This is a genomic window from Pseudomonas sp. MWU12-2319, from assembly GCF_023242525.1.
GTDB classification, from domain to species: domain Bacteria; phylum Pseudomonadota; class Gammaproteobacteria; order Pseudomonadales; family Pseudomonadaceae; genus Aquipseudomonas; species Aquipseudomonas gingeri_D.
Genome location: NZ_JALJES010000014.1, coordinates 1 through 218,979, shown reverse-complemented (window position 1 = coordinate 218,979; position 218,979 = coordinate 1). Strand labels below are relative to the sequence as shown.

The window sequence follows — 218,979 nt, the reverse complement described above, 5'->3', positions numbered from 1 at the left end:
GCCGCTGCCATCGCTGACAGCGTAAACAAGATCACCGACAACACCAACGCCATCGCTGACCTCAGTAAAGAAGTCTCCGATATGAGGCAGAACAATGCCCAACTGGAACAAAAGCTTATTGCCGCTCAAACCACAAACCAGCCCCAGCAGGATGATCCAAAGGGCGGACAAGGCGGCAATGTCGGCCAACCATTCCCCAGGCCGGTCGATTCCCCACTACGCACGGCCCTGAACAAACTGGGCACGGCGGCAAAAAGAGACGCCCGCATGCAGCTTTCCGGCGCCGGCAATGCCAGCCTGGGTGCAGCCACCCTCAGCGGTGCCAGCCAGGTGGGCAACAGCGCCCTCGCGGCCATGCGCCAGCTCGGCAATGACCCCACCCAGCGCCTGCTCGCCGGACAAAACGGCGCGCCCGGCCAGGTCTCGCTGTCGGGGCGTTCGGAAATCAAGCCCAATGAAAGTCGTGTGTGGGTAGACGCCCTGAACAACGCCAGCGCCTTCGATCAACCGGCAGGCCAGAAGGCCTTCGAACAGGACACCCGAGGCCTGGTGGTGGGCGTCGACTGGGCCCTGGACAATGAATGGCGCATGGGCCTGCTGGGCGGCAAGTCGCAATCCAAGCATAAAGCCAACCGCTTCGAAGGCGGCCTGGACAGCTGGCATGTCGGTACCTACGCCCTGCACCAGAGCGGGCCCGTGGCCCTGCGCCTGGGCGCGGTCCACAGCCAGCACTATGGCAAGACCGAACGCAACGTGGAGTTCAGCGGCTACAAGGACCGTCTCACCGGCAACTACAACGCCAACAGCCAGCAGGCCTTCGCCGAACTCGGCTACAACCTGGGCAGCGGCAGCCTGAGCGCCGAACCTTTTGCCAGCCTTGGCTACCAGCGCTACTCGCGCCAGGGCTATACGGAAAAAGGCGGTGAAGCCGCGCTGAAGGCCGATGCCCAGACCCAGAGCAACTTCAACACCACCCTGGGCCTGCGCACCGCCAGCATCAAGCACATGGACAACAAGATGAGTCTGGCCCCGCGCCTGAGCGCGGGCTGGAAACACCTGTACGGCTCGGTCGAGAGCACCAGCACCCAGTCCAATCAGGTGACCGGCGACGTCTTCAACACCAAGGGGATCACCCGGGACCGTGACACCCTGGTGGTCGAAGCCGGGCTGGATCTGAACCTGTCGGCCAGGCATTCCATCGGCGTGGCCTACAACGGTGAAGTAGGCAATAGCAGCCGGACCCATGGCGTCATGGGGCAGTGGAAGATGAGTTTTTAATCCCTTGAACCTAAGGACTTATCCCGCCTGTCGGAGGTAAAAAGGCCGACATTTATCGATTAAATACATAGATACATTTCCGGCCCCGAATCAATCCGAGGCCGGAAATCCAATGCCCCCCACCCCTCATCGCCTAGCACTCGCGGTCACGCTGGCACTCACGACTATCGTCTTGCGCGACACACACGCCAGCCCCACGCCCTCAGCCCCTCAACAGCAGGGGAATGTCAGCCACCTGCACGCCGAGAAAGGCCATACGGTCTTGCTGAGCGAGTCGTCAATCGGCTACACCAATCAACGTGATGGCAACATTCAAGCGATCACCGGAAGCGCCATCAAGGTCATCGGACGCGTAGAGGGACGCATCGTCAACGACGGGAAAATCAGCAGTGAACATCATGACGGCATAGACCTGGGCCCCTCCGATATCACCCTGATCAATGTCGGCACCCTCTCGGGCGGGCGTCACGGCGTCAGCACCCGACGCGCGGGAGAACTCACCAACCGCGGCCAGGTGAGCGGATTCAATGGCGCGGGATTCCATTCCACGGGCAATGGCAAGGTCACCAACTCCGCCAGCATCACCGGTGATGCACGCACCCTGGATGCCGACGGCGATGGCATACGGATCATCGGGGATGCGGAGATTTACAACGTCGGCAAGTGTCTACGCCCTGCGCCAAAGCGGCCCGCTGGCCCTGCGGCTCGGCGCGGTGTACAGCAGCCATTCCGGCAAGACCGGACGCAACGTGGCGTTCAATGGCTACCGTGATCGTTTCAAAGGCGACTACGACGCCAACAGCCAACAAGCTTTCGCCGAAGTCGGCTACAGCTTCGGTGGCGCCGACCTGCGTGTCGAACCCTTCACCGGCCTCGGTTACGAACGTTATCACCACGACCGCTTCACCGAGCGCGGCGGCGAAGCGGCCCTGGCCGTCGGCAGTCAGACCCACGGCAACCTCAGCAGCACCCTCGGCTTGCGCGCGAGTAGCGTCACCCCCTTCGACAATAAAATGAGCCTGACCCCACACCTGAGTGCTGGCTGGAAGCATCTGCATGGCGACGTTGGCAGCACGACCCAGCAGAAATTCACGGTGAACGATCGCAGCTTCAAGGTCAAAGGCGCCGCCCTGGACCGCGACAGCCTGCTGCTGGAAGCGGGCCTGGACCTGAAGCTGTCGCCCAGCCAGAACCTCGGCGTCGGCTACACCGGGGAAGTCAGCAGCAACCAGCGTAATCATGGGGTCATGGGTCAATGGAGGCTGACCTTTTAAACAAGGTTCCCGCCACCCGGCCGGGTCAGGCCGGGCCGCGGGAAGGTGTCAATCCTGCCCAGGACCAAACATCGCTCAAACAAGGACGTGTCTCGCACAGCAGGAGCCCAAGGCCCGACATCCGCCAGGGAAACGAATAATTACATTCTCATCTCAATTGAACTTGAGGTGACAAGGAATGCAATTTACTCAGCCTCGTTTAAGCATCGCCGTGACGCTCGCCCTCGGCATAACGGCGACACAACACACTCAAGCCTCCGACATCGTCAACAGGGGCATCATTTCCAATAACTCCCATGGCCTTACCAGCCAAGAGGATCTCTTGCTGTTCAATGCGGGAACAATCGTCGGTCGAGACGGGGCCGGCGTCTATGCCCAAGGCAATGGCAACGTGGACAATAAGGGACGTATCACCGGTAGTCTCGGAGAGAAGGGCAGCCCTCTCAATGACGGCATCCGCATCGGCAAGGTCGCCCGTATCTCGAACGCCGGGACCATTGAAAGCACCCACCCGCTCGGCTCAGGCCTGGTGATCGGCAACGGTAGCGTTACAAACGGCTCGTCGGCACTGATCAGCGGCAAGGGCTACGGCATTCTGGCAAAGGGCGGCGGTACGACCCATGTGACAAACTCGGGAACCATCCAGGGTGCCCGAGGCATAAAGTTCGAAGGCAACTTCAATGACGTCGTCGTCAACAGCGGTTCAATCATCGGTTCCGGAGGCGGTCCCACGATTGACCTCGGCGGTGGCGACGATGTGCTGTCCCTCCACAGCGGCTCCCGAATCGGCGGATTTATCGACGGCGGTCAAGGTTACGACCGGGTGGTTCTCAATGGCGCCGGGAGCGGAACCCTCAGAGACACCCTCAGGTTCGAAAAGCTCCATGTCGATTCAGGGACCTGGACGCTGCTCAGCCGCGGCGACTTCAGTGACGGCGCCGAGATTGCCTGGGGCGCGAAGCTGATCAACCAGGGTGCGATCACCGGGCAGACCCTGGTCAAGGGTGAGTATACCGGCCAGGGTTACACCCATAGCTTGCTGGTAAAGGGTACGTTGCGGGTCAATCGGGCATCGGGCGCTGCCAGTATCGGTCAGGACCTCACCTTGAGCCGAGGTTCGAAGTTGATCTACGGGGTCGACGCCAATGGTGGCAGCGCCACCGTCCAGGTCGGGGGAACAGCGAATTTGGGTGGGGCCACATTGCTGGTAAACGCGACGGGAGGCCGTGCGCCCGTGAACAGCCAGCACACTCTTCTGCGAGCGGGCAACGTGGAGGGTACCTTCGGCCAGGTCACCACTGACCTGGCGCTGATGACCCCGGAGGTCCGCTATGGCAAAACGGAGGTTGGACTGAGCTACCGGCGTAACGATGTCGCCCTTGAGAGTCTTGCGCAATCCGATAATGCCAAGAGCGTTGCCAGACACCTGGAACCCCTGACACGTTTTGGGAAAGTAACCACCGGGATCAAGGGCCAAGCCGTCAGCCGCGAGGAATTTTTCTCGGACGGCATGAACAAATCCATCATACGAAAGCGCAGGAGCCTGGACGACGACATGGACAGCGATCTTGAGCTGGCGATGGCTGATGTCGAGGAGATGGACGATGTCCCGGCCGTGGGCGCCGCCCTGACCACCAGTAATGAAGCCACGCTGACACGCGCCTTGGAGCAACTCGCCAGCAGCCACACTGCCAACCTGGGTAACGCAACCTTGAGTGGTGCCAGCCAAGTGAGCAGCAGCATGCTCTCGGCCATGCGGCAACTGGGCGACCCCGCCAATCGACAGACCCTGAGTTCGACCGCCCTCGCCACCGGCGATTCGAGTCGTAACGGTGCCAATGGCCGACTCTGGGTCCAGGGCCTGGGCAACTCCGGAAAGTTCGAGCGCAGCCAGAGCAGCCAGGTGCTGCAGCAGAACACCAGGGGCCTTCTCCTCGGTGCCGATTGGGCGCTCGATTCGGAATGGCGCCTGGGGGTGCTGGGCGGCAAATCACAGACCCGCCTCAAGGGCACCGACTTCGGGGGTGACCTCGATAGCTGGCACCTGGGTGCTTATGCCCTGCGCCAAAGCGGCCCCCTGGCGCTGCGTCTCGGCGCGGTACACAGCATCCACGAGGGCAGAACCCGGCGCAACGTGGACTTCGCCGGCCTCAGTGATCGCCTCAAAGGCAACCACCGTGCCGACAGCCAACAAGCGTTCGCCGAACTCGGCTACAACCTGGGTAGCGGCAACCTGCACGCGGAGCCGTTCGTCAATATCGGTTATCAGCGCTACCACCACGAGGGTTTCAAGGAAAAAGGCGGTGACACGGCCCTGAACGTCAAGGCACAGACCCAGGACAATCTCAGCAGCACCTTCGGTGCCCGCCTGGCCAATCAGTACACACTGGACAGTGGCATGCGCCTGACCCCACACCTGAGCGCCGGCTGGAAACATCTGTATGGCCGCACCACCCACCAGACTGAACAGAACCTGATGGCACTGAACGACGATTCGTTCAAGATCAAAAGCAGTGCATTGGACCGCGACAGCCTGGTGCTGGAGGCCGGCCTCGACCTGAAGTTATCGCCCCGCCAGAACCTCGGCGTCGGCTACAGCGGGGAAGTCGGCGGCAACAGCCGCAAGCATGGCGTCATGGGGCAGTGGGCGCTGGCCTTTTAACCGGGCTTGGGCTGTTCGGCCAGTCGTCCGCCGTGCAAAAGGTGGCGCGAACCCGTCAGCCTGAAGTCTTGCGAAGTCGCACCACGCCCATCTGCAACCCGAAGGGTTTGAACACCGAGTTCAACGACTTGAGCGTCGGATTGCCCTCCTCGTGCTCGATATGAACAAGGGTCCGTACCGAAATCCTGCACATCCGAGCAAATTGAGTCTGGTGCAAGCCGGTGACCTCGACACGCAAGCGCCTGACCGCCGCGCCGATACCGATCACGCCCTGGGTAAGCTCGTCTTGAATGGCTTGAATCAGCAGTGCACGGACATCAAGGCTGAGGGTCATTTCAGCCCCTAAGTCCAGTTCGCATAAATCTGGAGTGTCAGTGTGTACATGGCCCAACCTGCAATTTAATGCGTCCGATAAGCAAAGATCGTCGACAGAACTGCAATATAGTACAGATCAGTCCATCTTCATTACCTCGCGAACGCAATAAAATGCATTTTTAGGCCGCCAAGTGGTTGATAGACGCAATAAAGTGCAGATTTCAGACCGTTTGCCATCGCTCACGGAAGGAAGTGGCTCATCAACCGATATCGCCAACAAACACCTCATCGATCCTGGCCAGATCGCCCTCATTCAGAATGCCCGCATGGAAACGCAACTTCACCCATGCCATCAGATAGTCGTAACGGGCCTTGGCCAGCTCGCTGCGGGTACTGAACCGTTGTTGCTCGGCATTCAGCAGATCGAGGTTGACCCGCTCGCCCCCCAGCAAGCTCTTTTGCGTCGAATCCACCAGCGACTCCGCTGAAGCCAGGGCCTTCTGATAAGCGCGTAATTTGCTCTCCCCCGACAGGCAAGCGCTGAACTGGCGACGCAGCTCGATCAACGTCTCACGGGTCTTGGCCTCCAGTTCGTACTCCGTTTGCTCAAGGGTCCGGCTGGCCTTGCGCACGGAGGCCGAAACGCCGCCCCCCGCAAACAACGGCACGCTCAACTCGACGCCAATGCTATTGGTGCTGTTGCGCTGGTCATAAGTGCTGCTGCTATCGGACTCCGATCTGCGCAGGCTGGCGTAGGCCGTGACCTTGGGCAGGTGTCCGGCACGGCTGCGCTCCACCTCGAACCTCGCCACCTCGACCGCCTGGCGTTGAGAAGCCAGCAACGGGTTCTGGACCAGCGCCATGCGATGCCAATGATCAAAGGTCGCCGGCTCCATGGGAAAGGCCTGGAAAGTCGCGGACAGCGGCGCCAGATCATTGATGGCGATCCCTGGTTTGCCCATCAAGGCCCCCAACTCCCGCAAGGCGGCCTCCTGTTCGTCATGAGCCTCGATCTGTTGCGCCGTTGCCAGCTCGAAACGCGATTCGGCTTCGAGAATATCGGTACGGGTGCCCTCTCCCTGGTGAAACAGGTGGGTATTGCGCTGGAACTGTTGCTCAAAGGCCTTTTTTCTGGCCTGGGCAATTTCGATCTGGTCCTGGGCCAGCAAAGCCCGGGTGTAGGCGCTGAGTACCCGCAGCAGCAGCTCCTGGCTTTTGCTGCGAAACACCTCATCGGCAAACAGCGACTGGGCGACGCCTTTGCGATAGGCCGCATAGGCTTCGTAATCGAGCAGCGGTTGCTGCAGGGTCAGCGCCGAGGTGGCACTGCGGTAGCGGCGCTGGTCATGGCTGCTGCCCGCCTCCCTGAGCTGGGTGACCCTGGATTCATTACGCCCCAGGTTGTGGCTGTAGGACAGCCGAGGCAGCAGCCCCGCCCGGCCAATGGCATCGCTTTCCCGCCCTGCATCGCGCGCCTTCATGGCCCCCTGGAACACCGGGTCATGCAGCAAAGCCGACTCATACACTTGAAAGGGGCCCAGGGCATGGCTCTCGAGGCTGGCGATCAACGCGAGCAGCGCAACAGGTATCAAAACTATTTTCATGACGGCAGACCCTCTTCCTATTCGGTCAACGAGGCGCTCACGCGATCCAGCAGCGGTTTGAACAGGTAGTTGAGGAGCGAGCGCTCCCCGGTACGGACGAACATCTCGGCCGGCATGCCGGGCTTGATCACCAGTCCATTGAGCTGTTCCAGGGAGGCTTCACTGACCGAGCTACGTATCACGTAGTAGGGGGCGCCGGTTTTTTCGTCGAGCAACTGGTCGGCCGACACCAGGCTGACCTCGCCCGCGACACGGGGCGTCACGCTCTGATTGAACGCCGTGAACAGGATGTCCACCGGCAGGGCCGGACTGACCTTGTCCACCAGGCTGACCGGCAAGCGCCCCTCCACCTCCAGATGCTGGCCTTGAGGCACGATCTCCAGCAGCGTGTCGCCGGCACGTACCACGGCGCCCTCGGTATGCACGCTCAAGTTGACGGCAATCCCTTGCGCCGGCGCGTTGACCTCGGTGTGCTGCAAGTCAAAACTCGCGGATGCCAGCTGTTGTTCCAGAGTCAGGCACTTGAGTCGCACCTCGGCCAACTCGCCACGGACTTCGGTCTGATATTCCTCGACATGCCGGGAGAGCCTTAGCTGCGACTCGAGTATTTCCTGTTTCAGCAGCCCGATTTCCCCCTTATTCCGCGCGATCTGCTGCTGAACCTGGGACAACTGGCGCTCCTGCTCCAGCAGACGATTACTCGCAATATGTCCCTCATCCGCCAGAGGGCGCAGTTTCTCCAGTTGCCGGCGCAATGATCCGGCTTGGGCATTCAGATCATTGCGGGCTTGGCGCAGGCCGGACAGTTGGGCCGTCGCCCCGTCGATGCGGGCACGGATGCCCGCCTGCTCGCGAGAAAAGGCTTCGCGCCGACTATTGAAAAGCTGCCGCTGCCCTTCCAGCACAAGCGCCAACAATGGATCGGTATCGGCCATCAACTCGCCTGGAAACTGAACTTGCGCCAGATTGTCCCGCTCGCTCTGCCAGCGGGCCTGGGTGGCCAGGGCTTGGCGGTACTGGGCCTGCAAGGATTGGACAGTGGCCGACAGTTGCGTGCGATCCAGGCGAAACAGCACCTGCCCCTTCTCGACCTTCTCTCCTTCTCTGACCAGAATCCCACTGACGGCTCCCCCGCCCAGGGACTGGACGGCCTTGCGCTTGCCGGACACGACAACCGTGCTCGGCACACTGACGCCTTGATCCAGCGGTGCCAGGGCCGCCCAGCTGAAGAAACCTCCGGCACCGAACACCACCAGTGCCCAGCCCAATCTGACGAAAAACGCGGCCCCGCGCTGCGGACACGAAGTGAGCGCAGGGTGATGTGGCGTGATGCTCTCTGAACTCATGCGCCTGTTTTCCTTGGCGATTGAATGGCAGCTTTCGAAGCCGACTCCCGGGTTCTCGATAAACTGTCGAGCACCTCCGAACGCGGACCGAAAGCCCGCACTTTCCCCTCTTCCAGCACCATCAACTGATCGGCCTGGACCAGAACCTGGCTACGGTGGGTCACCAGAATCACCGTGCTGCCCTGAGCCTTCAGTTGGGTAATGGCTCGGGTGAGGGCCGCTTCACCCTCGGTATCAAGGTTGGAGTTCGGCTCATCGAGCACCACCAGGCGAGGCCGGTCATAGAGCGCCCGGGCCAAGGCCACGCGCTGCTTCTGGCCTCCGGAAAGGCCGGCGCCGGCGTCCCCCAGCACCGAGTCATAACCTTGCGGCAGACGCAGGATCAGCTCATGAACACCCGCCTGCCGGGCCGCCTCGACAACCTTGTCCGGGTTCGGCGCGCCGAAACGGGCGATATTTTCAGCCACGGAACCGCTGAACAACTCGATGTTCTGCGGCAGGTAGCCAATATGGGGACCCAGTTCATTGCGGTCCCAACGATGGATATCGGCACCGTCCAGCCTCACCACCCCGCCCTGGACCGGCCAGATGCCCAGCAGCACGCGAATCAGGCTCGACTTGCCCGCGCCGGAGGCCCCCAGCACCCCCAGCACTTCACCGGCCGCCAGCTGGAAACTCACTTGATGCAAGGTCGTGCGCTGCTGGCCGGGAGGCCCGGCACTCACCTGCTCGAACGCCAGTTGCCCCTTGGGAGCGGGCAAGGCCATCGCTCCCGTCGATTCGGGAAACTCATTGAGCAGCGCGTCGAGACGCTGATAGGCCGACCTGGCCGCGTTCCAATGCCTGGAGGTGGCAATCAACTGGTCGATGGGCAGCAAAACCCTTCCCATCAGGATGGAACCGGCAATCATCATCCCGGCGCTCATATCACCAATAATCACCAGCAGCGCACCGAGCCCCAGCACCAGGGATTGCAGGCACTGGCGAAAGCCTTTGCTCAGATGGGTCATGACCGCGCCCGTATCGCCGGCCCGGCTCTGTTGCGAAAGAAAATGGGCGTAGGGCTCGAACCAGCGTTGGCGTAACACACCCAGCATGCCCATGGCCTGAATGGTCTCGGCATTGCGCAAATGGCTGGTGGCCAGGCGACTGGCCTCTTGTGAATGGCGGCCGGCTTCAGCCAGCGGCTTCCTGGTCAGCCACTCATTGAGCAGCGCCATGCTCACCAGCAGCACAGCTCCCACACAGGCGAAGACACCCAGCCAGAAGCTGAACATAAACATCACTGCCAGGTAGATCGGAAACCAGGGCGCATCGAAAAAAGCGAACAAGGCCGGGCCGGTCAGGAACTGGCGAATATGGTTCAGATCGCCGAGGGCCTGCGCGCCATGCCCGTCACCGCGGACCAGATTGCGCTCGAAAGCAGCCTGGTAGACACGCAGGTTGAAACGCTGATCGAGATGCCCGGCGACACGGCTGACGACAAAGTTGCGAACGGTCTCCAGCAGCCCGATAAAAACGAAGAATCCCACGATCATCAACGTCAACATAACCAGCGTGGTCTGGTTTTGCGAAGTCAGGACCCGATCATAAACCTGCAGCATATATATCGAGGGGGCCAGCATCAGCACATTGATCAAGGCGGTAAAACAGCCCACGCTGATCAGAATACTCTTATATTCCCCGAGCACTTCTATCAACGGTGCCGTAGGTGTTGTCGCCAAGGGTTTCATTGACTTCCTTGAGTAGTATTTCGCGTGCGTAAAACATCAGAAGAGCAGCGCCTAGGGCACTGCTCTTGGTGAGTTCAAACGAATAAACTGACCGGGCTATTTATAAACCGGCGAGAGGGCTATTACGCCGCCATATCCAAAATATCAGGGAGCGGGCCCTTATCAACAGGACCGTCGTAATAGCTGTCGGCAAAGTCGCTATAGGCATCAGGCTGATTGAAAACGAATTCATACTCATTAAACGCTGAGAAATTACTTTCTCCCTGGCCAGAATCTGCTTCAAGCCTGTCAAACGCGTCCCTGCCGGGGCTCTCCTCGCCAATAAACCCTCGATGTTGCGGCTGCACCTCATCTAAACCGTCTTCAGGCTTGCCAAACTCAAAATGGCTGAGGTCCTGGTCGTCTATGAGCCCCCTATGTTGCGCTGGCCTATAATTTAAAACCACGTCAAGCAGCGCCTGGATTTCCATAAGATCTCGCTGCAAATTTTCTGAAACCTTGGTAACTTTTGCGCTCCAGCCAACAAAATCAAAAGTGGCATTTGTGCTACTGAAATTAGGATTGGTAGCAGCCGGTTGCCCGCGCTCAGATACTATCCATGGCAACTTGTTCTCGAAAGGCGAGAACATCCAATCGTTTGCACCGTTGGTTTCCACTGACATAAATCACTCCATATAACGACGAGTTAATGAGCGCCCGATACCCATCAGGCGTGCTCGTCGTCTATTTAATGAAACTTATGAAGTGAGGGTTATATAAATAGATATCACCACTCTTCCATGGCAAATCCAGCGTAAAAAAAAGGGGAGCACATGCTCCCCCGAGGAAAAACGTTGGTAGTCGAAGGCCTTCGATCAGCCTTCGATCTCGATCAGGATCTCGCCCGGATTGACCCGGTCGCCCTTGGCCACATGGATGGCTGTGACCTTGCCCGCCACGGCGGCCTGCACTTCGGTTTCCATTTTCATGGCCTCGGTGATCAGTACGGCCTGGCCGGCTTTCACGGTGTCGCCTTCCTTGACCAGCACATCGACGATATTGCCCGGCATGGTGGTGCTGACATGGCCCGGCGCGCTGGCCTGCTTGCGCTTGCTGCTGCCACCGCCGACAAACTCGTTGAGCGGTTCGAACACCACTTCTTCCGGCATGCCGTCGATGGACAGGTAGAAGTGCCGCTTGCCTTCGGCCTTGACGCCGACACCAGTGATGTCCACACGGTAGGTTTCGCCGTGCACATCGATCACGAACTCGGTCGGCACGCCCTCACCGCCCGCCGAACGCACGCCACCGGCCTCGGGGATCGGCAACAACACCTCAGGAACCAGGGTGCCGGCCTCACGCTCTTCGAGGAATTTGCGCCCGATATCCGGGAACATGGCGTAAGTCAGCACGTCTTCTTCCGACTTGGCCAGGGCGCCGATCTCACCACGCAACTTGACCATTTCCGGCTTGAGCAGGTCGGCCGGGCGCACGTCGATCACTTCTTCGCTGCCGATGGCCTGGCGCCGCAGCTTCTCATTGACGACGCCCGGTGCCTTGCCATAACCGCCTTGCAGGTACAGCTTCACTTCGTTGGTGATGGTCTTGTAGCGCTCGCCGGCGAGGACGTTGAAGAACGCCTGGGTGCCGACGATCTGCGAGGTCGGGGTCACCAGCGGCGGGAAGCCGAGGTCTTCACGCACTCGCGGAATTTCCGCCAGCACTTCGCCCATGCGGTTCAAGGCGCCCTGCTCTTTCAGCTGGTTGGCGAGGTTGGAGATCATCCCGCCCGGCACCTGGTTGACCTGCACGCGGGTGTCGACGGCGGTGAATTCGCTTTCGAACTGGTGGTACTTCTTGCGCACGGCGTAGAAGTACAGGCCGATTTCCTGCAGCAGTTCCAGATCCAGGCCGGTGTCGAATTCGCTGCCTTTAAGGGCCGCAACCATCGACTCGGTGCCCGGATGGCTGGTACCCCAGGCGAAGCTGGAGATCGCGGTGTCGATATGGTCGGCACCGTTTTCCACCGCCTTGAGCTGGCACATCGCGGCCAGGCCGGCGGTGTCGTGGGAGTGGATAAATACGGGCAGCGATTGCTCGCTCTTCAGCGCCTTGACCAGTTCGCCCGTGGCGTAAGGGGTCAGCAGGCCGGCCATGTCCTTGATCGCCACCGAGTCGCAACCCATGGCTTCCATCTGCTTGGCCTGGGCCACGAAGGCCTCGATGGTATGCACCGGGCTGGTGGTATAGGCGATGGTGCCCTGGGCATGCTTGCCCGCCGCTTTCACCGCTTCGATGGCGACCCGCAGGTTACGCACGTCGTTCATGGCGTCGAAGATGCGGAACACATCGATACCGTTGACCGCCGCCTTGGCAACGAAGGCCCGGACCACGTCGTCGCTGTAATGGCGGTAGCCCAGCAGGTTCTGGCCGCGCAGGAGCATTTGCAGGCGGGTGTTGGGCAAGGCCGCGCGCAATTGGCGCAGGCGCTCCCACGGGTCTTCTTTCAGAAAGCGCACGCAGGCGTCGAAGGTCGCGCCGCCCCAGACTTCCAGGGACCAGTAGCCGACCTTGTCGAGCTTCTCGCAGATCGGCAGCATGTCTTCGGTGCGCATGCGGGTGGCGAGCAGCGATTGGTGGGCGTCGCGCAGGATTGTGTCGGTAACGTGGATTTTTTTGGAAGAAGTCATTGGAATAGTCCTCACAGGCCTGCGTGGGCGGCGATGGCGGCGGCGATGGCCAGGGCCAGCTCTTCGGGTTTGCGCTTGATCGAGTAGTTGGTCAGCTCAGGGTGGCTTTCAACAAAGCTGGTATTGAACTGGCCGCTACGGAATTCCGGGTTACGCAGGATTTCCTGGTAGTAGGCCGCAGTGGTCTTCACCCCCTGCAGGCGCATGTCGTCCAGGGCCCGCAGGCCACGGTCCATCGCCTCTTCCCAGGTCAACGCCCAGACCACCAGTTTCAGGCACATGGAGTCGTAGAACGGCGGAATGGTGTAGCCGGTGTAGATCGCCGTGTCGGTGCGCACGCCGGGACCGCCGGGAGCGTAGTAACGGGTGATCTTGCCGAAGCTGGGCAGGAAGTTGTTCTTCGGGTCTTCGGCGTTGATCCGGAACTGCAAGGCAAAACCGCGATGGATGATGTCTTCCTGCTTGACCGACAACGGCAGGCCGGAGGCGATGCGGATCTGTTCACGGACAATGTCGATGCCGGTGATTTCTTCGGTGATGGTGTGTTCCACCTGCACCCGGGTGTTCATTTCCATGAAGTACACCTCGCCCTCGGCGAGCAGGAACTCCACGGTACCGGCGTTCTCGTAGCCCACCGCCTTGGCCGCGCGCACCGACAGGTCGCCGATATAGGCGCGCTGTTCCGGGGTCAGCTGGGGGCTGGGGGCGATTTCGATCAGCTTCTGGTTGCGGCGCTGGATCGAGCAGTCACGCTCGAACAGGTGCACCACGTTGCCGAAGCTGTCGCCAAGAATCTGCGCTTCGATGTGCTTGGGATTGACGATGCATTTTTCCAGGAAGACTTCCGCCGAACCAAAGGCCTTGGTCGCTTCGGAAATCACCCGGGGGAAGGCCTGTTCCAGTTCTTCGCGGCTGTTGCAGCGACGAATCCCGCGACCGCCACCACCGGAGGTGGCCTTGAGCATCACCGGGTAACCGATACGGTCGCCTTCGGTAAGGGCTTCGGCGATGTCCGCGACGTTGCCTTCGGTGCCCGGGGTGACCGGCACGCCGGCCTTGATCATGCTGCGGCGGGCTTCGGTCTTGTCACCCATGCGGCGGATCACTTCCGCCGACGGGCCGATGAATTTGATTCCACGTTCGGCGCAGATATCCGCCAGTTCGGCATTTTCCGACAGGAAGCCGTAACCGGGGTGCAGCGCGTCACAACCGGTTTCCACCGCCAGGTTCACCAGCTTGCGCGGGTTCAGGTAGCCGGCCAGGGGTTCGGCACCGATGCTGTGGGCCTCATCCGCGCGCTTCACATGCAGGGCATGGCGATCGGCGTCGGAATAGATCGCGACCGAGCGAATGCCCATCTCGGCGCAGGCACGCACGATTCGTACGGCAATTTCACCACGGTTGGCGATCAGGATCTTTTTTATCACTTGGAAATTCCTAAGCCGCTGGAACAAACAACCCTTGGGTGCAACCGGAAAACGGGTCGGCGCGTGACTAAATGTTTCAAGCCAGTCGCGCAGTCCACACTAGACCTACCCAGTGATAAACCAAAATCAATAATTATTGGGTCGCTCATAAGTAAAAGCTTATAGTTGAGCGATTCGCGGCTTTCATGAGTGTTTATAAAATGCGTAAGTCCTTGATGCGTATGACATTACGCCAGCTCAAGATTTTTAATGAGGTCTGCGATCTGCGTTCCTACAGCCGCGCAGCTGATGAAATGTCTCTCACACAACCGGCCGTAAGCCTACAAATTCGCCAGCTGGAAGAGCTGATCGGCCAGCCTTTATTCGACTACGTCGGCAAAAAGCTCTACATGACCGAGGCGGCTGAAGCGTTACAGCGGGCCAGCCGGGACATTTTCGGTCGGCTGGAAAACCTCGATATGCAGCTCTCGGACATGCAGGGCTCGCTGCAAGGGCAGTTGAAACTGGCGGTGGAATCCAGCGCCAAGTATTTCGTCCCGCACCTGTTTGCCGCGTTCAAGCGCCAGCATCCCGAGGTCAATCTGCACCTGACGGTGGTCAACCGCGCGCAGGCGCTGCGGCGCCTTTCGGACAACCGCGACGACCTGCTGATCATGTCGATGGTGCCCCAGGACATGGGGCTCGAATTCCTGCCGTTCCTGAACAACCCGATTGTCGCGGTGGCGCCGCCCGATCACCCGCTGTGCCACGGCGGCCCGCTGCGCTTGCAGGACCTGGAGCCGTATACGTTGTTGATCCGCGAAGCGGGGTCGGGGACGCGGATCGCCTGCGAGGAGTATTTCAAGGAGAAACGCGTGCACTTCTCGCAGACGCTGGAAGTGACCTCGGGCGAAGCCCAGCGCGAGTGTGTGGTGGCGGGGCTGGGCCTGGCCCTGTTGACGCGCCATGCCCTGAGCCTGGAACTGGCGACCGGCGTGCTCCGAGAACTGCCGGTGGAAGAACTGCCGCTCTATCGCAGTTGGTGCCTGGTTCAGGCCAAGGACAAACGCCTGTCACCGGTCGCCCATGCGTTCCTGGGGTTTATTCGCAGTGAACGGTTACAAATCAGCGGGCTGGTTGAGCGCTTCGACGGTCGGATGCCGAGTCTGCCTGCCAGTAATTGAGTGCGGCGATTTCCTGTTGCAGTTGGCGCAGTTCGGTGCGGTCTTCGATTGCGCGACGAAATTCCATGCGGCGCTGATCTTCCTGCTGCCGACGGGTTTTGACGCTGCTTTGCTCTTCGTGGTGCCGGGCCATTTCGAGTCTCCCAGGGTGGGTACGGGAGCTTCAAGATGGACGTCCGGCGTTACGGTTTGGCGGCAGGTGGGTGACAGACTGATGAAATCATCGGTCAGTCGTCGAGGGCCTTCACCGACTTGGGCGACAGGCGCAGGCTGCGCAAGCTGCGTTTGACGCTCTTGAGGTGGTTGACCAGGCTCGGCCCACGGGCCATGGCCACGCCCATGGCCAGCACGTCGATCACCACCAGGTGGGCGATGCGCGAGGTCAGCGGGGTATAGATCTCAGTGTCTTCGTGCACGTCGATGGCCAGGTTCACCGTCGACAGCTCGGCCAGCGGGGTCTGGCTCGGGCACAGGGTGATCAGGGTCGCGCCGCTTTCACGCACCAGGTTGGCGGTAATCAGCAGGTCCTTGGAACGGCCCGACTGGGAAATGCAGATCGCCACGTCGGTAGGCTTGAGGGTCACCGCCGACATCGCCTGCATATGCGGGTCGGAATACGCCGCCGCCGTCAGCAGCAACCGGAAAAACTTGTGCTGGGCATCCGCCGCCACCGCACCGGAAGCGCCGAAACCATAGAACTCCACCCGCTGCGCCGCCGACATGGCGGTCACGGCACGTTGCAACGCGGCCGGATCGAGCTTTTCGCGCACGTCCATCAGGGTGTGCAGGGTGGTGTCGAAGATCTTCAGGCTGTAGTCCGCCACCGAATCGTCTTCGTGAATCGCGAACTGCCCGAAGCTGGCGCCGGCCGCCAGGCTCTGGGCCAGCTTCAGTTTCAGGTCCTGGAAACCCGAGCAACCGATGGCCCGGCAGAAACGCACAATGGTCGGTTCGCTGATGCCCACGCTGTGGGCCAGGTCAGCCATGGAACTGTGCATCACCGCCGCTGGATCGAGCAGGACGTGATCGGCGACCTTGAGCTCCGACTTGCGCAGCAGGTTGCGAGACTGGGCGATGTGTTGCAACAGATTCAAAGGTCTGGACTCATTGTTATGGGCGAACGCCTGGGATGTAGCAGTCTTGTAGTTATACTACAAGAATTCGCGAATTGCCCGCTCCATTACGTAACCCGCCTCCCCGCTAGCGTAGCGCGGGGAGCATGTAGCCACTCTCGACGCCTAGGGAAAGCCATGGCGTAGCAGTCGCATCAATTCCTGCGCCGCCACCGGCCGGCTGATCAGATAGCCCTGCACTTCATCGCAGCCCTGGGCCTTGAGGAAATCCAGTTGCTCCTGGTTTTCCACACCCTCGGCCACCACCTTCAGTTCCAGGCTGTGGGCCATGGCGATGATCGCCCGGGTGATCGCCGCATCTTCACTGCCGTCCCCCAGGCCGCGAATAAAGCTCTGGTCGATCTTCACGTAGTCCACCGGGAAGCGCTTGAGGTAACTCAAGGACGAATAGCCGGTGCCGAAGTCATCGATGGCCAGTTTCACCCCCAGGTCGCGCAGTTGCTGGAAGGTGGCGATGATGTGTTCGACGCTGTCGAGCAGCTGGCTTTCGGTCAGCTCAAGCTCCAGCAGTTCCGGGGCCAGGCCGGTTTCCTCCAGCACCTGGCGCACCAGGCTGACCAGCTTGCCCTGGCGCAACTGATGCACCGACAGGTTTACCGACACCCGGATCGGCGCCAGCCCCTCGCGCTGCCATTCGCACGCCTGCCAGCAGGCCTGGCGCAAGACGAACTCACCGATCGGCCCGATCAACCCGGTTTCCTCGGCCAGGCCGATAAAGTCCGCCGGCGGCACCTGGCCCAGGGTCGGATGCTCCCAACGCACCAGCGCCTCGGCGGCGTTCATCCGCCCGGTGGCCAGGCACAGCTTGGGTTGGTAGAAGACGCGCAATTGCCGCTCTTCGATGGCCTTGCGCAGCTGGTTCTCCAGCTGCAAGCGCTCCAGGGTGCTGGCCTGCAGGCTCTCGGTGTAGAACTGGAAGTTGTTCCCGCCCAGGTGCTTGGCATGTTGCATGGCGATGTTTGACTGGCTGAGCAGCACCGGTATTTCCCGGGCATTATCCGGCAACAGGCTGATGCCCATGGACGCGCTGACCACCAGCTCATGCTCGTCGATAGTCACCGGCACCCGCAACTTGCCGAGCAGGCGCGTCGCCACCCGGGCCAGGCTGGAGAGGTTGCCGTAGGCATCGAACAGCACCGCGAACTCATCCCCGGACAAACGGGCAATGGTGTTGGCTTCAGGCAAGGCGTTGACCAGGCGCCGGGCCATCTGCTGCAGCAACTGGTCGGCGATTTCATGGCCGAGGCTGTCGTTGAGCAATTTGAAACGGTCCAGATTGATGTGCAGCAACGCCAGGCTGCGGCCACCCTGGCGCACTTGCTGGTGAGCCTCGTACAGACGTTCGCGAAACAACGAACGATTCGCCAGCCCCGTCAGTTCGTCGTAGTGGGTCAGGTAGCGCATGCGCTCTTCGGATTCGCGGCGAGCCGACAGATCGGCGAAGAAGCCGACGATATGGCTGACATTGCCTCGAGTATCGCGCACCACATTCAGTTGCAGCCATTGCGGGTACAGCTCGCCGTTCTTGCGCGCCTCCACCAGTTCGCCCTGCCAGCTGCCGTGCTGTTCCAGGGCCTGGCGGATGGTCGAATAGTGACGCCGGGCATCACGACTGCCCGGCAGGTCGACCACATTGCGCCCGAGCATGTCCTCGAGCAGGTAACCGGTTACCCGGCTGAAGGCCTGGTTGATCGCCAGCAGGACGTAATTGGGGTCGAAAATCACAATACCTTCGCTGGCCGCCTCGAACACCGTCGCGGCCAATTGGCGCTGGGCTTCCTGCTCCTTGTGCGCGCTGATATCGCGACGGGTGCCGACCATACGCAACACTCGACCGTTGGTGGAGCGCTCGACCGCCCGGCCGCGGTCTTCGATCCAGACCCAGTGACCATCGCCATGCCGCACCCGGTACTCGATCAGGTAGTCCTCGGTGCGGCCCTTCAGATGCTCCACCAGCGCGCGCTTGAGTGCCGGCACATCCTCGGGGTGCAGGCGCGGCTTGAGGTGGCCGAGCATGGCGGTCACGTATTCCGGGTCGAGGCCGAACAGCTCCTTGATCTGGGTGTGATGCACTTCATCGGTCTGCAGGTTCCAGTCCCACAGCCCGAGGGCGCTGGCCTGCAACGCCAGGGCCAGGCGCGTTTCGCTTTTGCTCAGGGCCTTGTTCGCCACATCCAGCTCCAGGCTGCGCTGGACCACCCGGCTTTCCAGGCCGACCTGGGCGTCGCGCAGTTCCTGTTCGGCACGACGCCGCTGATCGATTTCCCGCGCCAGTTCAAGATTGAGTTGTTCGCTGCGGGTGTGTGCCTGTTGCAGGCTCTCGATCAGCGCCTGGTTCTGGAAACGCCGCAGCAGGCCGCGGCGGATCAGCCGATTGACCTGCAAGGCCACCACGCTCAGCGACACCAGCAGGATCAGCCCGAGCCAGGCCCAGCCTTGTTGCTCCTCGGTGCCGCCCCAGAACAGATAGACGATGGCCGGCAACAGGCAGGGCAAGGTAAAGGTCAGGAACGCCGGGATGCTCACGGCATACGCCACGCTGGCAGAGAGGGTCGCTGCGCCGATCAGGCCGAAGACCCAGGCCTGCTCGAGAAAACTGTCGGTGGGCACCAGGGCGATGCCGGCGCAGGCCAGGGTCAGGCCGCTGACCGCCGAGCCCAACAGGAAGGTACGGCGCCAGATCGGCTGGGCCTGGCGGCTGGGCATCGCCGAGTCGAACGCCGCCACCTGGATCACGCGCAAGGCCACCAGGGCCATCAACCACACCAGCCAGACGCTGACCAGCAGGTAACGCTGCGGGCTCCAGAGCAACCAGGCGCAGACCAGACCGTTCAACAACATGAATAAAGTCGGCAGCAACGACCCCTGGTACAGCAGGCGCGTACGCTCGACTGTCAGCTCAGTGGCGAATTGCTTGCGGATAACCCGCCCAGCCTCCATCGAGGGGCTCAGCGCGTCAAAGCTCTGGGTCATGGGCAGTATTCTTATAATGGTTAGCCATAAACGTGGCAGGAGCATACACAAGCATCCGGCAGGACCAAACTGCCTCAGGTCATAAAATGTAATGAATTGATCGGTGGCCAGACCCCTTGCCGAGGCCCAGAGCAAGACACACTGCCGCCTGTAGCCGATGACTGACCGGTCGTCACAGCCGTTTTTTTTATCTGTCGCGGGGCGTGCCCCGGTATAAGAGCCGCCGCTCAGCATTAGGGTTTGCCCGCCCAGGCCCGGCACCCTAGAATGCGTCGATGCGCGATGATCTCTCCTTTCTGCTGAACTCCCTCAACGATGCCCAACGCCAGGCCGTAGCCGCCCCCGTTGGTCGTCAGTTGGTCCTGGCCGGTGCCGGCTCGGGTAAAACCCGGGTGCTGGTGCACCGTATCGCCTGGTTGATCCAGGTCGAAAACGCCTCGTCCCATTCGATCCTGTCGGTGACCTTCACCAACAAGGCCGCTGCCGAGATGCGCCATCGCATCGAGCAGTTGCTGGGCATCAGCCCGGCCGGCATGTGGGTCGGCACCTTCCACGGCCTGGCACACCGCCTGTTGCGGGCGCACTGGCAGGAAGCCGGCCTGAGCCAGACCTTCCAGATCCTCGACAGCGACGACCAGCAACGGCTGGTCAAGCGGGTGATCCGCGACCTCGGCCTCGACGAACAGCGCTGGCCCGCCCGCCAGGCCCAGTGGTTTATCAACGGCCAGAAGGACGAGGGCCTGCGCCCACAGCATATCCAGGCCAGTGGCGACCTGTTCCTGGCGACCATGCGCAGCATCTATGAAGCCTACGAGGCCGCCTGTGCCCGCGCCGGGGTCATCGACTTCTCCGAGCTGCTGCTGCGCGCCCTGGACCTGTGGCGCGACCATCCGGGCCTGCTGGCGCACTACCAGAAGCGCTTCCGGCACATCCTGGTGGACGAATTCCAGGACACCAACGCCGTGCAGTACGCCTGGCTGCGTTTGCTGGCCCAGGGCGGCGACAGCCTGATGGTGGTCGGCGACGACGACCAGTCGATCTACGGCTGGCGCGGCGCGAAAATCGAGAATATCCACCAGTATTCCGCCGACTTCGCGGACGCCGTGACCATCCGCCTGGAGCAGAACTACCGATCCACGGCCGGGATCCTCAAGGCCGCCAACGCCCTGATCGCCCATAACACCGGGCGTCTGGGCAAAGAACTGTGGACCGATGGCGGCGACGGCGAGGCGATCAACCTCTATGCCGCCTTCAACGAGCACGACGAAGCGCGCTACGTGGTGGAAACCATCGAAAGCGCCCTGAAAACCGGCCTGGCCCGCAGCGATATCGCCATTCTCTACCGCTCCAACGCCCAATCCCGGGTGCTCGAAGAAGCCTTGCTGCGCGAACGTATTCCGTACCGCATCTACGGCGGCCAGCGCTTCTTCGAACGGGCTGAAATCAAGAACGCCATGGCCTACCTGCGCCTGCTCGAAGGCCGTGGCAACGACGCGGCGCTGGAGCGGGTGATCAACGTTCCAGCCCGTGGGATCGGCGAGAAAACCGTCGAGGCCATCCGCGAACACGCCCGCCACAGCGAGCTGTCGATGTGGGAAGCCATGCGCCAGCTGGTCGCCAACAAGGGCCTCGCCGGACGGGCCGCCGGTGCCCTGGGGGTGTTTGTCGAGCTGATCGAGGACCTCGCGGCGAAAACCCGGGAAATGCCGCTGCACCTGATGACCCAGGTGGTCATCGAGCAGTCCGGGCTGATCGCCTACCACGAAGCGGAAAAGGGCGAGAAAGGCCAGGCCCGGGTGGAAAACCTTGAGGAACTGGTCAGCGCCGCCCGCAACTTCGAGGCCGCCGAAGAAGACGCCGAGCTCACGCCGCTGGCCGCCTTCCTCGGCCACGCGTCGCTGGAGGCCGGCGACACCCAGGCCGACGAGCACGAAGACAGCATTCAGTTGATGACCCTGCACAGCGCCAAGGGCCTGGAATTCCCCTACGTGTTCCTGGTGGGCATGGAAGAAGGCCTGTTCCCCCACAAGATGAGCCTGGAAGAACCCGGCCGCCTTGAGGAAGAACGCCGGCTGGCCTACGTCGGCATTACCCGGGCGATGCAGAACCTGGTACTGACCTATGCCGAAACCCGACGCCTGTACGGCAGCGAGACCTACAACAAGGTCTCGCGTTTCGTGCGCGAAGTGCCGAAAGGACTGATCCAGGAAGTGCGCCTGTCCAACAGCGTCAGCCGACCGTTCGGCGGCGCCCAGGCTCAGGCCGGCAGCAGCCTGTTCGGTGGCAGCGACATCCCGGACACCGGTTTCAGCCTCGGCCAGACTGTACGCCACAGCATCTTCGGCGACGGCGTGATCCTCAACTTCGAAGGCGCTGGCGCCCAGGCCCGGGTCCAGGTGAACTTCAGCGAAGGCAGCAAGTGGCTGATGCTCGGCTACGCCAAGCTGGAAGCGGTCTGATCACGACCTTCAAGCGTTTCCGCACCCAGTGTGGAAACGCTGTCCGCCCACCTCGACAGCACGCCATGCCGGTCTAATTACTCAACCGAGGTCGCGATAACCATGGGTTCAGGCTTTTTTTCTTCGTGGACATTCTGGGCCCTGCTGTCGGCGACTTTCGCCGCCCTGACGGCGATCTTCGCCAAGATCGGCATCGACAACGTCAATTCGGACTTCGCCACCCTGCTGCGAACCATCGTGGTATTGGTCAGCCTGGCCTTGATTTTGTACGCAACGGGCCAATATCAGTCATTGAGTTCGATTTCCGCCAAGAGCTATCTGTTCCTGCTGTTGTCGGGCCTGGCGACCGGTGCCTCGTGGTTGTGTTACTTCCGCGCGCTGAAGGTCGGCCCGGCCTCGCTGGTGGCCCCGGTGGACAAGCTCAGCGTGGTGTTCGTCGCCGTTATCAGCGTGCTGCTGCTGGGCGAGAAGCTCGACCTGCGCCAATGGGGCGGTATCGGCCTGATTACCGCCGGCGTGGTCATGCTGGCTTTCCGACGTTAGTCGGGGGCATTTCACACAACGCTTATCGACTCGCCTTACGAAACAAACGGTATCGGCGCAATGGCCTTTCATGAAACCTTCAGGTGGGGCATGAGAGGATCAGGCAAAAGCCGGAAACACTCTCGCGCTAGCCAGTAACATTTCACCTGTGCAGTATGGCGCGCGTGCACTCCACAAACGGGAATACCCTTATGCAACGTTTTCTCAGTATCGTCTTGGCGCTCTGCATCGGTCTGACGATGAGCCTCGACGCGAACGCCAAGCGCTTCGGCGGTGGCAAAAGCATGGGTTCGGCACCCAGCCATCAAACCAGCCAAATGGCCCCAGCCGCGGGTGCCGGCGCTGCTGCCGCAACCGCCGGTGCTGCCGGTGCCGCGGGCGCTGCTGCCAAAGCCGGCGGTGCTTCGCGCTGGCTCGGCCCTCTGGCCGGCATCGCCGCCGGTGGCCTGCTCGCCTCCATGTTCATGGGCGGCGGCTTCCAGGGCATGCAGTTCTTCGACATCCTGATCATGGCGGTCATCGCTTTCGTGATCTTCCGCTTCATTGCCGCCCGTCGACGCAAGCAGCAGGAGCACATGGCCCCGGCCGGCGCGCCGTTCCAGCGTGAAGTGTTCGAGCAACCGGCACAGCCGCAGAACGCGATCTTCGGTGGTTCCGCCCCCGTCGCCCCACGCCGCGTGATCAACGCACCGGCCTGGTTCAACGAAGAGCGCTTCCTGGAAGCCGCCCGCAGCCACTTCCAGGCGCTGCAGCAGCACTGGGATGCCAACGAGATGGACAAGATCGCCGAATTCGTCACCCCGCAGATGCTGCAGTTCCTGAAACAGGAACGGGCGAACGAAGGCGACGGTTTCCAGTCTACCTATATCGAAAACCTGCATGTGCAGTTGGACGGCCTGGACGATCGCGCCGACAAGACCATCGCCACCCTGACCTTCAGCGGCGTGTCGAAGAACTCGCGCTTCGACCAGGGCGAAGCCTTCAGCGAAAGCTGGAACATGGAGCGTCCACAGGGCGACAACCAGCCTTGGCTGGTGGCCGGTATCCGCCAGAACGGCTGATCCACGGCTCGCGGTTGAAAAAAGCTACAAAAACCCCGGACTCGTCCGGGGTTTTGCATTTCACAATTGTACTTTTTGCAAGCTACTGTATAAGACCCGTGATACGAACCGCGCCATAAAGCAAGAGGATTGAGGCCGTGGAAGAAGTCATTGAACAATTGCGTGAAGCCAACGAACCCGTACCGGTGCCTTTGGAGTTACCCGACGAGGATCAGTTGGTCGAAGTCGAAGAGGAGTTGTTCATCAACATCCCCTTCGTTTTCAAGGAATTCCTGCTGACCGTCAGTGACGTGGTGTTTGGCAGCCTGGAACCGGTGACGGTGACTGATCCGCAGTCGCACACCTACCTGCCCGATGTAGCAGCCAATGCCTGGGATTCTGGTGTGCCCCGGGACCTGATCCCGATCTGCCAGGACGGTGACAACTACTACTGCGTCGAAGAAGACGGCACCGTGGTGCTGTGGTCCGGCGAAGAAGAGCTGATCACTGAAGAGTCCTGGGAATCGGTATGGCACTGGGCGCGGGATGTGTGGCTGGAAAGCTGATTGACCCTGTCCGATGCTGCTCCAATCACGCTACCTTGGGTTGACTCGGACCTGTAGGAGCAGGGCTTGCCCGCGAAGCTTTTGGCGGCCTCAAGGGCCCCTTCGCTGGCAAGCCCTGCTCCTACAAAGGGTCGGCACCTGAACCTCAGTGCCCCGCCGAATCGCTCTTGTGCTCCAGCGTCTCCAGCAAGGCGACCTGCATCCGCGTGTGCACACGCACAAACCAGCGCCACAACACCGCCGCGATCGCCGCTGCAACCACCGCGATCAGCACCAGCAACTCGCTGGTGGGCAGAATGCTCGCCGACAGCGCCGACAGCAGCAGGAAAATCACCAGCAGCGACAGCAGCGGAATCACCTCGGCGATCACCCTTCTGACCCGCTGGGTGTGCCGTCCCGCCACCTCGGCTTTCACGCCCATCTCCGCCAGCAGCATCGACAGCGCCTTGAGCTTGCGGTACGCCGCAATCAGGAAGGGTAGCGACAACAGCAGCGCCCCACCCCAGATCAGGCCGTTGTGCCAGCTCGGCTCATTGATCCAGTCGGCCAGATAATCGGCAATCGGCGCCGCGAAGAAGCCCCCGGCAAAGAAGATCGCCATCACCAGCGCCAGGTTGACCCCCACCTGCAACAGAATCCGCCGGATCATCGAGGCCAGCAGCGCGCCCTCGCCCTGGGGCTGGATGCTGCGCAACCATTCACCGTAGAGGCTGAACACCCGTGCCAGGCGTCGCGGCATCACCGCCGCCAGCTTGAGCGACAGTGGGTCCGCCGCGCGGATCAGATAGGGCGTGAGCAGCGTGGTGATCACCGAGACCGCCACCGCGACCGGATAGAGAAAGTCACTGGTGACCTGCAAGGTCATCCCCAGCGCCGCGATAATGAAAGAGAACTCGCCGATCTGCGACAGCCCCATCCCCACCCGCAACGACGTCCGGCCATCGTTGCCGGCAATAAACGCCCCCAGCCCGCAGGAGAGCATCTTGCCCAGCACCACCGCGACGGTGATCACGGCAATCGGCCAGGCGTAATCGAGGAGGATCGCCGGATCGATCATCAAGCCGATGGCAACGAAGAAGATCGCGCTGAACAGGTCGCGAACCGGCTCGATCAGGCGTTCGATTTTCAGCAACTGACGGGACTCGGCCATGATCGCGCCAATCAGGAACGCCCCCAGGACCATGCTGTATTCCAGCTTGACCACCAACAGGCAGAAACCGAAACACAGGCCGAGCACGGTGATCAGCAGCATCTCGTTGCTTTCGAAGCGGGCGACGTAAGCCAACAGCCGCGGCACCAGCAGGATGCCGACCACCAGGGCGACGATCATGAACAGCGACAGCTTGCCCACGGTGGAGAACACCTCGCCCGAGCTTACGGTGCCGCTGACCGCGATGCTCGACAGCAAGGCGATGATGCCGATGCCGAGGATGTCCTCGACGATCAGTACGCCGAAGATCAGCTGGGCGAAGCGCTGGTTCTTCATCTTCAGGTCGTTGAGCGCCTTGACGATGATGGTGGTCGAGGAAATCGCCAGGATCGCGCCGAGGAACAGCGAATCCATGGTGTTCCAGTCGAACCAGCGGCCGATTTCGTAGCCGATCCAGATCATCAGCACGATTTCCAGGAACGCCGCGATAAACGCCGTGGCCCCGACCTTGAACAGCTTGCCCAGGCTGAACTCCAGGCCCAGGCAGAACATCAGGAAAATCACCCCCAGCTCGGCCAGGGTCTTGATGGTGTCTTCGTCGTGGATCAGGCCGAACGGCGGCGTGTGCGGCCCGATGATAAAACCGGCGACGATATAGCCGAGCACCACCGGTTGCTTGAAACGGTGGAAGAGGATGGTCACCACACCGGCCACCAGCATGATCACGGCCAGGTCCTGGATAAAGCTGATGGCATGCATAGCGTGGCGCTCCTTGCTGTTGGGAAAGCGGCCATGGGACAGCTTTTTGAGCCGTCAGCAATCACCGTTCCTGGTGTGAGAACTTTCTATGGCATGGCTTTCTGAAGGTTAACACCGCGACTTCCGACAAAAAGCCGGTGCAATATGTAGAAACAGATCCCTTGAAGCGTGACGATGCCCCCATCAACGGCGTCCCGTTATCGAGTGTCTGTGAAAATGAAGGAAGCGCCCGTAGAGGTGCCTGAGCCAATCCCTGCCTACCCAACCGTGAGCGTGCTATGGAACCCGGAAATGCCCAGCTGTCGATGACTGTTTTGATGACCCCGGACATGGCCAACTTTTCTGGCAATGTCCACGGCGGCACCTTGCTCAAGTACCTGGATGAAGTGGCTTACGCCTGCGCCAGCCGTTATGCCGGGCGTTATGTGGTGACCCTGTCGGTGGACCAGGTGATTTTCCGCGAGCCGATCCATGTCGGCGAACTGGTGACCTTCCTGGCCTCGGTCAACTACACCGGCAACACCTCCATGGAGGTGGGCATCAAGGTGGTGACGGAGAATATCCGCGAGCGTTCGGTGCGCCACACCAATAGCTGCTTCTTCACCATGGTCGCGGTCGACGACCAGCGCAAGCCGGCCGCCGTGCCGCCGTTGCAGCCGCAAAGCAGCGAGGACAAGCGTCGCTACGTGCAGGCGCAACAGCGTCGGCAGATTCGCCAGGAGCTGGAAAAGCGCTACCAGGAAATCAAGGCCGACGGTGAAGGCGACTGAAACCCTGAAGACAGGGCCTACAGGCTGATCGACTCCGCCTCGAACCGCACCCGCGGATGCACGATGCGGTCCTGGGCCCGCACCAGCTCCAGCTCGTAGCTGGCGCAGGCCTGGGTTTCCAGCAACACCTCATGCACCGCCGAGGCGGCGAACTCGAACGCCGCCACCAGGCTGTCGCCCAGCAGCACCCGCGCCAGGAACAGCCCCGAGGTCAGGTCGCCGACGCCCACCGGCTGCTTCGGGAAGGCCAGCAAGGGCCGTCGCAGGTGCCAGCTGCCCTCGGCAGTGACCAGGAGCATCTCGAAACTGTCGGCCAGCTTGCCCGGATAGGCCAGGTGCTTGACCAGCACCGCCTTCGGTCCCCGCGCCAGCAGGCTGCGGGCCATGGCCAGGCAATCGAACAGGGAACTCGGCGTACGCCCGCAGAAGCTATCGAGCTCAAGCTGATTGGGGCAGAGGAAATCGGCCATGGCCGCCGCTTCTTCCAGCAGGAAATCACTGACCTCGGTCGGCACGCTGCAGCCTTTCTCCGGATGGCCCATCACCGGGTCGCAGAGGTACAGGGCATTGGGATTGATCGCCTTGATCCGCGCCACACCCGCGAGGATCGCCCGGCCCTGGGCCGCACTGCCGAGGTAGCCGGACAACACGGCATCGCAGTTGCCCAACTCACCGATGGCGGCAATCCCCTCGACCAGCTCGGGAATCCGCTGCGGCGCCAGCACTTCGCCCGCCCACTGCCCGTATTGGGTGTGGTTGGAGAACTGCACGGTGTTCAGCGGCCAGACATTGACCCCGACGCGCTGCATGGGGAAAACCGCCGCACTGTTGCCGGCATGGCCGAAAACCACGTGGGATTGAATGGCGAGCAAATGGGGAGTGCGTTTCATTCCGTATTCCAGAAAGGCCAGTGGATTCAAGGCGCTGAGTATGCGACTAAACGGAGCCTGTACGACAGGCCGGGGAGCCAGTTAAGCTGAGCTGACTTTGTTGGAGTGGCGTTCATGCTGACCCTCGGAAATATGTTCGTGCTGATGTTGCTGGCGACCGGCGCTGCCTGGCTCTGGCACAACCATGGCCTGCGCGAGCGGGCGCTGGAGCGGGTCAAGCAGCACTGCGCCAAGCTCGACATCGAGCTGCTCGATGGCGCCGTCGCCCTCAAGCGCATCGGTTTTGTCCGTGACGCCCATGGTCGGCGGCGTCTGGCGCGGATCTACAATTTCGAGTTCACCGTCACCGGTGAGCAGCGTCACGCCGGGACCATCACCCAGTTCGGCGCCCACAGCGCCCATATCGAGCTGGCACCCTACCCGTTCGAAGCCAAACCGGAAGTACGCAGCGCCGAAGTGATCGAATTGAGCCAATGGCGCCAGGATCATGCCAAGGACCATAACAATTTGCGTCGTTGAACGGCCCGGCGGTGGTTTGCCAGTGAGAGCGATGCAAGATGCAATGCCGCTCGCCCTACAAACGACACTGCACCATTCCCGCCTTTAACGACTCGATCTCCTGTTTTTCAGCGAAGATCAGCTCAATACGTGAATCCCGCCGCCATTCACTGGGCTGCCATTGCACCGTGGAGTTATCCACGGCGTTGGCGGAAACCCAGCCGTCGGGGCTGTGGATAACCAGTTTGGCCCGCAACCAATCCAGCCCGGACAACCAGCGCTGGAGCTTTTCCGTATCGAAGCGCTGGCTCGGGTGCCAGCGCCAGCCGATACTCCAGTTGCCGTCCTGGGCATGATCCAGGCAGATCGGTTGGGCCGGGTCGGTCCAGATCGCCGCCAGTGGGGCGTTGACCGGTGCGCCTGCGGAGGGCGCGATACCAGCGTAGGTGTGAGCCTGCTCGCGATGACCGTTATCCAGGGCGAGCAACTCGGCCAACCCCAACACGCCCTGCTCCGTCCAGTGCACAGGTCCTTCAGGCAAGCGGGCCAGCACCCGCTGCCGCTCAACCGCGTCCAACCCTTCAGACTTGTTCAACACCCGTAACCCCGCCAACTCCAGCGCTTCCTGCTGGGAGTCCGGCAACGGCTTGCCCGCCGCCAGGGCCCGGGCGTCCAGCACCAGCACGCAAGGTTGCAACGCCAGGACACCCAGCCAGGGCGCCTCGGCCAGTTGCTTGAGGATCTGCACCGGATGCCCCAACCCGGAGGGCTCGATCAACAGCCGGTCCGGTCGCGCCTTGCGCAACAGCCGGGTCAATCCGACCTGGAATGGCGCGCCGTTGACGCAGCAGACACAGCCGCCTGCCACTTCCCCCAGTGCGATACCATCGTCGCCCCGGGTCAGCAGTGCGGCGTCCAGGCCGATCTGACCGAACTCGTTGATCAGCACCGCCCAGCGCTCGCCTTCCGGCTTTTGCGCCAGCAGTTGCCGAATCAGGCTGGTCTTGCCCGCGCCCAGCGGGCCGGCGATGACATGGGTGGGAATGTTCTGCAACATAGAGGGCCGATGATCTGAAAGAGATGAAAGAATGATGCGCCTGATCTGCCTGGCGTTGCTGTTCGGCTCGGGCCAGGTGCTGGCCCAGGCCTGCGTGGTGCATAGCCATGGGCAGCGGCTGGACGTCAAAGTCTGCCAGGAAAACATCAATATCCCGGCCAAGCTGTTCAGCGACGGCTTCTGCCAGCCGAACCTGCCGGGGCAGAAGGTCGAGGTCGAGTACGTCGAACAGTGCCCGGGCGGTTCCTTCGGCGTGTGCGGCAACGCGCAAGTGGCCAATATGCCTTATCGGCAGAATATCCACTATTACGGCGTGGCGACGGATGCGGCGTATCTCAAGCCGTTTTGTGAGGGCCAAAGCCAGGGCCACTGGCAAACCCCATAACCACGACAGTCACAGATCCCAATGTGGGAGCGGAGCTTGCCCGCGAAGGGAGCGCCGCGTTTTTTCAGATACACCGCGTCATCGTTCTTCGCGGGCAAGCTCCGCTCCCACAAGGGTTTGGCGGTGTTTGCCAGAATGAGTAACTTCTGAGAGTCCGGATCAGGCCAACCAATCCAAGGTCAGGATCAACCGCCTCCCACCCTCCGGCACCGGCGGCGAACGGTGCACCAGGCCAAAACCTTCATTCCCGTGCCAGCGCTCGCCCTTGAGCAACGCCACCGCGCCGCTGTCCACCTGCTGGATCAGCGCCGGCTCACCAGGCTCCGCCGCCGCATTGCCCAACAGCCGACGATCGATCGCCCCTTCCGCCAGCCACTGGCTGCCCACCCCCGCATAGGTGGTGATCAAGCGCACCGGCACATGATCGACATGAAAACGCGGGCACATGGCCTTGTCCAGCACCCGCAAACGCAGACCGATCCGCCGCGCGCCGAGCAGGCAGGCATAAGCGCTGACCAGCCAGGACACATCGCTCAAGAACCCTTCATAACCCTCCAGATCGCTAAACCCCGAAGCCAGTCCCTGCAGATTCGGCCGTGCCTCGTCATCCGGCATTTCCAGGCTGAGGGATTCGGCCAACGGCTCGTTCAACGACAACAACAGGGTCGCGAAATCGGCAATATGCCCTGGCAACCGACGCTGCCAGACCGCCAGGTTGACCCCCTCGTCGAGAATCTCGCCCAGCACCGTCGGCGCTTCGCCCTGCACCTGCCGAATCGTCGGCAAGGCCTTCCGGCGTGGTGCCAGCATCAGGCGGCCTCCTCTTCATGCCAGGCACCGAACGGATCGGGCAGCACGCTCCAACCCTCGACCCCAAGGGCCATTTCCTCATCGTTCAACAGGCAGTCATCCAACCGCGCGGTCAGCTGCGCGAAGTCGATGTTCTGCCCGATAAACACCAGTTCCTGGCGGCAATCGCCGGTTTCCGGCGTCCAGTGCTGCATGATCGCCGTGACGCTTTCCTGATCCTGCGGCCACTGCGGTTTCGGCACGAAGCGCCACCAGCGCCCGGCAAAACCATGGCGCATCAGGCCACCGGCCTGGGACCAGCTGCCGGCCTCCTGGTACTTGCTGGCCAGCCAGAAAAAGCCCTTGGAGCGCAGCAGCTTGCCGTTCACCCAGGGCCGGTTGATAAAGTCGAAAAAGCGCTCGGGATGAAACGGCCGCCGTGCCCGGTACGCCGTGGAAGCAATGCCGTACTCCTCGGTTTCCGGCACATGCTCGCCGCGCAGTTCCTGCAACCAGCCCGGCGCCTGGGCCGCGCGCTCGAAGTCGAAACGGCCGGTGTTGAGGATCTTCGCCAGGGGGATCTCGCCCATCACCATGGGAATGATTTCCGCCTGGGCGTTCAGGCGCTGCAGAATCGCCATCAACTCCAGACGTTCGCTGCTGCTGATCAAATCGATCTTGCTGATCAGGATCACGTCGGCAAACTCGATCTGCTCGATCAGCAGGTCGGTGATCGAGCGCTCGTCCTCTTCGCCCAGGGTCTCACCACGGGAGGCGAGGCTTTCGGCAGCCTGGTAATCGAGCAGGAAATTCATACCGTCGACCACCGTGACCATGGTGTCGAGCCGGGCGACATCCGCCAGGCTCTGGCCGCTTTCATCACGAAAGGTAAAGGTCTCGGCCACCGGCAGCGGCTCGGAGATGCCGGTGGATTCGATCAGCAGGTAATCGAAACGACCGTCGCGGGCCAGCTTGCCGACTTCCTCCAGCAGGTCTTCGCGCAAGGTGCAGCAGATGCAGCCGTTGCTCATCTCGACGAGCTTTTCCTCGGCGCGATTGAGGCTGACATCGCGCTGCACTTCGCTGCCGTCGATATTGATTTCGCTCATGTCGTTGACGATCACGGCCACCCGCAGGTTTTCGCGATTGCGCAGCACGTAGTTGAGCAGGGTACTTTTACCGGCACCGAGAAAGCCGGACAGCACGGTCACGGGTAGACGTTGGGTCATGGGGTTTTCCTCATCAGATCGGCCGGGTCAAAGCGCCCGTTTATGGCGTTCGCGCAGCTCTTCACGTTCTTTGGCTTCGATGCACATCGGGTCCGGGATTTATTTAATGTTATATTATAACAATGCAAATAATCCAATCCCCCGCTTGCTCGCCGCGACGAAGAGCGCAATGCTGGGTCGATCCCGTTGCCGAGAATGCCGATGCGTCCTGTCCTGAACTATCTGTTGCCGGTCCTGTTGTTGGTGGCGGCGAACGCCGAGGCCCAAGTGCCGGCCCCTACCCAGACGAACTGCACCCGCAGCGCCAACCTGCTGGCGTGCAAGGATGGGCTGGGCAACGCCTATGGCGTGGCGACCGAGGGCAAGACGATTTATTTGCAGGGCTTTGAAGTGATCGGCAAGCGCTACTGGGCGCAGACCAGCAGCCGCTATGGGCAGTTGACGTTCTTCACCGGGATAGCTTCGGACGGTGAAGCCTGGGTCGGTTACAGCCGGCGAGTGGGCTGGACCACCCAGAACCGTTTTTCCAGTTCAGGCGGGTTGAGCAAAAAGTTTGTTTGCGACCGAATGGTGGGGTGCTAGGCAATACTGGATAACACACACCTTGTAGGAGCCTGGCTTGCCAGCGAAGAGGCCCTTGAGCCTTGCGCCGCACATCCTGCCGCCATCGCCAGCAAGCCGGCTCCCACAAGGGTGAAGCAGCCAGTCTTAGACCAACCCTTCCTGCACCTGCTGCTGTTGCCAGGCGATATAGCTGTCCGCCGGCGGGTTCTTCTCGAAGTAACGCTTCAAACCCTCGAACAACCCATCGGCAATCGCCTGCTGGTGCCGCGCCGTGACCAGCCGCTGGCTGTCACGGGCGTTGGAGATAAAACCGGTCTCCACCAGGATCGACGGCACGTCCGGCGACTTCAGCACCGCGAACCCCGCCTGTTCCACACGCTTCTGGTGCAGGGTGGTGATGCCTTCCAGGCTGCCCAACACGCTGTGCCCCAGCTGCAGGCTGGAAGCGATGGTGGCGTTCATCGACATATCGAGAATCACCCCGGCCAGCATCGGGTCCTTGTCCTTGAGATTGAGCAGGCTCTGCGCGCCCAGCAGGTCGGCGCCGTTTTCGCGCTGGGCCATAAACCGCGCCGTGGTCGACGTCGCCCCGCCTTCCGACAAGGCAAACACCGAAGCCCCCGAAGCCGTAATCCGCGGTGCGGCATCGGCATGCACCGAGATAAACATGTCGGCGTTGTTCTTGCGGGAGAACTCCACCCGCTTGCGCAGGGGCACGAAGAAGTCGTCGTTGCGCACCAGGCGCACATCGAAGCCCTTCTCACGCTTGAGACGCTTGGCCAACAGTCGGCCAATGGACAGCACCACGTCTTTCTCGCGCTCGCCCTTGGAACCTACGGCCCCCGGATCCTTGCCGCCATGGCCAGGGTCGACCACCACCATGATGTCGCGCTTGCGATGGGTGTTGCCGCTCGCCTCCTCATGCCGCACAGGCGGCGGCGCGACGACCGCCGGTGCCGCCGCCAGGGCCGCCGTCGGCACCGCGGCGCTGCCATTGCTGGTCAGGTCGAGCACCAGGCGATGGCCCTGCGTACCCTCGGGCGGCAACAGGAAGCTGTTGAGCTGAACCGGGTTGGCCAGGTCGAGGACGATCCGCGTATCGCCCTCGCCGAAATGCCCGGAGCGGATCGAACGGATCACCGTATTGCTCAGCGCTAGCTGTCGGAAATCGCCCGTCAGCTTGGCGCCGCTCAGGTCGATGATCAACCGCTCGGGCGAGGTCAGGGAAAAGGTCTTGTATTGAATCGGACCGCTGAGGTCCAGCACCAGCCGCAGCTTGTTGCCGTCGCGCCACAGCCGCGCATTCTGGATCTGCGCCGCCGACACACCGAACGGCAAAACCACCGCACCGGCCAATAAAAAGTTGAGCAACTGACGTCTATGCATAACAGGTACCGCGGATAAGGGAGCGTCCGTACTCGTTGTCGCTGTGTAAAGCCCCAGCAAAAAAGGCATCGTCGACTGAATAGTTATAATATAACATGTCACTTTAACTCCGACGATGGACCTGCTCATGAATGCGTTGACGCTGCCGGATATCGCCGCGCAGTCATCCCGGCAAGCCTTGCCCCTCGAGTGGGTGGGCATGTGCGGCATTGCCCTGCCCGTCTCGATTGACGGCCACAGCCTCAGCGCCAAAGCCGATGCGGGTGTCAGCCTCGACGATGGCGAAGCGCGGGGCATTCATATGTCACGTCTGTACCTGGCCCTGGAACAACTGGAACAGGAAGACCTGACGCCCGCGCTGATACGAGAAGTATTGCAGCAATTTCTCGACAGCCACGACGGACTTTCCAGCAACGCCTATCTACGCATCCATAGCGATCTGCTGCTCAAACGCCCGGCGTTGGTCAGTCCGCTGGCCGGCTGGAAAACCTATCCAGTCAGTGTCTTGGCCGAACTGAAAAACGGAGTGTTCCACGTGGAACTAAAAATTGACGTGGCCTACTCCTCAACCTGCCCGTGCTCGGCCGCCCTCGCCCGGCAGTTGATCCAACAGCAATTCATCAACGACTTCGCCGACAAGCCCCTGGAGCACAGTGACGTCCTCAGCTGGCTCGGCGGACCGCAAGGCGTCGTCGCCACACCTCACAGTCAGCGCAGCATTGCACAATTGCATATTCATTTAGATGAAAAAACGTATCGGTTTCCCTTCGAGGCCCTGATCGACGACGCCGAGGCCGCCCTCGGCACTGCCGTGCAGACCGCGGTGAAACGCGCGGACGAACAAGCCTTCGCCCTCGCCAATGGCCAGAACCTGATGTTCTGCGAAGACGCGGCGCGCCGCCTCAACCTGGCGCTCAAGCGCTCGGACGCGGTCAACGGCTTCCACTTGCGGGTGGTTCACGCCGAAAGCCTGCATGCCCATGACGCCGTGGCTGAGAGCCGCTGGAATTGGAGGCAGGCATGATCCGTTGCCAAGGCCTGCGCTGGGGCGCCCCGGGCCAGCCCCTCACTCCTGCCGTGGATTTCGAACTCGCCGCCGGCAGCCTGACCGCTGTGATCGGTGCCAACGGCACCGGCAAAAGCAGCCTGTTGAAAGTCATCGCCGGGCTGCAAAAACCGCTGTCCGGCAAAGTGCATCTGGATGTTCCACGGCGCGGCAGCCTGTCGTTCCTGCCGCAGCAACAGCATCTGGACCGGCAATTCCCCATCAGCCTGCAAGAGCTGGTGGCCGCCGGGTTCTGGGGCATCAAGCAAACCCCGCAACAGCGCAGCGAACGCCTGCAAGCCGTGCTCGAAGACTGGCACCTCGGCGGCCTGGAACATCGCCCGCTGATGGCCTTGTCCGGCGGTGAATTGCAGCGCGCCCTGCTAGCCCGCATGAGCCTGGCCTCGGCGCCGGTCCTGTTGCTCGACGAACCCCACGCCGCCCTCGACGAAGATGGCCAGGCGCTGCTGTGGAAACATATCCACGCCTGGCACGCCGAAGGTCGCACCCTAGTGGTGGTCTGCCATGACCTCGCCGCCGTGCGCCAGCACATCCCCAACGCCTTGCAGATCAAGAGCAGCGGTTGCGTCCTGGCGCCCAGCACCGAGCTGATCCGCCAACAACCCATTACGCAGGTAGCCTGATGTTGATGTTCGCCAGCCACCTGTTGCAACCGTTCCAGGATTTCGTGTTCATGCGCCGAGCGTTGATCGGTGGGCTGGTCCTGGCCTGCAGTACCGCGCCACTTGGGGTGTTCCTGATTTTGCGGCGCATGAGCCTGATCGGTGACGCGGTCGCCCACGGCATTCTGCCCGGCGCCGCCATCGGCTTCTGGATCGCCGGCCTGAGCCTGCCGGCCCTGACCCTCGGCGGCCTCGGCGCAGGCATGGGCATGGCCGGGCTCTCGGCCTGGATCACCCGCCGCACCGGCCTGCGCGAAGACGCCAGCCTCGCGGCGATCTACCCGATCTCCCTGGCCAGCGGCGTGCTGATCCTCGGCATCGCCGGCAAACGCCTGGACCTGTTGCACCTGCTGTTCGGCTCGGCCCTGGCGGTGGACGGTCCGACCCTGACCGGGATGCTCTGGGTCTGCGGCATCAGCCTGGTGGTGATGGCGCTGATCTATCGCCCGCTGCTGCTGGACACCCTCGACCCGCTGTTCCTGCAAACCGTCAGCCGCCTCGGCCCCCTCGCCCACGGGGTGTTCCTGACCCTGGTGGTGCTGAACCTGGTGATCGGTTTCCAGGCCATCGGCGCGCTGATGGTGGTCGGCCTGATGATGCTGCCGGCGATCGCCTCGCGCTTCTGGAGCCGCAACCTGCCGGTGCTGATGCTGATCGCCGCGCTGATCGGCTGTGTCTCGGTCACCCTCGGTCTGCTGCTGTCGTTCTACTACTCGCTGCCCAGCGGCCCGGCCATTGTGCTGGTGGCAGGCGGCTTTTATCTGCTGTCCGTGGTCTTCGGTCCGGTGCACGGTTTGCTGCGCCGCCCGCCTTTGCTTACATCCCAATGAGGTCTTATCCGATGCGCGCTTTACTCGTGCTGTTCAGCTCCGTGCTGGCCTTGTCACTGAACCTGTCCACCGCCCAGGCCGCGGACAAACTCCCGGTGGTCGCCAGCTTCAGTATTCTGCGAGATATCACCCAGCAGATCGGCGGCGACCATATCGCGGTCATCGGCATGGTCGGCCCGGACGCCGATGCCCACACCTACGAACCGACGCCGGATGACGCCAAGGCCCTGCTCAACGCCAAGCTGATCGTCAAGAACGGCCTGGGCTTCGAGCCGTGGCTCGACCGCCTGGTGACCAGCACCGAGACCAAGGCACCGGTGGTCACCGCCAGCAAGGGCGTGATCTCCCACACCATGGTCGACGACGGCGAAACCATTCCCGACCCGCACGCCTGGCACAACCTGGCCAACGCCGAAATCTATGTGAACAACATCACCAAGGCACTGATCAAGGTCGACCCGGCGAACAAGGACGACTACACCCGCAACAGCCAGGCCTACCTGAAAGTGATCCACGGCCTGTTGGCCGAAGCCAAGGTCAAGCTCGGCAACCTGCCGGCCGGCAACCGTCGCATCGTCACCTCCCATGACGCCTTCGGTTACCTGGGCCAGGCCTACGGCATCCAGTTCATGGCGCCACAGGGCCTGTCCACCGAACGTGAGCCGTCCGCCGCCGAAGTTGCCGCGCTGATCACCCAGATCCGCAAGGACAAGGTCAAGGCCGTGTTCATGGAAAACATCAAGGACGCCCGCCTGCTGCAGCAGATTGCCGACGAAAGCGGCGCGCAGATCGGCGGCACCCTGTATTCCGACGCCCTCGCCGCCGAAGGTCCGGCCAGCACCTTTACCGGCCTGTTCGAATACAACATGAACACCCTGCACGCGGCACTGAGCAAATGACCGCGCGGCCGCCCCTGTCGATGCTCGATCTGGAGAGCGCCGCCCTGGGTAGCCGCTGGCCTCTCGCGGCGGTGCTCGATGCACTGCCGTGGAACGAGGACGGACTGATCGCCGCCATCACCCAGCAACACGACAGCGGCGAAGTGCTGATGCTGGCCTGGATGAACCGCCAGGCCCTCGGCGAAACCCTCGAGAGCCGCCAGGTCTGCTACTGGTCGCGCTCACGCCAGCGCCTGTGGCGCAAGGGCGAAACCTCCGGGCACCGCCAGTACCTGATCGAGGCACGCCTGGATTGCGATGGCGACGCGGTGCTGCTGAGGGTCGACCAGCAAGGCCCGGCCTGCCACACCGGGCGTCCCAATTGTTTCTACAACGCGATTCGTGACGGCGAGGTGCACGTCATCAGCGCCCCTCAGGAGAACGCTTCATGATCCGCAAGAATCCTTCCGGCCACCTGCCCGTGATCGCCGAGTCCGCTTACGTGGACAAGACGGCAATCATCTGCGGCAAGGTGGTGATCGGTGAAAACGTCTTTGTCGGCCCCTACGCGGTGATCCGCGCCGACGAAGTCAACGCCCAAGGCGAGATGGACCCCATCGTCATCGGCGCCAATTCGAATATCCAGGACGGCGTGGTGATCCACTCCAAATCCGGCGCGGCGGTGACCATCGGCGAGTTCACCTCCATCGCCCACCGCTCCATCGTCCATGGTCCCTGCACCGTCGGCGACCGGGTGTTTATCGGCTTCAACAGCGTGCTGTTCAACTGCGTGGTGGGTGACGGCAGCGTGGTCCGGCACAACTCGGTGGTGGACGGTCGCGACCTGCCGCCGGACTTCTACGTGCCCTCCACCACCCGCATCGGCCCGGGCACCGACCTGTCGCAATTCCCGCCGGTAAGCGTCAGCGCCTCGGAGTTTTCCGAAGACGTGGCACGGACCAACGTTGATCTGGTGCGCGGCTACAAGGCCCTGCAAAACGAGTTCTGAACATGAGCAGCCTGCTGATCCGCAACGCCCGCGTGGTGAACGAGGGGCGTGAATTCGACGCCGATATCCGGGTCATCAATGGCCGGATCGAGACCCTCGCCACCCAGATCCACAACGCCAGCGCCGACCTGGAAATCGACGCCGCGGGCCAATGGCTGCTCCCAGGGATGATCGACGACCAGGTGCATTTCCGCGATCCCGGCGCGCCGGCCAAGGGCAGTCTCTACAGCGAGTCGCGGGCAGCGGTGGTCGGCGGCATCACCAGCTATATGGACATGCCCAACACCCAGCCGGCGACCCTGACCCTCGAAGCCCTGGCCGACAAGCAACGCAAGGCCGCACAGCACTCGGTGGCCAACTATGGCTTTCACTTCGGGGTCAGCAACGACAACCTCGACACCATCGCCGCCCTTGATCCGACCTGCGTGGCCGGGGTCAAGGTGTTCATGGGCGCGTCCACCGGCAATATGCTGGTGGACGATCCGCGAGTGCTGGAGAGACTGTTCGCCGAAGTGCCGACGATCCTCCTCGCCCACTGCGAACACACGCCGACCATCAAGGCCCGCGAGGAAAACCTGCGGGAGCTGTTCGGCGCTGCCATTCCCGCCGACGCGCACCCGTTGATCCGCAATGCCGAGGCCTGCTATCGCTCCTCGTCAATGGCGGTGGACCTGGCCCGACGCCATGGCACGCGCCTGCACGTCCTGCACCTGACCACCGAGCGCGAACTTTCGCTGTTCGAGAACAAGCCGCTGAGTGAAAAACACATCAGCGCCGAGGTCTGCCTGCATCACTTGCTGTTCGACGACCGCGACTATCCGCGCCTGGGCAACCTGATCAAATGCAATCCGGCCATCAAGCACCAGTCGGATCGCGATGCCCTGCGCGAAGCCTTGCTGAGCAACCGCCTGGATGTGATCGGCAGCGATCACGCGCCGCATACCTGGGAAGAAAAACAACGGCCCTACAGCGAGGCACCGTCCGGATTGCCGCTGGTCCAGCATGCGCTGCCGGCCCTGATGGAGCTGGTGGCCGCGCGGGTCCTGCCGTTGACCACCCTGGTGGAAAAGACCAGCCATCGGGTCGCCGACCTGTTCGCCATTCCCGACCGCGGCTACCTGCGCGAAGGCTACTGGGCCGACCTGGTGCTGATAAACCGTGAACCGCTGTCGCGGCCGGTGAGCGCCGAGCCGCTCCTCTCGCAATGTGGTTGGACGCCCTTCGTCGAGCGGCGCTTTCGCCATTGGGTCAGCACCACGGTGGTGTCCGGCCAGGTGGCCTGGCATGCCGGGAAAATCCACGACACCTGCCAGGGCCAGCCCCTGCGCTTTCTCCGTTAATCCGTTCCAGCGCCCGACCGACCAAGGACAGCACCGATGATCCGCATTACCCTCCCCGACGGCTCGCAACGCGAGTACGACCAACCGCTGACGGTGTTCGAAGTGGCCGCCAGCATCGGCAGCGGCCTGGCCAAGGCGGCTGTGGCCGGTCGGGTCGACGGCGTCCTGGTGGACTGCGGCACCTTGATCGAACAGGACGCGGCCGTGAGCATCGTCACCCCACGGGACACCGAGGGACTGGAGATTCTGCGGCACTCCTGCGCGCACTTGCTGGCCATGGCGGTGAAACAGTTGTACCCCTCGGCCCAGGTCACCATCGGGCCGGTGATCGAAGACGGCTTCTTCTACGATTTCGCCTATGAGCGCGCCTTCACGCCCAAGGACCTGGAACTGATCGAAGCGCGCATGCAGGCCCTGGCCGCAACCAATCATTCGGTGCGCCGCCGTGAGTTGCCGCGCGATGAAGCCATCGCCTGCTTCGAAGCGCGCGGCGAACACTACAAGGCCGAGCTGATACGCTCCATCCCGGACGGTGAAGTGCTGTCGCTGTATCGCCAGGACGATTTCGAAGACCTGTGTCGCGGTCCCCATGTGCCGTCGACCGGCCTGTTGCAAGCCTTCAAGCTGACCAAGGTGGCGGGCGCCTACTGGCGCGGCGACGCCAACAACGCGCCGCTGCAACGGATCTACGGCACCTGCTGGGCCAATGCCAAGGACCTCACGGCCTACCTCACCCGTCTCGAAGAGGCCGGCAAACGCGACCATCGCAAGCTCGGTGCGCAACTGGACCTGTTCCATTTCGATGACTGCGCGCCGGGCTCGGTGTTCTGGCACGCCAAGGGCTGGACCCTGTTCCAGCAACTGATCGGCTATATGCGCAAGCGCCAGGAACAGGCCGGCTATATCGAGGTGAACACTCCGGATGTAATGGATCGCGGACTGTGGGAAACCTCCGGGCATTGGCAGAACTACCGCGACCATATGTTCACCACCACCACCGAGGATGAGCGGGTGTTCGCCCTCAAGCCGATGAACTGCCCCGGCGCGGTGTCGATCTTCGGCCACGGGCTCAAGAGCTATCGCGACCTGCCGCTACGCATCGCCGAGTTCGGCAAGGTCCATCGCTACGAACCGTCCGGGGCCTTGCACGGGCTGTTGCGGGTGCGCCACTTCACCCAGGACGATGCCCATATTTTCTGCACCCCGGCACAGATGCAGGCCGAATGCGAGACGGCGATTGCCCTGGTGTTCGATATCTACAGCGAGTTCGGCTTCGACGATATCGTGGTGAAGCTCTCCACGCGCCCGGCCAACCGGATCGGCAGCGACGACACCTGGGACCAGTTGGAAGGCGCGCTGATCGGTGCCCTCGGGCAGATGGGCATCGAATACCGGATCAATCCCGGCGAAGGAGCGTTCTATGGGCCGAAGCTGGAGTTCGTGCTGCGTGATGCCATCGGTCGCGACTGGCAGTGCGGCACCTTGCAGGTCGATCTCAACCTGCCGGAACGCTTCGACATTGGCTATATCAGCGAAAGTGGCGAGCGCCAACGGCCGGTGATGCTGCACCGGGCGCTGTTCGGTTCACTGGAGCGATTTATCGGCATTCTGATCGAGCATTACAGCGGCGCGCTGCCGGTCTGGCTGGCGCCGTTGCAGGCGGTGGTGCTGAACATCAGCGAGGGCCAGGCCGAATATGCCCGGGATGTCGCCGAGGGTTTGAAGATCCGCGGCCTGAGGGCCAGCGCGGACCTGCGCAACGAGAAGGTCGGCTACAAGATCCGCGAGCACAGCCTGCAGAAAGTGCCGTACCTGCTGGTGGTGGGCGAGAAGGAAAAGGCCGCCGGGCAGGTCAGCCTGCGCAGTCGGCAGGGTGAAGACCTGGGGGTCATGAGCCTGGAGACGGCGTTCCAGCGATTGACCTCATAAACACCACGTCACTGTAGAAGCAGAACTTGTGTGGGAGCGGAGCTTGCCCGCGAAGGGGCCCTCAAAACCGCCAAAAGCTTCGCGGGCAAGCTCCGCTCCCACAATTAAACGAGCCCTGCGCTCCTCATCAGGTACGCGGTTTCACCGGCCCGCAATCCTGCCCCATCCACACCGCCCGGGTTTCCATGCTGCCGTTCTGCTGGATGCCGGTGGCATTGAAAGTCCCGCTGACCTTGGTGCTGAACTCGCGGTCACTGACAAAATGCGCCACGCCGCTGCCCTGGGCCTTCGGACAGCTGAAACGGAATTTCCAATCCGGGCCGTTGCGTTCGGTGACCTGCTGCTGGCAACCCGATTGCGGATCGGTCAGCGGAATCGACTCGGACGCCACCTGTTGCGGCGTCAGGCACACTCGCACGCCCTCACCGCCCAGGTTGACCCCCTGCTTCTCCAGCGCCGCGCGCTGCTCCGGGGTGGTGTTCTGTTTCAGCATACCCATCAGCATGCCGACATCCAGCTGTTGGTTCTCGACCTGCACATTGCTGGAGGTCAGCTCCCACAAGCCCGGTTGCAGCACCTGCGCCTGGGCAACGGGAATCATTGAGCCAAGGACAAGGGCCAGGCCCGGCAGACGAAGGTTCATCAAGTAGCTCCTAGAGAATGGGGTCCATGTTGGACGTCAGAATCATGCGAGGGTTGCGTCAAGAATTAAATAGCGACAATAACCCCGGAACATGGTCTGTTAGAGATTGAAGACGCCTGAGCAGGAGCGCCCATGGATTTTTTTGGCCCACACCTTTTCGCCTACCTGATTGCCCTGATCCATTCCCTTGGCCTGATCGCCGCCATCCATGCCGTATTGACCGTGCGCACCGCCCAGGGCGCGATTGCCTGGGCCCTGTCACTGATGTTCATCCCGTACCTGACGCTGATTCCCTACCTGGTCTTCGGCCGCAGCAGCTTCGACGCCTACATCAAGGCCCGGCGCCAGGCCAACGTGGAAATGCGCAAGGCCATCGCCGACCTGAACTGGCGCCCCTGGGTCGAAGAGGCCCTGGCCGCCCGCAGTTCCCAGGCCTATGCCTCGCTGCGGGCGATGCCGAAACTGGGGCGCATGCCATGCCTGGCGAACAACCAGGTGCAGTTGCTGATCAATGGCGACGCAACCTTCGAGGCGATTTTCCAGGCCATCGACCAGGCCCACGAAGCGGTGCTGGTGCAATTTTTCATTATCCATGACGACCAGCTCGGCCGACGGTTGCAGAAAAAGCTCCTGGAAAAGGCCGCCGAAGGGGTGGCGGTCTACGTGCTCTACGACCGTATCGGCAGCCATGCCCTGCCCCACACCTACGTCGAGGCCCTGCGCGAGGGCGGTGTGCAGATCCGCGCGTTCGCCACCCGCAGCGGTTGGTTGAACCGCTTCCAGGTGAATTTCCGCAATCATCGCAAGGTGGTGGTGGTCGACGGGCTGGTCGGTTTTGTTGGCGGGCATAACGTCGGCGACGAGTACCTGGGAGCCAAACCACCGCTGTCGCCCTGGCGCGACACCCATGTGCAGGTGAGCGGACCGGTGGTTGCCTGCTTGCAGGAGTCATTCGCCGAAGACTGGTTCTGGGCCTCGCGCAAACTCCCGCCGCTGATCCTGCCGGAGTCCTACCCGGACGACGGTGTGCTCTGCCAGTTGCTCGCCAGCGGCCCGGCCGACCCGGTGGAGACCTGTTCGCTGTTCTTCGTCGAAGCCATTCATGCGGCCCGGGAACGGGTCTGGATCACCAGCCCCTACTTCATCCCCGACGAAGCGGTGTTCGCCGCCTTGCGCCTGGCGGTGCTGCGCGGCGTGGATGTGCGCCTGCTGCTGCCGTCACGCCCGGACCACCGCATCGTCTACGCCGCCTCCAGCCTCTACGCTTTCGAAGCCGTGCGCGCCGGCGTGCGGGTGTTCCGCTACCGCCCCGGTTTCCTGCATCAGAAGGTGGTGCTGGTGGACAACGAAATCAGCGCCATCGGCAGTGCGAACCTGGACAACCGCTCGTTCCGGCTGAATTTCGAAGTGATGTTACTGACCGTGGACGAAGCCTTCGCCCGGAAAGTGGAACAGATGCTCGAGCAGGACTTTGCCCTGGCCCATGAAGTGGCCAAGGACGAAAGCCGCAAAACCCATCGCCTGCAACAGCTCGGCATGCGGGTCGCACGCTTGATCTCGCCGATCCTCTAGAGAGGAACCTCGGCGCAGGCGCCGCCCAAGGCCGCGCCTGCGCGGGGGGTCAGCGATAAAGATCGTCGCGGGTCCAGGGCAGGTTGTGGCTGCCGTCGGAGAAGGCTTTTACCGCCAGGATCTGGTGCAGGTTGATCCAACCCTTTTCAAAGGCGTAGGCGCAACCGGCCAGGTACAGCCGCCAGATCCGCAGGGCGCGTTCCGGCACCTCGCGCCCCGCCGCCTCCAGATTGTTTTCCAGACGCTGGCTCCACTGCTCCAGGGTCCGCGCGTAGTGCAGGCGCAGGCTCTCCACGTCGACCACTTCCAGACCGACCTCGCTGATTTCAGCAGAGATCATCGACAGATGTGGCAACTCACCGTTGGGGAACACATAACGATCGATAAAGTCGCCGGCACCTCGTCCCACCGGACGTCCGTCGGTGTGCTTGGCGGTAATGCCATGGTTCATCACCAGGCCGCCTTCGCGCACGGCACCGAACAGGACCTCGCAGTACTGCTTGAGGTTGGCGTGGCCGACATGCTCGAACATACCGACGCTGACCACCTTGTCGAAGCGACCGTCCTGGGGCAGGTCACGGTAATCGAGCAGTTGCAGGTCGACCTTGTCCTGCAGACCTTCGGCGGCCACCCGCTCCCTCGCCAATGCCAGCTGTTCCTTGCTCAGGGTGATCCCGAACACCTTGACCCCGAACTCCCGCGCCGCATAACGCGCCAGCCCGCCCCAACCGCAGCCGACATCCAGCAGGTACTCGCCCGGTTGCAGGCGCAGCTTGCGGCACAGGTGGCGGAACTTGGCTTGCTGGGCTTCTTCGAGGGTCGCGTCGGCGCTTTCGAAGTAGGCGCAGGAATAGACCATCTCGCGGTCCAGCCAGAGCTGGTAGAAGGCGTTGGAGAGGTCGTAGTGGTAGGAGATGGAAGCGGCGTCGGTGGCCTTGTCGTGGGCCAGGCGCGGCGGCGGGTTGTCCCCTTCATCCTCCAGCAGCGCCTGGCTCAACTCGTCGCAGACCCGCACGACTTCGCTGATCGGTCCTTCGAGTTCCAGCTTGCCTTCAACGAAGGCGCTGCCCAGCAAATCCAGCGTGGGATGGGTGAATTGCGCGACCAGTTGTGGGTCCTTCACAACGATGGTGACACTGGGCGTCGGCCCGAGATTGATTTCGTGGCCGTCCCAGAGTCTCAGGCGAAGCGGTAGCTGAAGATTCTGTAAGGCCGGTGGAAGTTGCGCGAGCATGAGTTATCCCCCTTGTTTCAGACGTCTGAATTAAGGGTAGCGCATTCACGGGATCTGTCAGCCTATCGAGATAATAGACTCGAACTATGGGTTTTGCCCGACACCGTTTCACGGGAAGAATGGCAGCGTCAAAGCCTGTGGCGTTGAGCAACCAGGCCGTCGCTCACCCATTGCTTGAGCCAGCTGACCGCCTGCAAAGGCGCCCCCTCTCCCAGGCTGGCCGCCAGCTCGGCGCACAATTCGGCGAAACTCCAACCGGCATTCACCATGCCGTCCAAGGCCTGAACTTCCGCCGGTTCCAGGCTGCGATAGTGGCAGACCAGGTCGGCACGCCAGACCAGGCAGACCTGGGGTTGTTCCAGTTCGAGGCTGTCGGGAAACTCCGTTTCGGCCTTCACCGCCCGCCACATCGCCAGGCTGTTGAACCGACCACTGAGCCATTGCACGCTGGGCAGCAACTCCAGTTGCAACGACGGCCAGGCCTCGGCCGGCAGGCCGGCCATGGCCGCCAGGGTCAGGGGCTCGCCCGGCACGGCATCGAAGGCCAGGGTAAAGGCCCACTCCAGGCGAATCAGCTCCGCCAGGGGCGCGCTCTGCTCCGGCACCAGATGACGCAGGGCAAACGCCTCGAAGCCGGCACCGAGCCAGCGCAGGCTGTAATGGGACGATGGGCATTCGCGCAGATAGGCTGCGGTCAGCGCATCGAACTCCTCGTCACCCAGCCAGTTCCACACCGTGGGAAAGTCGCCGCGCAGGGTTTCCTGCAAACGGGCGCGGTAAGCGTTGTGGTAAATCGCCAGGCCGGTTTCGACATCCAGGCTCGGCCCGCCGATCAGGCTGGCGCCCAAGGCGTCACTGGCCACGGCGTTTTCCCCGAGCAGGTAACGTTCAAAAGCCAGCTGCCAGTCATTCAGGCGCATAACGACCTCCGGGCCAGGGCGGTAGCGCCCAACTCACGGGCCTTGTCCAGCTCGTCCACCAGTTCACCCAGTGGCGGGAAATGATCGTCGCGCTCCAGCAGGGTCGCCACCGGTCCCAGGTGTTCGAGGGTCCGCTGATAGAGCTCCCAGACCGGATCGCAGACCGGATGATCATGGGTATCGATCACGTAGTCGCCATAGTCCTCATGCCCGGCCAGGTGCAATTGGCGGATCTTGCCTGCTGGCAGGCTGTGGATAAAAGTCCAGGGATCGAAACCGTGATTGCGCCCGCTGACATAGACATTGTTCACGTCCAGCAACAGCTCGCAGTCGCTCAGGCGACTGAGGGCTTCGAGAAACTCCCACTCGGAAAATTCATCGGAAGCAGCTCGCACATAACTGGAGACATTCTCCAGCACCAGCGGCTGCTGCAGCACGTCCTGCACCTGACGGACCCGGGCCGCGACGTAGTACAGGCTTTCTTCGGTGTAGGGCAGCGGCAGCAGATCATGCAACTGATGGGCGTTGCCGCGGCTCCAGCACAGATGGTCGGAAATCCACGCGGGATTGACCCGCCCGGCCAACTGCTTGAGTTGTTTGAGGTAGTTCATATCCAGCTCATGGGGCCCGCCGATGGACAGCGACACGCCATGCATCACCAGCGGATAGCGCTCGGCGATGGCATCCAGGTAGTACAGCGCCTTGCCGCCCTGGACCAGGTAATTCTCGGAAACGATCTCGAACCAGTCCACCGCGGGCAACTGCTCGAGGATTTCCTGGTGATAGTGACTGCGCAAACCCAGGCCATAACCCAGGCAGGGACGGGAAACGGACATACTGGACTCCTCGCTGAAGTGTCCGCAGCGGCGTCAGGGGCCGACCGCTGCGGGAGCACTCGGGCGTCGTTTATTCGCCGATTTTGCCACCGGCTTTTTCACAGGCCGACTTGGTCATGGCCTTGAAGCCGTGGCCTTTGCAGGAGCCCTGACCTTTGCAAGCGTTCTCCCTGGTCTTGCAGTCGTTCTGGCCTTTGCAGGCGTTGACACCATAGCAGTGAACCTGGGCATCGGCAGCCGACGCCTGGGTGACGACACCTGCAAACATAGTGGCGGCGGCGAGAGCGAGTGCAGCACCAGCAGCGGCGGTTTTGATCGACATGGTTTTTATCCTCGAAAATGCGTTAGGGGTATCGGTCCGAACGGAATGTTCAGTCTCGACATGGCAGTAGAGAGCGGTCGCCGCCAGCCGTTACAGCCCCTTGCAAATTTTTTTGAAAATAATCCTCGACGCCCTCATCGACCGGCCGCTCCTGCCAGGGATGACCTGCAGAAGTATTGCGTTACTACATAACAGAAACTCCCTAACAAGTAATAATTAAAGCATTACCCGAACAGTGTAACCCGTATATCAATTAACCCAATAACACGGAAAACACTGACATTAATTTATCTGCAATCCCACTGTTCGAAACAACCAGAAAAATTACCACCGGTTAACCGGCTACTCGTGTAACAAAATTCAACATCTGCGTGACTTGATTGGTATCCTGGCAATGACTAACATCCTTCTGACTTTAAATACCTCTATCGGTTCATTAAAAAATTCGTAACTTTCCGTATTGAAAAGCGTTCGCCAAGGGTTCCGCGCCACGCCTAACCCCTTGAATAGACGGCTCGATACCCAAAACCCTTATTGACCCTCGTACGCTCACCAACGCCACGAGGCCAGATAACTTATAACTATATGCCTCACCCTTAAAACACTTGACACCCTTTGTGCGCGCTGCCGACTAATAACATGCCCAACACTCGGCGCGCACACTTGAGCGACGGAGCCGCCATGAGCCACACCTTGAGTGAATACCATTATTTTCAACGCCCGCTGGGGACGATTCCGAGCGCAGAGACTTCCAGTTGCCTGACCATCAATCAACCCGGTTCGCCCCTGGGCCTGAGCAACCTGCTGGACTTGATCAGTCATGAGATCAGCCGCGAAGACAATCAACAGATTCACCGGCTCACCTTCAAAAGCGGTCAGACACTTTGCATAAAGGCCGACTCGCAACTGACCACCGTCCGCGGCCGGAGGATCAATTTTCACGCCGAGTCGACGTACCCCTACACCACCTTTCTGGAAGATCCGGCTCGAACCGGCGGCAGCAAGCCCTCCAGGTGATGCCTTGACCAAAGTTGCGTACAAGGACAATATTATGATCATAATATTTTATGACACCTGCCTTTGTCCTTCTTCCTCAACGCGGTGTCTCCCAGGAGAACAGTCATGAGCAGCTACGACGTCGTCATCATCGGAGGCGGACCCGGGGGCTACAACGCCGCCATTCGCGCCGGCCAGCTGGGTTTGAAGGTCGCCTGCGTGGAGGGCCGCACGACCCTCGGCGGAACCTGCCTGAATGTCGGCTGCATGCCGTCCAAGGCCCTGCTCCACGCGTCCGAGCTCTATGAGGCGGCCGTGGGCAGCGAGTTCGCCAACCTCGGGATCGAGGTCACGCCCAGCCTCAACCTCGCGCAGATGATGAAACAGAAAGACCAGAGCGTGGCCGGGCTGACCCAGGGCATCGAATACCTGTTTCGCAAGAACAAGGTCGAGTGGATCAAGGGCTGGGGGCGGATCGCCGGCCCTGGCAAGGTGCTGGTCAGTACCGCCGACGGCAGTGAAACCACCTTACAGGCCAAGGATATCGTGATCGCCACCGGCTCCGAGCCGATGCCGCTGCCGGGTGTCGAAATCGACAACCAACGCATCCTCGACTCCACCGGCGCGCTGTCGTTGCCGGAGGTGCCCAAACATCTGGTGGTGATCGGCGCCGGGGTTATCGGCCTGGAACTGGGCTCGGTGTGGCGGCGGCTCGGTAGCCAGGTCACGGTGGTGGAATACCTGGACCGGATCTGCCCCGGCGTCGACCTGGAAGCCGGCAAGACCTTGCAGCGCTCGTTGAGCAAACAAGGCATCAACTTCCTGCTCGGCGCCAAGGTCACCAGCGCCACCCGCTCCGCGACCGGCGTACAGTTGCGCGTGGAACCGGCGGCCGCTGGCGAAGCGCAGTTGATCGAGGCCGATTACGTGCTGGTGGCCATCGGCCGTCGCCCCTTCACCCAAGGGCTTGGGCTGGAAAACGTGGGGCTGTCCACCGACAAGCGCGGCATGCTGACCAACCAGGGCCACCGCACCGAAGCCCCGGGTGTCTGGGTGATTGGCGACGTCACCAGTGGCCCGATGCTCGCCCACAAGGCCGAAGACGAGGCCATGGCCTGCATCGAGCAGATCGTCGGCAAGGCCGGCGAGGTCAATTACGCGCTGATCCCCAGTGTGATCTACACCCGGCCGGAACTGGCCAGTGTCGGCAAGACCGAAGAACAGCTCAAGGCCGAGGGCCGCGCCTACAAGGTCGGAAAATTCCCCTTCAGCGCCAATAGCCGGGCCAAGATCAACCACGAGACCGAGGGTTTCGCCAAGGTCCTGGCCGACGAGCACACCGATGAGATCCTTGGCGTGCATCTGGTGGGCCCGAGTGTCAGCGAGATGATCGGCGAATACTGCGTGGCCATGGAGTTTTCCGCCTCGGCCGAAGATATCGCCCTCACCTGCCATCCGCACCCGACCCGCTCGGAAGCCCTGCGCCAGGCGGCGATGAACGTCGAAGGCCTGGCCACGCAGATCTGAGTCAGTCGGGCAGATGATCCAACGGCAGCGGTCCGGGCGCCTTCACCGCCTGGATCGCAAAGTTGCTGCGGATATCACGTACACCGGGCAGGCGCAGCAGTTGACCATTGAGGAAGCGTTCATACGCCCGCAGGTCGGGCACCACCACTTGCAGCAGGAAGTCCGACTCGCCGGACACCAGGAACGCCGAGATCACCTGTGGCAAGGCCATGACCGCCAGGCGAAACGCCTCGGCTTCGGCCTCGTGGTGCCGCTCGACCTTGACCCCGACGAACACCGTCAACCCCAGCCCGACTTCATCGCGGTCCAGGTTCACCTGATAGCCGCGAATCACCCCTGCCTCTTCAAGCATGCGCACCCGACGCAGGCACGGTGACGCCGAGAGGCCGATTTCGGCGGCCAATTCGACATTGCTCAGGCGCCCGTCCCGTTGCAAAGCCGCGAGGATTTTACGGTCGTAGGCATCGAGTTTTATTTTTGGCATATCCGACTACCCGCTTCGACTGTATTGGCAGAAAGTACCAAGTCTAAGCCTTTCACGGGTTGAATACGCAAGCACCTGCCCTGGCCTTCCGACATAGAATTTTCTCCGGTTATCCCTTCTTGGAGAAACAGCACGATGCTCCTCTACCTGTTCGCACTGGCGATGGTTTATCTGCTTCCCGGCCCCGACATGATCCTCCTGCTGCAAACCGGCGCCCGCCATGGCCGCAGCCAGGCCCTGACCACCGCCCTCGGCCTGGGCATCGCCCGCGCCTGCCATGTGGCGCTGGCGGCCCTGGGCCTCGCGGCGCTGTTCAAGGCAGCGCCGTGGACCTTCGATATCGTACGCCTGGCAGGTGCCGCCTATCTGTTGTGGATCGGCCTGCGCATGCTGCGGCCCGGGTCGCTGGCGTTGCTGAACGCGGATCACCAGGGTACCCAACAAACCTTGAGCTGGCGCGGCGCCCTGCAACAAGGACTGCTCACCAATCTGCTGAACCCCAAGGCGTTGCTGTTCTGTTCGGTGCTGCTGCCGCAATTTATCGACGCCCATGCCGGCCCGGTGGCCGCGCAGTTCCTCGGACTCGGCGTAACCCTGGTGGCGGTCGGGCTGCTATTCGATAGCTGTTACGCCCTGGCCGGTGCCTGGATCGGCCAATGGCTCGATAAGAGCCCACGGGCTCAACGCCTGCAGCAATGGCTGTTCGGCGGCCTGTTGATCGGTTTTGCCGTCCGATTGGCGTTTATCCAGCAAGCCTGAGGCCGTTGTGCAAAAGAAACACCGTTAGCAGGTGAGCCGACGGCGTTTTTCTTATACATTTTGCCTCCTACTCCCACGGACAAGTGTTCCAACCATGACCAGCACGCTCGATCGTCTTATCGCCGGCACGCCAATTCTCTACGCGGGTAACCGGGTTTCCCCGGTGCCGCCGGAATTGGCCGAGCGTTTCCAGCCGGGCGATCATCTGCTGGTGGACCAGGCCAGCGGCGAACTGCTGCTGATTCCCCATGCCGTGCAACAGATCGCGACCCAGGCCATCGACACTGCACAAACTGCGTTCACCGCACTGGCCCAAGTCTCGGACGAGGCCATCAGCCAGTTCTTCGACCTGTTTGCCCAACATCTGGAAGCACCGGTTTCCTGGGCATTGATCGAGGCCGCGAACCAGGCCGATATCGCCCAGGCCAAGGCCCGTGGGCGCTCCACCACCCGTCTGCTGGCAAGCGAGGCCATGCGTCGCGACATGATTGCCGGGCTACGGGCCTGGCGTGATGCGCCGCTGATTCGCGGTCGGGTCCGTGAGTCCGTGGAACATGAAGGTTGGAAGGTTGAGCAAGTCGTCGCGCCCCTGGGCGTGGTGGCATTTGTCTTTGAAGGTCGGCCGAATGTGTTTGCCGATGCTGCCGGCGTTCTGCGTACGGGTAATACCGCCGTGCTGCGGATCGGCAGCGACGCCCTCGGCACGGCCCAGGCGATTGTTCGCCATGCACTCAATCCGGCGCTGCACGAAGCCGGTTTGCCGGCGGGTGCGGTGTCCCTGGTGGAAAGCAGCGATCGGGCAGCAGGCTGGGCGATGTTCGCCGACCGCCGCCTGTCCCTGGCGGTGGCCCGGGGTTCGGGCCATGCCGTAAAGCAGCTTGGCGGAATCGCCCAGCAGGCCGGCACCGTGGTCAGTCTGCACGGCACCGGCGGCGCCTGGCTGGTGGCCCATCAGGACGCGGACGCCAAGCGCTTTGCCGAAGTGGTGCGCAACTCCCTGGATCGCAAGGTCTGCAACACGCTTAATGTCTGTGTGATTCATCGCCAGCGCGCAGCCGAGCTGGTGCCGTTGTTCCTTGAGGCGCTGAAGGCTGCCGGCGAAGCGCGCGGCCAGCGGTGCAAGCTGCATATCGTCAGCGGCGATGAAAGCGTGCTGCCGGCCGAGTGGTTGCACGCGCGGGTGCAGGTCCAGCGTGCCGAAGGGTATGAGGAAGAAGCACAAACCGAGTCATTGCCCGAAGAGCAGCTGGGCCGCGAATGGGAGTGGGAAGAGACGCCGGAAGTCAGCCTGAAAATCGTCGACGACCTGGATCAGGCGATTGCCCTGTTCAATCGCTACAGCCCGCAGTTCACCGTATCGCTGATCAGCGCCGACCGTGGCGCCCACGATTACTTCTACAACAGCATCAATGCGCCCTTTGTCGGCGATGGTTTCACCCGTTGGGTCGATGGCCAATACGCGCTGAACAAGCCGGAACTGGGGCTTTCGAACTGGGAGAACGGGCGCTTGTTTGCCCGTGGGGCGATCCTCTCCGGGGATGGAGTGTTTACCTTGCGCAGTCGGATGAGCCAGATCGATACCAGCCTGCGGCGCTGAAAGCCGTTACAGATCCAACACCAGCGGTTCCGTGCTTTGCGCCGGAATCGCGCAACAAATCAGCACCTGCCCCTCGCCCGGCAACTCCGCGGGCGGCTGTGGATAATGTACCTGCCCGCTGATCAAGCGCGTGCTACAGGTTCCACAGGACCCTCCCCGGCAACTGAACTCCGGCTGCAAGCCGCGGCTTTCCGCCAAGACCAGCAGGCTCTCACCTTCCGGCTGCCAGCGTGCCTCCTTGCCCGAACGATAGAACACCACCGGCACCGACTGCGTAGCCGCCGGCGGCTGCTCGATTTGCGGTACACCCGGGTCCTGGCGACGGTGCAACGTCGACGGGCCAAAAGTCTCCGCATGAATACGCTCATCGCGGATATCCATATCCCGCAGTTGATCGTACAGCCCCTGGGTAAAACCACCCGGGCCGCACAGGACAAAATCCACCGAATCATAGTCGTCGACCATCAGAACGGCCTTCAACACCTCGACATCGAGTCGGCCTTGCAGATGGTAATCCTCACCCGGCACTGCCTCAGGCTCCGGTTGACTCAGCAGACGCACCACCTGAACCGTATCGCCCGCACGTTCCATCAGTTCATCCAGCTCGGCCCGAAACGGCAGCTCCGCCAACGACCGGGCACTGTGGAGCAAAACCGTGGGCCGCATCCGCCGGGTACGCTTGCCCTGATACACCACCTCCCGCAACATCGATAACAGGGGTGTAATCCCCACCCCTGCCGCCAGTAATACCAGCGGACGCTGCTCATGGGTCGCCACCGTGAAATGGCCCTGCGGCGCGCGCGCCTCAAGCACATCACCGACCTTGAGCTGGTCGTGCACATGAGACGACACCCGCCCGTCGCGTTTGACGCTGATTCGGCAGAACGCGTCCGAAGGAGCGCCCGACAGGCTGTAGGTACGAATCTGCGTCTGCCCGCCCAGATCGAAACGCAGCGGCAGATGCTGCCCGGCCTGAAACACCGGCAACCCCGCCCCGTCCGTCGGTTCCAGGTACAGCGAACGAATGTTGCTGCTTTCCTCGACAATCCGGCTGATCCGCAAAGGCCGCCAAGCGTTGCCCAGTGCTTCGGCTTGCAAGCGCGCAGCCGCCTGATCCCAATTGCCGGTCATCAGGCTGTTGGGTGAAAAGCCTTCGAACTTCCAGCGCAAGGTCGAAGCCGCTGGACGCCGCACACAATGTTCCACGTGGAACGTCCACAAACGCTCGGCGCCCTGAAAGGCTTTCACCAGCGGTCCGTCGAGGATAACTTCGGTGCGCCCACTGAGCTGCAGCAGGTCACCCGTATTGAAATCGATAAACAACAGGCCCGCATGGGGATTGATCAGCAGATTGCCCAAGGTGTTGAAGTGCAGGTTACCGGCGAAGTCCGGGATGGTCAGGCAGTCGCCCTCGACCCGGACAAAGCCGCTTTGCCCGCCGCGATGGGAGACATCCACCGAGCGAGCGCCGTCGATATCCACATAACTGGCGACAAAGAACGTATCGGCGGCATGGATCATTGCCACGGCCTCGGCGTCCAGGCCTTGCGAGCGATGAACCACTTGCGTGGCCGGGTCCGGCGCGGGCACCCGTTCGAACTGACGCAACTGGATGTACTGCGGACAGTTACCGAAGGCATGTTCCACAGACACGCTCAGGGTTTTTCCAGTCAGCGCCGCCACACGCCCATTGATACGGTTGCGTCGCCGGGTATGCAGCTCCATTCCCAGCAAGCCGATGGCCGCGCCGGCTCGCAGGGCTGAATAGGTCGGGTCCGCAACCTGTGGAAAACTCGCCACCTGCAACAACCTGGGATCGGGAGAAAAGGCAAAGCCCGGCTCGCCCTCAAACAGGCTGGCCCAGGGATTGCCCTGATCATCGACAGTACCGAACAGCAGGAACGGCAACTGGCGATAAAAGTCACGATGCTGGTCCGGCATGTAGTCACGGATCACCCTCGGACCGAGTTCAGCCATCCGTTCGGCGACACCGACCTGAGTCTGCATCTGCAGTTCACCGACGTGCCAGGGTGATGCGCTGGATGTATTCATCGCGACTTCTCCACGGGAAACCCTCCCGGCCGAAGTGGACGGGAGGTTTCATCGATCTCAGGCGGTCTGCAATCCGGCGACGGTACGCGGCATCGGCACAAAGCCCGGCAAGGCTTCGATCCGCGCCAACCAGGCCCGTACATTGGGGTAGTCCGCCAGCGAGACATTGCCTTCCGGCGCATGGGCGATATAGCTGTAGCCGGCGACATCGGCGATGGTCGGTGTGTCACCCACCAGATAGGACGACTGGTTCAGTTCATGCTCGACGACCTTGAGCAAGGCATGGGAACGACTGATCGCGTCCTCGGCGTCAAAGGGTGCACCGAAGACCGTGATCAACCTGGCCCGGGCCGGACCGAAGGCAATCGGCCCCGCCGCTACCGACAGCCAGCGTTGCACATGGGCGGCGCCAACCGGGTCGGTAGGCAACCAGCGGCCTTGCCCATACTTGAGCGCCAGGTACACCAGAATCGCTGCGGAGTCAGCGAGGACCAGGCCTTGATCATCAATGACCGGCACCTGGCCGAAGGCATTCAGGGCCAGGTATTCCGGGGTCTTATGGGCACCGCTGGGCAGGTCCACATGAATCAGTTCCACCGGCAGGCCGAGCAGGGACAACATCAGTTCGGCACGATGGGCATGGCCGGAACGGGAAAAGTTGTAGAGCTTGATAGGGGGCTGGGACATGGCGGGACTCCACAGGGGCAGAAGCGCAACCCGGGATGGTTCGCGCTGATGGAGCGATCTTGCTCCTTCAGCGAAAACAACAGAATCACCAGAAACGGCAATCCATTCTTTCAAAAACTGAAATACTCACCCACCTTTCAGGTTCGGATGTTCACGCAAGGCCGCGACCATAAAGTCGACAAAGCTGCGCACCCGTACGGAGACCGTGCGGCCTCCTTGATACACCACATGGATCGGCAGCGGCGGAAACTCGAAATCTTCCAGTACGATTTCCAGCTCACCGGCCGCCAGCTTGTCGGCGACTTGATAAGACAGCACCCGGGTCAGGCCAAGGCCCAGGCAGGCCGCGTGGATCGCCGCCCGATTCGCCGTCAGTGCCAATCGTGGTTCCAGGCGAATGCTCAAGGGTTTGTCGCCCTCGAGGAATTGCCAACTCCTGACCTGCGAAGCCGAGGCGGCCATGACGATCTGCGCCTGACGCAACTCGTCCGGATGTTGGGGACGACCCTGTTTGGCCAGATAGCCCGGTGAACCGCAAACCACGCGGCGGACCTGCCCTACCCTGACGGCGTGATAACCACTGTCGGGTAACTCGCCGATCCGCACCGCGACATCGATCCCGTCCTCGACCATGGGCACCACGCGATCCAGCAGCAGTGCATTGATATCCACCGCCGGATACTGCTCCAGGTAACGCACCATCACCGGCGTGACATACAACTCACCGAACAGCACCGGCGCGGTCATGGTCAGCTGACCACTGGGGCGGGCGTGACTGTCCGCGGCCGAGGCTTCGGCTTCCTCCATAGCGGCGAGGATGCGTCGGCAGTCTTCCAGATAACGTTGTCCCGGTTCGGTCAGATGCACATTGCGCGTGGTGCGTACAAGCAACTGGGCGCCAATCCGCTTTTCCAGCGCCGCCACCGCCCGGGTGACGCTCGGTGCCGAGAGACTCAGGCGTCGCGCCGCCGCCGCGAAGCCTTGCTCCTGGGCGACGGCGATAAATACCTGCATTTCCTGGAATCTGTCCATGGCTTGGCTTACTCGCTGCTACTGCGGATCGCGGTGACTATGCCGGCAGGTCCGAAAGGAAGGCCAACAGCGCATCGTTCACGAACGTCGGGTTCTCGATACTGGAGATATGCCCGGCCTCCGGTATCCCGATGTACTGGCAACCGATCAACTCGGCCATCTCCCGAGCCTCGCTCGGTGGCCGTGGCTTGTCCTGCTCGCCGCACATCACCAGAGTGCGGCTGGCATCCAGCGTCGCCAGCTCGGCCAGACGATCGTCACGTCCGAAGATCAGCCGTCCCAATGGGACGATGCTGTCGCGCAGGCGCTCGCTCGAATAGGTCGTCAGGGACGCGCGAAACGCCTGGTAGTACGGCAGTTGCGGATCGATACCCGCCCTGAAGAAAATCGGCGTGATTGCATCGAGTAAAGGCGGCGGAATACTGCCGGCGTCCTCGATCATCTTCAGCATCGAGAAATAATATTGCTGGGTCGGTGCAGGTTCTTCGCCGGCATAGGTATCCATCAACACCAGGCCACGGACGCGCTCGGGTGCCGCCAGGGCCAGGCGCGCGCCCCACATTCCGCCGACCGACAGGCCGACCAGGGTGAAACGCTGAACTTCCAAGTGATCCAGCAAGGCCAGCACCTGATTCGCCAGATCGTCGAGGCTACGAGTGTTCTCCGGCAGCTGTCCGGACTGCCCATGGCCCCAGAGTTCCGGCACGATCACTCGGTAGTGTTGCGAGAGTGCCGCGATCTGCGGTGCCCACATGCCGCTGTCCCACAGGTAACTGGAGCCCAGCACCACCACCTCGCCCGCGCCCTGGTCGAGGAAGTGCAGCGGTTGTCCATCGATCGTCACAAACGGCATTGAATTATCCTTCGCTAATGGATTAAACAACGAGTGCCCAGGCCCCCTGCACTCGGAATCAAGAGATCGGACAGCGTTGCCCGCACGCGTTCAAATGTCCAGAGGTATGCGACGTTGACGGGTCAACCGTTTTTCATTAGCCTAAACAGGTCTGGATATATACGGAGCTTCGACCTTTCAGGTTTGAAGTGTTCAGATGCCGCCATTGGTTCTCGGCCGTGCCGGTTGATGGGTTAACCCCCTAAGGGCTTCCGCGAAACCCCCTTCATTGGGGGTTTGCTTTTTCTACACCCGCCCTTTCTTCCTCATGCTCAAGGCACTGTTTCTCGCCGCTTTGATCGATGCCCCTCGCGTTGTGTTCAGGAACAATTTCCAAGCCCTGATCTTGTCAGCCTTCTTGAAGTTCACTGCTCGGTTGTCAGCGTCTTCGTCCCGCACATAAGCGCTTTCGATAAACAGCTTGAGCGTGTTCTTGCCCTCCCCTTTGCGCACATTGAAGTAGATTTCATAGCGCATGTCCGTGGTTTGGCCCGGCATTACGACGCTACCAAGCTCCAAAGTCAGAAAATTCTCTCGTCCCGTAAAGAAGCATCGGCGGTCGGCGATGGACGCAATGATGTCCGGGAGCAAGAAAGACAATGCATGCCGCCCAGCGTGGAACACACGACGGACCTTGCGATGATCAATGATCAGACGCTCGTATCCGAGTGCATGAAAATCAATCACCTGATTTTGCTTTGGGCCGGCGCTGACACAATGAGAGCTGTATTCGACATACAACGTCAGGGTGACTGAAGGGTGTCCTTCTGCGGCGGGAATAACCAGGGTCTGAGTGCGAGGCCGCAAGTGACCCAGCAGCCAACACACACCTTCAATCTCAACGTGTAGAACTTTCAGATGGTCAGGCCAATACTTTCCTCGCACAACAGGTTCCCTTGCACCGATTGAAGCTCTACAGATTCAGTCGGTTTCACAAGTATGAGCCGACGCTGTTCAGTCTCCATTTTCAACTGATCCTCAACGCCGCCCCATAGCCCTCCAGCCCTGCTTTGAGTAGGACTCATCCGAATTTACTGAGTGTTTCCAGCGCAATTTTCGCAAGTTTTTTACGATCATCCGTGACCCTTCCGAGAAGGGCTAGGCGGCCAGTTGGATGTATTCCCGCGTGCGCGAAACGCTGCAAAGCACTGTGCGACGCCGTGTCCTTGATGCAGGCGCTCATTCATATTCGGCATAGGTTTTATGCCCGTGACCGGCGTTCCCGGTTTAAATCATGGAGCAGACACTTGGGCCCTCACCACGAGGCGAGTGGCCACCCTGGGCACTCCCTCAGTTCTACCTTCCTGAGGGCATTACCATGAACAAGCTTCAAGGCAAGATTGCAGTTATCACCGGTGGCAGCAGCGGCATCGGTCTTGCGACTGCCCGGCGTTTCGTTGAAGAAGGCGCTTATGTCTTTATCACCGGCCGGCGCCAAGCCGAATTGGACAAGGCCGTCGCATTGATCGGTCGCAACGTGACAGCCGTGCAGGGCGACGTCTCCAGCTCCGAAGATTTAAACCGACTCTACGAGGTCGTTGAACGCGAGAAAGGCGGCATTGACGTGCTCGTCGCCAACTCGGGCATCGTCGACCCCACCTACCTCAATGACATCAGCGTCGAACACTATGACGGGACGTTCGATATCAACGTCAAGGGCCTGTTGTTCACCGTACAAAAAGCACTTCCCTTGATACGTGATGGCGGCTCGATCATCCTGACCGCTTCAATCGCCGCCACCAAAGGCATTCCCGGCTACGGCACCTACAGCGCGACCAAAGCGGCCGTCCGCTCGTTCGCACGGACCTGGACACTGGAGCTGCAAGACCGTGGCATTCGGGTCAACAGCCTGAGCCCGGGCCCGGTTGATACGCCGATCATGGAAAGCCAGGCGTCCACCCTGGAGCAGGTCGATCAGTTGAAAGCATCGTTCGCCAAAGCCGTTCCGCTGGGGCGCCTTGGCCGCCCGGAAGAAATTGCTTCAGCCGCGCTGTTCCTGGCCTCGGACGACAGCAGTTTCGTTGCGGGCATTGACCTGTGCGTCGACGGTGGCATGGCTCAAGTCTGAGACCGGCATCGCCCTGGATCAGATGACTGCCACTGAGCTGACGTTTCCCATCAACTGTTCTACATAGGCCACAAACGCACGGGCCTTGGCACTTGCCATGCGCCCGGTCGGGAAGATGGCCCAAAGGTCCATTTCGGGAAGCTCCCAGTCCTGAAGAACGGACACGACCTCTCCGCTGGCCAGCTCAGGGGCGAACATCCACTCAGAGGAGAGTGTCAGGCCGTAGCCTGACAATACCGTTGTCCGAATACCCTCGGCAGCGGTGACTCGTACACGGCCGTTGAGGGTGACTGACTCCTCGGTCGTGCCTTTTTTGAATAACCACGAGGCCCCCCCTCCGCCCAGGGAATAGATCACCGCTTCATGGTCCGCCAAATCCGCGGGCGACTCGGGCACACCGCGTCGTTTGAAATAACCGGGCGTAGCCATTACCAACCGTCGGCATCGGGCAATCCTTCTGGCCGTCAAACTCGAATCGCTGAGGTTGCCCATGCGCAAGGCGATATCGATACCCTCTTCAACAAGGTTCACCGATCGATCGTCAAGCAGCACGTCAACGTCAAGCAGAGGGTGCATCTCCAGGAATCCCCCCAAATGGGGAAGAATATGCAATCTGGAGAAGGTCACCGTCGTGGAAATGCGTAATGTCCCGGTCAATCCGGCACCCGCCCCGCGCGCGGCGAATTCGGCTTCGTTGGCCTCCTCGATGACCTTCTTCGCCCGTTCAAAAAAGAGCATGCCGGCCTCGGTCGGAGATAACCCTCGCGTCGAACGGGTCAGCAAGCGAACCCCCAGGTGCTCTTCAAGCTGCGCGATGCTTTTTGAAACAGCAGGCTGTCCGACGTTCAGACGTCTGCCTGCCGCGGAAAAGGAACCTGTCTCCACGACGTAGACGAAGGTTTCCATCGCAGCCAACCGATCCATCTTATTCTTCCCCGGAATGATTCACGTCACTTCGAGCAGTCTGCAGGTATTGCCTGGCAGCGTGCAAAATTTTTCTGTCGGCCGTCAGACCTCGGAAGAAAGGCCGCGCACTTCAACGAGAACAACGTGGTGATAAATCGCGGGGAAAAAAAAGCCGCCTTGATCGGCGGCTTTATACAGAACAGCCAAACCCGCAGCCTTACTCCACCGTCACCGACTTCGCCAGGTTACGCGGCTGGTCGACGTCCGTGCCCTTGAGCACCGCCACGTAGTACGACAGCAGCTGCAGCGGGATGGTGTAGAGGATCGGCGCCAGGGTGTCGTGGATATGCGGCATGGTGATGACATGAGTGCCTTCACCATTGACCATCCCGGCGTGTTCGTCGGCAAAGACGATCAGTTGACCACCGCGAGCGCGCACTTCCTGCAGGTTGGATTTGAGCTTCTCCAACAATTCGTTGTTCGGCGCCACGGTCACGATCGGCATGTCGTTGTCCACCAGGGCCAACGGCCCGTGCTTCAGCTCACCCGCCGGATAGGCTTCGGCATGGATATAGGAGATCTCCTTGAGCTTGAGCGAACCTTCCATCGCCACCGGGTACTGCGCGCCACGGCCGAGGAACAGGGTGTGGTGCTTGTCGGCGAACAGCTCGGCGATTTTCTCGACCTTGGTGTCCATGGCCAGGGTCTCGCCCAGGCGAGTCGGCAGGCGACGCAGCTCTTCCACCAGTTCGGCTTCGACAGCCGGTGCCAAGGTGCCACGGACCTGGCCCAGGGCCATGGTCAGCAGCAGCAGGCTCACCAGTTGGGTGGTGAAAGCCTTGGTCGAGGCCACGCCGATTTCACGACCGGCCTGGGTCAACAGGGTCAGGTCCGATTCGCGCACCAGCGAGCTGATGCTGACGTTGCAGATCGCCAGGCTGCCGAGGAAGCCCAGCTCCTTGGCATTGCGCAGGGCCGCCAGGGTGTCGGCGGTTTCGCCGGACTGGGAGATGGCAACGAACAAGGTGTCCGGCTGCACTACCACCTTGCGGTAGCGGAACTCACTGGCGACTTCGACCTGGCACGGAATCCCCGCCAGACCTTCGAGCCAGTACCGAGCAACCATGCCGGCGTGATAGCTGGTGCCACAGGCGACGATCTGCACATTGCGCACTTTGGCGAACAACTCCGCCGCCTGGGGACCGAACGCCTGTACCAGGACCTGGTTCGGGCCGAGACGGTTTTCCAGGGTGCGCTGGACCACGGTCGGTTGCTCGTGGATTTCCTTGAGCATGAAGTGGCGGAACGCGCCCTTCTCGGCCGCTTCCGCGCCATCGCGGTACTGCACGGCTTCGCGCTCGACCTGACGACCATCAATGTCCCAGATCTGCACGCTGTCGCGGTGGATCTCGGCGATATCGCCCTCTTCCAGGTACATGAAACGATCAGTGACCTGACGCAACGCCAACTGGTCGGAAGCGAGGAAGTTTTCCCCCAGGCCCAGGCCGATCACCAATGGGCTGCCACTGCGGGCGGCCAGCAGGCGATCCGGTTGCTGCGCGTTGATCACCGCCAGGCCGTAGGCACCATGCAGTTCCTTGACCGTGGCTTTCAGGGCCTTGGTCAGGTCACCCAGGTCCTTGAACTTGTGGTTCAGCAGGTGGGCGATGACTTCGGTGTCGGTTTCCGAGGTAAAGACGTAACCCAGGCCCTTGAGCTGTTCACGCAAGGCTTCGTGGTTCTCGATGATGCCGTTGTGTACCACGGCAATATCGGAGCCGGAGAAATGCGGGTGGGCATTGTGTTCGCACGGCGCGCCATGGGTTGCCCAGCGGGTGTGGGCAATCCCCAGGCGACCGGCCAGGGGAGCGCCGGCCAGGGCCTGTTCCAACTCGCTGACCTTACCGGTGCGACGGGTGCGCTCCAGCGTGCCGTTATGGCTGAAAACGGCGACACCGGCGCTGTCGTAGCCGCGGTATTCCAGACGCTTCAGGCCTTCGACCAGGATGGCCGTGATATTACGTTCAGCAACTGCACCGACAATTCCACACATGCTCTATTTCTCCTGGCTGGCAACCGCGCAAATGACAGTGATGCCACGGGCCTGAATCTGTTCGCGTACCTCTTTGGGCAAACGATCATCGGTAATAAGGGTATGGATACTGCTCCAGGGCAGTTCCAGGTTGGGAATCTTGCGGCCGATCTTGTCGGACTCGACCATCACCACCACTTCCCGGGCGACTTCCGCCATCACCCGGCTCAACCCCAGCAGTTCATGGAAGGTGGTGGTGCCACGCTCCAGATCGATGCCGTCGGCGCCGATGAACAGTTGGTCGAAGTCGTAGGAGCGTAGGACGCGCTCGGCGACCTGGCCCTGGAAAGACTCGGAATGCGGGTCCCAGGTGCCGCCGGTCATCAGCAGCACCGGCTCGTGCTCCAGTTCACTGAGGGCACGGGCGACATGCAGGGAATTGGTCATCACCACCAGGCCAGGTTGCTGGCCCAGCTGCGGGAGCATCGCGGCGGTGGTGCTGCCGCTGTCGATAATGATACGCGCGTGCTCACGGATACGTCCCACGGCAGTTCGGGCAATTGCCTGCTTGTAGCGGGAAATCGCCTGGGCCGGGTCGCTGAACAGTTCGTGGGGAATGGTGATTGCACCGCCATAGCGGCGCATCAACAGGCCGTGGCTTTCCAGGGCCGCGAGGTCCTTGCGAATCGTCACCTCGGAGGTTTCGAAGCGCCTGGCCAATTCATCCACACTGACTTCGCCCTGGTCATTGAGCATGGCCAGGATATTGTGGCGACGTTGAGGAGTGTTGCGTTTCGATATGGTCACTTAAGTTTCGATTCGAAAGATAGTATGGGCAATAAGACCTTCGAATCGAAACTTAGTCAAGTGAAATGATCATTGCCTGTGGGTAAATCAACCTGCGCCGTCGCTGTGGATAACTCAGGGCTTGTTGATCTTCACCGGGCGCTTCCAGCCTTCGATATTGCGCTGGCGGGCACGGGCCACGCCCAACTGCCCTTCACCGACATTCAGGTTGATGGTCGACCCCGCCGCCGTGCTCGCGCCGGAAGAGATATCCACAGGCGCCACCAACGAGTTGTTGGAACCAATGAAGACGTCCTCGCCCAATACCGTCTTGTGCTTGTTGACCCCGTCATAGTTACAGGTGATGGTGCCGGCGCCGATATTGGTCCGCGCACCAACTTCGGCATCGCCGAGGTAGGTCAGATGCCCGCACTTGGCGTCTTCACCCAGGTGCGCATTTTTCAGTTCGACAAAGTTACCCACATGGGCCCGGGCGTCGAGCACGCTCCCCGGACGCAGGCGCGCGAACGGACCGGCATCGCTGCCCTCGCCCATGATCGCACCGTCGATATGGCTGTTGGCCTTGATGGTCACGCCCTTGCGCAGGGTGCTGTTCCTGATCACGCAGTTCGGGCCGATAACCACGTCGTCCTCGATCACCACCCGCCCTTCGAGAATCACGTTGATATCGATCAGCACATCACGCCCGACCGTCACCTCGCCGCGCACATCGAAGCGCGCCGGATCGCGCAGGGTCACGCCCTGGGCCATCAGCCGCCGACCCGCGCGCAGTTGGTAGTTACGTTCCAACTCGGCCAACTGCTGGCGGTCGTTGGCGCCCTGCACTTCCATCGCATCCTGGGGTTGCTCGGTGGCGACTGCCAGGCCATCACCCACCGCCATGGCAATCACATCGGTCAGGTAGTACTCGCCCTGGGCATTGTTGTTCGACAGGCGGCTCATCCACTCACCCAGACGCTTGGCCGGCACCGCGAGAATCCCGGTGTTGCCTTCGGTGATGGCAAGTTCCGCCGCGCTGGCGTCCTTCTGCTCGACGATGGCGGCGACCTTGCCGGCGGCATCGCGCACGATCCGGCCATAACCGGTCGGATTGTCCAGCTCGACCGTCAAGAGCCCAAGCTGCTCGGGGCCGGCTTGTGCCAGCAGACGGCGCAAGGTCTCGACTTCGATCAAGGGCACGTCGCCGTAGAGGATCAGTACAGTGTCGGCGCTGATAAACGGCACCGCCTGGGCCACGGCATGGCCGGTGCCAAGCTGCTGGTCCTGGAGGACAAAATTCAGGTCATCGGCGGCCAGGCGCTCGCGCACCAGGTCGGCGCCATGGCCGATCACCACATGGATACGCTGTGGATCAAGTTGTCGGGCGCTGTGGATAACATGTCCCAACATCGAATTACCCGCGACCGGGTGCAGCACTTTAGGCAGCGAAGAGCGCATACGGGTGCCCTGACCCGCGGCAAGGATAACGATTTCGAGAGACATGACTGGCTACCAATCCTGGGTGGTCAGCGACTGTGACCACGTGATAAACGCGGAAAAGAAAAAAGGGTAGCCGAGGCTACCCTTTTTAATCAATCACACAACAAGCCTGGCTTAACCGCCGAACTTCTTGCGGATCTGCTGGACGGTGCGCAGCTGAGCTGACGCCTCGGCCAGACGTGCGGCGGCGGAACCATAATCGAACTCCGCGCCACGTTCATGCAGGGCCTTCTCGGCAGCCTTGACGGCTTCCTGAGCGGAGGCTTCATCCAGGTCGGCAGCACGTTGCACGGTATCGGCAAGCACCTTGACCATGTTCGGCTGAACCTCGAGGAAACCACCGGAGATGTAGAACACCTCGGCTTCCCCGCCTTGCTTGATCAGGCGGATCGGACCCGGTTTCAGATTAGTGATCAGCGGCGCGTGACCCAAGGCGATACCAAGATCACCCAGTGCACCGTGCGCAATCACCATCTCGACCAGGCCGGAGAAGATCTCCCCTTCCGCACTGACGATATCGCAATGGACTGTCATAGCCATCTGATTGCCTCAACCTAAATTAGCGCCCGTTGCCGGGCGCCGGGATTACAGTTTCTTGGCTTTCTCGATCGCTTCTTCGATGCCGCCAACCATGTAGAACGCTTGTTCTGGCAGGTGGTCGTAGTCACCGTTGAGGATGCCTTTGAAGCCAGCAATGGTGTCTTTCAGGGAAACGTATTTACCCGAGGCACCGGTGAAGACTTCAGCCACGAAGAACGGCTGCGACAGGAAGCGCTGGATCTTACGAGCGCGGGATACCAACTGCTTGTCGGTCTCCGACAGTTCGTCCATACCCAGGATCGCGATGATGTCTTTCAGCTCTTTGTAACGCTGCAGCACGTACTGAACGCCGCGAGCGGTTTCGTAGTGCTCGTTGCCGATCACGTTCGGGTCCAGCTGGCGCGAAGTCGAGTCCAGTGGATCGACCGCTGGGTAGATACCCAGGGAGGCGATGTCACGGGACAGTACGACGGTGGCGTCCAAGTGGGCGAAGGTGGTCGCCGGCGACGGGTCGGTCAAGTCATCCGCGGGAACGTAGACGGCCTGGATCGAGGTAATCGAACCGTTCTTGGTCGAAGTGATGCGCTCTTGCAGCACGCCCATCTCTTCAGCCAGGGTCGGCTGGTAACCTACTGCCGAAGGCATACGGCCCAGCAGTGCGGATACTTCGGTACCGGCCAGGGTGTAACGGTAGATGTTGTCGACGAACAGCAGAACGTCGTTACCTTCGTCACGGAACTTCTCGGCCATGGTCAGGCCGGTCAGGGCGACGCGCAGACGGTTGCCCGGCGGCTCGTTCATCTGACCGTAAACCAGTGCCACTTTGTCCAGAACGTTGGAGTCCTTCATCTCGTGGTAGAAGTCGTTACCCTCACGGGTACGCTCACCCACACCGGCGAACACGGAATAACCGCTGTGCTCGATGGCGATGTTACGGATCAGTTCCATCATGTTTACGGTCTTGCCGACACCGGCACCACCGAACAGACCGACTTTACCGCCCTTGGCGAACGGGCAAACCAGGTCGATAACCTTGATGCCAGTTTCCAGCAGGTCGTTGCCGCCTGCTTGTTCCGCGAAGGAAGGCGCGGGACGGTGAATGCCCCAGCGCTCTTCGGTGTCGATCGGGCCAGCTTCGTCGATCGGGTTGCCGAGGACGTCCATGATCCGGCCCAGGGTCGCTTTACCGACCGGTACGGAGATGGCAGCGCCAGAGTCGACAACGTCCAGACCGCGCTTCAAGCCTTCGGTGGAACCCATCGCAATGGTACGCACCACGCCGTCGCCCAGCTGCTGCTGGACTTCCAGGGTGGTTTCCGCGCCTTGTACTTTCAGCGCGTTGTAGATGCTCGGTACGCTGTCGCGTGGAAATTCCACGTCGATAACGGCGCCGATGATTTGAACGATACGTCCGCTACTCATAGCTGGATCCTCTGAATATTTGAACCGTTAAACCGCGGCAGCGCCGCCGACGATTTCCGAGATCTCTTGGGTGATCGCAGCCTGACGCGCCTTGTTGTAGATCAGCTGCAAATCGCTGATCAAATCACCGGCGTTGTCGGTAGCGTTCTTCATCGCGATCATCCGCGCCGCTTGTTCAGCCGCGTTGTTCTCGACCACCGCCTGGTAGACCTGCGACTCCACGTAACGCACCATCAGGCCGTCAAGCAGCTCTTTGGCGTCCGGTTCGTAGAGATAGTCCCAGTGGTGCTTGAGTTCTTGATCCGGGGTCGCCACCAGAGGAATCAACTGCTCCACTGTAGGCTGCTGGGTCATGGTGTTGATGAACTTGTTGGACACCACGGACAGGCGGTCAATACGGCCGTCCAGGTAGGCATCCAGCATCACCTTGACGCTGCCGATCAGATCGTTGATCGACGGCTCTTCACCCAGGTGGCTGATAGCGGCGACGACGTTACCGCCGAAGTTGCGGAAGAATGCCGCACCCTTGCTACCGACCACACACAGATCAATCTCGACGCCGTTTTCGCGGTTTACCGCCATGTCCTTGACCAGGGCCTTGAACAGGTTGGTGTTCAAGCCACCGCACAGACCACGGTCACTGCTCACCACGACATAGCCGACGCGCTTGACGGCGCGGTCGACCATGAACGGGTGGCGGTATTCCGGGTTGGCGTTGGCCAGATGCCCAATTACCTGGCGGATACGCTCCGCATAAGGACGGCTAGCAGCCATGCGCATTTGTGCCTTGCGCATTTTGCTGACCGCCACTTTTTCCATGGCGCTGGTAATCTTTTGCGTGCTTTTGATGCTCGCAATCTTACTGCGAATCTCTTTTGCGCCTGCCATGTAACACCTATCAGGTTAGCAAGCGGGAGCCTTGCGGCTCCCGCTGCGGCTTACCAGGTTTGGGTGGCCTTGAACTTCTCGATACCAGCCTTCAGGCCAGCGTCGATCTCGTCATTGAAGTCACCCTTCACGTTGATCTTGGCCAACAAGTCGGCATGATCGCGGTTGAAGTAAGCAATCAGCGCTTGTTCGAAGCTACCGACCTTGGCGATTTCGACGTCAGTCAGGAACCCACGCTCAGCGGCATACAGCGACAGCGACATGTCGGCAATCGACATTGGCGCGTATTGCTTCTGCTTCATCAGCTCGGTAACGCGCTGACCGTGTTCAAGTTGCTTGCGGGTCGCTTCGTCCAGGTCAGAAGCGAACTGGGCGAATGCCGCCAGTTCACGGTACTGAGCCAGGGCGGTACGGATACCACCGGACAGCTTCTTGATGATCTTGGTCTGAGCGGCACCACCTACGCGGGATACCGAAACACCGGCGTTCACAGCAGGACGGATCCCGGAGTTGAACATGGCCGATTCCAGGAAGATCTGACCGTCGGTGATGGAAATCACGTTGGTCGGAACGAACGCGGAAACGTCGCCAGCCTGGGTTTCGATGATCGGCAGCGCGGTCAGGGAACCGGTCTTGCCAGTCACTGCGCCCTTGGTGAACTTCTCGACGTACTCTTCCGAAACGCGGGATGCGCGCTCCAGCAGACGGGAGTGGAGATAGAACACGTCGCCTGGGTAGGCTTCACGGCCTGGTGGACGGCGCAGCAGCAGGGAAATCTGGCGGTAGGCCACTGCTTGCTTGGACAGATCGTCATAAACGATCAGCGCGTCTTCACCGCGGTCGCGGAAGTATTCGCCCATGGTGCAACCGGAGTACGGTGCCAGGAACTGCAGCGCAGGAGATTCCGAAGCACTGGCCGCCACGATGATCGTGTTAGCCAGGGCGCCGTTTTCTTCCAGCTTGCGAACCACGTTGGCGATGGTCGATTGTTTCTGACCGATAGCCACGTAGACGCAGAAAATGCCGCTGTCTTTCTGGTTGATGATCGCGTCGATCGCCAGAGCGGTTTTACCGATCTGACGGTCACCGATGATCAGCTCACGCTGGCCACGGCCGACCGGGATCATGGCATCGACAGCCTTGTAGCCAGTCTGTACAGGCTGGTCTACCGACTTACGCCAGATCACGCCTGGAGCAACTTTCTCGACCGCGTCGGTCTCGGTGTTGTTCAGCGGACCTTTGCCATCAACCGGGTTACCCAGAGCGTCGACAACGCGACCCAGCAGTTCCTTACCGACCGGAACTTCGAGGATGCGGCCGGTGCACTTGGCGCTCATGCCTTCAGCCAGACTGGTGTAAGCGCCCAGTACCACGGCACCTACGGAGTCTTGCTCGAGGTTGAGGGCCATACCGTAGACGCCGCCCGGAAACTCGATCATCTCGCCGTACATGACGTCGGCCAGACCGTGAATCCGCACGATACCGTCAGACACGCTGACGACAGTGCCTTCGTTACGGGCTTGGGAGGTCACATCGAGCTTGTCGATGCGGCCCTTGATAATTTCACTTATTTCGGAAGGATTGAGTTGCTGCATTGCTCTGCTGCCCCTTCAAACTCAAGATTTCAATGCTTCGGCCAGGCTCGCGAGTTTGCCGCGAACCGAGCCATCGATAACCAGGTCGCCGGCGCGGATCACGACGCCACCAATCAGGGCGGCGTCCTCCGCAACTTGCAGGCGCACTTCCCGATTGAGTCGTGCACTGAGAACCTTGGCGAGTTTGTCTTGCTGTTCTTGGTTCAATGCAAAAGCACTGGTGACTTCCACGTCTACCGATTTCTCTTGTTCGGCCTTGTACAGGTCGAACAGAGCGGCGATCTCCGGCAACAGCAGGAGACGGTCGTTTTCAGCAACGACATGGATGAAATTCTGTGCCTTGGCATCGAACTTGTCGCCACACACGTCAATGAACGTGGTGGCCTTTTCTGCGCTCGTCAGTCGCGGGGCCTTGAGCACGCGCTGCATGGTGTCGTCTTCCGACACCGCTGCTGCCAGGCCGAGCATGGCTGACCAATTGGCCAGTTGCTGGTGGGCCTGAGCGTGCTCGAAGGCCGCCTTAGCGTAAGGTCGGGCCAACGTGGTCAGTTCTGCCATGATCGCCCTCGCTTAGATTTCAGTAGCCAGTTGTTTAACCAGCTCTGCGTGCGCGTTTTGATCGATTGACTTGCCCAGGATCTTCCCAGCACCTTCGACCACCAGGCTGCCCAATTGGGCGCGCAGCGCGTCTTTGACACTGTTGAGTTCCTGTTCGATCTCGGCCTGAGCCTGAGCCTTCACACGGTCAGCTTCGACACGAGCCTGTTCACGGGCCTCGTCGACGATCTGGTTACCGCGTTTCTTGGCTTGCTCAATGATTTCAGCTGCCTGAGCTTTAGCATCGCGCAGTTGATGACCCGCTTTCTCTTGGGCCAACTCCAGGTCGCGAGCTGCTCGGCTGGCAGCGTCCAATCCGTCCGCGATCTTCTTCTGACGTTCGTGCAGTGCCGCGATGACCGGAGGCCACACGAACTTCATGCAAAACAGTACAAAAATGAGGAACGCAACGGACTGGCCAATCAGGGTCGCATTAATGTTCACGCCAACACCTCGCTCGTTCGTTGTCCATCACACCAATACACTCGAAAAATCCGAGTGATTAGTGAGCGAGTTGACCGACGAAGGGGTTCGCGAAGGTGAAGAACAGAGCGATACCGACACCGATCATGGTCACGGCGTCGAGCAGGCCGGCGACGATGAACATTTTGACTTGCAGCATTGGAACCATTTCTGGCTGACGCGCGGCGCCTTCCAGGAACTTGCCGCCCAACAGGCCGAAACCAATTGCGGTACCCAGTGCGCCCAGGCCGATCAACAGTGCAACAGCGATAGCGGTTAGACCAACTACAGTTTCCATCTTTCCTCCCGACTTTTACGTCGTATGGTTTAGGTTTTTTTAATTTAAAGCGGTAAAACAAATCGTTTCGCGGCCCCTTGCGGGGCCACCCCGCGCCGAAGCGCCGGGGACATCAGAGCCGCCGAGACGGCTCTTAATGGTTTTCTTCGTGTGCCATCGACAGGTAGACGATGGTCAGCATCATGAAGATGAACGCCTGCAGGGTGATGATCAGGATGTGGAACACCGCCCACGCCCATTGCAGCACCACGCCCAGGCCGCTGAGCCAGAGCAGGCCGCTGCCGAACATCACGGCGATCAGGATGAACACCAGCTCGCCGGCATACATGTTGCCGAACAGTCGCAGGGCCAACGAGATCGGCTTGGCGATCAGGGTGACGAATTCCAGCAGGAAGTTCACCGGGATCAGCAGGGCTTGAACGAAGATGTTCTTGCTGCCGAACGGGTGCAGGGTCAGTTCGCCGATGAAACCGCCGAGGCCCTTGATCTTGATGCTGTAGAAAATGATCAGTGCGAAGACCGAGAAGGCCATGCCCAGGGTCGCGTTCGGGTCGGTGGTCGACACGGCGCGGAACGGGATGTGCTCGTCACCGGTGATCAGCATCGCCAGGTGTGGAATCCAGTCGACCGGGATCAGGTCGACGGCGTTCATCAGGAACACCCAGACGAAGATGGTCAGGGCCAGCGGTGCAATCACCGGGCTACGGCCGTGGAAGCTGTCCTTCACGCTGCCGTCGACGAACTCGACCAGGACTTCGACGAAGTTCTGCAGGGCACCGGGTTGACCGGAGGTGGCTTTCTTCGCCGCCATGCGGAAAAGAAGGATGAAGATCAGGCCCAGTGCGACAGACCAGCCCAGAGTATCCAGGTGGAATGCCCAGAAGCCCATGGCCTTGGCCTCTGCTGCGGAATGGGCAAAGCCCCAGCCGCCAGTAGGGAGCTGACCGAAGGTCAGGTTCTGCAGGTGGTGCTGGATATAGCCCGAAGCGGTTGTTTCTGCTGACATGGTTGCCTCAAACGCCCTAAGGTCTCGAAAGTCTTGTTTTCATTAGCACGGGTGCGAACCAGCTGACCGACTGGGTCAGCACGAAGACACCGAAGACTGCTATCGGCGCCAATGGCTTCACACCTGCGAACGTCAGTGCAAACAGCACTGCCGTCAAAATCAATTTACCCGCCTCGCCGGCATAAAAAGACCGGACGATGGACTGGGCTGCTCGGGCGCCGGAAAACCGAAAGGCCCTGTGAGCAAAATACACATTGGGGAGCAAGGCTATCAGGCCTCCGCAGAGTCCTGAGTATCCGGCAACGACACCGCGCCATTGCCAAAGCGCCACAGCGGCCACCAGCAAAACGACAAACTGGGCCAACAAAACCGGAAATACCGCCAAGCGATGGAACGGCAACCTGTTTGGCCTGCGGGTTTCCATCACTCACGCTCCTCAAGGGTCGGCTGCCAACCATCAATAACTTGGCATAAATTGTGCCGACAAAATGCGCGCAGAGTATAGGGGCGGTTCAGCCCCTATTCAACTGTCGGGTAGTGATTTCCGACTGCTCGCTACATGAGGAAATGTTTCAGCAGATTTAGCGGATATGGGCGAGTACCCCTTGTAGTTCATCCAGGGAGTTATAGCGAATCACCAATTGGCCTTTTCCTTTCTGGCCGTGGCGAATCTGCACCGAAGAGCCCAGCCGCTCTGCCAGGCGCTGTTCCAGGCGACTGATGTCCGGGTCGACCTTGGCGGGCTCGACAGGCTCCTGTTTGCCGCTCAGCCACTGGCGAACCAGTGCCTCGGTTTGGCGCACCGTGAGCCCCCGTGCGACAACATGTCGCGCCCCTTCGACCTGCCGGTCATCCGGCAAACCGAGCAAGGCCCGGGCATGACCCATTTCCAGGTCACCGTGGGACAACATGGTCTTGATCACTTCCGGCAACGCGATCAGGCGCAGCAAGTTGGCCACGGTCACGCGGGACTTGCCCACGGCTTCGGCAACCTGTTGCTGGGTCAGCTGGAATTCCTGCTGCAAGCGCTGCAGGGCCACGGCTTCCTCGATCGGGTTGAGGTCTTCGCGCTGGATGTTCTCGATCAGCGCCATGGCGATGGCGGTTTCGTCCGGCACATCGCGGACCATGGCCGGAATAGTTTCCTGCCCGGCCTGCTGGCTGGCGCGCCAGCGGCGTTCGCCGGCAATGATTTCAAAGCGACCGCCGCCGACGGGGCGTACCACGATCGGCTGCATCACGCCCTGGGCCTTGATCGACTGCGCCAGTTCTTCCAGTGCCTGGGGGTCCATGTCGCGGCGCGGCTGGTACTTGCCGCGCTGGATCAGGTCCAGCGGCAGGTGCTGCAACTCCCGTTGATCGGCCTGGACGGCCTGTTCTTCCAGCGAACTGACAGTCGGACCACTCAGCAGTGCATCCAGTCCACGTCCGAGACCTCGTTTCTTGACGGCCATGGGGATTCCTTAAGTTGCCGGAGCTGCGGTGCGTGAAGGGCGGCGTTGACGACGAACCATCTCGCCCGCCAGGGCCAGGTAGGCCACGGCGCCACGGGATTGTTTGTCGTATGCCAGCGCTGGCATGCCGTAGCTGGGAGCTTCGGCCAGACGGATGTTGCGCGGGATCACGGTGTCGTACAGCTGATCACCGAAATGTTCCTTGAGCTGTGCGGAAACGTCGTTCATCAAACTCAGACGCGGGTCGTACATGGTCCGCAGCAAGCCTTCGACTTTCAGCTCCGGGTTGAGCAACTCGGCGATGCGCTTGATGTTATCCACAAGGTCGCTGAGTCCTTCCAGGGCAAAGTATTCGCACTGCATGGGGATAATTACCCCATCGGCGGCCACCAGCGCATTGAGGGTCAGCATCGACAGCGACGGCGGGCAGTCGATGAGGATGAAGTCGTAATTCTCGCGAATCGGCGCCAGGGCGTTGCGCAGACGGCTTTCCTTCATCTGCATTTCCAGCAGCACCACTTCGGCCGCCGTCAGGTCGCGGTTGGCCGGCAACAGTTGATAACCGCCGTGCTCGGAGAAGTGCATGGCCTGGGCCAGGTCGCATTCGCCGATCAGCACATCGTAGATGGAGTTTTCCAGGCCGTGCTTATCCACACCGCTACCCATGGTGGCGTTGCCCTGTGGATCGAGGTCGATCAGCAGCACCCGACGCTTGGTGGCGACCAGGGATGCTGCGAGGTTGATGCAGGTGGTGGTCTTGCCCACGCCACCTTTCTGGTTCGCTATCGCGAATACCTTAGCCATTCTTGCTTGTGTTCCCAATCATGCCGTGCGGCGCAGTATCAGCAGATGGCGTTGGCCTTGGCAACCGGGTACGGCCAAGGCGTGTTCGCTATCGAGGTGGAAGTCTGCCGGCAATGCTACCAGCTCATCGGCGGGATGGACGCCCTTCATTGCCAACCAGCGTGTATCAGCGTCGCCGAGGTGGCGAGTCCAGCCGGTGAAGTTCTCCATGCTGCTGAAGGCCCGGGAAATGATCCCGTTGAACGGCTGCGGCGGCTGGAAGGCTTCGACCCGGCTGTGGATAACTTGCAGGTTATCCAGTTTGAGTTCGAGTTTGACCTGGGTCAGGAAACGGGTTTTCTTGCCGTTGCTGTCCAGGCAGGTCACTTGTGAATCGGGAAACAGGATCGCCAGGGGGATCCCCGGCATCCCACCGCCGCTGCCGACATCGAGCCAGCGGCCGTTTTCGACGAAGGACATCACGCTCAGGCTGTCGAGCAGATGGCGCGAGACCATTTCGTCGGGATCGCGAACGGCGGTGAGGTTGTAGGCCTGGTTCCATTTGATCAACAGGGCCAGATAACCCAGCAGCAAGGCGTGCTGGGTTTCACTCAACTCGATGCCGAGCTGGCGGGCACCTGTGGATAACTCTTCTGCGTGTTGCGAAGTAACCAACGAACTCAAGCGCTTTGCTCCAACTGACGGCCGGCGCCGCGTTTTTTCAGGTGAATCATCAACAGGGAAATCGCCGCCGGCGTCACACCGGGGATCCGCGAAGCCTGGCCCAGGGTCTCCGGACGGGTTGCGCCGAGCTTGCTCTGGATCTCCTTGGACAGCCCGGAAATACCGGTGTACTCGATATCCACAGGCAGCTTGGTGTCTTCACTGGCGCGCAGACGAGCGATTTCGTCCTGCTGGCGATCGATATAACCGGCGTATTTGGTCTTGATCTCGACCTGCTCGGCGACTTGCGGATCCTCGGCGCCCTGCCCGGTCACGGCGACCAGACCAGCGTAGTCGATTTCCGGACGGCTCAGCAGGTTCAGCAAATTGTATTCGTGGGTCAGCGGCGTGCCGAACTTCTCGGCAATGGCATCGCCCTGCTCGGTGCCCGGGCGGACCCAGGTGCTTTTCAGGCGCTGTTCTTCCAGCTCGATGCTTTCGCGTTTCTTGCAGAAAGCCGCCCAGCGCACGTCATCCACCAGACCCAGTTCGCGACCTTTTTCGGTCAGGCGCAGGTCGGCGTTGTCTTCGCGCAGGATCAGCCGGTATTCGGCGCGGGAGGTAAACATCCGATACGGTTCCTGGGTACCCAGTGTAATCAGGTCGTCGACCAACACTCCGATATACGCCTCGTCGCGACGCGGGCACCAGCTGTCCTTGCCCTGGGCGCGCAGTGCGGCGTTGGCCCCAGCGAGCAAACCTTGGGCGCCGGCTTCTTCGTAACCGGTGGTGCCGTTGATCTGCCCGGCGAAGAACAGACCGCCGATCACCTTGGTTTCCAGGCTGTACTTCAGGTCACGGGGATCGAAGTAGTCGTATTCGATGGCATAACCGGGACGCACGATATGGGCGTTTTCCATGCCGCGGATCGATTGGACGATCTGCAACTGCACGTCGAACGGCAGGGATGTGGATATCCCGTTCGGGTACAGCTCATGGGTGGTCAGGCCTTCGGGTTCGATAAAGACCTGATGGCTTTCCTTGTCGGCAAAGCGATGGATCTTGTCTTCGATGGACGGGCAATAACGCGGACCGATGCCTTCGATCACCCCGGAATACATTGGCGAACGATCGAGGTTCGCAGCAATGATTTCGTGGGTGCGGGCGTTGGTGTGGGTAATCCAGCAACTGACCTGCCGTGGATGCTGCTCTTTCGAGCCCATGAACGACATCACCGGGATCGGTGTATCCCCAGGTTGTTCGGACATCACCGAGAAATCCACGGAACGACCGTCAATGCGCGGTGGCGTACCGGTTTTCAGGCGGCCGACACGCAATGGCAGTTCCCGCAGACGTTGGGCCAGGGCAATCGACGGTGGGTCGCCGGCACGGCCACCGGAATAGTTCTGCATGCCGATGTGGATAAGTCCACCGAGGAAGGTCCCGGTGGTCAAAACCACGGATTCGGCGAAGAAACGCAGGCCCATCTGGGTGACGACACCACGAACCTGGTCCTGCTCGACGATCAGGTCGTCAGCGGCCTGTTGAAATATCCACAGGTTCGGCTGGTTTTCCAGGATCTCGCGTACAGCCGCTTTGTACAGAACGCGGTCGGCCTGGGCGCGGGTAGCGCGCACGGCTGGGCCTTTGCGGCTGTTCAAGACACGGAACTGGATACCGCCCTTATCGGTGGCGATGGCCATCGCGCCGCCGAGGGCATCGATTTCCTTGACCAGATGGCTTTTGCCAATCCCGCCGATCGCGGGGTTGCAGCTCATGGCACCGAGGGTTTCCACGTTATGCGTCAGCAGCAGGGTTTTTGCCCCCATGCGTGCGGACGCCAGTGCTGCCTCGGTACCGGCATGACCGCCGCCGATGACGATCACTTCAAAACGGGAAGGGAAATCCACCACGCACCTCGTGCCTGCTTCAAGTAGGTAATTAGGAATAGGGTCGGCCCACTTTTTTGAGCCAGGTCGTCAAGTATAGGGACTTCCCCCCTCCTAAAGAACCCTTTGCACAAAATTTAACCAGCTGTGGATGACTGGCGGATAATAGAAATTAAAAAGAAAGAAATTTATAAGATCTTTGTTTTTATGTTTATTCTTAGTGGGCAACCTTTCTGTGGATAAGGTGCTACAGGCCTTATTTATCAATGTGTACAGAGATTCAAAAGTCTGTGGTCATCTGGCCACGAGGGTTTGGGATAACCGGCCTGAGCCTGTGGATTAAACCGGTGGTTATCCACAGACGGGTTCATCCTCAGTTTTCAGGCCTTGTTATCAACCGAGCTGAGGCGGGGTTATTCACAGGGCTTAATCCACAGAAAAACGTCTGATGGGGTAAATTCCAGGCAGCCGAAAGCCGCCGGAACGATCTGGAATCATCCGGCCGGCAAAGAAATGTAGGAGCGAGAGCGATCTTAGGGCGCCGCAATACCTGACGTAGCGGCATTCGATCTTGGGAACACAACGAAACCTGTAGGAGCATGGCTTGCCAGCGAAGCTTTTAGCGATCTCGGGAACGCTTTCGCGGGCAAGCCCTGCTCCTACAAGGGATACGGTTGCTGCAGGTAAGACTATTTACCGATGCAGAAGCTGGAAAAGATCCGCCCCAACAGGTCATCCGAGCTGAATGCGCCAGTAATCTCGCCGAGGAACTGCTGAGCGTGACGCAGATCCTCGGCCAACAGCTCGCCAGCACCCGCCAAGGTCAACTGTGCGTGACCGTGCTCCAGGGCCGCGCTGGCATGCCGCAGGGCTTCCAGATGGCGGCGACGAGCGCTGAAGCTGCTTTCGGAGGTCTGTTCATAACCCATGCAGGCCTTGAGGTGCTCGCGCAACAGCTCCAGTCCCTCGCCACCGACCTTGGCGCTCAAGCTGATGGTGACATGGCCATCTTCGCTGACTTCCATCACCATGGCCTCGCCACTCAGGTCAGCCTTGTTGCGGATCAAGGTCACCTTGGCCGGATCAGGCCGCTGTTCGAGGAATTCCGGCCACAAGGCAAAAGGATCCACAGCCTCCGGTGCTGTTGCGTCCACCACCAGCAAAACCCGATCGGCTTCGCCAATGGCCTTGAGCGCACGTTCCACGCCAATTTTTTCCACCTGGTCGTCGGTATCCCGCAAACCGGCGGTATCCACCACGTGCAGGGGCATGCCGTCGATGTGGATATGTTCACGCAGAACATCGCGGGTGGTGCCGGCAATCTCGGTGACGATCGCCGCCTCGCGTCCGGCCAGGGCATTGAGCAGGCTGGATTTTCCGGCATTCGGCCGGCCGGCAATCACCACCGTCATGCCGTCGCGCAACAAGGCACCCTGCCCGGCTTCACGCATCACTGTGGATAACTCGTTGCGCACCGCATCGAGCAAGGCCAGCACATGACCGTCGGCAAGGAAGTCGATTTCTTCCTCGGGAAAGTCGATGGCCGCTTCCACATAGATCCGCAGGCCGATCAGTTGCTCGGTGAGGTTATGCACACGCATGGAAAAGGCGCCTTGCAATGAACGCAGGGCATTGCGGGCTGCCTGTGCGGAACTGGCCTCGATCAGATCGGCAATCGCCTCGGCCTGGGCCAGGTCGAGTTTGTCATTGAGAAAGGCCCGCTCGCTGAATTCACCTGGCCGGGCCAACCGACAGCCCAGCTGCAGGCAACGTTGCAGCAGCATATCCAGGACCACCGGACCACCGTGGCCCTGCAGCTCGAGCACATCTTCACCGGTAAAGGAGTTCGGACCCGGGAAATACAGCGCGATGCCTTCATCGAGCACATCACCGCTGCCATCCAGGAACGGGCCGTAGTGGGCATAGCGCGGTTTCAACTCGCGACCGGCGATGGCCAGCGCCGCGGTGTGCGCCAAAGGCCCGGAAATTCGGACAATACCGACCCCGCCACGGCCCTGGGCAGTGGCAACGGCAGCGATAGTTTCCCGAGGAATGCTCATGACGCAGGTCTCGACACTAGGAAATGGCAGATAGCAAAACGCCCCACTAGGGGGCGTTTTGAGTGGTTATCCACAGAGTAGGTTACGCAGTGGCTTTCTTGGTAGCCGCTTCGATCTTACGTGTGATGTACCACTGTTGGGTGATGGACAGGCAGTTGTTCACAACCCAGTACAGCACCAGACCTGCAGGGAACCACAGGAAGAAGAAGGTGAAGATGATCGGCATCAGCTTCATCACCTTGGCCTGCATCGGATCCGGCGGAGTCGGGTTCAGACGCTGCTGGATAAACATGGTTGCGCCCATGATGATCGGCAGGATGAAGAACGGATCCTTGATCGACAGGTCGGTAATCCACAGGATGAACGGTGCCTGGCGCATTTCAACGCTTTCCAGCAACACCCAGTACAGGGAAAGGAAAACCGGCATCTGCACCAGGATCGGCAGGCAGCCGCCCAGTGGATTGATCTTCTCTTTCTTGTACAGCTCCATCATGGCTTGCGACATTTTCTGCCGGTCGTCGCCATGTTGCTCTTTCAGTGCCGCCAGTTTTGGTGCCACGGCACGCATGCGCGCCATCGATTTGTAGCTGGCCGCCGACAATGGGAAGAACAGACCCTTGATCAGCATGGTCAGGACAATGATCGAGAAGCCCCAGTTACCCAGCAGGCTGTGGATATGTTGCAGCAACCAGAAGATCGGTTGGGCGATAAACCACAGGATGCCGTAGTCGACCGTCAATTCCAGACCTGGGGACAACTGTTTCAGCACGGCCTGGCTTTTCGGGCCGGCGTACAGAATGGCGCTGGTCTCGGTTTTCTGGCCTGGGGCCAGGGTCAGCGAAGGACCGGTGTAGCCAATGATGTAGTTGCCTTGGCTATCCTTGCGGGTGGTCACGACATTGCTGTCGCCCTTGGCCGGAATCCAGGCGGTCACGAAGTAGTGTTGCAGCCAGGCAACCCAGCCACCTTGAACGGTTTCCTTCAGCTGGCCCTTGTCGATATCTTTCATCGACACTTTTTTGTACGGCTCCGAACTTGTCCACAGGGCGGCGCCCAGGTAGGTCGCGGTGCCGGTGGCGGTGCTGGAGGAAGGATCGGCGCTGTTGTCACGTTTCAGCTGGGCAAACATCGCACCCGACCAGGGCTGGGCGCTTTCGTTGTCGATCAGATAAGACACGGTTACGTCATACAGGCCGCGTTTCAGGGTGAAACGCTTGATGTAATTGACACCGTTCTCGCTGAATTTCAGGTCGACGGACAGTTGGTCCTGACCGTCAGCCAGTTGATAACTTTTCTGTGCCGAAGCGTACAGCGGGCGACCGGCCGAACTTGCATCCGGGCCGTTGGCGCCAATCAGGCCGCTCTGTGCCAGGTAGGTACGCTCGCCACCGTTGTCGAACAACTGGAAAGGAATTTCCGGATGGTCCTGACGACGTGGATAAAGCGGCAGCTTCAGCTGGGCAACATCCCCACCTTTTGGATCGATAGCCAGGTCGAGCACATCCGTTTTGATATGGATGAGGTCGTTGCTGGCAGCCACCGGTGCTTCAACAGGTGCACTGGTGTCATTGGCTGCACGTGGAATGTCATCACTGGCGCTTGTTTTGTTGCCAGATACCGAATCCGGCAAGCCGGGAACGGTGGTGCTGGAAGCGACATTCTGGGTCGGCAGGGCAGCTTGACCGTAGTCCTGGTTCCATTTGAGGACCCCGACATAGGTCACGATTGCCAGGGCGACGATCAGGATCGTGCGTTTGATATCCATGATTACTCGGCCATCGAAGAAGAACGGGAGGTAGGGATTGGTGGAACCGGGTCATAACCACCGGCATTCCACGGATGACAGCGACCTAAGCGACGAACGGTCAGCCAGCCACCGCGCAGGAGTCCATGTGTTTCGATGGCTTCATACGCGTAGCAAGAACAACTGGGGTAGAAACGACAGTGATTGGCCATCAAGGGACTGATGGCATAGCGATAAAACTGGATCGGAACGAGGGCCAGTTTACGCATCTGGGCTGTCTACCCCCACAGTTTCGGTTTTGACTACCGGTACCGCTGGCGCCGTACGGGCCAGGCGTTTCCAGAGTTTGCCGAAATGCTGGATCAATTCAGGGTTTTCGATATCGCCCAGACCTTTGCGCGCGACGATAACGATGTCCCAGCCGACCAGTGAATCCTGGTGCAGTCGGAACGACTCGCGCATCAGACGTTTCAGGCGATTGCGCTCAACGGAGAGCTTGACGCTCTTTTTTCCGATAACCAGCCCCAGACGGGGATGATCCAGATCGTTGTTGCGCGCAAGGAGCAGGAGATTTTTCCCCGGAACCTTGCCGGTGGGGGAGTCAAAGACTGCCTTGAAATGCCGAGGAGTAAGCAGACGCTTTTCCCGACTGAAGTCCTGACTCACCACCCGCGCCGGATTATCAAACTGCCAGACGAGCACGGCCTTTGGCGCGGCGACGCGACAGGACGGCACGACCGTTTTTGGTGGCCATGCGAGCACGGAAGCCGTGGGTGCGGGCGCGTTTGATAGTGCTGGGTTGGAAAGTACGTTTCATGGCGTTGCTACCTGGTTCGTCACAACGGGCCGGAATGGCCCCCGTTTTAAGAGACCGGGGATTCTAGAGAAAGCAAGCCCGCAGGTCAATTTCCAACCAGCTTTTACTTCATATAGATATTCGGCCCGATCTGCCTGGTACCCACCATGACCTAGATATAAGAATAAAGAAGGGAATTATTTAAAGCTTTTCTGTAAAGCTTATAGAAGCTTAGGAGGCCATTATCTGTGGATAAGTACCTTGAGGCCATGAAACACCTACTGTACAGAGGATGACAACTGGGTGGGTAAGCGGTGCTCCGCCTGTGCCGCGCTGTCGGATAAGCTGTGTGTGGAATGCCATGTTATCCACAGGCCAGTTACCCACAGACTTTCGCCCCCACTTGTGCAACGCCCTCAGGGGCGGTTATCCACAGAGCTTATGCACATACCATTGGTCGCTTTGTCCACCGATAAGCGGTTGATTCTTCAGGTTGTCCCTGCAACCTACATGTGGATAAGTGCTCGGCCTGCCGGTACAATGGCCGCTTGTTTTTGCCTCACCGGCTTTCAACTTAGGGGATATCCGTGTCAGTGGAACTTTGGCAGCAGTGCGTGGAGCTTCTGCGTGATGAGCTGCCTGCCCAGCAATTCAACACCTGGATCCGTCCACTACAGGTCGAAGCCGAAGGCGACGAGTTGCGTGTCTATGCACCGAACCGTTTTGTGCTCGACTGGGTCAACGAAAAGTACCTGGGACGTTTGCTCGAACTGTTGAACGAGCATGGCAACGGCCTGGCGCCTGCGCTTTCCTTATTAATAGGCAGCAAGCGCAGTTCCGCTCCGCGTGCTGCGCCCAATGCCCCGTTGGCCGCCGCGGCTTCCCAGGCCATGGCCGCCAGTGCTCCGGCGCCCGTTGTGGTGACTGCCACGCCGACCGCGCAGCCGGCACCGACCCCGAAGACGGCGGTCGAGGTCAGCCAGGAACCGTCCCGCGACAGCTTCGATCCGATGGCCGGCGCCAGTTCGCAACAGGCCCCGGTGCGTGCCGAACAGCGCACTGTCCAGGTAGAAGGCGCGCTCAAGCACACCAGCTACCTGAACCGCACCTTTACCTTTGAGAACTTCGTCGAGGGTAAGTCCAACCAATTGGCCCGGGCCGCGGCCTGGCAGGTGGCGGATAACCCCAAGCACGGCTACAACCCGCTCTTCCTTTATGGCGGCGTCGGCCTGGGTAAGACCCACTTGATGCACGCCGTGGGTAACCACCTATTAAAGAAGAACCCGAATGCCAAGGTGGTCTACCTGCATTCGGAGCGTTTCGTCGCGGACATGGTCAAGGCTTTGCAGCTCAACGCCATCAACGAGTTCAAGCGCTTCTACCGGTCGGTGGATGCCTTGCTGATCGACGACATTCAATTCTTCGCCCGCAAGGAACGGTCCCAGGAAGAGTTTTTCCACACCTTCAACGCCTTGCTTGAAGGCGGTCAGCAGGTGATCCTGACCAGCGACCGTTATCCGAAAGAGATCGAAGGCCTGGAAGAGCGCCTGAAGTCGCGCTTCGGCTGGGGCCTGACCGTGGCGGTCGAGCCGCCGGAGCTGGAAACCCGGGTCGCGATCCTGATGAAGAAGGCCGACCAGGCGAAAGTCGACCTGCCCCATGACGCGGCGTTCTTCATTGCCCAACGTATTCGTTCCAACGTCCGTGAACTCGAAGGCGCGCTGAAGCGGGTGATCGCTCACTCGCACTTCATGGGCCGCGACATCACCATCGAGCTGATCCGCGAATCGCTGAAAGACCTGCTGGCGCTGCAAGACAAGCTGGTGTCTGTGGATAACATTCAGCGCACGGTGGCCGAATACTACAAGATCAAGATTTCCGACCTGCTGTCCAAGCGCCGTTCGCGCTCGGTGGCACGTCCACGCCAGGTCGCCATGGCCTTGTCCAAGGAACTCACCAACCACAGCTTGCCTGAAATTGGTGATGTCTTCGGCGGGCGCGACCATACTACGGTCTTGCATGCATGCCGCAAGATCAACGAACTTAAGGAATCCGACGCGGACATCCGCGAGGACTACAAGAACCTGCTGCGAACACTGACCACTTGATGACACCAGCGCAGCTTATTAAGGCAAGGGACTAGACCATGCATTTCACTATTCAACGCGAAGCCCTGTTGAAACCCCTGCAACTGGTCGCAGGCGTCGTCGAGCGCCGCCAGACCTTGCCGGTGCTCTCCAATGTGTTGCTGGTCGTCGAAGGCCAGCAACTGTCGCTGACCGGTACCGACCTGGAAGTCGAGCTGGTCGGTCGCGTCCAACTCGAAGAGCCAGCGGAACCGGGTGAAATCACTGTGCCGGCGCGCAAGCTGATGGACATCTGCAAGAGCCTGCCCAACGACGCCCTGATCGACATCAAGGTCGACGAGCAGAAGCTGGTGGTGAAAGCCGGCCGTAGCCGCTTCACCCTGTCCACCCTGCCGGCGAACGATTTCCCGACAGTGGAGGAAGGCCCGGGCTCGCTGACTTGCCAGCTCGCCCAGAGCAAGCTGCGTCGCTTGATCGAACGCACCAGCTTCGCCATGGCCCAACAGGACGTGCGTTACTACCTCAACGGTATGCTGCTGGAAGTATCGGCCGGTATTATCCGTGCCGTGGCCACCGACGGTCACCGTCTGGCCATGTGCTCGATGCAGGCCGATATCGGTCAGCCGGATCGCCACCAGGTGATCGTGCCGCGTAAAGGCATCCTCGAATTGGCCCGCCTGCTGACCGAGCCGGAAGGCAACGTGAGCATCGTTCTCGGTCAGCACCACATCCGTGCAACCACAGGCGAATTCACCTTCACCTCCAAGCTGGTGGACGGCAAGTTCCCGGACTACGAGCGTGTTCTGCCAAAAGGCGGCGACAAGCTGGTCCTTGGCGATCGCCAGGCACTGCGTGAAGCCTTCAGCCGTACCGCGATCCTGTCCAACGAGAAGTACCGTGGTATCCGTCTGCAACTGGCCAGCGGTCAGTTGAAGATCCAGGCCAACAACCCTGAGCAGGAAGAAGCGGAAGAAGAAATCAGCGTCGACTACAACGGCGGTTCGCTGGAGATCGGCTTCAACGTCAGCTACCTGCTGGACGTGCTGGGCGTGATGACCACCGAGCAGGTGCGTCTGATCCTGTCCGACTCCAACAGCAGCGCGCTGGTGCAGGAGTCCGACAACGACGACTCCGCCTACGTCGTCATGCCGATGCGCCTGTAACGGTGTCGCGCCTGCCCATGTCCAGCCAACGCTAGATGTCCCTCAGTCGTGTTTCGGTCACCGCGGTGCGTAATCTGCAGCCGGTGACCTTCTCCCCCTCCCCGCGTATCAATATCCTTTACGGCGCCAACGGCAGCGGAAAAACCAGCGTGCTCGAAGCGCTGCATCTGCTCGGGCTCGCGCGCTCGTTTCGCAGCACCCGTCTGCTACCGGTGATCCAGTACGAACAACTCGCCTGCACGGTCTTCGGTCAGGTGGAGTTGGCCGAGGGCGGGCACAGCGCGTTGGGGATATCACGGGACCGCCAGGGCGAATTCCAGATCCGCATCGACGGGCAGAACGCCAAGAGCGCGGCGCAACTGGCGGAAATCCTGCCACTGCAACTGATCAACCCGGACAGCTTCCGCCTGCTTGAAGGGGCCCCGAAGATCCGCCGCCAGTTCCTCGACTGGGGTGTGTTCCACGTGGAACCTCGTTTCATGTCGACCTGGCAGCGCTTGCAGAAGGCCCTGCGGCAGCGGAACTCATGGCTGCGGCATGGTACACTTGACGCCGCTTCGCAAGCGGCCTGGGACCGGGAACTGTGCCTGGCCAGCGCCGAAATCGATGAATACCGCCGCGCTTACATCAAAGTCTTGAAACCAGTCTTTGAGCAAACCTTGAGCGAGCTAGTCGAACTCGAGGGCTTAACGCTGAGCTATTACCGTGGTTGGGACAAAGAGAAGGAACTGAGCGCCGTGCTCGCCTCTTCCCTGCACCGGGACCAGCAAATGGGTCACACCCAAGCCGGACCACAGCGAGCTGATTTGCGTCTTCGATTGGGCGCACACAATGCCGCGGACATATTGTCCCGGGGTCAGCAGAAACTGGTGGTCTGTGCCTTGCGCATTGCTCAGGGGCACCTGGTCAGTCAGGCCCGGCGCGGTCAGTGTATTTATCTGGTGGATGACCTGCCGTCCGAGCTGGACGAGCAACACCGTCGTGCACTCTGTCGCTTGCTGGAAGACTTACGCTGCCAGGTGTTTATCACCTGTGTAGACCACGAATTATTGAGGGAAGGCTGGCAGACGGAAACGCCAGTCGCTTTGTTCCACGTGGAACAAGGCTGTATCACCCAGACCCACGACCATCGGGAGTGAAGGCATGAGCGAAGAAAATACGTACGACTCGACCAGCATCAAGGTGCTGAAAGGTTTGGATGCCGTACGCAAACGTCCCGGTATGTACATTGGCGACACCGATGATGGTAGCGGTCTGCACCACATGGTGTTCGAGGTGGTCGACAACTCCATCGACGAAGCCCTCGCCGGCCATTGCGACGAAATCAGCATCATCATCCACCCGGATGAGTCCATCACCGTACGCGACAACGGTCGCGGCATTCCGGTAGACGTGCACAAGGAAGAAGGCGTTTCCGCGGCCGAGGTCATCATGACCGTGCTGCACGCCGGCGGTAAGTTCGACGACAACTCCTATAAAGTCTCCGGCGGTTTGCACGGCGTGGGTGTGTCGGTCGTGAATGCCCTCTCCGAATTGCTGGTGCTGACCGTGCGTCGCAGCGGCAAGATCTGGGAACAGACCTACGTCCACGGTGTGCCACAGGAACCGATGCGAACCGTCGGCGACAGCGAAACCACCGGTACCGAGATTCACTTCAAGGCCTCCGCCGAAACCTTCAAGAACATCCACTTCAGCTGGGACATCCTGGCCAAGCGGATTCGTGAACTGTCCTTCCTCAACTCCGGTGTCGGCATCGTCCTCAAGGACGAGCGCAGCGGCAAGGAAGAGCTGTTCAAGTACGAAGGTGGCCTGCGGGCGTTCGTTGAATACCTGAACACCAACAAGACCCCGGTCAACCAGGTGTTCCACTTCAACGTCCAGCGTGAAGACGGCATCGGCGTGGAAATCGCCCTGCAGTGGAACGACAGCTTCAACGAGAACCTGTTGTGCTTCACCAACAACATTCCGCAGCGCGATGGCGGTACTCACCTGGTGGGTTTCCGTTCCGCACTGACGCGTAACCTGAACACCTACATCGAAGCGGAAGGCCTGGCGAAGAAGCACAAGGTCGCTACCACCGGTGACGATGCCCGCGAAGGCCTGACCGCGATCATTTCGGTCAAGGTACCGGATCCGAAGTTCAGCTCCCAGACCAAGGACAAGCTGGTCTCTTCCGAAGTGAAGACCGCGGTCGAGCAGGAAATGGGCAAGTACTTCTCGGACTTCCTGCTGGAAAACCCGAACGAAGCCAAGCTGGTGGTCGGCAAGATGATCGATGCCGCCCGTGCCCGTGAAGCGGCGCGTAAAGCCCGTGAGATGACCCGTCGTAAAGGTGCGCTGGATATTGCCGGCCTGCCGGGCAAACTGGCGGACTGCCAGGAAAAAGACCCTGCCCTTTCCGAACTCTACCTGGTGGAAGGTGACTCTGCTGGCGGTTCCGCCAAGCAGGGTCGTAACCGTCGCACCCAGGCGATCCTGCCGTTGAAGGGCAAGATCCTCAACGTGGAAAAAGCCCGTTTCGACAAGATGATCTCGTCCCAGGAAGTGGGCACGCTGATCACCGCGTTGGGTTGCGGTATCGGCCGCGACGAGTACAACATCGAGAAGCTGCGTTACCACAACATCATCATCATGACCGATGCTGACGTCGACGGTTCGCACATCCGTACCCTGCTGCTGACCTTCTTCTTCCGTCAGCTGCCGGAGCTGATCGAGCGTGGCTACATCTACATCGCCCAGCCGCCGTTGTACAAGGTGAAGAAAGGCAAGCAAGAGCAATACATCAAAGACGACGACGCCATGGAAGAGTACATGACGCAGTCGGCCCTGGAAGATGCGAGCCTGCACCTGAACGAAGACGCACCGGGTATTTCCGGTGAGGCGCTGGAACGTCTGGTGAATGACTTCCGCATGGTGATGAAGACCCTCAAGCGTCTGTCGCGCCTGTACCCACAGGAACTGACCGAGCACTTCATCTACCTGCCGGCGGTGAGCCTGGAGCAACTGGGCGATCACGCCGCGATGCAGGATTGGCTGGCCAAGTATGAAGTGCGCCTGCGTCTGAACGAGAAGTCCGGCCTGGTCTACAAAGCCAGCCTGCGTGAAGACCGTGAACGTAACGTCTGGCTGCCGGAGGTCGAACTGATCTCCCACGGCCTGTCCAACTACGTCACCTTCAACCGCGACTTCTTCGGCAGCAACGACTACAAGACCGTTGTGACCCTGGGTGCGCAGTTGAGCACCTTGCTCGATGACGGCGCCTACATCCAGCGTGGCGAACGCAAGAAAGCCGTGACCGAGTTCAAGGAAGCCCTGGACTGGTTGATGGCCGAAAGCACCAAGCGCCACACCATCCAGCGATACAAAGGGCTGGGTGAGATGAACCCGGACCAGTTGTGGGAAACCACCATGGACCCAGCGGTTCGCCGGATGCTGAAAGTGACGATCGAAGACGCCGTCGGTGCGGACCAGATCTTCAACACGCTGATGGGTGATGCGGTAGAGCCACGTCGTGACTTTATCGAGAGCAATGCGTTGGCGGTGTCGAACCTGGATTTCTGATCGGGTGTCGAGAAATTGAAAAAGGCCAATGCTTAGCATTGGCCTTTTTTTTTGGTTTGGTAAAGCATTTCGGGATCAGGTTGCAGGAAATCGTTGCCGTGCCATCGGCTGAAAATGCGCCGAAATTAGAGATTGGCAGTCTGCTCATGCAACGGGCCGACTTTCTGCCGACGCTGTCTACCCTGCGCACCAAGACTCCGTTGTTATTTTTATCGGGATTTCAAGCGTAAAGGTCGCCCCCTTACCCACCCCCTCGCTACGCACGGTCAAACTACCGCCCATTTCATGTGCGGCCATCACGCAGCTATGCAGGCCAAAGCCGTGGCCGTCTTTGCGAGTGGTGAATCCATGGGAAAAGATACGTATCAGGTTTTCCGCTGCAATGCCCTCGCCGTTGTCCACGACCTGGATCTGAACGCTTTTTCCTGGCTCCCAATGCACGCGCAAGATGATCTGGTGTTGCCGTCCGGGTACTCCGCTCATTGCATGCTTGGCGTTGTTGATGAGGTTGATCAGTATTTCCAGCACCCGACGCTTGTCCAGCGACAGCACGGGCACTTCGGCCAACTCCCTCAGCACCGTCACCTCATGCGGAGGGGCGCTTATCTTCAGCGCTTCCTCAAACAGATCCTTTAGCTGTACCGGCTCGAGCAAACTGGACGCTCCGGCGTAGGCCTGTTGGGCCGCGACGATACCCTTGATATGGTTGATACCTTTGGTGAGCTGATCCAGCTCTTCGATAATCGCCTCTCGCTCCGCTGTGATGGCCTCCGCCAGCCTGAGCAGATAGTCGGGCAGCATCTTTCCTTTCTGGTCACCGGTAAGAAAGTCGCTCAAATCGTCGACGTGTTCGCTCATCAGATGAGCCACCTTGCCCAGCCCCTGGGCTTTGGAGCCGCGCACCCGGCTGCTGACCAGTTCCGCCGATATATTCACACTGTTGAGGACATTACCGATGTTATGCAGCACGTTGGTGGCGATTTCTGCCATGCCTGCCTGACGGGCCGTGGAAACCAGTTTGGCCTGGGTGTTTCTCAATTCGTCATTGACCTTGGCCAGCTGTTGCGGGCTCGGGATCAGCAGTGCCACAGGGATCAGTTTGATCAGGAGTATGGCGGTGATACAGGAGGCGACCGCGGTAATGGCTTTGATCAGGGCCGAGAGCCAGTAGCTGGGATGCCATATGGTCCATATCTCCATTACATGGGTGCTGCCACACGCGAGGATAAATACCCCAAAGGCAGCGAACATCCAGTCAAACGGGATATCACGCCTTTTCCGGATAAAGTAGACAAGGGTGATCGGGATCGTCATATAGGCAAACGCAATCAGGGTGTCCGAAATAATATTCGTCCACGGCAGTTCAGGTATCCATAAATAGCAGTGCCCATGGGGCATGAATCCGTCGGAACGCAATAAGTTGGTCAGGTAATCCATTACGGTTCTCCCATCTCGTCATGTACTGCGTCCGTGAATCTGGAGCGTGGCCTTCGGATCCTGCATCACATGAAATGTAGTCGAGATATCAATTCTGTCCGTGATAGCCACCCGGTTGCGCGTTGGTGATGTGCCTCTCTTCACGATTTAAAGCAAATTTCCTCTTTTGTATTCAGCAAGCCCGTCTACACTCTAGGGTCTGTGCTGGTAGATGGCATTGTGCCTTATCCCGAAATTGGACGTTTTACCACTATCCGACGACTGACCCTGTGCCATGCTCAAGCAGGTCCGGGTCATGGCGGATAATCTTGTTGTTCAGTGGAGCTTTGTTCAACTGAGTCAGGGAGGAACCCCATGTCGTCATCCGACAATCTGCAGACTTTGCGGCCTATCCCCCAGGCCGGCGCTTTCTTTTGGATGCCCCTGGTCCCCGCTGCCTGTGCTGTGTGCGTGCTGCTGCTGAGCGACTGGCGTCCCGCCAACCTGGCCTGGTCGGCCGGCTTGTTGCTGGTGGGCGGTTTCGTTGGATTCCTGAGCCAGCGCCACTACCGGCAATTATCGGCCCGGATGTTGAGTGACACCCAAGCCGCCCAGACCACCACCGACACGGCACCCACCGGTGGCCTGGAGGCGGTCTGCCTCGAAGCCATTCCCATCTGGTCCCGGCAAATCGAAAGCTCACGCACCGAGACCGAAACCGCCATCATTGAACTGACCAGCCGTTTCAGCGCCATTGCCGAACATCTGCAACAGACCGTTGATAACTCCCAGGCGACGGCGGGCGATCTGGCCGACCACAACCAGGGCAGTGCATTGGAGGTCCTGGCCCAGAGCGATGCCGAGTTGCTGCATGTGATCGAGTCGCTCAAAACCATTCAGAAAAGTCGCGACGAGATGCTGGTACAGGTCCGCAACCTCACCGGCTACACCGGCGAACTGCGGGCCATGGCCGGTGAAGTGGCGGCCATCGCCCAGCAGACCAACCTGCTGGCGCTCAACGCCGCCATTGAAGCCGCCCGCGCCGGGGAAGCCGGGCGTGGCTTTGCCGTGGTGGCCGATGCGGTGCGGACCCTATCCAGCCAATCCAGCGAAACCGGGCAGAAAATGTCCGCCAAGGTCGACATCATCAACGGCGCCATCACCCAACTGGTGGAGGCCGCGGCCAGCAGTACCGATCACGACAAGGATTCGGTGGCCGAGTCGGAAGCCAGCATCCAGGGCGTCCTGGAACGCTTCAAGAGCATCACCGGCCAACTCTCCGAATCCGCGGCCCTGCTGCAACGCGAAGGCCTGGGGATTCGCGACGAGGTCACCGAAGTGCTGGTCAACCTGCAATTCCAGGACCGGGTCAGCCAGATCCTCGCCCAGGTCCGCAACAACATGGAAGCCCTGCTCCGTCACTTGCGCGAAGCCCAGGTGCCGGGTTCCACGGTGGTGGTCGATGCTCCCGCCTGGCTGGCGGAAATGGAGCTGACCTACGCCACCGATGAACAGCGGCGCAATCACCGCACGGGCAAGGTCAACGTCAATAAACCCACGAGTACCCAGGAAATCACCTTCTTTTAGGAGCCGGTCATGGCAAAAAATGTAATGGTGGTCGACGATTCAAGCAGTGTTCGTCAGGTAGTCAGCATCGCGCTCAAAAGCGCGGGATACGACGTAATCGAAGCCAGTGACGGCAAGGACGCCCTGGGCAAGCTGACCGGGCAGAAAATTCACCTGATCATCAGCGATGTGAACATGCCGAACATGGACGGCATCACCTTCGTCAAGGAGGTGAAAAAGCTGCCCAGCTACAAATTCACCCCGATCATCATGCTCACCACCGAATCCCAGGAAAGCAAGAAGCAGGAGGGACAGGCTGCGGGGGCACGGGCCTGGGTGGTCAAGCCGTTCCAGCCGGCGCAGATGCTCGCCGCCGTATCCAAGCTGATCCTGCCCTGAGCCCGGGCACTACCAGGACCGGGCAAACAGGGAGATTCGCGTATGCCGATCATTTGCCAAGCAGATACTTCGACTCCACACCTGGGGATCGAAGGCGAGATGACCATCTATACCGCCGCAGAACTCTATGGGGAACTGGCGCCATTCCTGACGCTGGGCAGCCCCCTGGAGATCGACCTCTCGCAGGTCACTGAAATCGATGGCGCGGGCCTGCAACTGTTGATGCTCGCCAAGCGTGAAACCTTGCGTACGGGCGTTGCGCTGCAACTGAGCGGACACAGCCCGGCAGTGCTTGAGGTATTCGAACTCTGCGACCTGGGCGGGACGCTGGGGCAGCCGTGATCCAGGGCTACAAGCTTCCGCGGTTCTCTGACCCCGGGGCGATAAAAAGGACTCTATCGTGACGATCAATCTCGACCAGGCACAGCAGACTTTCATCGTCGAAGCACGCGAGCTGCTTCAGGACATGGAGTCATCGTTGTTGCAGCTGGAGTCCGAACCCGATGACAACGATGCCATCGGCGCGATCTTCCGTGCGGCGCATACCATCAAGGGGTCCGCCGGACTGTTCGGCTTGAGCCCCATCGTCGGGTTTACCCATATCGTCGAAGACGTGCTCGATCGCTTGCGCGACGGGGCCATCCAGGTCGATGGCGAGTTGATCGCCCTGCTGCTCAGAAGTGCCGACCATATGCTGGAGCTGGTTGAGGTCGTGGCCGGCGCGGGTGAGGCGATGAGCGACAGCGCCCAGGAGCGTGAGGTGGCGCTGCGCCAGGGATTGCAGAAGTACCAGGCCGTCCGGGCGGCGTCTGTGGTGCCGGCATTGATCGATATCCCGGTGGCCCAGCCGGTACCCGGCCAGGACTCGGTCAGCTCCGGCTATTGGCACATTTCCCTGCGTTTCGGCGCGGATGTGTTTCGCAATGGCATGGACCCGCTGTCCTTTCTTCGCTACCTGAATACCCTGGGCGAGATCGTCCATATCGTCACTCTCGCCGATACCCTGCCCGCCCTGGAGCTGTTCGATGCCGAGAGCTGTCACCTGGGCTTCGAGATCGACCTTGATTCCGATGCCAGCCGTGAAACCATCGCCGAGGCCTTCGATTTCGTGCGTGACGACTGCCAGATCCATATCCTGGCGCCCCACAGTCGAATGGAAGAGTACCTGCGACTTATCAACGCACTGCCTGAAGAACCGGCTCGACTGGGGGAAATCCTGACCCGATGTGGCGCACTGACGACCAAGGAACTGGAAGACGGTTTGCGCGCCCAGCGCGAGCATGCCGAGGCGGCCGGGACAGCGGCCATGCCACTGGGGGAAATCCTGATTGAACAACGGGTGGTCGAACCGGCCGTGGTGCAGTCCGCACTGGAAAAACAGGGCCGGCAGCGCGAGCAGCCCCCCCAGGCTACGGTGGTCGAGGCTCGCTTTGTCCGGGTCAATGCCGACAAGCTGGACGAGCTGATCAATCTGGTGGGCGAACTGGTCATCGCCAGCGCCGGGGCCAACCTGTTGGCGCGCGGCAGCTCGAACGGGCCGTTGCAGGAATCCACTTCGGTGGTGTCGGGACTGGTGGAGGAAATCCTCGACGGCGCGTTGCACCTGCGGATGATCCCCATCGGCGACACCTTCAACCGTTTCCGCCGAGTGGTCCGGGATGTCAGCCAGGAACTGGGCAAGGACATCGAACTGCTGATCAGCGGTGCCGATACCGAGCTGGACAAGACCGTGGTGGAAAAAATCGGCGATCCGCTGATGCACCTGCTGCGTAATGCGATGGATCACGGCATCGAATCCCCGTCGCTGCGCGAGGCCGCCGGCAAGCCCGCCAAGGGCCGGTTGCAGCTCAACGCCTTTCACGATTCGGGCAGCATTGTCCTGGAAATCGCCGACGACGGCGCCGGGCTGAACCGCGACCGGATTCTGCAAAAAGCCGTCGAGCGCGGCCTGGTCCCTGTCGGGGCGAACCTGACGGACCAGGAAATCTACAATCTGATTTTCGAAGCAGGGTTTTCCACCGCCGAAGCGGTGACCAACCTGTCCGGGCGCGGCGTGGGCATGGATGTGGTCAAGCGCAACATCACCCTCTTGCGTGGCACGGTGGATCTGGATAGCCAACCCGGAAAAGGCACGGTCATTCGTATCCGCCTGCCGCTGACCCTGGCGATCATCAACGGATTCCTCGTGGGCATCGGCCAGATCCACTACGTGGTGCCGCTGGAAATGGTCCAGGAGTGCATCGAGTTGAGTGCCGGGCAGCGTCAGAATCTGGCGGGTAACAACTACCTGGACCTGCGCGGGGAAGTCCTGCCGCTGGTGCGCTTACGCGACCACTTCGATCATGCCGGGCTCAGTCTTCGCCGCGAGAACGTGGTGGTGGTCCGTTGTGCCGAGCAAAAGGCCGGACTGGTGGTCGATGAGCTGCTGGGGGAATTCCAGACCGTCATCAAACCCCTCGGCAAGCTGTTCAATGCACTGCGTGGCATCAGTGGCTCCACCATTCTGGGCAGCGGCGAGGTCGCTCTGATTCTCGATGTTCCGGCGTTGCTGGGGGAGCTGGTCCAGCGTGAAACCCGGCAAGCCGCTGCTTATTCCTTGACCGATAGCAAATCTGGCAACTCAGCCAACCACACCGCACATGGAGGGGCCCTTCAATGAAATGGTTCTACGATCTGAGAATAGCAACCAAGCTCATCGCTTCGTTTCTGCTGGTGTTGGTCCTGATGGCGCTGATGGGAGCATTTGCTGTCATTCAACTGGGCCAGGTCAACCAGACCGCCACCGACATGCGCGACAACTGGCTGCCCTCCGTGCGCCTGTCCTCGGGCATTCGGTTTTTTGTCGCCAACTATCGGATCAAGGAGATTCGTTATCTGCTGGCCGAAGATTCGACGGAGCGAGCTCAGTATGAACAAGAGACTACCGATGCCCGCAAGGAGGTCGACACCCGCATTGTCCGCTATGAGAAGGACGGCCTGATTTCCGGCCCCGCGGAACAAGCGCTGTTCGATACGTTCAAGAACGACTGGGAGACCTACCTGGCCAGCAGTAAGAAGATGCTCGCCGAGTCCCGGCAGGAGGGTGGGCGCGAGCAAGCCATGGCTGTTCTCAGGGGGGACTCGAAGCGAACCTTCGAATTGATATCCGCCGATCTGCTGAAAATAATCGAACTCAACGACACCGGGGCGACGGCCGCCAATCAACGGGGTAACGAGATCTACGCCAACGGACGGATGTCGATCATGGCCGCGGTGATCGTGGCCTTGCTCATTGGCATTGCCCTGGCGTTGTTCATTTCGCGGATCATTGCCACCCCGCTAAAAGCCGCTGCCGGTGTTGCCGGCCAGTTGGCCGAGGGTAATCTGGCGGTAACCATTGCATCGGGTTCCAAGGACGAGACCGGTCAGGTGCTTACGGCGATGCAGACCATGGTCGGCAAGCTCTCGCAGATTATCGGCGAAGTGCGCACCGCCGCCGACAACCTGGCCAGCGCGTCCGAGGAAGTCAGCGCCACCGCGCAGTCCATGAGCCAGGCCACCAGCGAGCAGGCGGCCAGTGTCGAGGAGACCAGTGCCTCCGTCGAGCAGATGAGCGCCAGCATCAACCAGAACACCGAGAACGCCAAGGTTACCGACGGCATGGCGAGCAAGGCGGCCAAGGAAGCCACCGATGGCGGCGACTCCGTGCAGCAGACCGTCCAGGCGATGAAGAAAATCGCCCAGCGCATCAGCATCATCGACGACATTGCCTACCAGACCAACCTGCTGGCCTTGAACGCGGCCATTGAAGCGGCGCGGGCGGGAGAACATGGCAAGGGCTTCGCGGTGGTGGCGGCGGAAGTACGCAAATTGGCCGAACGCAGCCAGGTGGCCGCGCAGGAGATCGGCGAGCTGTCCACCAGCAGTGTCGAAATGGCCGAACGGGCCGGGCATTTGTTGAACGAGATGGTGCCGTCGATCAACAAGACCTCCGATCTGGTCCAGGAAATTACCGCCGCCTCCGAAGAACAGGCTGCCGGCGTGGCGCAGATCAATACCGCGATGAACCAGCTCAACCAGGTCACTCAGCAAAATGCGTCAAGCAGCGAAGAGCTGGCCGCCACGGCCGAAGAGATGAGCAGCCAGGCTGAACAGTTGCAGCAGGCGATGAGCTTTTTCACGCTGGAGGCGGCCAATGCGAGCGTGAACGTGGCGCAAGGCAAATCGCGCGCGGCCGGTGGCATGGCGCGATCGGTCGTACGGGCACCGCAACCGGCCCTGCACAAGAGTTTCGCCCAGGCCGTCGGCCCCGACGAAAGCGAGTTCACCCGGTTCTGAGCGACGCCTGGACGCGGACCCTTTTCATGCAGGAGAGCAACATGGGTGCATTAATGACTACCCGCCAGGCGGTGGCGGTGCCAACGCAGGAGGCGCAGTACCTGACGTTCCTGCTGGCCGGCGAGATGTTCGCCATCGGCATCCTGGGAATCAAGGAAATCATCGAGTACGGCCATGTCACGCCAGTGCCGATGATGCCCGCCTTCGTCCGTGGCGTGATCAACCTGCGCGGTGCCGTGGTGCCGGTGGTGGACCTGGGCGCGCGCTTCGGGCAGCAGTGTTCGAGCGTGACCCGGCGCAGTTGCGTGGTGATTATCGAAGCCAGCGATGATGACGGTCGGGCCCAGGATATCGGCTTGCTGGTCGACACAGTGTCCGAGGTGCTGGAAATTCCGGCGGCCGAGGTCGAACCGCCGCCGAGCTTCGGTGCGCGCATTCGCGCCGATTTCATCAGTGGCATGGCCAAGGTCGAAGGCAAGTTCGTCATCGTCCTGGACGTTGACCGGGTGTTGTCGGTGGATGAGATGTCGCAGTTGGCGGAGGCCGGTGGTAGCCACATACACCCGGTGCCGTGAGTGGTGAAGAAGGAGCGTCAGGTTGAACGGCATCAAGCTCGAGGATCGCGAATTCACCCAGTTCCAGACCTGGCTCTACGGGGCGGCGGGCATCAGCTTGTCGGCCGCGAAAAAGGCCCTGGTCGCCGGGCGTCTGTTCAAGCGCCTCAAGCATCACGAACTGGACAGTTATGATGCCTATTTCAAACTGATCATGGGCAAGGAGAACGCTGGTGAGCTGCAGGTGGCCCTCGACCTGTTGACCACCAACGAGACCTACTTCTTCCGCGAACCCAAGCACTTCGACTTCCTGCGCCAACAGGTATTGCCCCGCGCCGCGCCGGGAAAGACCTTCCGGGTGTGGAGCGCGGCCAGCTCCTCGGGCGAAGAACCCTACAGCCTGGCCATGACCCTGGCCGAGGGCCTGGGCAGTACGCCGTGGGAGGTGATCGGCTCGGATATCAGCACCCAGGTATTGGCCAAGGCCCGCAGCGGGCACTATCCGATGGAGCGGGCGAGCAACCTGCCGTCCGCGTTGCTGAGCCGTTATTGCCTCAAGGGCGTTGGTCAGCAGAGCGGCACCTTCCTGATCGACAAGAGCCTGCGTCAGCGGGTGAGCTTTATCCAGGTCAATCTGAACGACACCCTGCCGCAACTGGGGGAGTTCGAGGTCATTTTCCTGCGTAACGTAATGATCTACTTCGATCAGGAGACCAAGCGCAAAGTGGTCAACCGTCTCTTGCCGTTTCTGCGGCGTGGCGGTTATTTCATCATCAGCCACTCGGAAAGCCTGCACGGCGTCAGCGACGCGTTCAAGCTGGTGGCTCCTTCCATCTATCAAAAGCCATGAAGACCGCTATCGCCATGGACGTCGAAGAAATCTACCTGGCTCCCGGAAGCCTGTGCTTTCGCAACAGCCCTACCCGTATCCATACCCTGTTGGGCTCTTGTGTCTCGATGATTGTCTGGCATCCGGTGCGCAAGCTCGGCGGGATATCCCATTGTCTGCTGCCCGGTCGCCAGCAGCGCGGCGAGGCCCTGGACGGCAGTTATGTCGACGAAGCCTTTGAATGGTTGATGCTGCACATTCAGGGCTACCGGAGTGAGGCCCGGGAGTATCAACTGAAGTTGTTTGGTGGCGGTGAGATGTTTCCCCACCAGTCACGCGATCATGCCGCCGGTGATATCGCCGGTCTGAACTGCGCGGCCGTCACCCAAATCGCCGAGCGTCTGCACTTGTCACCCAGCGCCATGGACCTGGGGGGAACCGGGCACCGCAACCTGGTCTTCGACACTTGGAGCGGTGCTGTCTGGGTTCGGCATCTCTCTTTGCAAACGGTGGAAGGCAGTCATGAAAAAAATAAGCGTATTGCTGGTCGATGACTCCGCCGTGGTCCGTCAAGTGCTGATGGCGATCCTCGGCCAGGCACCGGATATCGAGGTGACGGTCGCCGCCGACCCGATCTTCGCCATGGATAAAATGGCCAAGGCCTGGCCGGACGTGATTGTGCTGGATGTGGAAATGCCCCGCATGGACGGCATCACCTTTCTGAAAAAGATCATGGCCGAGCGCCCCACCCCGGTGGTCATCTGCTCCTCGCTGACCGAACGCGGCGCCGAGACCACCTTGCAGGCGCTTGCGGCCGGGGCTGTGGATATCATCACCAAGCCACAAGGCGGCGTTAAGAACTTCCTGTTGGAGTCCGCCGCCCATCTGCTCGGCGCCGTTCGTGGCGCGGCCGGTGCCAATGTCAGGAACCTCGCCCCGCGCGCGGCGGCGCCACGACTTGAGGTGGCCAGCAAGCTGAGCGCCGATGCGATGTTGTCGGCGGCCGGCAGCCAGGCGATGGCCCAGACCACCGAGCGCATTGTCGCCATCGGCACGTCCACGGGTGGGACCCAGGCACTGGAGGCGCTGCTCACCGTGCTGCCCAGAGTCTGCCCGGGGATCGTCATCGTTCAGCATATGCCGGAGAAATTCACCGCCTCCTTTGCCCAGCGCCTCAACGGGCTGTCGCAGATTGAAGTCCGCGAGGCGCAGAACAACGATCGGGTCCTGCCCGGCCTGGCGCTGATCGCCCCGGGCGGCAAGCACATGATGCTGGTGCGTAACGGCGCCTACTACCATGTGCAGGTGGCGGACGGCCCGCTGGTCAATCGCCATCGGCCGTCGGTGGATGTGCTGTTTCGCTCGGTGGCCAAGTTCGCCGGGAAGAACGCCACCGGCATCATCATGACCGGCATGGGCGACGATGGTGCCCGTGGCCTCAAGGAAATGGCCGATGCCGGTGCCGCGACCGTGGCCCAGGACGAGGCCAGTTGCGTGGTGTTCGGCATGCCCAGGGAGGCCATCAAGCTGGGTGCCGCCAAACGTGTCCTGTCCTTGCAGGACATGCATCTGGCGGTGCTGGGCAAGTAGCCTGGGTTCACTCCGGTTCAAGCTCTGCTCCTGGGAATATTTCCCAATCAGCACATTTGCCATCCAGGCGCCTCAATCATTGCGCCAAGTCAGGAGTCATTCAGGACTCGGCTGTATGATGTTGCGCAATATTTAGTAATAGAATCTTTGATCCGTTTCCCCGGCCAGCCGCCTCCAGGATAAGACCATGTCCGACCCGCAGCCCTTGACTCCCCTGGAACCGGAAAAGTCTTCCGCCTCATTGGGCGAGCAAGCCCGCGCGATGGGCCTCAAAGCCAATCGTTTCGTTGCCCTCACGGGACTGCAAGGCAAAGGTCTGGCACTGGTGGTCGGGTTGCTGGCGTTTGTCTGGATCGTCGGTGGCATCTACAAGGTCCAGCCCGACGAGCAAGGTATCGTCCTGCGCTTCGGCAAATGGGTCGACACCACCGAGGCGGGTTTGCATTACCACCTGCCCTTCCCTATCGAAACGGTGTTGCTGCCCAAGGTCACCACGGTCAACCAGCTGCAATTGGGCCACGCTCCCGCGCTCGGCCTGAACGACAGCAGCCTGTCCCGCGACAAGCAGATGCTGACCGGCGACGAGAATATCGTCGAGGCCGATTGCGCGGTGTTCTGGCGGATCAAGGACGCCGGGCAGTTTCTGTTCAGCATGGACAAGCCCGAATTCGCCATCAAGCTGGCCGCCGAGAGTGCCCTGCGTGAAGTGATCGGGCGTACGCCGATCCAGGCGGCCCTGTCGGACAAGCGCCAGGAGATCGCCGAGGAAACCAAGACCTTGTTGCAAGGCTTGCTCGACGATGAAAAAGCCGGCGTGCTGATCACCCAGATCCAGTTGCAGCGCGTCGATCCGCCACCGGCGGTGATCGATGCGTTCAACGATGTGCAGCGGGCCCGGGCCGACCAGGAGCGCGCGCGCAACGAGGCCGAGTCCTACGCCAACGACATTCTTCCGCGGGCCAGGGGCGAAGCGTCCCATATCAACCAGGAAGCCGAGGCCTACAAGGCCCAGGCGGTCAATCTGGCCGAAGGCGACGCGAAAAGCTTCCTGGCGGTGTACGAAAGTTATGCACAGGCCAAGGAGGTGACCAGCTGGCGCCTGTATATGGAAAGCACCGATGAAGTGCTGAAAAAAGCCTCCAAGGTGATCATCGATACCTCCGGCAAAGGTGTCTCGGGCGTGGTGCCCTATATGCCGCTGTCGGAACAGGACAAGCGCCCGGCCAAGGAGCAGACCCGATGAAACCGCGGATTCGTATGGCCCTGGTGATCCTCGCGCTGGTTGTCCTGTGGACCCTCGGCGCCTCGCTGTATACCGTCGATGAAGCCCAGCAGGCCCTGGTGGTCCGGCTCGGCGCGCCGACCGCGCCGGTGCGTACGCCGGGGCTGAAACTCAAGGTGCCGTTGATCGACACCGTGATCTATTACGACACCCGCATCCTGACCCTGGCACCGCCTTCCGAGCAGGTGATCCTCGGTGACCAGAAACGCCTGGAGGTGGAAACCTATGCGCGTTATCGCATCGTCGACCCGCTGCGTTTCTATCAGGCCCTGCGTACGGTGGACCAGGCCAATGCGCAACTGGCCCAGTTGGTCAGCTCGTCGCTGCGCCGCGAGCTGGGGCAGGTGATGCTCAAGTCGCTGTTGTCCGCCGAGCGGCCGAAGATTGTCGAGCATATCCAGAGCGAGGTGGTGGAGAAGGCCAGGCCCCTGGGCATCGAGGTCACCGAAGTGCGTTTTCATCGCGCCGACCTGCCGTTCGAAACCAGCCAGGCGATCTATGACCGGATGAAGTCCGAGCGTCAGCGCGAGGCCAAGGAGCTTCGCGCCCAGGGCTTCGAGTGGGCGCAACAGATCCAGGCCAATGCCGAGCGGGAACGGGCGGTGCTGATCTCCGAGGCGCAACGGCAAAGCCGCATCACCCATGGTGAAGCCGATGCCCTGGCGAACCAGATCTCGTCCCAGGCGTTCAACAAGGACCCCGAGTTCTACAAGCTCTACCGCAGCCTGCAGACCTATCGGCAGTCCTTGTCCGAGTCCGCGCCGACGCTGGTGCTGTCACCGGATACGGCGTTCCTCAAGGATTTCAAAAGTGGCCCGCAGGTGAATAGCCGACCCTGACGCCCGCCGAGGGTCGATGAACGGAATTTTCGCCATCTACGGACGCACGCCATGAGCCGGGAACAGACATGATGCCAAGCATTTCAATCCGCTCGAGCCGGCTGCGCCTGATGGCCGCCGCCGTCGGTCCGGGGCTGGTGGTGATGCTGGCGGACACCGAGGCCGGCAGCGTGATCACCGCCGCGCAGAGCGGTGCGCAATGGGGCTATCGGCTGCTGTTGCTGCAGTTCCTCATTATTCCGTTGCTGTATACCGCCCAGGAACTCTCGATCCGCCTGGGGCTGGGAACGGGCAAGGGCTTCGGTGAACTGGTGCGCCTGCGGTTTGGTCGTGGCATTGCGTTGTTGTCCCTGGCAACGCTGGTGCTCAGTTGTTTCGGTGCCCTGGTCACCGAATTGAGCGGACTGGCCGGGGTCGGCGAGCTGTTCGGCGTACCGCTATGGGAAACCATCGGCGTGTTGGTGGTGCTGATTTTCGCGATGGTCTGTACCGGCTCCTACCAGGGTGTCGAACGTATTGCGATTTGCCTGGGCCTGTTCGGCGTGGCCTTTATCGCCGTGGCCTGGAACGCTCACCCCGATCCCCGGCAAATCGCGGCGCAGTGGTACCAGATGCCATTTCACGACAGTTCCTACCTTTACCTGGTGGCCGCCAACCTGGGTACCAGCGTCATGCCGTGGACGGTGTTCTACCAACAGTCGGCGCTGATCGACAAAGGCCTGGGCGCCCGGCACCTGAAAGCGGCGCGCATCGAAACCTTTCTCGGCGCGACCCTCTGCCAGATTCTCACGGCTGCCGTGGTGATTGCCGCAGCGGCGTGTTTCAACCGCTCCGACGCGTCCTTCACCTTGACCAGCGTGCCGCAACTGGCCGATGCCTTTACCGCTTCCCTGGGCCAGACAGTCGGGCGCGGGGTTTTTGCGATGGGGCTGGCCGGGGGCGCGCTGGTGGCCACCATCGTGGTTTGCCTGACCGTGGCCTGGGGCGTCGGCGAGGCCACTGGCCGACGGCATTCCCTGGAGCAGCGTCCCGCCGACGCCCCCTGGTTCTACGCGGCATTCGGTGCCATGTTGCTGGGGGCCGGGGTGCTGGTAGGTTCCGGGGTCAATCTGGTCGAACTGTCGATCTTCACCGGGGTGGTCAACGCATTGTTGCTGCCGGCGGTACTCGGCCTGCTCTATTGGCTGGCCCGTACGCAGTTGGCCGGCGCGTTCAGGTTACAGGGCTGGTATGCGCGGGTGGTGGGCCTGGTATTCGGATTTGCCTCCCTGGCAGGTCTGTTCTGTGGTGTAGGAGGTTTGTTGAATTGATGACGATGGTTGCGGGAGCGGCAAGATGATCGGCTTGGATACCGGTATGCAGGGGATCAACCTGACGTTGCAGGTGTTCCTGCTCGACCTGCTGCTGAGCGGCGATAATGCCGTGGTCATCGCCCTGGCCTGCCGCCACCTGCCGGCCCGGCAGATGCGCCAGGCGCTGTTCGCCGGGATGGGCGTGGCGGTCGGGTTGCGGATCCTGTTCACCTCGGTGATCAGCCTGTTGCTCAAGGTGCCTTGCCTGAAACTGGCAGGCATGGTCGCGCTGGTAGTCATTGCCATCAAGTTGTTGGTGGGGGAAGAAGACGCCGAACACTTGCCGCAGCGTTCGGGGTCGACGCTCTGGTCGGTGGTCGGGCTTATCGTCTTTGCCGACCTGACCATGAGCCTGGACAATGTGGTGGCCCTGGCCGCCGTCGCCCAGGACAACATCGGGATTCTGGTGCTGGGGTTGCTGCTGAGCATCCCGATGTTGATGTACGGCAGTTTGTTTGTGACCGGGTTGTTCAAGCGTTATCCCTGGTTGATCCCGGCGGGCGGTGCCTTGTTGGGCTGGGTGGCCGGGGATATCGGCATGTCCGACCCGCTGATCGCCGATTGGGTGGCGACCCAGGCACCGGGCCTGGTGTTGGCGATGCCGCTGGCCTGTGCGATTTTTGTGTTGGTGGAGAGCCGGATCATCCAGCGCAACCTGCGTTTGCTGCCCAGGCCCGAGCCGGTTTTGCGCCATGCCCGCATGGATGAGCCTGTGCTCGCCGAACCGATGGTGGCCAGCGTGGTTCGGGTGGTTGAAGCGCAGGAGGATATTTCCGGGGGGCGTGAGCCCCTGTCCGCCGAGTTGCTCCCTCCCGAGACGGTCCTGCCTGTGGATAACTCGCCTGTCGAGCCTGTGCCGGACGAACTGAGCCGCAAGCGCCGATGGTACTGGGTCGGGGCGTTGGCGGCGGTTCCGTTGCTGGGGTATATCGGTTATTCGGTGATCTATGTCGGCATCATCAAGAGCGGCTACATGCCGACGCCCAGGCTGTTGAGCAGCTACGAGTGTCCTGGTTTGAACGGGCCGTTCGTCTTCTTCTACCAGCATGGCAAGGACACCGTGCGTATCCACAGCAGCGCCGGTTCGCTTGATGGCGCCCTGATCAAGGGCCGGCTGGAGTGGATCAATTCAACCCGGGCCTCGTCGATGCTCGGCTTTACGCCGCCCCAGGAAATTACCAATGACGATGCCACCTCCATTCGTATCAATGGGGGGAGCTTTTCGCAAATGGTTTGTTTCAAAAAAGACTAGGTGATCGAGGTGGGCAGGAACTGAGAGTGTGTTCCACTTGAAGAAAAATCAGGGGAGCGATCACTCGATGTCAAATACTACCTTGCCCTCCAAAAAACTCCCTCTCTTTGAACGAGAAAGTAAGTCAGAGTTTGGTCTTGGGAAATTACCTACAGTGTCTGGGAAATATAGTGACTTTATCGTTTACGTTGACGAAAGCGGTGATCATGGAATGCAGAGGCTAGACGCAAATTATCCAATGTTGGTACTGGCTTTTTGCATATTTCATAAGCGATACTACTGCGAGACGGTAATTCCTGCCTTGCAAAAATTCAAATTCAACCACATGGGGCATGATTTAATTGGGCTTCATGAGTTGGAAATACGAAAAGAAAAAGGCGCTTTTTCCAGTTTGTTTGTCTCGCGACAACATAAAAACGAATTCCTCGACGAACTGACCAGCATCATTGATACGAGTAACTTCATATTGATCAGTTGCGTGGTTGATAAGATGAGGTTGCGCGAAAAGCAGGGTACTAGCCAGAACCCCTACCATCTGGCGCTGGGCTTCTGTCTGGAGACCCTTTACGAGCTTTTAGAGGAAAAGCGACAGACTGGCGTTTTAACGCACGTCATTTTTGAGCGTAGAGGGAAAAAGGAAGATAACGAATTAGAGTTGGAGTTTCGCCGTATGTGCGACGCCGCCAATAAGTTGAATATACAACTTCCCTTTGAAATAATTTTTGCAACCAAACAAGTTAATTCCACCGGCTTGCAATTGGCTGATCTTGTTGCCAGGCCGATTGGAATGAGCGTATTACGCGCAGGGCAAGAGAACCGAGCGTTCGATGTGCTCAAGCGAAAGTTCTACTGCAGTGGTGGCCGGGAGAACGCGGGAGCAGGGTTTGAAAATTGGGGGCTGAAGATTTTTCCTACTCTAGAAAGCGAAAAGCCCCGATGAAACTCACCGAGGCTACGACGCCGACCAGGATCCCCCAGTCCACTTGGCGCAAAGTCTAGGTTGGCAGCTCCTGACTGTCAATGATGCACAGTAGTTGGCCGAATACGCTTCTTATTGCGATAGCAACACACCCTGCTCACTCGCACACAATGCCAGCAGAAAATCCCACACCACCCGCAAGCGCACGGACTTGTGCAATTCCCGTCGGGTGCTGATCCAGTAGCTGCGCTGGATGGTCTCCTCCGGGAGCACGCGCACCAGCTGCGGGTCGCCCTTGGCCATATAGTTGGGTAATACCGCAATGCCCAGCCCGGCCCGCGCCGCCTGTTGCTGGGCTATGACGCTGGTGCTGCGAAAAATCACATTCGGTGTGCGGCAGAAGTTGTTGAGGAACAGCAGCTCCTCGCTGAACAGCAGGTCGTCGACATAGCCGATCCAGTTGTGCTGCGACAGATCATCCCGGTGCTGCAAGGTCGGCGCCCGGGCGAGGTAGTCCGGGCTGGCATACAGCGCCAGGCGGTAATCGGTCAGCTTGCGAGTGATCAACAGGTCGGCGTTGGGCCGGTCGAGGTGGATGCTGATTTCCGCTTCGCGGTTGAGGATGCTGACGAAACGCGGCACCGCCACCAGCTCCACCTCCAGCCCCGGATAACGTTCGTACAGGCTGCCCATGCGCGTGGTGAGAAACATGATGCCGATCCCTTCGGTCACCCCCAGGCGAATCTTGCCCAGGGGCGCGATGGCCTGGGTGATTTCCTCCTGGGCCAGCAAGGCCACGTTTTCCATGGCCTCGGCATGCTTGAGCAAGGCCTGGCCCGAGGGCGTCAGTTCGTAGCCCTGGGCGTGCTGGACAAACAGCGCGGTGCCCAGGCTCTGCTCGATGGTCTCGATATGCCGGGCCACGGTGCTGTGGGTGGTGTTCAGGCGCTTGGCCGCGGTCAGCAGACGTCCGCTGCGCTGCAGCTCGAGAAAAAAACGCAGGTCGTTCCAGTCGAACATGGGGCTTCCTTGTGAATCACGGGGTTCACGGCCTTGCTTGAAAACGCACAGTACTTGCGCAAAAACGAAGGTTTTCATCTCGAAACTAATCAATAACATGAAGGGAGACAAGAACAATAAAAAAGGCGAGGTTGCCTATGTCATCCGCCCACCTGCCCTATGACTACGTGATAGTCGGTGCCGGGCCCGCTGGCTGTGTGCTGGCCAATCGGCTGTCCGCCGACCCGCAGAAAAATGTCCTTCTGCTCGAAGCCGGCGGCCAGGATAACTACCCCTGGATTCATGTGCCGGTGGGGTATCTCTACTGCATCGGCAATCCCCGTACCGACTGGTGCTTCAAGACCGAAGCGCAACCCGGCCTGCAAGGTCGCAGCCTCGGCTACCCGCGCGGCAAGGTGCTGGGCGGCAGCTCGTCGATCAATGGCATGATCTATATGCGTGGCCAGGCCGGCGACTATGATCGCTGGGCCGCGCAAGGTAATCCGGGCTGGGCCTGGAACGATGTCCTGCCGTTGTTCAAGCGCAGCGAAAACCATTTTGGCGGTGCCAGCGAATTCCACAGCGACCAGGGCGAGTGGCGGGTCGAACAGCAGCGCTATTCCTGGCCGATCCTCGATGCCTTCCGCGATGCCGCCGCAGAAAACGGCATTGCCAGCGTCAGCGATTTCAACGCGGGCGATAATCAGGGCTGTGGATACTTTCAGGTCAACCAGCGTTCCGGTGTGCGCTGGAATTCGTCGAAAGCTTTTTTGCGGCCAATCCTCAAGCGTCCCAACCTGACGATCCTGACCGGTGTCCAGGTTGACCGGGTGAACCTGGAAAACGGCCGCGCCAGCGCCGTCGTCGCGCGCTGGCAGGGTGAGGAACATGTGTTCAATGTTCGGCGCGAGATTGTCCTGTGCGCCGGTTCGGTCGGTTCTCCCGGCATTCTCCAGCGTTCGGGCATCGGCCCGCGGCCCTTGCTGGAAAACCTCGGCATCGCAGTGCGCCACGAACTGCCGGGGGTCGGCGGCAATCTGCAGGATCATCTGCAACTGCGCCTGATCTACAAACTCAGCAATGCCCGCACCCTCAACCAGGTCGCCAATAGCCTGTGGGGCAAAGTCGGCATGGGCCTGCGTTATCTCTACGACCGCAGTGGTCCGTTGGCCATGGCCCCGAGCCAGTTGGGGGCGTTCGTGAAGTCCTCGCCGGAACAGGCCTCGGCCAATTTGCAGTACCACGTGCAGCCCTTGTCGCTGGAGCGCTTCGGCGAGCCGCTGCATCGGTTCCCGGCCTTTACCGCTTCGGTATGCAACCTGCGCCCCTTGAGCCGGGGGCGGATCGATATTCGTTCGGCTGATCCCGATGTGGCGCCCTTGATCGATCCGAATTACCTGAGCGATCCCGAGGATCTGAAAGTCGCGGCCGAGGCGATCCGGCTGACCCGGCGCATTGTCGACTCCCCTGCCCTGCGACGCTTCAAACCCGAGGAATACCTGCCCGGGGCGGCGCTGCAAACCGAAGAACAGTTGCATGAGGCGGCCGCGCGGATCGGTACGACGATCTTTCACCCGGTGGGCACCTGCCGGATGGGCAATGGCGCGCTGGATGTGGTGGATGCTCGGCTGCGGGTGCACGGCGTGCCGGGGTTGCGGGTTGCCGATGCGTCGATCATGCCGAACATCGTCTCCGGCAATACCTGTTCGCCGACGGTGATGATTGCCGAGAAGGCGGCGCAGATGATTCTGGCGGATGTCTCGGCCATTTCTGATATTCAGGCAGCGCAGATCCCGGCGGGCACCTAGCATCCATACAGCAAAAAGCGGATTCCGGTGGCGGTCAGCCGGAATCCACAGTGGAACAACAACAATAATCACTGTGGCCCCCAGGGCCGAGGACATGGCAAATGTCGGACTACATCGAGCAACAGCCCGTGCGCGTTATCGCGAACACCGGCCGGGAAGAACGAAAGATCATTTTTGCGTCATCCCTCGGGACGGTTTTCGAGTGGTATGACTTTTTTCTCTATGGCGCCCTGGCGGCGGTGATCAGCAAGCAGTTCTTTGCAGGGGTCAACGACACCACGGCGTTTATCTTCGCCCTCATGGCCTTTGCCGCGGGCTTCCTGGTCCGGCCTTTCGGTGCCCTGGTATTCGGGCGCCTGGGGGATATGATCGGGCGCAAATACACCTTCCTCATGACCATCATCCTGATGGGCCTTTCCACCTTTGCCGTCGGCCTGTTGCCGACCTACACCAGCATCGGTATCGCCGCGCCGATCATCCTGGTCCTGCTGCGCATGCTCCAGGGCCTGGCGCTCGGCGGTGAATACGGCGGCGCCGCGACTTACGTGGCCGAGCACGCACCGACCGGCAAACGCGGTTCGTATACCGGCTGGATTCAATCCACCGCGACCCTGGGCCTGCTGCTGTCCCTGCTGGTGGTGCTCGCCAGCCGTTATATCAGCGGCGATCAGTTCGAAGTCTGGGGCTGGCGCCTGCCGTTCCTGCTGTCGATCTTCCTGCTGGCGATTTCCACCTGGATCCGCCTGAGCATGCACGAGTCGCCGGCCTTCGTGAAAATGAAGGCCCAGGGCAAGGTCAGCCGCTCGCCGATCCGTGAATCCTTCGGCTCCTGGCAGAACCTGAAGATCGTCCTGACCGCCCTCTTCAGCATCAACGCCGGGCAGGCGGTGACCTTCTACACCGCGCAGTTCTACGTGCTGTTCTTCATGACCCAGATGCTCAAGATGGACCCGACCCAGGCCAATACCCTGCTGATCATCAGCGTGGTGATCGGTGCGCCGTTCTTTGTGCTGTTCGGCTGGCTGTCGGACAAGATCGGTCGCAAGCCGATCCTGATGTTCGGCCTGTTGCTGGCGACCGTGTGTTATTTCCCGCTGTTCAAAGCCTTGAGCCATTACGCCAATCCTCAGATCGACGCGGCCAGCCGCCAGGCACCGATCGTGGTGCTGGCCGATCCGGCGAGCTGCACCTTCCAGTTCGACCCGGTGGGCAAGGCGCGTTTCGACAGCCCGTGCGACAAGGTCAAGACCTTCCTGGTCAAGCAGGGCTTGCCCTACAGCTCGCAAGCCGCGGCACCGGGGACGAATGTGACGGTCTCGGTGGGAGAACAGAAGATCAGCGGGTACGACGAAGCGGCGATGCGTTCGGCAATCACCACGGCGGGTTATCCGGCCAAGGCCGATAGCGCGTCAGTGAATGAGCCGATGGTGGTGCTGCTGATCGTCTTGCTGATTCTGATTGCCACCATGACCTATGGCCCGCTGGCGGCGGTGATGGTCGAGCTATTCCCGACGCGCATCCGCTACACCTCCATGTCGCTGCCCTACCATATCGGCAACGGCTGGTTCGGCGGGTTCCTGCCCACGGTGTCCTTTGCGCTGGTGGTCTACACCGGGGATATCTTCTATGGCCTGTGGTACCCGGTGCTGGTCACCGGAGTCAGCCTGGTGGTGGGGTTGTTCTGCCTGAAGGAAACCAAGGGCGTGGATCTGGACAAGGTCTGAGGTTGCCGACGACTTTGCAGACACCACGAAACCTGTAGGAGCAGGGCTTGCCCGCGAAGCTTTTAGCGTCCTTGCGGGCCCCTTCGCTGGCAAGCCAGGCTCCTACAGGGTTGTGGCGATCTCAAAGGCCTCTTCGTCGCTAATCGAGCGTCGAGCGGTGGACCCTATTTCAGTTTGAAAAACCGGCATCAAAGCCGGTTTTTTTATCGCCCAAAAAAACTTATGCACGATTTACAACAGAAAGTCATACAGAGAAATAAGCAATAAAATCATATACTTACATCGTATTTCTGAAAGAAATCAAAATCTTGTGCACAAGTTATCCACAATCCCATCAAATGGCGACAGGCGTCTCTACCGCCGGCGCCGGCGGCAATGAGCCCATGTCCCGCTGGGTCTGCTCGTTCCAGGCCTGGACCCGGTCATTGAGCTCGGCAATCGCCCGTGGCCCGCTGCCCTCGGCCATCATCGGCTTGCCGATCACCACCGTGATGGTGCCGGGTTTCTTCAGCCAGCCGGTCTTCGGCCAGAACTTGCCGGCGTTGTGGGCAATCGGCAGCACCGGCAGATCGGCGTTTACCGCCAGTGCCGTACCGCCCCGGGAGAACTTGCCGACCGTTCCGAACGGCACACGGGTGCCTTCCGGGAAGATCAGCACCCAGACATTGTCCTTGAGCAACTCGTCGCCCTTTTTCGCCACATGCTTGAGCGCTGCCTTCGGGTTGTCCCGGTCAATGGCGATCGGCCGCAGCATGGCCATGGCCCAGCCGAAGAACGGCACATACAGCAACTCACGCTTGAGCACCTGGCTCAATGGCGAGAAATAGGCCGAGAGGAAGAAGGTTTCCCAGGTGCTCTGGTGATTCGACAGAATCACGCAAGGGCGCTCGGGCACATTCTCCGCACCTTTGATATCGACCGTGATGCCGAGGAAGACCTTGGTCAGCCACAGGGCACAACGGCACCAGTACACATTGATAAAGCGATAACGTGCCTTGAACGGCAGGAACGGCGCGATAAAAAAGCTCAGGGAGCACCACAACAGCGAACTGGTGCCCAGCAGCAGGTAAAAGAAAAAGGTTCTGATGGCCTGCAGGATCGACATAGCGGCATTTACCGTTGCGGGCATTGCCCGCCTATAAAAAGCGCTTCCCGAACAGTCCTTGGTCAGGAGGTCAGAAGAGCTTCAGTTGTGGATAAGTTCTGCGGCAACCGCCGCCAGATCGTCAAAAACCAGGGTGCCCACCGGCAGGGTTTTACCCAGTGTCTTTTCGCCTTTACCGGTTTTTACCAAAACAGGCTGACAGTCGACGGCCCGCGCCGCCTCCAAGTCACCGAGGGTGTCGCCGACAAACCATAGACTAGCCAACGACACCCCGTAATGCTCGGCGATGGTACGCAACATGCCGGGCTTGGGTTTGCGACAGGCGCAACCCTCATCCGGCCCGTGCGGGCAATACACCACCAGCCCGAGTTCACCCCCCTGTTGCGCCACCAACGAACGCAGGCGCTCGTGCATGGCTTCCAGGGTGGCAATGTCGTAGTAGCCGCGAGCAATGCCGGACTGGTTGGTGGCCACCGCCACCGTCCAGCCGGCCCTGCTCAACTGCGCAATGGCTTCGATCGCGCCGGGGAGCGGAATCCATTCCTCCACCGACTTGATGTAGGCGTCGGAGTCCTGGTTGATCACCCCGTCCCGATCGAGAATCAGCAGCTTCAAGACGCGCCCTCAGCCCAGCAGCGAAATATCGGCGACACCCAGGAACAGGCCTCGCAGACGCGCCAGCAGCGCATAACGGTTGGCGCGGACCTTGGCGTCCTCGGCATTGACCATCACCGCTTCGAAGAACGCATCCACCGGCTCGCGCAGGGCGGCCAGGCGTGCCAGGGATTCGTTGTACTGACGTGCCGCGGCCATCGGCTGGACCGCCTGGTCCGCCTGTTGGATCGCCGCGTACAGCGAGAACTCGTTGGCGTTGTCGAAGTACTTGGCTTCCACGGTGCCCGGGATGCTGCCTTCGGCCTTGCTCAGCAGGTTCGATACACGTTTGTTCACCGCTGCCAGGGCAGCCGCTTCCGGCAACTGGCGGAATTTCTGCACAGCTTGCACGCGTTGGTCGAAGTCCAGCGCCGAACCCGGCTTGAGGGCACGGACCGACAGGTAGGTCGCCACGTCCACGCCTTCGTCTTCGTAACGGGCACGCAGACGGTCGAAGATGAACTCCAGCACCAGATCGGCCAGGCCGGCGGCCTTGACCCGGGTACCGAAGGCCTTGACCGCGAACTCGACGGTCTCGATCAGGTCGAGGTCCAGCTTCTTGTCGATCAGGATGCGCAGCACGCCGAGGGCGGCACGACGCAGGGCATAGGGGTCCTTGCTACCGGTGGGCAGCATGCCGATGCCGAAGATCCCGACCAGGGTGTCGAGCTTGTCGGCAATCGCCACTGCCGCACCGGTCAGGGTGCCCGGCAGTTCGGCGCCGGCACCGCGGGGCATGTACTGTTCGTTCAGGGCCAGGGCCACGTCTTGCGGCTCGCCGTCATTGAGGGCGTAGTAGTAACCGGCGACACCTTGCATCTCCGGGAACTCGCCGACCATCTCGGTGGCCAGGTCGCATTTCGACAGCAGGCCGGCACGGGCCGCGCGCTGGGCGTCGCCGCCGATGCGTGGGGCGATGAAAGCGGCCAGCTTGGAGACACGTTCGGCCTTGTCGTAGACGCTGCCCAGTTTTTCCTGGAACACCACGTTCTGCAGACGCAGGTTGAACTGCTCGAGCTTCTGCTTCTTGTCCTGCTTGAAGAAGAACTCGGCGTCGGTCAGGCGCGGGCGAACGACTTTCTCGTTACCGGCGATGATCTGTTGCGGGTCCTTGCTCTCGATGTTGGCGACGGTGATGAAACGCGGCAGCAGCTTGCCGTCGACGTCCAGCAGGCAGAAGTACTTCTGGTTGTCCTGCATGGTGGTGATCAGGGCTTCTTGCGGCACGTCGAGGAAACGTTCCTCGAAGGAGCACACCAGCGGCACCGGCCATTCGACCAGGGCGCTGACTTCGTCGAGCAGGTCCGCCGGCATGATCGCCGTGCCTTCCTGCTGGGTCGCCAGCTCGGTGGTGCGTTGGCTGATCAGCTCGCGACGTTCTGTAGCGTCAGCCAGCACATAGGCGGCGCGCAGGTCGCTCAGGTAGTTGGCCGGCGAGGTGATGCGCACGCTTTGCGGGTGATGGAAGCGGTGACCACGGGAGTCGCGACCGGCTTTCTGGGCGAGGATGGTGCAGTCGATGACCTGGTCACCGAGCAGCATCACCAGCCATTGGGTCGGACGCACGAACTCTTCCTTGCGCGCGGCCCAGCGCATGCGCTTGGGAATCGGCAGGTCATTCAGCGAATCCTCGACGATGGTCGGCAGCAGGCTGGCGGTCGGCTTGCCCTGGATGCTCTGGGTGTAGCGCAGTTTCGGCCCGCTCTGGTCGATTTCGCTCAGTTCCACGCCGCATTTCTTGGCAAAACCCAGGGCGGCCTGGGTCGGGTTGCCTTCGGCGTCGAAGGCGGCCTGGCGTGGCGGCCCGTCGAGGTTGATGCTGCGGTCCGGCTGCTGGGTTTGCAGCTGGGTCAGCAGTACGGCCAGGCGGCGTGGCGCGGCATAGACCTGCTTGCTTTCGAAGCTCAGGCCGGCGCTTTGCAGGCCCTTTTCGATACCGGCGAGAAAGGCCTCGGCCAGGGTATTGAGGGCCTTGGGTGGCAGCTCTTCCGTGCCCAGTTCAACCAGAAAATCTTGAGCACTCATTGTGCTGCCTCCAACTTAGCCAACACTTCGTCACGCAAATCCGGGGTCGCCATCGGGAAGCCCAGTTTGGCCCGGGCCATCAGGTAGGCCTGTGCCACGGAACGGGCCAGGGTACGGACCCGCAGGATGTACTGCTGACGCGCGGTGACCGAGATCGCCCGGCGTGCATCCAGCAGATTGAAGGTGTGCGAGGCCTTGAGGACCATTTCATAGCTTGGCAACGGCAGCGGCTGGTCCAGCTCGATCAGGCGCTTGGCTTCGCTTTCATAGAAATCGAACAGTTCGAACAGCTTCTCGACGTTGGCGTGTTCGAAGTTGTAGGTCGACTGCTCCACTTCGTTCTGGTGGAACACGTCGCCATAGGTCACCTTGCCGAACGGGCCGTCGGCCCAGACCAGGTCGTAGACCGAATCGACGCCCTGCAGGTACATCGCCAGGCGTTCCAGACCATAGGTGATCTCACCGGTGACCGGGTAGCACTCGATGCCGCCGGCCTGCTGGAAGTAGGTGAACTGGGTGACTTCCATGCCGTTGAGCCAGACTTCCCAGCCCAGGCCCCAGGCGCCGAGGGTCGGCGATTCCCAGTTGTCCTCGACGAAACGGATGTCGTGCACCAGCGGGTCGAGGCCCACGTGCTTGAGCGAGCCCAGGTACAGTTCCTGGAAGTTGTCCGGGTTCGGCTTGAGGACCACCTGGAACTGGTAGTAGTGCTGCAAGCGGTTCGGGTTTTCGCCGTAGCGGCCGTCAGTCGGGCGGCGGCTGGGCTGTACGTAGGCGGCGTTCCAGGTTTCCGGGCCGATGGCGCGCAGGAACGTGGCGGTATGAAAGGTGCCGGCGCCTACTTCCATATCGTAGGGCTGAAGTACCACACAACCTTGCTCGGCCCAGTATTGCTGGAGGGCGAGGATCAAGTCTTGGAAGGTACGCACGGCTGGCGTAGGCTGGCTCACGAAATTCACCTGTTACTTGGGCTGCGATTCAAAAGGCGGGAGTATACCCGATTCGGCCACGCGCACGCCCCCTGGAGCCTTATGCCACGCTGCTTTTGGTGCAACGACGATCCTTTGTACATGGCCTATCACGATCAGGAGTGGGGCGTGCCGCTGCACGATGGGCAGCGTCTGTTCGAGTTGCTTTTGCTCGAAGGGTTCCAGGCCGGTTTGTCGTGGATCACCATCCTGAAGAAACGCGAGCACTATCGGAAGGTGCTGTTCGGTTTCGATGTGCACAAAGTCGCGGCCATGGGCGACGCCGATATCGAGCAACTGATGCTCGATCCCGGAATTATCCGTAATCGCTTGAAACTCAATGCCGCGCGGCGCAATGCCCAGGTCTGGCTGACGCTGGAGGACCCGGTGGCGCTGCTCTGGTCCTTTGTCGGCGGGGTGCAGAAAATCAATCATTTCCAGGTGCGCGGCGAGGTCCCGGCCGTCACGCCCGAGGCCGAGGCCATGAGCAAGGCCTTGAAGAAACTCGGCTTCAAATTTGTCGGCCCGACCATCTGCTACGCCTTCATGCAGGCCTCGGGCATGGTCATGGACCACACCACCGATTGTGATCGCTACGCCACATTGGCCGCACCACGGTTACAATAGCCGGCTGATAACAAGCTCGATCACGACAGGAGTGGCCTGTGGACAAGTTTAAAGGCGCCATGCTGGTGGGGGCGTTGCGGTTGTTTGCCCTGCTGCCCTGGTGCGCGGTGCAACGGGTGGGTGCGGCCATCGGCTGGCTGATGTGGAAGCTGCCCAATCGTTCCCGCGACGTGGTGCGGATCAACCTGGTGAAATGTTTTCCGGAGCTCGACCCGGTGGCCCGCGAGCAGTTGGTCGGTCGCAGCCTGATGGGCATCGGCAAGTCCTTTACCGAAAGCGCCTGTGCCTGGATCTGGCCGGCCCATCGCTCGATGGAGCGGGTCCGTGAAGTCGAAGGCCTGGACATCCTCAAGGAGGCCCTGGCCTCGGGCAAGGGCGTGGTCGGCATCACCAGCCACCTGGGCAACTGGGAAGTGCTCAATCACTTCTATTGCAGCCAGTGCAAGCCGATCATTTTCTACCGTCCGCCCAAGCTCAAGGCGGTGGACGAACTGTTGCGCAAGCAGCGGGTGCAGTTGGGCAACCGGGTGGCCGCCTCCACCAAGGAAGGCATCCTCAGCGTGATCAAGGAAGTGCGCAAAGGTGGTGCGGTGGGCATTCCCGCTGACCCGGAACCGGCCGAATCCGCCGGGGTATTCGTGCCTTTCCTTGGCACCACGGCGCTGACCAGCAAGTTCGTGCCCAATATGCTCGCCGGCGGCAAGGCGGTGGGGGTGTTCCTCCACGCGCTGCGCCTGCCCGACGGTTCGGGTTTCAAGGTGATCCTCGAAGCTGCGCCCGAAGCCATGTACAGCACCGATACAGAGACCTCCGTGGCCGCCATGAGCCAGGTGGTGGCGCGTTATGTGCGGGCTTATCCGGACCAGTACATGTGGAGCATGAAGCGCTTTCGCCGACGTCCGGCGGGTGAGAAGCGCTGGTATTGAAACAGGATTGGCATGATCTGTGGATAAGTCAGCGACGGGGATTTATCCACAGATGTATTTTCAGGACGCAGTAGATGTCCAATAACAAGAATTCTCTACGCATCAAGATCCAACACCCCAGCATCGGCGAGTGCCTGGGGCACACGCGCAATCTATCCAGTAAAGGTGTGTATGTGACGCACCCGAGCTTGTCGCGCCTGACCACCGGCGCGGTGGTCTATGGCCAGGTGCAGGGTCTGCCCGCAGTGGCGCCGCGGATTCGGATGGAAGTAGTCCGGGTCGACGCCGACGGCATCGGCCTGCGCTTTATTGATCTTTGAGCGCGGCTTTTTCGAGCTTTTTCAGAAACACCGTCATTTCCTTTTCCGCCTGCTTGTCGCCATGGGCGCGGGCGGCTTCCAGTCCCTGTTCCCACGCCTCTCTGGCGGCGACGTTGTCGCCCGCGGCCTGATACGCCTTGCCCAGCAGTTTCCAGGCGGCGGAGTATTTCGGGTCGAAACCGACGCAGCGTTGCAGGTGTTCGGCGGCCTTGGTGTTTTCCCCAAGGTCCAGGTAACCCTTGCCGAGGCCGAAGCGCAGCAGCGAGTTATCCACACCCTTGGCGAGCATTTTTTCCAGTGATTCGAGCATGGTGATCCTCGGTATGGGTCAGAAAAAACTCAGACCGACATGAAACAGCTTTTCCACATCGCGAATCTGTTTTTTATCCACAAGGAACAGGATGACATGGTCGCCCGCCTGGATCACCGTGGCATCGTGGGCGATCAGTACCTCTTCGTCGCGAATGATCGCACCGATGGTCGCCCCTGGCGGCAAGGCGATATCGGCGATGGCCCGACCCACCACCTTGCTCGACTTCGCGTCGCCATGGGCAATCGCCTCGATGGCCTCCGCCGCCCCTCGCCGTAGCGAGTGCACGCTGACGATATCGCCCCGGCGCACATGGGCCAGTAACGTGCCGATGGTCGCCAGTTGCGGGCTGATGGCGATATCGATCTCGCCGCCCTGGACCAGGTCGACATAGGCCGGGTTGTTGATCAGGGTCATGACCTTCTTCGCCCCCAGACGCTTGGCCAGCAGCGACGACATGATGTTGGCTTCATCGTCGTTGGTCAGGGCCAGGAACACATCGGTGTCGGCAATGTTCTCTTCCAGCAGCAGGTCGCGGTCCGAGGCGCTGCCTTGCAGCACCACGGTGCTGTCCAGGCTGTCCGAGAGGTGGCGGCAACGGGCCGGGTTTTTCTCGATGATCTTGACCTGGTAACGGCTTTCGATGGCTTCGGCCAGCCGTTCGCCGATCTGCCCGCCGCCAGCGATAACAATGCGCTTGTAGCGCTCGTCGAGACGGCGCATTTCGCCCATCACGGCGCGGATATGGGCCTTGGCGGCGATGAAAAACACTTCGTCGTCGGCTTCGATCACCGTGTCGCCACGGGGCATGATCGGCCGGTCGCGGCGGAAGATCGCCGCCACCCGGGTGTCGACGTTGGGCATGCGTTCGCGCAACTGGCGCAGTTGTTGCCCCACCAGCGGCCCGCCGTAGTAGGCCTTGACCGCCACCAACTGGGCCTTGCCTTCGGCGAAGTCGATCACCTGCAAGGCCCCCGGGTGTTCGATCAGGCGCTTGATGTAGTGGGTGACCACCTGCTCCGGGCTGATCAGCACATCCACCGGAATCGCGTCGTTGTCGAACAGCCCGGCGCGGGTCAGGTAGGCCGCCTCGCGGACCCGGGCGATCTTGGTCGGGGTGTGGAACAGGGTGTGGGCGACCTGGCAGGCGACCATATTGGTTTCGTCGCTGTTGGTCACCGCCACCAGCATGTCGGCGTCATCCGCGCCGGCCTGGCGCAGGATGGTCGGAAACGAGGCGCGGCCCTGCACGGTGCGGATGTCCAGGCGGTCGCCGAGGTCGCGCAGGCGCTCGCCGTCGGTGTCGACCACGGTGATGTCGTTGGCTTCGCTGGCCAGGTGTTCGGCCAGGGTGCCGCCGACCTGGCCGGCACCGAGGATGATGATTTTCATCGGGTCGCTCCGTTGTCCCGGCTCAGCCGCGCGCGGCGGCGATCTTGATCAGCTTGGCGTAGTAGAAACCGTCGTGTCCGCCTTGCTGGGCCAGCAACTGGCGACCGTGGGGCTGCTTGAGGCCGAAGTCCCCGGCGATATCCAGTTCACGGGCACCGGAGGTGCGGGCGAGAAACGCCTCGATCACTTCGGTGTTCTCGGTCGGCAGGGTCGAGCAGGTGGCGTAGAGCAGGATGCCGCCGACTTCCAGGGTCGTCCACATCGCGTCCAGCAGCTCGCCTTGCAAGGCGGCCAGGGCGGTGATGTCGTCGGGTTGGCGGGTCAGCTTGATGTCCGGATGGCGGCGGATCACGCCGGTGGCCGAGCACGGGGCATCCAGCAGGATGCGCTGGAACGGCTTGCCGTCCCACCAGGTGGCGACATCACGGCCGTCGGCGGCGATCAGTTCGGCGTCCAGGCCGAGGCGCGCGAGGTTCTCGCGTACCCGCACCAGGCGCTTGGCCTCCAGGTCCACGGCGACCACGCCGGCCAGTTGTGGCTGGACTTCGAGGATATGGCAGGTCTTGCCGCCGGGGGCGCAGCAGGCGTCGAGCACCCGTTGGCCGGGGGCCAGGTCCAGCAGGTCGGCGGCCAGTTGCGCGGCTTCGTCCTGGACGCTGATCCAGCCTTCATTGAAGCCGGGCAGGTTGCGTACGTCACAGGCCTCTTCCAGCACGATGCCGTCCGGGCTGTAGACGCACGCGTGGGCGATGACCCCGGCGTCGCCCAGCAGCTTGAGGTAGGCATCGCGCGAGTGATGGCGGCGATTGACCCGCAGGATCATCGGCGGATGGGCGTTGTTCGCCGCGCAGATGGCTTCCCACTGTTCCGGCCAGAAGGCCTTGAGGGATTTTTGCAGCCAGCGCGGGTGGGCGGTACGGACCACCGGGTCATGTTCCAGCTCGGCCAGCAGCGCCTCGCCTTCCCGCTGGGCGCGGCGCAGCACGGCATTGATCAAGGCCTTGGCCCAGGGCTTTTTCAGCTTGTCGGCGCAACCGACGGTTTCGCCGATGGCGGCATGGGCCGGCACGCGGGTGTAGAGCAGTTGATAGAGACCGACCAGCAGCAAGGCTTCGACGTCGGCGTCGGCGGCCTTGAAGGGTTTTTGCAGCAGCTTGGCCGCCAGCGCCGAGAGGCGTGGCTGCCAGCGCGCGGTGCCGAACGCCAGGTCCTGGGTCAGGCCGCGATCACGGGCCTCGACCTTGTCCAGTTGCAGCGGCAACGAGCTGTTGAGCGAGGCCTTGCCGTTGAGGACGGCGGTGAGTGCCTTGGCGGCGGCCAGACGCGGGTTCATTGGCCGAGCACCGTACCGAGGGCGAACTTCTCGCGGCGGCTGTTGAACAGGTCGCTGAAGTTCAGCGCCTTGCCGCCGGGCAGTTGCAGGCGGGTCAGGCACAGGGCACCGGTGCCGGTGGCGACGATCAGGCCGTCCTTGCTGGCGGCGAGGATTTCACCCGGCGCGCCCTGGCCTTCGGCGACGCTGGCGGCGAGGACTTTCAGGGCTTCGCCACTGAGGGTGCTGTGGCTGATCGGCCAGGGGTTGAAGGCGCGGATCAGTCGCTCCAGCTCCACCGCCGGACGATTCCAGTCGAGGCGCGCCTCGTCCTTGTTCAGCTTGTGGGCGTAGGTGGCAAGGCTGTCGTCCTGGACTTCACCTTCGAGGGTCCCGGCGGCGAGACCGGCGATGGCCTGGAGCACGGCGGGCGGGCCGAGTTCGGCCAGGCGGTCGTGCAAGGTGCCGCCGGTGTCTTCGGCGCTGATCGGGGTGACGCTCTTGAGCAGCATCGGCCCGGTGTCGAGCCCGGCTTCCATGCGCATCACGGTTACGCCGCTTTCGCTATCGCCGGCTTCCACGGCGCGCTGGATTGGCGCGGCACCGCGCCAGCGCGGCAACAGCGAGGCGTGGCTGTTGATGCAGCCCAGGCGCGGGATATCCAGCACCACCTGCGGCAGGATCAGGCCGTAGGCGACCACCACCAGCAGGTCCGGCTTGAGCGCTGCCAGTTCGGCCTGGGCTTCGGCATTGCGCAGGGTCGGCGGTTGCAGGACGACAATGCCGTGCTCCAGGGCGAGTTGCTTGACCGGGCTTGGCATCAGCTTTTGCCCACGGCCCGCCGGACGATCCGGCTGGGTGTAGACCGCAACGATCTCGTAAGGGCTGTCGAGCAGGGCCTTGAGGTGTTCGGCGGCGAATTCGGGGGTGCCGGCGAAGACGATGCGCAGTGGCTCAGACATAAAAAGGGCTCGCTTGGATACTGTAGGAGCGAGCTTGCTCGCGAGGGTGGCCGGGGCAGCGCGGGGTATCAGGTACCCCGCGTTATCGTTGACGTCCATCGCGAGCGAGCTCGCTCCTACAGGAGATACAGGAAGGGGCGGATCAGGCGTTCTGGCGATGGAGCTTTTCCAGTTTCTTCTTGATCCGGTCGCGCTTGAGCGTAGACAGGTAATCGACGAACAGCTTGCCGTTCAGGTGATCGCACTCATGCTGGATGCACACCGCCAGCAGGCCCTCGGCCTCCAGCTCGAACGGCTTGCCGTCGCGGTCCAGGGCCTTGACCCGCAGTTGGGTCGGGCGATCGACGTTCTCATAGAAACCCGGCACCGACAGGCAGCCTTCCTGGTACTGGTCGACGTCGGTGGTCAGGGTTTCGAACTCGGGGTTGATGAACACCCGGGGTTCGCTACGATCTTCACTCAGGTCCATGACCACGATGCGCTGGTGCACATTGACCTGGGTCGCCGCCAGGCCGATACCCGGGGCTTCATACATTGTTTCAAACATGTCATCGATCAGCTGCCGCACCTGGTCGTCCACCACGGCCACGGGTTTGGCGATGGTGCGCAGGCGCGGGTCTGGAAATTCGAGGATGTTTAAAATGGCCATAGGCGTATTTGCTGCACTTGTGAGGTAAAGTCAGAGACGGTTGCCGAAATGTCCCGGTGGGATCGGCTACCGTTGTAAAACGTTCTCCTTGGGAGCGAGCCGCGGGGGCTCTGGCGTTTCACGCGAAGGCACATAATAAAGGGATTCACTGCATGAGGAAAACACTACTCGCCCTGTTGCTGGCTGTTACCGGCGTCGTGCAGGCGCAAGTGCAACTCAAGGACGGTTATCCACAGCGCTATACGGTGGTGCGCGGTGACACACTTTGGGACATTTCCGGCAAGTTTCTCAGTGAGCCGTGGAAGTGGCCGGAAATCTGGCACGCGAATCCCCAGGTGGCGAATCCGGACCTGATCTACCCCGGCGATACGCTGACGCTGCAGTTCGTCGACGGTCAGCCACGATTGGTCGTGGATCGCGGTGTGTCGCGGGGGACCGTGAAACTGTCGCCGCAGGTGCGCCGCTCGCCGGTGGCCGAGGCGATTCCGAGCATTCCGCTGGAAAAGATCAACGCGTTCCTGTTGAGCAACCGCATTGTCGACAGCCCCAATGACTTCCAGAAAGCCCCGTATATCCTGGCCGGCAACAATGAGCGGGTGCTCAGCGGCATGGGCGACCGGATCTACGCTCGTGGCGTGTTCGACCCGGCGCACTCGGTGTATGGCCTGTTCCGCCAGGGCAAGGTCTATACCGACGCGCAGACCAAGGAGTTCCTGGGGATCAACGCCGACGACGTCGGCACCGGCGAGCTGGTGGCGACCGAAGGCGATATCGGCACCCTGAACCTGCGCCGCACCACCCAGGAAGTTCGCCTGGGGGACCGCCTGTTCGTCAGCGAAGAGCGCCCGGTCAATTCGACGTTCATGCCCAGCGCGCCGCAAGCGCAGATCCGCGGCACGATCATAGATGTGCCACGGGGTGTTACACAGATCGGCGTCATGGACGTGGTCACGATCGATAAAGGTCGACGCGATGGCCTGGTCGAAGGCAACGTTCTAGCGGTGATGAAGACCGGCGAGACCGTGCACGACCAGGTCACCGGGCAGCGGGTGAAGGTCCCCGACGAGCGTTCGGGCCTGCTGATGGTGTTCCGCACCTACGAAAAGCTCAGCTATGGTTTAGTACTCACTGCCACGCGGTCCCTGACAGTCATGGACAAGGTGCGCAACCCGTAGCGCCGGACGATAACGCAGGGCCGATTCCGTTAGCAGGCTAAACAGGTTACCCACAGAGTTATCCACAGCTTGTTCCAGCTGTTCCAGGACCGCCACAGATCAAGGATGATCCGATGTCGTTGTCCAACTGTACCTCCCTGTCCCCGGCGGAGCTGGAAGCCCGCCTGCGTCTGCATCGTCTGCCGGAACTCGGTCCGCGGCGCTTTCGAACCCTGATTCAAGCCTTCGGTTCGGCCTCGGCGGCTCTCGGTGCACCCGCCGCTGCCTGGCGTGCGCTGGGCTTGCCGGCGGCCTGTGCCGAGGCGCGCCGAAGTCCTGAAGTGCGGGACGCTGCCAGCGCTGGATTGCGCTGGCTAGAGCGCCCGGCTTGTCATCTGGTGATGTGGGACCAGGCCGATTACCCCGCCCTTCTCGCCGAACTGGACGACGCCCCGCCGCTGCTGTTCGTGGCCGGCGATCCTGCCATTCTGGAACAACCGCAGTTGGCGTTGGTTGGCAGTCGGCGTGCATCCAAGCCGGGCATGGATACGGCGGCGGCCTTTTCCCGGAGCCTGGCCGGTGCCGGTTTTGTCATCACCAGCGGGCTGGCGCTGGGGATCGACGGGGCGGCCCATCAGGCGGCCCTGGACGTCGGCGGGCGAACGATCGGCGTACTCGGCACCGGTCTGGAAAATCTTTATCCACAGCGTCATCGGCGGTTGGCGGAAGCGATGATTGCCCATGGCAGCGCCGTGGTTTCCGAGTTGCCACTGGAGGCGCCGCCCCATCCGAGCAACTTCCCCCGGCGCAATCGGATTATCAGCGGCTTGTCCCTGGGTGTGCTGGTGGTGGAGGCCAGTGTCGCCAGCGGCTCGCTGATCACCGCGCGGCTGGCGGCGGAACAGGGGCGCGAGGTGTATGCGATTCCCGGCTCGATCCATCACCCCGGCGCCAAGGGCTGTCATCAGTTGATCCGCGACGGTGCGGTACTGGTGGAAACCGTCGAACATATCCTCGAACCCCTGCGCGGTTGGCAGCGAGTGACCGCCAGCGCGATTCCCGCCGTGCCCGAGCATCCGCTGCTAGGCTTGCTGCATGCCGCACCGCAAAGCAGTGAGGCCCTGGCCAACGCCTGTGGCTGGGCATTACCGCGAGTCTTGGCGGCGCTGACCGAACTGGAGCTTGAAGGCCGGGTTGCCAATGAAAACGGACGCTGGTTAGCTCGCGCGAGGTAGGTTTACCTGAGTAAACTGCGAGCAGCTTTGAATCCGGAGAACGAGTAATGGTCAAGAGTTGGCGTGTGCAAGAAGCCGCACGAGAAATTCGCGCAGGAGCGGTGATTGCCTATCCAACCGAGGCGGTCTGGGGTTTGGGTTGCGATCCCTGGAACGAAGAGGCGGTGGACCGCTTGCTGGCGATCAAGAATCGTTCGGTGGACAAGGGTTTGATCCTGATCGCCGACAATATCCGCCAGTTCGATTTTCTCTTCGAGGATTTCCCGGAAGACTGGATCGACCGCATGGCCAGTACCTGGCCGGGGCCCAATACCTGGCTGGTGCCGCATCAGGACTTGCTGCCGGAGTGGGTCACCGGTGTGCATGACACCGTGGCCCTGCGGGTCAGCGATCATCCGTTGGTACGGGATCTGTGTTCGTTGGTGGGGCCGCTGATTTCCACTTCGGCCAATCCCCAGGGGCGGCAGGCGGCGCGCACGCGGATTCGCGTGGAGCAGTATTTCCGGGGGCAGATCGACCTGGTGCTGGGCGGTAACCTGGGCGGGCGCAAGAACCCGAGCCTGATCCGGGACCTGGCGACTGGCAAGGTGGTGCGTCCGGCGTAAGTTCGGCCCGACAAGCACAGCTCCCACAAGGGGACCGCGTTATCGTTCATCGCCAGCAAGCTGGCTCCTACAGGGACGGTGTCGATCACAAAAAGGTGCTACGACACAAATACTGTAGGAGCCAGCTTGCTGGCGAACCGCTGCGTCAGCAGCGGCCATCCACCCCGATCAAGGCAAAAGCACCGTCGACCCGGTAGTCCGCCGTGCCGCCAGTTCGGTGTGGGCCTTGGCCGCTTCCGCCAGGCTGTACCGCGCGCCGATCTCGATCTTCAGCTTGCCGCTGGTGATCATCCCGAACAGATCCTTCGCCATGATCTGCAGGTTTTCCGCGTTGTTGGCGTAGGTCGCCAGTGTCGGCCGGGTCACATACAGCGAGCCCTTGGCCGCCAGAATCCCCAGGTTGACCCCATCCACCGCGCCCGAGGCATTGCCGAAGCTGACCATCAGCCCACGGGGCGACAGGCTGTCCAGCGAAGTCAGCCAGGTGTCCTTGCCCACGCCGTCATACACCACCGGCACTTTCTTGCCATCGGTCAGTTCCAGCACCCGCTTGGCCACATCTTCATGGCTGTAGTCGATGGTTTCCCAGGCGCCGAGGGACTTGGCCAACGCCGCCTTTTCCGGCGAACTGACGGTACCGATCAGCTTCACGCCCAGGGCCTTGGCCCACTGGCAGGCAAGCAGGCCGACCCCCCCGGCCGCCGCATGGAACAACACGGTTTCACCGCCCTTCAACTCATAGGTCTGGCGCAACAGGTACTGCACCGTCAGACCCTTGAGCATCACCGCGGCGGCCTGTTCGAAGCTGATGCTGTCCGGCAGATGGACCAGGTTGGCTTCCGGCAGCACATGCACTTCGCTGTAGGCGCCCAGTGGACCGCTGCCATAGGCCACGCGATCACCGACCTTGAACTGGCTGACTTCGCTGCCGACCGCCTCGACCACGCCCGCCCCCTCGGCCCCCAGGCCCGACGGCATGGCTGGTGGTGCATACAGCCCGCTACGCAGATAGGTGTCGATAAAGTTCAGGCCGATGGCGTGGTTGCGTACCCGCACCTGCTGCGGGCCCGGCTCGGCGGGGGTGTAGTCGACATACTCAAGGACTTCCGGGCCGCCATGGGCGCGAAACAGGATACGTTTGGCCATCTTTCTCTCCTTGGACATTTCACAAAGGGGCGCCGTGCAGCGCGATGCAAGGGCCCTATCGGACTCCTTCGCTTGACCTTCGTCAACTGCGATGAGTACAAACGCGGTGCTATGCTACGCGCCTCTTTGCTACCGGCCGTCCGATGTGCCGAGTAGCTTTGCCCGATCAAGGTGAAGCCATGACTACCCGCACCGAGGCCGTGAAAGCCTATCTGCTCGACCTGCAAGACCGTATCTGTGCCGCCCTGGAGGCCGAAGACGGTGGCGCGCGTTTCGTTGAAGACGCCTGGACCCGCCCCGCTGGTGGTGGCGGTCGGACCCGGGTGATCGGCAACGGCCAGGTCATCGAGAAAGGCGGCGTGAACTTCTCCCACGTCTTCGGCAACGGCCTGCCGCCGTCGGCCAGTGCCCATCGGCCGGAACTGGCCGGGCGTGGTTTTGAGGCCCTGGGCGTGTCCCTGGTGATTCACCCGCATAACCCCCACGTGCCGACGTCCCACGCCAATGTGCGGTTTTTCATCGCCGAGAAGGAAGGCGAGGAACCGGTCTGGTGGTTCGGCGGTGGTTTCGACCTGACGCCCTACTACGGCAATGAAGAAGACTGCGTGCACTGGCACCGGGTGGCCGAGCGCGCCTGTGCGCCGTTTGGCGCCGATGTCTACCCACGTTACAAGGCCTGGTGCGACAGCTACTTCCATATCAAGCACCGCAACGAGCCGCGCGGTATCGGCGGCCTGTTCTTCGATGACCTGAACGAGTGGGACTTCGACACCAGCTTCGCCTTCATGCGGGCGATCGGCGATGCCTATATCGAGGCCTACCTGCCGATCGTGCAGCGGCGCAAGGCCCAGGCCTGGACTGAGCAGCAGCGCGAGTTCCAGGAGTTTCGTCGTGGTCGTTACGTGGAGTTCAACCTGGTGTACGACCGTGGGACCCTGTTCGGCCTGCAATCGGGCGGTCGCACCGAGTCGATCCTGATGTCGTTGCCGCCGCAAGTGCGCTGGGGCTACGACTGGAAGGCCGAGCCGGGCAGTGAAGAGGCGCGGTTGACCGAATACTTCCTGCAGGACCGCGACTGGCTGGCGGAGGGGGCTGTCTGATGGATCGTTATGTCGTCTTCGGCAATCCCATCGGCCATAGCAAGTCGCCGTTGATTCACCGTCTGTTCGCCGAGCAGACGGCCCAGCAGTTGGTCTACAGCACCCTGCTGGCGCCCCTTGACGATTTTTCCGGCTGTGCCCGAGCGTTTTTCCAGGCAGGGCGCGGGGCCAATGTGACGGTGCCGTTCAAGGAAGAGGCCTATCGTCTGGCCAACAGCCTGACGGCCCGGGCGCAGCGGGCCGGGGCGGTGAATACCCTGAGCAAGCTGGCTGATGGCAGTTTGTTGGGCGATAACACCGACGGCGCCGGGCTGGTGCGCGATCTGACGGTGAATGCCGGATTCAGCCTGAAGGGCAAGCGTATCCTGCTGCTGGGTGCCGGTGGTGCGGTACGTGGTGCGCTGGAACCGTTGCTGGCGGAGCAGCCGGCTTCGGTGATCATCGCCAATCGGACCGTCGAAAAGGCCGAGTTGCTGGCCGAGCTGTTTGCCGACCTGGGGTCGGTGTCCGCCAGTGGGTTTGACTGGCTGCGGGAGCCGGTGGACCTGATCATCAACGCCACTTCGGCGAGCCTGTCGGGAGATGTGCCGCCGATTGCGCCGAGCCTGATCGAGCCGGGCAAGACCTTCTGCTACGACATGATGTACAGCAAGGAGCCGACGGCGTTCTGTCGCTGGGCGAGCGAGCATGGTGCGGCTGTATCGATGGATGGGCTGGGTATGCTGGCGGAGCAGGCGGCGGAAGCCTTCCTGCTGTGGCGCGGCGTACGCCCGGATACGGCGCCTGTGTTGGCGGAACTGCGGCGGTTGCTGGCTTTGTAGGAGGCCCTTGAGTCTTGTGTCGTTTGTCAGGGCCTCTTCGCGGGCAAGCCCTGCTCCTACAGGTTGATGGCGTGCGCAGAATTTCTGAACAACGACGTACTGTAGGAGCAGGGCTTGCCCGCGAAGAGGCCCGAAAGTCTTGCACCGCCCCTGAGGACGCCATCGCGGCGATGGCTCCTACAAGATCGTGTCGTGTGCTCAATCCTCAAACAGGATCGGGCACTTATCCACACCCTCCAGCTTGACCAACTCCTCCACCACCGGCGCCCGCGCCCGTCTCAGGGTCAGGCTACGGCCTTCGCGTATCAACCGCCGGGCTTCCTGATGCAGCATCTCAACCCCCGAGTAATCGATAAAGTTGATCTGCTGCGCCTCGATCACCACCTTCACCCCGTGCAACCGCTGCAACTGCACTTGCAGGTAATGGCTGGCACCGAAAAAGATCGACCCCCCCACCCGCAACACATCCTCGTCGCCATCGCGCCAATGCTGCACCCGTGGCTGCGAGGTGCGCTTGAGGTAGAAAAACAGCGAGGCCAGCACCCCGGCGTAAATCGCCGTCTGCAACTCCAGCAGCAAGGTCGCCACGCAGGTCAGGGCCATCACCGCGAACTCGGCGTGACTGACCCGGAACAGTGCCCGAATCCCCCGCCGGTCCACCAATCCCCAACTGATCAGCAGGATACTGCCGGCCATTGCCGGGATTGGGATATGCGCAATCAGCGCCGAGCCGGTCACGGCAAACAGCGCTACCCAGAGCGCAGAAAACACCCCGGCCAGCGGTGAGCAGGCCCCGGCCTCGTAACTCAGCGCGGCGCGGGTGAACGAGCCAGCGGACAGGTAGCCGGAAAACAGGCTGCCGATCATGTTCGACAGGCCCTGGGCGCGGACCTCCTGGTTGGCATCGAGCAATTGTTGCGAACGGGCGGACAACGAGCGGGCAATCGACAGGCTGGTCACCAGCCCGAGCATGCCCACCGCGACGGCACTGGGCAGCAGGCGCAGGATGGTCTCCAGGTCCAGCGGCAAGGCGCTGAACGGCGGCAACCGGCCGATAAAACCCTTGACCAGTTGCACATGCCCGAACAGGCCTGGGCACAGCCAGACCAGCGTGCTGGCCAGGACCAGGGTGATCAGCAGGGTCGGCCAGCGTGGCAGCAGGGATTTGAGGGTGAAGCCAAGGATCAGGGTGCCCAGCCCCAGCAGCAGCGAGGGTTTGTCCAGTTCGCCGAGGTGCTGGCTCAGTTGCAGCAGGCTGTTCAGGGCGGTGGCCTGGTTGGGGATATCGAGCCCCAGCAGGTTCGGCAGCTGCCCGAGGGCGATGACCACGGCGGCGCCCAGGGTGAAACCCAGCACCACCGAATGGGAGACGAAGTTCACCAGGGCGCCGAAGCGCAGCATGCCCAGCAGCCACTGGAAGATCCCGGCAATGCAGGTCAGCAACAGGATCAGGGTCACGTAGTCCTGGCTGCCGGGCACCGCGAGGGGGCTGACACTGGCGAACAGGACAATCGAAATGGCGGCCGTGGGCCCGCAGATCAGGTGCCAGGACGAGCCCCAGAGACAGGCGATCAGTACCGGGACGATGGCCGCGTAGAGGCCGTATTCAGGTGGCAGGCCGGCGATCAGCGCGTAGGCGACCGATTGCGGCAGGGCCAGGATGGCGCCGCTCAGGCCGACGATCAGGTCACGGCTGACACTGGCGCGGGTTTGCCGGGGCAACCAGCTGAGAAATGGCAGGAGTTTGTGGCGGTTGGTCCAGCCCATGGGTCTCTCGGTCGGATGAGGCGGTGTCAGGGTGAGGGGTATATCTGGGATTTTCGCGGTGAAACACCGACCTGCAGGAGCCGGCTTGCTGGCGATGGACCAGACAGTCGATGCAAGGCTTACGGGCCTCTTCGCTGGCAAGCCAGGCTCCTACAGATTTTGTGCCGTGCACAATGCCTGTGCTCGCCGCCTAACTGTAGGAGCAGAGCTTGCTCGCGAAGAGGCCCTTGAACGTTGCACAGCCCTCAAGGCCGCCATCGCCAGCAAGCCGGCTCCTACACGTCGGGTTGTGTGTTGGCCGTTAGAGCTTGGCCTTCACCGCCGACAACCCATCCTGGCCATCCACGGTCTTGACCCCGTCCAGCCACTTGTCCAGCACCGCCGGATTGGCCTTGATCCAGGCCTTGGCCGAGTCGGCATTGGTCAGCTTCTTGTTCACCACTTCGGCCATGATGCTGTTTTCCATGTCCTGGGTGAAGCTCAGGTTACTCAGCAATTTTCCGACGTTCGGGCAGGCCTGTGCATAACCCTTGCGGGTCACGGTGTAGACGCTGCCGGTATCACCGAAGTATTTCTCGCCGCCCTTGAGATAGTGCATCTTCATCTGCACGTTCATCGGGTGCGGGGTCCAGCCGAGGAACACCACGAACTTCTGCTTCTTCACCGAACGGGCCACTTCAGCCAGCATCGCCTGCTCGCTGGACTCCACCAGTTTCCACTGGCCGAGGTCGAACTCGTTCTTCTTGATGATCTCCCCCAGCGAGATATTGGCCGGCGCGCCGGAGCCGATGCCATAGAGCTTCTTGTCGAACTTGTCGGCGAACTTGTTCAGGTCGGCAAAGTTATGCACACCCGCGTCCCAGACATAATCCGGGACCGCCAGGGTGAATTCGGTGCCGTCGAGGTTCTTCGCCAGTTGCGTGACATCGCCGTTGGCCACGAACTTGTCGTAGAAACCCTGCTGCGCCGGCATCCAGTTGCCGAGGAATGCATCCACCTGGCCGTCCTTGAGACCGCCATAGGTGATCGGCACCGCCAGGGTGTCGACCTTGGCCTTGTAGCCCAGGCCATCGAGCAGCAGGCTGGTGATGGCGTTGGTCGCGGCAATATCGCTCCAGCCCGGATCGGCCATTTTCACCGTGTCGCAGCTCTGCTCGGCATAGGCACTCAGGCTGCTCATGGCCAGGAGGCCTACCGTCAGTGCTGTGGATAACTTCTTCATCGCCTTCCCCTTACGTTCGTTATTGATTTTGGCAGGGTTGTGGATAACGCGCTTTGCGTTCCAGATCGTCGAGGTCGATATGGTTGCGCATGTATTGCTGACTGGCGTCCACCAGTGGCTGGTGATCCCAGCTCTTCAGCTTTCCTTGGGTCAGCGCGCTGGCGACGAAACGCCGCCGGCGCTGACTGGCGAGCACCTGTTGGTGGATCGCCGGGATGTTCCATTTCGCCCGGGCTTCGGCCAGGAAGTCGTTGAAGAGTGCTTGGTGCGGCGCTGACTGGCTGAGTTCTTCCTCCTCGCGTGGGTCATGGTGGATATCGAAGAGCAGACAGGGGTCGTCTTCGCTGTAGATGAATTTGTAGGCGCCGCGACGAATCATCATCAGCGGGCTGATGGTGCCTTCGGCCATGTATTCGCCGAACACTTCGTCGTGGCCGCCCTCGCCTTTCAGGTGTGGGACCAGCGAGCGCCCGTCCAGCGGCAGCTCGGCCTGCAGCGTGCCGCCGGCCAGTTCCACCAGGGTCGGCAGCAGGTCGGCGGTGGAGACCGCGGCGCTGACGCGTCCGGCGGCGAACTGACCCGGGGCGCTGATCAGCAGCGGCACCCGCGCGGACATTTCGAACCAGTGCATTTTGTACCAGAGGCCGCGCTCGCCGAGCATGTCGCCGTGGTCGCCGGAGAACACGATCACCGTGTCCTCGGCCAGCCCGGTTTCCTCCAGGGTTTGCAGGAGTTTGCCGACGTTGCTGTCGATATAGCTGCATGCGCCGAAGTAGGCACGACGGGCATCGCGGATCTTATCCACAGGCAGCGGCTTGTCCCACAGGTCGTAGACCTTGAGCAAACGCTGGGAGTGCGGATCGAGGCTGTCCTGGGCCGGGGTCTGCGGCAACGGGATATCTTCGTCGCGATACAGGTCCCAGAAGGCCTTGGGAATGGTGTAGGGATCGTGGGGGTGGGTCATGGACACGGTCAGGCAGAACGGCTGGTTGCCGTCTTCGCGCACATGGTCGAACAGGTATTGTTGCGCCTTGAAGACCACCTCTTCATCGAAGTCCAGCTGGTTGGTGCGCACGCAGGGCCCGGCCTGCAGCACCGAGGACATGTTGTGGTACCAACTGGGTCGCACGTCGGGCTCGTCCCAGTTCACCGCCCAGCCATAGTCCGCCGGGTAGATATCGCTGGTCAGGCGCTCTTCGTAGCCATGCAACTGGTCCGGCCCGCAGAAGTGCATCTTGCCCGACAGCGCGGTGCGATAGCCCAGGCGTCGCAGATAGTGGGCATAGGTCGGTACGTCGGCGGGGAAATCGGCGGCGTTGTCGTAGGCGCCGATCTTGCTCGGCAACTGACCACTGACCAGGGTAAAACGTGAAGGCGCGCAGAGCGGGCTGTTGCAGTAGGCGGCATCGAAGACCACGCCTTCGGCGGCCAGGCGGCTCAGGTTCGGAAGCTTGATGGGCGATGCACCGTAGAGCGGCAACAGGGGCGCGGCCATTTGATCGGCCATGATGAAGAGAATGTTCTTGCGCTTCATGTAATCGCGGCATTCCATAGTGAATTGTTATGCGATAGTGCTGAGATCCAGCATGTGGCCCACGGAATCTGTGGTAAAGCCCCTGCCAAACAATGACTAGGATAAGTACAGCTTATGTATGAAGCGCTGGGTGACCTGTCCCTCGATCTGCTCCGGGCCTTTGAAGCGGCGGCCCGTCATCACAGCTTTACCGCCGCGGCGGTGGAGCTGGGTACTACCCAGCCGGCCATCAGCCAGCAGATCAAGCGCCTGGAAGACCAGTTGACCACCCGCCTGTTCGACCGCATCTACCGGGGCATCGAGTTGACCGAAGCCGGCTCGATCCTGTTCGAGCAGGTGCAGGCCGGTTTGCAGAGCATCGACAGTGGCTTGAGCGCGGTCACCGCCCAGCGTCAGCACGAGGTGCTGCAGGTCGCTACCGACTTTGCTTTTGCCGCCTATTGGTTGATGCCGCGCCTGCACCGTTTTCATGCGGCCAATCCGCAGGTCGATGTCAGCCTGGTGACCAGTGAGCGTAGCCACAACATGTTGCGCACTGATATCGATGTGGCGGTGTTGTTCGGCAAGGGCCGTTTCAAGCAGGGCGAGAGTCATTGGCTGTTCAGCGAGGAAGTGTTTCCGGTGTGCAGCCCGCAATTGCTCAAGGGCCGCGAGCTGCCGCTGCCCACCGAGGCCCTGCTGGAGTTTCCCCTGCTGCACCTCAAGGGCGAAAACAGCAGCCACTGGTTCGACTGGAGCGGGGTTTTTCGCGAACTGGGACTGACCACGGCACCGGCGCCGGGGCAATTGCGCTTCGACAACTACACCTTGCTGATCCAGGCGGCGATCGGCGGCCAGGGCGTGGCCATCGGCTGGCGTCACCTGGTGGATAATCTGTTGGAGCAAGGATTGTTATGCCGGCCGATCAGCCAGACGGCGATTTCCACTTTTGGCTATTACGTGGTCTTGCCCCAGCGTAAACGGCGTGGCGCGCTGATCCAGCGTTTCTTCGACTGGTTGATGGCCGAGCAGGCCGACAGTGCGCAATCGCTGGTGGGGCTGGGCTTGCCCTCGATTGCGGTGTAGCGTTAGGCCATTAACCGACGCTGAACGAGAGCGGCATGCAACGTATCAAGGGTTATCACGCCCACATCTATTTCGATGCTTCGACCCTGGAGCAGGCCCGTGAGCTATGTGAGCTGGCGGCGACGACCTTTCCACTGCAGATGGGACGGGTGCACGAGCGCCCGGTGGGACCTCATCCGGACTGGAGCTGCCAACTGGCGTTCGAAGCGCAATATATCGGCGTGGTCTTGCCGTGGCTGGCGTTGCACCGCAAGGGCCTGGTGGTGTTCATCCATCCCCTGACCGGCGATGACCTGGCCGACCATCGCGATCATGGGATCTGGATGGGGGCGGTCAGGCCATTGGATCTGTCGCTGTTCTAGGCGGTCAGTTCAGCACGCCGTCGAGAATCTCGTAGACAACCCCGGTGCCGATGGTAATCAGGACCACGTCATTGCCTATGCGCCGCCACTCGTAACCCTCATACCTCGGCAGGCGGCTCAGTGCCCGGTCGTCCAGGCGCTCGCCTTCGTAGCCCCGTGGCAGCGGCCGGCCACGTTCCAGACGGTAGCCCGGTGGCGGTGGCGCGCCACGGCCGAAGTGTTCACGGTCATCATGAATGATCTGCCGGACCGGGCCGAAGTCCTGGGGCGGACGGTGCATATTGCGCTCGTCATGTCCCCTGTCCGGGCCTCTGTCGGGACCCCGTTGGTCATAGCCACCGTGATCATGGTCTTCGCCGTGCCATTGATCCTCGGCATGCAGCAGCGGACTGGCGCTCAGTACCAGCAGACCAAGACCGGCCATCAGGCGTTTGGGCATTTTCATCGGGGGCATTCCTCACCACACGGGCAATACATCGAATAGGGGTGAAGATTTGGCTTCAAACCCCCGGGTCATACTTTATTAGTCCGCATGGTGGCGTTTAGATTCCTTTGTATCAGGAACTTTACCTTTGGCCGGCACCGACGTTATCGCCAGCGATCATGCTGTTCGCTCATGCCGTGTCGCAGGGCTTCGAGGCGTTCGCGCAAGGAAGCGTCGTTTGCCGGCTCGCCGGCGGTTCTTGCGGGATCGGAGGCCAGGCTCGTGGCACTGGGCGCCAGGGTTTCGAACGCGAACAGGCTGGACAGGTCTTGTCGCGGTGGCGGCGTTTGGCGTGGAAGCGAAGTGACCGACCCGAGCCGCTTTGGGCGCGGGATTTCAGTGACGGACAGGTGATCGAGGAAGGTACAGGCGACAGCGAGGGTCATAGGGGGCATCCATGTTCATAGGTAACGATCCAGCGCTCCTGCGCGGCCGTCTCTTGCCGGTATTTCCCGGAAAGAGCATGTAATGATTACGCCTTTGACAGAGCAGTTCTGTCAATAAACGCTCAGGTTGGTGCCCATGAAAAAGGGACCCAGGGCGGTGGCCCTGGATCCCTCTGTGCCGTGCCGCGTGGTTCAGCGCGCGGTACGTACGCCTTCGGCGAGGGCCGCGCAGAGGCTCAGCACGCCATCGATGGCCTGCTCATCGCTGCTGGCGTTGGCGATGTGATCGATCAGCGCCGAGCCGACCACCACGCCATCCGCCAACCGGGCGATGGCCGCGGCCTGCTCCGGGGTGCGGATACCGAAACCGATGCTGATCGGCAGGTCGGTGTGACGACGCAGGCGGGCCACCGCTTCTTCGACGTGTTCCAGGGTCGCCGAGCCGGCACCGGTCACACCGGCCACCGACACGTAGTAGACGAAGCCGGAGCTGCCGTTGAGCACGGTGGGCAGGCGGACGTCGTCGGTGGTCGGCGTGGTCAGGCGGATAAAGTCCAGGCCGGCGGCCTGGGCCGGGTCGCACAGCTCGCCGTTATGTTCCGGTGGCAGGTCGACCACGATCAGGCCGTCGACACCGGCTGCCTTGGCGTCGGCGATAAAACGCGGCACGCCGTAGTGGTGGATCGGGTTGAAGTAACCCATCAGCACCAACGGGGTGTCGTTGTTCTCGGCGCGGAACTCGCGAACCATCTGCAGGGTTTTTGCCAGGTTCTGCTTGGCGGTCAGGGCACGGATGTTCGCCAGCTGGATCGCCGGGCCGTCGGCCATCGGATCGGTGAAGGGCATGCCCAGCTCGATCACATCGGCACCGGCCTTGGGCAGGCCCTTGAGGATCGCCAGGGAGGTGTCATAACCCGGATCGCCGGCGGTGATAAAGGTCACCAGGGCGGCGCGGTTCTGTTCTTTCAGCTCGGCAAAGCGGGTTTGCAGGCGGCTCATCAGTGTTTCTCCTGCTGGGACTGTTGCATGTGGTGCATGACGGTTTGCATGTCCTTGTCACCGCGACCGGACAGGTTGACCACCATCAGGTGATCCTTGGGCAGGGTCGGCGCCCGCTTGAACACTTCGGCCAGGGCATGGGCGCTTTCCAGGGCCGGGATAATGCCTTCGAGACGGCAGCACTGGTGGAACGCGGCCAGGGCTTCGTGATCGGTGATCGAGGTGTACTGGACGCGACCGATATCGTGCAACCAGGCGTGTTCCGGGCCGATGCCGGGGTAGTCGAGGCCGGCGGAAATCGAGTGGGCATCGATGATCTGGCCGTCGTCGTCCTGCAGCAGGAAGGTCCGGTTGCCGTGCAGCACGCCCGGGACGCCGCCGTTCAGGCTGGCGGCGTGCTTGCCGGTTTCGATACCGTGGCCGGCCGCTTCGACGCCGATGATTTCGACGCTGGTGTCATCGAGGAACGGGTGGAACAGGCCCATGGCGTTGGAGCCGCCACCGATGCACGCCACCAGGCTGTCGGGCAGGCGCCCTTCCTGGGCTTGCAACTGGTCGCGGGTTTCCTTGCCGATCACCGCCTGGAAGTCGCGGACCATGGCCGGATACGGGTGCGGGCCGGCGACGGTGCCGATCAGGTAGAAGGTGCTGTCGACGTTGGTCACCCAGTCGCGCAGGGCTTCGTTCATCGCGTCCTTCAGGGTGCCGGTGCCGGCGACCACCGGGATCACTTCGGCGCCCAGCAGCTTCATGCGGAACACGTTGGCCTGCTGGCGCTCGATATCGGTGGTGCCCATGTAGATCACGCAGTCCAGGCCGAAACGCGCGGCGACGGTGGCGGTGGCCACGCCGTGCATGCCGGCGCCGGTCTCGGCGATGATGCGTTTCTTGCCCATGCGCCGCGCCAGCAGGATCTGGCCGATGCAGTTGTTGATCTTGTGGGCGCCGGTGTGGTTCAGCTCTTCGCGCTTGAGGTAGATCTTCGCGCCGCCGCAGTGTTCGGTCAGGCGTTCGGCGAAGTACAGCGGGCTCGGACGACCGACGTAGTCGCGCTGGAAGTAGGCCAGTTCCTCGATGAACGCAGGATCGATCTTGGCGGCTTCGTATTCGCGGTTCAGGTCGAGGATCAACGGCATCAGGGTTTCGGCCACGTAGCGGCCGCCGAATGCGCCGAACAGGCCGTTGGCGTCGGGGCCGTTGCGCAGGTTGGACTGGGTCATGGGAGGCTCCAGGTGGGCGATTGAATGTTCGATGGGGTTCACTCTAACCATGACAGGCGCGGATGAAAACCGATAAGATCGCCGTAACCTGTCAGGAAAACTCACAGATACCATGAGCCGTGACCTTCCCCCGCTCAATGCCTTGCGCGCCTTCGAGGCCACCGCCCGCTTGAACAGCGTCAGTCAGGCCGCCGAACAGCTGCATGTGACCCATGGAGCGGTCAGCCGGCAGTTGAAAGTGCTTGAGGAACATCTGGGCCTGAGCCTGTTCGCCAAGGAAGGCCGCGGCCTGAAACTCACAGATGCGGGCGTTCGCCTGCGCGACGCCAGTTTCGAGGCGTTCGAACGGCTGCGGGCGGTCTGCGCCGAGTTGACCCAGAACACGGCGGATGCGCCCTTTGTGCTGGGCTGTTCCGGGAGCCTGCTGGCGCGCTGGTTTATTCCGCGACTGGGGCGGCTGAATGCCGATTTGCCCGACCTGCGCCTGCACCTGTCGGCGGGTGAAGGCGATCTCGATCCGCGCAAGCCGGGGCTCGATGCCCTGTTGCTGTTCGCCGAGCCGCCGTGGCCGGCGGATATGCAGGTTATAGAACTGGCGAGCGAGCGCATCGGCCCGGTCATGAGTCCGCATTTTGCCCGTTACGAGTCATTGCTACGGGCCCCGGCCCGTGGCCTGGTGGGTGAAGCGCTGTTGCACACCACCTCACGACCCCAGGCCTGGCCCAGCTGGGCGCGGCAGAACGGTATCGATGCGGCGCAGTTGAAGTACGGACAGGGTTTCGAGCATCTGTACTACCTGCTCGAAGCGGCGGTGGCCGGTTTGGGGGTGGCGATCGCGCCGCAGCCGCTGGTCGCGGACGATTTGCGTGGCGGTCGGCTGGTGGCGCCCTGGGGCTTCAATGAAACCCCGGGGCGGCTGGCCTTGTGGCTACCCCGGCGCGCCACGGACGGACGCGCCCAGCAGTTGGCCCAATGGCTCAAGACCGAGTTGGAACACAGGGCTTAATCGCCGCGTTTGCACAACAGGTAAGCGGCCAAAAGCCCCAGCGCACCCACCGCGACACCGGCGGTTGTCCACGGATGTTCCTGGGCATAATCACGGGTCGCAATCCCGGTTTCGCGGGTTCTGACCTTGACCTCTTCATAGGCATCGCTGAGCAGGTGACGTGAATGCTTGAGTGCGTTCTCGGCATTGCTCTTGAGGGCCTTGAGGGTTTTGCGCGACTCGTCCGAGGCGTCGTCCTTGAGGCTTTCGAGGGACTTGAGCAGGCTCTCGATTTCGGCTTCCATGCTTTGCAATGAGGCTTTGCGTAGTGCGTTGCTGGCCATATCGGCGTTCTCCCGCAGTTGAGTGGCGTGTGCAGATTGGGACTCCAGCGCGCGGTGAAAGTGCAGAAAATCTGCAGCGGATCACGAAATCACTCGACAGCGAGCTGTGGGAAAAATCACTGCTAGGCTCTCTGGACAGCCCCCGGGACTTAGGAGAACAGCATGAGCGACCACCACACCTACAAGAAAATCGAACTGGTAGGTTCTTCCCCCACCAGTATCGAAGACGCCATCAACAATGCCCTGGCCGAAGCCGGTAAAAGCATCAAGCATCTGGAATGGTTCGAGGTGCTTGATACCCGTGGGCATATCAAGGACAACAAGGCCGCGCACTTCCAGGTCACCCTGAAAGTCGGCTTCAGAATCGCCAATAGCTGAATAAATACTGGCCTTTTGAACTTATAGGCTGGCCGACTGCCATATTGATTGCTATACAGAGGGGGCTAAATAGCCCGAGGTGCGTCGCCCAAAAGCCGACGCACTTTTTTTGATCTGACCAGGGAATATGATCGATGAAGAAGCTTGTGCTGGCGGTAGCGTTGTTGAGTCTGGCGGGAACCGCCCTTGCGGCGGGCAAGCCATGCGACGTGGTGGAGAAGGACATCAAGGACAAGCTTGAAGCCAAGGGCGTTCATGGTTATTCGCTGCAGATCGTCGATAAAGCCGGCAATAGCGGTACCGATGGCAAGACCATTGGCACCTGCGATGCGGGTAAGAAGGAAATCGTCTACAAGCGCAAATAAGCGTAAGTGGATATCAAAGCCGGCGCTGGCGCCGGCTTTTTTGTGGCTGGCCGTCAGCCCTTCATGACCTGCGCCAGCAACTCGTAGGAATGCAGTCGATCGGCATGTTCATACAGGTCGCAGGTGAAGATCAGCTCATCGGCCTGGGTCTGCTCGATCAGGACTTCCAGCTTGGCGCGGATCTTCTCGGGGCTGCCGACCATCGCCAGGCCGAGGAAACTCGCCACCGCTTCTCTTTCGTGGGGCAGCCACAGGCCATCCATGGTCTGCACCGGCGGCCGTTGCACCAGGCTCTGGCCACGCATCAGCGCAAGGATGCGCTGGTACACCGAGGTCGCCAGGTAGTCGGCCTTTTCATCGGTATCCGCGGCCACCAGCGGTACGCCGAGCATCACGTAGGGTTTGTCGAGCACCGCCGAAGGCTTGAAGTGATTGCGGTAGACGCGAATCGCCTCATGCATGTAGCGCGGTGCGAAATGTGAGGCGAAGGCGTAGGGCAAACCCCGCTCCCCAGCCAGCTGTGCACTGAACAGGCTCGAACCCAGCAGCCAGACCGGCACCTGGGTACCGGTGCCCGGCATGGCGATGACCCGTTGTTCCGGTGTGCGCGGGCCGAGGTAGCCCATCAGCTCAGTGACATCTTCGGGGAAGTCGTCGGCGCTGCCCGAACGCTCGCGGCGCAGGGCCCGGGCGGTCATCTGGTCGGAACCCGGGGCGCGGCCCAGGCCCAGGTCGATACGGCCGGGATAGAGACTTTCCAGGGTGCCGAACTGTTCGGCGATCACCAGGGGCGCATGGTTGGGCAGCATCACGCCGCCGGAACCGACGCGAATGGTCGAGGTGCCGCCCGCCAGGTAACCCAGCAGCACGGACGTCGCCGAACTGGCGATTCCGTCCATGTTGTGGTGCTCGGCGACCCAGAAGCGGTGGTAGCCGAACTTTTCCACATGACGGGCCAGATCCAGCGAATTGCGCAGGGATTGGCCCGGGCTGCCGTCCTGGCGCACGGGCACCAGGTCGAGGGTGGAAAACTTGACGTCGGACAGTCGCTTCATGAGCCTGCTACTCCTGTGAGGGTACGCAGGCTTCGTCTGCTGTCGAAAAACCTGCCGGTCTCCAGGGAATGTGGGCATATACCCGAGTTTCAAGGGGAGAGCTGTTTTTAACCGGCATTTTTTTCAGATGAGTCTTACGGGGTGAACTTTAATCCAGCGTCTATCCTCAGAACCTTGACCCCGGCGTGAACCCTTCGCGCCGGCTTTTGAGGAGGCAGCTATGAGTATCACGAAGAAAGCATCGGCTCATTGGGCAGGCGACCTGAAAACCGGTATTGGTTCCATTTCCACGGAAACCGGGGTGTTGCGTGAAGCGCCTTACGGTTTCAAGGCACGTTTCGAAGGCGGCAAGGGCACCAACCCGGAAGAACTGATCGGTGCCGCCCACGCGGGGTGTTTCTCCATGGCCTTTTCGATGATTCTCGGCGAGGCCGGGCTCAAGGCCGACAGTATCGACACCCAGGCCGAAGTGACCCTGGACCAGGTTGACGGTGGTTTTGCGATCACCGCGGTGCACCTGATTCTCAAGGCGAAAATCCCCGGCGCCAGCCAGCAGCAGTTCGATGAGCTGAGCAAAAAGGCCAAGGAAGGTTGTCCGGTGTCCAAGGTGTTGAACGCGAAGATCAGCCTCACCGGGACCTTGGTGCACTGATTGCGCACCGGCAAGACCCAGGGATGTGAGGTGGCTCAGAACTTGGCTGGCGCAAGTGTGGTCGAATGAACTGTGGCAGTTTGCGCGTACGCCCTGGCGACGCGCTGCCGTAGTCAAGGAGTTCGACCATGAAACGTATTGCCCTGGGGATTTTCTGTTGCGTGCTGGCCACCTCGGCCCTGGCCGCGACCAAGCTGTGTGAAGAGCTCAAGTCCGAGATCGAAACCAAGATCCAGGCGGCCGGCGTCAGTTCCTACACCCTGGAGATCGTTGCCAGGGATGAAGTCCACGACCAGAACATGGTCGTGGGCAGTTGTGAAGGCGGCAGCAAGAAAATCATCTACCAGAAGAACGACCGCTGAAGCTACGGAATGCAGAACACATTGTTCTGCTCCGCCACGACTTCACCCTTGTCGTTGTACAGCCGCGCGCTGGCGTTGAAGCCCAGGGCTATACCCTCCAGGCGGTAGCGCCGGCCGGCTTCGAAGTGGTCGTAGTGCACGCTCAGGTAGCACAGCCGGTTCGGCGGGTCGGTGTTCATCGCCATGCCGCCGATATAGACCTCGTAATCGAAACGGGCCAGGAGGTCATGGCTGCCCGGCGTGACCTGGAAAAAGCGTCCGTCGCGCAGACGCTGCTTGTCCAGGCTTTCGGCCATGATCACCGTACCGGTGTGGGTGTCCAGGTCGACCCAGGCCATTTGCGGATTCACCGCCGGTAACGGACTGATACAGCCGCCCAGGCTGGCCAGGGCGAAGAGTACGGGGAGATGTTTGCGCATGATGTTTCCACTCTGTTCAGGAGATCAGCATACCTGCGTTCAGGGGTATCGGGACGCCCGGGCGTGAAGCTTGTGGTGGGGCCTCCCTGCGGTGAACACCTCAACCTCGATAATCTTCATGGAAAAGCCTTCAGCCCGCGCGCTAGTCTTGTGTCTGCTCCCTGCAGGTGATTCCCATGATGTTCAGGCCCGTGGTACGCGGTTCGATAGGCGCCTTGCTGCTGTTGCTCGGTGGTTGCAGCAGTCTCAATTATTATAGCCAGCTGGCCGGTGGCCAGTTGAGCCTGTTGCACGCCCGGGAGCCGGTGGCCGAGGTGATTGCCGATCCGGCCCGGGACCCGAAACTGCGCGAACACCTGGCCCAGTCCCAGCAGGCGCGGGCTTTTGCCAGCGAGCATCTGCACCTGCCGGACAACCGCAGTTACCGCTTGTATGCGGATATCAAACGCCCTTATGTGGTCTGGAATGTCTTTGCCACGCCGGAATTTTCCCTGACCCCGCAGCAGCATTGTTTCCCGATTGCCGGTTGCGTGGCCTATCGCGGCTATTACAACCAGGGCGCGGCGCGGGGTGAGGCGGCGCTGCAGAAGCAGCAGGGCATGGACGTGTATATCGGCGGGGTCGAGGCCTACTCGACGCTGGGCTGGTTCGACGATCCGATTATCAGTTCGATGATGACCTGGGGCGACGAGCGCCTGGCGACGCTGATCTTTCATGAACTGGCGCACCAGCGTTTTTATGTGAAGGACGACACCGAGTTCAATGAGTCCTATGCCAACTTCGTCGAGCAGGAAGGCACGCGGCAATGGCGGGCGGCGCGGGGCTTGCCGCCGGCCAAGGTCAATGAGGTGGCGCAGAAGGATCAGTTTATCGAGCTGGTGCTGAAGACCCGGGCGCGCTTGCAGCAGCTGTATGCGCAGGCCTTGCCGGTTGAGCAGATGCGGGAGCGCAAGGCGCAGGAGTTCCAGCGCTTGCGGGACGAGTACCACCAGATGCAGGCGAGTCAGTGGGCGGGTGACAAGCGTTATGACGCCTGGATCAACGGGCCGCTGAATAACGCCAAGCTGCTGCCCTTCGGGCTGTATGACCAGTGGGTGCCGGCGTTTGCGGCGTTGTTCAAGCAGGTGAATGGCGACTGGCCGGTGTTCTTCAAGGCTGTGGAAAAGCTGGGGGGCTTGCCGGTTGGCGAGCGTACGGCGGCGTTGCGCAAGCTGATGCCTGGCTGAAGGGCGCCATCGCGAGCAAGCTTGCTCCTACAATGTTTGTGTCGTGCCAATAAGTTGCGGACGACCGATATCTTGTAGGAGCAAGCTTGCTCGCGATGCAGGCGACACGGTTTCACGTCTTACACAAACGCCCGATGCAACTGCGCCAGCGTCTGGAAATGATAAGCCGGCTGCTGCGCACTCAACTCCTCGAAACTGCCGAACCCATACCCCACTGCCGCCGCATCCAGACCATTGCGTTGCGCGCCGATCAGGTCGTGCTTGCGGTCGCCGATCATCAGCGTATCGCTCGGTTCCAGCCCTTCTTCGGCGATCAGGTGGGCAATCAGCTCGACCTTGTCGGTCCGCGTGCCATCCAGCTCGCTGCCGTAGATCATCTTGAAGTGCCGGGCAAAATCGAAATGCCGGGCAATCTCCCGGGCAAACACCCAGGGCTTGGACGTGGCGATATACAAGGTGCGCCCCTGCCCGCCCAGCAGCTCCAGCAACGGCATGACCCCTTCGAACACCCGGTTCTCATACAGCCCGGTCACCTTGAAGCGTTCCCGGTAGAAGTTCACCGCCTCCCAGGCCTTGGCCTCGTCAAAACCGTAGAACTGCATGAACGCCTGCAACAACGGCGGGCCGATAAAGTGTTCGAGCTTGCCGAGGTCCGGCTCGTCGATCCCCAGTTTGCCCAGCGCGTACTGGATCGAACGGGTGATGCCCTCGCGCGGGTCGGTCAGGGTGCCGTCGAGGTCGAAGAGAATCGTCTGGTAATGCATGGAATGTCCTGGCTGTACAAAAAACAATCAAACGGCCTGGTGATAACCTTCGGCTATGTGCAGGTCCTTGAGCTTCACGTAGTTCGCCGCGCTGTAGGTGAAAAACGCCCGTTCCTTGTCCGTCAGCGCGCGCGTCTGCTTGACCGGGCTGCCGACATAGAGAAAGCCGCTTTCCAGGACCTTGCCCGGCGGCACCAGGCTGCCGGCGCCGACGATCACCTCGTCCTCGATCACCGCGCCGTCCATGACGATGCTGCCCATGCCGATCAGAATCCGGCTGCCCACCGTGCAGCCATGCAGCATGACCTTGTGGGCGATGGTCACGTCGTCGCCGATCAGCAGCGGGAAACCCTCGGGGTTGAAAGGCCCGGCGTGGGTGATATGCAACACGCAGCCGTCCTGCACGCTGGTGCGTTGGCCGATGTGGATGCGGTGCATGTCGCCGCGGATCACGGTCAACGGCCAGATGGAGCTGTCGGCGCCGATTTCGACGTCGCCGATCACCACCGCCGAACGGTCGACAAAGGCCCGTTCACCGAGTGCCGGCGTGAGGTTCTGATAGGTACGAAGGGTCACGATAGGCGCTCTCTCTTTGGTTGATAGCTGCGGTCGACGTCGATTGTAATTAAGATGGGCCCATGTTTCTTCCAGCCAAGGTGCCAACCGTGAGCGTGAACAACCCTCTTCTGCAGTCCTACGACCTGCCGCCGTTCTCGGCGATCCGCGCGGAACACGTGCTGCCGGCCATCGAACGGATCCTGGCGGACAACCGCGCGGCCATCGCCGAAATCCTCGCCACTCAAGGCCAACAGCCTACCTGGGCCGGGCTGATCCTGGCGATGGATGAACTCAACGATCGTCTGGGCGCCGCCTGGAGTCCGGTCAGCCACCTGAATGCGGTGTGCAACAGCGCTGAATTGCGCGAAGCCTACGAGGCCTGCCTGCCGGCCTTGAGCGCCTACTCCACGGAACTGGGCCAGAACCGCGAACTGTTCCAGGCCTTCGAAGCCCTGGCGAACAGCCCGCAGGCCGCCAGCTTCGACGTCGGCCAGAAAACCATTCTCGAACACTCCCTGCGCGACTTCCGCCTGTCGGGTATCGACCTGCCGCCCGAGCAGCAAAAGCGCTATGCCGAGGTGCAGAGCAAGCTGTCCGAACTGGGCAGCCGCTTCTCCAACCAGTTGCTCGACGCGACCCAGGCCTGGACCCGGCACGTCACCGACGAGGCCGGTCTTGCCGGCCTGAGCGACTCCTCCAAGGCGCAAATGGCCGCCGCGGCCCAGGCCAAGGGCCTGGACGGCTGGTTGATCACCCTGGAATTCCCGAGTTACTACGCGGTGATGACCTACGCCCAGGACCGCGCCCTGCGCGAAGAGGTGTACGCCGCCTACTGCACCCGTGCCTCGGACCAGGGCCCGAATGCCGGCCAGTACGACAACGGTCCGGTGATGGAAGAAATCCTCGACCTGCGCCAGGAACTGGCGCAATTGTTGGGTTTCGCCAGCTTCTCGGAATTGAGCCTGGCGACCAAGATGGCCGACTCCAGCGACCAGGTGCTGACCTTCCTGCGCGACCTGGCCAAGCGCAGCAAGCCGTTTGCCGCCCAGGACCTGCAACAACTCAAGGCCTACGCCGCCGAACAAGGCTGTGCCGAGCTGCAAAGCTGGGACAGTGGTTACTACGGCGAGAAGCTGCGTGAGCAACGCTACAGCGTTTCCCAGGAAGCCCTGCGCGCCTACTTCCCGATCGACAAGGTGCTCGGCGGGCTGTTCGCCATTGTCCAGCGCCTGTACGGCATCGAGATTGCCGAGCAGAGCGGTTTCGACACCTGGCACCCGGATGTCCGCCTGTTCGAAATCAAGGAAAACGGCCAGCACGTCGGGCGTTTCTTCTTTGACCTCTATGCCCGCGCCAACAAGCGTGGCGGGGCCTGGATGGACGGTGCCCGTGATCGTCGGCGTACGGTTGATGGCGTCCTGCAAAGCCCGGTGGCCAACCTGGTGTGCAACTTCGCCCCGGCCGACAGCGGCAAGCCGGCCCTGCTGACCCATGACGAAGTCACCACCCTGTTCCACGAATTCGGCCATGGGCTGCATCACCTGCTGACCCGTATCGACCATGCCGGGGTGTCCGGTATCAATGGCGTGGCCTGGGATGCCGTGGAGCTGCCGAGCCAGTTCATGGAAAACTGGTGCTGGGAGCCCGAAGGCCTGGCGTTGATCTCCGGTCACTACGAAAGCGGCGAACCGCTGCCCCAGGACCTGCTGGAAAAAATGCTCGCGGCGAAGAACTTCCAGTCCGGGCTGATGATGGTGCGCCAGCTGGAATTCTCGCTGTTCGACTTCGAACTGCATGCCACCCATGGCGATGGCCGCAGCGTGGCACAGGTCCTCGAAGGCGTGCGCGACGAGGTCTCGGTGATGCGTCCGCCGGCCTACAACCGCTTCCCCAACAGCTTTGCGCATATTTTCGCCGGCGGTTACGCGGCGGGCTACTACAGCTACAAATGGGCGGAAGTGCTGTCGGCCGACGCTTTCTCCAAGTTCGAGGAAGAGGGTGTGCTGAACGAACAGACCGGTCGTGCCTTCCGTGAAGCAATCCTGGCCCGCGGTGGCTCCCAGGCGCCGATGGTGCTGTTCGTCGACTTCCGTGGCCGCGAGCCGTCGATTGACGCACTCTTGCGTCACAGCGGCCTCGGCGAGGATGCCGCGGCATGAGCGAGGCTACCGTGATCAAGACCAAGAAGCGCTTTATCGCCGGGGCGGTCTGCCCGGCGTGCAGCGAGCAGGACAAGCTGATGATGTGGAGCGAAGACGACGTTCCGCACCGTGAGTGCGTGGCTTGCGGCTATGCCGACACCCTGAATGAACAGGGTTTGTCGGTGCCCAAGGAGCTGGGCACGCGGGTCAATACCGCACCGGCCAAGGCCCCGCAGGACAACAAGGTCCAGACCGTGCAGTTTTTCCCCAATCCGAAGCTGAAAAAGCCCGACGACAAGTAATCCCGCCGCTCCGCTCTCCCGGGCCGTCCAAGGCCCGGGGATGTCTTATCCCTGTACCACTCGCGCAAGCGCCTGCTACCCCAGACTGTGGCCTTGAGCGGACCCGCTGGCGGTCCGTGCCTGTCCAGGAGTGAACCGTGGGGACCTTCAACCCTTTGCTGCACGCGCAGCCGCCTGATCTGCCGGCCTATTCATCGGTGCGTGTCGAGCACCTGCTGCCGGCGCTCGAGGCGCTGATCAAACACCACTGGAGCGCGATCGACGAGATTATCGCGAACCAGAGCGAAAACCCGACCTGGGACGACTTCTTCGTACCGGTCGACGCCTTGCGGGGGCGCCTGGCGGGGCTTATGGGCGTCATTACCGCCTTGAGTACCGCCCGTCCCTACCCCGTGTGGGGAGAGGCGTTCCACAGTTGCCGCCGGCGTTATCTCGCTTACCGCCTTGAAGTCAGCCAGCATCCCGGGCTCTTTCAACTCTACGAACGCCTGGCGGGCAGCGCGAACGCGCGCCTGTTCGACGCCACGCGTGTCGCCGCGCTCCAGCGGGTCGTGCTGGATTGCCGGCTGGCGGGGGCGCATTTGTCCGAGGAACAGAAGACCCGGTTGCGGGCGCTGGACGCGCGAATCCGGCAACTGGAATTGCGCTTCCTCAACAATGTGCGCATCGCCAGTGAAGACGGCAGCCTGTACTTCAGCGACGACAGTACCCTGGAGGGCGTTTCGGACGAGGACAAGGTCCATATGGAGCTGTACCACGAGTCGAACTTTGCCGGTTGGTGGTTGAACATCGACGATCCGCAGGCGGTCAGCTCGATCTTTCGGGATGCGCGAGGGCGCGAGCTGCGCCAGCAGGTCTATGAGGCCGTTGTGAGCCGTGCCAGCGATGCCGAAACGGACCATGACAATACGCCCGTGCTCGACGAGTTGCTGCAATTGCGCTTCATGAAGGCTGAGCTGCTGGGCTTCGCCAACAGCGCGGCACTGCAACTGCAAAGCCTTTCGTTGAGTTCTGCCGAGCAGGTCGAGGGATTCTTGCGCCGACTGGTGGCCGCGGAAAAACCAGGCTGGATCCGCGAAGTGGAGGTACTGGAGGCGTTTGCCGCCGAGCAGGGCCTGACGGCGCTGAAACCCTGGGACCGGCCCTTTTATAGCCAGCAGCTGCGCCTGCACAAGGGCGCGATCAGCGAGGATGAAAGTCGCGCCTACTTCGAACTCGAGCAGGTTCTGAAAAGCCTGCTGGCACTCCCCGCTCGCCTGTTCGGCGTTGAATTCATCGCCCGCGACGAACTGGATACCTGGCACCCCGACGTCCGCCCGTTCGAGGTTCGCGAGTATGGGCAGGCGATAGGCTACCTGTTCCTCGATCTGTTCGCCCGCGAGGAGAAGACCACCAGGAGCGGCGCGATGTATGCGCTGCGCCATCGGCTGCTATCGGTCGAGGGCCGCAGCCTGACCCTGCCGGTCGTGGTGCTGTACTGTTATCTTCCGCGGCCCGCGGCTGACAAGCCCCTGCTGCTCAAGCACGGACAGATGCGGGTACTGTTCCACGAGTTTGGGCACTGCCTGCATCAGTTGCTGGACCGCTCTCCTTGCTGGAGCTTGTCCGGTACCGATTCGGCCAGGGATGCTGGCGAGTTCTTCTCGGCGTTGCTGGAGTGCTGGTGTCATTCGCCTGCCTATCTCGTCGAGATCAGTCGGCACCACCAGACCGGCGCCGCGCTTTCTGCCGATCAGGCCGACCGGTTGATGATTTCACTCACCACCGGCAACGGCTTGAAGTCGGCCAGTACCCTGATTCTTGCCGCGCTCGCGTTGGAGCTGCACCAGAACCCCGCCCGGGAGCAAAGCGTCCTGGAGCGCAGCGCACGGGTGCGCGATGAGGTCTTGTCGCTGCCGGCACCGAGCGATGTGCGTCAGGTCTACAGTTTCAGTCACCTGGTCACCGGCACGGACGCCGCCTATTTCATCTATCCCTGGGGGCAGATGCTGGCGAGGGCGGTGTTCAGCCGTTTCGAAGAGCAGGGGCTCTTCGATCCCGTGGAAGGCAGGCGCCTGCGCGAGCTGGTCTTCGCGCCGGGCGGTTCCCGGCCCATCCTGAAATCCATTGAGGCGTTTCTGGGACGAACCCTCGATGAACTCACTGCACCTGTGCCGACTTGAGCCAGCTCTGCACCGCGCAGGTAGCGTAGGGACTGGTGCTGCACGCGCCGCTGGCCAGGGCCTCGCGTAGCTTGTCGACCGGCGCCTGCATCATGTAACGGATGCTGTCCTTGAAGTGCGGGGTGTCGCCAAACCCTCCCATCATCATTTCGCTCAGGGCTTCCTCCTTGCTCCAGCCCTGCACCACCACGCGGTACATCGCCGCCATCAGGCCGGTGCGTTCCGTGCCCTTCCGGTCGTGGATCAGTACCGAACCCCGGTCCTCGGCGTCCTTGATCGCGCGCAAGACGGTCAACACGTCGGCGTCATCGACATGGCCGATCCGGTAGGGCAGTTGCACCTGCTTGATGTTCGGGGCCGACAGCCAGCTGGAGTCGGCCTCCGGCTGGAAGTTGATGACCGTGGTGATGTTCAGCCTGGCCAGGATCGGCACGGCATTGCTGTCGGGCAAGGTGCTGCGATAGAGCGTCGGGGTCATCTGGTTGAGGTTGTACTGGTTGCCCACCGGCGTGGCCCATTGCGGCGGGCGTTGGCTGCTGTTGTCGCCGGCCTGGGCGGCGAGCAGCACCAGACCGCTGATCAGCATCAGGCCAAGGAGGGAAAACCAGCGAACGATCGACATAGATGGACGGCGCCCGGAAAAGAGAACTCGATATTGCCCTATAGCATTGTTTTTTACGGATCAAAAGCCCGTGAGTCGAGCGTCAAAGATTTGTGAGAGGGGTGGAATGGGGGCGGAAAAGGTCGAGATTTTTAGCTGAATCGATTCATCCTGATGCTTAGGCTGCTATCATTTGTAACTAAAGGTTGCCAGTGTGTTCTCAATTCGAGGTGTCTCGATAGAGACCGCTACCCGAAAAAGACAGGTTGCTCAATTGAAGTGACCGAATAATCCGTGCGTGCAAGATGAGAGAGGTAACGCCATGTCTGATCAAGATCGAGATAACCCGCGGCGTGAGTTCCTGCGCAAAACCCTGACCTTGATCCCGGTGGTCACCGTGGCGAGCAGCGCGTTGGGCAGCAGTGTCCTGCAAGCCGCCTCGCAAGTGACGCCAGCGGCCGCCGACAAGGCTCCGGTCAACAGCGGGCATTACGAGCCGAGCTTCTTCACCGCCGAGGAATGGGCTTTTCTCAATGCCGCCGTGGCCCGATTGATTCCGGCCGATGCCCAGGGGCCGGGTGCCCTGGAAGCTGGTGTGCCGGAATTTATCGACCGGCAAATGAACACCCCTTACGCCAGTGGCGCCTTGTGGTTTATGCAGGGGCCCTTCGCCGCCGATGCGCCGCCGGAGATGGGTTGGCAAAGCAAACTGGTGCCCCGCGAGATCTATCGGCTGGGCATCGCTGCTACGGAGGCCTGGTGCAAGAAGCTGCACGGTTCAACCTTTGCCGCGCAAGACAGCGCTACCCAGGATGCCTTGCTCAAGCGACTGGAGGTCGGAGACGCCGATTTCGACAGTGTCCCGCCGAAGATTTTCTTCAGCTTCCTGCTGCAAAACACCAAGGAAGGTTTCTTCAGCGACCCGATCCATGGCGGCAACAAAGGTCTGGTCGGCTGGACCATGATCGGCTTTCCCGGCGCCCGCGCCGATTTTATGGATTGGGTTGAACGCAACGAGCAATACCCCTTCCCGGCTGTATCCATTCGCGGCGAGAGGGCATGAGCATGGCGATTCAAATGAAGAAGGTCGACGCGGTAATCGTCGGTTTCGGCTGGACTGGGGCGATCATGGCCAAGGAACTGACCGAAGCCGGGCTCAATGTCGTGGCCCTGGAACGCGGTCCCATGCAGGACACCTACCCAGACGGCAATTACCCACAGGTGATCGACGAGCTCACCTACAGCGTGCGCAAGAAACTCTTCCAGGATATCTCCAAGGAAACCGTCACCATTCGCCATAGCGTCAATGACGTCGCCCTGCCGAACCGCCAGCTCGGCGCGTTCCTGCCGGGCAATGGCGTGGGTGGTGCGGGGCTGCACTGGTCTGGCGTGCACTTTCGGGTCGACCCCATCGAGTTGCGCATCCGCAGTCACTACGAAGAGCGCTACGGCAAACACTTCATTCCCAAGGACATGACCATCCAGGACTTCGGCGTCAGTTACGAAGAGCTGGAACCGTTCTTCGACCATGCCGAAAAGGTCTTCGGCACTTCGGGCCAGGCCTGGACCGTCAAGGGCCAGTTGGTCGGCCAGGGCAAGGGCGGCAACCCTTACGCGCCGGATCGTTCCAATCCCTTTCCGCTGGAGTCGCAGAAGAACACCTACTCCGCGCAGCTGTTCCAGAAAGCCGCCAGTGAAGTCGGCTACAAGCCCTACAATCTGCCGTCGGCAAATACTTCAGGGCCCTACACCAACCCTTACGGTGCGCAGATGGGCCCGTGCAATTTCTGCGGCTTCTGCAGCGGTTATGTCTGCTACATGTATTCCAAGGCCTCGCCGAACGTGAACATCCTGCCGGCGTTGCGCCAGGTGCCGAACTTCGAACTGCGGCCCAATTCCCACGTGCTACGGGTCAATCTCGACAGCACCAAGCGCAAGGCCACCGGCGTGACCTACATCGACGCCCAGGGCCGCGAGGTGGAGCAAGAGGCGGACCTGGTGATTCTCGGCGCCTTCCAGTTCCATAACGTGCGGCTGATGCTGCTGTCCGGCATCGGCAAGCCCTACGATCCGGTCACCGGTGAAGGCGTGGTGGGCAAGAACTTCGCCTACCAGAACATGGCCACCGTGAAGGCCTTCTTCGACAAGGACGTGCACACCAACAACTTTATCGGTGCCGGCGGCAACGGTGTGGCGATCGACGATTTCAACGCCGATAACTTCGACCACGGCCCCCATGGCTTTGTCGGCGGGTCGCCGATGTGGGTCAACCAGGCCGGCAGCCGGCCGATTGCCGGGACTTCGAACCCGCCGGGCACACCAGCCTGGGGCAGTGCCTGGAAACGTGCCACGGCCGATTACTACACCCACCAGGTGTCGATGGACGCCCACGGTGCGCACCAGTCCTATCGGGGAAACTACCTGGATCTCGACCCGGTTTACCGCGATGCCTACGGCTTGCCGCTGTTGCGGATGACCTTCGACTGGCAGGAAAACGACATCAAGATGAACCGCTTCATGGTCGACAAACTGAGCAAGGTCGCCGAGGCGATGAACCCCAAGTCCATTGCCCTGCTGGGCAAGCAGGTCGGTGAGCACTTCAACACGTCGTCCTACCAGACTACCCACCTCAACGGTGGCGCGATCATGGGTACCGACCCGAAGACCAGCGCCCTGAACCGCTACCTGCAATGCTGGGATGTGCACAACGTCTTCGTCCCCGGCGCTTCGGCCTTCCCCCAGGGCCTGGGCTACAACCCCACCGGCCTGGTGGCGGCGCTGACCTACTGGTCGGCCCGGGCGATCCGCGAGCAGTACCTGAAAAATCCCGGCCCGCTGGTCCAGGCATAAGGAGCGATGAACATGAAAGCACTGGTTATCGCCACCCTGGCGCTGTTGGGCAATGGCGCGGTCAGCGCCGCCGAGGCCGATCCGTCGGCCCTGATCAAGCAGGGCGAATACCTGGCGCGGGCCGGGGATTGCGTGGCCTGTCACACGGCCAAGGGCGGCCAGCCGTTCGCCGGCGGGCTGCCGATGCAGACGCCCATCGGCACGATCTATTCGACCAATATCACCCCGGATAAAAGTGGGATCGGCGCCTACAGCTTCGAGGATTTCGACCAGGCGGTCCGCCATGGTGTCGCCAAGAACGGCAGTACGCTTTACCCGGCGATGCCCTATCCGTCCTACGCCCGGGTCAGCGACAGCGATATGCAGGCGCTGTACGCCTACTTCATGAAGGGCGTGGCGCCGGTGGCCCAGGACAACAAGGCTGTCGATATCCCCTGGCCGCTGAGCATGCGCTGGCCGTTGGCGGGTTGGCGCTGGATGTTTGCGCCCAAGGTCGCCGAATACCAGGCCGGCAGCGGCGCGGACCCGGTGGTGAGCCGTGGCGCCTATCTGGTCGAAGGCCTCGGCCATTGCGGTGCCTGCCATACGCCACGGGCCCTGACCATGCAGGAAAAAGCCTTGAGCGCGAATGACGGCAGTGCCTTCCTGGCGGGTAGCGCGCCGCTCGAGGGCTGGATCGCGAAAAGCCTGCGCGGCGACCACAAGGATGGCCTCGGCAGTTGGAACGAAGCGCAGCTGGTGCAGTTCCTCAAGACCGGTCGCAGCGATCGCAGCGCGGTATTCGGCGGCATGAGCGATGTGGTGGTGCACAGCATGCAATACATGAGCGATGACGACCTGACGGCGATTGCCCGCTACCTCAAGAGCTTGCCGCCGGTGGATCCGCAGGACACGCCTCACGCCTATGAGCCGCAGGTCGCACAAACCCTGTGGAAAGGTGATGACAGCAAGCCGGGGGCGTCGGTCTATATCGACAACTGCGCGGCCTGCCACCGTACTGACGGTCACGGCTATACCCGGGTGTTCCCGGCGTTGGCCGGTAACCCGGTGGTGCAATCGGCGGACCCGACGTCGTTGATCCATATCGTGCTCAAGGGCGGCACCTTGCCGGCAACCCACAGCGCACCTTCGAACTTCACCATGCCGGCGTTTGCCTGGCGGCTGTCGGACCAGGAAGTGGCGGATGTCGTCGGTTTCATTCGCGGCAGTTGGGGTAACCAGGGCGGCGCGGTGAAGGCCAGTGACGTGGCGGCGTTGCGCAAGGAGGATATGCCGGCCAAGCCATAAAACCCTGAGAGCACCACGGACCCCCTGTAGGAGCTGGCTTGCCGGCGATGAGGCCCTTGAGTCTTGCGGCGTTCTTACGGCCGCCATCGCCAGCAAGCCGGCTCCCACAAAGGTCTGCTTTCGGCCTGGCTTTTGGGTGGCACTGCCAGACGGTGCTAGGCAGATTCGTCTGGCTCCATTACTGTATATAAATACAGTAATGGAGCCTTTCCAATGTTCACCCCGCTCCCACCCCGTGGCCGTGGCACCGCGACCAACCCGCACAACCGCTTCGCGCCCCATCGTTCGGTGGCCGAGGACGACGGCTGGTACCAGGAGGTTCCGCTGACCCAGGGCACCGAGGTGCGCATCGAGACTGCGAAGTCCATCATCACCCGCAACACCTCGCCGGACCTGCCCTTCGACCGCTCCATCAATCCCTATCGCGGCTGCGAGCACGGTTGCATCTACTGCTACGCACGCCCCAGCCATGCCTACTGGGATATGTCCCCAGGCCTGGATTTCGAAACCAGGCTGATCGCCAAGACCAACGCCGCCGCCGTGCTGGAGCAGCAATTGTCCAAGCCGGGCTATCGCGTCGCACCGATCAACCTGGGCTCCAATACCGATCCCTACCAGCCGATCGAACGCGAGCACCAGCTGACCCGGCGGATCCTCGAGGTGTTGCTGCGTTATCGGCATCCGGTGACCATCGTCACCAAGGGCTCGCTGATCCTGCGCGACCTCGACCTGCTCACGGAACTGGCACGGCAGCGCCTGGTGGCGGTGATGATCAGCCTGACCAGCCTCGACGACGAACTCAAGCGCATCCTCGAGCCCCGTGCGGCGGCGCCCAAGGCGCGCTTGCGGGCGATCCGGGTCATGGGTGAAGCGGGTATCCCGGTGGGCGTTTTATGTTCGCCGATGATTCCGATGATCAACGACAGCGAGCTGGAAAGCCTGCTCACCGAGGCCCGCGACGCCGGTGCCCAGAGCGCCGCCTACATGATGCTGCGCCTGCCCCTGGAGGTAGCGCCGCTGTTCGAGGAGTGGCTCGCCGCCCACTATCCGCAACGGGCAGCCCATGTCTTGAGCCTGATTCGCCAGACCCGCGGCGGCGAGCTCTACGACAGCCGGTTCGGTGCGCGGATGCGCGGCGAAGGGCCGTTTGCCGACCTGCTGGCGCAACGTTTTGCCAAGGCCATCAAGCGTCTGGGCCTCAACCGCCGCGAAGGTTACAACCTCGATTGCACGGCGTTTTGTCCTCCCGGAGGGCAAATGTCGTTACTCTGAGCCATGATCCGGACAAAGGTGTCTGCTGGCGTTTGGCCTGCGCCTATACTCTCGGGTAAGCGCGTAAGAAGCTTCTGGAACGTCCGTCCTAGAGCCTCTGATTCAGCTTGAGTTAAGTTTTCGCGACTAGGGTGAAGCTGCCTGTTGTGTACAGGTGCGTTCAAGGAATCGGGCGTATTGATCCGATGGGTGCTGGCGCGAGCGAGCCAAATCAGGAAAATCCCCTTCAATCCGTCAGAAAAGAGGATGAATCATGAGTGACAAGGATAAACAGCCGTCGGCTGCGTCGGCACCAGGGCTCCCCGGGGCCGAAACCGCCGATGCGGCGTTGCAGCATATCGTCGATGGCTTCCTGCATTTTCATCATGAAATTTTTCCGCAGCAGGAAGAGTTGTTCAAGAAACTCGCCACGGCCCAGAGCCCCCGGGCGATGTTCATCACGTGCGCGGATTCGCGGATCGTGCCTGAACTCATTACCCATAGCTCGCCCGGCGACCTGTTCGTGACCCGCAATGTCGGCAACGTGGTGCCGCCCTACGGGCAGATGAACGGCGGTGTCTCGACCGCCATCGAGTATGCGGTGCTGGCCCTCGGCGTGCAGCACATCATCGTCTGCGGGCATTCGGACTGCGGCGCCATGCGTGCGGTGCTCAACCCCGACAGCCTGGAAAAGATGCCCACGGTCAAGGCTTGGCTGCGCCATGCCGAAGTGGCGAAGACCATGGTCCATGAAAACTGCAACTGTGCCAACGAAAGTGAAAGCATGCAGGTGCTGACCGAAGAAAATGTTATCGCCCAGTTGCAGCACTTGCGCACGCACCCTTCGGTAGCCTCGCGCATGGCCAACGGTCACCTGTTTATCCATGGTTGGATCTACAACATCGAAACCAGCGAAATCAAAGCGTATGACGCCGATCGGGCCTGCTTCCTGCCCCTCGATGGCACTCATCCGATCCCGAGTGCGACGCCCAAAGCCCGCTTCTAGCGCCTGAAGCCTCCTCCATCCATTGGGTTCAGCCACGACCGACGTTCGAGCGGTCGGGCTTGGCCATGCCTGAAGAAATCCTCGGGAGATTCATCATGCGTGCAGCACAACTGAAAGCGGTTTTGCCACGGGAGCTATTGGCTTCCGTGGTGGTATTCCTGGTGGCCCTGCCGCTGTGCATGGGGATCGCCATCGCGTCCGGCATGCCACCGGCCAAAGGGCTGATTACCGGCATCATCGGTGGATTGGTGGTGGGCTGGCTGGCGGGTTCACCGTTGCAGGTCAGCGGTCCGGCCGCGGGCCTGGCGGTGCTGGTGTTCGAACTGGTGCGCGAGCACGGCATGGCCATGCTCGGGCCGATCCTGTTGCTGGCCGGCGTGTTGCAATTACTGGCTGGCCGCCTGCGCCTGGGCTGCTGGTTCCGGGTGACCGCCCCGGCGGTGGTCTACGGCATGCTTGCCGGGATCGGTGTGTTGATCGTGCTGTCCCAGGTCCATGTGATGCTCGACGGCTCTCCCCTACCCTCGGGGCTGGACAACCTGCTGGGCTTCCCCGCCGCTGTGGGCCAGGCGTTTTCCGGCGAAGGCAGCGGCTGGCAGGCCGGTGCGTTGGGCCTGGGAACCATCCTGGTGATGTGGCTTTGGGACAAGCGCAAACCCCATGTCCTGCGCTTTGTCCCGGGTGCGTTGCTTGGCGTGGGCCTGGCGACCCTGGCGAGCCTGCTGCTGGCGCTGTCGGTCAAGCGCGTGGAAGTCCCCGCCAACCTGGCCGAGGCCATCGACTGGCTGCGGCCCGCCGACCTGCTCAACCTGGCCGATCCCAACCTGCTGATCGCGGCTTTTGCCGTGGCCTTTATCGCCAGCGCCGAAACCCTGCTCTCAGCCGCCGCCGTGGACCGCATGCACGACGGCCAGCGTTCGGACTTCGACCGCGAACTGTCGGCGCAGGGGGTGGGCAACATGCTCTGCGGCTTGCTCGGGGCGCTACCTATGACCGGGGTGATCGTGCGCAGTTCGGCGAATGTCCAGGCCGGTGCCCGGACCCGCCTGTCGACGATGTTCCATGGCTTGTGGCTGCTGGCCTTTGTGCTGCTGTTGTCCAGCGTGCTGCAAAGCATTCCGGTGGCGAGCCTGGCGGGTGTGCTGGTGTATACGGGCATCAAGCTGGTGGACCTCAAGGTCTTTCGCGGCCTGGGGCGCTACGGGCGCATGCCGATGCTGACCTATGGGGCCACGGCCCTGGCGATTGTCTGCACTGATCTGTTGACGGGTGTGTTGATCGGTTTCGGCCTGACCCTGGCGAAGCTGGCCTGGAAAGCCTCGCGCCTGAAAATCAGCCTGGTGGACTTGCCTGCCGAGGGTGAGATGGAGCTGCGCCTGCTGGGAGCGGCGACCTTTCTCAAGGTGCCTGCGCTGACCCGGGTGCTGTCGACGGTTCCCACGGGCACGGTGGTGCACGTGCCGCTGGGCAACCTGAGCTATATCGACCACTCTTGCCTGGAGTTGCTGGAGGAGTGGGACCGCGCCAACCGGGCCAAGGGTTCGCGATTGGTGATCGAGGCCCATGGCTTGAAACGGCGCCTGGAAGGGCGGCTGCGGACCACCAGCGGTATCGGTTCCGCCGCAGCCTGACGATGGTAAAACGCCACAAAACCTGTAGGAGCCGAGCTTGCTCGCGATCGGGCGCGCAGCGGCCGCAATCCGGCTGACTCGGTGTGCCAGATGCACCGCATGCGCAGGTTTTACGACTGCTGCGCAGCCGATCGCGAGCAAGCTCGGCTCCTACAGGAGCGCGCGTCGGCAGCGGATCGCGTTCGGTTGCGATCAATTGCGTTGTCGGTTCAAGCGCCCGGCTGCTCCAGCTCCAGCCCCACGCCCAATTGGCGCGACAGGCACGGCCAGCGCTTCCACGCCGCCTCGGTGTCCGGGCTGTACAGGCGCTCGCGATAGGCTTCCACCGACTCCAGGGCAAAACTTTCTTCGTTGAGCATTTCATCGACCGCGTGATGCACCGCTTCATCCAGCTGGTTGGCGAATGTCTCGCCGATCAACTGGTGGGCGATCAGGTTGGCCACGGTAATGTCCGAGGGAATCAGCGGCTGGCCGAAATGCTTGATGTACAGGTCGTTGACCTCCTCCACCAGGCGATGCGCCAGATAGGCTTCGTCCAGCAGGCCGTCGAGCCCGACATGGCCTTCCAGGATCGCCGGGGGTTGCAGGAAAAACTGCTCGGCGATAGTCAGCACCGGCTTGATCTGCGATTCGATGCCGGCTTCGCGCGCCACCTCATTGGCCGCATCCAGCAAATCGGGAACCAGGTCGATATAGGCTTTGACAAACCGGGTCAGCACGCCTTTGGCGTCAACATCCGGCAGTTGAATAGCGGGGTGAAGGTGCGGCAATTGAACTTCAAGTTGACGCGTCAACTGGCCACTACCGGCCTCGTGTTGATGGGCACGTTGAATCTGCTCGCGCAATGCGGCGGTGTTCATGAAAACTCCAGGGGGGGACGGCAAAGGGAAAATAGGGAGAGTACAAAGTAGCTGGGTTATAAAAGATGTTCAGACGCATTTGTAATAATTATTTCATGCTTATATGCGTGAGTTATATCGGCTTGCCATCATTTCTGCTCTGCCCCAGGTAATTCGTGGCCTCCAGCCTGATGCAAAGTCGCCTTCAGTTCATTTCCCAGATCGCATGGCGCTGTCCCGGTCGCTGTCTATACTCGATTTCGTAGGGAGTTAGCTGTTGACGCCCGGCAGCTGTTGCAGGCCCGGCCGAATGGTCCGCTTACGCAGTACGACCATTCCCTTGGCCGCAGGTGAAAGCCGGCGGGATAACAAGAACGATAAGGGGAACCCGCAATGATGCGACATCCACGAGTCTGGATGGGCCTCCTGTTGTGGTCGATATTCAGTCAGGCGCATGCCGCCTGGACCGTGAATATGACGCCTGGAGCGACGGAAGTCAGTCACGAGATCTTCGATCTGCACATGACCATTTTCTGGATCTGTGTGGTGATCGGCATCATCGTGTTCGGTGCGATGTTCTGGTCGATGATCATGCACCGACGCTCCACTGGCCAGGTGGCGGCCAAGTTCCATGAAAGCACCACCGTGGAAATCCTCTGGACCATCGTGCCCTTGCTGATCCTGGTGGTCATGGCGATTCCCGCGACCGCCACGCTGATCAAGATGTACGACACCAGTGAGTCGGACGTCGATATCCAGATCACCGGCTATCAGTGGAAATGGCACTACAAATACCTGGGCCAGGATGTCGAGTTCTTCAGCAACCTGTCCACCCCCGCCGAACAGATGCATAACCAGGCGCCCAAGGGCGAAAACTACCTGCTGGAAGTCGACCAGCCGCTGGTCTTGCCGGTGGGCGCCAAGGTGCGTTTCCTGGTGACCTCCGCCGACGTGATCCATTCCTGGTGGGTGCCGGCCCTGGCGGTCAAGCGCGATGCCATTCCGGGGTTCTTCAACGAAGCCTGGACCCGGATCGACAAGCCCGGCCTCTACCGCGGGCAATGTTCCGAACTGTGCGGCAAGGACCACGGTTTCATGCCGGTGGTGGTCGATGTCCGCACCAAGGCCGACTACGACAGCTGGCTGGCCGATCGCAAGGCCGAGTCCGCCAAGCTCAAGGAACTGACCAGCAAGGAGTGGACCCTCGACGAGCTCAAGGAGCGCGGCGACAAGGTCTACCACACCACCTGCGTGGCCTGTCACCAGGCCGAGGGCCAGGGCCTGCCGCCGATGTTCCCGTCACTCAAGGGCTCGAAAATCGCCACCGGTCCCAAGGAGGACCACCTGCACCGGGTGTTCTTCGGCAAGCCGGGCACGGCCATGGCGGCCTTCGGCAAACAGTTGTCGGAAGTCGATATCGCCGCCGTCGTGACCTACGAGCGTAATGCCTGGGGCAACAACAAGGGCGACATGGTCACGCCCAAGGAAGTCCTGGCGCTGAAACAGGCGGAGGGCAGTAAATGAACAGCTCCGTCGCGTGTTCGCTGAACCGGTCGGAGCCGAGGCTCCCGGGCCAAGCCGTTCCCCCGTTTGCAGGAGACAGGACATGAGTGCAGTGATCGATGACCATGGCCATGGCGGCCACGATGAGCACGCCGCCCACGGTCCCGCCAAGGGCCTGATGCGCTGGGTGCTGACCACCAACCACAAGGATATCGGCACGCTGTACCTGTGGTTCAGTTTCGCCATGTTCCTGCTCGGCGGCTCCTTCGCCATGGTGATCCGCGCCGAGTTGTTCCAGCCGGGGCTGCACATTGTCGAGCCGGCGTTCTTCAACCAGATGACCACCATGCACGGCCTGGTGATGGTCTTCGGCGCGGTGATGCCGGCCTTCGTCGGCCTGGCCAACTGGATGATCCCGCTGATGATCGGCGCGCCGGACATGGCCTTGCCGCGGATGAACAACTTCAGCTTCTGGCTGTTGCCGGCGGCCTTCTCGCTGATGGTCTCGACCCTGTTCATGCCCGGCGGCGGGCCGAACTTCGGCTGGACCTTCTATGCGCCGTTGTCGACCACCTACGCGCCCGAAAGCGTGACCTTCTTTATCTTCGCCATCCACATGATGGGCATCAGTTCGATCATGGGCGCGATCAACGTGATCTCGACCATTCTCAACCTGCGTGCGCCGGGCATGACCCTGATGAAGATGCCGCTGTTCGTCTGGACCTGGCTGATCACCGCGTTCCTGCTGATCGCGGTGATGCCGGTGCTGGCGGGTGTGGTGACCATGATGCTGATGGATATCCATTTCGGCACCAGCTTCTTCAGCGCCGCCGGTGGCGGTGATCCGGTGCTGTTCCAGCACGTGTTCTGGTTCTTCGGCCATCCCGAGGTGTACATCATGATCCTGCCGGCGTTCGGCGCGGTCAGTGCGATCATCCCGGCGTTTTCCCGCAAGCCGCTGTTCGGCTACACCTCGATGGTCTACGCCACGGCGAGCATCGCCTTCCTCTCGTTCATCGTCTGGGGCCACCATATGTTCGTGGTCGGCATTCCCCTGGTCGGCGAGCTGTTCTACATGTACGCGACCATGTTGATCGCGGTGCCGACCGGGGTGAAGGTGTTCAACTGGGTCAGCACCATGTGGCAAGGTTCGCTGACCTTCGAGACGCCCATGCTGTTTGCGGTGGCCTTTGTCATCCTGTTCAGCATCGGCGGCTTCTCCGGGCTGATGCTGGCGATGGCGCCGGCGGACTTCCAGTACCACGGCACCTATTTCGTGGTGGCGCATTTCCACTACGTGCTGGTGCCGGGGGCGATCTTCGGGATCTTCGCGTCCACCTACTACTGGCTGCCGAAGTGGACCGGCCACATGTACGACGAAACCCTCGGCAAGCTGCACTTCTGGCTGTCGTTCATCGGCATGAACCTGACCTTCTTCCCGATGCATTTCGTGGGCCTTGCGGGGATGCCACGGCGGGTGCCGGACTACAACCTGCAGTTCGCCAACTTCAACATGGTCTCCTCGATCGGTGGCTTCATGTTCGGGGTCACCCAGCTGCTGTTCCTGTTTATCGTCATCAAGTGCATCCGCAGCGGCCCGCCGGCCCCGGCCAAGCCCTGGGATGGCGCGGAAGGCCTGGAGTGGAGCATTCCGTCACCGGCGCCGTACCACACCTTCATCACGCCGCCGGAAGTGAAATAGATCATGGCCGACTCGATCTCGCTCAAGCGCCTGGTCACACGCCTGTTGTTGGTGGTGGTAGCGATGTTCGCCTTCGGTTTTGCCCTGGTGCCGCTCTACGACGTGATGTGCAAGGCCTTCGGGATCAACGGCAAGACCGCCGGGCAGTATGAAGGTGAGCAGGTGGTCGACCTGTCACGCAAGATCGGCGTGCAGTTTCTCTCGACCAATGCCGTCGACATGGTCTGGGAGTTCTATCCCAAGGCCAACCAGTTGACCGTGCACCCCGGTGCCGTCAACGAGATGCTCTTCGTGGCCTACAACCCCACCGACCATGTGATGAAGGCCCAGGCCATCCCGAGCATCGCCCCGGCGAATGCGGCGGTGTATTTCCACAAGACCGAATGCTTCTGCTTCACCCAGCAGACCCTGCAGCCCGGGCAGCGCATCGAGATGCCGGTACGTTTCATCGTTGACCGCGACATGCCCAAGGATGTGAAGCAACTGACACTGGGCTACACGCTGTTCGACATCACCGCCCGCAATCCGCCCGTGGCGGGTACGGGCGGCTAGGACATTTGGCGTGCCCGATAAGGAGAACAATAAATGGCGATTCATGAGCATTACTACGTACCGGCCCAGAGCAAGTGGCCGATCATTGCCACGGCGGGCATGCTGACCACGATGTTCGGTCTGGGCACCTGGTTCAACGACCTGAAGGCGGCGCGCCCGGATTCCCACGGCCCGCTGATTTTCTTCGTCGGCGGACTGCTGCTGGCCTATATGCTTTTCGGCTGGTTCGGCACGGTGATCAAGGAAAGTCGCGCCGGGCTCTACAGCCCGCAGATGGACCGCTCGTTCCGCTGGGGCATGAGCTGGTTCATCTTTTCCGAGGTGATGTTCTTTATCGCCTTCTTCGGCGCGCTGTTCTATGTGCGCAATCTGTCGGTGCCCTGGCTGGCCGGTGACGGTGGCGCGAAAGGGATCGCCCACCTGTTGTGGCCGAACTTCCAGAATGCCTGGCCCTTGCTGAACAACCCCGATCCGAAGCTCTTTCCCGGCCCCAGGGAAACCATCAGTCCCTGGGGCTTGCCGCTGCTCAATACCGTGTTGCTGGTCAGTTCCAGCGTCACCGTGACCATCGCCCACCATGCCCTGAAGAACGGCCATCGCGGCGCGCTGAAGATCTGGCTGGCGATCACCGTGCTGCTGGGGATCGCGTTCCTGAGCTTCCAGGCCAAGGAATACATGCATGCCTATCACGAGCTGGGGCTGACCCTGGGCTCGGGCATCTACGGCGCGACCTTCTTCATGCTCACCGGTTTCCACGGTGCCCACGTGACCATCGGCACCCTGATCCTGTTCGTGATGCTGATGCGGGTCATGCGCGGGCACTTCAATGCCGAGCATCAATTCGGTTTTGAAGCGGCCAGTTGGTATTGGCACTTCGTCGACGTGGTCTGGATCGGCCTGTTCGTCTTCGTCTACGTACTTTGAGCCTTGCGGGGCGCGGGTTCCTACCAGGGCGCCGAGGACACCAGTTGGCCGCTGAAAAAGCCCCAGGTGATCAAGGCCAGGGTGATCACGGCAAGCCCGACCCGCACGGTGAGGGCATGGACCAGGCGCTTGGAGTAGGCGTCGTCCTTCACCAGGAAGAACAGGCCGCTGAACAGGCTGGCCACCGTGGCCAACAGCATCAGGACAATCGCCGCTTTCAACATGGTGAGACTCCGGGGGAGATGCGCATGCAATTGAGTATAGCGAGTCGAATAACGGCCGCAGGAGCGCGGTCATGAGGCGCTTCCAGCCCGGCATCGCGCCGACCCTGGTGGTGCTTGTGCTGCTGCCGTTGCTGGTCTGCCTGGGGTTCTGGCAGCTGAGTCGCAGCGAGCAGAAACGCGTGCTGCTGGAGAACCATGCCCAGCGTCGCACTTCCGAACCGGTGGCGGGCGACCAGTTGAAAGCCATGACCGATCCGGCCTTTCGGCGGGTGCGATTGAGCGGGCAGTTCGACGCCGAACACAGTTACCTGCTGGATAACCGCATGCGCGACGACCGGGTCGGCGTCGAGCTGTTGCAGCCGTTCCACGACGAGGCCAGCGGCCTGTGGTTGCTGGTCAACCGGGGCTGGTTGCCCTGGCCGGATCGGCGCACGCCGCCGGTGTTCAGCACCCCTGCGCAGCGGCTGGAAATCGGCGCCTGGGTGTATGTCTCGCCTGGCGCGACCTTCCAACTGGGCAGCGACCCGGCCAATGCGAGCTGGCCACGGCTGGTGACCGCGATCGACCCGGACAAGCTCTGGGCGGAGCTGGGACGCACAGGTTTCAACTACGAACTGCGCCAGGAGTCCGGCCCGGCGGCCTATGAGGCCGGCTGGCCGGTGGTCTCCGAAGGCATGGGGCCGGAAAAACATGTGGCCTATGCCGTGCAGTGGTTCGCCATGGCACTGGCGCTGTTCGGCCTTTATCTCTACCTCGGATGGCATAACGCAAGGGAGAAACACCATGGGAGCGGCCATGAATCCACTGAACACAGCTGAAGCCCCGACCCCGCCACGGCGTGCCCGCGGTCGCTGGCAACTGATCATGATCCTGTTGGTGGTGATCGGCCCGATGGTCCTCGCCACCGGGATGTACAAGTTGCAGTTCTGGGTGCCGGAGAGCCGCAGTTATCACGGCGAGTTGATCGGCAACGGTGAAAGCCGTGCCGACCTGGGCGTGCAGACCGACGAGCAGCGCTGGCAGATGCTGGTGACCGCGCCGGGGGATTGTGCCGCGGACTGCCAGCAACTGGTCTACCTGGCGCGGCAGATCCAGATCGCCCTGGGCCGCGATGCTTCCCGGGCCAGCCATGCCCTGGCGACGGCGCAACCCCTGGAGACGTTCTACGACGCCAAGCTCAAGCGCGAATACCCGCAGTTGCAACGCTACCCGCTGGATCTTGCGGCCTACAACCGGGCGGCCAAGGGCAACGGCGCGGCGCAACTGTGGATCGTCGATCCCCACGGCAACCTGGTGCTGCGTTATGACGCGGGGGTCAACGGCAAGGACCTGCTCAACGACCTGGTGCAACTGTTGAAACTGTCGAATATCGGATGAGGGCATCGTCATGGCCAAACCTGGATTTCGCCTCGCGCTGTTCGCCACGCTGCTGGCGCTGATTGTCGTCCTGCTGGGCGCCTACACCCGGCTGACCCACGCCGGCCTGGGCTGCCCCGACTGGCCGGGCTGCTACGGCTTTATCAGCGTGCCCCAGAGCGAAGCCCAGCTGGCCCATGCCGAATTGCATTTTCCCGATACCCCGGTGCAAGCCCACAAGGGCTGGAACGAGATGGTCCATCGCTACTTCGCCGGGACCCTGGGTCTGCTGATCGTGCTGCTGGCCGCACGCTCCTGGCATGAACGCCGGCGTGACGGGCAACCACTGAAGCTGCCGCTGTTCCTGCTGGGAGTGGTCTTCGCCCAGGCGGCCTTCGGCATGTGGACGGTCACCCTCAAGCTCTGGCCCCAGGTGGTCACGGCGCATCTGCTCGGCGGTTTTGCCACCTTGAGCCTGCTGTTCCTCCTGACCTTGCGCCTGTCCGGCGTGCTGCCGGCGCTGGCGGTGCCACGGCGTTTGCAGCGCTGGGCCACGGCCGGGTTGCTGCTGGTGATTCTGCAGATCGCCCTCGGCGGCTGGGTCAGTTCCAATTATGCGGCGGTGGCCTGTATCGACCTGCCGACCTGTCACGGGCAATGGTGGCCGAACGCGGATTTCGCCAATGGTTTTCACCTCACCCAGCATATCGGCCCCAACTACCTGGGCGGCCAGCTCGACAGCGATGCGCGCACGGCCATTCACCTGACCCACCGCATCGGCGCCCTGTTGGTGGCCCTGGTGCTGCTAGGCCTGGCCTGGCAACTGCGGGCGGTGGGCATGACCCGGCTCGCCGGGTTGCTGCTGCTGGCGCTGGCGGCGCAGATCTGCCTGGGCCTGAGCAATGTCTACTTTCATCTGCCGCTGCCGGTGGCCGTGGCGCACAATGCTGGCGGCGCGGCCTTGTTGCTGACGCTGGTGCTGGTCAATTACCACGCGCGTACCGCGCTGGTCCGGGTGCGCGCGCAAGCGCCGGCACGCTGGCGTCTGAGCCCGATCAAAGCGGTCCATGCGCCCATCACGATCAAGGGAGAAATGCCGTGGCGACTGTAATCGGTGAGGCCCAGGCCCAGGCGCTCTGGCGCGACTACCTGGAGCTGACCAAACCCAAGGTGGTGGTGCTGATGCTGATTACCTCGCTGGTGGGCATGTTTCTCGCGACCCGTGCCGGCGTGCCCTGGACCGTGCTGGTGTTCGGCAACCTGGGCATCGCCCTGTGTGCCGGCGGCGCGGCGGTGGTCAATCATGTGGTGGATCGGCGCATCGATGCGCTGATGGCCCGCACCCACAAGCGGCCGCTGGCCCAGGGCCGGGTATCGCCGGCGGCGGCGCTGAGTTTCGCGCTGGTCCTCGCGGTGCTCGGGCAGGCCTTGCTGCTGAGTTTCACCAACCCGCTGACGGCCTGGCTGACCCTGGCGTCCCTGCTCGGTTACGCGGTGATCTACACCGGCTTTCTCAAGCGCGCCACGCCGCAGAATATCGTGATCGGCGGCCTGGCCGGGGCGGCGCCGCCGTTGCTCGGCTGGGTCGCGGCCACCGGTCATGTCAGCGCCGAACCGCTGTTGCTGGTGCTGATCATCTTCGCCTGGACCCCGCCGCATTTCTGGGCCCTGGCCATCCACCGCAAGGAAGAGTACGCCAAGGCGGATATCCCGATGCTGCCGGTGACCCATGGCGAGCATTACACCAAGGTGCATATCCTGCTCTACACCTGTGTCCTGCTGGCGGTCAGCCTGCTGCCGTTCGTGATCCACATGAGCGGCCTGCTCTACCTGGTCTGCGCCACGCTCCTGGGCGCGCGCTTCCTGCACTGGGCGTGGGTGTTGTACCGTGGCAGTCAGCCGCATGCGGCGATCAACACCTTCAAGTACTCTATCTACTACTTGTTCCTGCTGTTTATCGCGCTGCTTGTCGATCACTACCTATTGTTGAATCTATGACTCGAGTTCAGAAAACCGTTTTTATTCTTGTCGCCGTGGTGGCCCTGGTCCTGGGCCTGACGGTCAACAAAGTGATCCATAACCAGCGCCAGGGCGAGCCCACGGCGATGATCGATGCGGGGATCATCCTGCTGCCCCAGAGCCGTTCGCTGCCCGGGGTGAAGATGACCGACCAGAACGGCCAGCCGGTGCAGGTCGACGAGCTCAAGGGCAAGTGGAGCCTGCTGTTCTTCGGCTACACCTTCTGCCCGGACATCTGTCCGACCACCCTTGCCCAACTGCGTCAGATCAAGAGCGAGTTGCCCAAGGACGCGGTGGGCCAGTTGCAGGTGATCCTGGTGAGCGTCGACCCGAACCGCGATACGCCGCAGCAGCTCAAGCAGTACCTGGGTTACTTCGATCCAGAGTTCCGTGGGCTGACCGCGGGTTCGATCGACGACCTGCAGAAGGTCGCCAATGCGCTGAGCATTCCGTTTATTCCGGCGGACACCAGCAAGCCCAACTACACCGTTGACCATAGCGGCAACTTGGCGATCGTCGGGCCGGACGGTACTCAGCGCGGCTTTATCCGCGCGCCGTTGAACAACCAGAAGCTGGTGGCGCAGTTGCCGGATTTGCTCACGCGCAAATAGCGGCTACTTGGCAAACATCTGCCCGATATCCTTGAAGGCCTTGAACTCCAGGGCATTGCCGCACGGGTCGAACAGGAACATGGTTGCCTGTTCGCCCACCTGCCCCTTGAAGCGCACGTAGGGTTCGATCACGAACCGCGTGCCCTTCTCTTTCAGGCGCTCGGCCAGCGCTTCCCAGGTTTCCCATTCCAGCACCACGCCGAAATGCGGTACCGGCACGTCGTGGCCGTCCACCGGGTTGCTCAACGCCTGTTTCTGGGCCGCCGTCTTGGCCTGGTAGTGAATCACCAACTGATGACCGAAGAAGTCGAAGTCCACCCAGTGATCGCTGCTGCGTCCTTCCGGGCAGGCAAAAACATCGCCGTAGAAATGTCGGGCCGCGGCCAGGTCATGGACCGGGATTGCCAGGTGGAACGGTGAAAGCGCCATGTCGGATACCAGGCTGGGGGAAGGAGCTTTCAGTGTAGCGATGATTATTTTGCTGAAAAGCGCATATTCTTGCTTCCGAGCCCGACTATTTTTGTTGAGTAAGCCATGCTTCGTGAACTCAAGACCTTTATCCGCGTTGCCCGCGAAGGCACCTTTGTCGCCGCCGGCCAGCAGGTGGGGCTGACCCAGTCGGCGGTCAGCGCGCAGATGCGCGTGCTGGAGCAGAACCTCGGGGTGCGCCTGTTCGATCGCAGTGGGCGGGCCGCCGTGCTGAATGCGGCGGGTCGCCATGCGCTGCCCCTGGCCGAGCAGATCCTCGCCTTGTACGGGCAGATGGCCCTGTCGACGAGCGCCGCCGAGTGGCAGGGGGAGTTGCGTATCGGCGCCATTGCCACGGTGCAGACCGGTTTGTTGCCCCAGGCCTTGCCGCGCTTTCGCCAGGCGGCGCCACGGGTGGAGTTGAAGCTGGTGCCGGGGGTTTCCCTCAATCTGCTGGGCCAGGTGGATGCCGGTGAGCTGGACCTGGCGCTGTTGATCAAGCCGCCGTTCGAGCTGCCCAAGGAGTTGCTGGAGATTCCCCTGGCCAGCGAGCCCTTTGTGCTGATCGCGCCGCTGCATCTGCCGGGGGATGACCCGCTGCAATTGCTCGCCGAGCAGCCATTCGTACGGTATGACCGGGCATCCTTTGGCGGGCGGCTGGTCAGTCAGTTTCTGCGGGAACAGCGGATACAGGTACGCGATGCGCTGGAGCTGGATGAGCTGGAAGCGATTGCGCGGATGGTGGAGTGCGGGCTGGGGGTGTCGCTGGTGCCCCGGGCGGGACTGTGGTTGCAGCGGGCGGATCAGTTGCGGGTGATCGGGTTGGGCGAGCTGACTTTCGAGCGGCAGTTGATTGCGGTGTTGCGTCGCGCCCAGCGGCAGCCGGCGCTGGATTGTCTGCTGGAGTGTCTGCGTCAGCCGGTATAACGGCCTGTTCGATTCCTTGCAAACGGCACCAACCCTTGTAGGAGCAGGGCTTGCCCGCGGCCCTGAAGGCCACTAAAAGCTTCGCGGGCAAGCCCTGCTCCTACAGGAACGGTGTTCGGTCTTAACTGTGTGGCTTAGAACGCCGGTACGATCGCGCCCTTGTACTTCTCGAGGATGAAGGCTTTCACTTCAGGGCTGTGCAGCGCCGCGACCAGCTTCTTCATCGCGTCCGAATCCTTGTCGTCCTCGCGGGCCACCAGGATGTTCACGTACGGCGAGTCGCTACCCTCGATGATCAGTGCGTCCTTGGCCGGGTCCAGCTTGGCTTCCAGGGCGTAGTTGGTGTTGATCAGGGCCAGGTCGACCTGGGTCAGCACGCGCGGCAGGGTGGCGGCTTCCAGTTCGCGGATCTTCAGGTCCTTGGTGTTCTCGACGATGTCTTTGGGCGTCGACAGGATGTTGGTGGCGTCCTTCAGCTTGATCAGGCCGGCTTTCTGCAGCAGCAGCAGGGCGCGGCCGCCGTTGGTGGCGTCGTTCGGGATCACCACATTGGCGCCGCCTGGCAGGTCGGCGAGTTTCTTGTACTTGCTGGAGTAGGCGCCCAGGGGCTCCACATGCACGCCGGCAACGCTGACCAGGTGGGTGCCCTTGCTCTTGTTGAACTCATCCAGGTACGGCTGGTGCTGGAAGAAGTTGGCGTCCAGGCGTTTCTCGGCCACTTGCACGTTCGGTTGCACGTAGTCGGTGAAGACCTTGACCTTCAGGTCCACGCCTTCCTTGGCCAGGGCCGGTTTGACGAACTCGAGGATTTCCGCGTGGGGGACCGGCGAGGCGGCAACGGTCAGGGTTTCGGCGGCGTGGGCCGAGAGGGCGGCAACGGCGGCAAAGGCAGCAATCAGTTTTTTCATCGAACGACTCCATGTGAGGGGCGCATGCCGGCCTGGGGCCGGCTTATTCAGGTGTAAAAGGCGGATTTTACTTACGGGAAAAGTGCACCACCAGCCGGTCGCCGATGCTCTGCAGCACCTGCACCAGGACGATCAGCATGATCACCGTGACCACCATGACATCGGTCTGGAAACGCTGGTAACCATAGCGGATCGCCAGGTCGCCGAGGCCGCCGGCACCGACCACACCGGCCATGGCGGTATAGCTCACCAGGGTAATGGCGGTCACGGTAATCGCCGCGAGAATGCCCGGCCGGGCTTCCGGCAACAGCGCATTGAGAATGATCTGGCGGGTGGTCGCGCCCATCGCCTGGGTGGCTTCGATAATGCCCCGGTCGACTTCGCGCAGCGCGGTTTCCACCAGCCGCGCGAAGAACGGCGCGGCGCCGATCACCAGCGGCGGGATGGCCCCGGCCACGCCCAGGGAGGTGCCGGTGAGAAGCACGGTGAACGGAATCATCACGATCAGCAGGATGATGAATGGCAGCGAGCGCACCACGTTCACCACGAAGGCCAGGATCGCGTAGGTAGCCTTCTGCTCCAGCAACTGACGCGGGCTGCAGAGGAACAACAGGATCCCCAGGGGCAGGCCCAGCAGGATGGTGAACACCAGCGAGGTGCCGAGCATCAGCATGGTATCGCCTGTGGCTTCCCAGATATCCGCCCAGTCGACGTTGGCGAAGAAATTCAGAAACAGGTCCATCAGCGCAGTACCTCCATATGGACGTCGGCGGCGGTGAAGCGCGCGAAGGCGGCCTCCATGTCGCCGCCGGTGACGGCGAGCGTCAGTTGCCCATAAGGGGTGTCCTTGATGCGGTCGATGCGCCCGGCAAGGATGCTGTAGTCCACGCCGGTTTCACGGGCGACGGTACCCAGCAGCGGCGCGTAGGTGGCTTCGCCCTGGAAGGTCAGACGCACTATACGGCCCGGCACATGGGCGAAGTCGTCACGCTGCTCGCTTTCGTCGATCTGTTCGTCTTCCTGGACGAAGCGGCGAGTGGTCGGGTGCTTGGGGTGCAGGAACACCTCGGCCACCGGACCCTGTTCGACGATCACGCCGGCATCCATCACCCCGACCACGTCGCAGACCCGGCGGATCACGTCCATTTCATGGGTGATCAGCACGATGGTCAGCTTCAGCTCGCGATTGATCTCGGCCAGCAGTTGCAGGACCGACGCGGTGGTTTGCGGGTCGAGGGCGCTGGTGGCTTCGTCGCACAGCAGGATCTTCGGCTTGGTCGCCAGGGCGCGGGCAATGCCGACCCGCTGCTTCTGGCCGCCGGACAACTGGGCCGGGTATTTCTTCGCGTGGTCGGACAGGCCGACCCGTTGCAAGAGTTCGGCGACCCGCTGGTCGATCTCACGCCGGGACAGCTCGCCGGCCAGGGTCAGCGGCAGCGCGACGTTGTCGGCCACGGTCTTGGAGGCCAGCAGGTTGAAGTGCTGGAAGATCATCCCGACCTGTTGGCGGAAACGCCGCAGGCCATTGGCGTCGAGCGCCGTGACCTCTTCGTCGTCGACGATGATCTGGCCGCCGCTGGGGGCTTCCAGGCGATTGATCAGACGCAGCAGGGTACTTTTTCCCGCGCCGGAATGACCGATCAGGCCGAAGACCTGGCCGTTCTCAACCCGCAGGTTGGTGGGGTGCAGGGCGGGAATATCCTTACCGGCGACCCGGTAGGTTTTATGGACGTTATGAAACTCGATCACGTAGCGAACCTTGTGGGGCGCAATGGAAAAAGGTCAGCGGTTAGCCGGGCGGGCATTTTAGCCTGTCCGTATAGGTCGTCTTAGCATTTATTTCGCATTCTACCTTTAATTTGGGCATATCTCGATCAGCGGCGGTCGTCGCGCCGGGCGCCGTCGAGTGGCGGTATTGGCTGGCAGTCTCCCCATCAGCGGGTAACGGGTTTACATCGATTGTGCTGTGTTGTGTAGGAGGTTTCTTTTGTGTGAAGTTCAGGGTCTTATAGTAGTGAGTGGATCCAATTCGGCTTCTGGATGTTAATATTTTGAATCGGCTTTTTCCGAGACTTGTTGTTTTTGTTCAAGTAGGCTTTTAACTAATCCGGCTCCCGAAGTGGGGTGTTATCTTCGGGTGTTACAAGTTTCTTGATTGAAATTTGTGAATTGAGTGTTTAGCCGGAAAGCAATGGATGGCCTTAGTCGTTTTATTTGTTTGACACGGAATTTCCGTGTTTCCGATAAGTTTGGAAACAATAAATAAGGTGATCGCATTGAAACCACTCAAGACCATGGTTATGGGTTTGCTTGCCCTGTCGATTCATAATATCGCAGCCGCCAGTGATAGTTCGACGGGTTCGTCGAGCGCCCAGAATATTATCTCCTCTCAAAAACTGCTGATGTTCGGCCCCCCTTCCGCACAGGTGCTTCCGGAGACGTTTGAGGCCTGGCCACGCCTGATGGCCGATGCCCTGGAGCCCGAGGAGATAGAGCGGCAGCGGGCAGGTATTGCCTTGGCTTATCTGGATATCGCGGCCGTTACGCAAGATGAGGACGTTCAGGCCAAGGTGGGTCAGCTGTTTGCCGAGCAGATACCTGTTTTGCTGAAAATGGACAGTGATAATGCCGAGTTGAAGGGGCAGGTTGCCGCTTTGTTTGGTATCGCCGGTTCCTCGCGCTATACGCTGTTTTACCGAAAAAATAACGCCCAGGTAGAGGTCCAGGGTTTCGATGATTTGAACACGCGGGAACAGATTGCCGCACTCGAAGAACAAGTGCTGAAGTGGCAGTCCGGGCAAGATGGGCATACGGCCACTGAGGCGGAAAAAGGCGTCGCAACATTACAGGGATCGGCAGAACATCCACCTGCCGGTGCTCCGGTGCAAGTAAGTTCTTCGGATTTTACAGCGGTGCCGAGCCTGACATTCAACTTGTCTCAAACGGGCCGCAGGGGTGAAGTCTCGACATTGGCCAATATCGAGATCATCAGAAGTGCCCTGCGCGCTCAAGACAAGAAGTTCATTATTATCAAGGGTAATCCGACGACGATTAAATCGGAGAGAAATGGCATTCTCACACCGATACCCGGTGTCAGGAATCTCTGGGCCTCCTATCTGCCCCAGACGTACCGGGTAAGCCATATGGTCGAGGCCGCCGGTGCCGGTCCGGGCCTGGTGAGATTTGCTCCCCCGAGTGATGGCCGAACGGAGTTCAGTTACAACGAGACGCAGACCCGTGGTTTCACCATCGGTGGCTCGGTAGGTGCCGAATTCGGACCCGGAGCGACGGATAAGGCCACCTACGTGGCCAAATCCCCTTTCAGTCTGGGTGCCAGTTATGAGCACACCAATAGCAAAACCCTGGCGACCAGCTTCAAGGACTACTCGTTGTTGGCATCGTCAAATAACCGCGGCGCGCATTGGGTGGCCCCCATCGCACCTCGTCTCAGAAGTGCGTTGATTGACAGGGTCACCGCCAACGGGCCGATTCTGACAGAGAGTCGCATGACGCCGATGATGCGCCAGGCCAGCCTGGAAACCTACAGTGTCTGGGAGTTACCGGGCAGTTACAGCGGCAATGCGAAAGTGATAGTCGGTGCCGGCTATGACCTCCAACTGGATGAATGGTGGCGGGATCGGACCCAGATCAGGAAGAGGAGCGAATTGGTCAACTATGCCCATAACAGTGAGTTTGTCCTGGATTTATCAAGCCCTTACCTGACTCGCGAGATGTCGGTGCTTATCCGCTCCCAGGACGGTGCCGGAAGATGCCTGGTCGAGTCGGGGAGCACGGTGACGCTTGCCGCGTGCAATGCCCAGCAAAAAAGCCATCTATGGGGACTCGACTCGGAAAGTCGTTATGTAAACCGTGGGTCTGGAAAGTGCCTTGCGTTGCAGGAGCGCTCGGGTGCGCTGTCGACTGAAACCTGCCGTATCGACAATCGCCAACAATGGGAGTGGCGTGCCGACCGGATTCATTCGCTCTATAACCTGGACTGGCGGCTGTTTGTCCAGGGGACGCGACCCTCGGCAAAGCCGGACGGCTCGATGGCCTTCGACGATGTGCCGGTCAACGCCTTCAACCGCTTCAATATCCCGTGGGCCAGTTATCCCGGAGCGCCTTCGGCGGGCGACGTGATGCCCAACGAAAATGGTGTTTCACCGCAGGTCAGCCCGGACTGGGTTTCGACCTACAGAAACCCTATCGATGCACGTCAGCGGTGGCGTATCGAGATACTGCGTGATGGGCTGTAATCGCGGGCTCGGATAATGTTTCACCCGCCGCTTGAGGAGCAAGCGGCGGGCGCCGGCTTCAAGGCTTGCGTGGGCTCAAGACCACCTGGGCCTTCACCTGCCGGTCGATCTGCTTGTCGATCGTCAGCGCAAAATCGGCATCGAGCTTCTTCACACGTTTTTCCAGCAAGGTCGCCAGCCACGGGTAATCCTGGGTGCGCGGCACCTGGAAGGTCACCGTGCACTGGTAATTCACCACGTCCGCCGCCAGCGCATCCATCTGTTTGCGCAGTTGCGCAATGTCCTGGATGTTCAGGGCAATGGTGCTGCTCTCGGCGCTCGGGTCGATCAAGCGCGCCGCCGGCTTGGCTTCGGCAGCCTTGAGTGCGGCCTCGGCCTTTTCCAGCTCGGCCTTGCGTGCCTGGGCAATCGCACCGTTGACCCCGCCGGTCAGGGCCGGTGCCTTGGGCATCAGTGCCCGGGCACGGCTCAGGGCCGTGGCGGCGGCGTTGACGTCGCCTTTTTGCAGGACGATCTGGCTGCGTTGCAAATAGGCTTCGGCCAGCTGCCGCTGGTAGGTCACCCATTGGGGATCGTCCGGCGACTGCGTCTGCAAGGCACCCAATTGGTCCTCGGCAGTGGCCAGTTCATTGCTGCTGATGCTCTGCTCCAGCGCGGCGATGGCCGCGACCCGAGCGTCGGGCACCGAGGTGTCCACCGGCGGGGTGCTCTGGCAGGCGCCCAGCAGCAGGGAAAATGCGACAAGGAGCAGATAACGGGAGGCGAACGGCTTCATTCCTGCGACTCTCTAATTGCGCAAAAAACGAGCAAGTCTACACCCCTCTGCGTGGCAGGACAAAACTCAGCAGAAACAGGCCGGCGGCCGTGACCACGATGGACGGCCCCGCCGGGGTGTCCTTGAACCAGGACAGCGCCAGACCACCGCACACCGCGAGCATGCCGAGCAGGCTGGCACCCAGGGCCATCTGCTCCGGCGAACGGGCGTGGCGCTGGGCGGCGGCGGCCGGGATGATCAGCAAAGAGGTGATCAGCAGCACGCCGACGATCTTCATCGCCACTGCAATCACCACCGCGATCAGCAGCATCAGCGCCATGCGCAACGACGCCACCGGCAAGCCTTCCACCGTGGCGAGTTCTTCATGCACGGTGATCGCCAGCAGCGGCCGCCAGAGGCTGATCAACAGCACCAGCACCGCCGCGCTGCCACCGAGGATCCAGTACAGGTCGGTGGTGCTGATGGCCAGCAGGTCGCCGAACAGGTAACCCATCAGGTCGATCCGCACTTCATGCATGAAGCTTAGTACCACCAGGCCGAGGGACAAGGTGCTCGGTGCAAGAATCCCCAGCAGGGTGTCGGAGGCCAGGGGCTGGCGTTGTTGCAGGGTCACCAGCAACACCGCCAGCAGCAGGCAGCCGACGGTCACCGCCAGGGTCGGGCTGACGTCCAGCAGAAAGCCCAGGGCCACGCCGAGCAGGGCTGCGTGGGACAAGGTGTCGCCGAAATAGGCCATGCGCCGCCAGACCACGAACGAACCCAACGGGCCCGCCACCAGCGCCAGGGCCAAGCCTGCAAGCAGGGCGTAGAGCAGGAAATCAGCCATGCTTGCAGCTTTCTCCATGAACGTGGGTGTGGGCCGCCGGGGCCGCGTCGCTGACCACGGCGCCATGCAGGTCGTGGGCGTGGTCATGGTGGTGGTGATAGATCGCCAGGCTCTGGGCGTTCTGCCCGAACAGCTCGACGAAGGCCGGGTCGCCGCTGACCTGCTCGGGATGGCCGGAGCAGCAGACATGGCGATTGAGGCAGACCACCTGGTCGGTGGTGCTCATCACCAGGTGCAAGTCGTGGGAGACCATCAGTACGCCGCAGCCGTGGCGGTCGCGCAGGCGGGTGATCAGGCTGTAGAGCTCGGCCTGGCCGGCGACATCGACGCCTTGCACGGGTTCGTCGAGCACCAGCAGTTGCGGTTCGCGCAACAGCGCGCGGGCCAGCAGCACCCGCTGCATTTCGCCGCCGGAGATGCTTTGCACCGGGCTGTCGATCACCTGTTCGGCACCGACTTCGCCCAGGGCCGCCATGGCCCGCGCGCGGTCGACGCCCGGCACCAGGCGCAGGAAGCGCAGCACCGACAGCGGCAGGGTCGGGTCGACATGGAGTTTCTGCGGCATATAGCCGACCCGCAGTTTCGGCTTGCGCCAGACCGTCCCGCGATCCGGCTTGAGCAGCCCGAGCACGGCGCGCACCAGGGTGGTCTTGCCGGCGCCGTTGGGGCCGATCAGGGTGACGATCTGCCCGGGCTCGACGCTCAGGTGGATATTGTCGAGCACATTCTGCCCGGCAAAGGTCACGCCCACCTGCTCGAGGCGAATCAGCGCAGTGCTCATCAGGCCCCCTGGCAACCCGAGCAGAGCCCGATCACTTCGACGGTCTGGGCCTCGACGGCGAAACCGACGTCGCGGGCGCTGCCGATAATGGCGTCGCTGATGGCTTTTTGTTCCAGCTCGATGGCGGCGTGGCACTGGCGGCAGATCAGGAATTGGCCCTGGTGGGCATGTTCCGGATGGTTGCAGCCGACAAAGGCGTTGAGCGAGGCGATGCGATGGACCAGGCCGTTGTCCAGCAGGAAGTCCAGGGCGCGGTAGACGGTCGGCGGCGCGGCGCGGCGGCCGTCCTGCTCGCTCAGTACCGCGAGGATGTCATAGGCGCCCAGGGGCTTGTGGCTCTGCCAGACCAGCTCGAGCACCCGCCGCCGCAGGGCGGTCAGGCGCAGGCCCTGGCGTGCGCACAGGGCATCGGCGTCGGACAGTGCGCTGTGCACGCAGTGAGAGTGATCATGGGGACGACTGGCGAGAGGGGTTTTGGGCATGAGCGGCGACGGCGTTTGTGAGAGACGTTATTATGTTACCTGTTCCTGCCGCCTTGAGTGTTCATCGTGCCCCGTCTTTTTGCCTTTTTTGTCGCGATCAGTGCCAGTTTGTTGGTGATTTCCCCGGTTCAGGCGCAAGTCAGCGTACTGACCAGCATCAAGCCCCTGCAGTTGATTGCCGCCGCCGTGCAGGAGGGCGTCGACACCCCTGAAGTACTGCTGCCGCCGGGCGCTTCGCCGCACAACTACGCGTTGCGGCCTTCCGATGTACGCAAGGTGCAGTCGGTGGATTTGCTCTACTGGATCGGCCCGGACATGGAAAGCTTCCTGCCCCGGGTGCTCAAGGGCCGCAGCCTGCCAACCGTCGCGGTGCAGGACCTGGCGGGGATGAAATTGCGCCGGTTCGCCGAAGATAGTCACTCCCACGCTGAAGATGCCGACGAGCATGATCACGATCATCGCCCGGGCACGCTGGATGCGCACCTGTGGCTATCGACAGTGAATGCCCGGGTGATCGCCGCGCGCATGGCCGCGGACCTGAGTGCGGCCGATCCGGCCAATGCGCAGCGCTATCAAGGCAACGTGAAGGCCTTCGATGCGCGGCTCGATGCCCTGGATGCGCGGTTGAAGGCGCGTCTGGTGGATGTGGTGGGCAAGCCGTACTTTGTCTTCCATGAGGCCTTCGATTACTTCGAGGATGCCTATGGGCTCAAGCACACCGGCGTGTTCAGCGTGGCCGCCGAAGTGCAGCCGGGCGCCCAGCACGTGGCGGCGATGCGCACGCGTTTGCAGGAAGTGGGCAAGACCTGTGTATTCAGTGAGCCGCCGTTGCGTCCGCGCCTGGCGGAAACCCTGGTGAGCGGCTTGCCGGTGAAGCTGGCCGAGCTGGATGCCCTGGGTGGCTACACGCCGGCGTCGGCCCATGGGTATGAGCAGGTGTTGGAGAAGCTGGGTAATGACCTGGCGGGGTGCCTGGAGCACTTGTAGGAGCGAGCTTGCTCGCTATGGCCGTCAACGATAACGCGGGGAACCTGATGCCCCGCGGCGCCTGGACTACCATCGCGAGCAAGCTCGCTCCTACATTGCGAACGGCAACGAGCAGCTGACCTGCTGGCGCTGGGCCAGGCGGCGCTGGAACTCCATGGGGTCATGGATCAGCACGTCCTGCCCGGCAAAGGACTCGGCGGCAATCAGCCGCGACAGCCAGAAACGTACACAGCCCACCCGCAACATGGTCGGCCACAACTCGGCTTCACTCGCGGTAAACGGCCGCAGACCGGCATACGCGCCCAACAGTGCCCGGGCCCGTTGCCCGTCGAGTACCCCGGCGTCATCCGAACACCAGTCGTTCAAGGCAATGGCCACGTCGTAGAGCATCGGCCCGGAACAGGCGTTGTAGAAGTCGATCAACCCGGTCAGGTGGGTGCCCTCGAACATCGCATTGTCGCGGAACAGGTCGGCGTGCAGGTTGGCCCTTGGCAGCGCGAGGATCTGCGCCTTGTACCGGCCAATCTCCTCCAGCGCCGCTTGCAGCAAGCCGCGCGCCTCCTCGTCCAGGTGCGACTTCAGCTTCTCGCCCTCTTCGAGCATCCAGTCCAGGCCGCGATCGGTCTTGCGCTCGATGATCCTGTCACGGGTCGCCAGGTGCAGATGACCGAGCAGCTCGCCGACCTGGGCGCAGTGCTGGGCGTTGGCGACCTTGATGTGCTTGCCGGCCAGTCGCGGTTGCAGCAACGCCGGCTTGCCGGCCAGTTCGCGCAGGGCCTGGCCGTCGGTGGTGCGCAAGGCATAGGGAACCGGCAGGTCGGCGTCATGCAGCACGTCGAGCAGTTCGATGAAGAACGGCATTTCCTGCACCGGTCCGCGTTCAACCAGGGTCAGGACGTATTCACCCTTCTCCAGGCTGATGAAGAAATTGGTGTTTTCACTGCCGGCGGCAATTCCCTGGAAATCGAGCAGACGACCGAGCCCATAAGGGGCGAGAAAGGTTTCCAGCTCGGGCCGAGCCAGGGGGGTGAACACAGACATGGTTAAAACTGCCAGTACGGGCGCCGCTCAAGGCGGCGCCGATTAAAGTTAAGGGCTTACTTCCACTCGAAGATCTTCCACGCTGGAATCAGCATATCGGGCTGGTCCGAGCGGATATAGTTTGCATCAGTACCATCGGCACGGACCAGAAAGTAGGGCTTGCCACCTTTGGGGGTGACCTTGATGGCGTACAGAAAGCCATTTACCCGGTATTCCTGGATCGTTTTGTCACCTTCCGTGTGAATCGTCACTTCTGGTTCGGCTGAAGGCGCATCCGACGCGGCCATGACGGCCAGCGGCGCGAGCGCAAGCAAGCCGCCCAATAACAGGCGATTGAGTTTACGCATGATAACCTTGTCCCTTTGTCGTCAACGGTCCGGCTATTCTAGCGCCGCACCCGCCGAAAAGGTTGATCGTACTCATGAACCAAGCTCCTCTCGTCCTGGTGGACGGTTCTTCCTACCTGTATCGCGCCTTCCACGCGATGCCGCCGCTCACCACGTCCAAGGGGTTGCCCACCGGGGCGGTCAAGGGCGTGCTGAACATGCTCAGAAGCCTGCGCAAACAGTATCCGCAAAGCCCCTTCGCGGTGGTTTTCGACGCCAAGGGCGGGACCTTTCGCGATGAAATGTATGCCCACTACAAGGCCAACCGCCCGAGTATGCCCGACGATATGCGCGTGCAGATCGAGCCGTTGCACGCCAGCGTGCGTGCCATGGGGTTCCCGTTGCTGTGCGTGGAAGGCGTGGAAGCCGACGATGTGATCGGCACCCTGGCCCGCAGTAGCGCGGCCGCTGACCGTCCGGTGGTGATCTCCACCGGTGACAAGGACATGGCGCAGTTGGTCGACGGGCACATTACGCTGGTCAACACCATGAACGAAACCTCGATGGATGTGGAGGGCGTAAAGGCGAAGTTTGGCGTCGCTCCCGAGCAGATCATCGATCTGCTGGCGTTGATGGGCGACTCTTCCGACAACATTCCCGGAGTCAAGGGGGTCGGCGAGAAAACCGCCGTGGCCTTGCTGGTGGGGGTCAACGGTGGTTTGAAAGAACTCTACGAGCAGCTCGACCAGGTGCCGAACCTGCCGATTCGCGGGGCCAAGACCTTGCCGGCCAAGTTGCTTGAGCACAAGGAGATGGCGTTCCTGTCCTACCAGTTGGCGACCATCAAGGTCGACGTGCCGCTGGAGATCGGCCTGGACGACCTGCACCTGGGCGAGCCGGATCGGGAAAAGCTCGCCGAGCTGTATGCCGAGCTGGAATTCAAGAGCTGGATCGACGAGTTGCAGCGCGAAGCCAAGCGCATTGAGTTGGCCGCTGCTGCGACGCCTGCGGCGGACAACGCCGAGCTCTTCGACGCCGGGCCGGCGGACGCTGCCCCGCCAGTGGCCGAGGCTCCCAGTGAGCCACAGTACGAAACTATCCTCGACCAGGCCCGCTTCGATGCCTGGCTGGAGAAACTCAAGGGCGCCAAGCTCTTTGCCTTCGACACCGAAACCACCGGGATCGACGCGCAGCAGGCGCAGTTGGTCGGTGTTTCCTTCGCCGTACAGGCCAATGAAGCGGCCTATGTGCCGCTGACCCATTCCTACATCGATGCGCCGCAGCAACTGGATCGCGACAGCGTGTTGCGGGCCTTGAAGCCGCTGCTGGAAGACCCGGAAAAGCTCAAGGTCGGCCAGCACGCCAAGTTCGACATGAATATCCTCGCCAATTGCGCCATCGGCGGCGACCCGGCGTGCGGTATCACGGTGCGCGGCATCGCCTTCGACACCATGCTCGAGTCCTACGTGCTCAATGCCACGGCGACCCGGCACGATATGGACAGCCTGGCGAAGAAGTACCTCGACTACGACACCGTCAGCTTCCAGGACATCGCCGGCAAGGGCGCCAAGCAACTGACCTTCGACCAGATCGCCCTGGAACAGGCCGGGCCCTATGCCGCCGAAGATGCCGACGTGACCTTGCGCCTGCACCTGGCCTTGCACGAGCAACTGGCCGCCGTGCCGAGCCTGCTCAGCGTGCTGACTGATATCGAAATGCCGCTGGTGCCGGTGCTGGCGCGGATCGAGCGCCAGGGCGCGCTGGTGGATGCCGATTTGCTCGGCGTGCAGAGCATCGAGCTGGGCAAGAAGATGGTGGAGCTGGAGCGCGAGGCGTTCGTGATCGCCGGCGAAGAGTTCAATCTTGGCTCGCCCAAGCAGTTGGGGGCGATCCTCTACGAAAAACTCGGCCTGCCGGTGCTGAAGAAGACCGGCAAGGGGCAGGCGTCCACGGCTGAAGAAGTACTGGCCAAGCTGGCCGAGGATGACTATCCGTTGCCCAAGGTGCTGATGCAGTACCGCTCCATGAGCAAGCTGAAAAGCACCTACACCGATCGCCTGCCGGAACAGATCAATCCGCGTACCGGGCGTATCCACACCTCCTACCACCAGGCGGTGGCGGCCACCGGACGCTTGTCCTCCAGCGATCCGAACCTGCAGAACATCCCGGTGCGCACCGCCGAGGGCCGGCGCATTCGCCAGGCGTTCATCGCGCCGAAGGGCTACAAGCTGCTGGCAGCAGACTATTCGCAGATCGAACTGCGGATCATGGCTCACCTGTCCAAGGACGAAGGCCTGCTCAATGCCTTCCGCCACAACCTCGACGTGCACACGGCGACGGCGGCGGAAGTGTTCAAGGTCGAGTTGGGCGCGGTGACGTCCGACCAGCGCCGCAGCGCCAAGGCCATCAACTTCGGCCTGATCTATGGCATGGGCGCGCAGAAGCTGGGCAAGGACATCGGCGTCGACACCAAGACCGCCAAGGCTTACATCGACGTGTATTTCGCCCGCTACCCGGGGGTTCGCGAATACATGGAGCGCACCCGCGGCCAGGCCTCGGAGCAGGGTTATGTCGAAACCCTGTTCGGGCGTCGGCTGTACCTGCCGGAGATCCACTCCAACCGGCCCCAGGAGCGTGCCGGCGCCGAGCGCACGGCGATCAACGCGCCGATGCAGGGTACGGCGGCGGACATCATCAAGAAGGCCATGGTGGCGGTGGATAACTGGCTCTGCGAATCCGGCCTGGATGCCCGGGTCATCCTCCAGGTGCACGATGAACTGGTGCTGGAGGTGCGTGAGGATCTGGTGGAAGAGGTCAGCGAGAAGATTCGCGCCTACATGAGCGGCGCGGTGCAGCTGGATGTGCCGTTGCTGGTGGATGTGGGCGTGGGCAACAACTGGGATGAGGCGCACTGAGTCCGACATTTGCCGCGACATGGCGTCGCGGCAAAACAACATCGAAAGGCCATTAGTTCAGAAATAGGCGGCACTTATGCCAAATAGTTTTTGAAGATTTTCGGAACTAAATCGGCAAAACGACACTCAGAGTTACTGAATGGCTGGTGAAGCCCTTCGATGCTCCTATGTTGTGTTAAGTGTTGGCAGATATTCCGGACGCCGCCCTAGCGGTTCGGAACTTGGACCCCGAACTTCCCCTCCCCATACGAAGTCCGGGGTTTTTTTTGCCCCCAAACTGGCTGTGGCACGCTCATGCTGCGTTAAAAGCGCGGCGTGAAAGACTCATTTACAGCCAGTAAACTTCGCCTTTCACGCCGCGCTTTTGCCTTGCCTGAGCGCACCACAGCCAGTTTGGTGTCCGTCTGTCGGGCCTCAAAAGCGAGCCTTATTCCGCCGCCGCTTCTGCGCCCTTGTCCGCCAGTTCCATCCAGTCCGCCAATACAGTGTAGGCCTCTTCCAGGCCGTGGCGCTTGGGCGCCGAGAACAGCTGGATACTGATGGCGTCACCCCAGCCCTTGCGGATTTCCGCCTGGACCTTGAGCAAGGTGTTCTTCGCCGCGCCGTAGGTCAGCTTGTCGGCCTTGGTCAGCAGGATGTGCATCGGCATGCCGCTGGCCACCGCCCAATCGAGCATCAACAGGTCGAAGTCGGTCATCGGATGGCGGATGTCCATCATCAGGATCAGACCCTTCAAGCTCTCCCGGCCACCCAGGTAGGCTTCCAGGTGACGCTGCCAGTGCAGCTTCAGCGGAATAGGAACTTTTGCATATCCGTAGCCCGGCAGGTCGACCAGACGCCGATCATCGTCTAGCTTGAAGAAGTTCAATAGCTGTGTGCGCCCCGGGGTTTTCGAGGTGCGCGCCAGGCTCGCATGGGTCAGGGTGTTGAGGGCGCTGGATTTGCCGGCGTTGGAACGGCCGGCAAAGGCCACTTCAAAACCTTCGTCGTCCGGGCACTGGTCGACTTTGGCGGCGCTGAGCATGAAGGTGGACTGTTGGCACAGGCCGAGAATGGGGTTCTTGAGTTGCATGGGATTTCCGATATGGGCGGTGCCGGGGATGGACGCGGCAGCAGTGTCATTTCCGTTTCAGTAGCGCCAGTATATAATGCCGCAGATTTTGTGTGTGCTTTGTCCCTGCATAGGATAAGGCCCACGGGGGCGATAGACCTAGACCGCGCAGTAGAACGCGGTACGTTCCCAACCCTGAGAAGGTCATTGATGACCCAATGGCTGCTGGCTGCCGGGCTCTTGATGCCGCTTTACAGCGCGCAGGCTACACAGGATCCGGAAGCCGTGTACAACCGTGTTTGTGGTGCCTGCCATGCCGGACAGCTGCCGATGGCCCCTCAAAAGGGTGACCAGACGGCCTGGAAGCCAAGATTGGCGCAAGGTATGGAGACGCTGGTGCAACACGTGACCCAGGGTTTCAAGGCGATGCCGCCGCGTGGTTTGTGCATGGACTGCAGTACCGAGGATTACCGAAGCATCATCCAGTGGATGAGCGAGTAAGCCCGGTCCATAACTCTTAACCCTTAGCCGTAGTTGGATTAGCTGATGAACAAACTGATCGTGAGTCTGCTGTTGACCCTGGGGATCACAGGCCTGGCCCAGGCCGCCGGCGATGCCAAGGCCGGTCAGGCCAAGGCCGCTGTCTGCGGAGCCTGCCATGGGCCCGACGGCAACAGCATGGCCCCCAACTTTCCGAAACTCGCCGGCCAGGGCGAGCGCTACCTGACCAAGCAGATGCAGGATATCAAGTCGGGCAAGCGCACGGTGCTGGAAATGACCGGCCTGCTGACCAACCTGAGCGATCAGGACCTGTCCGATATCGCCGCCTACTTTTCCAGCCAGCAAGGCAGCGTCGGCGCCGCCGATCCCAAGGTCGTGGCCCACGGCGAAGAGCTGTTCCGCGGCGGCAAGCTGGACCAGGGCATGCCCTCCTGCATCGGTTGCCACTCGCCCAATGGCGCGGGCAACGCCGCCGCCGGTTTCCCGCACCTGGGCGGCCAGCACGCGCAATACATCGCCAAGCAGTTGACCGACTTCCGCGAAGGCAACCGCACCAACGACGGCGATACCATGATCATGCGCAGCATCGCCGCGAAGATGAGCAACAAGGATATCGAAGCCGTTTCCAACTACGTACAGGGCCTGCACTGAGGCTCTGACGGTCAGGTTCGCGGGGGATTGTCATCTTTGGCAACGTTAATGATCGATTAATCCGCTGCTGCAACGATAAAAGGGTGGCCTTGGCCGCCCTTTTTTGTGGCCGCTGCCGTTACACTAATTATCGAACTAGAGCCCGCACCGGTCTGTCTGAGTTACAGGTCGCGTCTGGGGCCACTTTCCATGTCCAGGAGCAAAGCATGCGTAATCTGATTCTCAGCGCCGCACTCGTCACCGCCAGCCTGTTCGGCATGACGGCCCAGGCCGCCGATGTGCCACTTGAGGCCGGCAAGACCTACGTGGAACTGAGCAACCCTGTACCGGTTGCCGAGCCGGGCAAAATCGAAGTGGTCGAGTTGTTCTGGTACGGCTGCCCGCATTGCTACGCTTTTGAGCCGACCATCAACCCTTGGGTCGAGAAGCTGCCCAGCGATGTGAATTTCGTGCGTATTCCGGCGTTGTTCGGAGGCCCCTGGGATGCCCACGGCCAGCTCTTCGTGACCCTGGACACCATGGGTGTCGAGCATAAGGTCCACGCCGCAGTGTTCAATGCCATCCAGAAGGAACACAAGCAGCTGGTCAAGCCTGACGACATGGCTGACTTTGTCGCCACCCAAGGCGTAGACAAGACCAAGTTCCTGGAAACCTTCAACTCTTTCGCCGTGAAGGGCAAGATGGCCCAGTATCGTGATCTGGCCAAGAAGTATGAAGTCAGTGGCGTACCGACCATGATCGTCAACGGCAAGTACCGCTTCGACCTCGGCACTGCTGGTGGTCCAGAAGCCGCACTGAATGTCGCCGACCAGCTGATCGCCAAGGAGCGGGCCGCCATGACGGCGGCCAAGTAAGGCCGCCGCCGTGATCGGGCGCTGGGGGACGGAGCGTCTCGTTGGCCTGCATGAGCCCAAGGTCAACGAGCGTCACCTGGAGAGCACCGGCCTGCCGGCGGACAACCGCCTGCGCCTGCTCAGTTTCAATATCCAGGTGGGCATCAGCACCCAGCGTTATCGACATTACCTGACCCGTGGCTGGCAACACCTGCTGCCCCATACCGGGCGGGCGGACAACCTGCAGAAGATCGGCGGCCTGCTCGCCGATTTCGACCTGGTGGCCCTCCAGGAGGCCGACGGTGGCAGCCTGCGTTCAGGCTATATCAATCAGGTCGAGCACCTGGCCCAGCTCGGGGCCTTTCCCTACTGGTACCAGCAACTCAATCGCAACCTCGGGCGCCTGGGCCAGCACAGCAATGGCGTGCTGAGCCGTTTGCGGCCCTCGGCGATCGAGGATCATCCCTTGCCGGGGCCGGCCGGGCGCGGAGCCATTCTCGTGCGCTTTGGCGAGGGCTCGGAAGCCTTGGTGGTGGTGATGATGCACCTGGCCCTGGGGGCGCGGGCGCGTACCCGGCAACTGGCCTATATCCGCGAGCTGATCGGCGGTTTTCGGCATCTGGTGCTCATGGGCGACATGAACACCCAGGCCAGCGACCTGCTGCTACACTCGCCTTTACGCGACCTCGGTTTGCTCGCACCGCAGGTGGAAGCCACGTTTCCCAGTTGGCGTCCACAACGTTGCCTGGACCACATTCTGCTTAGCCCCAGCCTGACGCTGGAGCGAGTCGAGGTGCTGGCCCAACCTATTTCCGATCATTTGCCGGTGGCCGTCGAAATTCGCCTGCCAGGCTCCATCGGTTCTGATACGTTGCCGGCCTTGAGTAGCTAAATCTCGCGGACGCCGGCATGAGCAGCGAAGAAGTCGAACGCTGGAAAGAGAAATACCTTAAAAGCATCGAACAACAGGAAAAGCTCGAGCGTCGTTGGGACGCCCGTCTGGACCTGCTTCGCCGTGGGCTGGTACGCAGCACCCTGGCGGCGGAAGGGACCGACCGCGCGGTCGACCAGTGCATGAAGGAAATGCGCGATATCATCCGCAGTGACGATATGGACGCGGGCCTCGCGGCGCTGCTGCCTCGCTTGGAAAAAGCCGTGCTCGACTCCGAACAGCGTCGCGAGACCCGCGCCGAACAGGTGAGCACCGCGTTGACCTCGCTGGTGACCCAGCTGCAATCCTTGCCGCTGACCCGTGAAGTCCGGCGGCCGCTGAAGAACTTCGCCAAGCAGCTTGAGGGCCGTGCCGGCCAGGCGCGGGAAATCCCGTTGCTGCTCAGCGAGCTCAGTGGTTTGCAAGGCAAGGCACTGACGCAGCTTGAGCAGCCGGCCGAGCCAGGGCGTCCCGGCCTGTTGCAACGGTTGTTCGGTGGCAAGGAGAATCCGCCAGAAGCCACCCCGGGTCAGTCGCCGGCCCAGCCCGCCGGGGCCGAACAGGTTCCGAGCCACGCGGTCGAACCCGTGGCGCGTGACCCCGAGCTTCAAGTGCCGGAGGCTGTTCATGCACCCGCACCCGCACCCGCACCAACAATCGCGCCACCTGTCGCCGTAGCGGCCCCTGCCGTCGAGCCGGCAGCGGCGCCCGCCCCCGCCCCTGTTGCCCCAGTTGAGGCCGCAGCGCCAGCCGAGCTCGAAGTGCCTGTGTCGGCATCGCCGTCCGCTACTGAGCCCGAGCTGGTGCCCGCGGCCAAGCCCGTCGATACGGTGGCCTATGTGCCGCAGGTGGTGCAGCCGGAGCCGTCTGCCGCTGTCGCCGAGGCGGTGCCCGAAGTGCCATCCGTGGCTATGGCGAGCTCGGTCGGGCAACCGCCGATTCTGGCTGTCGAGCCCAACATGGTGCCCACGCCTGCCGTCAAGGCGGCCGCCCCGGCTGAAGCGCCAGCCCCTGCGCCGCATCCCGCGCCTACGGTGTTTATCGACAGCCTGCCGCTGCCCCCGGTGATGGCTGAGGCGCTGGCGGCCGTCGACCCGGAGTACCCCGAGCCGGATGTGCTGTTCGCCTTGCCCGAATCCCCGGAGCCGTCCTACAGCTCGGTGGCCGAACATATCGAGTCGACGTTGTTGGGCCTGCTCGATGACCTGACCCTGCCCGAACGTCACCAGGCCCATGCCGAAGCCATGCGCCACCGCCTCGAACATGGGTTGAACTGGTACGAATTGCTACCGATCCTCGATGATCTGGCGGTGTTGATGCTGGCGATCAACGACAGCGGTCAACACGATTTCCAGATCTACCTCAAGCAACTCAACGAACGCCTGGAGTCGTTCCAGAGCAACCTGCAGGCGGCCAGTGCCGGGCATGCCGAAGGGCGTACGGCGGCGAACGAGCTGCACAGCCAGTTGCGCGAGCATGTCGATAGCCTGCAAAGCAGCGTGCAGGATGCCGCGGACCTGGAAAGCCTCAAGCATGTCCTGGAAAATCGCCTCGAAGGTTTGTTGGGCACCATGGACCAGCACCAGCAACAGCGGGCCATCCGCGAGCAGGAGGTTGCCGTGCGCCTGCAAAGCCTGGCCGAACGCGTGGCGCATATGGAGCAGGAGGCCCAGGGTTATCGTGACCACCTCGAGGAGCAACGCCAGAAAGCCCTGGTCGACCCCCTGACCGGCCTGCCCAATCGTGCGGCCTGGAGCGAGCGCCTGGAGCAGGAAATGGCGCAGTGGCAGCAGCACGGCAACACCCTGCTGATCGCCATGCTCGATCTCGATCACTTCAAGCGGATCAACGACAACTACGGCCACCTGGCCGGTGACAAGGTGCTGAAGATCATTGCCGGCGAGTTGCGCAAGCGCCTGCGTGCCGGAGACTTCATTGCCCGTTTCGGCGGCGAGGAGTTTGTCCTGCTGGTGCCCGATACCTCGGTCACCGCGGGGCTCAAATTGACCGAGAGCCTGCGCGCGGCCATCGAGGCCTGTCCGTTCCACTTCAAGGGCGAGCGCGTGACCATCACCGTGTCGGTCGGGCTGTCGGCGTTCAAGACCGGCGAGCGCAGCGACCATGCGCTGAAAAGGGCCGATGAGGCGCTTTACCGGGCCAAGAATGCCGGACGTAACCGCATCGAACAAGGCTGAGTACAGGCGCACGCTCTTCTAGGAGCCGGCTTGCTGGCGATGGCGTCCGCACGGCCAATACAAGGCTTGCGGGCCTCATCGCCAGCAAGCCGGCTCCCACAAGTGACCGCGTTGCCCGAAGTTGTGGGGTCAGGGTCAGGAGGGTACTCCAGGTTGCATCAGGTAACAGTGTATTGGGCGCTGCTGTGCCCGCCAGTACGTTATGCTGTCAAATTACTGCCTTCGGTTGTTGCCGCTGCCATGAAACTGTTCCCTCTCCTGCTTTCGATCCTGCTGCTGGCGGGCTGCGCCAGCGCTCCGCGAATGGATACCAGCCACCCTTCGGTCAACTACGACAATCGCGTGCAGTTCGTGATCCTGCACTACACCTCGGCAAACATGGAAAACTCACTGCGGTTGCTGACCCATGGCCAGGTCAGCAGCCATTACCTGATCGGCGACGACCCTCGCGCCACGGTCTTCAAGCTGGTGGATGAGAGCCAGCGCGCCTGGCACGCCGGGGAAAGCGAGTGGCTGGGACGCACCTGGCTGAACTCCAGCTCCATTGGTATTGAAATCGTCAATCCGGGTTTCCGCGATACACCCACCGGCCGCGTCTGGTACCCCTACAGCGAAGCGCAGATCCAGGCATTGATCGTGCTGCTCAAGGACATCGTCAAACGCAATCACATCGAACCACGCAATGTGATCGGCCATAGCGATATCGCGCCGTTGCGCAAACAGGACCCGGGCCCGTTGCTGCCCTGGAAGCGCCTGGCCGCGGAAGGCCTCGGCGTATGGCCTGACGAGCAGGCGGTCGCCCGGCAGCAGACCGTCTACACCGCGCAACTGCCGAGCATCACCTGGTTCCAGCAGCAGCTCATGCGCCTGGGCTATGCCACGCCGCAGACCGGCGAGCTGGATGTTGCCACGCGCCATGTCCTGGCGGCCTTCCAGATGCACTTCCGCCCGGCCCGTTTCGACGGCCTGCCGGATGCGCAAAGTGCGGCGATCCTCCAGGTGCTCAACCAGTCAAAATAACGTCAGCGCCGGACGGTCAGCGCCGATTCGCCAATCTGTTGCTATAACTCATTGGTAAGTCTTCGGATATTCGCTGATGCCGGTTCGCCAGACGTTGCGCTCCTGGTTCCATCGTCCCTGGTTGCTGGCATTGCTGGCGGCTCTGTTCAGTGTCGCCCTGTTATTGGCCGGCAGCCTGGGGGTGGCGATGCACCAGGCCAGGCAGCACGAAAGTGAACAGATGAATGCCCAGGGGCAACGTTTCCTGGAGCGGCTGGAGCAGCTTTTCGGGCAACTGCGCGAGGGGCTCGATCAATTGGAGGCCCAGCCCCTGCGGGACTGTAGCCCGGCCATGATCGGCACCCTGCAGCAACTGAGCTTCAACTATCGCTTTATCTACGAAGCCTTCTATGTCGACGCCACCCGGTCCTGTTCCAACTGGCCGAACCAGGATGCCCAGGTGACCTTGGGGATGCCGGATATCCGCGGACCGACCTACAGCTATTGGCTCAATACCTCGGCCCAGCCCAATGACAACCTGGCCGCCCTGATGTTGGGGCGCGGTCACTTCCGGGTATCCACTTCCCGTGGCCATTTGAGCGATGTGGTGGAGCTGCCGCCGGGGGCCAGCCTGCTGGTGGTGGTCGACCGTGGCCGGCGGGCGATTCCGGTGCTCGGGCCGGAGCAGGACTGGCCACCCCCCGGCTGGCCGGTGAAGGGCCAGGACCCGTTGCTGATCACGCCAAATGAATTGATCTACCGCATGCCCACCCGCACCCCGGAATACCAGCTGGTGATGGTCGCGCCGCGCGCGGCCATGCCGCTGGTCATCGACCCGCTGTGGTGGTGGCTGCTCTCGGTGAGCCTGGTGATTGCCTTCTGCATCGGCGGCCTGACCTTGCAGTTGGCCCGCCAGCGCCAATCGCTCAACGGCGAACTGCAAGGCGCGCTGCGGCGCGGCGAGTTCCAGGTCTTGTATCAACCGATCTTCGACCTCGGCAGCCGTCGGTGCGTGGGCGCCGAAGCCCTGATCCGCTGGCGCCGGCCGGACGGCACGCTGACCAGTCCCGACCTGTTCATTCCCCTGGCGGAAAATACCGGGCAGATCCGCCAGATCACCGATTTTGTCCTGCAACGGCTGCTGGACCAGCTGGGTCACCTGCTGCGGGCCAATCCGCAGCTGTACATCTCGGTGAACCTGGCGGCTTGCGATGTGATGGTGCCGCGTATCGGCGAGGTGATTGCCGACCTGTTGCGCAGGCATCGGGTCAGTGCCCGGCAGATTGCCTTCGAAGTCACCGAGCGTGGTCTGATCGACGTGGTGGTGGCACGGGACAATTTGCAGGCCCTGCGGGATGCCGGCCATCAGGTGTTGATCGACGACTTCGGCACCGGCTATTGCAGCCTGGCCTATCTGCAAACGCTGCCGGTGGATTGCCTGAAGATCGACAAGGCCTTTATCGACGCCCTGGGCCATGACGCCGCCAGCAGCGGCGTGGCGCCGCATATCATTCGCATGGCCCATGCGCTGCACTTGCGGGTGATCGCCGAGGGCATCGAGTATGAGCACCAGGCCCTGCTGCTCAGCAGCGAAGGGGTCAATTATGGTCAGGGTTGGTTGTTTGCCCAGGCGCTGACGGCGGTGCAGTTCGTCGAATTGATCACTCGCGGCCGACGCCTGGCTTCGCGTCGCCTGGACGACGAGGCCTAGAGCGGCAGCGCCATATAGAACTGCGTGCCCTGCCCCGGCCGTGAATACACGCCCATCCGCCCGCTGTGCAGTTGCACGATCTCCTTGCACAGGGCCAGGCCCAGGCCGGCGCCGCCTTTCTTGCGGCCGACCTGGACGAAAGGTTCGAAGATGCGTCCCTGTTGCCCGTAGGCAATACCCTCGCCGTTGTCCTCGACGCTGATGATGACCCGCTCGCCATGGCGCCGGGCCTGCAAGCGAATCTGCCCGCCCCGGGCGGTATGGCGCAGGGCGTTGTCCAGCAGGTTGTCGAGGACGCGCTCCAGTTGCGGTTGATCGGCCGGCAGGCGCGGCAAGGGCGGCTGCAGCTCGACCTGCAGGTCGATGCCCTGGCTCAGGGCCTGTTCGGCAAAGCGCAGGCGACAGGCCTCGAGCAGTGTCTCGATATCGCAGGGCAGCAGGGTCAGTTTCTGCAGGCCGTTCTGGTAACGGGAGAAATTCAGCAGGTCGTTGATCAATTGCATCAGCCGCTGCATTTCTTCGTTGACCGTGTTCAGCAGGTCCGCTTCCCGCGATTCGCTGTCGAAATGCACGCGCTCCTGCAACAGGCCGAAGGCCATATGCATGCCGGTGACCGGCGTGCGCAGTTCGTGGGAGGCGCGCAGGACGAACTCGCTGCGCACCCGCTCGAAGGCCCGCTGTTCGGTGACGTCGTGGAGCACCATCACCGCGCCGAGAATATGGCCTTGGGTATGACTGACCGGGGTCAGGCTGTAGGTCAGCAGGCGGGACTCCCCTTCGACCTCGACCTCGAGGTCTTCCGGTGCCCGTTCCAGGCTGGCACCGCGCAGGATCAATTGCAGTTGTTCGTCCAGTTCGGGCCGCTGCAGCGCCTCGCCAAGGCCTTGGCCGAGGCGATCGCCGTCCCAGCCCAACTGGCGCTGCGCCACCGGGTTGAGGTGCTCCAGGCGGCCTTCGCGGTCGATCATCAGCAGCCCGTCGTCGATGCTGTCGAGCACGGCCTGCAAGCGTTGCTGGCCGGCGAGCAATTCGTCGATATTGGTTGCCTGATGCTGGCGTAGGGCCTCGGCCATAAGGCCGAAACGTCGGGTCAGCAGGTTCATCTCGACCGCGGGGGAAATCGGCAGGGTGACGTCGAAGTTGCCCTGGCCGATATGGTCCGCCGCCTCGGCCAGGGCCTCGATCGGTGCACCGAAACGGCGGGCGATGCCGTGGGCGGTGATGAAGCCGATGATCAGCACCGCCAGGCCGACAAACCCCAGCAGCCCGGCCACCAGCAGTGCCCGCTCGCGGGCATCGTTTTCCGTGGCGCTGATGTTGTCCAGCGCCTGCTTGTGCTCGGCGATCAGGCCGTTGCGCAGGATATTGAAAGTGTTGGTGAGCTCCTCGATGCTGCCACTGCCGTCCCGTGAACGGGCGAAGGCCTGGTAGAACCGTTCGTAGTCGATACGGGCCTGGGCGAAGCCGCTGCGCACGTCGTTGCTCTGCTCATGCTCGATGCCTTCGTGGAGCAGTTGCAGATAGTGTTCGCGCGAGGCCTCGAGCGCGGCCTGGTCCGGCTTGTCACCGAGCATCAGAAGCAACTGGTCGCCCAGGCTCTGGCGCAGCTTGAGGCCCAGGTCGAGGGTGATGAAGTTGTCGCTGACCAGCGACTCCTGGGTCTTGGCCATCTGCATCACGCTGACCAGGCCGAGCATCAGGCCCAGCAAGGCGACGGTGATCAGTGCCGAAATACTCAGGAAGAGCCGGGTGCGCAGCTTCATCGTGAGCTTCATGGTGGGCTACTCACAGGTTGTACTGTTTGCGTTTGCGGTACAGCGTCGAGGCGTCGATGCCCAGTGTCTTGGCGGCCTGGTCAAGGGTATCGCTGTTGGCCAGTACCGCGCCGATATGGGCTTTCTCCAGTTCGTCCAGGCTCAGCGCGGCGCCGATGCGCGGTGCGCTGTTGGCCGGTTGCTCGGCCATGCCCAGGTGGCTGATCTCCACACGCTCCTGGGGACAGATGATGCTGGCGCGTTCGACCACGTTGCGCAGTTCACGGATATTGCCCGGCCAGCGGTAGTTGAGCAGGGCTTCGCGGGCCTCATCGCCGAAGCCGCGGGCTGGTCGCGCGTATTCCTTGACGAAGCGGGCGAGGAAACGATCGGCGAGCATCAGGATGTCTTCACTGCGCTCGCGCAGGGGCGGCAGGTGCAGGGTGATGACGTTCAGGCGATAGAGCAGGTCCTCGCGAAAACGTCCGTCGCGGACCATGTCTTCGAGGTTGAGGTTGGTCGCGGCGAGAATCCGCACATCGGCCCGTCGTGTCACCGGATCGCCGACCCGTTCGTATTCCTTGTCCTGGATAAAGCGCAGCAGCTTGGGCTGCAGGGTCAGGGGGAAATCGCCGATCTCGTCGAGAAACAGCGTCCCGCCGTCGGCCTGGTTGACCCGGCCCAGGGTGCTTTCGCTGGCGCCGGTGAAGGCCCCGCGGCTGTGGCCGAACAGCTCGCTTTCCATCAGCTCGGCGGTCAGCGACGGGCAGTTGATGGTTACGCAGGATTTCTTCGCGCGTTTGCTCCAGCCATGGATGGCCCGGGCCAGTTCGCCCTTGCCGGTCCCGGACTCGCCGAGGATCAGGATGTTCGCGTCGGTGCCGGCCACCTGCCGCGCGGTTTCCAGCACCGCCATCATCGATGGGCTGTGGGAGTCGAGGCCGTCCTTGGGCTTGCGCACTTCGCCTTCCAGGGCCTCGAGGCGCGCCGACAGTTGCCGCACTTCCAGCTGTTTGGCCGTGGCCAGGCGCAGTTGGTCCGGGCTGCACGGCTTGACCAGGTAATCGGCGGCACCGGCCTGGATGGCGTCGACCGCGGTGTCCACGGCAGAGTGGGCGGTGACAATCACCACGCGCATCCAGGGCGCCTGGATGCGCATCTGGGCCAGGACATCGAGGCCGTTGTCTTCGCCAAGGCGCAGGTCGAGGAAGCACAGGTCGAAAACCTGGCGCTGCAGCAAGGCCTCGGCCTGGGCCGCGCTGTTCGCCGTGGCGACGCTGTAGCCCTCGTCTTCCAGGCAATAGCGAAAGGTGCGAAGGATGGCGGACTCGTCATCCACCAGCAGAATACGGCCTTGATGTTCCGTGGCGGACTCCATCTCCCATGCTCCTTTAGTAAAAGTTTTCAGTCTCTACCGGAAATATCCGGCACGTTAGAGAGCTGTTTCTGATTGACCTTATGACAAGCAGGGTAACGGTCTGCGCCCCTGATTGCTAACCCGCTGATTTGGGGAATTTTTTAGGCTCTTTGCTTCCGACAGTTGGGCTCTCAGCTAATTCCTACTGATTTTCTTACTATTTATTCTTTTGGTAGGGCTATTTCCTACGGATTCATCGTGCAATACGCACGACCGTATGGCGGGCATCGTGCAGGATGCTGGTCGATCAATCTTGTGTGTTTTATAACTTATTGATTTTATTGATATTTTTTCAATAAAAAAGCTGGCATGCAGACTGCAATGTTCCTCTCAAGAACATTCGCGGTGGTCGGTCTGGTTCATCTCTGCCGACCCCGCAACACCCATCATTGAGTCGGAGGAGTTTCAGGATGAATCGCCCACGTGCCGCCCATCTCCATCTCTCGCCACTGCACTTGCAGCAAGGATTGTTTGCCGTGTTGGCGTTGCTGGTCACGCTGATTGCCGGCCAGCAGTTCCAACGCTGGAACCAGGCCAGTGTCCAGGTCCAGCGCCTGCCCGGGCATGTCCTGCAACAAACCCATTTCAGCGCGACCGCTACCAGTATCAGCGACCCCGCCGCCTACCGCCTGACGTCGGTCGATCAAGCCCAGGTGCCTGACGAGCCGTTGCAGCAGCGCTGGGTGTTCTAGGCAAGAACCGGGCTGTCGGATGATAGCCCGGGGCAGTACCCGGAGCAGTAAAGGCTGCATCCAAACACTTGTAAGTCGAGGAGAATCACCATGTTGAGCTGGGCAGTCACATTCCTGATCATTGCCATTGTCGCCGCGGTATTAGGCTTTGGTGGCATCGCCGGTACAGCCACGGGTATCGCCAAGATCCTCTTTGTCGTATTCCTGGTGATGTTCGTGGTTTCCTTCCTGTTCGGACGCCGTGGTCGAGGCTGACCATGAGCCACAGCCGCCCTGCTGACGGGCGGCCGCTCCTGTCTTTGCATGACCGCGTTTGCCGCTTTGACCCTATGTCGTTCTGACATTAAGTGGCCTTTTCCGCGGGTGCATTTTTCCGATGTGACCGTACGTCTAGAAACACCCCTCTGATTACCCCTCGTTTACGATTGAATTTGTAGGAGTTTTCTACTTATTTGGCCTAGATTCATTCCCGTGTCGTAGAGGAAAAAATGCTTTGAAATGGCCGGTCTACGGCACTTTTTTCGGCTGAAATGTCCTGCTGATGGGGGACAAAACGGTCGTATTGTTGAACAAGGATCATGCCGATTCGGCATGGGGTAGGCGTTTACGGCATTAGACGTCCCCCCCTTGCATGGGAATAGTTGCGCCTTTTTTCGCCTGCCAAAAAGCCATCAGGCCGGTGGGCGATGACCTTCCATGGGGGACAGTTGCCATCACCTGACCTGCATCAGTGCAACGGTGAGGGGCTTCTGTCCGACTCCACTTGAAGCAAGGGTAACGACATGAAGAAGGCAAAGCTCAGCCTCGCCTGGCAGATCCTTATCGGTCTGGTACTGGGGATTGCAGTCGGCGCGCTGCTCAACCATTTCAGTGCCGAGAAGGCCTGGTGGATCGGCAACGTCCTGCAACCGGCAGGCGATATCTTTATCCGCCTGATCAAGATGATCGTTATCCCGATTGTCATTTCCTCGCTGGTGGTCGGCATTGCCGGTGTCGGCGATGCCAAGAAGCTGGGGCGCATCGGCCTCAAGACCATCGTCTACTTCGAGATCGTCACCACCATCGCCATTGTGGTCGGCCTGCTGCTGGCCAACGTGTTCCACCCGGGCTCGGGCATCGACATGAGCACCCTGGGCACCGTGGACATCTCCAAGTACAAGGCCACTGCCGCCGAAGTGCAGCATGAGCATGCGTTTATCGAAACCATCCTCAACCTGATTCCTTCGAACATCTTTGCCGCCATGGCCCGCGGCGAAATGCTGCCGATCATCTTCTTCTCGGTGCTCTTCGGCCTCGGCCTGTCGAGCCTGCAGGCCGAGTTGCGCGACCCGCTGGTGAAGATGTTCCAGGGCGTCTCGGAAAGCATGTTCAAGGTCACCCACATGATCATGAACTACGCGCCGATCGGTGTGTTTGCCCTGATCGCGGTGACCGTCGCCAGCTTCGGCTTCGCCTCCCTGCTGCCGCTGGCCAAGCTGGTGCTGCTGGTCTACGCCGCCATCCTGTTCTTCGCCTTTGCCGTGCTCGGCCTGGTGGCCCGTTTGTTCGGCTTCTCGGTGATCAAGCTGATGCGCATCTTCAAGGACGAACTGGTACTGGCCTACTCCACCGCCAGTTCCGAAACCGTGTTGCCACGGGTGATCCAGAAGATGGAAGCCTACGGCGCGCCGAAAGCCATTTGCAGTTTTGTGGTGCCGACCGGTTACTCCTTCAACCTCGACGGCTCGACCCTGTACCAGAGCATCGCGGCGATCTTCATTGCCCAGCTTTATGGCATCGACCTGTCCATCAGCCAGCAATTGCTGCTGGTGCTGACCCTGATGGTCACCTCCAAGGGCATTGCCGGGGTACCGGGCGTGTCCTTCGTGGTGTTGCTGGCGACCCTGGGCAGCGTCGGTATTCCGCTGGAAGGCCTGGCCTTTATCGCCGGTGTCGACCGGGTCATGGACATGGCGCGGACCGCGCTGAACGTGATCGGCAATGCCCTGGCGGTGCTGGTGATTTCCCGTTGGGAAGGCATGTACGACGATGCCAAGGGCGAGCGCTACTGGAACTCCCTGCCGCACTGGCGCAGCAAGGCGCCGCTGCCGGCGGGCGAGGCTTCCAAGGGCTGATTGAATGGCGCTTGCTGGCGAAGCCTCTAGTGCTCTCGCTGGCCCCTTCGCGAGCAAGCTCTGCTCCTACAGGTCCGCGTACTGCCAAAGCTGATCGATAGACCCCGGACTTTCCGGGGTTTGTTGTTTCTGGCCCGACCGCTATCATTCGCCGCATCTTCAAGGAGTTTTCCCGATGCTCAATGGCCTGTGGCTTGGCTTTTTCGTAGTGGCGACCGTCTCGGCGCTGGCGCAATGGCTGGTGGGTGGCAACCCCGCGATCTTCGCCGCGATGGTGGAAAGCATCTTCGCCATGGCCAAGCTCTCGGTGGATGTCATGGTCCTGCTGTTCGGCACCCTGACCCTCTGGCTCGGCTTTCTGCGCATCGCCGAAAAGGCCGGGATCGTCGACTGGCTGGCCAAGGCCCTGGGGCCGCTGTTCAGCCGCCTGATGCCGGACGTGCCGCGCGGCCATCCGGCCATCGGCCTGATCACCCTCAACTTCGCGGCCAACGCCCTGGGCCTGGACAACGCCGCCACGCCCATCGGCCTCAAGGCCATGCGTTCCCTGCAGGAGCTCAACCCGAGCCAGACCGTGGCGAGCAACGCGCAGATCCTGTTCCTGGTGCTCAACGCCTCGTCCCTGACCCTGCTGCCGGTAACCATCTTCATGTACCGCGCCCAGCAAGGCGCGGCGGACCCAACCCTGGTGTTCCTGCCGATCCTGCTGGCCACCTGCGCCTCGAGCCTGGTCGGCCTGCTCTCGGTGGCGGTGATGCAGCGCCTGCGGTTGTGGGACCCGGTGGTGCTGGCCTACCTGATTCCCGGCGCTTTACTGCTCGGCGGCTTCATGGCAGTGCTGGCCGGGCTGTCGGCCACGGCGTTGGCCAGCCTGTCGTCGATCCTCGGCAACCTGACGCTGTTCGGCCTGATCATGCTGTTCCTGGTCATTGGCGCGTTACGCAAGGTGAAGGTCTACGAGGCTTTTGTCGAAGGGGCAAAAGAGGGCTTTGATGTCGCCAGGAATCTGTTGCCGTACCTGGTGGCGATGCTCTGCGCGATTGGTGTGCTGCGGGCTTCCGGGGCGCTGGACTTCGGCCTCGACGGCATTCGTCACCTGGTGCAGTGGGCCGGTTGGGATACGCGTTTTGTCGATGCGTTGCCGACAGCGATGGTCAAGCCGTTCTCCGGCAGTGCGGCGCGGGCGATGTTGATCGAGACCATGAAGACCCAGGGCGTGGACAGCTTCCCGGCGCTGGTGGCGGCGACGATCCAGGGCAGCACCGAAACCACCTTCTATGTGCTGGCGGTGTATTTCGGCGCGGTGAATATCCAGCGGGCGCGACACGCGGTGGGCTGCGCCTTGCTGGCGGAACTGGCCGGGGTGCTGGCGGCGATCGGGGTGTGCTATTGGTTCTTCGGCTGATCAGCGTTTGGCTGAATCCTCGCCTTGCTGCACCGCCCAACCGATCAGCTGCGCCATCAGCTTGTCGCCGGCCTGGCCGAAGCCCGCCACCACGCCGGGCACCTGCTTGTCATTGATCGGCTGGCGCACTTCAAAGCGCCGGCTGGCGAGGATCCGCTGGTCAATCCCACGGACCAGCCGCGCATCGAAGCGGATCACCACCTCGGCCCCCTGACCTCGGTACTCGGTCTGGAAGGCCTGCAACTCGCCGCCCAGCTCGAAATCCGCCTGCAGGTTGCTGTCGTCGGTGCTCAGCAGGCGCACCCGACCGTCGCGCTGGAAGGCGTCGAGAATCCGGTTGCGTAGCAACACCGGTGCCGGATCGCTCCAGCGTGAGGCCTTGTAGTGGCTGATCAGGTCACCCTGGGGCACCACGGCGATATTCGGGCTGTTCAAGGCGTCACTGGCAATCGGCTTGGCAATGCGCAACGACCAGTTGACCGGCTGACTGTTGGGCGCCGGAACACTGTTCTGTGCCGTCGGCAGGCGATAGACATCCGCCGGGTCCGCCTGGGGCAGGATCGAACAGGCGCCGCTCAAGGCCAGGCCGACAACCAGAGTAAGCTGGCTCAATACACGAGGGGCATGCCTCATGGGGTGAATTCCTTGTTCTTGTCACGGCCCAGCAAGTAGCCGCTGGGGTTGGCATCCAGGCGCTTGGAGATCGCGCGCAGGGAACTGAGGGTGTCACGCAGTTCACGGATCGCCGGGGCCAGTTCATTCAAGCCCTGTAATCCACTGTTGACCGAGTCCTGGTTTTTGCTCAGCAGCGTGTTGATGGTCGCGGTGCTCTGCTCCAGGGATTGCATGGCCCGTTCGGCGCTGCCAAGGGCCTGCTTGCCCTGGTTGTCGAGCAGGCCGTTGGCGTTGCGCATCAGCGCGGTGGTCTGTTCCAGGGTCGCGCTGACCTGCTTGCTGACCAGGGTCATCTGTTTCAGGGTCTGGCGGATATCGTCGCGCTGGCCGGCAATCGCCCCGGTGGCTTGCTGGAGGTTGTCCAGGGTCTGGCTGACCTGGGCGACGTTTTTCTGCGAGAACATTTCGTTGGCATTGTGCAGCAGCAGGTTGATCCCGCTCATCAGGTCGTTACTGTCGTTGAGCAGGCGTGAGATCGGCGACGGCGAGGCGATGATCTGCGGCAGGTTGCCATCCTTGCCCTTGAGCTCGGGACTCTGCGGCGTGCCGTCGCTGAGCTGGATCAGCGAGGTGCCGGTGATGCCGGTCAGGGCCAGCTTGGCGCGGGTATCCTCCTTGATCGGCGTGTCGCCGGCCAGGCGGATGCGTGCCAGCACCCGGCGCGGGTCTTTCGGGTCGAGGCTCAGTTGCAGCACGTCGCCGACCTTGATCCCGCTGTATTGCACCGGGCTGCCCTTGGACAGGCCGCTGACCGCCTCGTTGAACACCACTTCATAGTCCTTGAACGCGGTGTCGACACTGGACTTGGCCAGCCACAGGCCGAACAGCAACGCGGCCACGACCACCAGCACACTGAACAGGCCGATCATCACATGATGGGCACGGGTTTCCATCTCATCCCTCCTTGTGCGGGGTTACCGCGTCAAATGCGGCGCGGCCACGCGGGCCATGGAAGTATTCGTGAATCCACGGGTCGTCGGTTTCGGCGACCCGGTCGATGGCATCGGCCACCAGTACGTGTTTCTGCGCCAGCACCGCGACCCGGTCGGTGATGGTGTAGAGCGTGTCGAGGTCGTGGGTGACCAGGAACACACTCAGGCCCAGGGCATCGCGCAGGGTCAGGATCAGTTGGTCGAAGGCCGCCGCGCCGATGGGGTCGAGGCCGGCGGTGGGTTCGTCGAGAAACAGGATGTCCGGGTCCAGCGCCAGGGCGCGGGCCAGGGCGGCGCGCTTGATCATGCCGCCGGACAGCGAGGCCGGGTATTTGTTGGCGGCCGACAGCGGCAGGCCGGCCAAGGCCAGCTTGACCGCCGCCAGGTGTTCGGCATCGCGCCGACTGAGGCCGGCGTGTTCGATCAGCGGCAGGGCGACGTTCTCGGTGACCGTCAGGGAGGAAAACAACGCACCTTTCTGGAACAGCACACCGAAGCGCCGTTCGACCTGGGAACGCGCCTGTTCCGAGAGGCTGCGCAGGTCCTGGCCGAACACCCGTACGCTGCCCTCGCTGGGTTTGCGCAGGCCGACGATACTGCGCAGCAGCACCGACTTGCCACTGCCGGAGCCGCCGACCACGGCGAGGATTTCGCCGCGGTAGAGGTCCAGGTCAAGGTTTTCGTGGACGCTCTGGCTGCCGAAGCGATTGCACAGCCCGCGCACTTCGATCACCGCCTCGCTCGGCGCCCGTGGCGGTCGACTCACCAGCCCATCTCCATGAAGAACAACGCGGCAACGGCATCCAGCACGATCACGATAAAGATCGACTGGACCACGCTGGAGGTGGTGTGGGCGCCGACCGACTCGGCACTGCCGCTGACCTTGAAACCTTCCAGGCAACCGACGGCGGCGATCAGGAAGGCGAAGATCGGCGCCTTGACCATGCCGACGAGGAAATGCTGGACGCCGATATCGGCCTGCAACAGGGACAGGAACATCGCCGGCGAGATCCCCAGGGACAAGGCGCAGACTACGCCGCCGCCGACAATCCCGCAGAGCATCGCCAGGAAGGTCAGCATCGGCAGGGCGATCAGCAGGGCCAGGACCCGGGGCAGCACCAGCAATTCCATGGGATCGAGGCCGAGGGTGCGAATGGCGTCGATCTCCTCGTTGGCCTTCATCGAGCCGATCTGCGCGGTAAAGGCGCTGGCGGTGCGCCCGGCCATAAGGATGGCGGTGAGCAGTACGCCGAACTCACGGAGGAAGGAGAAGGCCACCAGGTCGACGGTGAAGATACTGGCGCCGAAGCTTTTCAGCACCGTGGCGCCGAGAAAGGCCACCACGGCGCCCACCAGGAAGGTCAGCAGGGCGACGATCGGGGCGGCGTCGAGGCCGGTCTGTTCGATATGGGCGACGGTCGCGGTCATGCGCCAGCGCCGTGGGTTGAAAATCCCCCGCGCCAGGGTCTCCAGGATCAGGCCGACAAACCCGAGCAGTTGCAGGGTGTCTTGCCAGACGGCATCGACGGCTTTGCCAATGCGTTCGAGCAACTGGATGCCGGCCGCTTCTTCCGGTTCGCGCACCGGTTCGCAGAAATCCGCCAGGGAGCAATACACGGTGTGCAGCAGGGCCCGGTCGGCGGCACTGATGCGGCAGTCCGGGTGTTCGGCCGAACGTCCGAGGCGATCGGCCCCCAGCAGCTCCACCAGCAACGACGCGCCGGCGGTGTCGAGGGCGCCGAGGTCATTGAGGTCGATATCGGTGCTGGCGTCGTATTGGCCGACCAATTGGGCGGCCCGCTGCTTCAGGTTGGCGTAATGGGCCAGCGTCCAGTCACCACTGATCCTCAGGCGCGCGGGACTGCTCGAGGTATCCAGGTGGGCGGTGCCGGCCGTTGCGCTAATGATTGAAAGCTCCGTGCTTAACAGACATTGATACTGGCCTCTGTAATAGCACGATCTGGCCCCTGATCTCTAGTCGCTCACCTTGAAGCGCAGCACGCCGAGCATCTGGCCGCCCTCGGTCAGTACTCGCACCTGCCAGTCACCGGTGGGGTCAGCCGGGAAGTTCTGCTTGTGTGACCAGGCGCGATAACCTTCCTTGCGCCCGCCATGGATATCCAGGGCGATGCGGTCGACTTCGCGGCCGTTGAACTGCCAGACGTGGTAGATCCGCTCGTCCAGCCCGCGCGGCGCACTGATCGAGGTGTAGGCATACAGCCCATCCTTGCGCACCTGCTGGGTGCTGACTTGCTCCAGGCCCTCACCCGGGGTGCGGTCCTGTAGCTCGGTGGTCACCGCGACTTCGGTCATCCACAAGGTCGCCGGCGGCACCCACGAGCGCAGGAACCAGCCCGCGCCGCCAATCGCCAGGGTCACGCCGATCAGCATCAACCAGCCGCGCAAGCTGCGCAGCGGCAGGCTCACCGCCAGGCTCGGGATCGACAACAGCATGGCGATGCCCAGGGCCAACTGGTAGCTCTGGGGCGTGGTCAGGTGCAGGATGATCGGCAGCGCGGTGAGCAGCGCGGCGAACAGCGTCAGGGTATGCAATCCCAGCAGCAGCCAGCGTTTCGGCGAGAGCCAGTTGTAGTACAGCGGATCGATGATCGAGACCAGCGCCGCCGCGCCGAGCAGCCCGGTGAACAGCAACTGGCTGCTGTTCCAGGTGGTGGTAATGAAAAAGAACGGCAGGACAAAGGACAGGCTTTGCTGGTGGATCATCTGCGTGGCATAGCGCAGCAGCGGCTCGGGGATATCGTGTTTGAACAGGCGACTGAAGAACTGCGTCAGGACGTTCTCCAGCATCAACCAGAGCCAGCTCACCAGCAGAATGACCGCAATCCAGCTGGCGGAGTTCTGCTGGCGATCAACCAGGATGAAACTGGCGATACCGGAGCAGAAGCCGAAAGCCGCAATCACCCCTGGATAACGCTTCATCAGTGCGAGGAGGCGTTGGATATGCAGGGTCCAGTTCGGCATTCGGCAGTTCACAGTCAGGCAGTTGAAAGATCACGACACAATACCGTTTCAGGCGCGATTAGTCGTGTTTGTGGTGGCCCCATGCCCCTACAGGACTCGCGTCGTACGCAAAGCCCGGGCACGACACAAATCCTGTAGGAGCAAGCTTGCTCGCGATGAACGATAACGCGGTCTAGCGTCGATAAGCCCGCCAACCCAGCAGCCCGATCAGCAGCAAGCCCGCGAGGGCGGCGCCCAGGCCGATCAGCTGTTCATCGCTGAGCAGCGGTTTTTCGATCCGCAGGTAGCCCGGCTGCTTGAACAACTGGCGCAGCGCCTGGTTGGCATCCGCCAGCGTCACCGCCCGCAGGGCCTGGGCCGGGTCGGCAAAATGACCGTCCTCGTAGTCGCCCAGCGCCCCCCAGTAATAGTCGGCCAGGGCACTGTTGCCCTGCACCGCCCAGGCCTGGCGGGCAATGGCGGCTTGTTGCAGGCGGGCGAAGGTGTCCGGGTCGAGGCCGTCCTTGAGCAGACGGGCCCTGAGCGCTTCGAGCACCTGTCGGGCGTCGTCCAGATTATCGCGTTCGACATCGGCGTTGACGCTGAAGAAGCCGACGCCGCCCAGCACTTCGCGTTCGCTCCACGGCCCATAGGACAGGCCGTGGTCCAGGCGCAAATGCCGATACAGCGCCCAGTCCAGATAGTCCTTGAGCAGATCGAAGGTTTCGTCGGGCAGCCCTTCCAGCGCCGGCTCCGGAAACAGCCAGTGGATTTTCGCCCCGTTGCCGACCCAGCCGCGTGGCAGGTCGCGTTGCGCGGCGGCGGCCTGGTCATGGATTTCCGGCAGCGGCTGGTGGTCATTGGGCTCGATCGGCGCCAGGGCGCCGAAGGCCCGGTCCAGGTAGGCCGGGAGCAGGCGATCAAGCTCGCCGACCATGATCAGGGTCATATTGTTCGGCGCGTACCAGTTCTTGCGCACGGCCTCCAACTGCTCCCGGGTCAGGTGCTGGACATCGGCGCGCTCGGCGCATTTGAGTCCCAGCTCCACCGCCAGCTGGTTGCTGGCGTTGTGACCGAAGTCCTGGCGGTCCAGCCAGCGCTGTAAGTGCGAGTAATGGCCGCCCTCCTCGCGCTCCACCACCTGCTTGGCGGCGGCAATGGCGTTGTCGCTGAGCTCGGTACGGGTGAGGATCTCCAGCAGCAGGTCGAGAATCTTGCGCTGGTTGGCGGCCGGGGCCTCGATCACGAAGGTGGTGTCGGCGTTGCTGGTGTAGGCGTTCCATTCGCCACCCAGGGCCTGCATGCGTTCTTCCAGGCCGCCTTCACCGCTGGCGTCGACGCCACTGAACAACAGGTGTTCGAGCAGGTGTGGCAGTTCCTTGTCGGCACAGGAGAAATCGTCGAACCCGACCCCCACCACCAGGCGGATCGCCACGTGGCCGCGTTCGCTGCCGGGTTTGAGCAGCAGTTGCAGGCCGTTGGGCAATTGATAACCCTCGACCTGGAAGCGATCGAGGGCGGCGGCGTGCAGGGTATTGAGTAGCAGGCAGGCGAACAGCAGGCAACGCATAACCATTTTCCGAAGGCGGGGTCCTACGCACAGACAACGGTGCAACCGTGGACGTTCAAGATGATTGGCTGATGTCGTCGAGTTCTTCCGAGGCCAGGGCGCCGGTCTCGGCGGTTTCCAGCACCGCATAGGCGCTGCCGCAGAATAACGAATTCAGGCGTTTCATGTCGGCAATCAGCTCCAGATGCAGCGAACTGGTTTCCAGGCTCTGCACCACGCCGCGCTGCAGGCGACTGACGTGGGCGTGGGCCAGGCGCCGTTCCTGGGCGCGGAAACGACGCTTTTCCCGCAGCAGTTGCCGGGCGGTCTGGGGATCGGCCCCGAGGAACACCGTGAGGCCCAGGCGCAGGTTGTCGATCAATTGCCGGTGCAGCCCGGCGAGCTCCTCCAGGCCGTCCTCGGAAAACGAGCGGCGCTGCGAGGTCTTCTGCCGCTGCACCTTGCGCAGCATCTGCTCGATCAGGTCGGCGGCCAGCTTCAGGTTGACCGCCAGTTCAATGATTTCCGCCCAGCGCCGGCTGTCCTGTTCGCCGAGGTCTTCCCGGGGCATCTGCGCCAGGTAGAGTTTGACCGCGCTGCAAAGCACCTCGACATCGTCGCACAGACGACGTATCTCGATGGCCACGGCGGTCTGCTTGCCGTTGAGCACATTGAGCATGGCGTCGAGCATGCTGTCGATCAGGTCGCCAATGCGCAGGGTTTCCCGTACGGCGTTGGACAGCGCCAGGCTCGGTGTGTCGAGGGCGGCGGGGTCGAGATGGCGGGGCTTGGCCTTGCCGTTGACCTCGGGCCGTTCCGGCAGCAGCCAGGCACAGACCCGGGCCATCGGGCCGATACTGGGCAGCAGCAAGACGCAGCGCGCGGTGTTGTAGAGCAGGTGGAAGCCGATCACGATTTCCTGGGGGCTGTACTCGAGGCCGTCGAGCCAGTGTGCCAGCGGGGTCAGCGCCGGGATGATCAGCAGCAGGCCGATCAGCTTGTACAGCAGGCTGCCGAGGGCCACCTGGCGGCCGGCGGCGTTCTGCATGCTGGTGCCGAGGAAGGCCAGCACGCCGCTGCCGATGTTCGCGCCGATCACCAGGCCGATGGCCACCGGCAGGCTGATCACGTCGGCGCCGGCCAGGGTCGCGGTCAGCAGCACGGCGGCGAGACTGGAATAGGAGACCATGGCAAACAGCGCGCCGACCAGGGCATCGAGAAGGATATCGCCGGTCAGGGAGGCGAACATCACCTTCACCCCCTGGGCGTGGGTGATGGGCGCGGCGGCTTCGACGATCAGTTGCAGGGCGAGGATGATCAGTCCCAGGCCGATGCCGACGCGGCCGAGCTGGCCGGCGCGGGTCTGCTTGCGCGAGAGGAAAAAGATCACCCCGAGGAAGATCAGCAGCGGCGACAGCCAGGACAGGTCGAAGGTCAGCACCCGAGCCATCAGCGCGGTACCGACGTCGGCGCCGAGCATCACCGCCAGGGCCGGGGTCAGCGTCATCAGGCCCTGGCCGACGAAGGAGGTGACCAGCATGGCAGTGGCATTGCTGCTCTGGACCATGGCGGTGACCAGGATCCCGGCGACAAAGGCCAGCGGACGCTTGGACATATTGCGGCCGATGACGTGGCGCAGGTGTGAACCGTAGACCCGCAGGATGCCGGTACGGACGATGTGCGTGCCCCAGATCAGCAGGGTCACGGCGGAAAGCAGATTGAGCAGGGTCAGCATGGACGGCCCCCTGGCATGACGGGTGCCCCATGGGGGCAAGTTCGGATTGTGACGGTTCGCCTTTTTTCTACGACTTGTCCTTAAGCTGTAGTTGGCTATTTGGCCGAGCGCCAGCATCGCATGACCGGCGCCGGGCTTGAAACAAAAATGTCATATTTTCATAAGGCGTCGTGGGAACCGGTTTGCCGGCCCCCACCGTTCAGGGTTATTGACCCGCCACATCCTTGTGTCGTTCCCCGGCTTCGTGTTCCTGCTTCTTTTTCTGCATAGCGGTACGCATCTTGATGTTGATCGCTTCCACCGCCAGGGAGAAGGCCATGGCGAAGTAGACATAGCCCTTGGGCACATGCACATCGAAGGCTTCGGCGATCAGCACGGTGCCGACCACGATCAGGAACGACAGCGCGAGCATCTTCAGCGACGGGTGCTTGTCGATAAAGTCGCCGATGGTCTTCGAGGCCAGCATCATCACCAGTACCGCCACCACGATCGCCGCGATCATCACCGGCACATGGGAGACCATGCCCACGGCGGTAATCACCGAGTCGAGGGAGAACACGATATCGATAATGGCGATCTGGATGATGGTGTAGAGGAAGTTGCCGCCCTTGCCTTTCGGCCCTTCGCCGACTTCTTCCTCGCCTTCCATGCCGTGGTAGATCTCCTGGGAGCTTTTCCACAGCAGGAACAGGCCGCCGAAGAACAGGATCAGATCACGTCCGGAAATGCCCTGGCCGAAGACCACGAACAGGTCGTCGGTCAGGCGCATGACCCAGGTGATCGACAGCAACAGCAGGATCCGCGTGACCATCGCCAGGGCCAGGCCGAAGATCCGCGTGCGCTGCTGCATGTGCCGGGGCATGCGGCTGACCAGGATCGAGATCATGATGATGTTGTCGATGCCCAGGACAATTTCCAGGGCGGTCAGGGTGAAAAAGGCCACCCAGATTTCCGGGTTGGTCAGCCAATCCATATCTATTCCTTTGAACTTGTGTGTGAGCCGTATCGGCGCCAGGCTTCAGGTTCTGAAGTCCGTGCGCCGACACGACAGTGAATCATTGCCTTATAGACTGCCGTACAGAGGAAAGGTCCCCAGCAACAAGGCGGCCAGCAGGATGCACAGGCACACCAGCACCGCCCACTTGAGGGTGAAGCGCTGGTGATCGCCGAACTCGATACCGGCCAGGGCCACCAGCAGGTAGGTCGAGGGCACCAGCGGGCTCAACAGGTGGACGGGCTGGCCGACGATCGAGGCACGGGCCATTTCCACCGCGCTGATGCCGTAGTGGCTGGCGGCTTCGGCCAGTACCGGCAGCACGCCATAGTAGAAGGCGTCATTGGACATGAAAAAGGTGAACGGCATGCTCACCAGCGCGGTAATCGGCGCCAGGTAAGGGCCGAGCGCCGGCGGGATCACCGCCAGCAGGCTCTTGGACATGGCGTCGACCATGCCGGTGCCGGACAGGATACCGGTGAAGATCCCGGCGGCGAAGATCAGCCCGACCACTGCCAGCACACTGCCGGCGTGGGCGGCGATGCGCTCCTTCTGCTGTTGCAGGCACGGGTAGTTGACGATCATGGCAATACTGAACGCCACCATGAACAGCACCGGCAACGGCAGGAGGCCGGCGATCAGCGCGCCCATCAGGGCGATGGTCAGGGCACCGTTGAACAGGATCAGTTTCGGCCGGCGGGCGTCGGGGTATTGCGAGACGCTGATTTCGCTGTGGTCGACCTCATCGCCGATAACATGCAGCTCGCCCAGGCGTGCCCGTTCGCGCAGGCCATAAAAATAGGCGATGACCAGGATCGCCAGGACCCCGGCGAGCATGGCCGGGATCATCGGCACGAAGATATCCGAGGGGTCGACGTGCAGCGCGCTGGCGGCACGGGCGGTCGGGCCGCCCCAGGGGGTCATGTTCATCACGCCGCCGGCGAGGATGATCAGCCCGGCCATGATCCGCGGGCTCATGCCGATGCGGCTGTACAGCGGCAGCATGGCGGCGACGCAGATCATGTAGGTGGTGGCGCCGTCACCGTCCAGGGACACCACCAGGGCCAGCACGGCGGTGCCCACCGAGACTTTCAGCGGGTCGCCCTTGACCAGCTTGAGGATCTTGCGCACGGCCGGGTCGAACAGACCGGAGTCGATCATCAGGGCGAAATACAGGATGGCGAACATCAGCATCACGCCGGTGGGCGCGAGCTTGGTGATGCCGTCGATCATCATCTTGCCGATGCCTGCGGCAAAACCGCCGAACAGGGCGAAGACGATGGGGACGATGATCAGGGCGATCAGCGCGGACAGGCGCTTGGTCATGATCAGGTACATGAAGGTAATGACCATGGCAAAGCCAAGGAAAGTCAGCATGGGGAGACTCCGGGCGTAACGCGGCTGGGGAAGGGCGAAGCGACTGGGGTCAGTGCTGGGCGGGCGGCGCGAAAGGCACGAACGGAGTTGCAGCGAACAGGCGGGTCGTAGCGGACATCGGTATCACCATCTTATTGTTGTGAAGGGGCCGTCGAGCGTCTTCAGGACGCGCCACGGCCGACCGGTTTGGTGCCGGCGGTGAGGTGATGCTAAAGGGGCAAGCTTTCAGCCAGCTTTCGCTGGCGGCTTGGGGGAGAAAAAACTGTGGAGGCGTCGTCGAGCTGCGCGGTCAGGGCAGCTCCAACCCGCCCGCCGCCTTGTGCAGCGCCCGCAGGTGTTCGCCGACCATCTTCAGGTTGGTTTCGCTGGCCTCGATCTGCGCTTCCCGGGCCGGGTCCAGCAACTTGCGGATCTCCTTGTCGAGGTCGCCGGTCAGCCGTTGCAATTGCTGCTGGCGCTGGCTGCTCTCGGCTTCCAGGCGCTTCCACTCGGACGGTTGTGGCAAGCCGTAGCCGCTGCTGCCGAGCAATTCCGCCGGACGACTGAGGTAGCCACTGTTGGCAAGGATCTCCTGCAAGGTGCGGTTGGCCTTGTCCATGTCGTTGTCCTTGAGCTTGATGTCGCGGGCACCGAGGTACTTCTGTTTCACCTCGTCCTGGGCCAGCAGCAACTGTCGGCGAAAGCTCGCCTGCTCCAACAACAGCATGGCCGCGCTGGCCCGCAGGTTGGCCTGGGCAAACCATGGGCGCCGGGCTTCGGCGGGCTGCGACAACCAGTCCTCGACGGTTTCCTGCTTGATCGGCAACTGTTTTCTCAAGACATCGAACATGGCCTGGTAGCGATCCCGGTAGGAGTCGAAGCGGTAACCCAGGCGCAAGGCCTCACGGGGATCGTCGAGCACGCTGGTGTCGGCCAGGCCACGGCCCTTGAGTACCTCCAGCAAACCATTGGGGACAATGCTGTCCAGGCCCTTGAGCTGGGCGTTGTCGCTGCCGCTGCGCAACAGCTTCAAGGTCTCCACCGCGCAGTTGTTGCTGATGAAGTAGTAGTTGCCGTCGTAGCTCCAGTGCATTTCGGCGGCATGCTCGACCACTTCCTCGATTTCCTTGCGCGACAGCTTCAGCGGCACCGAGGCCAGGCTGCGCAGTTCGGTCTTGGTGTATTCGTCGATCACCTGGGACAGCGGCAAGACGAACAGCCGCGACGGATAGGCCCCGTTCAGCCCACCCCAGGTCGAAAGCTGGACGTCGTTGACGAAAGCGCGATAGGACAGCACCAGGTGCTGGTCCAGATCCAGCCGGCAATCCGGCCCCCGTGGCCGGCCCGGGGCACAGATCACCAGGCGCAGCATGCTGTGGCCCCAGCGGCTGACCCAGTTCTGGTTGGCTTCGGCCAGCAGGTAGTCGACTTCGTAGACCCGCTCGGGGTCGATCTTGCCCAGGGGCGTCTTGCCGAAGTCATTGCCGGCGTTGAGGAACGGGAACGCCCGGTCGCAGCTGTCCTTGGCCGGTGGCGCCCAACCGAAGCGTTCCTGGTAGTAGCGATACAGTGCCGGACGGCGACAGGCGTAGGCCGGGTCGAGGAGGAAGTACTCCATATTGACCGCGACGAACTCCTTGGGATTGGTGGTCTCGTAGATATCCGGGCTGCGCACGACCTGGCTGTTGCGCTGTTCCCGCTGGCCACGGGTGCCGACCACTTGTGGCCAGCCGGCGAGGTCGAGCAGGCGCGGGTCATCGCTGAGGGTAAAGCGTCGGCCGGTCTGGCCCCGGCATTGATCGGGCAGGCCGACCAGGCCGGTATTGCTGTCACGCTGGGTGCAGCGCTGGATCAGCGTCCGTTCGGCGTCGGGCCACAAGCGGGCGCGGTCATAAATATGGGTCAGTTCGTGAAGAACGGTGGCGAGCATTTCCTCGCGCACGGTGCCGTGGGACCGATTGGTTTTTTTCGTCGCGGCCGAACCGTCCACCAGGCCGGGCAACAGCCTGCGATTGAGGTCCACTTCGGAGACCAATGAGGCCTCGCCGTAGGCGTTGTCCGGCATCTGGGTCGACCAGACAAAATCAATGCTGCGGTCCAGCTGTTCGATAAAACGCGGCGGCAGATGGGCCATGGCCTCATCGATCAACACCTGGCTGGCCTGTTGCTCGGCCGGGCTCAGACCTTCGGTCTTGAGGTGCAATTGCAGGCTGGCCTGGGCCGCGTTGCCGAACAGCAACAGGGCGCAGGCCAGCAGCCCGCCGGTGAGTAATCTCACAGGGCGAGAATGGCTTCGGCGAGGTCTTGATCGCTGGCGTCACGGGCGCCTGGCACTTCAGTACGCAAGGCGGCAAAGGCGGCTTCCAGGTGGGCCCCACGGATATCGCCCTGGCTGGCGACGAAACTGGCGGCGTCGTCGTGGGCTTCCCGGACCACTTTCGAGTCGCGGATCGAGGTGGTGGTGTCCGAGGTGAAGTCGAGGGTACGGCCCGTGGCCCGTACAAGCATATTGCTGGTAGCCACCAGGGTGTGCGCCGAAGCCACGTCGGTCAGCAACAGCAGGCCGAGGGCGGCGGCGATCAGGGGGGTACGCATGTAAAGGTCTCCGGGAATGCAAAGTGACTATTGGACGAGAATTGCCTGGGCCAGTTCAAGGTCGCTGGCATGAAGTTTTGGCTGGGTTCGGCGCAGGTACGCCAGGGCCGACTCCAGTTGCGCGCCGCGCAGTTGGCCATCGCTGGCTACAAAAGCGGCTGCGTCATCCTGGGCGGCCAGTATCAGTTTACGGTCGAAGGGAGCGGTGGTCACTTGGCTGGTGACATAACCGCTGCCGACCAGGGTCTGGGTGGTCAGGTCGAAGGCCTGGGCCTGGCTGATCCAGGCGAGCGCTATGAGCAATAAGGTGAGTGAGCGCATGGGTCTCTATGTCTTATTGAGCGAGCGCCCAGGCTAGCGGAATCCACGGCCCATGCGCCAGGGTTTCAGATGGCCAGGATCGCCTGGGCCAACTGTGCATCGCTGGCCTGCAATTGCGGGGCCTGGCGACGGATGGTGTCGAAGGCGCTTTCCAGCTTCACGCTGCGGATCTGGCCATTGCTGGCGACGAAGCTGGCGGCGTCATCCTGGGCCGCACGCACGATCTTGTTGTCGCGCAACGACGAGGTGGCATCGGACGAGGCGTCGGAAGTGGCCTTGAGGGCGCCGACCAGCGAGTCGGTGGTGACAATAAAGCTGCTGGCATGGGCGGTGCTGGCCAGGGTCAACAGGGCGGCGGCACTCAGCAGGCGAAGGCGGGACATGGTGAATCTCCAGGGGTATGAAGAGGAACAGTGGCAGCGGATAAAGGCCGCCACTCGAACACAATGGACGATAAACCTCAGACGCACATTCCGCGCTGCTGGCTACCTAAGACCGCGATATTAGACAGAGTTCCCTGCCTGCCGAAAGCGAGTTTCGTCGGCTGATCCGCGGTTTAGAGGCGTTCGTTCAGGTTGAGCAAAAGTGTACTGGTATATTTTTATATCTATATAACTGTACCTGTCTGGCGTTTTCTCGCGCCTTTTCCTGAAATCAACTTGCCGGAAACGACAAAGCCCGTCGCGGTTTCCCGCGACGGGCTCTGTTTTTTCAATTCGGGTGCTGGCGGTGGACCCGGTGGGTCAGGGCCAGCGAGCGCTGCTTAGCGCCAGAACGGCTTGCTCAACTCTTCGTAACGCTGTGCTTCGCTGATCCCGGCATCGGCCAGCAGACGCGAATCCAGGCGAGCCAGTTGATGGCGGCTGGCAATGCGGCGCTGCCACAACATCAGGTTGGCGAGAACGCGCAGAGGCATCGAAGCTTGAGCGTCAGTAGCGGTGTTTTCGTAGAACATGTCGGAACTGAGTGTACGTTCCATGATTAGCATCCTTCCGCTTGTGGCGGGATTAGGTAGTGGTTTAACTGATGCCAATGATCCTCCTCTTTGCCTAGTCTCTGTAGATACAGTTCATCTGTATTGTGAGGGCTCAGTTAACTGTTTAAGGGTGCTGTACTGCTCGAAACTGAGGCAACTGTACCTGTCTGCCTCTAAATGGTGCATTTTCGTCTGGCCGAGGGAGACCCGAGGTGATTCAAGGTGGGAAATGACCGGTACAGCAGTACAGTTTTTCTAACATTGCCGAGAAATGCAGAGGGGCTGACGAAACTGTGTTTGCGTCAGCGCCCAACTGTATCAATCAGCTCGGCAGCATCTTCCCGGTTTCGTCCAGGTTGATGTGCCAACTCAGTGCTTCACGGAGGATGTGTGGGGTGTGACCGCCCAGGGCACAGGCACGATTGAAGTAACTGTTCAGGGCTTCGCGGTAGTCCGGATGCACACAGTTGTCGATCACCACCCTCGCCCGTTCCCGTGGCGCCAGGCCGCGCAGGTCGGCCAGGCCGATTTCGGTGACGAGGATATCCACGTCATGCTCGGTGTGGTCGACGTGGCTGACCATGGGCACCACGCTGGAAATGGCCCCGCCCTTGGCAATGGACTTGGTGACGAAGATCGCCAGGTGCGCGTTGCGGGCGAAGTCGCCGGAGCCGCCGATGCCGTTCATCATCCGCGTACCGCAGACGTGGGTGGAGTTGACGTTGCCGTACAGGTCGAACTCCAGGGCGGTGTTGATGGCGATGATGCCCAGGCGCCGCACCACTTCCGGGTGGTTGGAGATTTCCTGCGGGCGCAGTATCAGCTTGTCTTTATAGTGTTCCAGGTTGCCGAACACATCGCTGTTGCGCCGGCTCGACAAGGTGATCGAGCTGCCGGAGGCGAAGGACAGCTTGCCGGCGTCGATCAGGTCGAAGGTCGAGTCCTGCAGCACTTCGGAGTACATGGTCAGGTCTTCGAACGGCGAGTCGATCAGCCCGCACATCACCGCGTTGGCGATGTTACCGATCCCGGCCTGCAGCGGGCCGAGCTTGTTGGTCATGCGCCCGTCGGCCACTTCTTCCTTGAGGAAGGCGATCAGGTGACTGGCAATGGCCTGGGTGTCGTCGTCTGGCGGGGTGACGGTGGACGGCGAGTCGGGCTGGTTGGTGATCACGATGGCAACGATCTTGGCCGGGTCGATCGGGATCGCGGTGCTACCGATGCGGTCGTCGACCTTTACCAGCGGGATCGGCGTGCGGGTCGGTCGGTAGCTGGGGATATAGATGTCGTGCAGGCCTTCCAGGTTCGGATTGTGCGCCAGGTTGATCTCGACGATCACCTGCTTGGCAAAGATCGCGAAGCTGGCCGAGTTGCCCACCGAAGTGGTCGGCACGATATGCCCCTCTTCGGTGATGGCCACGGCTTCGATCACCGCCAGGTCCGGCAGCTTGAGCTGCTTGTTGCGCAGTTGCTCGACGGTTTCCGACAGGTGCTGGTCGATAAACATCACTTCGCCGGCGTTGATCGCCTTGCGCAGGGTGCTGTCCACCTGGAATGGCATACGGCGCGACAGCACGCCGGCTTCGGTGAGCTGTTTATCGAGGTCGTTGCCCAGGCTGGCACCGGTCATCAGGGTGATTTTCAGCGGCGACGTCTTGGCGCGCTCGGCCAGTGCATGGGGCACGGCCTTGGCTTCACCGGCGCGGGTGAAGCCGCTCATGCCGACGGTCATGCCGTCCTGAATCAGGGCGGCAGCGTCGGCTGCGCCCATGACCTTGTCCAACAACGAAGGCAAGCGAATACGATCACGGTACATGGCGTGTTATCTCAGGCAACGGAAGCAAGATGCGCAGTCTAGAGGTTTCAAAAAGTTTCGCCGCGCGACCAAGGTCGAATGCCGATTGAGGATTCAGCGCCTTTGGTCGGTTTTTTTGCGGGCAAAGAAAAACCCCAGCCTACGGGAGGCCGGGGTTTTCGATATTGCGTTAGCGCAAGCTTTTACTCGACAGCCTTGACCATGTCCTCGATGACCTTCTTCGCATCGCCGAAGACCATCATGGTCTTGTCGAGGTAGAACAGTTCGTTGTCCAGGCCGGCATAACCGCTGGCCATGGAGCGCTTGTTGACGATGATGGTCTTGGCCTTGAAGGCCTCGAGAATCGGCATGCCGGCAATCGGCGATTTCGGATCGTTCTTCGCCGCCGGGTTGACCACGTCGTTGGCGCCGAGCACCAGCACCACGTCGGCCTGGCCGAACTCGGAGTTGATGTCTTCCATCTCGAACACCTGGTCGTAAGGCACTTCGGCCTCGGCCAGCAGCACGTTCATATGCCCGGGCATGCGTCCTGCCACCGGGTGGATCGCGTATTTCACGGTCACGCCACGGTGGGTCAGCTTCTCGGTCAGTTCCTTGAGCGCATGCTGTGCCCGGGCCACCGCCAGGCCGTAGCCGGGCACGATGATCACGGTGTCGGCGTTGGTCAGCAGGAAGGTGGCGTCATCCGCCGAGCCGGATTTCACCGGACGGGCTTCCTTCGAACCGGCCGGGCCCGCTGCGTCGGCCGTGTTGCCGAAGCCGCCGAGCAGCACGTTGAAGAACGAGCGGTTCATGGCCTTGCACATGATGTACGAGAGGATCGCACCGCTTGAACCCACCAGGGAGCCGGCGATGATCAGCATCGAGTTGTTCAGCGAGAAGCCGATCCCCGCCGCGGCCCAGCCGGAGTAGCTGTTGAGCATCGACACCACCACCGGCATGTCGGCGCCGCCGATGGGGATGATGATCAGCACGCCGAGGACGAAGGCCAGGGCCAGCATCAGGGCGAAGGCATTGAGGTTGCCGGTGAGCATAAAGGTCAGGCCGAGGCCGAGGGTGGCCAGGCCCAGCAGCAGGTTCAGCTTGTGCTGCCCGCCAAACTGTACCGGTGCGCCCTGGAACAGGCGGAACTTGTACTTGCCCGACAGCTTGCCGAAGGCGATCACGGAACCGGAGAAGGTAATCGCACCGATCGCGGCGCCGAGGAACAGCTCCAGGCGATTGCCCGGCGGGATCGAATCCCCCAGTTGTTTGACGATACCCAGGGATTGCGGCTCGACCACCGCGGCGATGGCGATAAACACCGCCGCCAGGCCGATCATGCTGTGCATGAAGGCGACCAGTTCCGGCATCTTGGTCATCTCGACCCGCTTGGCCATGATCGAACCGGCGGTGCCGCCGATCAGCAGGCCGACGATGACGTAGCCGATGCCGGCCGTGGCCAGCTCGGCACCCAGCTTATAGATGAGGCCGATGGTGGTGAGGATCGCCAGGGCCATGCCGAGCATGCCGAACAGGTTGCCGCGCCGCGAGGTGGTCGGGTGCGACAAGCCCTTGAGGGCCTGGATAAAGCAGATCGACGCGATCAGGTAGAGCGTCGTGACGAGATTCATGCTCATTACTTGGGCGCCTCTTCTTTTACTGCTTTCGGGGCTTTTTTCTTGAACATCTCAAGCATGCGACGGGTCACCAGGAAGCCACCGAACACGTTCACGGCGGCCAGGGCCACGGCCAGGGTGCCCATGGTCTTGCCCAGCGGGGTCACGGTCAGGGCGGCGGCCAGCATGGCGCCGACGATGACGATCGCCGAGATCGCGTTGGTCACCGCCATCAAGGGCGTGTGCAGCGCAGGTGTAACGTTCCAGACCACGTGGTAACCGACATAAATCGCCAGCACGAAGATGATCAGGTTGTAGATACCGGGGGAGATAAGCTCTTCCATCGTCTGAATCCCTGCTTAGGCGTTTTTGCGGATGACTTGGCCGTTGCGGCACATCAGGCACGCGGCGACGATGTCGTCTTCGAGGTTCACTTCGAATTGGCCTTCCTTGTTGAAGACCAGCTTGAGGAAGTCCAGCAGGTTGCGCGCATAGAGTGCCGAAGCATCCGCCGCGACTGCGCCGGCCAGGTTGGTCGGGCCGCAAATGGTCACGCCATTTTCGACCACCACCTGGTCCGCCACGGTCAGCGGGCAGTTGCCGCCTTGCGCTGCCGCGAGGTCGATGACCACCGAGCCGGGCTTCATCTGCGCGACGGTCTCGGCGCTCAGCAGCACTGGCGCCTTGCGACCCGGGATCAGCGCGGTGGTGATGACGATATCGGCCTGCTTGGCGCGCTCGTGCACCGCCAGGGCCTGGCGCTGCATCCAGCTGGCGGGCATCGGCCGGGCATAACCGCCGACGCCGACCGCGCATTCGCGTTCTTCATCGGTCTCATAGGGCACGTCGACGAACTTGGCGCCGAGGGATTCGATCTGTTCCTTCACCGCGGGGCGCACATCCGAGGCTTCGATCACCGCACCCAGGCGCTTGGCGGTGGCGATGGCCTGCAAGCCGGCGACACCGGCCCCGAGGATCAGCACGCGCGCGGCCTTCACGGTACCCGCCGCGGTCATCAGCATCGGCATGAAGCGCGGGTAGTGATGGGCCGCCAGCAACACCGCCTTGTAGCCGGCAATGTTGGCCTGGGACGACAGCACATCCAGGCTCTGGGCGCGGGAGGTGCGTGGCGCGGCCTCCAGGGCAAAGGCGGTGATGCCGTGTTCGGCGAGCTTGGCGAGGGTTTCGTTGTTGAACGGATTGAGCATGCCCACCAGGACGGTGCCGCGCTTGATCAGCGTCAGTTCGCTGTCGCTGGGCGCCACCACCTTGAGGATCAGCTCGGCGCCAAAGGCGTCGTTGGCGTTGCCAATGGCCGCCCCCGCCGCTTCATAGGCACTGTCGACAACGCTGGCGTTAAGCCCGGCGCCGCTTTGCACAGTGACCTTATGACCCTGGCCGATCAGCTTCTTGATGGTTTCCGGGGTTGCAGCAACCCGGGTTTCACCCGTCTGGGTTTCGAGAGGAACACCAATGTGCACGTCAAATCTCCTGCGTGATCTTTTTTATAAGAGGCCAGCGCACTGCGGATGGTGCGTCTGGAGCGGCCGATCAGCACGATCCCGCCGGATTTGTCGGCGGGGCGCGGCATTTTGCAGGTGAAAACCACACCCTTCAAGATATTCTGAAAGGTGACGCGAGATTAACTACAAGTCACGCTGTGACCAAATGTCGCAGGTAAATGCCATGAGCCCATAATACAGGGGGCTCACAAGGATTCTGGCTGGAATTGAAGAAAATTCGAATCGGTGGCGTGAATGAGTCGGTATTGGACGGAAATAGGCCTTACAAGCCTTGCTGGCAGGCACTTTCGTACCAAATTTGCGGGTATCGGTACAGTCTGCCTAAAGGCGACATATTGTTATATCTGTAGGTGTTAAGAGTAATTGACTACAGGGTCAGGTAATTGCTGTGGGCCTTGAAGACAGGAGGCTATAGCCGTGCGCCTGGTTTATCAGCCAGTCACGAAAAGCACGCAAGGACGCCGATTCGACCTTTCGCTCGGGAATCATCAGGTAATACGCCTTGATGCTGGACAACGCATTGGGGTTGGCGATTACCAGGCGCCGCTCTTCCAGTTCCCGCTGGATCAGGAAGGGTGGAATCAGCGCGACGCCCATCTCGTGCATGGCGGCCTGGGCCAACATGGAGAATAGCTCGTAGCGCGGCCCTGTCATGTCGCGGGGCACATTCAGCTCCTGGGCGTTGAACCACTGGCGCCAGGCATAGGGCCGGGTGGTCTGTTGCAGCAGCGGCAGTTCGGCGATCCGCGTGGCGCTGAGGCTTTGCTGGCTGCCCAGCAGGCTGGGGCTGCACACCGGCATGGGGTTCTCGCCCATCAGCCGATGGGACTCGGTACCCGACCAGTCGGCATCGCCGAAGTAGATCGCGGCGTCGAAGTCGGTATCGGCGAAAAGAAACGGTCGGGTGCGGTTGGTCAGGTTGACGGTGACTTCCGGGTGCTGCTGCTGGAAGTCCTTGAGCCTGGGCAGCAGCCATTGGGTGCCGAAGGTCGGGACCACGGCCAGTTCGATGACGTTGGCGCCCTGCTGCCCCATGACTGACAGCGTGTCGCGTTCCACCGCGTCCAGCTGCGTGGCGACCCGCCGACTGTAGGAAAGCCCTGCTTCGGTCAGCTTTACGCCGCGTCGGGAGCGTCGGAACAGTTCGACGCCAAGAAACTCCTCCAGGCTGGCGATCTGTCGGCAAATGGCACCTTGAGTGAGGGAGAGCTCCTGGGCGGCCTTGGTAAAACTCTCGTGACGGGCCGCGGCTTCGAAGCTGATCAGCGCGGTGGTACTGGGGATTTTGCGGCGCATGTACGGCAACCTCACTAAAGGTGGTGCTAAATAGCGGTTGAAAGCTTTTCGGAGTGAGAAATTAGCACAACAGTATGCGAAATCCTCGTTTGCCGGATGGCTGGGTGGCGCCTAGGATCAGTCCAGACCTTTTTCACTGACTTCACGAGGACTCACCCATGGGCGCCAAGGCAAGCTTCAACTGGATCGATCCCCTGCTGCTGGATCAACAGCTCACTGAAGAAGAGCGCATGATCCGCGACACGGCCGAGCAATTCGCCCAGGACAAGTTGGCGCCACGGGTGCTCGAAGCCTTCCGTCATGAAAAGACCGACCCGGCGATCTTCCGTGAAATGGGCGAAGTCGGCCTGTTGGGTGCGACCATTCCCGTGGAGTACGGTGGCAGCGGGCTGAACTATGTCAGCTACGGCCTGATCGCCCGGGAAGTCGAGCGTGTCGATTCGGGCTATCGCTCGATGATGAGTGTGCAGTCTTCCCTGGTAATGGTGCCGATCAATGAGTTCGGCACCGAGGCACAAAAGCAGAAGTACCTGCCGAAGCTGGCCTCTGGCGAATGGATTGGCTGTTTTGGTCTGACCGAGCCGAACCATGGTTCCGACCCGGGCGCGATGATCTGTCGTGCACGCAAGGTCGACGGCGGCTACAGCCTGACCGGCAGCAAGATGTGGATCACCAACAGCCCGATCGCCGATGTGTTCGTGGTCTGGGCCAAGGACGATGCCGGGGATATCCGTGGTTTCGTGCTCGAGAAAGGCTGGAAGGGGCTGAGTGCTCCGGCGATTCACGGCAAGGTCGGCCTGCGGGCATCGATCACCGGTGAGATCGTCATGGATAACGTGTTTGTCCCTGAAGAGAACATCTTCCCTGAAGTGCGTGGCTTGAAAGGCCCGTTCACTTGCCTCAACTCCGCGCGTTATGGCATTTCCTGGGGGGCACTGGGCGCCGCCGAGTTCTGCTGGCACACCGCTCGCCAGTACACCCTGGACCGTCAACAGTTCGGCCGGCCATTGGCGGCGACCCAACTGATCCAGAAGAAGCTGGCCGATATGCAGACCGAGATCACCCTCGCCCTCCAGGGCTGCCTGCGTCTGGGGCGGATGAAGGATGAAGGTACCGCGGCGGTGGAAATCACTTCGATCATGAAGCGCAATTCCTGCGGCAAGTCCCTGGATATCGCCCGTATGGCTCGTGACATGCTCGGTGGCAACGGCATCTCCGACGAGTTCGGGATCGCCCGTCATCTGGTGAACCTGGAAGTGGTGAATACCTATGAAGGGACCCATGACGTCCATGCGCTGATCCTTGGGCGCGCGCAGACCGGCCTCCAGGCGTTCTATTAATAGAAGGAGCTTGGCTCATGGGCGCGCTATCGCATCTGCGAGTGCTGGATTTGTCGCGAGTATTGGCCGGGCCCTGGTCCGGCCAGATCCTGGCGGACCTTGGGGCGGAGGTGATCAAGGTCGAGCGGCCGGGTAATGGCGACGATACCCGCGCCTGGGGGCCGCCCTTCCTTAAGGACGCCTACGGCGAGAACACCACGGAGGCGGCTTATTACCTGTCGGCCAACCGTAACAAGCAGTCGGTGACCATCGATTTCACCCAGCCCGAGGGGCAGCGTCTGGTGCGGGAGCTGGCGGCCAAGTCCGATATCCTGATCGAGAACTTCAAGGTGGGTGGCTTGGCGGCTTATGGGTTGGATTATGGGTCGCTCAAGGCGCTCAACCCGAAGCTGATCTATTGCTCGATCACCGGCTTCGGTCAGACCGGACCCTATGCCAAGCGTGCCGGCTATGACTTCATGATCCAGGGGCTGGGTGGGCTGATGAGCCTGACCGGTCGGCCCGAGGGTGATGAAGGTGCCGGGCCGGTGAAGGTGGGTGTGGCGTTGACCGATATTCTGACCGGGTTGTATTCCACGGTGGCGATTCTGGCGGCCCTGGCCCATCGCGATCAGGGTGGCGGCGGCCAGCATATCGATATGGCGTTGCTGGATGTGCAGGTGGCGTGCCTGGCGAACCAGGCCATGAACTACCTGACCACCGGAGTGGCGCCCAAGCGTCTGGGTAATGCCCATCCGAATATCGTGCCGTATCAGGACTTCCCGACGGCTGATGGTGATTTCATCCTGACGGTGGGCAATGACGGACAGTTCCGCAAGTTTGCCGAGGTGGCGGGTCAGCCGCAGTGGGCGGACGATCCACGGTTTAAGACCAATACGCAGCGGGTGGCCAACCGGGCGGTGCTGATTCCGTTGATTCGCCAGGCGACGGTGTTCAAGACCACGGCCGAGTGGGTGACACAGTTGGAGCAGGCGGGTGTGCCATGCGGGCCGATCAACGATCTGTCGCAGGTGTTCGCCGATCCCCAGGTGCGGGCCCGTGGCCTGGCGGTAGAGTTGCCGCATCCGCTGGCGGGAGTGGTGCCGCAGGTGGCGAGTCCGATCCGGTTGTCCGCGACGCCGGTGGAGTATCGCAACGCCCCTCCTCTGCTGGGTGAGCATACGCTGGAGGTGTTGCAGCGGGTGTTGGGCCTGGCGCCGGAGGCGGTCGCGGCATTGCGTGAAGCGGGCGTCCTCTAAGGCGTCCCGTTCTCTTCTATATAGAAGCACCACAAGGCTTGAGGCATGCACCGTCCTTGTTGGCGTCCGGCTTACAGGTGATGACCTCCTTGAGGTCGCTAAAAGCTTCGCGGGCAAGCTCCGCTCCCACGGGATCGAGTCACACCGCGAACTATCGGTCAGGCCTGGAGACTGTGGGAGCGGAGCTTGCCCGCGAAGGCGTCAGTACAGACACCGCAAAACCCGGGACGCGCACTGTTTTTGACCTTTATGACAGAAAAGTGAAAATAAGCGTTGACGGGAAATCCTGTGGCTCTATAATTCGCCCCACTTCCGGTGCAGTAGAAACGGAAAAGCCTTTGAGATTCAATGAGTTACAAAGGTTTTGAGAGTTTTGGCAGGCGGGTCGCTTCAGTTCATCGAAGTGTGGGAGTAGCTGAAAAGGCAGTGTGCTTTCGCCTCTTCAGCGGTTCGATCCTCCCGGTCGAAAGCGGCGTAAAAGAGGTGTTGACAGCAGCGTGTAACGCTGTAGAATTCGCCTCCCGCTAACGAGAGATCGAAAGCGCAAGTGGTTGAAGTTGAAGAGGAAACTCTGAAAATTTCTGAAAATAATCACTTGACAGCAAATGAGGCTGCTGTAGAATGCGCGCCTCGG

207 protein-coding genes are annotated in these 218,979 nt (G+C 61.7%); 98 read left to right on the top strand and 109 right to left on the bottom strand.

Annotated elements, in window-relative coordinates; genetic code table 11:
- The coding region (locus M5C01_RS22790; protein WP_248764400.1) for a hypothetical protein at positions 1-189 on the bottom strand (189 nt) is incomplete at its 3' end.
- Between M5C01_RS22790 and M5C01_RS22785 the strand changes: the two genes are divergently transcribed.
- From M5C01_RS22785 to M5C01_RS22770, 4 genes are all read left to right on the top strand, one after another.
- Positions 103-1,278, top strand: coding sequence for an autotransporter outer membrane beta-barrel domain-containing protein (locus M5C01_RS22785; protein WP_248764399.1), 1,176 nt, complete (start codon positions 103-105; stop codon positions 1,276-1,278). The two genes, M5C01_RS22790 and M5C01_RS22785, sit on opposite strands and share 87 nt — an antisense overlap.
- 172 nt (positions 1,279-1,450) lie before the next feature.
- Positions 1,451-2,050, top strand: coding sequence for a hypothetical protein (locus M5C01_RS22780; RefSeq protein WP_248764397.1), 600 nt, complete (start codon positions 1,451-1,453; stop codon positions 2,048-2,050).
- On the top strand, positions 1,953-2,552 hold the full coding sequence (locus tag M5C01_RS22775; RefSeq protein WP_248764398.1) for an autotransporter outer membrane beta-barrel domain-containing protein: 600 nt from the start codon (positions 1,953-1,955) through the stop codon (positions 2,550-2,552). Before M5C01_RS22780 ends, M5C01_RS22775 begins: the two co-directional genes overlap by 98 nt.
- Before the next feature lie 178 nt (positions 2,553-2,730).
- A complete protein-coding gene (locus tag M5C01_RS22770; RefSeq protein ID WP_103498467.1) occupies positions 2,731-5,214 on the top strand; it encodes an autotransporter outer membrane beta-barrel domain-containing protein in 2,484 nt (827 codons plus the stop codon).
- Between the two features lie 55 nt (positions 5,215-5,269).
- Here M5C01_RS22770 and M5C01_RS22765 read toward each other — a convergent pair whose 3' ends face one another.
- The 7 genes from M5C01_RS22765 to M5C01_RS22735 all read right to left on the bottom strand — a co-directional run bounded on the left by M5C01_RS22765 (position 5,270) and on the right by M5C01_RS22735 (position 14,308).
- Positions 5,270-5,548 (bottom strand): helix-turn-helix transcriptional regulator, encoded by a 279-nt coding sequence (locus tag M5C01_RS22765; RefSeq protein ID WP_152736615.1) that lies wholly within the window; start codon positions 5,546-5,548, stop codon positions 5,270-5,272.
- A gap of 241 nt (positions 5,549-5,789) precedes the next feature.
- A complete protein-coding gene (locus M5C01_RS22760) occupies positions 5,790-7,133 on the bottom strand; it encodes a TolC family outer membrane protein (RefSeq protein ID WP_152736614.1) in 1,344 nt (447 codons plus the stop codon).
- Between the two features lie 17 nt (positions 7,134-7,150).
- Complete coding sequence (locus M5C01_RS22755; protein ID WP_152736613.1) at positions 7,151-8,479, bottom strand: HlyD family type I secretion periplasmic adaptor subunit; 1,329 nt, start codon at positions 8,477-8,479, stop codon at positions 7,151-7,153.
- Entirely contained in the window at positions 8,476-10,212 is a 1,737-nt protein-coding gene (locus M5C01_RS22750; RefSeq protein ID WP_103498471.1) for a type I secretion system permease/ATPase, read from the bottom strand. The genes M5C01_RS22755 and M5C01_RS22750 overlap by 4 nt, the downstream gene beginning before the upstream one ends.
- A 122-nt stretch (positions 10,213-10,334) precedes the next feature.
- Complete coding sequence (locus M5C01_RS22745; protein ID WP_103498472.1) at positions 10,335-10,874, bottom strand: hypothetical protein; 540 nt, start codon at positions 10,872-10,874, stop codon at positions 10,335-10,337.
- Between the two features lie 192 nt (positions 10,875-11,066).
- Positions 11,067-12,881, bottom strand: coding sequence for a sodium-extruding oxaloacetate decarboxylase subunit alpha (gene oadA / locus M5C01_RS22740; RefSeq protein WP_103498473.1), 1,815 nt, complete (start codon positions 12,879-12,881; stop codon positions 11,067-11,069).
- Positions 12,882-12,892: 11 nt separating this feature from the next.
- On the bottom strand, positions 12,893-14,308 hold the full coding sequence (locus M5C01_RS22735) for an acetyl-CoA carboxylase biotin carboxylase subunit (RefSeq protein ID WP_103498474.1): 1,416 nt from the start codon (positions 14,306-14,308) through the stop codon (positions 12,893-12,895).
- A 200-nt stretch (positions 14,309-14,508) separates the two neighbouring features.
- Between M5C01_RS22735 and M5C01_RS22730 the strand changes: the two genes are divergently transcribed.
- The gene (locus M5C01_RS22730; protein WP_103498475.1) at positions 14,509-15,471 is read left to right on the top strand and encodes a LysR family transcriptional regulator; all 963 of its coding nucleotides are present in this window, start codon (positions 14,509-14,511) and stop codon (positions 15,469-15,471) included.
- Here M5C01_RS22730 and M5C01_RS22725 read toward each other — a convergent pair.
- The 3 genes from M5C01_RS22725 to M5C01_RS22715 all read right to left on the bottom strand — a co-directional run bounded on the left by M5C01_RS22725 (position 15,413) and on the right by M5C01_RS22715 (position 19,577).
- Complete coding sequence (locus tag M5C01_RS22725; RefSeq protein ID WP_083875491.1) at positions 15,413-15,604, bottom strand: hypothetical protein; 192 nt, start codon at positions 15,602-15,604, stop codon at positions 15,413-15,415. The two genes, M5C01_RS22730 and M5C01_RS22725, sit on opposite strands and share 59 nt — an antisense overlap.
- Positions 15,605-15,698: 94 nt before the next feature.
- Positions 15,699-16,565 carry a transcriptional regulator HexR gene (gene hexR, locus M5C01_RS22720; protein WP_040071809.1) on the bottom strand — a complete coding sequence of 289 codons (867 nt, stop codon included), beginning with the start codon at positions 16,563-16,565 and terminating at the stop codon, positions 15,699-15,701.
- A gap of 144 nt (positions 16,566-16,709) precedes the next feature.
- A complete protein-coding gene (locus tag M5C01_RS22715) occupies positions 16,710-19,577 on the bottom strand; it encodes a GGDEF domain-containing phosphodiesterase (RefSeq protein ID WP_152736611.1) in 2,868 nt (955 codons plus the stop codon).
- A 275-nt stretch (positions 19,578-19,852) separates the two neighbouring features.
- On the opposite strand from M5C01_RS22715, the gene uvrD reads away from it, so the two are divergent.
- The 4 genes from uvrD to M5C01_RS22695 all read left to right on the top strand — a co-directional run bounded on the left by uvrD (position 19,853) and on the right by M5C01_RS22695 (position 24,185).
- On the top strand, positions 19,853-22,036 hold the full coding sequence (gene uvrD, locus M5C01_RS22710; protein ID WP_103498477.1) for a DNA helicase II: 2,184 nt from the start codon (positions 19,853-19,855) through the stop codon (positions 22,034-22,036).
- 102 nt (positions 22,037-22,138) lie between these two features.
- Positions 22,139-22,579 (top strand): EamA family transporter, encoded by a 441-nt coding sequence (locus tag M5C01_RS22705; protein ID WP_152736610.1) that lies wholly within the window; start codon positions 22,139-22,141, stop codon positions 22,577-22,579.
- Positions 22,580-22,770: 191 nt separating this feature from the next.
- Positions 22,771-23,640 carry a Tim44 domain-containing protein gene (locus M5C01_RS22700; RefSeq protein WP_103498479.1) on the top strand — a complete coding sequence of 290 codons (870 nt, stop codon included), beginning with the start codon at positions 22,771-22,773 and terminating at the stop codon, positions 23,638-23,640.
- Positions 23,641-23,777: 137 nt separating this feature from the next.
- A complete protein-coding gene (locus tag M5C01_RS22695) occupies positions 23,778-24,185 on the top strand; it encodes an SMI1/KNR4 family protein (RefSeq protein ID WP_103498480.1) in 408 nt (135 codons plus the stop codon).
- 145 nt (positions 24,186-24,330) lie between these two features.
- On the opposite strand, the gene M5C01_RS22690 is transcribed toward M5C01_RS22695, so the two are convergent.
- Entirely contained in the window at positions 24,331-26,094 is a 1,764-nt protein-coding gene (locus M5C01_RS22690; RefSeq protein WP_152736609.1) for a cation:proton antiporter, read from the bottom strand.
- A gap of 278 nt (positions 26,095-26,372) precedes the next feature.
- Here M5C01_RS22690 and M5C01_RS22685 point away from each other — a divergent pair, with 278 nt between their 5' ends.
- Positions 26,373-26,864, top strand: a complete 492-nt coding sequence (locus M5C01_RS22685; protein ID WP_100939860.1) for an acyl-CoA thioesterase — start codon at positions 26,373-26,375, stop codon at positions 26,862-26,864.
- A 17-nt stretch (positions 26,865-26,881) separates the two neighbouring features.
- Here M5C01_RS22685 and pdxY read toward each other — a convergent pair whose 3' ends face one another.
- Positions 26,882-27,754: a pyridoxal kinase PdxY gene (gene pdxY, locus M5C01_RS22680; RefSeq protein WP_152736608.1), complete on the bottom strand. Its 873-nt coding sequence runs from the start codon at positions 27,752-27,754 to the stop codon at positions 26,882-26,884.
- A gap of 114 nt (positions 27,755-27,868) precedes the next feature.
- Here pdxY and M5C01_RS22675 point away from each other — a divergent pair, with 114 nt between their 5' ends.
- On the top strand, positions 27,869-28,273 hold the full coding sequence (locus tag M5C01_RS22675) for a DUF3301 domain-containing protein (RefSeq protein WP_100939862.1): 405 nt from the start codon (positions 27,869-27,871) through the stop codon (positions 28,271-28,273).
- 55 nt (positions 28,274-28,328) lie between these two features.
- Here the strand turns inward: M5C01_RS22675 and M5C01_RS22670 are convergent, their stop codons facing one another.
- Positions 28,329-29,309: a CobW-like GTP-binding protein gene (locus tag M5C01_RS22670; protein WP_152736607.1), complete on the bottom strand. Its 981-nt coding sequence runs from the start codon at positions 29,307-29,309 to the stop codon at positions 28,329-28,331.
- Between the two features lie 34 nt (positions 29,310-29,343).
- Here M5C01_RS22670 and M5C01_RS22665 point away from each other — a divergent pair, with 34 nt between their 5' ends.
- Positions 29,344-29,694 (top strand): NADH:ubiquinone oxidoreductase, encoded by a 351-nt coding sequence (locus M5C01_RS22665; RefSeq protein ID WP_178129709.1) that lies wholly within the window; start codon positions 29,344-29,346, stop codon positions 29,692-29,694.
- Between the two features lie 159 nt (positions 29,695-29,853).
- On the opposite strand, the gene M5C01_RS22660 is transcribed toward M5C01_RS22665, so the two are convergent.
- Positions 29,854-30,504 carry a DUF1826 domain-containing protein gene (locus M5C01_RS22660; RefSeq protein WP_152736605.1) on the bottom strand — a complete coding sequence of 217 codons (651 nt, stop codon included), beginning with the start codon at positions 30,502-30,504 and terminating at the stop codon, positions 29,854-29,856.
- The gene (gene zigA / locus M5C01_RS22655) at positions 30,504-31,712 is read right to left on the bottom strand and encodes a zinc metallochaperone GTPase ZigA (protein WP_152736604.1); all 1,209 of its coding nucleotides are present in this window, start codon (positions 31,710-31,712) and stop codon (positions 30,504-30,506) included. Before zigA ends, M5C01_RS22660 begins: the two co-directional genes overlap by 1 nt.
- A gap of 201 nt (positions 31,713-31,913) precedes the next feature.
- Here zigA and M5C01_RS22650 point away from each other — a divergent pair, with 201 nt between their 5' ends.
- Positions 31,914-32,294, top strand: a complete 381-nt coding sequence (locus M5C01_RS22650; protein ID WP_103497203.1) for a glutamine synthetase — start codon at positions 31,914-31,916, stop codon at positions 32,292-32,294.
- 126 nt (positions 32,295-32,420) lie between these two features.
- Here M5C01_RS22650 and M5C01_RS22645 read toward each other — a convergent pair whose 3' ends face one another.
- Entirely contained in the window at positions 32,421-33,662 is a 1,242-nt protein-coding gene (locus tag M5C01_RS22645) for an N-acetylmuramoyl-L-alanine amidase (protein ID WP_152736603.1), read from the bottom strand.
- A gap of 127 nt (positions 33,663-33,789) precedes the next feature.
- On the opposite strand from M5C01_RS22645, the gene folE2 reads away from it, so the two are divergent.
- From folE2 to thrS, 8 genes are read left to right on the top strand one after another with little or no spacing between them, the layout of a single operon-like run.
- Positions 33,790-34,686: a GTP cyclohydrolase FolE2 gene (gene folE2 / locus M5C01_RS22640; protein WP_152736602.1), complete on the top strand. Its 897-nt coding sequence runs from the start codon at positions 33,790-33,792 to the stop codon at positions 34,684-34,686.
- On the top strand, positions 34,683-35,351 hold the full coding sequence (locus M5C01_RS22635; protein ID WP_100939870.1) for an ATP-binding cassette domain-containing protein: 669 nt from the start codon (positions 34,683-34,685) through the stop codon (positions 35,349-35,351). The genes folE2 and M5C01_RS22635 overlap by 4 nt, the downstream gene beginning before the upstream one ends.
- A gap of 2 nt (positions 35,352-35,353) precedes the next feature.
- Complete coding sequence (locus M5C01_RS22630) at positions 35,354-36,220, top strand: metal ABC transporter permease (RefSeq protein ID WP_152736875.1); 867 nt, start codon at positions 35,354-35,356, stop codon at positions 36,218-36,220.
- A gap of 11 nt (positions 36,221-36,231) precedes the next feature.
- Entirely contained in the window at positions 36,232-37,119 is an 888-nt protein-coding gene (locus tag M5C01_RS22625) for a metal ABC transporter substrate-binding protein (RefSeq protein WP_152736601.1), read from the top strand.
- Complete coding sequence (hisI, locus tag M5C01_RS22620) at positions 37,116-37,550, top strand: phosphoribosyl-AMP cyclohydrolase (protein ID WP_152736600.1); 435 nt, start codon at positions 37,116-37,118, stop codon at positions 37,548-37,550. The genes M5C01_RS22625 and hisI overlap by 4 nt, the downstream gene beginning before the upstream one ends.
- The gene (locus tag M5C01_RS22615) at positions 37,547-38,107 is read left to right on the top strand and encodes a carbonate dehydratase (protein WP_103497138.1); all 561 of its coding nucleotides are present in this window, start codon (positions 37,547-37,549) and stop codon (positions 38,105-38,107) included. The genes hisI and M5C01_RS22615 overlap by 4 nt, the downstream gene beginning before the upstream one ends.
- Before the next feature lie 2 nt (positions 38,108-38,109).
- Complete coding sequence (locus M5C01_RS22610) at positions 38,110-39,447, top strand: dihydroorotase (RefSeq protein WP_152736599.1); 1,338 nt, start codon at positions 38,110-38,112, stop codon at positions 39,445-39,447.
- A 36-nt stretch (positions 39,448-39,483) separates the two neighbouring features.
- Positions 39,484-41,376, top strand: a complete 1,893-nt coding sequence (gene thrS, locus M5C01_RS22605) for a threonine--tRNA ligase (RefSeq protein ID WP_152736598.1) — start codon at positions 39,484-39,486, stop codon at positions 41,374-41,376.
- 127 nt (positions 41,377-41,503) lie between these two features.
- Here the strand turns inward: thrS and M5C01_RS22600 are convergent, their stop codons facing one another.
- Complete coding sequence (locus M5C01_RS22600; RefSeq protein ID WP_152736597.1) at positions 41,504-42,019, bottom strand: DUF3617 domain-containing protein; 516 nt, start codon at positions 42,017-42,019, stop codon at positions 41,504-41,506.
- Positions 42,020-42,151: 132 nt separating this feature from the next.
- Here M5C01_RS22600 and cls point away from each other — a divergent pair, with 132 nt between their 5' ends.
- Positions 42,152-43,591: a cardiolipin synthase gene (gene cls / locus M5C01_RS22595; RefSeq protein WP_152736596.1), complete on the top strand. Its 1,440-nt coding sequence runs from the start codon at positions 42,152-42,154 to the stop codon at positions 43,589-43,591.
- A gap of 49 nt (positions 43,592-43,640) precedes the next feature.
- Here the strand turns inward: cls and cfaB are convergent, their stop codons facing one another.
- From cfaB to M5C01_RS22575, 4 genes are all read right to left on the bottom strand, one after another.
- Positions 43,641-44,825 (bottom strand): C17 cyclopropane fatty acid synthase CfaB, encoded by a 1,185-nt coding sequence (gene cfaB, locus M5C01_RS22590; RefSeq protein WP_152736595.1) that lies wholly within the window; start codon positions 44,823-44,825, stop codon positions 43,641-43,643.
- Between the two features lie 128 nt (positions 44,826-44,953).
- The gene (locus tag M5C01_RS22585) at positions 44,954-45,745 is read right to left on the bottom strand and encodes a DNA-binding domain-containing protein (protein WP_152736594.1); all 792 of its coding nucleotides are present in this window, start codon (positions 45,743-45,745) and stop codon (positions 44,954-44,956) included.
- Positions 45,736-46,581: a DUF692 domain-containing protein gene (locus M5C01_RS22580; RefSeq protein ID WP_103497146.1), complete on the bottom strand. Its 846-nt coding sequence runs from the start codon at positions 46,579-46,581 to the stop codon at positions 45,736-45,738. The genes M5C01_RS22585 and M5C01_RS22580 overlap by 10 nt, the downstream gene beginning before the upstream one ends.
- Positions 46,582-46,651: 70 nt before the next feature.
- On the bottom strand, positions 46,652-46,903 hold the full coding sequence (locus tag M5C01_RS22575; RefSeq protein ID WP_152736593.1) for a hypothetical protein: 252 nt from the start codon (positions 46,901-46,903) through the stop codon (positions 46,652-46,654).
- Between the two features lie 681 nt (positions 46,904-47,584).
- On the opposite strand from M5C01_RS22575, the gene M5C01_RS22570 reads away from it, so the two are divergent.
- Entirely contained in the window at positions 47,585-47,920 is a 336-nt protein-coding gene (locus M5C01_RS22570) for a hypothetical protein (RefSeq protein ID WP_152736592.1), read from the top strand.
- Positions 47,921-48,025: 105 nt separating this feature from the next.
- The gene (gene lpdA, locus M5C01_RS22565; protein WP_152736591.1) at positions 48,026-49,426 is read left to right on the top strand and encodes a dihydrolipoyl dehydrogenase; all 1,401 of its coding nucleotides are present in this window, start codon (positions 48,026-48,028) and stop codon (positions 49,424-49,426) included.
- A gap of 1 nt (position 49,427) precedes the next feature.
- Here lpdA and M5C01_RS22560 read toward each other — a convergent pair whose 3' ends face one another.
- Positions 49,428-49,901, bottom strand: coding sequence for an Lrp/AsnC family transcriptional regulator (locus M5C01_RS22560; protein WP_178129708.1), 474 nt, complete (start codon positions 49,899-49,901; stop codon positions 49,428-49,430).
- A gap of 144 nt (positions 49,902-50,045) precedes the next feature.
- Between M5C01_RS22560 and M5C01_RS22555 the strand changes: the two genes are divergently transcribed.
- On the top strand, positions 50,046-50,669 hold the full coding sequence (locus tag M5C01_RS22555) for a LysE family translocator (protein WP_103497150.1): 624 nt from the start codon (positions 50,046-50,048) through the stop codon (positions 50,667-50,669).
- A 94-nt stretch (positions 50,670-50,763) separates the two neighbouring features.
- Complete coding sequence (locus M5C01_RS22550; protein WP_152736589.1) at positions 50,764-52,266, top strand: aldehyde dehydrogenase family protein; 1,503 nt, start codon at positions 50,764-50,766, stop codon at positions 52,264-52,266.
- Between the two features lie 6 nt (positions 52,267-52,272).
- Here the strand turns inward: M5C01_RS22550 and M5C01_RS22545 are convergent, their stop codons facing one another.
- The 5 genes from M5C01_RS22545 to M5C01_RS22525 form a co-directional block, all read right to left on the bottom strand.
- Complete coding sequence (locus M5C01_RS22545; RefSeq protein ID WP_152736588.1) at positions 52,273-54,318, bottom strand: pyridoxamine 5'-phosphate oxidase family protein; 2,046 nt, start codon at positions 54,316-54,318, stop codon at positions 52,273-52,275.
- 57 nt (positions 54,319-54,375) lie between these two features.
- Positions 54,376-55,005, bottom strand: coding sequence for a glutathione S-transferase (locus tag M5C01_RS22540; RefSeq protein ID WP_152736587.1), 630 nt, complete (start codon positions 55,003-55,005; stop codon positions 54,376-54,378).
- Between the two features lie 126 nt (positions 55,006-55,131).
- Positions 55,132-56,037: a LysR family transcriptional regulator gene (locus M5C01_RS22535; protein ID WP_152736586.1), complete on the bottom strand. Its 906-nt coding sequence runs from the start codon at positions 56,035-56,037 to the stop codon at positions 55,132-55,134.
- A 37-nt stretch (positions 56,038-56,074) separates the two neighbouring features.
- Positions 56,075-56,890 (bottom strand): alpha/beta fold hydrolase, encoded by an 816-nt coding sequence (locus M5C01_RS22530; RefSeq protein ID WP_152736585.1) that lies wholly within the window; start codon positions 56,888-56,890, stop codon positions 56,075-56,077.
- A gap of 285 nt (positions 56,891-57,175) precedes the next feature.
- The gene (locus tag M5C01_RS22525; RefSeq protein WP_178129698.1) at positions 57,176-57,814 is read right to left on the bottom strand and encodes a hypothetical protein; all 639 of its coding nucleotides are present in this window, start codon (positions 57,812-57,814) and stop codon (positions 57,176-57,178) included.
- Positions 57,815-58,247: 433 nt separating this feature from the next.
- Here M5C01_RS22525 and M5C01_RS22520 point away from each other — a divergent pair, with 433 nt between their 5' ends.
- The gene (locus tag M5C01_RS22520) at positions 58,248-58,997 is read left to right on the top strand and encodes a glucose 1-dehydrogenase (RefSeq protein WP_152736584.1); all 750 of its coding nucleotides are present in this window, start codon (positions 58,248-58,250) and stop codon (positions 58,995-58,997) included.
- Positions 58,998-59,015: 18 nt separating this feature from the next.
- Here M5C01_RS22520 and M5C01_RS22515 read toward each other — a convergent pair whose 3' ends face one another.
- The 22 genes from M5C01_RS22515 to rpmH form a co-directional block, all read right to left on the bottom strand.
- Positions 59,016-59,921, bottom strand: coding sequence for a LysR family transcriptional regulator (locus tag M5C01_RS22515; protein ID WP_152736583.1), 906 nt, complete (start codon positions 59,919-59,921; stop codon positions 59,016-59,018).
- A gap of 199 nt (positions 59,922-60,120) precedes the next feature.
- Positions 60,121-61,956 (bottom strand): glutamine--fructose-6-phosphate transaminase (isomerizing), encoded by a 1,836-nt coding sequence (gene glmS / locus M5C01_RS22510; protein ID WP_152736582.1) that lies wholly within the window; start codon positions 61,954-61,956, stop codon positions 60,121-60,123.
- A gap of 3 nt (positions 61,957-61,959) precedes the next feature.
- Positions 61,960-62,736 carry a DeoR family transcriptional regulator gene (locus tag M5C01_RS22505; protein WP_103497205.1) on the bottom strand — a complete coding sequence of 259 codons (777 nt, stop codon included), beginning with the start codon at positions 62,734-62,736 and terminating at the stop codon, positions 61,960-61,962.
- 120 nt (positions 62,737-62,856) lie between these two features.
- Positions 62,857-64,224 carry a bifunctional UDP-N-acetylglucosamine diphosphorylase/glucosamine-1-phosphate N-acetyltransferase GlmU gene (gene glmU, locus M5C01_RS22500; RefSeq protein WP_152736581.1) on the bottom strand — a complete coding sequence of 456 codons (1,368 nt, stop codon included), beginning with the start codon at positions 64,222-64,224 and terminating at the stop codon, positions 62,857-62,859.
- A gap of 111 nt (positions 64,225-64,335) precedes the next feature.
- On the bottom strand, positions 64,336-64,761 hold the full coding sequence (locus M5C01_RS22495) for a F0F1 ATP synthase subunit epsilon (protein ID WP_040071848.1): 426 nt from the start codon (positions 64,759-64,761) through the stop codon (positions 64,336-64,338).
- Positions 64,762-64,806: 45 nt separating this feature from the next.
- Positions 64,807-66,183 carry a F0F1 ATP synthase subunit beta gene (atpD, locus tag M5C01_RS22490; RefSeq protein WP_100939907.1) on the bottom strand — a complete coding sequence of 459 codons (1,377 nt, stop codon included), beginning with the start codon at positions 66,181-66,183 and terminating at the stop codon, positions 64,807-64,809.
- A 27-nt stretch (positions 66,184-66,210) separates the two neighbouring features.
- On the bottom strand, positions 66,211-67,071 hold the full coding sequence (gene atpG, locus M5C01_RS22485; RefSeq protein ID WP_152736580.1) for a F0F1 ATP synthase subunit gamma: 861 nt from the start codon (positions 67,069-67,071) through the stop codon (positions 66,211-66,213).
- 50 nt (positions 67,072-67,121) lie between these two features.
- Complete coding sequence (atpA, locus tag M5C01_RS22480; RefSeq protein WP_100939909.1) at positions 67,122-68,666, bottom strand: F0F1 ATP synthase subunit alpha; 1,545 nt, start codon at positions 68,664-68,666, stop codon at positions 67,122-67,124.
- Positions 68,667-68,687: 21 nt separating this feature from the next.
- The gene (locus tag M5C01_RS22475) at positions 68,688-69,224 is read right to left on the bottom strand and encodes a F0F1 ATP synthase subunit delta (protein WP_152736579.1); all 537 of its coding nucleotides are present in this window, start codon (positions 69,222-69,224) and stop codon (positions 68,688-68,690) included.
- Between the two features lie 12 nt (positions 69,225-69,236).
- The gene (locus M5C01_RS22470) at positions 69,237-69,707 is read right to left on the bottom strand and encodes a F0F1 ATP synthase subunit B (protein WP_178129697.1); all 471 of its coding nucleotides are present in this window, start codon (positions 69,705-69,707) and stop codon (positions 69,237-69,239) included.
- A 58-nt stretch (positions 69,708-69,765) separates the two neighbouring features.
- Complete coding sequence (gene atpE, locus M5C01_RS22465; protein WP_019694395.1) at positions 69,766-70,023, bottom strand: F0F1 ATP synthase subunit C; 258 nt, start codon at positions 70,021-70,023, stop codon at positions 69,766-69,768.
- Positions 70,024-70,156: 133 nt separating this feature from the next.
- Complete coding sequence (gene atpB, locus M5C01_RS22460) at positions 70,157-71,029, bottom strand: F0F1 ATP synthase subunit A (protein WP_103497161.1); 873 nt, start codon at positions 71,027-71,029, stop codon at positions 70,157-70,159.
- Positions 71,030-71,045: 16 nt separating this feature from the next.
- Positions 71,046-71,453: a F0F1 ATP synthase subunit I gene (locus M5C01_RS22455; RefSeq protein WP_103497162.1), complete on the bottom strand. Its 408-nt coding sequence runs from the start codon at positions 71,451-71,453 to the stop codon at positions 71,046-71,048.
- Between the two features lie 157 nt (positions 71,454-71,610).
- Entirely contained in the window at positions 71,611-72,483 is an 873-nt protein-coding gene (locus M5C01_RS22450; protein WP_103497163.1) for a ParB/RepB/Spo0J family partition protein, read from the bottom strand.
- Positions 72,484-72,492: 9 nt separating this feature from the next.
- On the bottom strand, positions 72,493-73,287 hold the full coding sequence (locus M5C01_RS22445) for a ParA family protein (protein ID WP_103497164.1): 795 nt from the start codon (positions 73,285-73,287) through the stop codon (positions 72,493-72,495).
- 18 nt (positions 73,288-73,305) lie between these two features.
- A complete protein-coding gene (gene rsmG / locus M5C01_RS22440; protein WP_103497165.1) occupies positions 73,306-73,950 on the bottom strand; it encodes a 16S rRNA (guanine(527)-N(7))-methyltransferase RsmG in 645 nt (214 codons plus the stop codon).
- Positions 73,947-75,839, bottom strand: coding sequence for a tRNA uridine-5-carboxymethylaminomethyl(34) synthesis enzyme MnmG (gene mnmG, locus M5C01_RS22435; RefSeq protein ID WP_178129696.1), 1,893 nt, complete (start codon positions 75,837-75,839; stop codon positions 73,947-73,949). Before mnmG ends, rsmG begins: the two co-directional genes overlap by 4 nt.
- A gap of 668 nt (positions 75,840-76,507) precedes the next feature.
- Positions 76,508-77,878: a tRNA uridine-5-carboxymethylaminomethyl(34) synthesis GTPase MnmE gene (gene mnmE / locus M5C01_RS22430; RefSeq protein WP_152736578.1), complete on the bottom strand. Its 1,371-nt coding sequence runs from the start codon at positions 77,876-77,878 to the stop codon at positions 76,508-76,510.
- An 82-nt stretch (positions 77,879-77,960) separates the two neighbouring features.
- The gene (gene yidC / locus M5C01_RS22425; RefSeq protein ID WP_103497167.1) at positions 77,961-79,643 is read right to left on the bottom strand and encodes a membrane protein insertase YidC; all 1,683 of its coding nucleotides are present in this window, start codon (positions 79,641-79,643) and stop codon (positions 77,961-77,963) included.
- A 2-nt stretch (positions 79,644-79,645) separates the two neighbouring features.
- The gene (gene yidD, locus M5C01_RS22420) at positions 79,646-79,891 is read right to left on the bottom strand and encodes a membrane protein insertion efficiency factor YidD (RefSeq protein WP_100939920.1); all 246 of its coding nucleotides are present in this window, start codon (positions 79,889-79,891) and stop codon (positions 79,646-79,648) included.
- The gene (gene rnpA, locus M5C01_RS22415) at positions 79,884-80,291 is read right to left on the bottom strand and encodes a ribonuclease P protein component (protein ID WP_178129707.1); all 408 of its coding nucleotides are present in this window, start codon (positions 80,289-80,291) and stop codon (positions 79,884-79,886) included. Before rnpA ends, yidD begins: the two co-directional genes overlap by 8 nt.
- 13 nt (positions 80,292-80,304) lie before the next feature.
- Positions 80,305-80,439, bottom strand: coding sequence for a 50S ribosomal protein L34 (rpmH, locus tag M5C01_RS22410; RefSeq protein ID WP_003213577.1), 135 nt, complete (start codon positions 80,437-80,439; stop codon positions 80,305-80,307).
- A gap of 566 nt (positions 80,440-81,005) precedes the next feature.
- On the opposite strand from rpmH, the gene dnaA reads away from it, so the two are divergent.
- The 4 genes from dnaA to gyrB are packed head-to-tail and all read left to right on the top strand — an operon-like array spanning position 81,006 to position 87,229.
- Complete coding sequence (dnaA, locus tag M5C01_RS22405) at positions 81,006-82,526, top strand: chromosomal replication initiator protein DnaA (protein WP_103497169.1); 1,521 nt, start codon at positions 81,006-81,008, stop codon at positions 82,524-82,526.
- A gap of 38 nt (positions 82,527-82,564) precedes the next feature.
- A complete protein-coding gene (gene dnaN / locus M5C01_RS22400; RefSeq protein ID WP_152736577.1) occupies positions 82,565-83,668 on the top strand; it encodes a DNA polymerase III subunit beta in 1,104 nt (367 codons plus the stop codon).
- 35 nt (positions 83,669-83,703) lie between these two features.
- Positions 83,704-84,807 carry a DNA replication/repair protein RecF gene (gene recF / locus M5C01_RS22395; RefSeq protein ID WP_100939924.1) on the top strand — a complete coding sequence of 368 codons (1,104 nt, stop codon included), beginning with the start codon at positions 83,704-83,706 and terminating at the stop codon, positions 84,805-84,807.
- 4 nt (positions 84,808-84,811) lie between these two features.
- Positions 84,812-87,229, top strand: coding sequence for a DNA topoisomerase (ATP-hydrolyzing) subunit B (gene gyrB / locus M5C01_RS22390; protein ID WP_152736576.1), 2,418 nt, complete (start codon positions 84,812-84,814; stop codon positions 87,227-87,229).
- 177 nt (positions 87,230-87,406) lie between these two features.
- Here gyrB and M5C01_RS22385 read toward each other — a convergent pair whose 3' ends face one another.
- Positions 87,407-88,666, bottom strand: coding sequence for an ATP-binding protein (locus M5C01_RS22385; protein ID WP_152736575.1), 1,260 nt, complete (start codon positions 88,664-88,666; stop codon positions 87,407-87,409).
- A gap of 354 nt (positions 88,667-89,020) precedes the next feature.
- Between M5C01_RS22385 and M5C01_RS22380 the strand changes: the two genes are divergently transcribed.
- The 14 genes from M5C01_RS22380 to M5C01_RS22315 all read left to right on the top strand — a co-directional run bounded on the left by M5C01_RS22380 (position 89,021) and on the right by M5C01_RS22315 (position 103,565).
- Positions 89,021-90,232 carry a methyl-accepting chemotaxis protein gene (locus tag M5C01_RS22380; RefSeq protein ID WP_152736574.1) on the top strand — a complete coding sequence of 404 codons (1,212 nt, stop codon included), beginning with the start codon at positions 89,021-89,023 and terminating at the stop codon, positions 90,230-90,232.
- Positions 90,233-90,241: 9 nt separating this feature from the next.
- Positions 90,242-90,610, top strand: coding sequence for a response regulator (locus tag M5C01_RS22375; RefSeq protein ID WP_040071872.1), 369 nt, complete (start codon positions 90,242-90,244; stop codon positions 90,608-90,610).
- Positions 90,611-90,652: 42 nt separating this feature from the next.
- Complete coding sequence (locus tag M5C01_RS22370) at positions 90,653-90,952, top strand: STAS domain-containing protein (RefSeq protein ID WP_103497174.1); 300 nt, start codon at positions 90,653-90,655, stop codon at positions 90,950-90,952.
- A gap of 58 nt (positions 90,953-91,010) precedes the next feature.
- Positions 91,011-93,269, top strand: a complete 2,259-nt coding sequence (locus M5C01_RS22365) for a chemotaxis protein CheA (protein ID WP_178129695.1) — start codon at positions 91,011-91,013, stop codon at positions 93,267-93,269.
- The gene (locus M5C01_RS22360) at positions 93,266-94,927 is read left to right on the top strand and encodes a methyl-accepting chemotaxis protein (protein WP_103497176.1); all 1,662 of its coding nucleotides are present in this window, start codon (positions 93,266-93,268) and stop codon (positions 94,925-94,927) included. The genes M5C01_RS22365 and M5C01_RS22360 overlap by 4 nt, the downstream gene beginning before the upstream one ends.
- 41 nt (positions 94,928-94,968) lie before the next feature.
- Positions 94,969-95,502, top strand: a complete 534-nt coding sequence (locus M5C01_RS22355; RefSeq protein WP_103497177.1) for a chemotaxis protein CheW — start codon at positions 94,969-94,971, stop codon at positions 95,500-95,502.
- Positions 95,503-95,524: 22 nt separating this feature from the next.
- Complete coding sequence (locus M5C01_RS22350; RefSeq protein ID WP_152736573.1) at positions 95,525-96,331, top strand: protein-glutamate O-methyltransferase CheR; 807 nt, start codon at positions 95,525-95,527, stop codon at positions 96,329-96,331.
- Positions 96,328-96,864 carry a chemotaxis protein CheD gene (locus M5C01_RS22345; protein ID WP_152736572.1) on the top strand — a complete coding sequence of 179 codons (537 nt, stop codon included), beginning with the start codon at positions 96,328-96,330 and terminating at the stop codon, positions 96,862-96,864. The genes M5C01_RS22350 and M5C01_RS22345 overlap by 4 nt, the downstream gene beginning before the upstream one ends.
- Positions 96,833-97,900 (top strand): chemotaxis response regulator protein-glutamate methylesterase, encoded by a 1,068-nt coding sequence (locus M5C01_RS22340; protein WP_103497180.1) that lies wholly within the window; start codon positions 96,833-96,835, stop codon positions 97,898-97,900. The genes M5C01_RS22345 and M5C01_RS22340 overlap by 32 nt, the downstream gene beginning before the upstream one ends.
- 187 nt (positions 97,901-98,087) lie before the next feature.
- Entirely contained in the window at positions 98,088-99,143 is a 1,056-nt protein-coding gene (gene hflK, locus M5C01_RS22335; protein WP_177103984.1) for an FtsH protease activity modulator HflK, read from the top strand.
- Positions 99,140-100,021, top strand: coding sequence for a protease modulator HflC (locus M5C01_RS22330; RefSeq protein WP_103497181.1), 882 nt, complete (start codon positions 99,140-99,142; stop codon positions 100,019-100,021). The genes hflK and M5C01_RS22330 overlap by 4 nt, the downstream gene beginning before the upstream one ends.
- A 71-nt stretch (positions 100,022-100,092) precedes the next feature.
- Positions 100,093-101,331 (top strand): divalent metal cation transporter, encoded by a 1,239-nt coding sequence (locus M5C01_RS22325; protein ID WP_248764396.1) that lies wholly within the window; start codon positions 100,093-100,095, stop codon positions 101,329-101,331.
- Between the two features lie 25 nt (positions 101,332-101,356).
- Positions 101,357-102,625, top strand: coding sequence for a YjbE family putative metal transport protein (locus tag M5C01_RS22320; protein ID WP_152736570.1), 1,269 nt, complete (start codon positions 101,357-101,359; stop codon positions 102,623-102,625).
- A gap of 67 nt (positions 102,626-102,692) precedes the next feature.
- The gene (locus M5C01_RS22315) at positions 102,693-103,565 is read left to right on the top strand and encodes a DUF3800 domain-containing protein (protein ID WP_152736869.1); all 873 of its coding nucleotides are present in this window, start codon (positions 102,693-102,695) and stop codon (positions 103,563-103,565) included.
- 111 nt (positions 103,566-103,676) lie between these two features.
- Here the strand turns inward: M5C01_RS22315 and M5C01_RS22310 are convergent, their stop codons facing one another.
- Complete coding sequence (locus tag M5C01_RS22310; protein ID WP_152736569.1) at positions 103,677-104,564, bottom strand: LysR family transcriptional regulator; 888 nt, start codon at positions 104,562-104,564, stop codon at positions 103,677-103,679.
- 137 nt (positions 104,565-104,701) lie between these two features.
- Between M5C01_RS22310 and M5C01_RS22305 the strand changes: the two genes are divergently transcribed.
- Together M5C01_RS22305 and M5C01_RS22300 are read left to right on the top strand one after the other, a co-directional pair.
- Positions 104,702-106,351: a GMC family oxidoreductase N-terminal domain-containing protein gene (locus M5C01_RS22305; RefSeq protein ID WP_152736568.1), complete on the top strand. Its 1,650-nt coding sequence runs from the start codon at positions 104,702-104,704 to the stop codon at positions 106,349-106,351.
- A 101-nt stretch (positions 106,352-106,452) separates the two neighbouring features.
- The gene (locus M5C01_RS22300; RefSeq protein ID WP_152736567.1) at positions 106,453-108,075 is read left to right on the top strand and encodes an MFS transporter; all 1,623 of its coding nucleotides are present in this window, start codon (positions 106,453-106,455) and stop codon (positions 108,073-108,075) included.
- Between the two features lie 334 nt (positions 108,076-108,409).
- Here M5C01_RS22300 and M5C01_RS22295 read toward each other — a convergent pair whose 3' ends face one another.
- Genes M5C01_RS22295 through glyQ form a run of 4 tightly spaced genes read right to left on the bottom strand, consistent with a single transcriptional unit; the run spans position 108,410 to position 112,809 of the window.
- Entirely contained in the window at positions 108,410-109,204 is a 795-nt protein-coding gene (locus M5C01_RS22295) for a lysophospholipid acyltransferase family protein (RefSeq protein ID WP_178129694.1), read from the bottom strand.
- Between the two features lie 57 nt (positions 109,205-109,261).
- The gene (gmhB, locus tag M5C01_RS22290) at positions 109,262-109,795 is read right to left on the bottom strand and encodes a D-glycero-beta-D-manno-heptose 1,7-bisphosphate 7-phosphatase (protein ID WP_152736566.1); all 534 of its coding nucleotides are present in this window, start codon (positions 109,793-109,795) and stop codon (positions 109,262-109,264) included.
- 9 nt (positions 109,796-109,804) lie between these two features.
- Positions 109,805-111,859: a glycine--tRNA ligase subunit beta gene (gene glyS, locus M5C01_RS22285; RefSeq protein ID WP_152736565.1), complete on the bottom strand. Its 2,055-nt coding sequence runs from the start codon at positions 111,857-111,859 to the stop codon at positions 109,805-109,807.
- Entirely contained in the window at positions 111,856-112,809 is a 954-nt protein-coding gene (glyQ, locus tag M5C01_RS22280) for a glycine--tRNA ligase subunit alpha (RefSeq protein WP_053253611.1), read from the bottom strand. The genes glyS and glyQ overlap by 4 nt, the downstream gene beginning before the upstream one ends.
- Positions 112,810-112,890: 81 nt before the next feature.
- On the opposite strand from glyQ, the gene M5C01_RS22275 reads away from it, so the two are divergent.
- From M5C01_RS22275 to M5C01_RS22265, 3 genes are all read left to right on the top strand, one after another.
- Positions 112,891-113,454: a DNA-3-methyladenine glycosylase I gene (locus tag M5C01_RS22275; protein WP_152736564.1), complete on the top strand. Its 564-nt coding sequence runs from the start codon at positions 112,891-112,893 to the stop codon at positions 113,452-113,454.
- A 38-nt stretch (positions 113,455-113,492) separates the two neighbouring features.
- Positions 113,493-114,380, top strand: coding sequence for a lysophospholipid acyltransferase (locus M5C01_RS22270; RefSeq protein ID WP_178129693.1), 888 nt, complete (start codon positions 113,493-113,495; stop codon positions 114,378-114,380).
- A gap of 74 nt (positions 114,381-114,454) precedes the next feature.
- Positions 114,455-114,700: a PilZ domain-containing protein gene (locus tag M5C01_RS22265; RefSeq protein WP_100939945.1), complete on the top strand. Its 246-nt coding sequence runs from the start codon at positions 114,455-114,457 to the stop codon at positions 114,698-114,700.
- On the opposite strand, the gene M5C01_RS22260 is transcribed toward M5C01_RS22265, so the two are convergent.
- The 5 genes from M5C01_RS22260 to def all read right to left on the bottom strand — a co-directional run bounded on the left by M5C01_RS22260 (position 114,687) and on the right by def (position 119,325).
- Positions 114,687-115,010 (bottom strand): tetratricopeptide repeat protein, encoded by a 324-nt coding sequence (locus tag M5C01_RS22260; protein ID WP_152736563.1) that lies wholly within the window; start codon positions 115,008-115,010, stop codon positions 114,687-114,689. The genes M5C01_RS22265 and M5C01_RS22260 overlap by 14 nt on opposite strands.
- 18 nt (positions 115,011-115,028) lie before the next feature.
- Entirely contained in the window at positions 115,029-116,402 is a 1,374-nt protein-coding gene (gene trkA / locus M5C01_RS22255; protein WP_103497193.1) for a Trk system potassium transporter TrkA, read from the bottom strand.
- 22 nt (positions 116,403-116,424) lie between these two features.
- A complete protein-coding gene (rsmB, locus tag M5C01_RS22250) occupies positions 116,425-117,735 on the bottom strand; it encodes a 16S rRNA (cytosine(967)-C(5))-methyltransferase RsmB (RefSeq protein WP_152736562.1) in 1,311 nt (436 codons plus the stop codon).
- Positions 117,732-118,676, bottom strand: coding sequence for a methionyl-tRNA formyltransferase (fmt, locus tag M5C01_RS22245; protein ID WP_152736561.1), 945 nt, complete (start codon positions 118,674-118,676; stop codon positions 117,732-117,734). The genes rsmB and fmt overlap by 4 nt, the downstream gene beginning before the upstream one ends.
- A gap of 142 nt (positions 118,677-118,818) precedes the next feature.
- The gene (gene def, locus M5C01_RS22240) at positions 118,819-119,325 is read right to left on the bottom strand and encodes a peptide deformylase (protein ID WP_103497196.1); all 507 of its coding nucleotides are present in this window, start codon (positions 119,323-119,325) and stop codon (positions 118,819-118,821) included.
- A 152-nt stretch (positions 119,326-119,477) separates the two neighbouring features.
- Here def and M5C01_RS22235 point away from each other — a divergent pair, with 152 nt between their 5' ends.
- The 3 genes from M5C01_RS22235 to M5C01_RS22225 all read left to right on the top strand — a co-directional run bounded on the left by M5C01_RS22235 (position 119,478) and on the right by M5C01_RS22225 (position 122,319).
- Complete coding sequence (locus M5C01_RS22235; RefSeq protein ID WP_103497197.1) at positions 119,478-120,500, top strand: LysM peptidoglycan-binding domain-containing protein; 1,023 nt, start codon at positions 119,478-119,480, stop codon at positions 120,498-120,500.
- 113 nt (positions 120,501-120,613) lie between these two features.
- Positions 120,614-121,714: a DNA-processing protein DprA gene (gene dprA, locus M5C01_RS22230; protein ID WP_152736560.1), complete on the top strand. Its 1,101-nt coding sequence runs from the start codon at positions 120,614-120,616 to the stop codon at positions 121,712-121,714.
- A gap of 47 nt (positions 121,715-121,761) precedes the next feature.
- Positions 121,762-122,319 (top strand): L-threonylcarbamoyladenylate synthase, encoded by a 558-nt coding sequence (locus tag M5C01_RS22225; protein WP_152736559.1) that lies wholly within the window; start codon positions 121,762-121,764, stop codon positions 122,317-122,319.
- 168 nt (positions 122,320-122,487) lie between these two features.
- On the opposite strand, the gene M5C01_RS22220 is transcribed toward M5C01_RS22225, so the two are convergent.
- Entirely contained in the window at positions 122,488-123,465 is a 978-nt protein-coding gene (locus M5C01_RS22220; RefSeq protein ID WP_152736558.1) for a quinone oxidoreductase, read from the bottom strand.
- A 179-nt stretch (positions 123,466-123,644) separates the two neighbouring features.
- On the opposite strand from M5C01_RS22220, the gene hemF reads away from it, so the two are divergent.
- Entirely contained in the window at positions 123,645-124,565 is a 921-nt protein-coding gene (gene hemF, locus M5C01_RS22215) for an oxygen-dependent coproporphyrinogen oxidase (RefSeq protein ID WP_103497201.1), read from the top strand.
- A complete protein-coding gene (gene aroE, locus M5C01_RS22210; RefSeq protein WP_152736557.1) occupies positions 124,565-125,386 on the top strand; it encodes a shikimate dehydrogenase in 822 nt (273 codons plus the stop codon). Before hemF ends, aroE begins: the two co-directional genes overlap by 1 nt.
- Before the next feature lie 198 nt (positions 125,387-125,584).
- On the opposite strand, the gene M5C01_RS22205 is transcribed toward aroE, so the two are convergent.
- The 3 genes from M5C01_RS22205 to betC form a co-directional block, all read right to left on the bottom strand.
- Positions 125,585-127,153 (bottom strand): SulP family inorganic anion transporter, encoded by a 1,569-nt coding sequence (locus tag M5C01_RS22205; protein WP_103496227.1) that lies wholly within the window; start codon positions 127,151-127,153, stop codon positions 125,585-125,587.
- Positions 127,154-127,454: 301 nt separating this feature from the next.
- Positions 127,455-128,375, bottom strand: a complete 921-nt coding sequence (gene choX, locus M5C01_RS22200) for a choline ABC transporter substrate-binding protein (RefSeq protein WP_152736556.1) — start codon at positions 128,373-128,375, stop codon at positions 127,455-127,457.
- Positions 128,376-128,394: 19 nt separating this feature from the next.
- Positions 128,395-129,909: a choline-sulfatase gene (gene betC / locus M5C01_RS22195; protein ID WP_152736555.1), complete on the bottom strand. Its 1,515-nt coding sequence runs from the start codon at positions 129,907-129,909 to the stop codon at positions 128,395-128,397.
- Between the two features lie 114 nt (positions 129,910-130,023).
- Between betC and M5C01_RS22190 the strand changes: the two genes are divergently transcribed.
- Together M5C01_RS22190 and M5C01_RS22185 are read left to right on the top strand one after the other, a co-directional pair.
- Positions 130,024-130,974: a LysR family transcriptional regulator gene (locus M5C01_RS22190; protein WP_103496230.1), complete on the top strand. Its 951-nt coding sequence runs from the start codon at positions 130,024-130,026 to the stop codon at positions 130,972-130,974.
- A 35-nt stretch (positions 130,975-131,009) separates the two neighbouring features.
- Positions 131,010-131,336 carry a DOPA 4,5-dioxygenase family protein gene (locus tag M5C01_RS22185; protein WP_152736554.1) on the top strand — a complete coding sequence of 109 codons (327 nt, stop codon included), beginning with the start codon at positions 131,010-131,012 and terminating at the stop codon, positions 131,334-131,336.
- 4 nt (positions 131,337-131,340) lie between these two features.
- Here the strand turns inward: M5C01_RS22185 and M5C01_RS22180 are convergent, their stop codons facing one another.
- The 4 genes from M5C01_RS22180 to trpB all read right to left on the bottom strand — a co-directional run bounded on the left by M5C01_RS22180 (position 131,341) and on the right by trpB (position 134,425).
- Entirely contained in the window at positions 131,341-131,781 is a 441-nt protein-coding gene (locus M5C01_RS22180; RefSeq protein WP_152736553.1) for an anti-virulence regulator CigR family protein, read from the bottom strand.
- Between the two features lie 143 nt (positions 131,782-131,924).
- Positions 131,925-132,206, bottom strand: coding sequence for a hypothetical protein (locus tag M5C01_RS22175; RefSeq protein ID WP_152736552.1), 282 nt, complete (start codon positions 132,204-132,206; stop codon positions 131,925-131,927).
- 192 nt (positions 132,207-132,398) lie between these two features.
- On the bottom strand, positions 132,399-133,205 hold the full coding sequence (gene trpA, locus M5C01_RS22170) for a tryptophan synthase subunit alpha (protein ID WP_152736551.1): 807 nt from the start codon (positions 133,203-133,205) through the stop codon (positions 132,399-132,401).
- On the bottom strand, positions 133,205-134,425 hold the full coding sequence (gene trpB / locus M5C01_RS22165) for a tryptophan synthase subunit beta (protein ID WP_100939965.1): 1,221 nt from the start codon (positions 134,423-134,425) through the stop codon (positions 133,205-133,207). Before trpB ends, trpA begins: the two co-directional genes overlap by 1 nt.
- Positions 134,426-134,537: 112 nt before the next feature.
- Here trpB and M5C01_RS22160 point away from each other — a divergent pair, with 112 nt between their 5' ends.
- Complete coding sequence (locus tag M5C01_RS22160) at positions 134,538-135,431, top strand: LysR family transcriptional regulator (protein WP_152736550.1); 894 nt, start codon at positions 134,538-134,540, stop codon at positions 135,429-135,431.
- Here M5C01_RS22160 and M5C01_RS22155 read toward each other — a convergent pair.
- The gene (locus M5C01_RS22155) at positions 135,428-135,754 is read right to left on the bottom strand and encodes a DUF883 family protein (protein ID WP_103496236.1); all 327 of its coding nucleotides are present in this window, start codon (positions 135,752-135,754) and stop codon (positions 135,428-135,430) included. The genes M5C01_RS22160 and M5C01_RS22155 overlap by 4 nt on opposite strands.
- Before the next feature lie 162 nt (positions 135,755-135,916).
- On the opposite strand from M5C01_RS22155, the gene M5C01_RS22150 reads away from it, so the two are divergent.
- Together M5C01_RS22150 and M5C01_RS22145 are read left to right on the top strand one after the other, a co-directional pair.
- Entirely contained in the window at positions 135,917-136,132 is a 216-nt protein-coding gene (locus M5C01_RS22150) for a dodecin (protein WP_100939968.1), read from the top strand.
- 134 nt (positions 136,133-136,266) lie between these two features.
- The gene (locus tag M5C01_RS22145; protein ID WP_152736549.1) at positions 136,267-136,497 is read left to right on the top strand and encodes a DUF1161 domain-containing protein; all 231 of its coding nucleotides are present in this window, start codon (positions 136,267-136,269) and stop codon (positions 136,495-136,497) included.
- A 53-nt stretch (positions 136,498-136,550) separates the two neighbouring features.
- Here M5C01_RS22145 and M5C01_RS22140 read toward each other — a convergent pair whose 3' ends face one another.
- Positions 136,551-137,552, bottom strand: coding sequence for an LLM class flavin-dependent oxidoreductase (locus M5C01_RS22140; protein WP_103496238.1), 1,002 nt, complete (start codon positions 137,550-137,552; stop codon positions 136,551-136,553).
- A gap of 220 nt (positions 137,553-137,772) precedes the next feature.
- On the opposite strand from M5C01_RS22140, the gene M5C01_RS22135 reads away from it, so the two are divergent.
- A complete protein-coding gene (locus M5C01_RS22135) occupies positions 137,773-138,204 on the top strand; it encodes an OsmC family protein (RefSeq protein ID WP_103496239.1) in 432 nt (143 codons plus the stop codon).
- A gap of 128 nt (positions 138,205-138,332) precedes the next feature.
- Positions 138,333-138,566: a DUF1161 domain-containing protein gene (locus M5C01_RS22130; RefSeq protein WP_152736548.1), complete on the top strand. Its 234-nt coding sequence runs from the start codon at positions 138,333-138,335 to the stop codon at positions 138,564-138,566.
- A gap of 2 nt (positions 138,567-138,568) precedes the next feature.
- Here M5C01_RS22130 and M5C01_RS22125 read toward each other — a convergent pair whose 3' ends face one another.
- Positions 138,569-138,985, bottom strand: a complete 417-nt coding sequence (locus M5C01_RS22125; protein WP_103496241.1) for a hypothetical protein — start codon at positions 138,983-138,985, stop codon at positions 138,569-138,571.
- A gap of 176 nt (positions 138,986-139,161) precedes the next feature.
- Between M5C01_RS22125 and M5C01_RS22120 the strand changes: the two genes are divergently transcribed.
- Positions 139,162-140,211, top strand: coding sequence for an aminopeptidase (locus tag M5C01_RS22120; protein ID WP_152736547.1), 1,050 nt, complete (start codon positions 139,162-139,164; stop codon positions 140,209-140,211).
- Between the two features lie 119 nt (positions 140,212-140,330).
- On the opposite strand, the gene M5C01_RS22115 is transcribed toward M5C01_RS22120, so the two are convergent.
- Positions 140,331-140,975 carry an HAD family hydrolase gene (locus M5C01_RS22115; RefSeq protein ID WP_103496243.1) on the bottom strand — a complete coding sequence of 215 codons (645 nt, stop codon included), beginning with the start codon at positions 140,973-140,975 and terminating at the stop codon, positions 140,331-140,333.
- Between the two features lie 27 nt (positions 140,976-141,002).
- A complete protein-coding gene (locus tag M5C01_RS22110) occupies positions 141,003-141,551 on the bottom strand; it encodes a gamma carbonic anhydrase family protein (RefSeq protein WP_178129692.1) in 549 nt (182 codons plus the stop codon).
- Between the two features lie 89 nt (positions 141,552-141,640).
- Here M5C01_RS22110 and prlC point away from each other — a divergent pair, with 89 nt between their 5' ends.
- The 3 genes from prlC (at position 141,641) to M5C01_RS22095 (ending at position 146,138) form a co-directional block, all read left to right on the top strand.
- Positions 141,641-143,692: an oligopeptidase A gene (gene prlC / locus M5C01_RS22105; protein ID WP_248764395.1), complete on the top strand. Its 2,052-nt coding sequence runs from the start codon at positions 141,641-141,643 to the stop codon at positions 143,690-143,692.
- Positions 143,689-143,976, top strand: a complete 288-nt coding sequence (locus tag M5C01_RS22100) for a YheV family putative zinc ribbon protein (RefSeq protein ID WP_152736545.1) — start codon at positions 143,689-143,691, stop codon at positions 143,974-143,976. Before prlC ends, M5C01_RS22100 begins: the two co-directional genes overlap by 4 nt.
- Before the next feature lie 137 nt (positions 143,977-144,113).
- Positions 144,114-146,138, top strand: a complete 2,025-nt coding sequence (locus M5C01_RS22095; protein WP_152736544.1) for a M3 family metallopeptidase — start codon at positions 144,114-144,116, stop codon at positions 146,136-146,138.
- Here the strand turns inward: M5C01_RS22095 and M5C01_RS22090 are convergent.
- Positions 146,116-146,760, bottom strand: coding sequence for a dual specificity protein phosphatase family protein (locus tag M5C01_RS22090; RefSeq protein ID WP_152736543.1), 645 nt, complete (start codon positions 146,758-146,760; stop codon positions 146,116-146,118). The genes M5C01_RS22095 and M5C01_RS22090 overlap by 23 nt on opposite strands.
- Before the next feature lie 301 nt (positions 146,761-147,061).
- On the opposite strand from M5C01_RS22090, the gene M5C01_RS22085 reads away from it, so the two are divergent.
- From M5C01_RS22085 to M5C01_RS22060, 6 genes are all read left to right on the top strand, one after another.
- Positions 147,062-147,802 (top strand): gluconate 2-dehydrogenase subunit 3 family protein, encoded by a 741-nt coding sequence (locus M5C01_RS22085; RefSeq protein WP_152736542.1) that lies wholly within the window; start codon positions 147,062-147,064, stop codon positions 147,800-147,802.
- Positions 147,803-147,804: 2 nt separating this feature from the next.
- Positions 147,805-149,589 carry a GMC family oxidoreductase gene (locus M5C01_RS22080; RefSeq protein ID WP_152736541.1) on the top strand — a complete coding sequence of 595 codons (1,785 nt, stop codon included), beginning with the start codon at positions 147,805-147,807 and terminating at the stop codon, positions 149,587-149,589.
- Positions 149,590-149,601: 12 nt separating this feature from the next.
- Complete coding sequence (locus M5C01_RS22075) at positions 149,602-150,876, top strand: cytochrome c (protein ID WP_152736540.1); 1,275 nt, start codon at positions 149,602-149,604, stop codon at positions 150,874-150,876.
- Between the two features lie 213 nt (positions 150,877-151,089).
- Positions 151,090-152,148 carry a PA0069 family radical SAM protein gene (locus M5C01_RS22070; protein ID WP_152736539.1) on the top strand — a complete coding sequence of 353 codons (1,059 nt, stop codon included), beginning with the start codon at positions 151,090-151,092 and terminating at the stop codon, positions 152,146-152,148.
- Positions 152,149-152,401: 253 nt separating this feature from the next.
- Positions 152,402-153,133 carry a carbonic anhydrase gene (locus tag M5C01_RS22065; RefSeq protein WP_103496250.1) on the top strand — a complete coding sequence of 244 codons (732 nt, stop codon included), beginning with the start codon at positions 152,402-152,404 and terminating at the stop codon, positions 153,131-153,133.
- A gap of 95 nt (positions 153,134-153,228) precedes the next feature.
- On the top strand, positions 153,229-154,764 hold the full coding sequence (locus tag M5C01_RS22060) for a SulP family inorganic anion transporter (protein WP_103496251.1): 1,536 nt from the start codon (positions 153,229-153,231) through the stop codon (positions 154,762-154,764).
- A gap of 209 nt (positions 154,765-154,973) precedes the next feature.
- On the opposite strand, the gene M5C01_RS22055 is transcribed toward M5C01_RS22060, so the two are convergent.
- Complete coding sequence (locus M5C01_RS22055) at positions 154,974-155,624, bottom strand: hypothetical protein (protein ID WP_103496252.1); 651 nt, start codon at positions 155,622-155,624, stop codon at positions 154,974-154,976.
- Between the two features lie 372 nt (positions 155,625-155,996).
- On the opposite strand from M5C01_RS22055, the gene coxB reads away from it, so the two are divergent.
- The 4 genes from coxB (at position 155,997) to M5C01_RS22035 (ending at position 160,284) form a co-directional block, all read left to right on the top strand.
- Positions 155,997-157,127, top strand: coding sequence for a cytochrome c oxidase subunit II (coxB, locus tag M5C01_RS22050; protein WP_152736538.1), 1,131 nt, complete (start codon positions 155,997-155,999; stop codon positions 157,125-157,127).
- Between the two features lie 82 nt (positions 157,128-157,209).
- Complete coding sequence (gene ctaD / locus M5C01_RS22045) at positions 157,210-158,808, top strand: cytochrome c oxidase subunit I (protein ID WP_152736537.1); 1,599 nt, start codon at positions 157,210-157,212, stop codon at positions 158,806-158,808.
- 3 nt (positions 158,809-158,811) lie between these two features.
- Positions 158,812-159,360 (top strand): cytochrome c oxidase assembly protein, encoded by a 549-nt coding sequence (locus tag M5C01_RS22040; RefSeq protein ID WP_103496254.1) that lies wholly within the window; start codon positions 158,812-158,814, stop codon positions 159,358-159,360.
- 33 nt (positions 159,361-159,393) lie between these two features.
- Positions 159,394-160,284: a cytochrome c oxidase subunit 3 gene (locus M5C01_RS22035; RefSeq protein ID WP_103496255.1), complete on the top strand. Its 891-nt coding sequence runs from the start codon at positions 159,394-159,396 to the stop codon at positions 160,282-160,284.
- Between the two features lie 20 nt (positions 160,285-160,304).
- Here M5C01_RS22035 and M5C01_RS22030 read toward each other — a convergent pair whose 3' ends face one another.
- A complete protein-coding gene (locus M5C01_RS22030; protein ID WP_152736536.1) occupies positions 160,305-160,508 on the bottom strand; it encodes a twin transmembrane helix small protein in 204 nt (67 codons plus the stop codon).
- Between the two features lie 71 nt (positions 160,509-160,579).
- Here M5C01_RS22030 and M5C01_RS22025 point away from each other — a divergent pair, with 71 nt between their 5' ends.
- From M5C01_RS22025 to M5C01_RS22005, 5 genes are read left to right on the top strand one after another with little or no spacing between them, the layout of a single operon-like run.
- A complete protein-coding gene (locus tag M5C01_RS22025; RefSeq protein WP_152736535.1) occupies positions 160,580-161,326 on the top strand; it encodes an SURF1 family protein in 747 nt (248 codons plus the stop codon).
- Positions 161,292-161,885 (top strand): hypothetical protein, encoded by a 594-nt coding sequence (locus M5C01_RS22020; protein WP_152736534.1) that lies wholly within the window; start codon positions 161,292-161,294, stop codon positions 161,883-161,885. The genes M5C01_RS22025 and M5C01_RS22020 overlap by 35 nt, the downstream gene beginning before the upstream one ends.
- Positions 161,886-161,895: 10 nt before the next feature.
- The gene (locus tag M5C01_RS22015; RefSeq protein WP_152736533.1) at positions 161,896-162,975 is read left to right on the top strand and encodes a COX15/CtaA family protein; all 1,080 of its coding nucleotides are present in this window, start codon (positions 161,896-161,898) and stop codon (positions 162,973-162,975) included.
- Entirely contained in the window at positions 162,963-163,862 is a 900-nt protein-coding gene (gene cyoE / locus M5C01_RS22010; protein ID WP_178129691.1) for a heme o synthase, read from the top strand. Before M5C01_RS22015 ends, cyoE begins: the two co-directional genes overlap by 13 nt.
- Positions 163,859-164,494, top strand: coding sequence for an SCO family protein (locus M5C01_RS22005; protein ID WP_103496260.1), 636 nt, complete (start codon positions 163,859-163,861; stop codon positions 164,492-164,494). The genes cyoE and M5C01_RS22005 overlap by 4 nt, the downstream gene beginning before the upstream one ends.
- 3 nt (positions 164,495-164,497) lie before the next feature.
- On the opposite strand, the gene M5C01_RS22000 is transcribed toward M5C01_RS22005, so the two are convergent.
- Complete coding sequence (locus tag M5C01_RS22000) at positions 164,498-164,923, bottom strand: VOC family protein (RefSeq protein ID WP_152736532.1); 426 nt, start codon at positions 164,921-164,923, stop codon at positions 164,498-164,500.
- A 105-nt stretch (positions 164,924-165,028) separates the two neighbouring features.
- On the opposite strand from M5C01_RS22000, the gene M5C01_RS21995 reads away from it, so the two are divergent.
- Positions 165,029-165,889, top strand: coding sequence for a LysR family transcriptional regulator (locus M5C01_RS21995; RefSeq protein ID WP_152736531.1), 861 nt, complete (start codon positions 165,029-165,031; stop codon positions 165,887-165,889).
- Positions 165,890-166,023: 134 nt separating this feature from the next.
- On the opposite strand, the gene M5C01_RS21990 is transcribed toward M5C01_RS21995, so the two are convergent.
- From M5C01_RS21990 to M5C01_RS21980, 3 genes are all read right to left on the bottom strand, one after another.
- Positions 166,024-166,797 (bottom strand): MetQ/NlpA family ABC transporter substrate-binding protein, encoded by a 774-nt coding sequence (locus M5C01_RS21990; RefSeq protein ID WP_103496263.1) that lies wholly within the window; start codon positions 166,795-166,797, stop codon positions 166,024-166,026.
- A gap of 67 nt (positions 166,798-166,864) precedes the next feature.
- Positions 166,865-167,539, bottom strand: coding sequence for a methionine ABC transporter permease (locus M5C01_RS21985; protein ID WP_103496264.1), 675 nt, complete (start codon positions 167,537-167,539; stop codon positions 166,865-166,867).
- Positions 167,539-168,546 carry a methionine ABC transporter ATP-binding protein gene (locus M5C01_RS21980; protein WP_103496265.1) on the bottom strand — a complete coding sequence of 336 codons (1,008 nt, stop codon included), beginning with the start codon at positions 168,544-168,546 and terminating at the stop codon, positions 167,539-167,541. The genes M5C01_RS21985 and M5C01_RS21980 overlap by 1 nt, the downstream gene beginning before the upstream one ends.
- Positions 168,547-169,031: 485 nt before the next feature.
- Between M5C01_RS21980 and M5C01_RS32990 the strand changes: the two genes are divergently transcribed.
- Positions 169,032-171,053 carry a ricin-type beta-trefoil lectin domain protein gene (locus M5C01_RS32990; RefSeq protein WP_152736530.1) on the top strand — a complete coding sequence of 674 codons (2,022 nt, stop codon included), beginning with the start codon at positions 169,032-169,034 and terminating at the stop codon, positions 171,051-171,053.
- 58 nt (positions 171,054-171,111) lie between these two features.
- Here M5C01_RS32990 and M5C01_RS21970 read toward each other — a convergent pair whose 3' ends face one another.
- The 4 genes from M5C01_RS21970 to zur are packed head-to-tail and all read right to left on the bottom strand — an operon-like array spanning position 171,112 to position 173,917.
- Positions 171,112-171,828, bottom strand: coding sequence for a PA5502 family lipoprotein (locus tag M5C01_RS21970; RefSeq protein WP_103496267.1), 717 nt, complete (start codon positions 171,826-171,828; stop codon positions 171,112-171,114).
- A gap of 37 nt (positions 171,829-171,865) precedes the next feature.
- Positions 171,866-172,654 carry a zinc ABC transporter permease subunit ZnuB gene (znuB, locus tag M5C01_RS21965; protein ID WP_100940005.1) on the bottom strand — a complete coding sequence of 263 codons (789 nt, stop codon included), beginning with the start codon at positions 172,652-172,654 and terminating at the stop codon, positions 171,866-171,868.
- Positions 172,647-173,435 carry a zinc ABC transporter ATP-binding protein ZnuC gene (gene znuC / locus M5C01_RS21960; RefSeq protein WP_103496268.1) on the bottom strand — a complete coding sequence of 263 codons (789 nt, stop codon included), beginning with the start codon at positions 173,433-173,435 and terminating at the stop codon, positions 172,647-172,649. The genes znuB and znuC overlap by 8 nt, the downstream gene beginning before the upstream one ends.
- Positions 173,435-173,917: a zinc uptake transcriptional repressor Zur gene (gene zur / locus M5C01_RS21955; protein ID WP_103496269.1), complete on the bottom strand. Its 483-nt coding sequence runs from the start codon at positions 173,915-173,917 to the stop codon at positions 173,435-173,437. The genes znuC and zur overlap by 1 nt, the downstream gene beginning before the upstream one ends.
- Before the next feature lie 66 nt (positions 173,918-173,983).
- Here zur and M5C01_RS21950 point away from each other — a divergent pair, with 66 nt between their 5' ends.
- Positions 173,984-174,904: a zinc ABC transporter substrate-binding protein gene (locus tag M5C01_RS21950; protein ID WP_178129690.1), complete on the top strand. Its 921-nt coding sequence runs from the start codon at positions 173,984-173,986 to the stop codon at positions 174,902-174,904.
- A gap of 90 nt (positions 174,905-174,994) precedes the next feature.
- Here the strand turns inward: M5C01_RS21950 and M5C01_RS21945 are convergent, their stop codons facing one another.
- Positions 174,995-175,945, bottom strand: a complete 951-nt coding sequence (locus tag M5C01_RS21945) for a homoserine kinase (protein WP_152736529.1) — start codon at positions 175,943-175,945, stop codon at positions 174,995-174,997.
- Between the two features lie 56 nt (positions 175,946-176,001).
- Positions 176,002-176,292, bottom strand: a complete 291-nt coding sequence (locus M5C01_RS21940) for a DUF2782 domain-containing protein (protein ID WP_103496272.1) — start codon at positions 176,290-176,292, stop codon at positions 176,002-176,004.
- Between the two features lie 74 nt (positions 176,293-176,366).
- Here M5C01_RS21940 and polA point away from each other — a divergent pair, with 74 nt between their 5' ends.
- On the top strand, positions 176,367-179,186 hold the full coding sequence (polA, locus tag M5C01_RS21935) for a DNA polymerase I (RefSeq protein ID WP_152736528.1): 2,820 nt from the start codon (positions 176,367-176,369) through the stop codon (positions 179,184-179,186).
- Positions 179,187-179,613: 427 nt separating this feature from the next.
- On the opposite strand, the gene yihA is transcribed toward polA, so the two are convergent.
- Complete coding sequence (gene yihA, locus M5C01_RS21930; protein WP_152736527.1) at positions 179,614-180,258, bottom strand: ribosome biogenesis GTP-binding protein YihA/YsxC; 645 nt, start codon at positions 180,256-180,258, stop codon at positions 179,614-179,616.
- 189 nt (positions 180,259-180,447) lie between these two features.
- On the opposite strand from yihA, the gene M5C01_RS21925 reads away from it, so the two are divergent.
- The 7 genes from M5C01_RS21925 to M5C01_RS21895 all read left to right on the top strand — a co-directional run bounded on the left by M5C01_RS21925 (position 180,448) and on the right by M5C01_RS21895 (position 188,058).
- Positions 180,448-180,738 (top strand): c-type cytochrome, encoded by a 291-nt coding sequence (locus M5C01_RS21925; protein ID WP_100940013.1) that lies wholly within the window; start codon positions 180,448-180,450, stop codon positions 180,736-180,738.
- A gap of 45 nt (positions 180,739-180,783) precedes the next feature.
- A complete protein-coding gene (locus M5C01_RS21920) occupies positions 180,784-181,389 on the top strand; it encodes a c-type cytochrome (RefSeq protein ID WP_152736526.1) in 606 nt (201 codons plus the stop codon).
- 206 nt (positions 181,390-181,595) lie between these two features.
- On the top strand, positions 181,596-182,243 hold the full coding sequence (locus M5C01_RS21915; protein WP_103496277.1) for a thiol:disulfide interchange protein DsbA/DsbL: 648 nt from the start codon (positions 181,596-181,598) through the stop codon (positions 182,241-182,243).
- A gap of 10 nt (positions 182,244-182,253) precedes the next feature.
- Positions 182,254-183,114, top strand: coding sequence for an endonuclease/exonuclease/phosphatase family protein (locus M5C01_RS21910; RefSeq protein WP_177103892.1), 861 nt, complete (start codon positions 182,254-182,256; stop codon positions 183,112-183,114).
- Positions 183,115-183,131: 17 nt separating this feature from the next.
- A complete protein-coding gene (locus M5C01_RS21905) occupies positions 183,132-185,348 on the top strand; it encodes a GGDEF domain-containing protein (RefSeq protein ID WP_152736525.1) in 2,217 nt (738 codons plus the stop codon).
- Positions 185,349-185,588: 240 nt separating this feature from the next.
- Entirely contained in the window at positions 185,589-186,368 is a 780-nt protein-coding gene (locus M5C01_RS21900) for an N-acetylmuramoyl-L-alanine amidase (protein ID WP_152736524.1), read from the top strand.
- Between the two features lie 76 nt (positions 186,369-186,444).
- Positions 186,445-188,058, top strand: coding sequence for an EAL domain-containing protein (locus M5C01_RS21895; protein ID WP_152736523.1), 1,614 nt, complete (start codon positions 186,445-186,447; stop codon positions 188,056-188,058).
- On the opposite strand, the gene M5C01_RS21890 is transcribed toward M5C01_RS21895, so the two are convergent.
- Both M5C01_RS21890 and algB read right to left on the bottom strand, forming a co-directional pair.
- On the bottom strand, positions 188,055-189,833 hold the full coding sequence (locus M5C01_RS21890; protein ID WP_103496280.1) for an ATP-binding protein: 1,779 nt from the start codon (positions 189,831-189,833) through the stop codon (positions 188,055-188,057). The genes M5C01_RS21895 and M5C01_RS21890 overlap by 4 nt on opposite strands.
- 10 nt (positions 189,834-189,843) lie before the next feature.
- On the bottom strand, positions 189,844-191,190 hold the full coding sequence (gene algB / locus M5C01_RS21885) for a sigma-54-dependent response regulator transcription factor AlgB (protein ID WP_103496281.1): 1,347 nt from the start codon (positions 191,188-191,190) through the stop codon (positions 189,844-189,846).
- A gap of 449 nt (positions 191,191-191,639) precedes the next feature.
- Between algB and M5C01_RS21880 the strand changes: the two genes are divergently transcribed.
- The 4 genes from M5C01_RS21880 to M5C01_RS21865 all read left to right on the top strand — a co-directional run bounded on the left by M5C01_RS21880 (position 191,640) and on the right by M5C01_RS21865 (position 195,440).
- Entirely contained in the window at positions 191,640-191,921 is a 282-nt protein-coding gene (locus tag M5C01_RS21880; RefSeq protein ID WP_152736522.1) for a hypothetical protein, read from the top strand.
- A gap of 90 nt (positions 191,922-192,011) precedes the next feature.
- Positions 192,012-192,176 carry a DUF1328 domain-containing protein gene (locus M5C01_RS21875; RefSeq protein WP_100940022.1) on the top strand — a complete coding sequence of 55 codons (165 nt, stop codon included), beginning with the start codon at positions 192,012-192,014 and terminating at the stop codon, positions 192,174-192,176.
- Positions 192,177-192,703: 527 nt separating this feature from the next.
- On the top strand, positions 192,704-194,035 hold the full coding sequence (gltP, locus tag M5C01_RS21870) for a glutamate/aspartate:proton symporter GltP (RefSeq protein WP_103496283.1): 1,332 nt from the start codon (positions 192,704-192,706) through the stop codon (positions 194,033-194,035).
- Between the two features lie 175 nt (positions 194,036-194,210).
- Positions 194,211-195,440 (top strand): spore maturation protein, encoded by a 1,230-nt coding sequence (locus tag M5C01_RS21865; protein WP_152736521.1) that lies wholly within the window; start codon positions 194,211-194,213, stop codon positions 195,438-195,440.
- Here M5C01_RS21865 and M5C01_RS21860 read toward each other — a convergent pair whose 3' ends face one another.
- From M5C01_RS21860 to M5C01_RS21770, 19 genes are all read right to left on the bottom strand, one after another.
- Complete coding sequence (locus M5C01_RS21860; RefSeq protein WP_152736520.1) at positions 195,441-196,073, bottom strand: ABC-type transport auxiliary lipoprotein family protein; 633 nt, start codon at positions 196,071-196,073, stop codon at positions 195,441-195,443.
- Positions 196,070-197,008, bottom strand: coding sequence for an MlaD family protein (locus tag M5C01_RS21855; RefSeq protein WP_152736519.1), 939 nt, complete (start codon positions 197,006-197,008; stop codon positions 196,070-196,072). Before M5C01_RS21855 ends, M5C01_RS21860 begins: the two co-directional genes overlap by 4 nt.
- Position 197,009: 1 nt before the next feature.
- Positions 197,010-197,813 (bottom strand): ABC transporter ATP-binding protein, encoded by an 804-nt coding sequence (locus M5C01_RS21850; protein ID WP_103496287.1) that lies wholly within the window; start codon positions 197,811-197,813, stop codon positions 197,010-197,012.
- A complete protein-coding gene (locus tag M5C01_RS21845) occupies positions 197,810-198,955 on the bottom strand; it encodes an ABC transporter permease (protein WP_103496288.1) in 1,146 nt (381 codons plus the stop codon). Before M5C01_RS21845 ends, M5C01_RS21850 begins: the two co-directional genes overlap by 4 nt.
- A gap of 66 nt (positions 198,956-199,021) precedes the next feature.
- Positions 199,022-200,029, bottom strand: a complete 1,008-nt coding sequence (locus M5C01_RS21840; RefSeq protein WP_103496289.1) for a DUF5924 family protein — start codon at positions 200,027-200,029, stop codon at positions 199,022-199,024.
- Between the two features lie 172 nt (positions 200,030-200,201).
- Positions 200,202-201,578, bottom strand: a complete 1,377-nt coding sequence (locus tag M5C01_RS21835) for a pitrilysin family protein (protein ID WP_152736517.1) — start codon at positions 201,576-201,578, stop codon at positions 200,202-200,204.
- A gap of 55 nt (positions 201,579-201,633) precedes the next feature.
- The gene (locus M5C01_RS21830; protein ID WP_152736516.1) at positions 201,634-203,292 is read right to left on the bottom strand and encodes a Na/Pi cotransporter family protein; all 1,659 of its coding nucleotides are present in this window, start codon (positions 203,290-203,292) and stop codon (positions 201,634-201,636) included.
- Positions 203,293-203,497: 205 nt separating this feature from the next.
- Entirely contained in the window at positions 203,498-204,265 is a 768-nt protein-coding gene (locus tag M5C01_RS21825) for a TerC family protein (RefSeq protein ID WP_152736515.1), read from the bottom strand.
- Between the two features lie 90 nt (positions 204,266-204,355).
- A complete protein-coding gene (locus M5C01_RS21820; RefSeq protein ID WP_152736514.1) occupies positions 204,356-205,663 on the bottom strand; it encodes a CitMHS family transporter in 1,308 nt (435 codons plus the stop codon).
- 289 nt (positions 205,664-205,952) lie between these two features.
- Positions 205,953-207,920 (bottom strand): DUF4105 domain-containing protein, encoded by a 1,968-nt coding sequence (locus M5C01_RS21815; RefSeq protein WP_177103864.1) that lies wholly within the window; start codon positions 207,918-207,920, stop codon positions 205,953-205,955.
- Positions 207,917-208,237 carry a DUF2388 domain-containing protein gene (locus tag M5C01_RS21810; protein WP_103496297.1) on the bottom strand — a complete coding sequence of 107 codons (321 nt, stop codon included), beginning with the start codon at positions 208,235-208,237 and terminating at the stop codon, positions 207,917-207,919. Before M5C01_RS21810 ends, M5C01_RS21815 begins: the two co-directional genes overlap by 4 nt.
- 27 nt (positions 208,238-208,264) lie before the next feature.
- Positions 208,265-208,558: a DUF2388 domain-containing protein gene (locus tag M5C01_RS21805; protein ID WP_103496298.1), complete on the bottom strand. Its 294-nt coding sequence runs from the start codon at positions 208,556-208,558 to the stop codon at positions 208,265-208,267.
- Positions 208,559-208,623: 65 nt separating this feature from the next.
- Positions 208,624-208,941 carry a DUF2388 domain-containing protein gene (locus M5C01_RS21800; RefSeq protein WP_152736513.1) on the bottom strand — a complete coding sequence of 106 codons (318 nt, stop codon included), beginning with the start codon at positions 208,939-208,941 and terminating at the stop codon, positions 208,624-208,626.
- A gap of 380 nt (positions 208,942-209,321) precedes the next feature.
- Positions 209,322-209,537 (bottom strand): DUF1127 domain-containing protein, encoded by a 216-nt coding sequence (locus M5C01_RS21795; RefSeq protein ID WP_100940038.1) that lies wholly within the window; start codon positions 209,535-209,537, stop codon positions 209,322-209,324.
- Between the two features lie 319 nt (positions 209,538-209,856).
- Entirely contained in the window at positions 209,857-211,350 is a 1,494-nt protein-coding gene (locus tag M5C01_RS21790; protein WP_152736512.1) for an acetyl-CoA hydrolase/transferase family protein, read from the bottom strand.
- Between the two features lie 182 nt (positions 211,351-211,532).
- A complete protein-coding gene (locus M5C01_RS21785) occupies positions 211,533-212,969 on the bottom strand; it encodes an NAD(P)(+) transhydrogenase (Re/Si-specific) subunit beta (RefSeq protein WP_100940040.1) in 1,437 nt (478 codons plus the stop codon).
- Positions 212,969-213,292, bottom strand: coding sequence for an NAD(P) transhydrogenase subunit alpha (locus M5C01_RS21780; protein ID WP_003187010.1), 324 nt, complete (start codon positions 213,290-213,292; stop codon positions 212,969-212,971). The genes M5C01_RS21785 and M5C01_RS21780 overlap by 1 nt, the downstream gene beginning before the upstream one ends.
- A 15-nt stretch (positions 213,293-213,307) precedes the next feature.
- Complete coding sequence (locus M5C01_RS21775) at positions 213,308-214,429, bottom strand: Re/Si-specific NAD(P)(+) transhydrogenase subunit alpha (protein WP_178129689.1); 1,122 nt, start codon at positions 214,427-214,429, stop codon at positions 213,308-213,310.
- Between the two features lie 417 nt (positions 214,430-214,846).
- Positions 214,847-215,767: a LysR family transcriptional regulator gene (locus tag M5C01_RS21770; RefSeq protein WP_152736511.1), complete on the bottom strand. Its 921-nt coding sequence runs from the start codon at positions 215,765-215,767 to the stop codon at positions 214,847-214,849.
- 158 nt (positions 215,768-215,925) lie between these two features.
- Here M5C01_RS21770 and M5C01_RS21765 point away from each other — a divergent pair, with 158 nt between their 5' ends.
- Together M5C01_RS21765 and M5C01_RS21760 are read left to right on the top strand one after the other, a co-directional pair.
- Entirely contained in the window at positions 215,926-217,107 is a 1,182-nt protein-coding gene (locus tag M5C01_RS21765; RefSeq protein ID WP_103496304.1) for an acyl-CoA dehydrogenase, read from the top strand.
- Positions 217,108-217,124: 17 nt separating this feature from the next.
- Positions 217,125-218,345 (top strand): CaiB/BaiF CoA-transferase family protein, encoded by a 1,221-nt coding sequence (locus M5C01_RS21760; protein WP_152736510.1) that lies wholly within the window; start codon positions 217,125-217,127, stop codon positions 218,343-218,345.
- Positions 218,346-218,979 lie beyond the last annotated feature (634 nt).

Bases quoted from the DNA above. Each gene is read 5' to 3' on its own strand.
- M5C01_RS22770 (WP_103498467.1), top strand. From the start codon at position 2,731: ATGCAATTTACTCAGCCTCGTTTAAGCATCGCCGTGACGCTCGCCCTC.
- M5C01_RS22765 (WP_152736615.1), bottom strand. From the start codon at position 5,548: ATGACCCTCAGCCTTGATGTCCGTGCACTGCTGATTCAAGCCATTCAA.
- M5C01_RS22760 (WP_152736614.1), bottom strand. From the start codon at position 7,133: ATGAAAATAGTTTTGATACCTGTTGCGCTGCTCGCGTTGATCGCCAGC.
- M5C01_RS22755 (WP_152736613.1), bottom strand. From the start codon at position 8,479: ATGAGTTCAGAGAGCATCACGCCACATCACCCTGCGCTCACTTCGTGT.
- M5C01_RS22750 (WP_103498471.1), bottom strand. From the start codon at position 10,212: ATGAAACCCTTGGCGACAACACCTACGGCACCGTTGATAGAAGTGCTC.
- M5C01_RS22745 (WP_103498472.1), bottom strand. From the start codon at position 10,874: ATGTCAGTGGAAACCAACGGTGCAAACGATTGGATGTTCTCGCCTTTC.
- oadA (WP_103498473.1), bottom strand. From the start codon at position 12,881: ATGACTTCTTCCAAAAAAATCCACGTTACCGACACAATCCTGCGCGAC.
- M5C01_RS22730 (WP_103498475.1), top strand. From the start codon at position 14,509: ATGCGTAAGTCCTTGATGCGTATGACATTACGCCAGCTCAAGATTTTT.
- M5C01_RS22725 (WP_083875491.1), bottom strand. From the start codon at position 15,604: ATGGCCCGGCACCACGAAGAGCAAAGCAGCGTCAAAACCCGTCGGCAG.
- M5C01_RS22715 (WP_152736611.1), bottom strand. From the start codon at position 19,577: ATGACCCAGAGCTTTGACGCGCTGAGCCCCTCGATGGAGGCTGGGCGG.
- uvrD (WP_103498477.1), top strand. From the start codon at position 19,853: ATGCGCGATGATCTCTCCTTTCTGCTGAACTCCCTCAACGATGCCCAA.
- M5C01_RS22705 (WP_152736610.1), top strand. From the start codon at position 22,139: ATGGGTTCAGGCTTTTTTTCTTCGTGGACATTCTGGGCCCTGCTGTCG.
- M5C01_RS22700 (WP_103498479.1), top strand. From the start codon at position 22,771: ATGCAACGTTTTCTCAGTATCGTCTTGGCGCTCTGCATCGGTCTGACG.
- M5C01_RS22690 (WP_152736609.1), bottom strand. From the start codon at position 26,094: ATGCATGCCATCAGCTTTATCCAGGACCTGGCCGTGATCATGCTGGTG.
- M5C01_RS22685 (WP_100939860.1), top strand. From the start codon at position 26,373: ATGGAACCCGGAAATGCCCAGCTGTCGATGACTGTTTTGATGACCCCG.
- pdxY (WP_152736608.1), bottom strand. From the start codon at position 27,754: ATGAAACGCACTCCCCATTTGCTCGCCATTCAATCCCACGTGGTTTTC.
- M5C01_RS22675 (WP_100939862.1), top strand. From the start codon at position 27,869: ATGCTGACCCTCGGAAATATGTTCGTGCTGATGTTGCTGGCGACCGGC.
- M5C01_RS22670 (WP_152736607.1), bottom strand. From the start codon at position 29,309: ATGTTGCAGAACATTCCCACCCATGTCATCGCCGGCCCGCTGGGCGCG.
- M5C01_RS22665 (WP_178129709.1), top strand. From the start codon at position 29,344: ATGCGCCTGATCTGCCTGGCGTTGCTGTTCGGCTCGGGCCAGGTGCTG.
- M5C01_RS22660 (WP_152736605.1), bottom strand. From the start codon at position 30,504: ATGCTGGCACCACGCCGGAAGGCCTTGCCGACGATTCGGCAGGTGCAG.
- zigA (WP_152736604.1), bottom strand. From the start codon at position 31,712: ATGACCCAACGTCTACCCGTGACCGTGCTGTCCGGCTTTCTCGGTGCC.
- M5C01_RS22650 (WP_103497203.1), top strand. From the start codon at position 31,914: ATGCGTCCTGTCCTGAACTATCTGTTGCCGGTCCTGTTGTTGGTGGCG.
- M5C01_RS22645 (WP_152736603.1), bottom strand. From the start codon at position 33,662: ATGCATAGACGTCAGTTGCTCAACTTTTTATTGGCCGGTGCGGTGGTT.
- folE2 (WP_152736602.1), top strand. From the start codon at position 33,790: ATGAATGCGTTGACGCTGCCGGATATCGCCGCGCAGTCATCCCGGCAA.
- M5C01_RS22635 (WP_100939870.1), top strand. From the start codon at position 34,683: ATGATCCGTTGCCAAGGCCTGCGCTGGGGCGCCCCGGGCCAGCCCCTC.
- M5C01_RS22625 (WP_152736601.1), top strand. From the start codon at position 36,232: ATGCGCGCTTTACTCGTGCTGTTCAGCTCCGTGCTGGCCTTGTCACTG.
- hisI (WP_152736600.1), top strand. From the start codon at position 37,116: ATGACCGCGCGGCCGCCCCTGTCGATGCTCGATCTGGAGAGCGCCGCC.
- M5C01_RS22615 (WP_103497138.1), top strand. From the start codon at position 37,547: ATGATCCGCAAGAATCCTTCCGGCCACCTGCCCGTGATCGCCGAGTCC.
- M5C01_RS22610 (WP_152736599.1), top strand. From the start codon at position 38,110: ATGAGCAGCCTGCTGATCCGCAACGCCCGCGTGGTGAACGAGGGGCGT.
- thrS (WP_152736598.1), top strand. From the start codon at position 39,484: ATGATCCGCATTACCCTCCCCGACGGCTCGCAACGCGAGTACGACCAA.
- M5C01_RS22600 (WP_152736597.1), bottom strand. From the start codon at position 42,019: ATGAACCTTCGTCTGCCGGGCCTGGCCCTTGTCCTTGGCTCAATGATT.
- cls (WP_152736596.1), top strand. From the start codon at position 42,152: ATGGATTTTTTTGGCCCACACCTTTTCGCCTACCTGATTGCCCTGATC.
- cfaB (WP_152736595.1), bottom strand. From the start codon at position 44,825: ATGCTCGCGCAACTTCCACCGGCCTTACAGAATCTTCAGCTACCGCTT.
- M5C01_RS22585 (WP_152736594.1), bottom strand. From the start codon at position 45,745: ATGCGCCTGAATGACTGGCAGCTGGCTTTTGAACGTTACCTGCTCGGG.
- M5C01_RS22580 (WP_103497146.1), bottom strand. From the start codon at position 46,581: ATGTCCGTTTCCCGTCCCTGCCTGGGTTATGGCCTGGGTTTGCGCAGT.
- M5C01_RS22575 (WP_152736593.1), bottom strand. From the start codon at position 46,903: ATGTCGATCAAAACCGCCGCTGCTGGTGCTGCACTCGCTCTCGCCGCC.
- M5C01_RS22570 (WP_152736592.1), top strand. From the start codon at position 47,585: ATGAGCCACACCTTGAGTGAATACCATTATTTTCAACGCCCGCTGGGG.
- lpdA (WP_152736591.1), top strand. From the start codon at position 48,026: ATGAGCAGCTACGACGTCGTCATCATCGGAGGCGGACCCGGGGGCTAC.
- M5C01_RS22555 (WP_103497150.1), top strand. From the start codon at position 50,046: ATGCTCCTCTACCTGTTCGCACTGGCGATGGTTTATCTGCTTCCCGGC.
- M5C01_RS22550 (WP_152736589.1), top strand. From the start codon at position 50,764: ATGACCAGCACGCTCGATCGTCTTATCGCCGGCACGCCAATTCTCTAC.
- M5C01_RS22545 (WP_152736588.1), bottom strand. From the start codon at position 54,318: ATGAATACATCCAGCGCATCACCCTGGCACGTCGGTGAACTGCAGATG.
- M5C01_RS22540 (WP_152736587.1), bottom strand. From the start codon at position 55,005: ATGTCCCAGCCCCCTATCAAGCTCTACAACTTTTCCCGTTCCGGCCAT.
- M5C01_RS22535 (WP_152736586.1), bottom strand. From the start codon at position 56,037: ATGGACAGATTCCAGGAAATGCAGGTATTTATCGCCGTCGCCCAGGAG.
- M5C01_RS22530 (WP_152736585.1), bottom strand. From the start codon at position 56,890: ATGCCGTTTGTGACGATCGATGGACAACCGCTGCACTTCCTCGACCAG.
- M5C01_RS22520 (WP_152736584.1), top strand. From the start codon at position 58,248: ATGAACAAGCTTCAAGGCAAGATTGCAGTTATCACCGGTGGCAGCAGC.
- M5C01_RS22515 (WP_152736583.1), bottom strand. From the start codon at position 59,921: ATGGATCGGTTGGCTGCGATGGAAACCTTCGTCTACGTCGTGGAGACA.
- glmS (WP_152736582.1), bottom strand. From the start codon at position 61,956: ATGTGTGGAATTGTCGGTGCAGTTGCTGAACGTAATATCACGGCCATC.
- glmU (WP_152736581.1), bottom strand. From the start codon at position 64,224: ATGTCTCTCGAAATCGTTATCCTTGCCGCGGGTCAGGGCACCCGTATG.
- M5C01_RS22495 (WP_040071848.1), bottom strand. From the start codon at position 64,761: ATGGCTATGACAGTCCATTGCGATATCGTCAGTGCGGAAGGGGAGATC.
- atpD (WP_100939907.1), bottom strand. From the start codon at position 66,183: ATGAGTAGCGGACGTATCGTTCAAATCATCGGCGCCGTTATCGACGTG.
- atpG (WP_152736580.1), bottom strand. From the start codon at position 67,071: ATGGCAGGCGCAAAAGAGATTCGCAGTAAGATTGCGAGCATCAAAAGC.
- atpA (WP_100939909.1), bottom strand. From the start codon at position 68,666: ATGCAGCAACTCAATCCTTCCGAAATAAGTGAAATTATCAAGGGCCGC.
- M5C01_RS22475 (WP_152736579.1), bottom strand. From the start codon at position 69,224: ATGGCAGAACTGACCACGTTGGCCCGACCTTACGCTAAGGCGGCCTTC.
- atpE (WP_019694395.1), bottom strand. From the start codon at position 70,023: ATGGAAACTGTAGTTGGTCTAACCGCTATCGCTGTTGCACTGTTGATC.
- atpB (WP_103497161.1), bottom strand. From the start codon at position 71,029: ATGTCAGCAGAAACAACCGCTTCGGGCTATATCCAGCACCACCTGCAG.
- M5C01_RS22455 (WP_103497162.1), bottom strand. From the start codon at position 71,453: ATGGAAACCCGCAGGCCAAACAGGTTGCCGTTCCATCGCTTGGCGGTA.
- M5C01_RS22450 (WP_103497163.1), bottom strand. From the start codon at position 72,483: ATGGCCGTCAAGAAACGAGGTCTCGGACGTGGACTGGATGCACTGCTG.
- M5C01_RS22445 (WP_103497164.1), bottom strand. From the start codon at position 73,287: ATGGCTAAGGTATTCGCGATAGCGAACCAGAAAGGTGGCGTGGGCAAG.
- mnmE (WP_152736578.1), bottom strand. From the start codon at position 77,878: ATGAGCATTCCTCGGGAAACTATCGCTGCCGTTGCCACTGCCCAGGGC.
- yidC (WP_103497167.1), bottom strand. From the start codon at position 79,643: ATGGATATCAAACGCACGATCCTGATCGTCGCCCTGGCAATCGTGACC.
- yidD (WP_100939920.1), bottom strand. From the start codon at position 79,891: ATGCGTAAACTGGCCCTCGTTCCGATCCAGTTTTATCGCTATGCCATC.
- rpmH (WP_003213577.1), bottom strand. From the start codon at position 80,439: ATGAAACGTACTTTCCAACCCAGCACTATCAAACGCGCCCGCACCCAC.
- dnaN (WP_152736577.1), top strand. From the start codon at position 82,565: ATGCATTTCACTATTCAACGCGAAGCCCTGTTGAAACCCCTGCAACTG.
- recF (WP_100939924.1), top strand. From the start codon at position 83,704: ATGTCCCTCAGTCGTGTTTCGGTCACCGCGGTGCGTAATCTGCAGCCG.
- gyrB (WP_152736576.1), top strand. From the start codon at position 84,812: ATGAGCGAAGAAAATACGTACGACTCGACCAGCATCAAGGTGCTGAAA.
- M5C01_RS22385 (WP_152736575.1), bottom strand. From the start codon at position 88,666: ATGGATTACCTGACCAACTTATTGCGTTCCGACGGATTCATGCCCCAT.
- M5C01_RS22380 (WP_152736574.1), top strand. From the start codon at position 89,021: ATGTCGTCATCCGACAATCTGCAGACTTTGCGGCCTATCCCCCAGGCC.
- M5C01_RS22375 (WP_040071872.1), top strand. From the start codon at position 90,242: ATGGCAAAAAATGTAATGGTGGTCGACGATTCAAGCAGTGTTCGTCAG.
- M5C01_RS22370 (WP_103497174.1), top strand. From the start codon at position 90,653: ATGCCGATCATTTGCCAAGCAGATACTTCGACTCCACACCTGGGGATC.
- M5C01_RS22360 (WP_103497176.1), top strand. From the start codon at position 93,266: ATGAAATGGTTCTACGATCTGAGAATAGCAACCAAGCTCATCGCTTCG.
- M5C01_RS22355 (WP_103497177.1), top strand. From the start codon at position 94,969: ATGGGTGCATTAATGACTACCCGCCAGGCGGTGGCGGTGCCAACGCAG.
- M5C01_RS22345 (WP_152736572.1), top strand. From the start codon at position 96,328: ATGAAGACCGCTATCGCCATGGACGTCGAAGAAATCTACCTGGCTCCC.
- M5C01_RS22340 (WP_103497180.1), top strand. From the start codon at position 96,833: ATGAAAAAAATAAGCGTATTGCTGGTCGATGACTCCGCCGTGGTCCGT.
- hflK (WP_177103984.1), top strand. From the start codon at position 98,088: ATGTCCGACCCGCAGCCCTTGACTCCCCTGGAACCGGAAAAGTCTTCC.
- M5C01_RS22330 (WP_103497181.1), top strand. From the start codon at position 99,140: ATGAAACCGCGGATTCGTATGGCCCTGGTGATCCTCGCGCTGGTTGTC.
- M5C01_RS22325 (WP_248764396.1), top strand. From the start codon at position 100,093: ATGCCAAGCATTTCAATCCGCTCGAGCCGGCTGCGCCTGATGGCCGCC.
- M5C01_RS22320 (WP_152736570.1), top strand. From the start codon at position 101,357: ATGATCGGCTTGGATACCGGTATGCAGGGGATCAACCTGACGTTGCAG.
- M5C01_RS22315 (WP_152736869.1), top strand. From the start codon at position 102,693: ATGTCAAATACTACCTTGCCCTCCAAAAAACTCCCTCTCTTTGAACGA.
- M5C01_RS22310 (WP_152736569.1), bottom strand. From the start codon at position 104,564: ATGTTCGACTGGAACGACCTGCGTTTTTTTCTCGAGCTGCAGCGCAGC.
- M5C01_RS22305 (WP_152736568.1), top strand. From the start codon at position 104,702: ATGTCATCCGCCCACCTGCCCTATGACTACGTGATAGTCGGTGCCGGG.
- M5C01_RS22300 (WP_152736567.1), top strand. From the start codon at position 106,453: ATGTCGGACTACATCGAGCAACAGCCCGTGCGCGTTATCGCGAACACC.
- M5C01_RS22295 (WP_178129694.1), bottom strand. From the start codon at position 109,204: ATGCCCGCAACGGTAAATGCCGCTATGTCGATCCTGCAGGCCATCAGA.
- glyS (WP_152736565.1), bottom strand. From the start codon at position 111,859: ATGAGTGCTCAAGATTTTCTGGTTGAACTGGGCACGGAAGAGCTGCCA.
- M5C01_RS22275 (WP_152736564.1), top strand. From the start codon at position 112,891: ATGCCACGCTGCTTTTGGTGCAACGACGATCCTTTGTACATGGCCTAT.
- M5C01_RS22265 (WP_100939945.1), top strand. From the start codon at position 114,455: ATGTCCAATAACAAGAATTCTCTACGCATCAAGATCCAACACCCCAGC.
- M5C01_RS22260 (WP_152736563.1), bottom strand. From the start codon at position 115,010: ATGCTCGAATCACTGGAAAAAATGCTCGCCAAGGGTGTGGATAACTCG.
- trkA (WP_103497193.1), bottom strand. From the start codon at position 116,402: ATGAAAATCATCATCCTCGGTGCCGGCCAGGTCGGCGGCACCCTGGCC.
- rsmB (WP_152736562.1), bottom strand. From the start codon at position 117,735: ATGAACCCGCGTCTGGCCGCCGCCAAGGCACTCACCGCCGTCCTCAAC.
- fmt (WP_152736561.1), bottom strand. From the start codon at position 118,676: ATGTCTGAGCCACTGCGCATCGTCTTCGCCGGCACCCCCGAATTCGCC.
- def (WP_103497196.1), bottom strand. From the start codon at position 119,325: ATGGCCATTTTAAACATCCTCGAATTTCCAGACCCGCGCCTGCGCACC.
- M5C01_RS22235 (WP_103497197.1), top strand. From the start codon at position 119,478: ATGAGGAAAACACTACTCGCCCTGTTGCTGGCTGTTACCGGCGTCGTG.
- dprA (WP_152736560.1), top strand. From the start codon at position 120,614: ATGTCGTTGTCCAACTGTACCTCCCTGTCCCCGGCGGAGCTGGAAGCC.
- M5C01_RS22225 (WP_152736559.1), top strand. From the start codon at position 121,762: ATGGTCAAGAGTTGGCGTGTGCAAGAAGCCGCACGAGAAATTCGCGCA.
- M5C01_RS22220 (WP_152736558.1), bottom strand. From the start codon at position 123,465: ATGGCCAAACGTATCCTGTTTCGCGCCCATGGCGGCCCGGAAGTCCTT.
- hemF (WP_103497201.1), top strand. From the start codon at position 123,645: ATGACTACCCGCACCGAGGCCGTGAAAGCCTATCTGCTCGACCTGCAA.
- aroE (WP_152736557.1), top strand. From the start codon at position 124,565: ATGGATCGTTATGTCGTCTTCGGCAATCCCATCGGCCATAGCAAGTCG.
- M5C01_RS22205 (WP_103496227.1), bottom strand. From the start codon at position 127,153: ATGGGCTGGACCAACCGCCACAAACTCCTGCCATTTCTCAGCTGGTTG.
- choX (WP_152736556.1), bottom strand. From the start codon at position 128,375: ATGAAGAAGTTATCCACAGCACTGACGGTAGGCCTCCTGGCCATGAGC.
- betC (WP_152736555.1), bottom strand. From the start codon at position 129,909: ATGAAGCGCAAGAACATTCTCTTCATCATGGCCGATCAAATGGCCGCG.
- M5C01_RS22190 (WP_103496230.1), top strand. From the start codon at position 130,024: ATGTATGAAGCGCTGGGTGACCTGTCCCTCGATCTGCTCCGGGCCTTT.
- M5C01_RS22185 (WP_152736554.1), top strand. From the start codon at position 131,010: ATGCAACGTATCAAGGGTTATCACGCCCACATCTATTTCGATGCTTCG.
- M5C01_RS22180 (WP_152736553.1), bottom strand. From the start codon at position 131,781: ATGAAAATGCCCAAACGCCTGATGGCCGGTCTTGGTCTGCTGGTACTG.
- M5C01_RS22175 (WP_152736552.1), bottom strand. From the start codon at position 132,206: ATGACCCTCGCTGTCGCCTGTACCTTCCTCGATCACCTGTCCGTCACT.
- trpA (WP_152736551.1), bottom strand. From the start codon at position 133,205: ATGAGCCGCCTGCAAACCCGCTTTGCCGAGCTGAAAGAACAGAACCGC.
- trpB (WP_100939965.1), bottom strand. From the start codon at position 134,425: ATGACCCAGTCCAACCTGCGCAACGGCCCCGACGCCAACGGCCTGTTC.
- M5C01_RS22160 (WP_152736550.1), top strand. From the start codon at position 134,538: ATGAGCCGTGACCTTCCCCCGCTCAATGCCTTGCGCGCCTTCGAGGCC.
- M5C01_RS22155 (WP_103496236.1), bottom strand. From the start codon at position 135,754: ATGGCCAGCAACGCACTACGCAAAGCCTCATTGCAAAGCATGGAAGCC.
- M5C01_RS22150 (WP_100939968.1), top strand. From the start codon at position 135,917: ATGAGCGACCACCACACCTACAAGAAAATCGAACTGGTAGGTTCTTCC.
- M5C01_RS22145 (WP_152736549.1), top strand. From the start codon at position 136,267: ATGAAGAAGCTTGTGCTGGCGGTAGCGTTGTTGAGTCTGGCGGGAACC.
- M5C01_RS22140 (WP_103496238.1), bottom strand. From the start codon at position 137,552: ATGAAGCGACTGTCCGACGTCAAGTTTTCCACCCTCGACCTGGTGCCC.
- M5C01_RS22135 (WP_103496239.1), top strand. From the start codon at position 137,773: ATGAGTATCACGAAGAAAGCATCGGCTCATTGGGCAGGCGACCTGAAA.
- M5C01_RS22130 (WP_152736548.1), top strand. From the start codon at position 138,333: ATGAAACGTATTGCCCTGGGGATTTTCTGTTGCGTGCTGGCCACCTCG.
- M5C01_RS22125 (WP_103496241.1), bottom strand. From the start codon at position 138,985: ATGCGCAAACATCTCCCCGTACTCTTCGCCCTGGCCAGCCTGGGCGGC.
- M5C01_RS22120 (WP_152736547.1), top strand. From the start codon at position 139,162: ATGATGTTCAGGCCCGTGGTACGCGGTTCGATAGGCGCCTTGCTGCTG.
- M5C01_RS22115 (WP_103496243.1), bottom strand. From the start codon at position 140,975: ATGCATTACCAGACGATTCTCTTCGACCTCGACGGCACCCTGACCGAC.
- M5C01_RS22100 (WP_152736545.1), top strand. From the start codon at position 143,689: ATGAGCGAGGCTACCGTGATCAAGACCAAGAAGCGCTTTATCGCCGGG.
- M5C01_RS22090 (WP_152736543.1), bottom strand. From the start codon at position 146,760: ATGTCGATCGTTCGCTGGTTTTCCCTCCTTGGCCTGATGCTGATCAGC.
- M5C01_RS22085 (WP_152736542.1), top strand. From the start codon at position 147,062: ATGTCTGATCAAGATCGAGATAACCCGCGGCGTGAGTTCCTGCGCAAA.
- M5C01_RS22080 (WP_152736541.1), top strand. From the start codon at position 147,805: ATGGCGATTCAAATGAAGAAGGTCGACGCGGTAATCGTCGGTTTCGGC.
- M5C01_RS22075 (WP_152736540.1), top strand. From the start codon at position 149,602: ATGAAAGCACTGGTTATCGCCACCCTGGCGCTGTTGGGCAATGGCGCG.
- M5C01_RS22070 (WP_152736539.1), top strand. From the start codon at position 151,090: ATGTTCACCCCGCTCCCACCCCGTGGCCGTGGCACCGCGACCAACCCG.
- M5C01_RS22065 (WP_103496250.1), top strand. From the start codon at position 152,402: ATGAGTGACAAGGATAAACAGCCGTCGGCTGCGTCGGCACCAGGGCTC.
- M5C01_RS22060 (WP_103496251.1), top strand. From the start codon at position 153,229: ATGCGTGCAGCACAACTGAAAGCGGTTTTGCCACGGGAGCTATTGGCT.
- M5C01_RS22055 (WP_103496252.1), bottom strand. From the start codon at position 155,624: ATGAACACCGCCGCATTGCGCGAGCAGATTCAACGTGCCCATCAACAC.
- coxB (WP_152736538.1), top strand. From the start codon at position 155,997: ATGATGCGACATCCACGAGTCTGGATGGGCCTCCTGTTGTGGTCGATA.
- ctaD (WP_152736537.1), top strand. From the start codon at position 157,210: ATGAGTGCAGTGATCGATGACCATGGCCATGGCGGCCACGATGAGCAC.
- M5C01_RS22040 (WP_103496254.1), top strand. From the start codon at position 158,812: ATGGCCGACTCGATCTCGCTCAAGCGCCTGGTCACACGCCTGTTGTTG.
- M5C01_RS22035 (WP_103496255.1), top strand. From the start codon at position 159,394: ATGGCGATTCATGAGCATTACTACGTACCGGCCCAGAGCAAGTGGCCG.
- M5C01_RS22030 (WP_152736536.1), bottom strand. From the start codon at position 160,508: ATGTTGAAAGCGGCGATTGTCCTGATGCTGTTGGCCACGGTGGCCAGC.
- M5C01_RS22025 (WP_152736535.1), top strand. From the start codon at position 160,580: ATGAGGCGCTTCCAGCCCGGCATCGCGCCGACCCTGGTGGTGCTTGTG.
- M5C01_RS22020 (WP_152736534.1), top strand. From the start codon at position 161,292: ATGGGAGCGGCCATGAATCCACTGAACACAGCTGAAGCCCCGACCCCG.
- M5C01_RS22015 (WP_152736533.1), top strand. From the start codon at position 161,896: ATGGCCAAACCTGGATTTCGCCTCGCGCTGTTCGCCACGCTGCTGGCG.
- M5C01_RS22005 (WP_103496260.1), top strand. From the start codon at position 163,859: ATGACTCGAGTTCAGAAAACCGTTTTTATTCTTGTCGCCGTGGTGGCC.
- M5C01_RS22000 (WP_152736532.1), bottom strand. From the start codon at position 164,923: ATGGCGCTTTCACCGTTCCACCTGGCAATCCCGGTCCATGACCTGGCC.
- M5C01_RS21995 (WP_152736531.1), top strand. From the start codon at position 165,029: ATGCTTCGTGAACTCAAGACCTTTATCCGCGTTGCCCGCGAAGGCACC.
- M5C01_RS21990 (WP_103496263.1), bottom strand. From the start codon at position 166,797: ATGAAAAAACTGATTGCTGCCTTTGCCGCCGTTGCCGCCCTCTCGGCC.
- M5C01_RS21985 (WP_103496264.1), bottom strand. From the start codon at position 167,539: ATGGACCTGTTTCTGAATTTCTTCGCCAACGTCGACTGGGCGGATATC.
- M5C01_RS21970 (WP_103496267.1), bottom strand. From the start codon at position 171,828: ATGAAGCCGTTCGCCTCCCGTTATCTGCTCCTTGTCGCATTTTCCCTG.
- znuB (WP_100940005.1), bottom strand. From the start codon at position 172,654: ATGGCTGATTTCCTGCTCTACGCCCTGCTTGCAGGCTTGGCCCTGGCG.
- znuC (WP_103496268.1), bottom strand. From the start codon at position 173,435: ATGAGCACTGCGCTGATTCGCCTCGAGCAGGTGGGCGTGACCTTTGCC.
- zur (WP_103496269.1), bottom strand. From the start codon at position 173,917: ATGCCCAAAACCCCTCTCGCCAGTCGTCCCCATGATCACTCTCACTGC.
- M5C01_RS21945 (WP_152736529.1), bottom strand. From the start codon at position 175,945: ATGTCTGTGTTCACCCCCCTGGCTCGGCCCGAGCTGGAAACCTTTCTC.
- M5C01_RS21940 (WP_103496272.1), bottom strand. From the start codon at position 176,292: ATGCGTAAACTCAATCGCCTGTTATTGGGCGGCTTGCTTGCGCTCGCG.
- polA (WP_152736528.1), top strand. From the start codon at position 176,367: ATGAACCAAGCTCCTCTCGTCCTGGTGGACGGTTCTTCCTACCTGTAT.
- yihA (WP_152736527.1), bottom strand. From the start codon at position 180,258: ATGCAACTCAAGAACCCCATTCTCGGCCTGTGCCAACAGTCCACCTTC.
- M5C01_RS21925 (WP_100940013.1), top strand. From the start codon at position 180,448: ATGACCCAATGGCTGCTGGCTGCCGGGCTCTTGATGCCGCTTTACAGC.
- M5C01_RS21920 (WP_152736526.1), top strand. From the start codon at position 180,784: ATGAACAAACTGATCGTGAGTCTGCTGTTGACCCTGGGGATCACAGGC.
- M5C01_RS21915 (WP_103496277.1), top strand. From the start codon at position 181,596: ATGCGTAATCTGATTCTCAGCGCCGCACTCGTCACCGCCAGCCTGTTC.
- M5C01_RS21905 (WP_152736525.1), top strand. From the start codon at position 183,132: ATGAGCAGCGAAGAAGTCGAACGCTGGAAAGAGAAATACCTTAAAAGC.
- M5C01_RS21900 (WP_152736524.1), top strand. From the start codon at position 185,589: ATGAAACTGTTCCCTCTCCTGCTTTCGATCCTGCTGCTGGCGGGCTGC.
- M5C01_RS21895 (WP_152736523.1), top strand. From the start codon at position 186,445: ATGCCGGTTCGCCAGACGTTGCGCTCCTGGTTCCATCGTCCCTGGTTG.
- M5C01_RS21890 (WP_103496280.1), bottom strand. From the start codon at position 189,833: ATGAAGCTCACGATGAAGCTGCGCACCCGGCTCTTCCTGAGTATTTCG.
- algB (WP_103496281.1), bottom strand. From the start codon at position 191,190: ATGGAGTCCGCCACGGAACATCAAGGCCGTATTCTGCTGGTGGATGAC.
- M5C01_RS21880 (WP_152736522.1), top strand. From the start codon at position 191,640: ATGAATCGCCCACGTGCCGCCCATCTCCATCTCTCGCCACTGCACTTG.
- M5C01_RS21875 (WP_100940022.1), top strand. From the start codon at position 192,012: ATGTTGAGCTGGGCAGTCACATTCCTGATCATTGCCATTGTCGCCGCG.
- gltP (WP_103496283.1), top strand. From the start codon at position 192,704: ATGAAGAAGGCAAAGCTCAGCCTCGCCTGGCAGATCCTTATCGGTCTG.
- M5C01_RS21865 (WP_152736521.1), top strand. From the start codon at position 194,211: ATGCTCAATGGCCTGTGGCTTGGCTTTTTCGTAGTGGCGACCGTCTCG.
- M5C01_RS21860 (WP_152736520.1), bottom strand. From the start codon at position 196,073: ATGAGGCATGCCCCTCGTGTATTGAGCCAGCTTACTCTGGTTGTCGGC.
- M5C01_RS21855 (WP_152736519.1), bottom strand. From the start codon at position 197,008: ATGGAAACCCGTGCCCATCATGTGATGATCGGCCTGTTCAGTGTGCTG.
- M5C01_RS21840 (WP_103496289.1), bottom strand. From the start codon at position 200,029: ATGCCGAACTGGACCCTGCATATCCAACGCCTCCTCGCACTGATGAAG.
- M5C01_RS21835 (WP_152736517.1), bottom strand. From the start codon at position 201,578: ATGCGTTGCCTGCTGTTCGCCTGCCTGCTACTCAATACCCTGCACGCC.
- M5C01_RS21830 (WP_152736516.1), bottom strand. From the start codon at position 203,292: ATGCTGACCCTGCTCAATCTGCTTTCCGCCGTGACCCTGCTGATCTGG.
- M5C01_RS21825 (WP_152736515.1), bottom strand. From the start codon at position 204,265: ATGGATTGGCTGACCAACCCGGAAATCTGGGTGGCCTTTTTCACCCTG.
- M5C01_RS21820 (WP_152736514.1), bottom strand. From the start codon at position 205,663: ATGCTGACTTTCCTTGGCTTTGCCATGGTCATTACCTTCATGTACCTG.
- M5C01_RS21810 (WP_103496297.1), bottom strand. From the start codon at position 208,237: ATGCGTACCCCCCTGATCGCCGCCGCCCTCGGCCTGCTGTTGCTGACC.
- M5C01_RS21805 (WP_103496298.1), bottom strand. From the start codon at position 208,558: ATGCGCTCACTCACCTTATTGCTCATAGCGCTCGCCTGGATCAGCCAG.
- M5C01_RS21800 (WP_152736513.1), bottom strand. From the start codon at position 208,941: ATGTCCCGCCTTCGCCTGCTGAGTGCCGCCGCCCTGTTGACCCTGGCC.
- M5C01_RS21795 (WP_100940038.1), bottom strand. From the start codon at position 209,537: ATGGAACGTACACTCAGTTCCGACATGTTCTACGAAAACACCGCTACT.
- M5C01_RS21790 (WP_152736512.1), bottom strand. From the start codon at position 211,350: ATGTACCGTGATCGTATTCGCTTGCCTTCGTTGTTGGACAAGGTCATG.
- M5C01_RS21785 (WP_100940040.1), bottom strand. From the start codon at position 212,969: ATGAGCATGAATCTCGTCACGACGCTCTACCTGATCGCGTCGATCTGC.
- M5C01_RS21780 (WP_003187010.1), bottom strand. From the start codon at position 213,292: ATGGAAGAGCTTATCTCCCCCGGTATCTACAACCTGATCATCTTCGTG.
- M5C01_RS21770 (WP_152736511.1), bottom strand. From the start codon at position 215,767: ATGCGCCGCAAAATCCCCAGTACCACCGCGCTGATCAGCTTCGAAGCC.
- M5C01_RS21765 (WP_103496304.1), top strand. From the start codon at position 215,926: ATGGGCGCCAAGGCAAGCTTCAACTGGATCGATCCCCTGCTGCTGGAT.
- M5C01_RS21760 (WP_152736510.1), top strand. From the start codon at position 217,125: ATGGGCGCGCTATCGCATCTGCGAGTGCTGGATTTGTCGCGAGTATTG.